Origin of the sequence: Ornithinimicrobium sp. INDO-MA30-4 (genome assembly GCF_021535045.1) — a bacterium.
Lineage (GTDB): Bacteria > Actinomycetota > Actinomycetes > Actinomycetales > Dermatophilaceae > Ornithinicoccus.
In genome coordinates this window covers 569,190-799,875 of record NZ_CP091056.1, presented here as the reverse complement: position 1 = coordinate 799,875, position 230,686 = coordinate 569,190, and the positions used below count along the sequence as shown (strand labels likewise).

The following is a 230,686-nucleotide window of genomic DNA, read 5'->3' as shown; positions in this document are numbered from 1 at the left end:
AGGTCGCGCCTGCTGAGGCCTGGACAAGCCTGGATGCCCGTTAGGCTAGAGCAGTGAACTCGGCGAGACCAGCAACAGTGGCGATCGACGGGCCTAGCGGCTCCGGCAAATCCAGCGTCTCCAAAGCGGTGGCCCGCAAATTGGATTCCACTACCTCGACACGGGAGCGATGTATCGCGCCGTGGCTTGGTGGTGTCTGCAGCAAGAAATTGACCTTGAGGATGCCGAGAGTGTCGCTCGCGCCACGGTGGACCTGCCATTGGATATGCCGCTGAATCCTAACGATCAGCGTCTGATGGTTGATGGCAATGACATCACCGCAGCCGTGCGGACCCCGAAATCACCGCAGTGGTCTCCACTGTGGCCACCAACTTGGCCGTTCGGGCCAACCTCAAGAGCCGCCAGCGGGCGCTGATTGCCCGTAGTCGCGCTCTTGGCTCAGGAATCGTTGCCGAGGGACGCGACGTCACGACGGTCGTTGCCCCTGATGCTGAGGTGCGGATCTTGCTGACGGCCTCTGAAGAAGCCAGGCTCAACCGCCGCTCCGCTCAACTCACCAAAGCCTCGGTGGCGCAATCCGAGGAAGCGTTGCGCGATCAAGTTGTGCGCCGCGACCAAGAAGACGCAACAGTCAGCGCGTTCTTTGAACCGGCCGAGGGTGTCGTGGGAATCGACACCTCCGCGCTGACGTTTGAGCAATCAGTGGCTGCAGTGAACGAAGTTGTCACTGCGCAAATGCCAACCCAACCTTAAGGAGGCGCCCATGAGCGTTCCCGTCGAGAACAACGAAAAATTTTCCGCCTACGCCCACCCAGAGCGATTGGTGTCCACCCAGTGGCTCGCCGACAACGCGGGCACGCCTGGACTTGTCGTGCTTGAGTCCGACGAAGACGTTCTGCTCTACGAGACCGGCCACATCCCCGGGTCGTTAAAGTTGGACTGGCACCTCGACCTCAACGACCAGTTCAGCCGTGATTACGTCGATGGCGAGCAGTTCGCCGCCGTGATGAGTGAGCGCGGCATTTCGCGCGAGGACACGGTCGTGATCTACGGCGACAAGAACAACTGGTGGGCTGCCTATGCCCTCTGGGTGATGACCCTCTTCGGTCACGAAGACGTGCGTCTGCTGGACGGCGGCCGTGCCAAGTGGATTGCCGAAGAGCGCGAGATGACTCGTGACGTGCCCGCTGTCGAGACCAGCGAATACCCCGTGGTTGAGCGGGTCGACGCACCCATCCGTGCGTTCAAGGAAGACGTGCTGGAGCACTTGGGCAAGGCCCTCGTCGACGTGCGTTCGCCCGGTGAGTTCAAGGGCGAGTTGCTGCACATGCCCGACTACCCCCAAGAAGGTGCCATGCGGGGTGGCCACATCCCCGGCGCGAAGTCGGTCCCGTGGGCCCGCGCCGCAGACGAGGACGGGACTTTCTTGAGCCGCTCGGCGCTTGAAGCGATCTACCAAAAAGAGCAGGGCCTCTCACCGCAAGATGACGTTGTCGCCTACTGCCGCATCGGTGAGCGCAGTTCGCACACCTGGTTTGTGCTGACGCACTTGCTCGGCTTTGACGCTGTGCGCAACTACGACGGCTCGTGGACCGAGTGGGGCAACGCTGTGCGCGTCCCGGTGGAGCGCTGATGGGGCACCGCGAAAGCGACCTGCCGATGGCGATGGCGGAGTTGGCAGAGGATTTCCAGTCCGTCAGCGCCAAGGAACGTCTGCAGATTTTGCTAGAACTTGCCGACGGTGTGCCCGAACTACCCGAGCGGTATGCAGGCAACCTGGACAAGCTAGAACGTGTCGATGAGTGCCAGTCCCCAGTCTTCGTGATCGCGGAGTTGCGAGACGACGGTTTCCGCACCGTGCGGCTGTACTTTGAGGCACCTGACGAAGCCCCCACGACCAAGGGCTTCGCCGGAATTTTGTACGAATCCCTCGATGGGCTGCCAGCGCAATCCGTGCTGGACGTGCCCGACGATGCGCCTTTCCGATTTGGACTGGCTGAAGCTGTCTCTCCGCTGCGAATGCGTGGGATGGTGGGGATGTTGAGTCGCATCAAGCGCCAAGTGGCGTTGCGGCTGGAAAGCGATGCCACAAGCGTGGCCAATGAGGAGCAGTCATGACCACCAACCCGCCCAGCAGCCAGCCTGCTGAGCTCGACAGCAACATGGAGGTCGCCCTTCGGGCGGCCTGGAGGACTTCGAGCTCACTGATGCCGACCGCGCACTAGTGGACGGCACGGCCAATCAGGGCTCCGAAGCTGGCATGGTGCAGGCGCGCCCGGTGGTTGCCGTTGTTGGACGCCCCAACGTGGGCAAATCGACGCTGGTCAACCGGATCATTGGCCGCCGTGAGGCTGTTGTTGAAGACGTCCCGAGTGACGCGTGACCGCGTTTCGTACGAGGCTGAGTGGGCCGGGCGTGACTTCACCCTGGTCGACACCGGCGGATGGGAAGTCGATGCCACTGGGATCCACCTTCGCGTTGCGGAGCAGGCAGAGGTCGCCATTGAATTGGCCGACGCCGTCCTCTTCATTGTTGATGCCACCGTCGGCGCCACCGACACCGACGAGGCCGTCGTGCGCTTGTTGCGCCGCTCTGGCAAGCCAGTGATTTTGGTCGCCAACAAGGTTGATGACCCACGCACCGAAGCCGATGCAGCCATGCTGTGGTCGCTCGGACTGGGCCAACCGTGGCCAGTCTCCGCGCTGCACGGCCGGGGGAGTGGCGACGTGCTCGACGCCGTTCTGGACGTGTTGCCGAGCGAGTCATCTGTCGCTGATGAGTGGGCTGAAGGCGGTCCGCGTCGGGTGGCACTGCTGGGACGCCCCAACGTCGGCAAGTCGAGCCTGCTAAACCGTTTGGCGGGCTCTGAGCGTGTTGTTGTCGACACCGTCGCTGGCACCACGCGCGACCCCGTCGATGAGTTGATTGAGCTTGGCGGCAAGACCTGGCGCTTCGTCGACACTGCAGGCATTCGCCGCCGCGTGCACATGACTCGTGGCGCCGACTTCTATGCGTCATTGCGCACTCAGGAGCCTTGGAGAAGGCCGAGGTTGCTGTGGTGCTGATTGACGTCTCTGAGTCGATCGCCGAGCAGGACATCCGCGTGATCCAGCAGGTTGTCGACTCCGGTCGTGCCCTCGTGGTGGCCTACAACAAGTGGGACACCCTGGACGAAGAACGCCAGCACTACTTGGAGCGCGAGATTGAGCGCGAATTGGTGCAGATCACCTGGGCGCCACGGGCCAATATCTCCGCATCGACTGGCCGCCACGTGAACCGTTTGGTTCCTGCCATTGAGCAGGCGCTGGAGTCGTGGGACAGCCGGATCCCGACTGGCAAGCTCAACGCCTTCTTCGGTGAGATTGCCTCAGCCCATCCGCACCCTGTGCGTTCGGGCAAGCAGCCACGCATTCTATTTGCGACCCAGGCAGACACTCGTCCGCCGAAGTTTGTCGTCTTTGCGAGTGGCTTCATTGAGGCTGGCTATCGCCGGTTCTTGGAGCGTCGTTTGCGCGAAGAGTTTGGCTTCACTGGGTCACCGATCGAGATCTCGGTGCGCGTCCGTGAAAAGCGTCGCCGCTGATCCTTCTCGATTCGGATTCCGAGCGTGGCTGAGGTAATGTTCCTCTCGCTCCGCAAGGAGTTTCGGGCTGTGGCGCAGCTTGGTAGCGCACCTGACTGGGGGTCAGGGGCCGCAGGTTCAAATCCTGTCAGCCCGACAGTGTGATGTCCTAGGACATCCGCGACAGCGGACCTACGTTTTCGTAGGTCCGCTGTTTTTGTTAGTGGGGTTGGTAGTCGCGGCCGCTTTCGAGGACCGCTCGTCGGACGCGATGCAGCCGAAGAGAATTGCTCGGCAAGATCTGGGCCAGCCCGGAGTACGCGAAGTAGTCCAGACCCTGACGCCTTGACCGAGCCAAGGGACACACCTGGGGCCTGCTACGCGCCCTCTGGGTAGCTGTGCGTAGTTGCCCTTCCCTCGAACGAGGACCGCCAAGAGGTGAATCAACTCCGTCATTTGTTGAAAGGGTCGGGTACCCCCCCTGCTGTCGCTGCGCGATGAACGCGTGCTGACGCGCGTGTTCACACTTGCACGAAACTCCGACTGTGGGGGGGGGCTACGGCAGGAAACTCCTGGTCGCCTGAGCTCCTGACCATTTGAGTAGCGCAGAGTTCGAGCAATCCGGCCAATGGCCGAACACACTCGGACTGGCGCTACGTAACCCGTTGTCACTCCTATACCATCGGGAAAGTTGGCCTGCACCGGTCGCGACTGGAGGAGAGACATGACTGAGCGAAGGGCATCTGGAGACGCCATTGCCCGCCATGTTGGCTTCGGGCAGGAAGCTGTCTGCAAGTGGAACGCTGGAATAAGGGTTTCCGCGCACGAGACTAGGCGTCTGTGGATGCTTCAGTCGCGCATCGCAAACGGTTGGGTCCGCGAGGACAGCGCGGTCGGACACTCAAATGACGGAGCGGAGGGTGCACACTTTGCGCATCATCAGTAACGTCTCCGAACTCCTTGGCGATGACCTCAAGGCTGAGATCACCGCCGGCTCCAAAGTTCGAATCGCCGCATCGACGTTCTCGATCTTCGCGTTCGAGGCGCTCCGTAAGGAGTTGGAGCAGGTTTCTGAGCTGGAGTTCATTTTCACGACGCCAGCGTTCGTTACGGAGAAGATGACAGACAAGCTCCGCAAGGAGCGCCGCGAGTTCTTCATCCCCGGTGGGCACGCCGAATCGAGCCTGTCTGGGTCGGAGTTTGAGATTAGGTTGCGCAACCAACTCACCCAGCGTGCAGTGGCGAAAGAATGTGCCGACTGGATACGCCGCAAGGTCACGTTTCGCTCGAACGCAACCAGCAACCCGATGCAACAGTTCGCAGTCGTTGGCGACAGTGCTGCTTACACGTCTCTGCAAGGCTTCACCACGGCCGACCTTGGCTACGAGCGGGGCAACGCTGTGTCGAACATGGTGCAACGCGTTGATGAGGCGCCGATGACGTCCCAGTACCTCCAGCTATTTGACCAAATCTGGCACAATCCCGATCAGCTCGACGATGTCACTCAGACGGTCCATGACCACATTGCCAGCGTGTATGCGGAGAATGCCCCAGCGCGCATCTACTTCTTAGTCCTGTACAACCTGTTCGCGGAGTTTCTTGACGACATCAACGAAGATGTCCTGCCGAACGATCGCACCGGCTATCAAGACACGAAGGTCTGGCAGAGCCTCTACAACTTCCAGCGCGATGCGGCTACCGGGATCATCAACAAGCTTGAGACCTACAACGGCTGCATCCTCGCCGACAGTGTCGGTCTGGGTAAGACCTTCACAGCACTGGCGGTGATCAAGTACTACGAGCTGCGCAACAAGTCGGTGCTCGTGCTTGCGCCGAAGAAGCTTTCCGATAACTGGACAAACTACAACGCAAACCTCACGACGAACATTTTTGCCTCTGATCGGTTTAACTACGACGTCCTGGCCCATACCGACCTTTCCCGTACACGCGGCGAGTCGCTCGGCCTGAGACTGGATCGGATCAACTGGGGCAACTACGACTTGGTCGTCATCGATGAGTCGCACAACTTCCGTAACGCCGACTACGCCGAGGAGAAGGAGTCGCGCTATCAGCGGCTTATGCGGCAGGTCATCCGAGAAGGCGTGAAGACCAAGGTGCTGATGCTCTCGGCAACTCCGGTAAACAATCGCTTCAACGACCTGAAGAACCAGCTCCAACTCGCCTACGAGGGAGAATCCGAGAACCTCGCCCAGCATCTGAACCTCTCGACCACCGTAGAGAAAGTCTTCAGCGACGCGCAGCGAGTCTTCAACGAGTGGTCCAAACTCGACCCTCAAGATCGCACCACGGACCGCATCCTCAAGATGCTCGACTTCGACTTCTTCGAACTACTCGACGCGGTGACGATTGCCCGCTCACGAAAGCACATCCAGGCGTTCTACGACACCACCGAGATCGGTGCCTTTCCCGAACGCCTCCCACCGCTCTCGATCCGCGCACCGCTCACCGACCTAACGGATGTGCCGGACTTCAACGACATCTTCGAGCAACTCCAAGCGCTCACCCTCGCCGTCTACCTCCGATGGCCTACGTATTCCCAAGCCGGATGAGTAAGTACGAGGATCTGTATAACGTCACAACAGGTAGCGCCCGCTCCAACCTGGGCCAAGCCGGGCGCGAGCAAGGTCTGAAGAAACTCATGACGGTGAACCTTCTCAAGCGACTGGAGAGTTCAGTCGAAGCCTTCCGCCTGACCGTAAGCAAGATCGAGGAGTCAGTGGACCGCACCCTGCGACGCCTCGATTCTCACGCAGGAGCTCCCACCGACCTCAGCGCCGACCTCACCGGGCTTGACTTCGACCTCGATGATGAGGACGACGCAAACATCGAGGCCATTTCGTTCGGGGAGAAGATTAAGATCGACCTCGACGACATCGACATTGAGTCCTGGCAGCGGGACCTATGGAACGATCGCGAGACTCTTCGAGAACTGCTTGATGAGATGCGCAAGGTCACTCCGGCCCATGACCTGAAGCTCCAGAGAATCAAGCAACTCATCACCGAGAAGGTCGCAGATCCGATCAACCCTGGCAACCACAAAGTGCTAGTCTTTTCGGCGTTCGCGGACACCGCGAACTACCTTTACCGTGAGCTCGCCCCCGTGCTCGCCGACGCCGGACTGGAGACGGCCGTCATTACGGGCGGCAGCCACGGCGCTAAGGCCACTCTCGGCACCGGATTCGACTTCCAGCAGGTCATGGCCATGTTCTCACCAAAGTCGAAGCAACGGCACCTCACCATGCCGAAAGAGACGCGTGAACTGGACGTGCTCATCGGCACCGATGTCATCAGCGAGGGCAAAACCTCCAGGACTGCGACTATCTGATCAACTACGACATCCACTGGAACCCGGTCCGGATCATCCAGCGGTTTGGGCGTATCGACCGCATCGGCTCCACCAATGCTCAGATACAGCTGGTCAACTTCTGGCCCGACATTTCTCTCGACGAGTACATCAACCTCAAAGAGCGGGTTGAGAACCGCATGGTCATCGCTGACGTGGCGGGTACCGCCGATGACAACGTCCTCACCCTGGAAAATTCCGATGCAGCGTTCCGTAAAGAACAGCTCCGTAAGCTCCAGGATGAGGTCATTGAGCTTGAAGACGTGCGCACCGGTGTCTCGATCACTGACCTCGGGCTCAACGACTTCCGGATGGATCTGCTCGGCTACATCAAGGACAACGGAGATCTCGCAGGCGTACCCAGGGCCTGCACGCCGTCGTTCCTGCGGACGCCGCGAAGGGCCTAAAGCCGGGTGTGATCTTTGCGCTGCGCAGCGTGAACGCAGACGATGCTCAACTCACCGGGAAGAGCGGCAACCGTGGTAACCGGCTTCACCCGCACTATCTCGTCTACCTGGACGACGAAGGCAACGTCATCGCCGACCACACCGAGGCCAAGCACCTACTCGACTTGCTCCGCGTCGGATGCCGCCCCTACGACGAACCAGTCTCCGATGTCGTGCATGCGTTCAACGCAGCTACGCATGAGGGTGCGCAGATGGGCAAGTACTCCGGGCTCCTGACAGATGCGATCCATTCGATGATCGACGTCACAGAAGAACGCGACATCGACAGCCTCTTCACCGGAGGCCAAACCACCGCCCTGACCCAGACCATTGCAGGCCTCGACGACTTCGAGCTGATCGCATTCGTCGCCATTGTGGACCCTCCACGGGGATGCAGACCAATGGTTGATCTGCTATACAAATGGCCTGTCGCAGCGAAGTTCGGCAGCCGTGTTCCCAAGGAGAAGTTCTACGAGTACGGCAATGTCACCACCGCTGTGCGTGAGAAGTTTGTGTCCGAAGTCCAGCGCATTACCTGGGCCTACAAGCTCGCCGAATCCACCATCAACCTCCCCGGCAGCACGAGTGTCCCTGAGATCCAGGTCTTTCATATCGACGCCAAGACCGGTGAGGTCGCCGATCAGGTCCTGTCTGCGATCGACAATGCCATCCAGTACCCGATCATCTTCGAGATCACGCGAGCAACAGCTGGCGAACCCCAGATCAGGATGGTCGCAGCACACAAGCAGCTCGGCTCGGGTGCCTCGAAGCTCAGTGCCTACTACTCGACCGGTTGGCTCCCCGCTGACGTAAAACGGCAATCGCTCCCTACAGCAATTGGCTTGACCACTCTTTACGCCGCAATTCTGGTGCCGCTAACTCCGGTGACGGTACGGCCCGGTGAGGAGATGTCAGAGGTTGCAGACAGGCTGGCAACCGTGCGAAAGCTCGAACGCGAGATTACCGCTTTGAGCGCAATCTCCGCACCGAGCCGCAGCTCAACCGCAAGATCGAGCTGCGCCGCACCCTCAAAACTAGACAACAAGAACTCGAACAGCAGAGGTAACCCGTGGAGAAACTACGAATGACGTCGCCAGACCTGACCGATGCCAACATCGACAAGCTCGCCGAACTGTTCCCGACCGTCGTGACTGAGACCGTCGACGCTGACGGTAACGTCAAGATGGCCGTCGACTTCGATCTGTTGCGCCAGGAACTCTCCGGCCATGTCGTAGAAGGGCCGCAGGAGCGCTACCAGCTCGACTGGCCGGGCAAGCGCGCCGCCGCATTCGCCGCCAACGCGCCGATCTCCAAGACGCTGCGTCCCGTCCGCGAAGAGTCGCTCGACTTCGACACCACCAAAACCTCTTCATTGAAGGCGACAACCTCAATGCGCTCAAGCTCCTCCAGGAGTCGTACCTGGGCAAGATCAAGCTGATCTACATCGATCCGCCATACAACACAGGGAACGACTTCGTTTACAACGATGATTTCGCCGAGAACACGGACGATTACCTTCGCCGATCTGGACAAGTTGATGACGCAGGGGCACGTCTGAGCGCTAACACGGAATCTAACGGCCGCTTCCACAGCGACTGGCTCAGCATGATTCTCCCTAGGTTGAAATTAGCTCGCAACCTTCTGACCGATGACGGCGCGATATTCATCTCTATCAATGACGCTGAGATGGAAATTTACATCGCGTTGCGTCCGAGATCTTTGGTGAATCCAATTTTGTTGGCTCAATGGTTTGGGCCGCTGGGCGTAAGAACGACTCGAAATTCATCTCGTCGTCACATGAGTACATTCTAGTATATGCCAGAAATATGGCGAGCCTCGTTAGCAAGGTCGGTTTGTGGCGAACACGTAAGGAGGGGCTTGATGAAATCTACTCCGAATACGCGAGATTGCGCAGGGTGCATGGAGTCGATGATGCAGCTATTGAGGGGCGCTACGCGCCTGGTATCGGCAACTTGGCGAAGACGAACCTGCCAAGCGACACAAGCACTATTCGGCGATCGACTCTCGAGGCGTCTACTTCCCGTCGGACCTCTCGAAGAATTCTCCAACCTCCCGCTCAAAGTATGACGTGGTCCACCCGAATACTGGGAAGGCGGTGAGCATGCCGGAGCATGGTTGGAGGTACGCTCCTGAACAGATGGACGCGTTATTGGCCGAGGGCAGGATTAGGTTTGGTGCCGATGAGTCAACTCGTCCTACATATAAGCGGTACTTAGCTGACGCCGAGGACGAAATCCCTTATAGCGTGTTCTACCTCGATGGTCGCGGAGCGAGTGGCCGCCTGAAGTCTTTGCTCGGTGGAGCAGTGTTCGAGAATCCAAAAGATGAACAAGTGCTGCGGAAGATAATTGAGTTTGGTACGGACAAGAATGATATTGTCCTCGACTTTTTCGCCGGATCGGGGACCACTGCTCACGCAGTTATGTTGCAGAACGTCAAGGACGGCGGATCGCGCCAGTTCATTCTCGTGCAACTCGACGAGACTACGAATCCGAAGTCCGAAGCGGCAAAACAGGGTTACTCCTCCGTCGCGGCGATAGCTCGCGAGAGGGTTCGACGTGCGGCAGCACAGATTAGAAAGGAATCTGCCTCCAACGCACAACGCCTGGATTCTGGATTCCGAACACTTCGCATTGACACAAGCAGTATGGCCGATGTGCTCCGCAGCCCGGACGACACGGATCAGCTTGCGCTCAATCAGCTTGAAGGCAGCGTCAAGGGCGATCGCTCTAGTGAAGATCTCCTCTTCCAGGTGTTGCTCGACTGGGGGCTCGAACTCACAATGGCTATCACGGTCGAGCTGATCGATGGCCGAGAGGTATTTATCATCGAGGAAGGCGCGTTAATTGCGTGCTTCGACAGCGAGGTGACTCCGGAGCTTGTACACGCGATCGCAAGGCTGCGGCCGCTGCGCGCGGTCTTCCGTGACCCCGGCTTCGCGTCCGATGACGCGCGGATCAACGCGGAGCAGGTCTTCCGCGAAGTGTCACCGGCGACCGACGTGAAGGCGATCTGATCGGGATGAAACTACAGTTCAAGGTCCAGCAGTACCAGACCGACGCTGTCGACTCGGTTGTCGAGATTTTCGAGGGGCAGCCCAAGCGCGACGGCATCTCGTATCGAATCGACCCTGGCAAGGTGACGCCTGCCTCGAACCCGACGTTGTTCGAGACGAACGATACGCCCGACTCTGGGCTTCGGAACGCCGACATCGCGCTCTCCACTACTCAGCTGCTGGAGAACGTCCATAAGGTTCAGCGGTCTCGCAACCTGCCGCTGTCGACGACGCTTGTCGATAGCAAGGCAGCCCCAGGGACTCCGAACCTGGACGTTGAAATGGAGACGGGAACCGGAAAGACCTACGTCTACATCAAGACGATTCTGGAGCTTCACAAGCGGTACGGCTGGTCGAAGTACATCGTCGTCGTGCCCTCGGTTGCGATCCGTGAGGGTATCAAGAAATCGTTTGACGTCACTTCCGAGCATTTCCAGCAGCTTTACGGGACCAAGCCACGATCGTTCATCTACAACTCTTCTCAGCTGCATGAGATCGAGCGCTTCAGCTCCGACGCCGGGGTACAGGTGATGATCATCAACATCCAGGCATTCAATGCGACCGGCAAGGATAACCGTCGCATCTACGACGTGCTCGACGACTTCCAGTCGCGGCGTCCAATTGACGTGATCGCAGCGAACCGACCTATCGTGATCATTGATGAGCCGCAGAAGATTGGTGCTGCGAAGTCCCTCGATGCGCTTTCGCGCTTCCACGGCCTGATGATGTTGCGGTACTCGGCAACGCACAAGGTGGAGCACACGAAGGTGCACCGGCTCGACGCCTTGGACGCGTACAACCAGAAGTTGGTCAAGAAGATCGCGGTGCGCGGTATCACCGTAAAGGGCTTGGCTGGATCCACCGCTTACCTGTATCTGGACGCAATCGAGATCGCCAAGGGCACGAAGCCGCGTGCTCGAATCGAGATCGAAGTGCAGACTCAGACTGGGATCAAACGTCAGGTTAAGCGCCTCGACGTGGGTGCGAACCTGCACGATGTGTCGAACGGAATTGAGGCCTACAAGGGCTTGTTCATCACCGAGATCGACGCGAACCGTGACGTAATCGAGCTGAGTAACGGCGACGTCATCATCGCCGGACAACTCGCCGACCGCGACGTCACCGAGGAGACGAAGCGACGCATCCAAATTCGGGAGGTCATCCGTGCGCATCTAGACAAGGAACGCGAATTGTTCAGCCAGGGCATCAAGGTGCTTTCGCTCTTCTTCATCGACGAAGTTGCCAAATACCGCGACTACAGCCGTGAAGACACCCTCGGTGACTACGCCCGAACATTCGAGGAGGAGTTCGCTGCGATCCGCGACGAGGTACTCGGAGAGCTGGCCATCGATAACGCGACTGAAGAGTTCCAGCAGTACTTGCGACGCGACGAAGTCCGACAGGTGCACGAGGGATACTTCTCGATCGACAAGAAATCCAAGCATCAAGTTGACGGCAATGTCTCTGGCCGTGGCGACGACAAGGGGCAGTCGAACGACATCGATGCGTACGACCTGATCCTGAAGGACAAAGAGCGACTGCTCTCGTTCACAGAGCCAGTCCGGTTCATCTTCTCCCACTCCGCGCTGCGCGAGGGCTGGGACAATCCCAACGTGTTCGTCATGGGCATGCTCAAGAAGAGCGACAACACTGTCTCCCGGCGCCAAGAGATCGGCCGCGGCCTGCGCCTCGCCGTCGACCAGCACGGCACACGCATGGACAACCCCGCCACTGTGCATAACATCAACGAGTTGACAGTGGTCACCGACGAGTCGTACACCGATTTCGTTGCCGGACTCCAGAAGGAGATTTCGGAGTCCCTAGCTGCCCGACCGCGCAAGGCTACCCCCGAGTACTTCGTCGGCAAGACTGTTGAGGATGTTCCAACCGGAACCCTTCACACGATCACGCTAGACGAGGCAAAACAGCTCCAGCACTGGCTGACGATTAATGCCTTTATCGACTACGAGCAGCACCTCACCGACAAGTGGCTCGGTCGGGCCGAATTGCCTGAGATACCCGAGCTGCCAGCCGCGCTGCAGCCGTACTTTACCAGGTTGCCGAACTAGTTGACGCTCTAAACGTCGCGGCGCCGGAGATCACCGACGACCGCAAGCCGAAGAAGATCCCGCTCAACGAAGCCAACTTCGCCAAGAAGGAATTCCAGGAACTCTGGGGCCGGATCAACCACAAGGCGGTCTACCAAGTCGAGTTCGACTCGGCCGAACTGATCCGCAAGTCCGCCGACCATCTCGATAAGCACCTGAACGTCGCCGCTATGCAGTACGTCGTCCAAGCAGGGCAGCAGCGCGAGAAGTTGGAGGCTGACGACCTCGCGGGCGGCTCGGGGTTCGCGGTGTCGTCCACGCAGACCCACACCGAGACCGTGAGCGCGGGATCGCAAGTGAAGTACGACTTGCTTGGTGAGATCACCGAGAAGACCCAGCTCACCCGTCGTACGGTTGCCGCGATCTTGCGAGGCGTGGCGCCGGGCACGTTCGGGAAGTTCCGGCTCAACCCGGAGCAGTTCATCACCGAGGCTGCGAGGCTGATCAACGAGCAGAAGGCGACTGTCATCGTCGAGCACTTGGCGTACGACACGCTGGAGGACCGGTTCGACTCGGCGATCTTCACTGAGAATCAAACCGAGCAGGACTTTAGCAAGGCGGGCGACAAGCTCAAGAAGCACGTTTACGACTTCGTAGTGACCGACTCGAAGATCGAGCGCGCGTTCGTCACCGAGCTGGACACAAGTACGGAGGTCGCTGTTTACGCGAAGCTCCCGCGCGGGTTCTTCATCCCGACTCCGGTGGGAGATTACAACCCCGACTGGGCGATCGCATTCACAGAGGGCAGCGTCAAGCACGTCTACTTCGTTGCTGAAACCAAGGGCTCACTTTCGACCCTTCAGCTCAAGGGTGTGGAGGACGCCAAGATCGAGTGCGCCCGCAAGTTCTTCGCGTCCATTAGCGAGAAGAACGGCCAAGACGTGACCTACGACGTCGTTACCGACTACACCGAGCTGATGCAGCTCGTGACCGCGTAGGTCGATCTGTGGCGCTATTCTCGGAGCACTTTCAGTGGCCATCGACCTCGGTCGAATTTGAGTCGATCGGTGGTGGCGCACGCGACGGCACAGCCGAAGTTGTTGAACGCGGCGGGAGGTGGATCCTCAAGTCACCGCGTAGCTTCTCGTATGCGACAGGGCAGCCTGGCGTACGAGTCCTCACAGCATCTCTTGACGGGACACCGACGCTCATACGTGGAACAGTCTTCGGGATCGACGGTGACATAGGGTTGCGAGTCGATGAACTCAGGGTCGGATCAGCCGTGGATGATGCTCACTACACAACCGTGACGGCGACATTCGAGCACCTGGCGTCGGCCTGTTCCTATCGCCACGAGGATGGAGCGGCTCGGAGCCCTGGGCAACCGTTGGTGTTCCCGGCGATTGACGGAGCGTCGCAATGGAAGCGACGCTACGCAGCGGAGAGAACTCGATCACGTTGGTTGCGCCGGAGCCGGTTCCGCTGGAGAGCTTTGAGACTCAGCTCGCCGTCTTTCAGGCGATGCTCACATTCGCGGCTGACCTGCCGTGCGGACAACTCACACTAGTCGCAACTGACAGGTCCGGGCAGACCGTGAACATCTTTGGGCGAGACAAATACGCGCCGTTTGAGCGTCCGACGCGCAAGCCGGTTGAGTACACGCTGAGATTCGCAGGTGACTGGATTCAACACACGATCGAGCGGTGGTGGGCGGCATACAGTGAATGGAAACCAGTCCTCCAGATCCTCGCGGGGTTGCGGTACCAGCCGGGATATGTCGACGCAGACGTGATCCTCAGCTCCGCGGCAATTGAGTCAGTCGCCACAGCGCTTCAACAACACGAAGCTCCGCGATTAAGCCCCGACGAATCTAGGCCGATTCTCGAAGCTCTGGAATCGTTGACGGGCCTCGACCGCGCGCAGAAGGAGGCAGTGGCGCAGCTCAAGGGCGATCTTGGGAGGACCACATTCCGTTCGAAAGTGGAGCAGCTCATCCGACATGTCGATGACGACGTCTGCCAGCAAGCGCGGGTCTCCATTGAAGAATGGACAAAGCAATTTCTCAAGGCTCGAAATACCATTGCTCACGCGGTTTCGAGCGACATCTGGGAAAATGGCGTCTTGCTGCGCGGTATCCGGGACGCCAACTGGATCGTGCTGACTCTCGTGATTCTGAAGTACTTGGACGTTCCAGCTCCGGCAATTGGCCGCGCTGCGGAACGATTCGGCACACGGTACGGCGTTCGCTATCGCGGCGTTGAAATCTTCACCTGAGGCGCTGCCTTCAGCGCCACCACGCGTCTTGCAGATCGAGGTCGCGACCACTCGCGTGTGATCTCTGAAGTAGCCGATCCTGCTTGTTTACCTCCTCCTTGATGGAGGGAAGGTGAGCTGCGGTGACGGTGTCGATGCGGGTGATGTCGGCGGGCGACGGCTACAAGTATCTGCTGCGCACGGTGGCTGCCGGTGACGGCGATCGGGACCTTTCGACCCCGTTGACGAGGTATTACAACGCGGACGGCACGCCACCGGGGCGATGGATGGGCAGCGGCCTCGCGGCACTCGGAAGTGGGCAACTAAGCGACGGCGATGAAGTCACCGAGGCGCAGCTTCAGCTGTTGATTGGCATGGGTCGTGATCCTGTCACGGGCGAGCCGCTTGGCGCGCGTACCCGGCTTACAAATCGGCGGCTGAGCGGGTTGGTGAGCGAGTCAGCGCGCTCGATCCGGAGCTGAGTCCTATCGCTCGGGCCCGAGCAGTCGCGGCGATCGAAGCGGAGGAATCCGAGCGTGGCACTCGACGAGCAGTGGCCGGATACGACTTCACCTTCTCCATCCCGAAGTCCGCCTCCGTGCTGTGGGCAGTGGCTGACGCGGGAACGCAATCTCTCATCGTCAACGCGCACCATGCGGCGGTTGCAGAGGTGGTTGCGTTCATGGAGCGCGAGGTTGCAGCCACTCGCGCCGGTGCAACCCCTGGGGATGGTGCCGTTGCGCAGGTCGACGTGCGCGGGTTGATCGCAACAGCGTATGACCACTACGACTCACGATCGGGCGACCCGCATCTGCACACGCACGTCGTCATCAGCAACAAGGTGCAGACCGTGCTCGACAACAAGTGGCGAAGCCTGGACGGTCGTCCCCTCCATGCTGCGACGGTGGCGCTCTCTGAGTTCCACGAAGCGGTGTTCGCGGATCACCTCACGCGGCTCTTCGGCGTTGAGTGGGAAACGCGTGATCGCGGACGGGACCGCAACGCGGCATGGGCCATCGCTAAGGTCCCTGAACAACTTGTGTCCGAGTTCTCGTCGCGTTCGCGGCATATCAATGAGGAGAAGGATCGTCTCATCGCTGCGTACGTGGAGAAGCACGGCAGGCAACCCTCCAGCGCGACGATCATCAAGCTACGTGCCCAGGCGACGCTCGCGACACGACCGGAGAAGGAGATCCATTCGCTCGCCGACCTCACCGCGCAGTGGAGGCGGCGGGCGGGCAACATCCTTGGTGGCGATGCAACCGGCTGGGCACGAATGGTCGCGGCGAATGAGGTGCCGTTGCTCCTGCGGGCGGATGATGTGCCGCTTGACGTCGTTCGTGGGCTGGGACAGAGCGTTGTGACTGTAGTTGGGGAGAAGCGTTCGACGTGGCGCCGGTGGAATCTCACGGCCGAAGCTGCTCGGCAAACGATGCGGTACCGTTTCGCGAGCACCCGCGATCGTGAGGCGATCATTGGCATGGTTGTGGATGCTGCTGAGGCTGTGTCGATTCGGCTCACGCCGCCCGAACTGGCATTCAGCCCTGCCGTCTTTCGCAGGAGTGACGAGACGTCGGTGTTTCGGTCGAAGAACTCCACGGTGTTCTCGTCTGGTGAGTTGCTCGACGCCGAGGAGCGCCTGCTTCAACTCGCGCACACAACAACGGGCCCGACTGTCTCGCTGGAGACGGTCGAACGCATCGTGCGGAAGCCTGACCGTGCGGGATTGGTACTGGGCGAGGACCAAGCATCCGCGCTGATGGAGATCGCGGTTTCCGGTCGCATCGTCGATCTGCTTGTCGGCCCCGCTGGTGCCGGGAAAACGACCGCGATGAACGCGCTGCGCCGAGCGTGGGAGAAGGCACATGGCGCAGGATCTGTCGTTGGACTTGCGCCATCGTCGAGTGCGGCACATGTGCTCGCCGAGGATCTCGGTATCGCAACCGAGAACACGGCAAAATGGTGGCAGAGCCATCTCCAGGCAGACGTCGGCGTTCAGCCAGGTCAGCTCGTCATCGTTGATGAGGCGTCACTCGCGGGGACGCTGTCGCTGGACCGAATCGCCCAGCTCGCTGCTGAGGCTGGGGCAAAAGTGTTACTCGTCGGCGACTTTGCGCAGCTCCAGGCGGTCGACGCGGGCGGTGCATTCGGACTGCTCACCTACGACCGCGATGAGGTTCCCGAACTCGTCGACGTTCACCGCTTCACGCACGACTGGGAAAAGCGTGCGTCTCTCGATCTTCGACACGGTCATACCGAAGTTATCGACACCTACGACGCGCACGATCGAATCGTTGACGGTGACACCGAAAGCATGATCGATGCTGCCTACGCCGCATGGCGCACCGATCTCGTCGCGGGGCTCGCAACGGTTCTCGTCTCAGACTCCAACGAATCCGTGACCGCGCTCAATAACCGCGCACGGACCGATCTCATTCTCGACGGAACCGTTCACGGGATCCGTGAATCGGAGCTGCACGATGGAAACTATGCGGCGTGCGGTGACACCGTCATCACTCGGCGCAATGATCGCCGCCTACTGGCAGGGCGAGGCTGGGTGCGCAACGGGGATCGCTGGAACGTCGTCGATGTTCGACGCGATGGATCGATGCTGGTTCGACGCACCGGAGGTTCCTGGGGATCCAGCGTCCTCCTTCCAACGGAGTACGTCGCGGAGCACGTCGAACTCGGCTACGCGGTCACCTCCTTCCGGGCGCAAGGCCTCACCACCGATACTGCCCACGTGCTCGTCGACTCGACCATGACCAGGAGACTCTCTACGTGGCTATGACACGGGGTCGTGATGCCAACGTCGCCTACGTCGCTGTGGATAAACCCGACGCATCCCACGATGGCCCGCATCCGGGACAGAACGATGAAGTCACCGGCCGCAGCGTGCTTATCAGCATCCTCCAGCACGTGGGCGCCGAGCTCTCTGCGCATGAAACGATCGCCGTCGAACAAGAGTCCTGGGGAACGATCGCACAGCTCGCCGCAGAATATGAGACGATCGCCGCGGCAGCGCAACGCGACCGGTGGGCGGCTCTGGTGCGGACATCCGGCCTCAATGCAGAAGAAGTGGATGAGGTCATTGGCTCGGATGCGTTCGGCCCCTTGAGCGCAGAGCTGCGCCGAGCTGAAGCCAACCATCATGACTTGGCCAACTTGCTCCCACGTCTCGTCCGTGCGCGTGGCTTTGGCGATGCGGACGACATCGCTGCCGTCATCCGACACCGAGTTATCGACGCCACCGCGCGACCAGCTGGATCAGGCCGCACACGCAAGGTGCCCAGGCTCATCGCCGGGCTCGTACCCGAAGCGATGGGACCGGTTGCTGATGACATGCGTCAGGCGCTCGATGAACGTCGTGACCTCATCACGCAGCGAGCCGACGCAGTGCTCGGCAAAGCAATCGCAGATGATGCGCAATGGATCGCGTCACTCGGTGAAGCTCCTGCCGCTGCATCGGGGCGTGAGAGGTGGCAGTTGGCGGCGGGGACGATCGCCGCGTATCGCGACCGATACGCCGTCACGACGCCGAGCCCTTGGGCTCCGGCCCGAGGCCACGGCGCAGCGAATTGATCACGCGAGGGCCGAAGCAGCGCTCACCGAGATCCGCAGTACGAACGCCGCGGCCAAGGTTGTGCAGTCCCATCGTGGTCCGTCTGAGCGGACTTCGGAGGGGCGGGCGCTCTGACCGCTGCCCAGTCGCGCCGGTGCGCGCGCTTTTCGCCAGTCAACTGCGCGGAAGAAGATGATCGATTAAAGGCTGCGTGAATCGGGTGAGCGACGATCACACGCTGCAGCGATGCGAAATGCTCGTGACAGCTCCGCGTTGTGGTCGTTGCTCTTGTCCTCGTCGGCGAGTCGAAGAACGTCTTCGGAACCTGTGAGCAAACGGGCGCGTCTGTCTTGAATGAGGATGTTGGAGCCATAGCTGGCGGCACTCGTCACGGGGCCAGGAACCGCACCAACGGAGCGACCAAGCTCCGCTGCTTCGCCGGCGACACGCAGCGATCCTGACCGCGCCCCCGCCTCAACGATCACCGTCGTCGAGGAGAGCGCGGCCATAATCCGGCCACGATCGAGAAAGCGCTGCCGTGTTGGTGCTACACCCGGGGCGACTTCAGAAACGAGGAGGCCTTGGTGCTCAATACGCGCAAACAGATCCGCGTGTCCAGCAGGGTACGCGCGATCGACCCCACCCGCGAGGACTGCAATCGTTCTTCCACCGGCCGCCAACGCCGACTTGTGTGCGACTGCTTCGATACCGTAGGCACCGCCAGCGACAACGACACGGCCACTGAGCGCGAGGTCACTGGCGAGTTCAATCGCCATGTGGTCCCCATACGCGGTGGAGGCACGCGCGCCGGTCAGCGTGATGCGGTCGGCGAGAGGCTTGGCCAGCAGCGCAGTCTCGCCACGCGTCCACAGCGCATATGGTGTGCGTACTCCGAGATCGTTGAGGGCGGCTGGCCAATCCTTCTCACCCGGAATCAGGACCCGGAGGCCTTGTCGCTCGAAGGTCGCCATCGGTGTGGCCAAGGTGTCGGCGCTGCTCACAGTGTGCAAGCGTTCGCGCCATACTGCCGCTGCGATCTGGTCGAGGCCGGGCACCGCGCCGTCAGCATCAGCGAGGCGGAGCAGTTCTACGGCACCGACTAGGCCAAGGAGACGATCGGTCGACGGATCATCCGGTGCAGCCACGAGCGAGAGAACGGTGCGCGCGCTTCGCTCGTCGTGTCCGAGGGAAGAGAGGGAAGTCATCATCGGGCTCCTTCACAGCCAGTCATCACCGTGCAGGTGCGTAACACCGCCCTTTCCTATGTCGTTGGTTCGGCGTACCCTTGGAACCAGGCGACACACTCAATGTTCGCCATCGCCGATGCGATGGCATGACGGCCCAGGGCAGTCCTCCAGGTTCAACGTTGCCGAACCATGAGAGGACAGTTGTCATGTTTCGAATCATCTGGGTTATCAGCATCTACCTCCGCAACTTCATGCGCAGGTACATGCCCACCAACATCCTGCTTGACGCGATTCGAACCCGCCGCGGCTTAAGTGGGGCGTGCCCGCGATGCTCCTCGCCATTCCGTATCTCTTCGTCGCGAGCATCTGTACGGCCCTCATCGGCGGGGGAGCGTCCCGCTGGCTCTACGTCGTTGCTCTTGTCTGCATCTGGAACGCACTCAAGTTCCTCGTGATCGGGCCGATATGCGTTGGCCTGCTCTTACAGACGCGGGTCGCAGACTATCGAGATTCACATCGATCTCAGCCCCACAACACCTCGGCCTGGGGGTAGCGGTAACTACCAGGCGCATCTGACGCCAATGGCTCGGGGTACGGGGCAGACGGCGATGTCGGTGGTCACCGATACCATAATCTCGTGCGGCCCCACCGGTCCGTTTACCCGTACCTGATGAGTCCAGGAGCCCAACGATGAGCTACCGCAACAAAACCTATGTCGCTTTCGCCAGCGAAGACATCCATTACTACCGATTGATGACAGCATGGAAGGCGAGCGATAATATCGACTTCGATTTCACGAACGCTCACGATATCTATGAGGCTCGCGACACGAGTACGCCAGAAACGATCAAGCGGCGGCTACGCGAGCGGTTGAACAACACTAAGCAAGTGATCTTGTTGGGCAGCGCGGACGCCCGTCGCAAAGGTGGCAACGGCACTTCGTTTCTCGCCTACGAGGTCAACGCGATCATTTCACTGGGGCTCCCGGTCGTGATCGCGAACCTGGATCGCGCCCGCGAGCACGTCAGCGGGAATGTTCCGACACCGTTTGCTGATGCCGACTATTACACGATGGCGGTATCGTTTGGGCCCAGGATCATCAAGTACGCCCTCGATGACTACGCCGTCAACTTCGCGGGATCGAGCAACACCGGACCGTACCGGTACAAGGAATCGGTATACGAGAGTCTTGGACTGAACAAGTAGTGCGTCACAAACGTAACCCTCGTCGGTATGCGGCAGGGTTTTCCCGCCGGTTTCTGGAGGCAATTGGTGCGCAGGCGGCGGGAGCGGGCGTGATCGCCGTGTTTGCTCCTGACATGCTGAAGAACCAATGGTGGCTGATAGCGGTGGCTGTGGTCGTGGCAGCAACATGGGCGGTATTCAAGCAACGCCAGACGTCGCCGTCGCAATGGTACGCCCATGGAAACTTCACGATTCGACTCGTCGTTGGTGACTTGTTTCAGCAGGATGCGTCGGCGATGGTCGGGATGACGACGACGTTCGATACGGACCCGACCATTATCGACGCGAGTAGCGTGCAGGGAAGCTTTCTGTGCACTGTCTATGCGAGCTCGCATACGCGTCTTGACCAGGAGTTGGAGGAATCGCTGGCAGCCACAAAGCCAGTCTCGAGGATCGTCAAGGCTGGCAAGCCGCGTGCGTACCCTCTGGGGACCACTGCGATTCTCGAAGGCCGCGGCGCTATCCGCTATTACTGTCTTGCGTACACTGAGATGGACGCGCACAACCGCGCGCAGGGTTCAGTTCGCGGCATCGTTCACAGTCTGGACAAGCTGTGGGACGCCGTCGATATGCACAGCAATGGTGCCCCAATCTGTGTGCCGCTGCTTGGCCAAGGTCAATCTCGTATTCCGGAGCTAACTCCCGAAGCCGCCGTGCGATTGATGGCATTCTCGTTTTTCCTGCGCTGTCGCCGGAATCGGGTGTCTTCCGAACTGCGGATCGTCATCCACCCGAAGGAGATTAATAAGATCGACCAGACTGAGTTCCAAGCTTTTCTCCGATCTTTGGCGACAGAATGACCGACAGCGCCAGTAGTCTCGACATCCCGGAGCAGGAGCGGTGTGCGTTCTGTGACTACCTCACGGGGAGGCGCCCGTTCACTGTTCTTCGTCGCGACCGCCTCGTGGCGGTCCTGGTGACACGAGAGCAACGCGGACTCGGGCACCTCCTTGTCCTTCCCACACGGCACTACCCGACGTTGTTGGAATCACGGCGGGATGAACGCCACGAACTGATCGATACTGTCACCTGGGCTGCGGCCGCCATTGACGAGGCCTACGAACGTCCAGGGATTGCTGTGTGGCAGAACAACGGCACCGCAGCTCACCAGGCGATTCCTCATCTCCACTTTCATGTCGCCGCGACGCTTCCCGGAGGCGGCACAAACTTCGACGACGTACCGGAACTCAGCGTCGCCGAAACCGACCAGATCGCCGCGAGGATTCTGAGCACAGCTCCACCTATAGACGGTTTTCTCCGTGGTTGAACAGGCGTGTCCACGCGTCGATCCGGTCGAGCGGTAAGGGGACCAGAACGGGACCAGAGTCATGCAAATCATGCATTCGGTGACGTTCGCCTCATGATCTCGCATCCAGAGTCATGCGGAAAACGGTCCGAACAGCGCCGTTTGGACGCCTACTGATCTATTTGGGATCGGAAGCCTTACCGCTCCGGCCCAACTCGCAGCAGATGGACTGGACCGAGCGGTCCCGAGGAGCTGGACTGAATCAACTTAACAAAAGTGATTCAGGGGGTGTTGTGGTGATGTCGAACATGAGTACAGCGATCGAGAGCGCTCGTGCTGCTGCTGGTCTGTCCCAGCGCGCGCTTGCTGATCGAACCGGGATCTCACAAGCGACGCTGAATCGAATCCTGAGCGGTGAGCGGACTGCGAAGATGACTGAGATCATCCAGATCGCCGACGCTATTGGCTGCACGGTTGCACAACTCACCGGTAGTGCTGTTGCGGAGCGCGTGCAGTGCGCGGCGCGTGCGACAAACGGATCGAGCATGACAACGATGCGTCAGCGATTGTTGCACTTCATCGAACTCGACGCCTACCTCGATGACCAGGGGATTTCCGCAGCGCGATGATCCTCAGCGTGGAGCAGCAGGCGAAGCAAGCGGCCGATGAGTTCAGGCGCAACCATCGGCTCGGGGTGCAGCCGCTCGGCGATCTGGTTGCGTTCATTGAGCAGACGACAGGTTGTGACGTAGCGATCCTCGATGCCGAACCAGACGAGCATGGCCTGGCCATGTGCGACCCGGTTCGAGGCGCCGTCTTCGTTGGGGTTGCTCGTAGCCGGAATCCGATGCGACAGCGCAGTACACTGGCCCATGAACTGGGACATCTGGTCTTCGAGGGCTGGAATGACGAGGCTGAGTTTGAGAAACGATCGCCCGACGAGATCCGGGCGGATGCCTTTGCGCGCCATCTCCTTATTCCGATTGAGGGAGTCAAGGAGTTCCTCGGGGATCGCGAATCGGCTTCGGAAGCCGACCTTGCCGCTGTCGTGCAAAGGTATTTGATTTCACCCGCGATCGCAGCGATCGCAATGCGTGACGCTGGGTACATCAACCAATCGACTGCGCAGGATTGGATGCGGTACCGGACTCCTCAAATTGCCACACGATACGGCTGGAGCGATCACTACGCTGCCCTACAAGATGACTCAGACCGACTTCGCGCACCACAGTCGCTCGTTGCCCGCGCCGTTGAGGGGTACGCAGAAGGAATCGTGAGTGCGCAGGTCATCGCAACGCTCAGGGGTGTAAGCGTTGATGCGGTACTTGAAGACCTTGAAGAGGCGGGAGTCGTCCCGGTCCAGCACGAGGCGACGGACTTGAGCCTTGAAGATTTTCCGGAAGTTGATGTTGACCTCAGTGATCTGGAGGGTGAGGGCGCTTCCCCATGAGCCAGCATCCCATTATGGATGCAGGCCCTGGCATCAACTTTTTCTCCCTCAACAAAGAGCGGCTGCTCTTTAGCGTGCTTGGTGCACTGAGCGTTCCTGAGATCGTTGCGGATGAGATTCTTCGCAAGGCCCGTCAGGATGAGAGGTTCGCTGCTGCCGAGCGAGTCTGGAAGAAGCTGCCGTCGCGACTGATGGAAGTACTCTCCGATGACGCTACCGATGAGCTTGCTGCTGCGGTGCACCGCATCGCAGGAATGCCGATCGAGCAGCGTGTGCGTTCGAATAAAGACCTCGGCGAGACCATGGTGATTGCCCACGCTGTGGTCGCGGCCGAGCGCGGCGAAAACGTCATCGTCTTCATCGATGACGGCGGCGGACGTAGCATGGCGGCAGTCGAGCAACGGCGGCTTCAGCGTCTTCACGTCGCGAACGGCGTGCCGGGCCGTATCGATCTGATCAGCACGCTCACCGTACTGAAGAGGGCCGCGGGACGCGAACACCTGCCCGACAAGGCTTCGATGCGGGTGCTCTACGACCGCCTTCGCAAACTCGACGATGGGCTCGCCCCACTCGCCACCACTGGTCTCATGGACCTACCTTGCTGGAGCCAGCAGGGGGACCAAAAGGGGACCACAACCATGGAAACCACGCATCCTATGACGTGCTCTGCATGACCTGAATTGCAGAACTACGCGGGAGAGGCGTCGGATCGAGAAGTTTGGACGCCTGGGGGTCAGGGGGCCGCAGGTTCAAATCCTGTCAGCCCGACAGTGTGATGTCTCAGGACATCCGCGACAACGGACCTACGGAAACGTAGGTCCGTTGTTGTTTTGGGTGGGGGTTTGGGTTGGTAGTTCTTGGTGGGGTCGAGGGTGAGTTCGCGCAGGATTTCTCCGGTGATGGTATTGATGATGGTGATATTGAGGTCTTGGATGAGGAGTCGGACGTAGGTTCCGGCGTAGGTCCGGCCGATGCCGATGTGGTGGAGTTTGCTGTTGTAGCGCAGGGTGACCGATCCGGTTTTGCTGACGCGGTCATCACGGACTCGGTGGTGAGTCTCGGTGGATCGGTTTCCTGGTGTGGCTTTGGGGCGTGCGGTGTAGGCCGCTGTGGGGGTCGCGTGGTGAGGTAGTGATCGGTGGGGTCGGGTTTCGTTGTACTCGTGCCGGAACTGGTTGATGAGTCGCTGAAGTTGGGTGATGTTCTCGGGTTGTGGGTGTTGGGCTCGTAACCATTTTTTGAGGGTTTGTTGGAAGCGTTCAACTTTTCCTTGGGTGGTGGGGTGGTTAGGTTTCCCGTTCTTTTGAGTGATGCCTCGGGTGCGGAGTTCGATCTCGAAGGTGCTTTTGCCGCCGCGACCACCGGCGAAGCGTGCGGTGTAGACCATGCCGTTATCGGTCAGGGTGGATGCGGGGTACCCGTGCTGGCCTGCCGCTTTGGTGAAGGTGGTGACCACGGTGGTCGCGGTGATTCGGTGGTGGGCGCTGATATGGAGTGCGTAGCGGGAGTGGTCATCGAGCCAGGTGATGATCTTGATGTCTTTGCTGTTGGGCAGCATGTAGTGCGTGAAGTCTGATTGCCAGGTTTCGTTGGGTTGTTCGGCTTCGAAGCGAAGGTAAGAGCTTTTCGGGCGTTTCTTCGGAGTGGGGGTGATGAGGCCGTTGCGCGCGAGGATTCGGTGGATCGTGGCACGGGAGATGAGGGTGTGGTGTTCGGGGTGTAGATGCCACCGGATGGTGTCTGCGCCGGCGTCATGTCCTTGTTGGGTGAGGGTGTTTCGGATATCCAGGACCAGGGCCGTGGTTTCTGGGTCCGTGGTGTTCGGGGTGTGGTGCGGCCGGCGGGATTGTGGCTCGAACGCGGCTTCGCCGATGGTGTCGTATCGGGCTTTGAGTCGGTAAACCCAGGAACGGTGGACACCGTACTTGGGGGCTACCTCGGTTGGGGTGAGGTGCTCAGTGGGAAGGGCAGCGATAACCAAACGCGCTTTCGACATCTACGAGGATCACCACGCCACCGACACATCAGCGTCATCGCGGATGACCCGAGACATACTGTCGCGGATGTCTTGAGACATGTGTCGCGGATGTCCTGAACCACAACACTGTCAGCCCGACAGATTGTGCCCTGGTGGGAGTTGCTCTCACCAGGGCTTTTTTGTGTCTTGAACCAGCTCGGCCCATCACCGCGACGCAGTCAAAACACGGCATATGTGTCTGTTCTCTTAGAGTGAGCGCAGTGGCCACAACGCGGTGATCGGAGATATCCATGTCCAATTCAGCAGGCAGCGGGCCGAGCGGTACCCCAGCGATGCGACCGGTGCGGATCGGCGTGCAGATCCAACCACAGCACGCGGCATACGAAAAGATCCGAGAGACCGCTGCGGCACTGGAAGACCTCGGCGTCGACATCATCTTTAACTGGGACCATTTCTTCCCGCTGTTTGGCGAGGCCGACGGACTGCACTTTGAGTCGTGGACCATGCTGGCTGCGATCGCGGAGCAGTCTCAGCGGGTAGAGATCGGTGCCTTGGTCAACTGCAACAGCTATCGAAATGCCAACCTGCAGGCTGATATGGCTCGCACCATCGACCACATCAGTGCCAAGGGCGGTCAGGGACGATTCATCTTTGGCACTGGGTCCGGCTGGTTTGAGCGAGACTACGACGAGTACGGCTATAAGTTCGGCACGGCGGGCAGCCGGCTTGATGACCTTGCGGAGAGCCTGCGGGTCATCGAGGACCGATGGTCAAAGCTCAACCCTGCGCCCACCCGCAAGATCCCAGTGCTTATTGGGGGTGGCGGCGAGAAGAAGACGCTGCGACTCGTGGCAAAGCATGCTGACATCTGGCACAGCTTTGTCGACGCTGAGGTCTTGGCGCACAAGTTGGGTGTCTTGGCTGAGCACTGTCGTGTCGTCGGTCGAGACATGTCGCAGATCGAAGTCTCAACGGCCGGGGATGAGCCAGGCAACGATGAAGCCGAGGCCAAGTTTCAGCTTGGCGCGCGGCTCTTCACGGTCAGCACGTCTGGACCCGACTATGACCTGTCGGAGATCAAGGGCTGGCTTGAGTGGCGCGACGCGAAGAACGCCTAACTTGAGGCAGTGATCGAGGAGGAGACCGCGACGCCGATGGCCACCGCTGTCGAGGCGGCTATGGCTGCACTCGTGGCGGCCACAGCGTCCGACACCATGCTCGCGTCCCAGTCGCCGTCTTCGATGGCCTTGGCTCGCTGCTCCACCTGCTTGTCCTTGCGTGCACCGGAATCAACCAGGACATTCAGCAGGTTTGCCCCCGACAGGGCAATGATGGACGTCGTTCTTGGGTTGGGCGTCAGGCCACGCACCAACGCATCTTCAATTTCTTGACGCAGGTTGTCTTCATGGAGTTGATCCGCGGAGCAGCATCACATCTTCGACAACAAACAGTTCTGCATTCAGTTCCGTATTCATGTGCCGAAGATACTCGCACTTTTGGCCCAGCCAAACACTCGCAGTGGATCGAAATGGCTGGCCTGTCAGGCACAGCGACTACGATTAGCACAGGCCAAGAAAGGGTATGCGTGAAGTGGCGAATCGTGCGTGACGAGTCGGAGCCGCGTGACCCCGCTGCGTCTATGGCGATGCTGCAAGAAGTCCTTGATCGTCCCCTTGACCCAGGCTACGAATCGGCTGCTGCGCAGAGTGCGCGTGGGGAAGTCGGCGTCAACGTCGCCGAAAACACCCTCATCATCGTGACCTGTTTGATTCTGGGCTTTCTGTTCTCCACGGCTGCCATCACGTTGCGCACCCCTGACCCGGTCGACGCGGTAGAGCGGACTGAGCTAGCCGAGCGGATAGACGCTGAACAAGCGCTCGGGGATGTTTACAGCGCCGAGATCGAATCCCTGCGGGCCGACGTGGCATCTCTTGAGGAAGCGCAACTACAGCGGGCCGGCATTGTCGAGGGTGATGAGATTAGAGACCTCGGTGAGTCCGTTGGTGCCACCGCACTGTCTGGCCCCGGGGTGCTGGTCACGATGAACGACGCCCCCGAGACGAAAACTCGCCTGCCTCGGACGGGGAGTTGGACGCTGAGCGCGTGATCGCCCAAGATCTGCAGATTTTGACCAACGGAATGTGGGCGGCAGGCGCGGAGGGCATTGTCATCAACGATCAGCGACTCACGTCCACCTCATCAATTCGCTTTGCGGGGGCAGCAATCGTCGTTGACTTCAAAGGGATAGCGCCGCCGTATGAGGTCCGCGCCATTGGCAACGAAGAGCTGCTAGAACAAGAATTGACCATCGGCAGTACCGGCCAATATTTGATTGACCTCGGCAATGAACACGGCATCCTGTCTGAGGTTGTCGTCGAGGACGAAATGACAATTCCAGCAGCCGAGCGTCTAACGACCAGGGTGGCGCAAGTTATCACCGAGAACGAAGAAGGGGAGTAGCCGTGATTCCAGTTTTGGGTCTCGTCGTGGGCATCGTGCTGGGGCTCCTGCTTCAACCTGAGGTGCCACTCTTTTGGAGCCGTACTTGGCAATCGCCGTCATCGCTGCCCTCGATGCAGTCTTTGGTGGAGTCAGGGCCTCGCTAGAGGGGATGTTTAACGACCGGATCTTCGTGATCTCCATTGCGTCCAACGTGCTCGTTGCTGCCGTCATTGTCTTCCTTGGCAACCAACTCGGAGTTGGAGCGCAACTGTCCACCGGTGTCGTCGTCGTTCTAGGTTTGCGAATCTTCTCGAACGTCGCAGCGATCCGTCGTCACCTCCTCGGAGCCTGAGCGGTGGCGAACAAGAAAAGAGGCGCCAAGCCCAAGCCAACGCGCGCCGTATTGCGATCGCGCAGGAGGCAGCCACGAAGGCCCGGTCGGCTCAAACCAAGCAATCTCAGGAGGACCCACGGTTCGCCGTGGCGCCTGCGCCCGACCCGGAGCCCGTGCCGTCTGCGGAAGAGGCCGCTCCGGCTCAGCCCGATGAGACTGCACCTCAGCCGTCATCGCATGCCGTCGCGCAACTTGCTGGTGAGGGTGCTCGCCCCGAGATCAGCCAGAGCACGGCTCGACGCCGGTTAGCCAGGCTCGGGCGTTTCAAGATGACTCGCGGCAACCTTGCAGCCGCTGTCGTCACGTTGGCTATCGGCGTGGCCCTCGTCGCGCAAGTGCAAAACACCCAGGCTGGCGACCTAGAGAACCTTCGCGAGGCTGACCTGGTTGCTTTGCTCGATGACGTGTCCGACCGCGCTGACGCGCTCGAGGACGAAGTTCAACAGCTAGAGCAGGACAAGGCTCAACTGGAGGGTTCCGACGGTGCTGACGCGGCCGCGGCTGCCGCGGCGCAACGACTTGAGAGTTACCAGATTTTGGCTGGGACAGTGCCGGTATCGGGGGAGGGCGTCACGATCACCGTGATCGACCCGGACGGTGAGCTGACAACGACCACGATGATCGACCTCATCCAAGAGTTGCGCGACGCTGGCTCCGAAGCCATCCAAATTGGTCCAGCCCGCGTCGTGGCAAGCAGTTGGTTCGGCGTTGCTGACGGTCAACTGACGGTCGACGGCATCACCTTGGACCAGCCATACACAGTCACTGCCATTGGCGATTCCCACCGTTGGCCGGTGCACTAGCCATCCCCGGCGGCTTCAACGACAGTGTGGCCCGCAATGACGGAGACGTGGTTATCGAAGAATCGGACGTGGTGACGATCACCGCAACCACCCAGCCACGCGAAATGCAGTACGCCGAGCCGGTCCCAGCCACCGATGGGCGTTAAGGTTTCATACGACACGACGACGTGGCTCCTTCACCGGGAAGCCACCCAGCCTGGAGGACGCTCATGAGCGAGTTCGAATACCCCAATGACCTGCGATACACCTCCGATCACGAGTGGATCGCTTCAAAGGGCGATGGCACTGTCCGGATTGGTATCACCGCCTTCGCGCAGGATGCCCTTGGCGACGTCGTCTACGTCAGCTTGCCCAATGTTGGCGACACGGTCACCGCTGGTGACGACGCGGGTGAAGTCGAGTCCACCAAGTCTGTCAGCGACATCTACGCGCCACTGGCCGGCGAGATCACCGCGGTGAACGACCAGCTCGATGGCACGCCTGAGCTGATCAACACCGACCCCTACGGTGCAGGTTGGATGTTTGAGATGAAGCTCTCTGACGACGACTCTTTGTCCGAATTGATGGACGCCGAGACATACAAAGCCTCTGTGGCCTAGCCCATCTGGGCCTCCGCTCCACTAGAGTGGGGCTTAGGCCTTTCTGGGGATTCCCGGAAAGATCTTCCGCCGTTGGCTGAGGCGGCATTCGACTGAAAGAAAGCAGGTGCGCCCGTGACGGAGCGTGAGCGTGAGCACCACGCCTATGGAACCGACCCCACGACGGCTCGGATTCCTCATGGCTTAGATGTGCCAGCATCGGAATACTCCTATGAGGATGAAGCCCCGCGGCTCTCTTCGGAGGACCAGAAGACCGTCGACGCCCTGCGTCCGGGCACCGCACTTTTGATCGTGCTGCGTGGGCCCAACACGGGTGCTCGATTCTTGCTGGACGATGCCGAGGTCGGCGCAGGCCGCCACCCCGAGAGCGACATTTTCCTCGACGACGTCACCGTCTCCCGTCGGCACGCGGTGTTTGTCCGGGAGAGCGGGTCCTACGTGGTCCGTGATGTGGGCTCCCTCAATGGAACGTATGTCAATCGTGAGCTGATCGACGAGTCCGGCCTTGAGCAGGGCGACGAGGTCCAGATTGGCAAGTTCCGTCTCGTCTTCTATCGCGGACATCAGTGACCGGAGCGACAGCTTCGTCAGACCTGCCCGGTGGTGCATCCATCGGGCAGGTCTTGACTCTTCTCTCACCAGACTTTCCCGATCTGACCATTTCCAAGATTCGTTTCTTGGAAGCAGAAGGCCTGGTGCAGCCACGTCGGCGCGAAAGTGGTTATCGCACGTTCAGTAGCGCTGACGTGGGCCGACTGCGTTTTGTGTTGACTGCCCAGCGTGATCGGTTTGGCCACTGAAGGTCATTAAGGACGCCCTGGACCGGCTGGATCGTGGGCTTCCGGTGCCCGGTTTGGATGAGAGCGCTCCGGTCCCAGAGAAGCCCGAAACCGCACCGAGTGCGGCTAGTGAGCCAGCGGCTGCCTCCAAAGAGAGCCTTCGCACCCGACGTACGGTGCGGATGAGCCCTTCGGAGTTGCGCCAGGCAACGGGTTTGGACATGCCGACCTACAGCGCCCTGAAATCTTTTGGCCTGTTGCGTGTCGATGCCGCTGGGCGGCACGGCGCCGACGATGCCGATGTGGCGCGCGAAGCAGCTGCCTTGGCTGCCTACGGCATAGAGGCTCGCCACTTGCGCCTTTTCCGTGTCGCCGCTGATCGCGAAATCGGACTGGCTGAGCAAATTGCTCAACCGCTGAGGCGCAAGCAAGCCCGCGGCGCCGCTGGTCCCGAGCCCGAAGACGTGCAGGCCGACATCTTGGCTAGGACGCTGGCATTGCACGTCGCTTTGGTCCGTTCGGGGCTGACCCAACCCAACTGAGGTTTCCGGGACACCAAGCAGGTACGGTGGTCGCGTGAAGGAATTGGACGTCCTCGGTGTCCGCGTCGAAATGCCGACAAATTCGCCTATCGTGCTCCTGCGGGAGCGCGAGGGCCAACGCTTTGTGCCGATCTGGATCGGTGCTCCCGAAGCGACGGCTATCGCCTATGCCCAGCAAGGAGTTGAGCCGCCACGACCGCTCACTCATGACCTCATGGTCACCCTCGTTGATGTTCTGGGGCATCAGCTCGATCACGTGTTGCTGACCTCGATGGAGGACGGCATTTTTTATGCCGAATTGGTCATGGACGGCGGCAAACATGAAATCTCGGCTCGTCCCTCCGACGCCATTGCTCTGGCCTTGCGGGCCGCTGTTCCGATCATGGCCAGCGACGAGCTGCTTGAAGAGGTCGGCGTGACCATGGCAGTTGATGATGAAGATGAGGTCGAGCGCTTTCGAGAGTTCCTCGACAACGTGTCAGCCGAGGACTTTGAGGCGATCGATCCCGACAGCGAGCCCCCAACCGAAGACTAAATCTTTGTCACATCTGTCACATGCGTAACAGCATGGGGCGCGTCGGTCGTTGACCAGAGCGGCTGGCGCGCATACCGTCATATTCACAGGTGGCATTCACGTTGACTGCTTGGTAAGTCCGAATAGCGCGATAGCCCAACACTGAGGTCAAAGGAGGATGCCGTGGGAGCGGGAGTACATAAGCCCGGTCAGCCCGAAAATGGGTCGGCTAATGCGCAAGGCGTTCTCTTTGACCAGGACGCACCTGCTTTTGACGAGACCATCGGATATCGGGGCCCCACCGCTTGCGGTGCAGCTGGCGTGACCTACCGCCAACTGGACTACTGGGCGCGGACCGGCTTGGTTGAGCCCACGGTCCGCAATCCCAGCGGATCAGGCACCCAGCGCCTCTACAGTTTTCGCGACATCTTGGTCCTCAAGATCATCAAGCGACTTTGGATGCTGGTGTCTCCCTGCAACAGATCCGCGTCGCAGTGAACCAATTGCGCGACCGCGGCGTGGCAGATCTGGCCAACATCACGCTCATGAGCGACGGTGCCGGAGTGTATGCGTGCACATCCGACCAGGAGGTCATTGATCTGCTGCGTGGCGGTCAGGGCGTCTTCGGTATCGCTGTCGGAAAGGTGTGGCACGAGGTAGAGGGCGAACTGGCCCAACTGCCCAGCGAACGTAGCGAAGAGGTTCCGGTGGTTGCCACCGATGAGCTCTCAGCACGTCGCCAGGCCCGCAAAACCAGCTAAGACATTCCAGCAGTCCCAGTGGTAGATTTGGGCTTGCTGTAGACGCTATGCGGGAGAGTCCTCATCTCACGCACGGGTTGAGGCGCCGAAGGGGCAAACTCCCCAAGTCAAGCTCTCAGGCGCCAGGACCGCATAGACGAGGCAACTCTGGAACGGTGCACCCGCGGAGCAGCCGCGGATTGCCTGGGCAGAGGGGGAGGCATCCGCTGTGGGATCGCGTAGGAGCCTCATGACCGCAACAGACCAGCCCCACCTCGATCACGTTGTTACTGACGACGAATCTGATCAGCCCCAGAGTTTCCTTGCCGACTTCGTTGGTCGCCATATCGGGCCGCGTGGCGATGAACTCACCATGATGCTCAACGTGGTGGGTTATGACTCGCTCGAGTCACTTATCGACGCTGCGGTCCCGGCCGGTATCAAGACTGAGACGGGTCTCTCCATGCCGGCTGCCTCGTCGGAGCAGGTCGTCATTGATGAGTTGCAACAACTGGGCCAACGCAATCAAGTGCTGACCTCAATGATCGGCCTGGGCTATTACGGGACCCACACGCCCGCCGTGGTTCGCCGCAACATCTTGGAGAACCCCGCTTGGTACACGGCCTACACGCCCTATCAGCCCGAGATTTCCCAAGGTCGCCTCGAGGCCCTGATCAACTTCCAGACTGTCTGCTCTGAGCTGTCCGGCCTGACCACCTCGGGTGCTTCGTTGTTGGACGAAGCGACGGCCGCTGCTGAAGCAATGACGGTGATGCGACGCACGAGCAAGACTGCCAAGGACGCGGTCCTGCTGGTCGACAGCAACATCTACCCGCAAACGCGTGCTGTTTTGCAGACGCGGTCGGCCCCACTCGACATTGAAATGGTGCAAGCAGACCTGAGCGGTATCACTGATGCTGAGGCACTGCGGGCTGCAGCAGGGGACCGTGCAGTCTTTGGCGTCATCGCGCAGTACCCCGGCGCTGACGGCTTGATTCACGACTTCTCGGCGCTTGCAACGGCAGCCCACGAGGATGGCGCCTTGGTGACCGCGGCCACCGACCTGCTGGCACTCACCGTTTTGACGCCTCCGGGAGAGTGGGGCGCGGACATCGCAGTCGGATCTACCCAACGCTTCGGTGTCCCTATGGGCTTTGGTGGCCCACACGCCGCGTTTATGAGCGTGCGCGCCGGCCTCGAACGCACACTGCCGGGACGCCTGGTCGGGGTGAGCCAAGATGCCGATGGCCGCGTGGCATACCGACTGGCACTGCAGACTCGCGAGCAGCACATTCGTCGCGAGAAGGCCACGAGCAATATCTGCACCGCCCAGGTCCTGCTCGCCGTGATGGCCAGCATGTATGCGGTCTATCACGGACCGGCGGGGCTGCGTCAGATCGCTTTGGACACCCATGCCAAGGCCATCGCGCTCAAATATCGTCTGGTCGAAAATGGCGTCAAGGTCCTTGACGGCGACTTTTTCGACACCATCACCGTTGAGACTGACGGCTATGCCCGCTCCCTGCAGACCGCTGCAGAGACAGCCGGGATCAACATCTGGGTGGTTGACGACAACCGCCTACAGATCAGCACCGATGAGACCACCACGCTGGAACAACTCGACACGATTTCTCAAGTGTTGGGCGGGGCAACCGTTGAGGTCATCCCCTCCTGCAGGAGCCATCAGTTGAGGACGCTTTTGTCCGAACTAGCACCTACCTTGAGCACCCGGTGTTCCACCGTCACCGCAGCGAAACGTCTATGTTGCGCTACATCAGGTCACTTTCCGACAAGGACTTTGCCCTCGATCGAGGCATGATCCCGCTCGGCTCGTGCACGATGAAGCTGAATGCGACCACCGAGATGGAAGCGATCACCTGGCCTGAGTTTGCCAGCGTCCACCCGTTCGCCCCCGAGGCTCAGTCTGAGGGCTATCGCGCTCTGATCACTCAACTGAGTGAATGGTTGTGCGAGGTGACGGGCTATGACCAGGTCAGTCTGCAGCCCAACGCTGGCTCACAGGGGAGTTCTCCGGGCTTCTGGCGATCAGGTCCTATCACGTGGCGAATGGAGACGACCAGCGTCGAATCTGCCTGATTCCGGCCAGTGCGCACGGCACGAATGCGGCCAGCGCGGTCATGGCTGGCCTCAAGGTCGTCGTCGTCAAGACCAGCAGTGAAGGCAATGTTGATCTGGATGACCTGCGAGCCAAGATCGAGAAGCACCGCGAAGAGTTGGCCGCCATTATGGTCACCTACCCTCAACCCATGGCGTGTTCGAAGACACCATCACCGAGTTGTGTGAATTGGTGCACGAAGCGGGTGGCCAGGTTTATGTTGACGGTGCCAACTTGAATGCCGTCATGGGACTGGCCAAGCCCGGCGAGTTCGGCGGCGACGTAAGCCACCTCAACCTGCACAAGACGTTCTGCATTCCACACGGTGGTGGTGGCCCCGGTGTTGGACCGGTCGCTGTGCGCGAGCACTTGGCGCCTTACCTGCCCAACCACCCTTGGCTTCTCTGGCCGGCCCCGAATCGGGAGTTGGCGCCATCGCTGCAGCACCCTATGGCTCCGCCAGCATTTTGCCGATCTCGTGGGCCTACGTGCGCTTGATGGGCGGTGCTGGCCTGCAGCGCTCAGCCCAGGTCGCGATCTTGGCGGCTAACTACGTGGCTAGCCGGCTGCGTGAGGCATACCCCATCTTGTACACGGGTGAGCACGGCCTGGTTGCGCACGAGTGCATCTTGGACCTGCGCGAACTCACTAAAAGCACCGGCGCAACCGTTGATGATGTGGCTAAGCGACTCGTTGACTACGGCTTCCACGCGCCGACCATGTCGTTCCCCGTCGCAGGCACGTTGATGGTTGAGCCAACCGAGAGTGAAGACCTTGCTGAGCTGGATCGATTCTGTGACGCCATGCTGGCCATCCGTGGCGAGATGGAGCAGGCCGCCTCTGCGGGTATCGAGGGCAGCGTTTTGCGTGGAGCGCCGCACACGGCACTGTCGCTGGCCAGCTCGTGGGAGCACAACTATGACCGGATGGATGCCGCGTTCCCCGCTGGTGTTGACCCATCGCGCAAATACTGGGCTCCGGTGTCTCGTATTGATGGTGTCTACGGCGACCGCAACCTGATGTGCAGCTGCCCGCCCATTGAAGAACTGGCTGAGCAAGACTGACGAACACGCGAAGTGGCACCGAAGGCGCACCTGCTTTCGGTGCCACTTTGTTATCGGTGTGCCCTAGCCCATTGCGCGAACATGTGGTTGGGTTTGGTGCATGGGTGTCGAGGTTAGTTCCGCCGCGTTTACGCGCGAGCAAAGAGTCAATTTCCGTGACAAGGTCTTGCTTGATCTTGATGTTTTTGAGCGCATGCTCCAAGAGAGCCGTTTCGACTTCACCCGGACCCAGATGGGACTGGAAATCGAGTTGAGCCTCGTTGACGGTGAGACGCTGGCTCCAGCGCTCATTAATCAAGAGGTGCTGCAAGACATCACTGAGGGAGACTTCCAATCGGAGGTGGGCCGCTACAACATTGAGCTCAACGTGCCACCGCGGCCCATGGCTGGGGACCAGGCTGTTCGCTTGGACCGTTGGCTTAATGGGTCGTTGCGCAATGCTGGTGACGCCGCTCGGTCGCACGGCGCACGCACCGTCGCTGTCGGCATCTTGCCGACGCTGCATCGCGAAACTTTTGATGGCGACTGGCTCAGCCTGGGAGTTCGTTACACCGCGCTCAACGACTCGGTGTTGCGCGAACGCGGCGATGGTCTGGAGTTGCAAATCGAAGGCCCCACAGGGGAGCGCGTCGATGACTACTTCGAGACCATTGGACCCTTGTCCGGCTGCACATCAGTGCAGTTACACCAGCAGGTAACGCCACAGGACTTCCCGCTGTATTGGAACGCGGCATCGGCAATCACCGGTGTCCAGATCGCTATGGGTGCCAACTCGCCCTATCTCTTTGGCAAGCGGCTTTGGGCTGAGACCCGCATCCCGCTCTTTAGCCAGATGACAGACACTCGCACCGTTGAATTGAAGCATCAAGGCGTCAGACCCCGCGCATACTTTGGGCGCAGCTGGATCACCTCGATCTTTGACCTGTTCGAAGAAAACGTTGAGTGCTTCCCGGCGCTACTGCCCGAGGTCTCAGACGAAGACCCGATGCAAGTGCACAAAAACGGTGGCACTCCCGAGTTGCCCGAGTTGCGACTGCACAACGGCACGGTATGGCGCTGGAACCGGCCAATTTATGACGTGGTCAAGGACGTGCCCCACCTTCGCGTGGAAAACCGAGTCCTCCCAGCTGGCCCGACGGTCGTGGACATGGTGGCCAACGCTTGCTTCTACTACGGACTGCTTGAGGCGCTGACCACCAGTGGGCGCCCGATCTGGACCAAAATGCCGTTTGAGCACGCCGAGGAAAACTTCGATCAGGCCGCTCAACTGGGCATCGAAGCCCAACTGTCATGGCCAGGAGCCGGCAAATTGCCAGCCACTCAGTTGGTGCAAGATCATTTGCTGGAACTGGCCGAGGAAGGCCTGGCAAGTCTGGGTCTGCGCCGGGAGGTGCGCAACTACTACCTCGAGATCATCGAGGGTCGCTGCAAGACCGCCACCAACGGCGCAAGCTGGCAGGTGGAGGTTACCGAGGCTTACGAGGCCGCCGGTCACGATCGCAACTCAGCATTGCGCGAAATGTTCCGTCACTATGTGGATCACTCGGAGATGAACCAGCCAGTGCATACCTGGCCCATCCCTGAAACTGAGGCACCCCAAAGTAGTGCCCGTCACGGGCAGGATCGCCTAGCGACGACGGTTCCACGCCTCAATGACTGGGTCCTCATGGTGGTGGCCCAGAATGGCTAACGCACCTGTCTGGAAGTCCAGGTGTCGGCCAAATCGCGGGTCTCGGCGCAGGTAGACACCGGTGAGGATGCGCAATGCGTGGCCGTGACCGACCAAAGCGACGTCACCGTCATGCAACATTGGGTGGATGGTGGACAGCACGCGTGAGGCTCGCGCCGCGACTTCTTCGACGGTTTCGCCCGGCGTTTCACCCGGATGATGCCGTGTTCAAAGACATTCCACGGGTAGCCCTTTTCCTTGCGGATATCGGCTGTGGTGATGCCCTCATAGCCGCCGTAGTCCCACTCCAGTAGGTCTGGGTCAATCGTATCTACCTCTAGCCCAGCCAAACCCGCAGTCGCACGAGCACGCTGCAATGGCGAGCAGCGCACGTGCACGAAGTTAAACTCCGCCAAGACCGGGCGCACTGAGCTAGCTGCTTTTTCGCCCTCAGGAAGGAGTGGAAGGTCAGTAAGCCCGGTGTGTTGCCCGGATTTTGACCATTCGGTCTCACCGTGGCGCACCAGCACCAATCTGCCGGATGGAATGTCTGGATGCCCGTAGCCGTCGATGCTCATGGTGGCAGACTATCGGGCATGGCAACAGAAAACCTTCGAACAGTTTCGCTGACCCGCAAAGCACACGTCTCCTTTGAGGCAACAAACTCTCGCGGCCAAAGTATCTCTATGGGGGATGGGTCTACAGATGAGTTCACCCCCGTTGAACTGTTGTTGGCAGCCGTCGCTGGTTGCTCAGCCATCGATGTTGATTTCTTGACCTCTCGTCTCAGCGAGCCGGACGCGTTTGTCGTACGCGCTGCGGCCGAGAAGGTGCGTGACGAGCACGGGAATCACCTCGCTGATGTCTCGGCTGAATTCTCAGTGACCTTTCCCGCCGGCGAGGGTGGCGACGCGGCTCGAAACCGGTTGCCGGACGCAGTCGCCAAGTCTCGTGACCGGCTATGTACAGTTTCGCGGACGGTCGCCCTACCCACACCTGTTGTTTTCACAGTGTCTTAGTTACATCTCCCCGGCAGCGATTGCGGGCTTCGTGGTCCTCATCGGATCCGGTCTCGTGTCCGGGAATAAAGCTAGCGTGAGAGCACAGGGAAACCTTCCAGGGGTATGTTGGGATTTATGGGGCACTCAAAGTTCAAGTGGGCCACGCTTTCACCGCGCGACGTCGAAGCTCTTTCGCGCCTGGTGAACCATTTAGCCAAGGTCGATGAAACCGAAGAGACTTCTCCCCGGAGGACCTTGCGGAGGAATTGGCTGTGGATGGCTTCGTTCCTGAGCTGGACACGGCGGCTGTCTGGGCCGAAGACGAATTGGTTGCCTACGGCATGGTCGGATCGCGCGCAAGCCTCGACTCAGACCACCTGGTGAGGGGCTGGGCCGAGGGTGGGGTCCACCCGCAATGGCGCGGCCAAGGGATCGGACGCCGCCTTTTCGATTGGCAAGAAGAGCGCGTCAAGCAACTAGCAGCAAGCGGGCACCCCGGAGTCGGCGCATACGTACGGGTCGACGGACAACAGGAGAATGCGCATAAGCGGGCGATTCTCGCGCATCGTGGGTACCGCCTCGCCCGCTACTTCAATGAACTCGAGCTCCTCATCGCCAACATACCTACTTTCGACGTTGCTGTACGCGGGGACAATGTTGCGCTGAAGACACCGGGGGAGAGCGATGGAGAAGTCGTGCGGGTGGCGCACAACTTTGCCTTCGCCGACCACTGGGGCACGACAGAGATGGAGCCCGGCCTGTGGCAGACAGGACTGTGGGGTGCTCGCTCAATGCGCCTGCAGCACTCAACGGTCGCGCGTAATGACAGGGGCCAGGTGCTTGGTTACGTCATCGTGCAGCAATACGAGCCCAGGGAAGCCTATATTCCACTCGTCGGTGTGGTTGCCGAGGCGAGAGGAAGGGGCCTTGCACAGGCGATGTTGCTGCGCACCCTTCGTTCCCTCCGCGCCTGCGACGACTTCGACAAGGCGCAACTTGGTGTGGATGCCGACTCGTTGACGGGTGCGACCGCACTATACGAGCGACTTGGTTTCGTCCCGGTCCGGCAGACGGCGATGATGCGCCTCGATTTGAGTTGATCGCGCGCTACGGTGAAGGTATGGCTCGTTTCTATGACATCCACCCAGTAGATCCCCAACCGCGGCTGATCCAGCAAGTCGTTGAGACCGTCCGTACGGGTGGCTTGGTCGCATACCCCACAGATGCCTGCTACGCCATCGGCGCCCAGCTAGGCAACAAGCAGGCCAAGCAGCGCATTACCGATATCCGCAAACTGGACGACAAGCACCATTTCACGTTGATGTGCGCAAACTTCGCCCAGTTAGGCCAGTTTGTCCACTTAGACAACGCCGTCTTCCGGGCCGTGAAAAGCGCAACACCTGGCCCATACACCTTCATTCTGCCGGCGACGTCTGAGGTGCCAAAGAAGCTCTTGCACCCCAAGAAGAAGACGGTCGGTGTGCGCATCCCCGATGACCGCATCACTCAAGCGCTGTTAAGCGAATTGGGGGAGCCCATGCTTTCCAGCACGTTGATCTTGCCTGGTGAGGAGGCGCCATTAGGGATGGGCTGGGAGATCAAGGACCGCCTCGACAACCAGTTGGAGGCGGTGATCGACGGTGATGAGACGGGGAAGGACCCCACCACGGTGATCGATTTCTCTGCGGGATACCCAGAGATTGTGCGCGTCGGAAAGGAGACCCGACACCGTTCGAGTAGACATGATCCCAGCAGCAACGGACGCTGCTCAACGACTGAAAGACGTGTCTACTGTTGCGCAATGACAAGGTCATCGCCACCTTCAGCCATGCGTTAGTGCGGGGGCGAGCCAGCAAAGGGCTAGTCGTCGCTCTCTTTCTGCTGTCGAGCCTGACGGCAGCCATTGTTGCGGGCACGATTGGCTACTCACGGGCTACGGCAGCACAAAGCGCTCAACAGGCACTCACCCAAGTCGACAACCCCGCAGAGGTCAGTCTGCGAGTGAGCACACGCCAACAGAGCACCCCCGAGGCACAAGATGCGGCTGCTCGCCAGCTCATCCAGCAGGCCTTTGCTCCCACATCGGTTTCCATTCAAAATTCCCTACGCACCGAGCCGCGCCCCGTGCAGGATCGTCCAGAACGCATCCAGATCATCGCCAGCGAGGACCTTACGCCACAAGGATCAATGCCCATCACGGTGACCGCGGGTCAATGGCCAGGTGGTGTTGGTGGCTCGCCGCTGCAAGGAGCCCTGCACGCTGATGCGGCCGCGCACTGGGGACTCACGGTCGAAGATGTGGTGGTCGTTGACGAACAGAGCGTGGTCATCGCGGCCTTATGGCGGTCTCAGGACCCCAGCAATGCCGTTTGGTTCAACGATCCACTGATCCGGTCTGGGGTGACTGCGGATCTGGTGGGGCCACTCATCGTCGACTCAAGCACAATCTCAGGGTTCACCGACCCGCCGATAGTCCAATGGACCATCCGCCCGGAGATCGATTCAGTGGACGCGCAGGCTCTGGGTCCCATAGCCACTGCAGCCACCCAGTTGCGCTCCACCCTGCAAACAGAGTCGGTGGAGTTACGCGGTGTTCAGGTGGAGGAGACCTAGCAGCAATAGCGGAGCAAACATCGGTCCGCATCGAGACATCTCGTGCGCTTGCTGTCGTGCCGCTGACCCTTTTGCTGACGGTCTGTTTAGTTGCTGTGTGGCAACTTGGCCGATTGGTGGCGGCTGCAAGGGCGGGGAGTCTGAATTACTTCTGGCTCGGGGAGCATCATGGCGCCAGATCATCGGATGGTCAGCGCTCGAAGTTGGTGTCGTCACTCTGGCTGGCACCACGTTGGGTGCGCTCATCGCGAGCGGATTGCTGAGTGCTGGGTCAATTGGGCCCCCGCAAAATGCTGCTGTTACGTGGGCCTCGGTTGCTAGTTGGGTTGTGGTCTTCGCGGCGCTCATTGTTGCCCAAGCGACACACTTGCGGCGGTTGGCCTACAGGGCAAAGGTGGATCAAGCTGGTCGGCACCAGGCTGTGGCAACGGTCGCTGCGATCGTTGCCATTGGTGGCGCCGCGAGTGTTTCGCTGTGGCAACTTTTGCGATACGGCTCGCCGCTAGTCGATGCGGAAGGCTCAGGCAGGCGCGCTGACCTACTTGCGGGGGCGGCTCCCACCCTGATGTTAAGTCTCTGCGCAGTGCTGGCACTTGCGCTTATGGGGCCCGCCATGAGGATGTTGACTAGCACCAGCCGTCGCAGCCGCAAGTTGGTTTGGCCCTGGCCACTGCCCAAGTAGGCCGAAGGCTGGTCTTGTACGCGGTCCCCTTGGTTCTGGTGGTGCTCTCCGTCGGCTCGGCAACACTGGCTGGCTTTTATTCGGCCACCTCGACCCGCTTGAACAACCAATTAGCGCAGGTCCAGCAAGGGGCCGATGTGCGGGCCACCCTGAGCGCTCCGGTGACGGACTCGGCAAACCCGATCCCGTCCCTGCCATCGGTGCAGGCACTCTCGGGGGTGGAGTCAGTGGCGCCAGTCTGGAGTACCACGACCACGGTGGGCACCTCCGATGCCGACCTTGTTGCTGCTCCGCTCGACGCGCTCAGTTCGGTCGCCAAATCCCCGGAAACCCCGCGAACCTATCGGAGTCCAGCGATCTCGTAGGCACCCTGATGTCCGAGCCTGCGGCAGGAGCGATCGCCCTGCCTGCTGGTGCTGCGGTTCTCGACGTTGACATTGCCTGGGAAACGGAAACTTCCGACGATGGGCCAACCGGAGTTATCGACGAGGTGGCTTTCTATGCGGATGTTTTGATTGAGGAGCAAGGGGTTGCCCCCGATCAAGCACTCTCGGAGGCTCTCTCGGACATTCTTGGGACTGGGGGAGGGCAACAACCCACCGTGAGTATGCAGGTGCTCGAGCCTGCTTCAGGGCTCACCCATGAGGTCGCCCTGGCTGACTTCGCTATCGCGGACGATTTCAGCCGCAGTGAAGGTGGCGAAGTCGACCTAGACACCTCGACGAAAACTGCACAGATCAGCATTCCTCTTCCAGCAGAGGGTGACTACCAGATCATCGGTCTGTCAGTGACAACATCCGCCTTTCTTCCTGGGGTGACACGAACAGCCACTGTGACGCCAAGCGTGGACGGCGAGCCACTTTCCGTGGCGCCCAGTGTTGAGTCGTGGTCGTCCACCAGGGATTCTGAATCCGAGCTAACGGCGAACACTGAGGGTGAACTCTCCCTCGTTGTTCCCTTGGACTCCACCATTCCAGACGCAAGTGGCCAAGCTCGGGTGAGCTTCTCGGGGCTGTCTGTTCCGCAGGCTTTGCCGCTGGCGCTGACTAGTTCGCTGGCTGAGACAAATAGCTTGGACCTCGGCTCGCTGGTCGAAGTCCAGGTTGCTGGCTCAGTGGTGAATGGGCAGGTGAGTGCCCTGGTTGACGCGGTGCCGGGGGTTAAAAGTGCCGATGCGATTCTGGTCGATGCTGGCACCTTAAGTCAGGCCATCTGGGCTCAGGATCAAGCTCTCGGTTATCCCGATGAGCTTTGGATCTCAGCGACGGTCCCAACCGAAGTCGCCGCCGAGGTATCGCAGATCGACGGAATCTCCGAGACGCGAGACTTCTCAGCAGAGTCAGCCGTTGATGCCGCTCAGCCGGTCCGAGAGGTGTTCTGGATAGCCGCCGCTGGATCAGTGCTCCTAGCGGGCGTTGGTGTCGGCGCAGCGAGTGCCAGTCTGAGCGCCTCTCGTCGCTCAGAAGTGGCTGTTTTGCGCGCTTTGGGGATGGCGGCCAGCAGGCAAGCACGCTCACGAGCCCTGGAACTATTCGCAGTTATCGGGCTGGCCCTCTTTGGGGCAGCCGCGGGCTGGTTGGTCAGTGTGGTCGTGGTGCCGGTGTTGGCTCAAGCGACCCTGGTTGCCGGGCAGGCAACCGTGCCAGCGTCCCTACAGCTTGATGTCGCCTCGTGGTCGGCCTTGCTCGGGCTACAAGCCGTCCTGCTGGTGCTTGTTATAGCGCGGGTTGCCCAGAAGGTGGCCCGGCAAGCCCGAGATGCGAGCTATCGGGAGGAGGTTCGATGAGCCACCGCCCGAGACGTACACCGGGTGTCGTCCGGATTGCTACCAAGCAGATCCGAGCCGATCCAGTAGTTTCGTTGTTGCTCGCGGCACTGGTTCTTATTTTGTCACTGGTAGCCACCGTGGGGCCAAGGCTTCTTACCGACATGAATTCACGTCAGGTCGACTACACCTTCAGTGATCTGTCGGTTCTGCAACGCGATGTAGCAAGCACAACGATTGCTCCCCTTGCCTACCTCAATGTGACCAGCGATGGTGTCGAGTTCAGCGATGCCGACCAAACCTGGGCCAGAGTCAATGCAGGCTTAGAACGCATTCGTCTAGATGAATCTGAGCCACTACGAACACTCCTGGAGCCTGGGCGCTTCTATATCGACGTCGATCAATTGGCGGTTGCTCCCAACGACCCGGACAGTGACATTTCACAGATCCGACTTCAATACCGTGTCGATCCTGCGTTGCCGCAGATAGCGACACTAGTCGAGGGCAACTGGCCGGTGGCGCACCTTCCGTTAAATGAGTTTGCTGTCGGTGGTAGCGACGGAGCGGTGCTGGTGACCACGGACAGTGAGATCGAGATTGCGCTGAGTCAGGATGCTGCGGAGCAACTGCACTGGGAGGTCGGCGAAGTGCGCGATGTTCCCGGGGCTGCGCAAACCCGACTTAGCGGCACCTACGAGCCCATTGATCCTCTCGATACCCACTGGTCACACAGCCCGTATGCACCCGAGTTGGCTACGTTCTTTGATGCCGACCGCGGCACCGAAGCGACGGCTGCGGCCTACCTGGCGCCCAACAACCCCGGAGTGGTGCGCCCAGGCTCTACGCGAACCTTCAAACTTTGGTATCCCCTCGATGCAAGCAACGTGCCCGGCGATGATGTGGCTAGTCTGCGTGCTCAACTGGGCGGCATGACTGCGGGCGAATCCGTGGTCATTGCCGAAGGTGAGGATCCGCAAGAAGTGTCCGGCAACGGGGTCCCACCCGACGGGTTCATCGAAGCGGGAATGACCGCTCGATTTACCACCGAACTTTTTGAGCCGCTCGATGCCTTAGTGGCCCAGCAACGCACAACCACCTCACTTGCTGCCGTCGTTGCTGCTGGACCGGCAGGGGTGGCACTAGCAGTGCTGGCACCTGGTGCACAACTGATAGTGACCCGTCGGCGGCCTACCCTCACCTTGGCCGAAGCCCGCGGTGGCTCACGTGGGCAAGTACGCGGTTTGCTGATGGCTGAGGGGGCACTCATCGGCTTGCCTGCTGCCGCGGTCGGCTACCTCCTTGCCGGGATCATCATTGCGCCACTAACGCCATGGCCGTGGCCAGCATTACTGGTCGCCGGTCTTATCGGTGCCTGCCCAATGCTGGCGCTTGGCTTGGCTCGAACGCCTGGTGCGCAGACACAGTCCCGCAGTGACCTGGGAGCCGCCCAAGGGAAGTATCGAGTGCTAGTAGAGACCATCGTCCTAGCGCTGGCAGCCCTGGCTGTCTGGCGGCTTCTTGATCGCGGATTGGTTAGCCAGAGCAGCGGGTTCGATCCGCTAGTTGCTGCGACCCCAGCGCTGCTGGCCCTGGCGTTCGGGGTGCTTACCCTACGACTGCTTCCGGTGCCGTTGCGAGTCATGACTGCGCGACTGCATGCCGGTGGGGTTAGCCCCGTTCCTCGGCGCGGTCAGGGCAGTGCGTGACCCGGCCGGGGTCTCCTACCTGCTGTCGTGGTGATTCTCAGCGTTTCCGTAGCAATGGTCGGCTCAGTTTTGGCCTCCACTATCACTGCGGGAGCACAAGACGCAGCCTGGCAGGAAGCAGGGGCCGAAGTCAGAGTCAGCGGCCCGGCGATCACCGACGACCTCAAAGCTAGCCTTGCCGCTGTGCCCGGGGTAACAGCTGTTGCTGGCGTCACCGAAGCAGAAGTCCGGATGAGTGTGACTGACTCCCAAGGGGCTCGTCGAGATGCCACCGTTTATGTCGTCGATGACGCCTTGGCCCAAGTCCAAGCCGGAACACCGTTGGCAGATACGCTGCCCGCTTCACTCTTTGACGACGAAACAGGGTTGAAAATTGTCTCTGGGGCTGAGCTGGACCCTGCTGCCGGGGCACTAACGCTCGGGCCACGTGGGGACGCGGAAGTGGTCGGCCACATTGACGATCTGCCCGGCATAACTACTGACCAACGCTTCGTGGTCGTCGCCAGATCGGCGTGGGAGGAAGCCGGCGGCGGCAGCGCGCAAGGACGACTGGCATTGCTATCCGTTGCCGCCGACAGCGATCCAAACCTGGTTGCCAATGCTGTGGCGCAGGCGGTGCCCAACTCCTTGGTCGAGACGCCGCAGGGAAAACTTGATGCGTTTCTGGCCGCTCCAGCTACGGATGGATTAAGGATGCTATTGCTCGCAGGGGTGGTGCTGACGACGCTGTTGACGGCCGTCGCTATTGCCCTGATTCAGGCATTGCGTGGGCCTAGCCAGTCCCGATTGTTGGCGATTTTGCGCACTCTGGGAGCCAACGCCAAACAATTGCGGTCGTTGACGGCCTGGGAGCTGGCACCCACGCTGGTGGCAGCCAGTTTTGCTGGGGTGCTCGTGGGAACCATTGTTCCCTGGCTACTGCTACAAACATTGGAATTGACGATTCTCACCGGAGGTCCTCAGCAGCCTGAGCTGGCGATTAACCCGGTCCTGCTGGGTGCGGTCCTCGGCAGCGTCATCGCGACCGTCGTGATCAGCACGGCGCTAGGGGCGACCGCATCGGCACGAACCAGTCTGGCCCAACACCTTCGTCTGGGTGAGGAAAGGTAGTCGTATGAACAATGTTGAGAAGCCGACAGTGACGGGCGCTCGCAGCCCGGATGCGATTGTGTGAGGACGTGGTGCGCATCTACTCCACTGAAGGGATTGAAATCCAGGCGCTACAGGGCTTGAACTTGCACGTTGAAGCCGGCGATGTGGTCGCTCTGGTCGGTGAGTCTGGATCGGGAAGTCGACCCTGCTCAATATTTTGTCTGGGCTAGATATGCCGACTGGAGGCAAGGCTCAGGTGGCCGGGGTCGACCTGATGTCGATGTCGCGCCGCCAGCGCGTCGCATACCGCAGGAAGAGTGTGGGGTTTGTCTGGCAACAGACGTCGCGCAACCTGATGCCCTTCCTCAGCGCGGCTGAGAACATTGCGTTGCCTATGCTCATCACTTCTCGGGCGGATCGGGGGAGCGGGTGGATGAGTTGTTGGAGATGTTGAACCTCAGCGATTGTCGCGATCGTCTGCCCCGCGAGATTTCTGGTGGGCAGCAGCAACGTGTTGCGATTGCCACCGCATTGGCCAATGAGCCAGCGGTCCTGTTGGCCGATGAGCCGACGGGGAGTTGGACGACGCGATGTCGAGCCAGGTGCTCAGCGCGATGCGGCAGGCTTCGGACCAGTTGGGGGTAACCGTGCTGATCGTCACCCACGACCCCACGGTCGCTGACCATGTGCGACGGACGGTGCGGATTCGAGACGGCCGCACTTCAACCGAGGTCATCCGCAGCCATGCCCTAGATGATGCAGGACAACAGCAGACGGTTGCGCACGAGTTCACGGTGATCGATAAGGCTGGCCGACTGCAGCTACCCGCCGCACATGTAGAGCGGTTGGCGCTGCGGGACCGGGTGCGCTTGGAGTTGGAGTCCGACCACGTGGGGGTATGGCCAGGGATTGCCAACGATGGGCAGGAGCGCGGCAATGACTAGTGGGTATGCGCTGGCCGGCGAAGGTTTGCACCGTGAGTTTGGCAGCGGTGCCGGGTTAGTGCGGGCCTTGGCTGGGGTAGATCTCGAAATCCGCCCCGGTGAGTTGACCGTTGTTCGGGGCCCGTCAGGATCGGGCAAGACCACGCTGTTGAACCTGTTGGGTGGGCTAGATCGGCCAACCTCGGGGCAGGTGTTGTTGGCCGATGGCAAAGCACTCTCGGAAATGTCAGAGAGCGATGTTCTGGAGGTCCGGCGGACTTCAATCGGCTACGTGTTTCAATCGTTCGGGCTGATCCCCGTGTTGTCGGCGGCGGAGAACATCGAAGTGCCGTTGCGACTGCTGGAGACGCCAGCTGATGAGCGCAGCGAACGGGTAGCGCAGGCGCTAGAGGCCGTTGGTCTGAGCAAGCATGGACACCAGCGACCCTATGAGCTCTCTGGCGGGCAGCAGCAGCGAGTGGGCATCGCCCGCGCACTCGTTAACCGGCCCCAGATTTTGATCGCTGACGAACCGACCGGACAGCTAGATTCGGCGACCGCGGTGGCAATGATGGATCTACTGACTGGCCTCGTACACGAACAATCGACCGCCGCGGTGGTGGCCACCCACGACCCGCAGTTGATGGATCGCGCCGATCGTGTTGTTGAACTGCATGAGGGCCAACGCCTTGGCTAGGGTGAGGCTTAGCTCGCGTATGACTGAAAACAAGCAATGTAATTCTATATAACTATTGTTTTATAGGATTACATGGCTATGCTGAGTGGATGCAAAAGCGACTGTACGCTCCAGGGGCAGGCCACCAACCTCCCGAGCTCGCTGGTCGAGGAAGTCTGGTCGACGAATGGTCATTGATGCTGACCGAGTTGGCCTCTGAGGGGCGATTCGTCGCCATCGACCAACTGCTGACTGGTCCGCGAGGTGTGGGGAAGACCTCCCTGTTAACCGCATACGGGAACGCGGCACGGGATCAAGGCTACGAAGTGGTGACTCTGCAGTCGACCAAGGGTGGCTCGTTCTTCGGCGCCTCCTTGCTGCGCCACGCGGAGGAGATGCTGTCCCAAGGCTCATCTCCGTGGGAGAAAACTCGCAAGGCCTTTGAGCGTCTGAGTGGTGTCGGGTTGGGTGGCGTGAGCTTCAGTCTGACCGACAAGGAGTCCGAGGGGGCTCAGCCCTTCTCCATGGATGACCCGGGGCCGCTGGCTCGAACGCTCGCCTCATTGGCATCGAATGTGCAGGAAGAGAGGGGAGGGGAGGCCTCCTGATCACGGTCGATGAACTGCAGACCGCGCATCCCTCGGACCTGACGCTGCTGGCCGGGGCGCTGCATCGCTTAAACGTCGACCACCCCACAGCACCGGTTGCCTTCGCAGCCAGCGGCTTGCCCAACACGATGAGAACCCTCATCGAAGCCGGGGTGACCCACCCTGATCGACTGCTAGATCACCAGCCGATACCGGTGCGGCTTAGTGCTGTCGATGCATCCAAGGCCATCGCTTTGCCAGCCAACAAGCGTGGTGTGTATTGGCACGCCGATGCCTTGCGAGCCGTGGTCAAGGTGTCGAACGGCTACCCGGCTCACGTTCAGATCTTTGCTCATGCGGTATGGCGCCAAGCCCCGGGCCCGACTGCCATCACCATGGCGGATGCAAAGAGGGTATCGATCACGCGGGTCGTGAGATCAGCCGAAGAACCCTAGACCCCCGGTGGGATCTGATGACCGATCGCGGCAAGGAGTACATGGCTGCTTTGTCACTCAATGGAGGACTTGCTTCGGTCAAGGCTATGGAGGCGACGCTGGGGCGACCTCAACGTGAGTTCACTTATGTGCGAGACAGGTTGATCGAAGATGGCGATATTTACTCCCCGCAACGAGGTGTCGTGCAGGTCAGCATGCCGCTCATCGCCCCGTATGTGATCGCCAAGTATGAATCTGCACGAGAGATAGCAACCACAAAGTTGCTTAGCCTCGACACGCTCCGCCGCAACGCCAAAACCCCAGGTCAGACCAATGACTGACTCGAGCCCTGAAGCCAAGGAGCCTAGATGACAGAGCAAGAGGCGCTTGGCCAACTACTTGGCGCGTGGCAACAGCGAAGAAGCCGAGTCCCCGTGGGGCCATATCCGACCTGCAACTCGCCCCGCACACCGTGAAAAAATACTGCATGCGAAGTTTTGACGAGCTAGTAGCCGAAGCCACTGCAGCGGACATTTCAGGGTGGGGTTTCGACTGGCTGGACGGGCGAGCCACCGAGGAACGCCCGCCCTGGGGCTATGCGAAGCTCCTCGCTGATCGACTCAGGCAAGTCAAGTCCGCACTGGATCTCGACACCGGAGGCGGGAAGTCCTCTCGGAAGCTCCTACATTTCCACCAATAATGGTCGCTACCGAAGCGTGGCCCCCCAACGCACAGTACGCCCGTGAGTTACTGGGCCCCCGAGGTGCCGAAGTCATCGAGACCGTCGAAGGAGATCCATTGCCATTCCCCGACGAGTCTTTCAAGCTGATATCCGCCCGTCACCCCGTGCACCCGGACTGGAAGGAGATACACCGCCTACTCCAGCCAGGAGGAGCCTATTTTGCGCAGCACGTCGGAAAAGCCTCGGCCTTCGAACTAATCGAACACTTCCTAGGCCCGCTGCCAGAGGAACGCAAGAGCCGCGACCCTGAACGCGAATGCACAGCAGCAAAGGATGCCGGCCTAGGCATCACCCGACTGCACACCGCCCGATGCCGCATGGAATTCCGTGACGTGGGTGCCGTGGTGTGGATTCTCCGCAAGTGCGTCTGGTGGGTGCCAGACTTCTCAGTGGAGAAGTATCACAACGAGCTCCTCGGCCTTGATGGACGTATGCGAAATGGTGAGCCGTTCGTGGCATTTTCAACGCGACACCTGATCGAAGCACATCGACCGGAGTCTCCGCCGTCGACTGTTTAGAACGCTACCCCTGATCGCGCCTCTCCAACCTCCACAGAACGACAAGCAAGGGGCAAACGATTCGTGAAAGCAACGCACTAGCGTCGTATATTTCACTTTTTCACAAGCCACCCCTATATGAGGGCGTCGATCTGAATCCTGTCAAAACTGAAACTAAGCAAGGCTCTCGTGGACGCGTTCTGCCAAAAGCCGATCGCGAAATCTCCGGAGCCGACATCTAATCGTTGAACCTGCGTCAATCGCCGCCAGTCTATGCGCCAGTCATATTGCGCCATCTCGATGGTGCCATCGCGTAGCATCTGCACCTTCCATCGTTCGGTCCTACCAGTTTCCTGGGGTAGTCCGATCCTGTGGCGGTGGACGCGATGGGAAAGAACGACGGGGAGAATTGTGTTGACAACTTAAGGTCGGTCGGATGGAAAAGTCTCTGTGTGCAGGCAGCAAAAACGGGACTTGACTCTGTCGCCTCCTCCCGGTTTGCCTTGTCGTACACGGCAGACATACAAGTGTGCACCCGGTTCCGATCCGGATCTGCATCCACCCAGGCGAATAGATCGTCGAATATCGTCATCTCGGTTCCCATCGACAGCACCCAAATCGGCAGTGGGTGTTCTGTGTTTAAGAGTTGTGAAGCCAGAGGCTGATACATCGTCAAACCGGGTCTGCTGCATGGATAGGTGACAACTTCGCGGGAAAGTGCTTGAGGCGCGGCCCCGGCTACGCGGGGACTTCAGGTGAGTTTCGTCGAACCCTTGACACTGCCGGACGAGTAATAGAGCATTACTGGAGTCTCCCAACAGGGGGGGCTGTGAGAGGGGTATCTTGTGAAGAAATTTGTGACAGCGTTGCTTACTACAGTCCTCCTGGTTGGCGTGAATGCGCCCGGAGCGTCAGCGGCCACCAAATACGGGGGAGGCCTTGGTTGCGGGTCCGGGGATTGGGTAAACATCTACTCCTCGACGAATGGCAAGTCGAATCACAAAGCGTGGAAAACTGATGGAACTGTAAGAGTTTACAACCTAGGCTATGTGAGTAGCAGTTATTCGGGTCGAAACACCACGACGTCCTGGCGCACGCTAGGTAACACCTCGGCGTGGGGCCAGTACTCGGTCTACCACATTGGCAGGACGTGCGTGTGAAGCTTGTCGCTACTTCCAGCTATTGGATTCTGGGACTCGCGATTGGATTGGTGTTTGCCGGGTGTGGCACGGGCAGCAGTTCGGAAGCTCCTAGTTCTGGTCTCGCCGCTACGCAGACGGCTAAAGCCGATCCCGAAACCGCAGGATTCCCTCCCGTGGCAGCGATTCGTGAGGTGACTCCAGAAGAGTTCGACGATGTTTATGAGTCGTGCATGGCGGAGGACGGCTGGGTTCTATCTTTGGACGAGTTTGGGCAGAGTTCCATAGAACTTGCTCCTGGCCAAGAGGACGATTTTGACTTAGCCTCTTACACGTGCAACGAGCAGTATCCGGTGGCTGATAAGTACTCTGAGCCATTGACTGAAACGCAATGGAGGAGTGTTTATGACCACTATGAATCAGACGTGATTCCTTGCCTTCAGTCGCTCGGGTATGCGCCTGATCCGTTGCCGTCTTTTGAATCATTCTTAGCAACTTCGGATTCACCCGAGGCTTACCAAATCATTTCGCCTGGAACCTATAGGGATATTACCGAAGACGTTCAAGGCGGTCGGTGGACGACTCCAGATGATGTAACTCAGCGGGAATGCCAGGTGCAACCGTCAGACGATGTGCTCTACCCGTGAGAGGCATAGCGGCTAGTTTGGTGTTCACTATCTCAGGCTCGTCCTGTCAACTACCACCGTGGGGGTGGAGTCATCAGTCACTCTGGGCGTAGTTCTGTGCTCTTGGTTTTGGTTTTGTTGTTGATCGTGGGGGCTGTTGCTGGGGGTTGGTGGGCCGCCCGGGTCACATTGCCTACAAATACCGCTGGCAGCGCCGATTCCGCGCAAGAAGACGTGGGTGTGGTGTGGGCTGAGGCGAGCCAGGGGTCGGTGGGTCAGTCATTGGGGTTGTCGACGACGTTGCGTCAGCCAACTGAAGTGGTGGCGGCGAATACACTGATGGGTGTAGTGACATCAACTGATGCTGGTGAGGTCAGTGCTGGCGATGTGGTGTACGTGGTGGGCGATACTCCGGTGCGCGTAGTGCAGGGTTCGGTGCCATTTTGGCGGGACTTGGCCGAGAGCGACAAGGGCGAAGATGTTCGGCCGTTGCAGCAGTTGTTGATTGACAAAGGGTACTTGGGTGGGGTAGCAGACGGTGATTTTGGGGCGGGGACGGAGGCTGCAGTGAAGGCATGGCAGAAGGACGAGGGCAAAGAGCGGACCGGGATCGTGCCATTGGGTGAGTTGGTGTCGGTGCGGGAGTTGCCGACGGTGGTGCAGTTGGGTGAGTCGATCGCGGTGGGCAAAACCCTTGCGGGTGGCGAGGACGCGGTGTTGGCACCTACGGGTAGCCGGGAGTTTGTCCTGGTGGTTTCTCAGGAACAGTCTCGGTTAATTCCTGCTGAGGCCGTCGTTGAGGTGAGTTTTGAAGAATTTGTGTGGCCCGCGCAGATTGTGGGGTCTACCCAGGATGAGTTTGGTGGCACTGAGTTCGAGCTGGTTGCGGTTGATGGTGGGCCGGTGTGCGGCGATGACTGTTCAGCCTTACCCAACGTTGCTGAGGTTACGCTGAGATCAGAGGTCATCGTTGTCCCGCAGACTGAGGGAGTGAGTGTGCCGGCCGCTGCTGTGCACATCCGTGCTGATGGCGGTACCTATGTCAATACCCAGGGCGGTGAGGTCGATGTCACGGTTATCGGTTCAGGACAGGGCATCGCGATTGTGGAAGGTATCGAGATAGGCGCTTTGGTGCAGGTCCTTGGCGATGTCGGTGTTGGGCCGGTCCCTGCCGATGACGGGTCGACCACGGATAGCGGCCGGTGAAGCACGAGTGTTGGCTGTTGAGGGAGTCGGGTTTGCTTACCGCAAGGGTGGGGAAGAGCTGTTTGGCGGTTTGAGCCATACTTTCGCGCCTGGGTTGGTGACGGCGGTGACGGGCCCCTCAGGCAGAGGAAAGTCGACCCTCTTGTATGTGCTGGGTTTGATGTTGACTCCGACGCGGGGCAGCGTCCGGCTGGGCGAGGCGGACGTGTCTTCGGCCAGTGATTTTGCTCGGTCTCGGGTGCGGGCCCACCAGATTGGGTTCGTTTTTCAGGATGCTGCATTAGACCCGACTCGCACAGTGCTGGACTCGGTCGTGGAGCCAGCGTGGTACGCAGGCCATGGGTTAACCGTGGCTCGAAATCGGGGACGCGACTTGCTGGATCAGATGGGTGTGGGTGCTCGTGCTGATCACCGGCCGGGTGAGATCTCGGGCGGTCAGGCCCAACGAGTTGCGGTCTGCCGGGCCTTAGTGACCGATCCGGTGGTGGTGTTGGCCGATGAGCCGACAGGTAACTTGGACCGGGACAACGCCGCAGGGGTGCTGGCCGCGTTGTCGGCTGCCGCTACTGGCTCTGGGCACAGCAATGGCGTGGCTCGCACCGTGGTTATTGCCACGCATGACCCGTTCGTCATTGACCGGGCTGATGAGGTGTTGGAACTGTGAAGTTTGGGCTGGTGCTCAGAGAGGGTGTGGCCACGATGTGGGCCGCGAAAGTGCCGTCTACCCTGGTTCTGTTGTTGGTGGCCGCGATGTGCGTAGCCACGATAGCCACGGTTGGTCAGACTGCGGCCGCGGACCAGCAGCTGCAAGAAAGGCTGGACTCAGCCGGTTCGCGAGTGCTGGTCGTTAACGACGGCCAGAGTGGTGGTTTGATCAGCCCGACGATTATTGATCAGGTGAAGGGCCTGTCCACGACTGAGCGAGCGGTGGGCACGTTAATCCCGATAGATGTCGTTAACGGGGCGGTGGGGCAGGGCGCGACCCGGGTGCCCGCCTGGGGGTGTATGGCGACATGCCGGCCGTCGCAACGCTAACGGCGGGGCGTTGGCCAGGACCTGGTGAGGCGCTGGTCAGCGATGAAGCCATGACCCGACTAGGGTTAGATGCACCGTTGGGGTGGGTCGCTCAAGCTTCGACAACGGCAACGAACGACTTCACCGTGGTGGGTTCCTTCGCACCGCGAGAGCCATTTGCCACCTATTCGGCAGGCTTGCTGTACGCCGCTGCGGAGGACCAACCGTTGGATTCTCTGCATGTGGTGATCACGCACTCCGGGGCAGCTCAATCAACCCAAGGCCAGGTCCTTAGCTTGATTGCGCCGCCCACACCGACCGACATTGCGGTGTCATCACCGATATCTCTGGCCGATCTGCAGGCTCAAGTCACTGGCGACCTCGCGACCTTTGGCCGCACGTTACTGGCTGCGGTGCTCGGTGGCGGAGGTTCGTTGGTCGCCGTTGTCGTCCTGGCTGACGTTCTCGTCCGACGCAAAGATCTAGGGAGGCGCCGAGCGCTTGGCGCGACTCGGTCAACCATTGTTGCCCTCGTGCTCGTACGCACCCTGGCTCCAGCCATGCTCGGCGCAACCCTTGGGTGTTCGCTCGGGGTAGCGCTGGCCGCTCGGATTGAGGCAGTTCCGCCGTGGTCGTTCACCGTTGGCACAGCGACTCTCGCAATCCTGGCTGCTGCGACTGCCACCGTCGCTCCGGCACTCTTTGCAGCCGCTCGGGATCCTGTCAAAGTGCTTCGCACGCCCTGAGTCAACGCTATCAGGATCGGCTCACCCTGAGCAGCGCCGTATAGGTCAGAATCGGGAGGGTTGAGTCTGCCCAGACTTTAGTTGACAGTCATGGTGGTGGTTGGTCAGGCCTCTCGCGCGGTTGTGGAGATCGTCTCGCAACTCGACCGGGGTGAGTTTGCCGAGGCGTCGATGGCGGAGTCGCCGGTGGTAGGTGCGTTCGATCCAGGTGATGATCGCCAGGCGTAGGTCGTGCCTGGTAGGACACCGTTGCCGGTCCAGGACGTTCTTTTGCAGCAAGGAGAAGAACGATTCCATCGCCCGTTGTCCGCACTGGCTTGGACCGGAACTGCTCACGCTCAACCGGTCGTCGCAAAACCCGAGTTCAGGAGGGTGTTGGGGGGCGACCATCCAGTTAGTTGGTCGAGACGGAATTTCAGGAGAAAATGTCCTGTCTCGTGTCGTCGCTTCTTACGAGGGTCTTGTATAAGAGTTTTCTGAGACGAGGAATGACGTAGGCGGAGACCTGTACCGTTTTGGCCTAAAGTTCGCGGAGAAGTGGCGCCGACATGTCGTCGCGCACCTACTTTACATAATGTCGCTTATCGGCGTTATTACGATGTTTACGTCAGTGCCGCGGTAGCCGCCCGATGGCGGCGGCAAGCAGGCTCCTTGACCACCAGAGATCCTCGGATCCACGTATTGGATCAGTGCTAGGTTTGAGGTCCATCTAAGGAGTGTCCGTCATGGACAGGAACCTGATTGCTGGACCATTCGCCATCGTCGTGGGAATCGGACTCTTGGCGCTGGCTTTTGCTGACGCCGTCTCCGCTGGATTCCTCTGGGGTGCCCTCGGCTTTGCGGCGGTCGCCTTCGGCGGCTGGATTATCTTCAGCACGAGGCAAGGAAGCGGGAAACACAGCGGCTAAGCGCCCACTCCGCTTCGATGTTTACGGGTAGTCGATTCGCACCAGTGGACCTTCTGCGAACAAGCCACCCGGCGAAGCAACTTCAGCGTTCGCCCACATGTGGTGCGGTATGCCCAGGTCAGCGAGGTAAACAAGCCCGAGGGCCGCTTTGGCTTGGTCGGTTTTAAACCCGTGCTTCGGCAGACCCACGCTCACTGTCGCATCCGCGATCACACTGCCGTCGTGCTCGCCGGTGTCACCGTTGAGTCCGCTGGGCTGATCAAGGGCAACAATCGGCATACCGCTCTGGGCAACCCATTCGGCCACCGTCTTAATCGCACCACGCAATGGCGGCGCGGCATCGAAGCCGAGCATGGCATCGAGGAAAACGTCCCCACGGTAGACATCGGTCAGCGGCTCGCCAGCGTCAACGCCGACAACGGTGGTGCCATCCGAGACGGCGCTCTGCGGCAAACTTGGCGCGGTTGTGCGCAAAACGGTCACCTGGGCGCCGGCCGACAGCAACATTCGGGCTGCCTTCCAGCCGCCATTCCCATTGCCGCCAGGGCCCACACCTACGACGACATGCAGCTCGTTCAGCGGGCGAGCGATAAAGTCGCGCGTTGCATTGACCAGTCCGCGCCCAGCACCTTCAGCCACGGCTATCGGGCCGACTCCCCGGCCTCAAGTTGGTCGTCGACATGACGCATTTGATCAATGCTGATGTGCACAACGTCGCTGGCATTTCTGACCGGAAGACTCATACTCAAAACCTACCTAACCATCGGCTAGCAGGTCGCTGGCGCGCAGCAAGAATCAGTCTCAGATTGGTCCTCGTCCTGCAGGTCTCTTGAGCAGACGCCCGTTTCTGGCAGGTCAAGATGCACCAGATCAGCTGCCTCTTGATCGCCGGCCAGAGCGGCGGCGATAGAGCGGACTTGCTCGTAACCAGTTGCTAGCAAGAACGTGGGGGCTCGCCCGTAGGACTTCATGCCTGCCAGATAGAAGCCATCATCGGGGTGACGCAGCAACCGCTCACCGTGGGGTGAAACCGTGCCGCATGAGTGATGGTTCGGGTCGATCAATTCACCCAACCCGCTGGGCGACTCGACAACGGGATCGAGGTCCAGGCGAATCTCGCGCAGCATCTCCAGGTCGGGCCTAAACCCAGTCGCGTTCACGACGACATCCACCTCAAGCTCAAAAGGCTCTTCACGCTCGGTCCCGGTGACCAGCAGTCCGCCCGATGTGGGGGTCAACTGCTCAATCGAGACACGCTTGACCAGCGTGAGTTGCCCGTTCTCCACAGCCTGTTGCAGCTTGGTGCCGAGATAGCCACGCGCAGGCAAAGCGTCGTCCTCTCCCCCGCCAAAGAGGCGCCGCGCCGATCCCCCGCGGATGACCCAGGTGACCTGAGTCGCTGGCTCGGCGGCAGCCAGGTCGATGAGGGCGAGCAGCGTATTTGCGGCCGAATGCCCCATCCCGACGACAAGCGACCGGTTTCCAGCAAAGGCTGCCCGGTCTGCGCCCAGCACGTCGGGCAGCGGCCCCGAAATGAAGTCGTTGCTGTCCTGCTCCCCCACCGCGGGCAGCCCGCCTACGCCCAGCGGGTTCGAGTTGCCAAACGTGCCAGATGCGTCAATGACGGCCCGCGCCAAGACGTCCTCGACCCGGCCATCCTGATTGATGGTGCGCACACGGTAGCCGCGTCGCGCCCGGCCCAACGAACGCGTCAGGTCCGCACCATCGCGAGCAACGGCCAACACGCGGGTGTTCGTCCGCAGTCGAGACGCGATCTCGGGAGTCTCGGCGAGCGGCGGAGGTAGTTGGCGATGAACTCTGCGCCGGTGGGAAGCTCATCAGCCTCTGGGTCAGCCCAGCCAGTGCGCGTCAGAAGTTCGCGGGCTGACCCGTCCACGTTATAGCGCCAGGGGGAGAATAGGTGAACGTGGCCCCACTGAGCGACAGCGTCACCGGCCTGATCGCCCGATTCGAGCACGACCACATCAAGTCCGCGTTCCACCAGATGGGCTGCCGCGGCCAAACCGACTGGACCAGCACCAATGACGACGACTGGCAACTCTGCCCTGGCTGCGTTCTCCACTCGCACTCCTCGTATCGACGAACGTGAATGGGACAACGCTAACCCATCTATCGACATACTTCAATGTATGCGAAGGTGGGGGTATGGAAACATCTGCGCCAGCCGCGAGCACCGGGTCGATCAAGCAGACTGCCGAGTTGGCCCAAGCCTTCAAAGCGTTGGCTGACCCGACTCGGGTGCAACTTGTCTCGATCATCGCGAGGCAACCCGGCGCCGAAGCCTGTGTGTGCGATCTGACCGAGCCGGTGTCGCTTTCGCAGCCGACGGTGAGTCATCACCTCAAGATTTTGGTCGATGCTGGCCTGCTCGCCCGCGAACAGCGTGGCCGGTGGGCCTACTACTCCGTGGTGCAAGACCGCTTCTCGGTGATCTCCGGAGCACTCACCGACCTCTCCGGTATGCCGGGTCGCTAGTTCGCTCTTCGCCCCTGGCTGACATCATGGCAGTTATGGAAACCCGCAAACTTGGTCCATTTGACGTCTCGCCGATTGGTCTTGGGGCTATGCCGTTTTCGATGGGAGCCAACGAGCGTCCCAGTCGTGAGCAGGCGATTGCCACGGTGCACGCGGCGCTGGATGCGGGCGTCACCTACATCGACACGGCCGATATCTACGCGCCCTCGTGGGACACGATTGGCCACAACGAGGAAATCATCGCCGCAGCGCTGAAGAGCTATGGCGACACCAGCGACATCGTCGTCGGCACCAAGGGCGGAATCACCCGCTCAGAGGGCGAAGTCTGGGGACGGGATGGCTCAGCCAGCTACATTCGCGGGGCCGTCGAAGCATCGTTGCGTGCCCTGGACACGGACGTCATCGACCTCTATCAGTGGCACCGGCCCGACCGCTGGTTGGTCTACGGCGAAGTCTTGGAGACCTTTAAGGCGTTGCAGCAAGAGGGCAAAGTGCGGGCAATTGGCATCTCCAATGCGAACGTCGAAGAGATCGAGGTCGCGCTGCAAGTGTTGGGCGAGGACGGCCTAGCCTCGGTGCAAAACGAGTTCTCGCCGCGTTTCCGCTTAAGCCGAGACGAGCTCGAGCTGTGCGGTCAGCATCAAGTTGCCTTCTTACCCTGGAGTCCGCTCGGTGGCACCGGCGCCAAAAGCAAGGACGTCGGCCAGGCCTACCCGGCCTTCCACAAGATCAGCGAAAACCGCCAGGTCAGCCAACAACGAGTAGTCCTCGCGTGGGAATTAGCGCTGGGCGATCATGTGATTCCGATTCCTGGTGCGAGCAGGCCGGCGTCAATCACCGACTCAGCCCAAGCGGTGTCCCTGGCACTGACGCCGCAGGAGTTAGAACTGATCGAAACTCAGTTCTGCTGAGCAGTCCCGACGTAGGCGGCCAAATGCTGACCAGTCAAGGTCGAGGCTTCAGCCACAAGAGCTGAGGGCGTCCCTTCAAAGACGAGTTGGCCACCGTCGTGTCCAGCACCTGGGCCTAAGTCGATGATCCAGTCGGCGTGAGCCATCACCGCCTGGTGGTGCTCAATGACGATGACGGTCTTGCCGGAGTCGACGAGTCGGTCGAGAAGGCCCAAGAGGTTTTGCACATCGGCCAGGTGCAGGCCGGTCGTCGGCTCATCGAGGACATAAACAGTGCCCTTGCCCGCCATCTCGGTGGCCAGCTTGATCCGCTGTCGCTCGCCGCCCGAAAGCGTGGTGAGGGGTTGGCCAAGCGTCAAGTAGCCCAAACCCACATCAACGAGCCGGTCCAAGACCTTGTGCGCTGCCAGGATTCTGCCTGGTCCTTCGGCAAAGAAGGCCTCTGCCTCAGCGACTGACATGGCCAGCACCTCGGCGATGTTCTTACCGCCGAGGGTGTACTCCAGGACCGATGCCTGGAATCGGCGCCCCTCGCATACCTCGCAGGGGCTGGAGACCCCGGCCATCATCGCCAAATCGGTATAGATCACGCCAGCGCCATTGCAGTTCTGGCACGCTCCGTCGGAGTTTGCGCTGAAGAGTCCTGGTTTGACGCTGTTTTCCTTGGCGAAGGCTTTGCGGATCGGGTCTAGCAATCCGGTGTATGTCGCGGGGTTGCTCCGCCGCGAGCCCTTGATGGGGGTCTGGTCCACGGAGACGACACCTTCCCGGCCAACCACCGATCCGTGAATCAGTGAGCTCTTTCCAGATCCCGCGACGCCAGTCACGACGACCAAGACCCCGGTGGGTACATCAACGTCGACCGACTGGAGGTTGTGCTCGTTGGCCCCGCGAACCTCTAACGTGCCAGTCGATGCGCGGACCTCAGCCTTGATCGAGGCCCGGTCATCTAAGTGCCGTCCGGTCAGGGTGTCACTCTTGCGCAGATCCGCCAGCGAGCCTTCGAAGACCACCTCTCCCCCATCGCTGCCAGCCTTCGGCCCTAGATCCACAATGTGATCGGCAATGGCAATGGTTTCTGGCTTGTGCTCCACCACGAGCACCGTGTTGCCCTTGTCGCGCAGGCGTAACAACAGCCCATTCATCCGAGCAATATCGTGCGGGTGCAGTCCAATCGTTGGCTCGTCAAAGACGTAGGTCGTGTCCGTGAGGGATGAGCCAAGGTGCCGAATCATCTTGACCCGCTGTGCCTCGCCACCCGAGAGAGTCCCCGAGGGCCGGTCGAGGCTGAGATATCCAAGACCAATCTCAACGAAAGACTCCAAGGTCTCATCGAGAGACTGCAAAAGCGGACCCACCCCGGGGTCGGTGATTTCCAGAAGCCAGCCCACCAGGTCGCTGATCTGCATGGCAGCGACTTCGCCGATGTTGAGGCCATTGATCTTGGACGAACGCGCCCCCTCGTTGATTCGCAACCCCTCGCAATCGGGGCAGGTGTCGAACTTAGCCACTCGCTCAATGAACGCGCGGATGTGCGGCTGGACGGCGTCGATGTCTTTGGACAGAAAAGACTTGTGGATCTGCGGGATGAGCCCTTGGTAGGTCAGGTTGATGCCCTCAACCTTGATCTTGACGGGCTCTTTGTAGAGGAAGTCGTGCAACTGCTTCTTGGAGAACTGGCTGATCGGCTTGTCTGAAGGGGGAAAAGCCGCCCCCACGGAGAATGCGACCCTGCCAGCCATCCATCGAATAGCCCGGGACCGTGAGCGCGCCGTCGTCCAGAGATTTGCTGTCGTCATACAACTCGGTCAGGTCAATGTCGCTGACCTGCCCGGTGCCTTCGCAACGGGGACACATTCCGCCGGTGATGGTGAAATCGGCGCGTTCGGCGCGCTTGTTGGCCTTTTCGACGGTGATTGCACCAGAGCCGCTAGCTGAGGCCACATTGAAGGAGTAAGCCTGAGGCGAGCCGATGTGCGGATCACCGAGCCGGCTAAAAAGGATGCGCAGCATGGCATTGACATCGGTCGCTGTGCCAACCGTAGACCGGGGGTTGGCGCCGAGTCGCTGCTGATCAACGATGATGGCCGTGGTGAGGCCGTCCAAGACATCAACGTCTGGCCGCGCCAGAGTCGGCATGAAGCCCTGGACGAACGCGCTGTAGGTCTCATTGATCATCCGTTGTGACTCGGCGGCGATCGTTGCAAAGACCAAGGAGCTTTTGCCCGAACCGGAGACTCCGGTGAAGACGGTCAATCGGCGCTTGGGCAACTCGACGCTGACGTTCTTTAGGTTGTTTTCTCGAGCACCTTGAACTCGAATCAGATCATGGGTGTCAGCAACGTGCTCGCCGGATGACTGGGTGCGCTCAGGTGCCATGTTTCCTCCAGGTAGTAACTGGCTGATTTAACCAGAAAAGAGGGCTAACAGCCCGTGCCTTGAGTCGGCGCTGGTCGCAGCCCTCTACTGTGGAGAGATGACGACCTTCACTCCTCGCACCCTCGAGCATGGCGCTGACCGAGTCACCGCATACGACCATGGAGCACACGTGGCGGAATGGACACGCGACGGCGTCCCGGTGGTGTGGGTGAGTAAGGAGAGCCGGTATGAATTCGGCACAGCAATCCGAGGCGGTGTCCCGCTGGTCTGGCCTTGGTTTGGCAATGGTCCTGAAGGCGACCTGGAGCCAGCCCACGGGTTGCTGAGGACGGCGTCTTGGTCGTTAGCGAAAGAGTGGGAGTCCGGGTGGGTCTGGACGATCGATCAGGAGGCTACGAAGTCTCAACCTGGAATCGAGACATTTCCTTATCGCTATGAGGCTCAACTTGAGGTTGAGGTCAGAGATGGGCTCAATATCGCCCTGACCGTCAGAAACACTGACGATGTCCCCTTTTCCCACGAGGCAGCGCTGCATACCTACCTCCATGTCGGCGACATCCGAAATACCTCGGTCTCGGGGCTAGACGGTGTCCACTACTTCGACAAGGTCTTGGGGACTAACCAGACACAGCAGGGGCCGCTCCTCGTGAGCCAGGAAACGGACCGCATCTACCAGTCGGCTGCTGATGTCTCCGTGGTCGATCCAGACCTCGGACGCACGATCAACGTCTCTGCCACCGAGGGCAGCCACACGGTCGTGTGGAACCCATGGGAGACAAAGGCCCGAGATATGAAGGACATGGGCGATGACGAGTGGACACAAATGGTCTGCATTGAGACTGCACGCCTGGGCGACAAGAAGTTCACGCTCAGCCCCGGGCAATCAGCCACCATGGCGACTACGATCTCCCTCCAACGCTGATTACTCAGTGGGGTATGAGTAGGACACAATAAGCATGGAGCCAATAGCGCACCTGCCTGCATAAGTCGCATCGGAAGAGGAACACGAATGTCTCAATCCAGCCCCAATGCGGCTGCTCAGAAACCGGGCAAGGGCAAGGCCCGGCCATCCTCAAAGAAGACACACGAGCTGAAGTCAGGGCACCGTCCTCCGTCGGTTCCGGGCGCCAGCACCGATCCGGACACCGCTGCTATTCAAGAAACGAACCAGGGTGTCGACCGCGGGGCCATCCTTGAACAGATGTTCGCGGGTGCCGCTCGATGGTCTTGGCGCTTCTTGCTGGTCATCGCGGCACTGGTTGTCTTTTTCTACATCGTGGGACAACTCTGGGTGGGCATCTTCCCCGTCGTGCTGGGCATCATTCTTTCAACTGTGCTGTGGCCTGCCGTGCGTTGGCTGGATTCCAAGGGTTGGCCCTCTGCGCTGGGCACCCTCGTCACCATGCTGGTCTTTATCGGTGGCATCGTCGGCATCTTGGCGGCAATCGCTCCTGCTTTGGTGGGGCAGGTCAGCGAGGTCATCGACAACTCTGCTTCGGGTATCGAGCAGGTGCAAGACTGGCTCGCCGGTCCCCCGCTCAATATCCAGAATGAACAACTCAACGAAGCCAGTGCACAGGTCGTTGAGTGGTTACAGAGCAGTGCGGGCGGTATTGCCACCGGCGTGATTACCGGCGTTTCTGCCGTCAGTTCTGGCGTTCTGACCTTCGTGTTGACCTTGGCGCTGACGTTCTTCTTTCTTAAGGACGGCAAGGATTCCTTCCCTGGATCCGCAGGATCTCGGGTCGCCGCATCGGCTCGCACCTCACTGAGGTGCTCTCGCGTATATACACCACCGTGGCAGGTTTTATTCGCACTCAGGCTCTAGTGGGTCTCATTGACGCGGTGATGATTGGTATTGGTCTGTGGATCCTCGGGGTCCCACTGGTGTTTGCACTGATGGTGCTGACCTTCTTTGGCGCCTTCATCCCGATCGTGGGTGCCTTGATCGCTGGCGGTTTCGCAGTGCTCGTTGCCCTCGTGACGCAAGGCTTTACGGCGGCACTGATTACCTTAATTATCGTGTTGGTCGTGCAGCAGGTCGAGGGCAATCTCTTGCTCCCAGTGCTACAGAGCAAGTCGATGGACCTGCACGCGGGAATCGTCTTGATTGGTGTCACTGCAGGTGGAACGCTCTTTGGCATCGCCGGCGCGTTCTTGGCCGTGCCCGTTGCGGCAACCATCGCCGTCATCCTGCGCTACATCAGTGAGCAGGTTGACCTCCAGACAGGCGACTTGAGCGCCGAGGAATTGAGCGTTCTCACACCACATGGCCGTGCCGTGGCTAAAGCCGAAGAGGCAGAAGCCGAGCGGTCGCGCCATGGCACGGACAGGCAAATAGCTGAGGGCGGCAACGAGACCACCCTTGTTTTCACTGAATCACCTCGCCAATCGATCATTGCGCGGATGCTGGGCAAATAACCGGATCTTGCGTCATGCCTTGTGCCACTCTTAAGGCATGACGCAGCCGGGGTCCGCACGCTCATCAGGTAAAAAGCGGCACTATTCACGAAAACACCAACGCGCATGGTCTTGGTATGACTGGGCGAACTCCGCTTTTGTCACCACGACGGGCACGGTGCTCATAGCGCCATACCTGACGGCGCTGGCCCGGGCCGACGCGTGTCCAGACCTTGCGACCGACGAAACCTGCAGCACTGCACTGTCCGTGCTGGGCGTGCCAATCGCTGTGGGATCGCTGGCACCCTACACGGTGACGGTGTCTACGATCGTCTCGGCCGTCTTCCTACTGTTTGTCGGCGCAATCGCAGACCGTTCAGCTAACCCCACAAAACTCCTGGGAGCTTTCGCCTGGGCCGGTTCGATCGCCGCAATGAGCATGTTCTTCTTGTCAGGATCGAACTGGCAACTTGGCGTGATGTTGCTCATTCTCGCGAACTTGTGCCTTGGTTCTTCCATCGTCATCTACGACGCATTGTTGGTCAGAGTCGCCCATCCGGATGATCGCGACAAGGTGTCCTCGCGAGGCTGGGCCCTGGGGTATGCCGGTGGTGGCTTGTTGTTGGCCCTTAACCTGGGTTTGTTGCAACTGCACGAGAGCTTAGGCATCACTGAGGGGATGGCGGTGCGGATCAGTTTGTTCTCCGCAGGCTTGTGGTGGGCAATCTTCACCCTCATTCCCGTGTTGGGCCTGCGCAACCTTCCGGCCGGTGTCTCGGCTGTACGCGCCGCATCGGCTCAGGGTGGCTTCAGTGGAGTGCTTCAAGAACTGCGGCACACCTTTGGCGAGTTGCGCCATTATCCGCAGACCCTGATGTTCTTGCTTGCTTATCTATTTTTCAACGATGGCATTCAGACAGTGATCTACTCGGCGAGTTTGTATGGATCCGAGCAGTTAAAGTTCGACTCCAGCCAACTCATCCTCACCATCTTGCTGGTGCAGTTTGTGGCGGTTGCCGGAGCTTTGCTGTTCGGCGCCATGGCTGCTCGACTGGGCGCGAAGACCTCAGTGCTGATCGGCCTGATGGTCTGGATTGCCGTGGTGATGTTTGCCTTCTTTGTGCCGGCTGGGGCCTTCACCCTCTGGCTCGCCTGTGCTGCCTGCATCGGATTGGTTTTAGGTGGGACTCAAGCACTTAGCCGCTCGATGTACAGCCAACTTGTCCCCGTGGGCAAAGAGTCCGAGTTCTTCAGCTTTTATCAAGCGATGGAAAGGGGCACCAGTTGGTTTGGCACGCTGGCGTTTGGGCTCACCTTCCAACTCACCGGGTCATACCGCGCGGCCATCTTGATCCTCATCGTCTTCTTCGTCGTCGGTGGCATTCTGCTCTTGCGGGTCAACATGAGGGCTGGCATCGCGGCGGCAGGAAACGAGCAACCCATCAAGGTCTAGCCTCCGGTTGCATCTGGCAGGCTGAATCAAGCATCTGCGCAGGTCGAACACCATCTCAAAATGAAACTCCGCTCACGCTGTGACGTAACGCACGTTTCTTGAGTGGCCCTAACTCGTCAGTAGCGCTAGCCTGAAATGTCGGTCCCCCCGCCGGTCCCTCAGGTTAACCGGATGTTATCCAGGTCGCCCTGCGTGCGGGAACAGACTGCTCATGACAGGCGTTAATTGACATGAGTCCACCCGTCTACATCGTGTTTTGTCACGAGGGAGTTGCACATGGCTGAAAGGTCTTTGCGCGGCACCAACCTCAGTTGGTTGTCGTTTGAGAGTGATGAGGGTGTGACGTTCAGCGAACGTCGCATGACGAGTTACACCTGCCCAAATGGGCACACAACAGAATTGCCCTTCTCGGTTGAGGCCGAGATTCCCGGTTTGTGGGAATGCCGCTGCGGCAAGGATGCCAAGCTAAACAACGGACCGGAGCCGGAGGCGAAGGCCACCAAGCACGTCCGCACCCACTGGGACATGCTGCTGGAACGCCGCTCGATCCCTGAGCTGGAAGAACTGCTTGAAGAGCGACTGACGTTGCTGCGTCAAAAGCGTGGCGAAAAGCCCCGCAAGCGCAGCGCCTGATCAAGCACAAAGACGGCCCGTGACAGCCCAAAGGCTGGTCATCTCCTAGGAGGTGACCAGCCTTTTCGCTTGTCTACAGGCATAGAAGCGTGATGCTCTATTCGAGTCGGGGATCAGTGCGAGGGTCACGCGAATTGTGCTCGGAAGAGTCGTCCACAATCTCGCCCTCGATGATGTCCCCCGAGCCCGGTGGTGGGCGCCGCACCCCGCCGGTCGCCCCCATCATCGGCGAACGGGTGGCCGCCATCGTGGAAACCCAACCGCGAGTGATCGGGCGAGTTAGCGGCAGCACCATAAACAGTCCGATGGAGGCTGTGAGGAACCCCGGCGTGAGCAACAAGAAGCCACCGACCAAGATGACTGCGGCATCGAGGACCTCGCGCCCGGCGTTCTGGGGATCTCGCTTGACGCTCTGCAAGCGCCGCCAGGCCCGTAGGCCCTCACGACGCACCAGCCAGGCACCACCAAAGGCAAGCACCACCAAAGCAACAGTGTCCACCAGACACCTAGGGCTTGGCCCACCGCGATCATGGTGACAATTTCGGCGAGCATAAGCAGCAGCACACCGATAAATATCCAGCGTGCGCGCCGGCCGCCTCGTCCTGTTGGACCTACTGACTGAGTTGATGCCATCGTTCCCGACCTCCAATCCACTGTCTCAACTGATCAAACCGACGTTGAGTTCCCCAGAGTGTCACGCGAAGCAGTGCCTCGCGGACGATGTCGCCGCCCATCTTGGACTCTCCGACCTCGCGCTCCACAAAATCGATCGGCACTTCCACCACCGAAGGTTGTTGTCGACCGCACGCAGGGTGAGGTCGACTTGGAAGCAGTAGCCCTGGGAAGACACATTAGCGAGGCCCATCTTGTGCAGAGCGCTCATCCGGTACACCCGGAACCCAGCCGTTGCGTCACGAATTGAGATGTCTAGGGCTAGTCGGGCATACAAGTTGCCGCCCAGGCTGAGCATCTTTCGATGTGCTGGCCAGTTCTGGACCGACCCGCCCGCAACCCACCGTGAACCGATAACCACATCGGCGCGATCGGCAGCGGTGAGCAACGCGGGCAACTGCTCCGGCAGGTGGGAGCCATCAGCATCAATTTCGACAACAGCGTCGTAGCCTCGCTCCCCTGCCCAAGCAAAACCTGCAAGTATGCGCGCCCGAGGCCAGCCTTGGCAGTGCGGTGGAGCACATGCACAGTCTTGTCAGCGCGAGCGAGCTGGTCGGCTAAGTCACCCGTCCCATCGGGAGAGTTGTCATCAATAACCAGAATGTCTGCCTCTGGCACTGAGGCCCGTAGTCGGCTCACCATGAGGGCTAAGCTCAGAGCTTCGTTATAGGTCGGAAGCAGCACGCATACCTTGGCCAGAGTCTGCCTATCTTTCACCGGGATACCTTAATCGTTGTCGGCGCGACGAATGGAGACTCCGGCGATCAATGCGGCGAGCCCAGCCAAGGCGATCCCTTGCGGCCAAAGCCCCAGCGCACGGCCGGTGTGATCTCGGTACGCCGCGGAATCTCGCCACTAATGAGGCCAGCAGTGAAGAGTTCAGTCTTTTCTGTCACGCTGCCGTCTGGGCTGACGAGCCCGCTGACCCCCACCGTGCTGATATGCACGATGGGTCGCCCTAGCTCGATGGCTTTCACTCTCGAGGCGGCCAACTGTTGCTCTGATTCATCCGTCAGCCCGAACGTCGCGTTGTTGGTGGGCACGGCCATGATCTGGGCGCCGTCCAGCACTGATTGCCGCATGACGTCGTCAATCACGACCTCGAAGCAAATGCCGATGCCGACGGGCAGGTCGTCTCCGCTGGCCAACGGCACAGTGACTAGCCCACTTTCTTCTCCCTTGGCGAAGTCTGTGGTGACGAGGTCAACCTTGTCTGAAAAGAAGCGGAAGAAGTCGCGGTAGGGAATGTACTCGGCGAAGGGCACCGGGCGCTGCTTGACGTAGCGATCGACAATCCCCTCGCCCGGCACGTACAGCAGGCTGGCGTTGCTGACATACCCTCTGGCTCCTGCAGGACCGCGCCCACAATCAGTGGAGCATCAATGGTCGTTAGTGCTTCATCGATCACGACCGCGGCATCACCATTGCGGATCGGGTCAATGTCAGAAGCGTTTTCCGGCCAGATCACTAAGTCGGGTTGTGCAATCTCACCCTGCGCGACAAGCTCGGCGGCGTTCAGCGTGCCGTTGGCGTGATTGTCCAATACGGCGCGCCGCTGTGCATTGAACTCAAGGGTCAACTCGGGCACATTACCCTGAACGCCCAGGACATTGACTGGGTCTCCATCGATGGGCCGAGGGATCAGCAAGGGCCCAACAGAAGTGCCACGACGGCCAGGCTCGCGACTGCAGCCACGCCGAACCGGCTCTTGCTCTCTACGTTGTTACCCTTCCCTGGTGCAGAAGCATCCAGCTTCACGAGCAAGGACTGAGCAACGAGGGCGATGGTGGCGCCGATCACGACGACCACGAAACTCACCCCTGGCACACCCAGCCAACGAGCAACACCAACGATCGGCGAGTCCGCTTGGCTAAACCCAAGCCGGGCCCACGGGAATCCGCCAAAGGGCGTCGTTGAGCGTCCTAGCTCGGCCGCAACCCAGGCCAGTCCCACGGCCACGGGACGAACCCGCGCAGTCCCCAACAGACCGCGATCTGACTGCAGATATCCAGCCAACAGGCCAAATATAGCGACGTACAACGCCGAGAGAGTCGCTAGGGCTATCCAGGGCAGCGCCCCGACATAGATGCCTGACCAGGACAACAGCGGAATAAATAGAGCCAGGCCCGCAACGAACCCCAACAAAGCACCCCGCTTGGCTCCTACTCCCAGCAAGACCCAGGACAACAGGCCCATTCCGAAGATCGCCAAAAACCACAGGTCAAAGCGAGGGAACGCCAACCAGACCATCAAACCGGAGGCTAGCGATAGGAGAAGTCTCAACAACACGGCACCACTGTAAGCGAGCCGCCTGAAGGAGGACCCAGGTGCCGTTGGTGCCAAGTCAGAAACGACTGGTTGTCACCGCTGGCTTGTTATCTACTAAGCACCTGGGTCCTACCATTGTCCGTTGCCCCCAAAACTTTGCGGCCCAATCTTGGGCACAGGAGTACGTGGTGGCGCACGGACTTAGAAGTAACTTAGCGACCTCTCAGTGGGGTGGCAAGCGCCCTCATGGCACAAGACGCGGGCGTTTTCCCAGGTCAAAAAGCCGCTGAGCACAAAGCAAAAATCGGAGAAATTCCTGTCGAGCGGCGTGTTGCACTGGACACGCCGCGGCTCCGACCGCGTTGAATCGCAGGCGATGTGCAACCATGATCTGCTGAACAAACAAGGAGGAACCGTGACCGCATCACAGGAGCCAGGGGTAGCAGCACCAACCCCGGCGCCGAGCAAAAACGCGCTAGGGGCCAAGAGGCTATTGCGCAGGGCGTTTGAGCCATTCTGGGTCATTCCAGCTTTGTGGTGCGTTGGAGCCCTGATTGCTGGCATCTTCGTCCCGAGTCTGGACTCAACCCTGTCGCAGTATGTGCCGTTGCTATTCCAAGCTGGCCCAGAAGGAGCTCGTACGTTCTTGTCCAGCATCGCTGGAGCAATGATCTCGGTGACTGGCTTGGTCTTCTCCATCACTATCGTGGTGCTGCAACTGGCTAGTAGTCAGTTCTCTCCGCGGGTGCTGCGCACCTTCCTGGACGAGCGAGTCCCGCAATTTACCCTCGGAATCTTCACCGCATCCTTTGTCTATGCACTGACCTTGATGCGGTCCGTAGCCGGAACGCCAGTTGATGGCGCGTCTTCGGTGCCTCAGATTGGGGTCACCATTGCCTTCCTGCTGGTCCTGTTGTCGGTGGGCATCTTTCTTGCCTTCATCCATCACATCACGCAGGCCATCTCTGTGGACACGATCATTCAGACAGTGGGCAAGGAGACAGGTTCACTGCTGAAGCGCAGCGCCAAGGAACGAGATGAACCCGCCACGCTGGTCAATGACGCCGAGGGCCTCCGGGGTGCCTCACACGGTGGTCGCTCCGACGAGTGGCTATGTGAACTACATTGATGCTCGTGGACTGATCTCGCTGGCTAAGCAGCACGAAGTCCACATTGAGCTGCTGCAGCCACTCGGGACGTATCTGGTCGAGAACGAACCGATGGCCGTCGTTCACGGCGGCACCGATCACCCCAGCGTTAGTTGGGACAAGAACACCTCTGCGGAGATCGAGGTGGGTTGGCGCCGGACCATGGAGCAAGACATTTCCTTTGGGCTGCGACAACTCGTCGATATCGCCGACAAGGCGCTCTCCCCTGGGTGAACGACCCGACCACCGCGATTCAGGTCATCGACCAACTGCATACTCTGCTGGCTGATTTAGCACCGCGCGTGGACCCGAGCCCTGCCCGGACTGACTCCGAAGGCGTCACTCGGCTCACGATGGCCGAATGGGGTTTCCGCGACGTTCTTGATCTCTGCGTCGATGAGATCGCGCACTGGGGTGCCTCCAGCATCCAGGTGCCTCGCCGCCTGGACCTGATGTTGGAGCAACTGTCGGCTACTGCTTCCCCTAAGCACCGCGAAGCCCTCGAGGAGAAGCGCTTCCAGGTTGCCCAAAGGCCCGGTCGGCCCAGTCTGCCTAGGTCTTTGCTGGCACCACGACGACACCGCGAGCCGTCGTGGCAACAAGGGCAGGCTCGAGCACTTCGGCGGCCGATTCTGGCCCACCGCCAGCGGCCCTGGTTGTCACCGTCACGCTGAACTCCATCTCACGGCTACGGCTACCGACACGCACGAGCGATGCCGTGACCTCGATGCAATCGCCGGCGCGCACGGGCGCCACGAATTGGACGTCGCTGTAGGAGGCAAAGAGCCCCTCGTCACCGTCGGTGCGGATACAATTCAGTGGCAACGTCGCCAAACAGTCCGAGACTGTATGCGCCGTCGACCAGATTACCGGCGTAGTGTGCGTGCGAGTAGGGCACGTACCGACGGTGAGTGACGCTGGCTCCAACGACGGCTGTCGTCATGGCTTGACCTCCTTGACCTTGGGCTGGCGCTTGCTGGCCCGTTGGGGTGCCCTGCTCGACATGGCATGGACCAAGTAAGACGCCACCTCCGAAGGCGTGGTGCCTCGGCCAAAGATCCGGTCGACGCCCAGTTCATCTGTTGCTGACTCATCAAAGCGTGGGCCTCCCACGACGAGCAGCGGCACTTTGCCGCTCGGGTAGGCCTCTCGAAACGCCGCCGACATGGTCGTCGTGTTGTGGATATGAGCATCCCGCTGCGTGACGACCTGGCTCACCAAGACGGCGTCCGCATGTGCTGCACGGGCCTTCTCCACCAGGTCGGGGACGAGCACTTGAGCACCAAGGTTCACGACTTGGATCTCGGAGTAGTACTCCAGGCCCTTCTCCCCCGCAAAGCCCTTGATGTTGAGGATTGCATCGATTCCGACAGTGTGCGCATCAGTGCCGATGCAGGCACCCACCACGACCAGCGGCCGGCGCAGTGACTTCTTAATGCTCATGTTGACGTCCTTGGCCGAGAGCAAGGTAATCCCGCTCAACCACCTGCACGGCGTCTAGATCAACGAGGTGTGTGGCGCTGCCATACACGACAAAAAAGGTATGCGACGCGCCCATGGGGTCGCGTGCACCAGCATCGCCGGGATCAGTCCCATCTTGGTGGCCATTGCAGCGCAGCGCCTTCGGCGCGTTTGTCGTGCGGGATCGGCAAGGTAAAGGACACCTGGACCATGCCGTCACCGGTGGTGTCGCCGTAGGGCCTAATCACGTCACTCATGGGGCACTCCCCAGCCGTCAGCTTCTAACAAATCAATCGCCGGATTGCAGTAGCCCTCTGCCTTGATGGCCACACCTTCCAAGCCTTTGCCTGCGGTTGCGGGACGCTTCATGTGCCCGAAGGTCCCGATGGCGATCGCTTCCAGCAACGGCGTCGAGCCAGCCGGTGCGTCTTGGGAAGTGATGTGGTCAAGCAGATCGACGGCTTCGCCAAGCACCTCGCGTGACCGGTTCTGGATGAAGCCATTCGGTGGCGGGCTGAAGTCCTCAGTGAAGTTGCCGGCGGCTTTCAGCACATAGCGAACGTTGCTCAAGGCCAACCCGCGGTCGGACAGGAATGGGGTGACAACGGCTTCGGTCATCATGCCAACCAGCAGGATCGACTGTCCGGTCATGGCACCGGCCAAGTTGAAGAACCCGTCCAGCAGGTAGCCCTTGAAGATGTCTCCGGTCATGTGTTTGGTCGGTGGCATCCACTTCAGTGGAGCATCTGGGAAGAGCTGTCGAGCCAACAGAGCATGGGCGAGTTCGAGGCGGAAGGACTCAGGCACTTCGGGGTTGATCTCGAAGGCGTGGCCTAGCCCAAGTTGCCAGTTCTCCAGGCCCGCTTCCTTGCCGAAGAACTCGTTCATTAGCTGTGACACGGTCACGGTGTGGGCAGCGTCAACAGCGTCCGCCGTTGTCAGGTAGTTGTCTTCGCCGGTGTTGATGATGATGCCTGCACGCGCATGCACCTGCCGTGAAAACCGCTGGTCAACAAACGTGCGGATGGGGTTGATGTCGCGAAACAGGATGCCGTACATCGAGTCGTTCAGCATCATGTCGAGGCGCTCCATACCTGCGAGCGCCGCTATCTCTGGCATACATAGACCGGAGGCATAGTTCGTCAGGCGGATATACCTGCCTAGCTCTGCGGAGACCTCATCAAGCGCCCCGCGCATGAGTCGGAAGTTCTCTTGGGTGGCATAGGTGCCAGCGAAGCCCTCTCGGGTGGCGCCCTCGGGCACATAGTCAAGCAGCGACTGACCGGTGCTGCGGATCACGGCGATGATGTCGGCGCCATCGCGAGCCGCGGCTTTGGCCTGCTCCATATCCTCATAGATGTCACCGGTGGCGACGATGAGATAGATCCACGGGCGCTGCACCGGGTCACCATGCCGTTTGATGAGCCGCTCCCGAGCTCGCCGCTGCTGATCCATCTTTTTCATACCCGGGCGAACGGCTGCGGTGGCGGCCCGGCAGCACGAGTGCGCTCGCCCTTTTCCGGAAGTCGGAAGGTCACGGCACCCGCCGAAGACTTCTGCGCCAAGGTCAAAAGATCGCTAGCTTCTCCACGGCGCAGCGCATCCCAAACCGGCAATGCGAGTCCGTGTTCTAGCCCTACGTCGGCCCGCACCGCTTCGGCTAAGTGGTTCACCCACGGCACCCGCTCGTGGTCTGCTCCGGATAGACCAGCTAGCCGGAGCATGGCCCGCTCCACCGAAACAGTCGTATGCGAGCGGGCAATATCGACGACCGGTTGCCCCAAACGCTGGGTCAACTCCTTGCCCGCCGCACGACGGCGGGGTCCAGGTCGAGAACCGGGGGCGGTGCGGAGTGCTCACTAGACTCCTTCTCGGTCAAAGGCCACGTGGCCGTTGACAACGGTCCGGCGGGCCATCGGCGTGCTTTGCGAACCCTCTTGGCTGAAGTCGGGAAGGCCACCCTCGGTGCGTGGCCAGGCGTGGGCCGACTCATCCCAGATGACGTAGGTGGCAGGCCCACCAACGCGCAGATTGCCGCCATCGCGGCCAGCTAGCTGATAGCCGCCCACGGTATGCGCCGCGAAGGCCTGCTCAACGCTGAGCCGCTGCGCAGGGTTGCGGTGATTAACCGCAGCCTGCACACCGCCCCAGGGGTCGAGCGGCGTGACTGGGCTATCAGAGCCAAAGGCGAGGTTGACGCCGGCGGCTGCCATATCCGCCATCGGGACGACCTGCAGCGCACGATCAACACCGAGTCGCTCGGCATACATGCCGTCTTCACCGCCCCAGGATGAGTCAAAGGCTGGCTGCATACTGGCCCAAATGCCCAGATCGGCCATGGTTGCCATGACGCTGGCGCTCGGCAATTCGACATGCTCCCAGCGGTGCTGCGCCGCCCGTATTGCATCCATGCCGACGACTTCGGCAGCCGCAGCAAATCCGGCAGCCATGGTTTCCAGCGCGGCATCCCCGATGACGTGGCCACCGGCCTGGATCCCAGCACGGGTGCAGGCCACGACGTGATCGCGAATCTGCTCGCTCTTGAGATAGCCATATCCGCAGGCTTGCGTCGGCTCGCCATCGTCGTCGAGGTAGGGACTGTGCACGTGCGCGGTCCGCGAGCCAAAGAGCCATCGGCGCACAAGTCGCCGGCCAGCCCAAGGACGCCAAGGTGGTGAGCCAATTCGGAGGCACGGGCTTCGTCGTCCACCAGCAGACCCCAGTAGGCCACCGTCTCGGTGCGCCCCGGACGCTGTCCGGCCTCCAGGACGTGGTGCACATCGTCATAGTTCGTCAGATGTTCGGCCCCAGTTTCATGCACCAGAGTGATGCCGCGCTCGGCGGCCGCGCGCAACGCTAAGTCGAGGTAGTGCTCCCGGTCCTTCACCGTCATACCGGAAGTGAACGCGTTGGTGACTGCGGCGAAGGCGTCGCGGGTCACCACACCTGCTCCGTCCCAACCGTCGATGCCATGCACTCGGGCTACCGCTGCCATGGCTGAGGAGACGCTGGCGGAGTGGGCGTCGATGCGAGGCATGTAGACGACGCCGCCATAGGTAGCCCGGTCTAGTTCAGTGTTGGTGGCTGGTCGACGCTCGGGCCACTTGGTCTCATCCCAGGAGTGGGCGTAGATCGGGCGACCGCGGGTATGCCGTGCGGCGCTTTCGATCAGCGCGAGGGCCTCAGCCAGCGAGCGCGTGCGCGAGAGGTCGATCCCGTCGAGTCCCTGACCCGTCATGGTCAGGTGCACGTGGGCATCGCAAAAACCTGGGGTAAGCAAGGCACCTTGGGCATCAACGACCTCGACACCTTCTTGGGCCGCGTGGCTTTGAGCCTCGGCGTCAGAGCCAAGCCAAGTGATCCGGTCGCCGTCGCTCAACAGTGCGGTGGGTGGCTCGGACTCGCTCGCTAGGCCGGTATAGATCGTGGCGCCGGTCACCAGGGTGCGGCCAGAAGGCGTGTGGGTGCTCATAGGTCACCAGTTTGCTCGTTTGCGAGCCGAGATTCGAACAAGCCGCGCACACTGTCGCTTGTTCGCAGCAACGACATTGCGTAGTCGGCGTGGCCAGGCACATATCCATTGCCGATCAGCATCGTCACGTCGGCCGCTAGGCCTTCCGCGCCGAGTGCTGCTGCCGAAAAGTTGGTCGCCATCGAAAAGAAGATGACCGTGCCACCTTGGCTCGTCGCCATGATCGCTGGTTGCTCACAGCCAGGCACATCTACGCAGACCACGGTGAGGTCGGCAGGTCCCCCGGCTTGGTGACCGCCTCGGCTAAAGCAAGCGGGTCTCTCGCATCGGCCAGGACAACCTGGTCAGCTAGCCCTGCGTGTTCTAGCAGTTGTTGCTCGCCGGTGTGCGGCACCACGGCGATGGTCTTGGCCGCCCCAGACTCCCGGGCCGCCGCCAACGACAGCGATCCGCTTTTGCCAGCCCCGCCCAACACGGCCACAACTGGGCGCACTCCGTTGGCTAGATAGTCCTTGACGACGCGAGCAACGAGCGCGGGCGCGCCACAGACATCCATCACCATCAGGCTTAGGCGCGGATCTACGTCAGCCGGCAGCTCAGCGGCAATGGAGCGGCCAAAGAGGATGGCGTGCCCCTGAGCGGGCACCTGCTCGGTCAAACCATCCCACCCGCGCAGCCCATCGCTGATGTGCAGTGGCGTGAGAGATAGCGACACGAGGGTGGCCACCCGCATACCAACCGTGAGTCCAGGGGTGACGCGTCGCCAACGGCGTCCACAGTGCCGATCAGCATGCCCCCGAACCAGTGACCGGGTTTTGCATCTTGCCGCGTTCGGCGACGATGTCCAGGACCTGCCGTCGCAGCGCCAAGCCATCAACCGCTCCAGTCACATCGGTATGAGTACGGGCCAGTTGTCGGTAAGACGCTGCGTCTAGATTCAGCACTTCAACACTGATGCGGACCTCATCGGGCCCGATCTCAGCCGTCGGATTGACCTTGGCAGCTTGCTGCGGCAGGGCAGGAGTGTCGCCCGGTTCCATGACAACCCGGTGCAAACCGAAAGGTGACGACTCCGTCATATCTCCTCCTGCATTGCGGCAGTGCAATAAATTATCCCGCAATTGCTTCTCTTTGCCGGACGTTCTCCGTAGCATGCCACGTATGGCCGATAAGATCGAGCAACCGTATCTCTATCGCCAGCATGAGCTCGTTGAGCCAGACTGGACCAGGTTCAGCGGGTGGGCTGGTGTCACGTCGCAGCAATGGGCGGACGTGCAATGGCAACGTGCGCACTGTGTGAAGAACATCAAGCAACTCAAAGAGTTGATGGGCGATCTGCTCACCGATGCGTTTTATGCCGACCTCGAGCGTGACCAGGCCGAACGGGCCACGATGTCGATGCTCGTCACACCGCAGATGATGAACACGATGGTCAGCGAGATGACATGGGCTGACGGCGTGATGCCCAAGGCTGGGGCTGACTACACAGCCGCCTTCTATGCCGACCCCGTGCGGCGCTACATGCTGCCGGTGCTGAGCGATCGCCGGGAGCAATGGTCCAGCCATCCCTATGCCACCCGTGACTCGTTGCACGAGCACGACATGTGGGCCACCGAGGGCCTCACCCACCGCTACCCGACCAAAGTCCTAGCCGAACTCCTCCCGACATGTCCCCAATACTGTGGGCACTGCACGCGCATGGACCTGGTCGGCAACTCAACACCCCAAGTGATCAAGTTGAAGTTGGCTGGCAAGCCGATGGATCGCCAAGAGGCCATGCTGGACTACATCCGCAACACGCCCACGGTGCGAGACGTAGTGGTCTCCGGTGGTGACGTCGCCAACATGCCTTGGAAAAACTTGGAAGCGTTTCTCGACAAAGTTATCGAGATCCCCAACATCCGCGATATCCGCCTTGCCACTAAAGCTCTGATGGGGCTGCCTCAGCACTGGTTGGCGCCAGACACCGTGGCCGGTGTCGAGCGGGTGGCCACCAAAGCCCGTCAGTCCGGTGTTGGCTTGGCCATTCACACCCACGTGAACCACGCCCAATCGGTGACTCCCCTCGTGGCCGATGCGGCGAAGGCCATGTTGGCCGCCGGTGTGCGCGATGTGCGCAATCAAGGCGTGCTGATGCGAGGGTCAACTCCAGCACCCAGGACCTCCTCGACCTCTGCTTTGCGCTGATGGATGAAGCCTCGATCACCCCGTACTACTTCTACATGTGCGACATGATCCCCTCAGCCGAGCACTGGCGGCTTTCGCTAGCCGAGGCGCAAGCGCTGCAGCACTCACTGATGGGCTACCTGCCAGGGTTTGCCACACCCCGCATCGTCTGTGATGTCCCCTTCGTCGGCAAGCGCTGGGTGCACCAGGTCGACACCTATGACCGCGAGCGCGGCATTTCCTACTGGCGCAAGAACTACCGCACCTCGATCGAGTCAGAGGACGTCGACGTCACCAGCGCCGAATACGTCTACTACGACCCGATTTACACCCTGCCAGACTCCGGGCAACAGTGGTGGCGTGACCACGGCGCTAGCGCAGATGGTGGCACCGCGGAGTCCCTCCACGAGGCCGCCATGGCACGGGCGGCTAAGAGCCGCCAGGCATCACTTGATCAAATCGCCCCTAAGCCTCGGTGAGCGGCTTACTACAGTTGGCCTGTGGCTAAAAGAAGCGAACCGCAGGTGGGACCCCGGCAACCGCGGCGCTTGATGCCGACGGTGCGCACTATCGGACTTTGCCCTACGAGCATGACCCGAGCGCAGAGTCATACGGGCTAGAAGCCGCACAAGCACTGGGTGTCGACCCTGCTCGGGTTTTAAAACCCTGTTGGTCAAGGGCGACACCACGCTGCTGGTGGGCATCGTTCCCGTCGCCGGGACTCTTGACCTGAAGGCGCTCGCAGCTGCGGCTGGAGTGAAGAAAGTGGCGATGGCCGGGACCCAGGAGGCCGAGCGAAGCACCGGATATGTGCTTGGCGGCATCAGCCCGATTGGTCAACGCAAGGCGTTGGCGACCTTTCTCGACGCAAGCGCTGACAATTTCGACACCATTCTGGTGTCCGGCGGCAAGCGCGGGTTTGATCTGGAATTAGCGCCACACGACCTATTGCGGCTCACCGGCGGAGCTATCGCGCGGATCGCCAAGGCCTAAGACCCGGGCGTCACCGTTGGCGGGTCAACTGGCACCATCGCTGCCCGGCCCTCCCACGGAGTGGAAAGAACCACGGTGGTGTGGGTGCTGCACTGGCCTTTGGCGCGAATGGTGGCCAGCAATTCTTCTAATTCTTGGGGCCGCTGTACCCGGATTAGCAACACATAGTTTTCATCGCCCGCCACAGACCAGCACGAGACAATCTGTGGCACGCCAGTCAACCGTTCGGGTATGTCGTCAGGCGCGGAAGGGTCGAACGGCACCACCGAAATGAGCGCAGTGAGGGGTAGCCCGACGGCTGTGTGGTTGATCTCGGCTCGGTAGCCGGCGATGATGCCCCGGTCTTCAAGTCGCTTGACCCGTTGGTGGACCGCAGAGGTCGAAAGACCGACCTTGCGGCCAAGATCGGCGAAACTCATCCGCCCCTCACGCGCCAAAAGAGTGACGATGTGGCGATCCAAAGACTCCATAAGCACATAGCCTATGAGCCATGACCTCCGAATCGCGATTGTTGCTCTTAGACACGGCCTCGTTGTACTACCGGGCTTACTTCGGTGTGAAGGAGTCTTCCCCGCGCCGGATGGCACCCCAACGAATGCCATCCGTGGGTTGAGCGACATGATCGCCACGCTGGTGACGCGATTCGAGCCAACTCACTTGGTCTGCTGCTGGGATAACGACTGGCGACCAGCCTTTCGCACCGATGCGATCCCGACGTACAAGTCGCACCGGTTGATTGAGGGCACGACCGACAAGGAAGACGCGCCCGAGGATCTCAATGTCCAGGTGCCCCTCTTGCGTCGAGTCATCGAGTCCGTTGGCATCCCCGTCATTGGCTCTGACGGCTACGAAGCTGATGACGTGATCGGCACCTACACGGCTCAGTATTCGGGCCGGGTCGCTGTCGACGTCGTCACCGGAGACCGCGACCTTTTCCAACTGATTGATGATGTTGCCCCCGTGCGGGTGATCTATACCGCCAAAGCGGGAGTCCGCGATGCTGAAGTGCTGACTCAGTCGTCGCTGCAGGAGCGTTACGGCGTGCCTACCGGCGCTGCGTACGCTGACATGGCGACGCTGCGTGGTGACACCAGCGACGGGTTGCCCGGGGTGAAGGGCATCGGTGACAAAACGGCCGCTGCGTTGATCGAGACCTACGGCACGCTGGCCGGCGTTCGTGCTGCCGTCGACAACGGCGACCCGGCAATCAAAGGCGCACGCCGAAAGAACCTAGAGGCCGCTTCTGACTATCTCGACGTCGCGCCCAAGGTGGTCAAAGTTGCTGACGACGCGCCTTTGCCCAACATCCCGGTGACTCTGCCCGCGAGATCGCGGACCCAGCCACCCTTGAAGAACTCATTGCCGCTTATGGCATCGAGAACTCTGTCGGGCGACTGCTCTCAGCCCTGGACCTACAGCGTTAAGGCCCCTGACGACTACGAGCCCTGACTAGCCGAGACGATCGGCCGCAATACCCCACGCAGCATGGCAGCAGTGGCGCTGCGAGCGTTATCAGCGACGTCCGGCTGGGCAGCTTGGGCAACCTGCCCCAAGAGGTCAATCACTTGGCGACTGCGTCGGACAAAGTCTCCGGCTGACATATCGCTGCCCTTGAGCACATCTTCCAGGCTTCCACCCGATGCCCAGCGGTGGATCATCCAGGCAATGCCCGCATCGAGTTGGCCGGCCGAGGCGAGTCGCTTGTCCGCCTCACGGTCTTGCAGTTGCGACCAGACGGCGACCATCTCGTGATAAGCCTCAGTCGTTTCGACGTTGGGCATCCGGGGCTCAAGTTGCTCCTCACCGCGTGGCTCGTGGATCAGCATGCTGAGTGCACCAGCCAGCGACGGGGCATCTAGGCGGTTCCACGTGCCGCGGCGCAGGCATTCGGCGGCTACGAGATCTTGCTCGGTGTAGAGGCGGCGCAGTTTTTGGCCTTCTTCAGTGACCTGTCGCCCGTCTTTGCTGAGGTATCCCAACTCGGACAGCAAGTCACAGATCCGATCAAAGTGCGGGCAACGGTGTTAGTGCGGCCGCTGATCTTGCGTTGCAGGTCATCCGATTCAGCCCGTAGTTTCCACCACCTCGCTGCCCACCTGGCGTGGTCCTCACGCTCTGGGCACTGGTGGCAGGGGTGACGCTTCATGGCTGCTCGCAATTCGTGCAGCTCAGCCGCCGTGGCTTCATCCATCGCCTCGTCGGCCGCTTCAGTGCTCTTGTGGCGCAGATGGGCGTCGTCGGGCACCTTGATCCGCAACGTGGCGGCGAGATCTCGCCGCGACTTGGCATTTCGGGGGTTGAAGTGCGCTGGCACCTGCAGTTTGTCCAAGGCGTGCACTGGCTTCTCCAACTCAGAAACGCCCAGCCTGCGCACTTGTGCATCCACCGTCAGCACGGTTGGCTCCGGGCCGCGACCGACTCCCCGGAGCCGGCCAAGACAACAGCCATTCCACGGCGACGGCCACTGGACAGGTGGATGACATCACCACGGTGCAACTTCTCCAAGCTGCCCGCGATAGCCGATCGCCGAGTCGCAGCGCGCCGGCGCGAGTTGGACTTCTCCGTAGCAGTGATGCGCTGCCGGATCCGCGAATACTCGCCGAAATCACCGAGGTGGCAGGTCATCGACTCCCGGTAGCCATCCAGCGCAGCCTCATTCTTACGCAGTTGCGAGGTGAGACCGACAACGCCAGCATCCGCCTGGAACTGGGCAAAGGAGGACTGGAGCAATTCACCGGCTTCATCGCGGCCAAACCGAGCAACAAGATTCACCGCCATGTTATAGCTGGGCTTGAAGCTTGAGCGCAGTTTGAAGGTGCGAGCCGAGGCCAGCCCAGCGACATCAAAGGGTCAAGGCCGCGACGATGCAAGACGACGGCATGGCCCTCGAAGTCGATGCCCCGCCGACCAGCGCGACCCGTCAATTGCGTGTATTCGGCCGGAGTCACTGGGGCGTGTGACTCACCATTGAACTTGACCAGCTTTTCCAAAACGACCGTGCGGGCGGGCATGTTGATGCCCAACGCCAAAGTCTCGGTGGCAAACACTGCGCGCACGTCCCCAGCGGTGAAGAACTCCTCCACCAATTCACGGAACAGCGGCAACATGCCGGCGTGGTGAGCGGCAAAACCACGAGTGAGCCCCTCAACAAAGTCTCGGTAGCCCAAGACGCTGAGATCGCTATCGCCGATCTCAGCGACGCGTTCTTCGACCTTGCGTCGAATCTCAAGGCCCCGTTCGATCGGGATGAGGCGAGTGTTGCGCGAGAGGAGTTGGCCGACGGCGCCGTCACAGCCTGCCCGCGAAAAGATAAACGTGATCGCGGGCAACAGACCAGCCCGGTCCAACTGTTCAATGACTTGAGCGCGCGAAGCCGTGCCACCGGGGAGTGCACCCCGATCGCCACTGGGGCCGTTGTTGGATGAGTGCTTGTTGGAGACCTTGCCCCGACGCCCGCGCGGAGCGCCTGGGTCATCGCGTCGCCAACCGGTCGTTGCGCGTTCCGAAGACCGGATGGCCTCTAGCAACTCCGGGTTGATCCGTGTAGTGCCGCCCTCACCCGGGGTGCTTCCCGGCTCCTGGACAAAGAGGTCCATCATCCGCTTGCCCACCATCATGTGCTGCCACAGTGGGACTGGGCGGTGCTCGCTGACGATGACCTCGGTGTTCCCCCGCACAGTGCGCAGCCAATCGCCGAACTCCTCAGCGTTACTGACCGTGGCGGACAGTGAAATCACTTGCACTGACTCAGGCAGGTGGATGATCACTTCTTCCCAAACAGCGCCACGGAAGCGATCTGCGAGGTAGTGCACCTCATCCATCACGACATAACTGAGGTTGGTCAGGGTATGCGACCCCGAATACATCATGTTTCGCAAGACCTCGGTGGTCATGACGACGATCGGCGCCTCTCCGTTGATCGAGGAGTCGCCGGTCAACAGGCCGACGTTGTCGGGGCCGTGCACCGCGACGAGATCGTTGTACTTCTGATTCGAGAGGGCCTTAATCGGCGTCGTGTAGAAGGCTTTGCGACCAGTCCGCAAGGCCAGGTCGACAGCGAACTCCCCACGATGGTTTTGCCCGATCCTGTCGGAGCCGCCACCAGCACTCCGGCCCCTTGGGCGACCGCATCAATCGCCTCGCGCTGGAAGTCATCTAATTCAAACGGGAGATTTGCTTCAAACTTGCCTGCGGGAGAGGCCTCACGAGCACTCCGACGCCGGGCAGCCGCATAACGTTCTGCTGGTGATGCCATAGGTTCAGGCTACGTCAGCACCTTTGTCAGATCGTGCAGGCCCTAGGCCTCGATGCTGCTGGCCTCAGTATCGGACGCCTTAGTCCACTCCGGGTCTTTCTTCTTGCGGCGGCGCTCGTTGATCGCTGACACACCGACCGCGACCCAGTAGAGCGCGAACATAGGGGCTGCCAAGGCGAACATCGTCCACAAACTGGGATCGGGGGTCGCCATCGCAGCAAAGAGGAGCACAGCGAGCAGGGCGATCCGCCACCCGCTAATCATCAACCGGACGGGGAAGAACCCGATGCTGTTGAACCCGACCATAAAGACAGGAAGCAGAAACGCGACACCAAACGCGATGACAAAATAGAGCACAAAGTTGAGGTACATCGTGCCGTCCAACAAGCCAGTGCCTGCCGCCTCGGGGATGAAAGTCAGCAGCACACCGGTTGTTTGCGGCAATGCCCAGGCAGCCAAAGCGCAACCCGCGAAGAAGAGCGGCACGGAAGCTGCAAAGAACCAGAGGGCTAATTTGCGCTCCCTTGGCTTCAGGCCAGGCAGCAAGAACGCCCACAGTTGCCAAATCCAGACTGGGCTTGAAAGGACAAACCCGGTGAACAGCGAGACTTTCAACTGAATAGCAAAGGGCGCGGTCAGCGAATTTGAGAAGTTGGTGCTGACCAAGGGATCGCCGTCCGCGTCCGTCTTGCCCGTCACTGGGTCGAGAATGACCTCGAGGATTTGGTCGTAAAAGATCCAGCCAACGATGGCGGCAGCGATCGTCGCGATAACGGCAACAACAACCCGGTTGCGGAACTCAATGAAGTGTTCCGACAGCGCCATCCGCCCCTCGGGGTCGCGCTGCTTACGTTTGACAGAGGGCACGGCTAACCGATCAGTGATTAAGTGTTGGGGCGCTCATCGTTGTTGTGCGCGGTCGCCTCAGACTCGTTATCAGTGGCGGCCTTGGCTTCGCCGTCGACGGTGTCGGTGCTGGCGGCGCTGGGCTGTTCGTCCTTATCGCTGCCCATCTGCTCGACCTCAGACTTCAAGATGCGCATGGAACGACCCACACTGCGCGCAGCGTCTGGCAAGCGCTTCCAGCCCACCAAAATAATGATGGCCAGAATGATGATGACCAATGGCCAGCCTTGGATGTTCCTTAACACGGTGTGCCTCTCTGCGTTGATCTCTGGCTCACGGGACCTGAGCGTTTCTAGTCTACTCCCGAACCACTGAGTGTTCCCTGTGGCTGAGTTCTCTTTAACCCAGCGCCAGCGCTGTCTGGGCTGCGTGACGAATAGATTCGACCAAAGACGCCGGAGAGACCACTCGTGCTTGACCACCTAACCGCCAGATCAATCGGGTCAGCCATTGTGGGTCAGCCACTCTGATCCCTACCTCGAGATAGCCATCAGCCAACTCGACGACACTCTCCACCGGGAATTGCTCCACCACCCACGCAGCACTTGGCTCCAAGACCAGCAAAACAAGCTCGTCTTGCTCACTGGGCCGGAAGACGCCCGGGCCAATCGGGCGGGATGTTGCATGCTCTGGCGGAGTGCCGTCTTGGTCGAGCACCGTGAGTGCTTCAATTCGATCGAGGCGGAAGAGCCGCACGTCGTCTGCTCGGTGGCACCAACCCTCGAGATACCAGTAGCCCCCAACCTGGACGACACGCATCGGGTCGACGTCGCGCTCGGTGGACTCATCGCGTGAGGCTGCCAGGTAGGTGATGCTGACGCGTCGATGATCACTTAGCGCCGAGCGCAGACGCTCTAGGTGATTTGCTGCGTCTTGATCATCTTCGACGGCAAAACTGACCCGGTTGGCCACGTTGCCGGACTCCCCGATGCCTGCTCAAGTTTCATCAGCGCGCGGTCGATAGCGTCACGATTGGCCGGGTCTGTGCTGGCTGCGAGGGCACGAAGCGCCACGATCAAGGCCAAGGCCTCATCGCGACCTAGCCGCAATGGGGTCGCGATGGTGTCGGCATTGCCGACATAGAGCTTTCCGCCTTCCCACGATGCCTCAATCAAGTCATCTGGCATGTGGCCGGGGTGCCGCAGACAAAGAGCAGTTGTAGATCATCAACAATCTGCTCTTGGCTGACGTCAAAACTCGCAGCGACCTCCGCCAAGTCGATCCCTTGGTTGGTCATCAACCACGGGACCAGGGTGAGGAGGCGATCAAGGCGCGCGGTGGCCGATTCGAACGTTGTCATGCTTCACCCCCTGGTGTGTGTTCAGGATCCGCTGGATGGCTGCTCGAACGGCAACTCGGGCTTCCTGCGGCGCGGTGACGACTGCGTCTGGCCCCAGGCTCAAGATGTCGGGCACGATGCGGTCGAGCCGCGCGCCTTCAATGGTGACCTCGTCCCAGACTTCGCCGGTGGCGATCCGGGCAGCTTGTTTGCGCAGACTCGCGCCCTTGCCGCTTCTCAGTTGCAGCTGGACTGCCGAGGTGGACGAGCCATTTTGGCTGGCGGTGATCATCGCCCGCGGATCGTGGTCGGTCGGCACTTGGTATGTCCGTTGTTTGCGCAGCTTGCTGGCCTTGCCGGAGAACCGGTCCAGCCGGAAAACTCGGGCTGCTTGGCGGTCTTGGTCAAAACCAGTCAGATACCACCGGCCGTGCCAGTTGGTCAGCGCCCACGGCTCAACCTTGCGTTCGCTGAGGGCGCGGTCTCGCCCAGACCGATACGAAAAACTGATGGCGTATTGCTGAACGACCGCTTTGCGGACGGCTTCAAACTGCGGCTCCGCGGTGTGCAGTAACGGCTCGAGCCCGAGGACACTGGCGTCGTCGCGCTCCAGCCCCGAAGCTTGCAACTTGCGCAACGCTTGAGCCGCTGGGCCGGCCAATGAAGCCTGCGACCACGCTCGGCTGGCTAACCCAATGACCGCCAGTTCATCGGCGGAGAACTCGACATCGGGTAGTCGGTATTCGCGCTCATCGATGCGGTATCCCAGGTCGTCTTCGAACGATTCAACGATCGCCTCGGTGCGCAGCGGGATGCCCAGCTCCCTGAGCTCGTCCTTGTCGCGCTCAAACATCCGGTCGAAGGCATCAGGGCTGCTGTCCTGATATTGCGGGACAAGTTTGCGAATCCGGGCCTTGCTCAGCGGCCGACGGGTGTAGAGCAGACAGATCACCAAATTCAACAGACGCTCTGTCTTCACTGCTGCTGGACTAGGTCGAACCATAGAGCGCACGCTACCTGAGCCGTAGGGTAATCCCTGTGATCGATTGGGCCTTGGGAGTAGTCAGCGGCAAACACGACGGTTGGAATGGTGCAGCGGTCTTCACCGTCGAGGTGGAGCAGCACGGTCAGATGCGCGCTCTGGCCTACCTCGCTGAGGTCGGCCAGCCGGAGGTGGGTGACAAAGTGCTGCTCAACATCACCACCGTCGTCAAAGGCCTCGGCACAGGAGGCCTGGCCATGGTGGTCGCTAACCTTGATCGGCTGCCTGAGCCGCACCGCGGTCCTGGCCACCTGGTCAAGCGCGCTACACCCCGACGCAGACCATGGTGCTCGGCGTCGATGACCAGGAGAGTCCGCATCACGAGGTGCTTGAAGACGCAGACTCGATTGGCGGTATGCCGGTGGTCGTCGCCGACCTGCACTCCAGTGTGCCGGCCATCATTGCCGGCATCAGGCTCACTAACCCTGCCCTCACAGTCGCCTACGTGATGGCTGATGGCGGAGCCTTGCCAGCGGCCTTCTCACGGTCGGCAGCAACGCTTCGCGAGCACGGCTGGTTAGCGAGTGTGATCACCACCGGCCAGAGCTATGGCGGCGATCTTGAGGCGGTCACGATTCACACTGGCCTGCTGGCCGCCCGGCACATAGTGCAGGCCGATATCGCGATCATCGCTCAAGGGCCAGGCAATTTAGGGACGGGCACTCGCTGGGGGTTCTCCGGGGTCGCTGCCGGTGAGGCACTGAACGCGGCGGCCGTTTTGAACGGCCGGCCAATCGGTTGCTTGCGGCTGTCTGGCGCTGACCCACGTCCACGTCACCGGGGCCTCTCGCATCACTCGATCACCGCATACGGGCGAGTCCTGAATCGTCCGGCGACCTTGGCCCTGCCCGACCTTTCCGGCGTGGGCATTGACGAGGATTTGCGTATCCAAGTGGAGCGGCAAGTGGCTGATCTCGTGGGCGCAGCGCCACATCTTGGGGTGGCTACGGTTTCCTGCGCTGATGGGCTAGCGGCACTGGACCAGACGCCAGTGCGACTCTCGACCATGGGCCGAGGACTGAGCGATGACCCGATTGCCTTCTTAGCAGCAATGGCAGCGGGGCGCCTCGCAGCCGACCAGCTGCAAGACGCCCCGCGCGATGAGTCCTCTAGGAAACGTCCTCAAGGTCAACCACGAAGATCAGGGTTTCGCCACCCTTGATCACGTTGCCAGCGCCGCGGTCACCGTAGCCGAGGTGCGGCGGGATGGTGATCCGACGGCGTCCGCCGACCTTCATGCCCAACAGGCCGGTGTCCCAGCCCTGGATGACCTGGCCGACGCCAACGGTGAAGGACAGCGGCTGACCGCGGTTCCACGATGCGTCGAACTCTTCACCGGTGGACCAGGAGACACCGACATAGTGCGCAGCAATGGTGGAGCCGGGGTGGCCTCGGCACCATCGCCAACGATGATGTCCTCTAGCTCCAACTCGCTCGGCGGGTTCTCCCCGGGGAACTCAATTTCGGGCTTGGTCTTCTCGCTCATGAAAGCAACCTTTCTCTGGTGGGATTGGGCCGGGATAAAGACGGACGAGGCCACACCAATCCGGTGCGACCTCGTCCTTCAGTGCATTGAGTCAGCTGGCCGACAGGATGTCGACGACAAAGACCAATGTCTCTTCTTGCAGTTCGTTGCCATCCGCTGCGCCATAAGCCAGCTCCGGCGGGATGATCATCAGCACACGGGATCCGACGGGCTGTCCAACCAGGCCTTCATCCCAGCCTTCAATGACCTGGCCTGCGCCAATGACCGTTGAGAAGGGGTGCCAGAAGTGAGCGAGGAGTCAAATAGCTCACCGTCGCTGAACTTCACACCGGTGTAGTGGACCGAGACAGTTTGTCCGGCCTCAACCTCAGCGCGCTCACCCTTGATGAGCTGCTCGACAACTAGCTCATCTGGTGCATCCAGGTCATCCGGGATGGTGATGGTGGCGGGCGACGTGCCGTCTGCTTCGACCGTGGGCAAGCCATCTTTCGGCTCAACTTCTTCGCCCTCGGCCTGGCTCAGCGGGGTAGCCGAGCTGATGACCTCGACGTAGAAGAGGACGGTGTCACCTGGGTTAATGCCCAAGTTCGCGTTGCCAGCCTCACCGAAACCGTCGGCGGGCGGCATGCCCAAAATGTAGGAAGAGCCAGCCTTCTGGCCGACCAGCGTCTCAGCAAATGCGGGAAGCAGCAGCTCCGAGGAGGTGTCCATCACGACGCTTTCCTCAGTCGGGAAGGTGCTCAGCAGCTCTTCGCCGGTGGTGCCGTTGACGGCGAGGTACTTGACCGTGACCTCTTCGCCTGCTTCGACAGTGTTGCCGTCGCCCTCGTCGACCTCTTTGGTCTCGGTGGCTTCCAGGCTGAACGGCACGGCGCCGTCGGCGAAGGTGTCGCCACCCAAGGTCAGGCTCGGGACTGACACGCCATCCTCGTCGGCGACATCGACGTCAACATCTGCGATGTCAGTGCTGGCTGCGGCAGTGCTCGAAGCACTATCTGGGCCAGCCGAGGTAGCGGCAGCGTTGTCGGGCGCTGACGTTGCAGCTGCGTCATCGCCACCGTCGCTCGAGCACGCGGACAACAAAATAATGGGAGCGGCTGCAAGAGCAAGCAGCTTGAGCGGGAGAGCGCACGCGCATTCCTTCTCTTAGCGAATGGATTCGCCCCAACCCTACAACGCTGCGACTGAATCTTGGCTGGGAGTGCCAGCGCGAATGCCTGCTAGCAGCCGGTCTACCCGTTCATCGCGGGCAACTAGTGGGTCACGACACATCACTGTGGTGGCTGGGACGTCGTTGAGTTTGAGGTGGACCCAGTCCACGCTGTAGTCGCGGCCATATTGATGCGCTGCCTGGATGAACTCGCCACGCATTTTGGCGCGAGTGGTCTGCGGCGGGGTCACCATGGCCTTCTTGGCATCCGCGTCGGTAACGATGCGAGCCACATTCCCTCGCTTGGCCAGTAGGTTGTACAGCCCACGGTCGGGGTGAATGTCATGCCAGGCCATGTCGATTTGCTGCATCCGTGGATCTGCCATCCCCAGACTGAACTTGGCGGCATAGCGCTCCATCATCCGCCACTTCATCGCCCATTCGATCTCGGTGTCGATGAGGCCCCACTGCTCGCTTTCCACTGCATGCAGCCCGCGCTCCCACAACTCCAGCGCCCACGAATAGGTTTCATGCTCAATCAGGCCAGACGATTCGGCAAAGCTCCTGGCCTTGGCGAGGAACGCGTACTGCATTTCGAGTGCGCTCATCGTGCGACCTGTTGCCAGTTTGATCGGCTTAGTCCCGGTTTTGTCGCGGCTAACGGCCCGGATAGCGCGCACCGGGTCAGCGATGCTCAGATCGCCCATGGGCGTGCCCGCTTCGATGGCGGCGAGCAACAGCCCGGTGGTGAGCACGCGCAATCTCGTGGTCGTTTCGCTCATCGTGGAGTCCCCCACGATGACGTGCAAGCGGCGGAACTGCTCAGCGTCCGCGTGCGGCTCATCCCGTGTGTTGATGATTGGTCGCGACCGGGTCGTTGAAGAGCTAAGACCCTCCCACATGTGGTCGGCGCGCTGGCTGAGTTGGTATGTCGCGCGCTCACCCGTGACTTGCAGGTGACCTGCCCCCGTGAGCAACTGGCGGGTGATCAAGAACGGGATCAAACTGTCGGTGATTCGGCTGAGCGGAGCAGCACGTCGCACTAAGTAATTCTCGTGCGACCCATAGGAGTTGCCCCGAGAGTCAACATTGTTTTTGAGCACGTAGACGCGGGCTTCAATGCCCTCGTTGGCCATCCGACGCTCAGCGTCGAGGGCCAGGTCGTGAACGATCAACTCCCCCGCCTTTTCCTGCGCGATCAAGTCGTCGACTGAGTCGCACTCTGCGGTGGCGTACTCCGGGTGGGAGCCGACGTCCAAGTAGAGCCGGGCGCCGTTACCTAAGAACACATTGCTCGAACGCCCCCAGGTCACAACCTTGCGAAACAGGTAACGAGCCACTTCGTCTGAGGAAAGCCGCTTGTCCCCGGTGAAGGCGCAGGTGACCCCAAACTCAGTCTCAATGCCATACACACGTCGATCCATGTCACCACCCTAGGCGGCGCCGGTTGGCTTGAGGTTATTGGCCGCCTTTTGCACAAATCCGTGCACAAACTCTTGGGCGTTCGTCTCGAGGACACCATCGATCTCGTCCAAGAATGAGTCGAGTTCAGCGTCCTTCTTGGCCTCCGATGCCACCGGTGCGGGGGCCGGGGTGTGGGCTCCTCAGGCTCGGGAGTGTTGCGTCGCTGCTGCTCTTGTCCAGACATACCTTTAGTCTGACAGATGCTCTAGCAGGTCACCGGACGTGGTGCTGGTGGTGACACGGGCGGCCCAGATGCTCTCGGTGCCACCCTCCGGCTCGGGCATCCCTACCCGTTGCGGGCGCGAATGACGGTCCAGCAGCACTACGGAATCCCACGATGCAGCCTTCACATCAGACCCATAGCGGGCTACGCACGCGCCTCGAAACCACGCCCGGGTATCTGATGGCGGGGTCACCATGGCAGCTCTGACGGCCTCGTCGCTCACCAACGATTCAAGTCTGCCGGCAGCACGCAGCTTGGCCGCCAGGCCACGAGATAGGTCGACATCGGAGTATTGAATGTCGATGAGTTGCAAACGTGGGTCATCCCAACTCAGGCCATCACGCTCTTTAAAACCGCGCAGCAGGTTCCATTTGGCAACCCAATCCAACTGAGCACCCAGTTGGGAGGGGTCAACCCGCAAGCGATCGAGCACCGACTGCCAGCGATCCAGCACCAGCTGAGTGTCGCCGTCAGCAATCCACCCAGGCGCCTCATCGGCAACGGCTTCCCGGCAGGCCACGAGGTAAGCCTCCAAGATGTCGAGGGCACTCCAGCGCCTACCGTCGGTTGAGAGCACGGTCGCAGTGAACGACGGATCTCGTGACAACGTCCGTGCCCCAGCGACAGGATCGATGAGTTCGATCCGAGGATGGCGACCAGACTCAATCAACCGCAACACCGCGCTCGTGCTGCCCACCTTCAGCAACGTGCCAACATCTGCACAGGTCGCGTCCCCGGTGATCAGGTGCAGGCGGCGATGCACCGATGGGCTGGCGTGTGGCTCGTCGCGGGTGTTGACGATCGGGCGCTTGAGGGTTGTCTCAAGCCCGACTTCGGCTTCGATGTAGTCGGCTCGAGCACTGATTTGGAAACCCGCGCCTTGCGAGGCCACGCCCAGCCCCACCCGGCCGGCACCGCAGATCGCTGGGCGCGCAATCAAAAGGGTAAAAGCCCACTGATCAGATCAGCGAACGGCACCGACCGCGGGACGAGGTAATTGTCGTGCGTGCCATAGGAGGCGCCTTTGCCATCCACGTTGTTCTTGTACAAGCGCACTGGCTCACCCGACTGTGCCCAATGATCGGCGGCTTGGCGCATCACCAATTCACCGGCTCGATCCCACCGCACCGCGTCCAGCGGGGACATCACTTCTGGCGAGGAGTACTCGGGGTGGGCGTGGTCGACATACAGCCTTGCGCCGTTCGACAGCACGCTGTTGGCGATCATCGGGTCATCAACATCAGTGAGTTGGCTGACGTCCGCCAAGGCCCTGGCCATCGAGAATCCGCGGGCATCGCGCAAAGGTGTTTCGTCGGCGTAGTCCCAGCCAGAGGGAGTGGCAAGGCTGCATTGGTGGCTGCGGAGCGCACATAGCCTTGGACGACCCGTCCGGACCACATGATGGGGTCGGCGGCGGGCTGACCAGGCAGCGCGACGCCATACTCGGTTTCGATCCCCATCACTCTGCGCACTGTCATGGGGCAACCCTAGGCGCTATGAACGCGCCATTTTGCGCAGTTGCGCTGGCACCCCAGTCGTGAGGTCGATGTCTACCGTGGCCGACATCGAGCCAACATGCACCGCTCGGGACTTAGTGCGACCACTGGCGGCGTGCACCACGGTCAGCACGTAGCGGCCAGGCGGCGGAAGGCCAATGTCGTAGTAGCCATCGGTGTCTGCGGTGGTGGTCGCCGCGTAGTCGCCCGAGTGCTGGATGAGCGACACCAATACGTCACCGAACGGTGCGCCATCATCGGTCACCCAACCCATCAGCCGCAGGCGTCGGTTCATTTTAATCACGTCAAAGTCGCCGTCGCCCAACTCCACCAGCCCAGACATTGGCCCCCAGCCGTCGGCCGAGGCAATCATCAGGTAGGTGCCCGCCTGAGGGAGCGCCACGGCGTAACGGCCACTGGCATCGGTGCGGCTCCAGTCCAGGTGGCGACCGTCGGGGTGCAGAACGGTCACGACCGCCTGCTTCATCGGCTGCTCGTTGTCATCAACGATGCGCCCGGTGATAATCCACTCGCTATGGGTGCCCTCCGCCTTCATTTGATGGCGGTCCCCCGGCTTGTCGCTGACCTGGCCAGCGGCCGCCGCGACTGGGCGCCGGATGAAGGCGGCGATGCCAGCTCCACCAATAGCGGCCGCGGCACCGGCATAGAACACCACCTGGTATGCGGTGAAGGACGGCACGACGGCCTGACCAACGGTGACGGTCAGGCTCGAGAAGACGGCAGCGACGACGGCGCTAGCCGTGGCGGTGCCTAGGGCCCGCAGCAGAGTGTTGAGGCCGTTGGCAGACGCAGTTTCAGTGATCGGCACCGAGCGAATAATCAGCGCTGGCATCGCGGCGAACGACATCGCCGTGCCGATCGACGTGATGCCAGCGGCGATCATCACTTCGGCGACCGAGCCGGTGAGGAACGTGCGCAGGATGAAACCAACGGCCATGATCAGCGGTCCGGCCATCAAGACGCTGCGCGCGCCGAAGCGGGAGATGAGGCCGGCAGCCACCGGCGACATGGCCACCATGGCCAGTCCTGCGGGCAGCATCACCAGGCCTGTTTCAATGACACTGAGGTTGAAGCCGTAGCCGGTGGCGATCGGCATTTGCACCTGTTGCGCGCTGGTTAAGAAGTTGCTGAACATCGCGAACCCGATGAGCACGGACGCAGAGTTTGTCAGCAACACGGTGCGTCGTGTTGCGGTGCGAATATCGACCAGTGGCTGTCCCGAGTGAAGCTCCCAGGGCACCCAGGCCGCCAAGATCGCGCCGGCGACCAGGATGAGGGTGATCGTGCGGGCGTCGTCCCAGCCCCAGGCGCCAGCCTTGGAGATAGCCAGCAAAAAACTCGTCAAGACTGCCGACAGGAGGACGGCGCCGATGTAGTCGAATCGTCCCTTGGTCCGCACCTGCGATTCCGGCACGATCATCACGACGAGGATCAGCATGACGACGGCAAAGGCTCCGCTGACCAAAAATAACGCGTGCCAGTCCCATTGCTCGGAGATGACGCCAGCCAAGGGAATCCCGATAGCTCCCCCGATACCCAGTGTGGCGCTCATCAAGGCAACGCCTTGACCGACCTTCTCGGCAGGCAACTGGTCACGCATGATGGAAATACCGACTGGCACCAGGCAAGTCCCGATACCTGCGAGTCCGCGACCGGCAATCACCCAGGGCAGGGTGCTTGAGACCAAAGCCATCAGCGCGCCGAGGATCACGCAGACAAGGCAAAAAATCATCATCAGCTTTTTGCCGTACATGTCGGCTAGCCGGGAAACGATGGGCGTCCCGACCGCGGATGTCAGCAACGTGACGGTGACCAACCACGAAGCGTTCTCGGTCGTGGTGTTGAGAATCCGCGGAAACTCCGGAAGCAGTGGCAGCACTAATGTCTGCTGCAATGAAACGAGCGTGCCGCATAGCGCCAGCACGGTGATGATGAGTCGCACCGAGGTCATGGACATCTCGTGTGATGCTGGCTCGCTTAAGACGTCGGTCTGCGGCGGGTTAGCGCTCACGAATGCTCCTATAACTCAAAAGTGGGGACTCACCTCAGCACTGTAGTGAACCGATCGGGCTCAGCCTCGCGGCATGCATGAGAATACGTCCATGCTTACAACACCCTCCCTCGCGCGCTCCGTGCTCACCGGCCTCGGGGTCGATGCCGTGGTGGTGATCGCCTTCGCGGCGGCTGGTCGGAGCAATCACGCCGAAGGTCTGAGCATTCTGGGGATCGCCGACACTGCTTGGCCATTCCTGATCGGACTAGCGCTGGCGGGATGGCTAGGCGTCGTTCGCGGAAGTCTCTCGGTCCGAACGTGGTGGCAGCAGGCTATTGGCTTGGCGCTGCCAACCGTTGCAGTGGGCATGATTCTGCGGTTGCTGACTGGCGATGGAGCGGCGCTAGCCTTCGTTGCGGTCGCAACTCTGACCTTGACCGCGGGCTTCGCCCTCTCGCACCTCGCTGCTAGTTACCTTCGTCCGACAGCGTGAGGGTCTGTGCATGCGCACCCGAGAGCGGTCGCAGATAAGCAATCCGCTCCTGGCGGCGCCCGGACACGCGCGCCCAATCGTCCGGGTTAGCCGTGTTGGGCAGATCTTCGTTTTCCCTGAACTCAGCTTCACACGCACTGATGAGGTGTTGAACCCGCAGGCCGCGTTTTTCGCCATCTAGATACGCTTTGATCGCGATCTTTTGGCACGGTCGACGATGTTGCGGATCATCGCGCCTGAGGCGAAGTCGGCGAAATAGAGCACTTCACTGCGCCCACTCGCATACGTGACCTCAAGAAAACGATTCTGCTCCAACGGCGCATACATCCGCTCCACGACAGCGGCGATCATCCCGGACAACGTGCTGGCCAAATCGCCGTCGTGCTCCGCCAAGTCGTCATCGTGAACCGGGACTTCATCGGTCAGATATTTACTAAAGATCTCTCGGGCACCACTGGCATCCGGTCGCTCGATCTTGATTTTGAGGTCCAATCGACCGGGTCGCAGGATGGCGGGGTCGATCATGTCTTCGCGGTTAGAGGCACCAATGATGATCACATTGTCGAGTTGCTCAACGCCATCGATTTCGGCGAGCAACTGCGGCACGATCGTGGTCTCGACGTCCGAGGAGACGCCTGATCCCCTGGTGCGAAATAGCGATTCCATCTCGTCAAAGAAGACAATCACCGGGTAACCGGCGGTGGCGGTGTCCCTGGCCCGTTGGAAGACCAGGCGGATGTGGCGCTCAGTCTCACCCACATACTTGTTCAGCAGTTCGGGTCCCTTAATGTTCAGAAAGAAACTCTGCGGTGTCTCCTGACCTGATCGCTGCGCAGCCTGGCGAGCGAGCGAAGCAGCAACAGCCTTGGCGATCAGCGTCTTGCCGCATCCAGGGGGGCCATACAGCAGGACGCCCTGGGGTGGTGTGAGTTGATGCTCCGCAAACAACTTGCGGTGCAAAAGGGCAACTCAATCGCATCGTGGATTTGGGCGATTTGCGGGCCTAATCCGCCAATGTCGGAGTAGTCGATGTCAGGCACAGTCTCAAGGACCAGATCGGAGACCTCGGGGGCGGCGATGCGTTCAGTGGCGAATCCACTCTTGCTATCGAGCAACAGCATGTCGCCAGGGCGAATAGTCAGATCGAGAAGCGGACCGGCCGTGCGGACGACGCGCTCCTCCTCGCCGCGCACCATGACGAGGAGGCGCCCGACGTCGAGGGCTTCCTTGACAACCACAATGTCGCCGACCGTCTCAAAGTTGCCAATGGCAACGATGGCTTGGGCTTCGTTAAGCAAGACCTCGCGGCCCGGCGACAAGTCGGTGCGATCAATCTCTGAGCTGCACTGCACCCGGACCTTGCGTCCTGCGAACAAAACATCGACAAGTTTTGCGTCGCTCGACTCAAGGACGACACCGAAGCTGAGCGGTGGGGTGCCCAGAGCCTCCAAGTCCTCGCGCAATGAGACGATTTTCGACCTCGCTTGCTGCAGCGTGTCGGTCAGCTTTTGATTGCTCGCGCTGGCCTCATGTAGGCGGGTATTTAGCGCCTTCACTTGTTGCTCTAGGTGACGCTCTCGAGCCTCACTCATCCCCGGCCTCCGCAGGTGATTCGTCCTCCGTCGGGTCTTGCGGAACGGAAAGCTCGGCATTAGCCACCGCGTCCCTGCGGACCCTTCGCAAGCGCTTGTCAGACTTCACCCGCTCCCCCACGTCTTCGGGGGTCCACTCCTCATCCACCGGCGTGTAGTCCTCGCCGTAGGCACCCTTGGCGGGTCGCTTTGAGACGTGGGGGCGCTTGAGCCCGGCGCTAGCCGACGCACGGTGATCAAGAAGCCGGTATGTCCGTGCATCCGGTGCTCTGGCCGCACTGACAACCCCTCAAGGTGCCAGCCTCGGACCATCGACTCCCAGGCCTGCGGCTCGGTGAACGATCCGTGCAGGCGAGCAGCTTCGGCGACACGCGACAACTGGGTGGCCGTGGCGACGTAGCAAATCAGCACGCCACCGGGCGCAAGGGCATCGGCGACAACGTCAAGGCACTCCCACGGGGCCAACATGTCGAGAACAATGCGGTCAATGCTGTGACTTTCAACCGTGCTCGGCAGCGTTTCGACGAGGTCGCCAACGGTGACCTGCCAGGCCGGTGGTCCTCACCAAAAATACCCGGCCATTGGCCTTGGCAATCTCGGCAAAGTCTTCGCGACGTTCGAAGGAAAAGAGTTGGCCTTGATCCCCCACAGCTCGGAGCAAGGAAAGACTGAGAGCCCCGGAGCCGACACCAGCCTCGACCACCCGTGCCCCGGGAAAAATATCGGCCATCGTGACGATCTGTCCAGCATCTTTGGGATAGACCACCTGGGCGCCACGGGGCATGGAGAGCACATAGTCAGACAGCAGGGGCCGCAGAGCGAGGTATTCGGTCCCAACGGTGTGCTTCACCACGGTGCCGTCTGGATTGCCGATCAAGTCATCGTGCTTAATGTGGCCACGATGGGTGTGAAACTCTTTGCCCTCCTCCAAGGTGATGGTGTGCATCCGACCCTTGGGGTCGGTGAGCTGCACGCGATCGCCGACGCGGAAGGGTCCACGTCGCACATTTGCTCCTGTTGCCGGGTTCGTCACTTGCGCGAGTCTAGGTGAGACTCTCTGCGGACTCCGCATCAGTCGAGGTCGGTGGCCAGAATGATGCGGAAGGTCGGCGGCTCCGAAACCTCGAGGGCGATGAACGGCTGCTGCAGTTTTTGCATCTGCACGACGACAGCAGTCACGTCATCAGCAGGGTCGGCACTCATGGCCCAGCCCTCCGGCTGCTGACGAGTCACTGAGCGCACTGTTGCTAGTTGTGCCTGCGCCGTGGGGATCGCACGCCGCGCGGTCTCGTCCACGATGCCGACCAGTGCGCCCGCGTCGTTGCGCACCAGCCAGACTCCGGCGCTCGACCAGGGAATGTCCCCGATCAGGTCAGCAACAGAAACAACACTGGCGGGACGGGCAACCCGGTCGATCGTGGTGGCCTCAAAATGACGTCGCGCCGCGCCGGAAGCAATAGCCACAGAAGCCCCTTGCCAGAGGAAGAAGCTGATGAGCCCGACCCAAATGACCCGAGTGAGGTCAAAGCCATTCTGCTCGATGAGGGGAAAGACGAGAGCCCAGAAAGCAAGCAGGATAACGAGCGCTCGCCCACACCAACCCGCCACAAGAGTGCCCATGCCGCGACTGCCGGATACCTTCCAGACCAGGGAGTCAACGAGGAACCCGCCATCTAAGGGAAGGCCCGGCAACAGATTGAAGGCAGCGACAAAGGCGTTGGCCGTAGTAAAGGTGGTGAGCAATAGCCAAGGAACTTGGCCTGCCGGGACGGCCTGGGCCAGACCGAAACCCACCACAGCCAAGCCCGCGTTGGCTAACGGCCCAGACACTGCGACGAGCGCAGCGCGGCCGGGCGTGCTGCCCGTGCCGTCATAAGCGGTGTGCCCGCCCCAAAAGTCAGCCACGATGCGATTGACCCGATACCCCAAGGACCTTGCCGTCAGGGCGTGGGCTGCTTCGTGAGCCAACACCGACAACAGCAGCAGAACCGCGAAAAAGAACGCGACGAGGTATCCGTTGAGGCGTGCTTCGGGCACCAGCGACTCGACTAGCGGGCCAAAGAACACCGTGATCAAGGCGGCGATCAAGACCCACGAACGCCCCAGAAATATCGGGATGCCAGCCAAACTTCCTAGTTGCCAGGACCGGCTCCGCTGCACCATGCCATCACCATACGTGGCCGGTCTGTCAGTCCTCATGCCTACAGTGATCCTCATGAGCGCAGCACTTTCTCCCAGCCGGGCATCGGACTTCATGCAGTGCCCGCTGCTCTATCGCTACCGCGTCATCGACAAGTTGCCTGAGCCGGCCAGCCCGGCTGCTGCCAGGGGCACGCTGGTCCACGCAGCCCTCGAGCGCATCTTCGATTTGCCAGCCGAACAGCGCACCCCTGAAGCCACCATCGGCTTGTTGCCCGAGCAATGGGATCAGCTCGTCGAGCAGGAGCCAGAGTTTGCAGCCCTATGTGACGGGGGTGAGGGGGTCCCCGACCTGACCAAGTGGCTGGCCGACGCCGGCGATTTGGTGCAGCGTTGGTTCACCTTAGAAAACCCCCAGTTTCTTGAGCCCGCCGAACGCGAGCTTTACGTGGAGGCGCAGTGGAGGGCCTGACCTTGCGTGGCTACGTTGACCGTTTGGACGTCGCACCTGATGGTCGGTTGCGCGTTGTCGATTACAAGACGGGCAGGTCTCCGTCGGAGCTCTTCGAGGGCAAGGCCCTCTTCCAAATGAAGTTCTATGCCCTGGTGTTGTGGCGCACCCGTGGTGTGATTCCAACCATGCTGCAACTGGTTTATCTCAAGGACGCGCAGATCTTGCGGTACGAGCCAGTTGAAGCCGAGTTAGTGGCCACCGAGCGCAAGATGCAGGCGCTCTGGGCAGCCATTGAAGTGGCAGCCCGCAATGGCGACTGGCGCCCCAAAAATCACGATTGTGTTCGTTTTGCCACCACCAAGATGTCTGTCCGGAGTTCGGCGGCACTCCCCCACCGTTACCCGATGATGCGCTTGAACGTGCCCTTAACCCACCATCACGTCGCGCGACTGCTGATGGTGCGCAACAACCCGAGGCGGCACCGACTCAGGTGGAAGCGGCCGTCGAAACCAGTTGATTCAAGTCAGCGGCACTCACCCCGAGCAGTGAGTCCACCTGCACTGACCCGGTGATGTACGGGACGGGCACGGTGTGCGGCACTGCGATAGTGGGCACCCCTGCAGCCACAGCTGACTTAGTACCAGTCGGCGAATCCTCAATAGCTATACAGTTTTCGGGCCGAACCTCTAATGCGGCTACCGCGGTGAGATAGGGCTCTGGGTGTGGTTTGCCATTGGCGACGATGTCACCAGTGATGACGGCAGAGAATGTGCCCGGTGGGAGTTCCTCAATCAAGATTTCCGCTAATTCGGTGTACGACATAGTGACCAGCGCACAGGGCACACCGGTCCGGTTAAGCTCGATTAACAGATCGCGCGCACCGGGCCTCCATGGCATATGGTGTTTTACGCGGTGCACCACGCGAGTCAACAAGCGATTGACGATGGCCTCCACTGAACCCGTGACCGGAGTGTTGTCGATCAAGATCTGCGCAGAGACGGCTAGTGGGTTGCCGACCAGTTGATGTGCGTCCTCGTCGGTCCACACGCCTCCTGCGTCTGCGACCAGTGACTTCTCCTCTGCAATCCAGTAGGGCTCGGTGTCTATCAGCGTGCCATCCATGTCCCACAGGACGGCATCTGGTAAATCGTTGTTGATGGCCACACCGCGATCCTACGGTCCCCGCCGTAGGGTGTGGTTAGCGACACTATTGAGGAGGTGGCCCGGCTTTGATTGAACTATCGGAGATCGGCCCGCTTAAAGAGCCCATCGTGCTAGCAGCCTTCGCTGGTTGGAATGATGCTGGTGAGTCTGCCAGTGGTGTGATTCGGCATCTCAGCCAGGTCTGGGCCGCCCAAGAGGTCGCCATGGTCGATCCAGAGGACTACTACGACTTTCAGGTCAATCGCCCCCACGTGGTGCGCATTGCAGGGGTCAGTTCGATTCGTTGGCCAAGCACGCGCATTCTCGTGGCCCGTTACACTCCCCTGGACCGCGATGTAGTCCTCATTCAGGGCATCGAGCCCTCGGTGAAGTGGCGCAGTTTCACCAACGAGATCGTTGACTATCTGGAAGGCTTGGATGTCGAGATGGTCATCACGTTAGGCGGCCTGCTTTCGGATGTGCCGCACACCCGACCCATCCCGGTTGGTGTGAGCAGCGAAGAAGAATCGCTGCACAGCGAAGGCGATGAGGTCGACCGCAGCACTTATCAGGGTCCTACCGGAGTGATTGGCGTGATCAGCGATCATGCCCACCGAATGGGGTTGCCGACTTTGTCTCTGTGGGCCGGGATTCCGCACTACGCTGGCAGCGCTCCTTCGCCAAAGGCCACGTTGTCGCTGTTGGGGCGACTCCAAGATCTGCTGGGCATTGTTATTGACGACGGTGAAGTCACCGAAGCCGCCCGGGCTTGGGAGCGCGGAGTGAACCAACTCGCCGAGACCGACGATGAAATCGCAGAATACGTCCGCGCCCTCGAAGCCCAGCAGTCAGAGACCGAGCTGCCCGAAGCAAGCGGTGAGGCAATCGCTCGCGAGTTTGAGCGCTATCTACGCAAACGAGACACCGACCCGGCGTGAGGGCCCCGCCCTAAAGCTTAATGCCCAGCAGGGCGTCAATGGCCTCAACGATGTCGCTGCCACCGGCCTGCGATGAATCGCTCGCCGTGGCGTTGGCCCACGCGTCAACGACCTCAACGGCGCCAGGTGAGTCCAAGTCGTCAGTGAGGCGCGTTCGGACGTCCGTGATGACCTGAGTGACAACGTCTGTGTTGGCTGGCGTCGTCGACTGAGCCACTTGAGCAGCCGCCCGCCACTGGGCCAGGCGCTCCGTCGCGGCTTCGAGGTCCTGATCGGTCCAGGACCACTCGTTGCGGTAGTGATGACCCAACAAAGCCAACCGGATAGCCAGCGGGTCAACGCCCTGCCGGCGAAGCCGCGACACCAAGACCAAGTTGCCCTTGGATTTGCTCATCTTTTCGCCTTCAAGACCGACCATCGCCTGGTGCACATACGCCTGAGCAAATGCATTCCGACCCGTCAAAGCGCACGCTTGCGTCGCCGACATCTCGTGGTGCGGGAAGGTCAGGTCTTTGCCGCCACCCTGCAACTGGAAGGTTGCCCCGAGGTAGCGCAACGCAATGGTCGAACACTCGATGTGCCAGCCGGGACGGCCGTCGCCCAAGTCGCCCCCAGGCCAAGACGGCTCACCCTGGCGAGCTGCGCGCCAGAGCAGTGGGTCAAGTTGGTCGCGCTTGCCAGCGCGATCCGGGTCGCCACCGCGATCTGCGAACACCGCCATCATCTCGGGTCGGGTCCAACCAGAGACCGAGCCAAAACCAGGCTGTTGAGATAGGTCCAGGTAGACGTCACCTCGGGCTGCGGGATCGACGGCGCCCTCGGGCACTGGCACGAAGTACGCCGCTCCGGTGGCCACCAATTGCTCGACAGCAGAGACGTCGTCGGGGATGCCTTCTACCGCGCCAACGTAGTGTCGTGGCGCCAAGACTCGTAGGGCTTCCATGTCTTCAAAGAACAGCGCAATCTCACCAGCAGCCAAGTCCTGCCAGGCAACACCATCGCGCTCGGCACGTTCTAGCAACGGCTCGTCGACGTCCGTGACGTTCTGCACGTAGTTGACGCTCAGACCACCATCTCGCCAAAGGCGATTCACCAAGTCAAAGGTGACGTAGGTGGCGGCGTGGCCCATGTGAGTGGCGTCGTAGGGGGTGATGCCACAGACATACAAACCAGCCTGTCCATCCTCGGGATGAACGGTAGTCAACTGCCCGGTGGCGGTGTCAAAGACCCGCAGTGGCTGCACTGCTCCGGCGAGACGGGGCACGGGGACGGAGTTCCAGGCTTTCACTCCACAAGCCTAACCGGGACGACTAGCAGATCGCGCCACGGGAGCGCACTCTCGTCACCACAATGGCCAGGGCAACGGATAGCGATCGGTTGGCAGGGCAGGAAAGACCGGATCGGAAAGTAGAAGATCAGCACGGACGGCTAATTCCTCGACCTCGGCTTCGTCCAGATAGCTCAACAGCTCACGTCTGCCACCGTTGTTGAGGTGGTCGTGTAGTTGTTGCAGGCGTGCCACGTCAGCATCCGGGATCTTTTGTCCAGCCCAGCCCCACAGCACGCTGCGCAACTTTGGCTCGTCGTGAGCACACAGCCCGTGGTCGAATCCCCAGAGGCGGCCCTGCGGATCTAGCGCAATGTGAGCAGCTTTGCGGTCCGCGTTGTTGAGCACCGCATCAAGAACGGCCAAGGACGCCAACTGCTCATGGTCGGCGTGCGCCACAACCAGGGGCTCACCCTTGGCCCTTGTGCCTGGACCAAGGGCAGCCAACCCTCATCCAATCCTTCGGGCGGGAAGACATCGAGAAGGCCAGAAGCCGGCCCCGCCAGGGAATCGTCAACTTCTACCCACACTTGAACTGATCCCAGACCCAGCGGGCCATCACGCAGAATCGTGGGCGGCACCAGACCCCAGCCGCCCCATTCGCTGACTAGGTATGCGGTGACCTCGCGCCCCGCTAGCGTCCCCTCGGGGAAGTCGTCCAGCGGCCGCTCACCTTGAATGGGTTTGTAGACCGCCTTCGCCAGCGCCCGCTCCTGGTCACCGTCGTGAAACTGCACGCGCAACGTGACGTTGGAGGCTTCCCGCAGCGATCCTCGATTTCCATCGTGGCTGTTGCTAGCCACTCCGGCACAGGAGCCGAGGTCACCGACGGTAGCCGTTGGCTCGGGGGCAGATGTGTCCACTGGGATCAAGCGGGTTGCCACAGAACGGACAGTTTGGCCGACCACCCTCAACAGCGCGCGCACAGCGTTGCGAGAAGGCACGGGCAAATGCTGGGCTGAGATGAACTCGCAGGCTTTGCATCATTGAGGTGCTCGAGGCACCTTCTTCGTCGGTCTCATCGTCTTCGCCGTCGTGTGCTTCCACAACGACCGACTTGTGCTCCTCGTCCCAGGCCAAGCTAAGCCGTTGGACGCGGAAGTCTTCTTCGATTGGGGTATCGAGCGGCGCGTTGTCAGCGACCGCTTCACCGGCCAACTCTGACCCAACCTCGGGAGCAACGTTGTCGAGCATCTCGCCAATGCTCTCCCCAGCAGTCGCACCTGTTCCTTTTCCAAAGAAACCGTGACTATGTGTGAGCCCTGGGTGGCTTGCAAAAGAAGGCACGCTGCCCGGGAGGGCCGACTGTGTCAGCGACAAAGCGCTCGGGAGGCTCAAAATCGATCATTGGCATACCCCCAGCCTAATCCTGGCCCGAGAAACTGCCGTCAGTGCCCGGCTCCCCCACCCACCGCGGCGTCCTGCTCAGTGCTGGCGGCTTTACTGAGGCCCTGCAGGTCGATCTCATCGGAGCCAGTGTCGTTCATCCGCACCACATATGAGCGGTCCGACGTGTAGCGGATGATGCTGACTGAGGCGGGGTCAACCACGATGCGCTGAAAATCGTCCAGATTGGTGCCCACTGCCTCAGCCAAAATAGCCTTGATGACGTCGCCATGACTTACCGCAAGCCACACGCCGCCGGGGCCTGCAGCCTTCTCGACCTCCGCATCGGCCGATTTGATGGCAGCCACGGCTCGTTGCTGCATCGCGGACATTGACTCATTCTCAAAGTCGTCACTCGGTGGATAGGTGACCGTGCTGGGCGCGCTCTGTACGTCTTTCCAGAGCGACTCCTTGGACAGTTCTTTGAGTGGACGGCCAGTCCAGGCTCCGTACTTAGCCTCGCCGATGCCCTCGACCGTGCGCGTTTCCACTTGGAACTCTTGGTGCCGGAGCACCGTTTCACCAGTCTCCTGGCAGCGCTGCAAGGGCTCAAAGCCGCCATCGTCAGCCGCGTGCCCCGCAGCCGCTCGGCGACCCGTTTTGCCTGGTCCTTGCCGACATCGTCAAGACCAATGCCCGGGGTCCAACCGGCCAAAGTGCCGCTCGCGTTGGCAGTGGTGCGTCCATGCCTCATCAACACCAAGATCGCCATCAGAGATCCTTGACCTTTGTTGCAGCCTCGACCGCGGCCTCAAGCGCCTCCACGCGAGCGGCCAGAGTTTCGCCCCATGGAGCGATCGTCAAGGTGGTCACTCCCGCATCGGCGTAGCGCTGCATCCGCTCGACCAGACGCGTACCACTGCCCAGCAGGCTGGTGTCATCAATGAACTGCTGCGGCATCGCCGCCGCGGCCTCGCGCCACTTCTTGTCGAGATACAGATTCTGCACCTCTGCGGCCGCCTCCTCGTAGCCCATCCGGCACGCCAGAGCGTTATAGAAGTTGTGCTCCCTTGAGCCCATCCCCCGACGTAGAGCGCAGCATAGGGGCAATCAGCGAGGCGCAACGACCAAGGTCTTCACCAACCGCGATCGGGACGGTCGCGTCGACTTCGAAGTGTTCAGGAGCTTCAGCCCGGCGCGCCTGTCCACGCTTGAGGCCCTCTATCTGCTCATCCAAATACTCGGGGGACACGAATACACCCAACCAGCCATCGGCTAACTCACCAGCAAGCTCCAAGTTTTTCGGGCCGACCGCCGCGAGGTAGATCGGCACGCGGTGCTTGTTCGGCACGATGTTGAGGCGCAAGGCTTTACCGGCCCCATCTGGGAGGGGCAAGGTGAAGTGCTCCCCCTCATACGAGACTGGCTTGCGATCCAGAGCAGAGCGGACGATCGAAACATACTCGCGGGTGCGGCCCAGCGGTTTGGCGAACCCCACCCCGTGCCACCCTTCAGACACCTGCGGGCCACTAACGCCTAGCCCCAACCGGAAGCGGCCGCCGCTGAGGTTGTCGATGCTGCCCGCTGTCATCGCGGTCATCGCTGGCGTGCGACCAGGGATCTGCAGCACCCCTGCACCGAGCCCGATGTTCTTGGTTTGTGCTCCCACCCAGGCCAAGACGCTAGCGGCATCGGGTCCGTAGGCTTCAGAGGCCCAAAAGACGTCGACACCCAACTCGTCGGCGCGCTGAGCCAACGCGAGATTGTCTGCGTCCCGGCCCATCCCCCAGAACCCGCAGCTAATGCCTAGCTTCATTGTGTTTTGTCCTCTTCCGTTTCTTCGTCTTCAACGTCATCGTCAAGGTTGTCGTCGAGGTCATCCGGGCCTAAATCATCCGGGTCCACTAGCTCGACATCGTCATCGTCAAACTCCCCGTCGTCATCGTCCTCGGAGTAGATATCAAGAGGCGTGACCTCGCCAAACGCGCTTAAGAGTGCGTCGTCGTAGGTCATGAATGTGTCAGCGATGCGCTGGTATGCGCTCAACAGGTCTGGCGAATGCTCCCCCACCTCCTGCTCGGCGAGGGTGAGGTGCGCCTCAAGTGCTGCGACCAGTTCCAATAGCGCTGCGCGCGGCTCACTATTCATGTTGTGACGCTATCCCAGATCGCTGTGCACGACGAGGGGCGGGCCAGGAATGATCAACCAGGCACCTCTGTTGCATTGGGCAGTCGATGCGACTCAAGATAGGACTCTCATGACTGAATACGAGTTCCAGACACTCACGTTTCCGCGCGAGACGAGCCGCTCGGATGTGCGACGGGCCCTAGCGGAGCAAGCCGAATATGGGCACTGGGAGCTTTACCGCGTACGGCTCTACTTGGGCGGCATGCGTCGCACCTGGCTTCGTCGCAAGATCATCCGGGTGCGCCGCACGCTCTAGCCCTCCTCAGCAGTCCTGGATGAGGCGGCGCAAAACTCGTGTCCCAAATTCGAGAGCGTCAACCGGCACTCGCTCATCTACCCCGTGGAACATACCGACAAAGTCGAGGTCTTCGGGCAGGCGCAGAGGAGCGAAGCCGTAGCCGTTGATGCCGAGCCGCGAAAGGTGCTTGTTATCGGTGCCGCCGGAAAGGCAATAGGGCAATACCCGAGCACCGGGGTCTTCCTTCAACAAAGCTGCCTTCATGGAGTCGACGAGTTCACCTTCGGACTCGGACTCCAACGCGACGTCCTTGTGCACGATCTCGATCTCGACGTGCTCGCCGGCTAACTCCGCAATCAGCGACATGATCTCTTCTTCGTGACCCGGCAGGAAGCGGCAGTCCAACGCGGCCGTTGCAAACCGGGGGATGACGTTGTGCTTGTAACCGCTGTCCAACATGGTGAAGTTGGAGGTGTCTTGCAGGGTCGCCTCAACGAAGGGGCGTGCTCCGCGCAATAGGGAAAGGAACTCCTCGGGGTCCTTTGAGTCGAGGTCGCGCCCGGTGATCGTGGCCACGCCGTCAAACAGTTCCTGCACGGAGGCAATATAGGTGCGAGGCCACTCATGTGCGTTGATCCGTGCGATTGCTTCGGCCAGGCGGACAACAGCGTTCTCGTCGTTTGGGACTGAGCCGTGACCAGCGCGGCCGTGTGCCTTAAGGCGCAACCAGGCGATGCCCTTTTCAGCTGTCTGCAACAGGTAGGCGCGGGTGGTGCCGCCAGTGGCAGCGTCCGGAAGCGTGACGGAGTAGCCGCCGACTTCACTAATGGCTTCGGTGCAACCCTCAAACCACTCGGGATGATTAGCCACGACATGGCCCGCGCCCTTGACTCCGCCGGCCTCCTCGTCGGCAAAGAAGGCCCAGACGATGTCTCGTGGTGGCTTCTCCCCCGTCCTGGCCAAGTGGCGCAGGTTGGCCAACAGCATGGCGTCCATGTCCTTCATGTCCACGGCTCCGCGGCCCCAGATCATGCCGTCTTTCTCAACTGCTGCGAACGGGTCGACTGACCAGTCTTCGGCTTGAGCCGGGACGACGTCGAGGTGTCCGTGCAGGACTAGCCCAGGCCGCGAAGAGTCACGACCAGGTGTCCGCACAACAACACTGGTGCGCCCCGGGTCAGACTCAGTGACCATCGGCTCCAAACCAACTTCTCGAAGAAGACCCACCACGTAGTCGGCAGCGGCCTTCTCCCCGGCCCGGAGCCATCGCCGTAGTTGCTCGTATCGATTTGGATCAGCTCTCGGCAGATCCGCACCACTTCGTCTTCAGGATTAATCATCGTTTGATCGACCATGGCGCCACCCTACGACCTCAGGCCGGTACAGACCCTGCACCGGTTCATGGCCATCAATCTTTAGCTCGGCGCAACCCCAACACGAGTGACCATATCGCCGGGATCAGCGAGAGACCTATCAACCACGGCCCAATGCCTTTGTCTACAGAGGACAAGATGGCACCCGAAACCAGAAGGGCACTAAAGATCAATAACCCGTTAGTGCGGGCTGCAGACCGTTGCAGCCGCGCGAGTTGCGGGCTAGCGCTGGCATATCAACTTTGAGTTGTCCACGTTCAGCCAGGGTTAGCACTCGATCCGCGCGGCTCGGCAGGGTTAGCGCTAGCCGTCCTAACTCGATGGCTTCCTTCTGTACCGTCTCCGACAGACTTGAGCGATCTTCGTCGAGCAGCTGCGTCGCATACGGGGTGATCGTGCCCCAGATATCAAATTCTGGATCGAGGGCTGTGCAGTTGCCTGACAGGATGCCTACGGCTCGTCCAAGCAGGAGAAGGTCCTTGGGGACTTGAAATGGCAACTCCAGCAGTAGTTCTCTGAACTGCAAGCCGAAGCGAATCAATTCCTCGGGATCAATCTGCTGCAACTCGTCAATGCGCAGTCCACCGAAGCGGTCAAAAACCTGCTCAGCTGCAGACTCGATTTGCCACAGGTCGGCGCTGGGCAGCAGAAGATCTAGCCGCTGCAGGCCGGCAACAAAGCGGGTGCTGTCACGCAACCCTGCAGCGATCAGCAAGTCGCGCAGACCGCCACGCAACTCTTCGGGCACGCGACCAAACATGCCGAAGTCGATGAACGTCATCGTCCAGTCCAGGTCTGCGGCTGATGAGTCGGTGCGAGGCGTGACGAAGATATTGCCGGGGTGTGGATCAGCGTGAAAGAAGCCGTCAATCAAGATCTGCTGCAAGAACGTGTCAGCGAGGACCTGAGCGACCTCCACCGGATCAATACCGGCGGCAGTCACCGCGTCACGATCGGTGAGTTTGATGGCCGAGACATCCTGCAAGGTGAGAAGCCGACGCCCGCTGAGCTCCCACAGGACCGCCGGAGTGGCAACCCGAGGGTCCTGGGCAAAGTTGGCGGCAAAGGCATCCAAGTTGACGGCCTCTTCGAGGTAGTCCACCTCCTCCAACGTCGTCTTGGCAAACTCTTCAATCAAGGCTCGAATGTCGGCCCGGTTTCGAATGGGTCGATAGCGCTCTAACCAGCCCCCAACTGTGCGCAATGCCGATAGATCGACTTCAATAATTTGCTGAATGTCGGGGCGTTGCACCTTGACCACGACGTCAGCGAATCCCACTTCGGCTGCGTCACCGGCAAGCAAGGTTGCTCGATGGACTTGACCTAGTGAAGCAGCTGCCAAGGGCACCCGATCGAAACTCGCAAACTGCTTGCTTAGCGGCAAGGCAAGCTCAGACTCGGCCACGGCCTGCACCGCCACGAACTCTTCGGGCGGCACTTCGTCTTGCAGATCAGCTAATTCTTTGATCACCTCTGGCGGCAACACATCCAGCCGTGCGGAGAGGAACTGCCCCACCTTGATCATCAGACCACCCATCGAGATAGCCAACACTCGAAACCGAGCAGCTGCCTTGCGCGTCCGTTCGGCTCTGGTGCGGGCAACAAAACCGCCCATTTTGAGGCGACGCAGGACGATCTCAAACCAAATGAAAGAAGCCGTCACTCGGGCAAAGAAGAAAACGATGCGCCAATAGCGCGCACGCAATTGGGACGAGGTCATCGATCAGTTATAAACAGCAGGTCTTCGATGGCTCAGTCCTCGGCGAGGATCGCGTAAAGACGCCTGCGGGCATCGCGCAAGACCTCGGTGGCGGCATCAACCTCCTGGTGCGAGGCACTCGCTTTGAGCTGGATAACCGCCTGCGCTAATTGGGTGGCCGCACGTTGATAGCTGTGCCTGCCCCCGGCTTCGTCATCCGCTGGTGCCCACGGCGCGGGTACACCAAATAGCGGACGAGCGGCTTCCTCGCCTTCGTCGGTCAGTTGATATAGCTTTTTGCCATCGGTGCGCTCAACGACGGCCAGGCCCTCGTCGGCCAGCATCGCTAGTTGGGGGTAAACAACGCTCGGGGACGGTTGCCACAGCCCTTCGCTGCGCGAAGATATCTCGCGAATGAGTTGGTAGCCGTGCATAGGCTGCTCACTGAGCAGCAACAAGATTGCGGCACGAATGTCAGCCCCCGCGTGAAGGGGCGTGCTCGATGCGACCATCTCTTGAACCTGCCCGGCCATGTTTCGCAACGGCTTCAAGCCCTCGCGCAGCCACAGCTTGGTGTCGTGTGCATCATGCTTGAGTGCATGGATCCTCCGGTTCATGGCCTGATCAAAGTGTCAACACAACATTACGCGGGACCCAATTGGCGCTCATCGGCGGCCCAATCTAATCGGCACTGGCGGCTGCAACCCGACCGCTCGACATGCCGGTGTCGAGTTCGCGTTGCCTCATCGGCTCGTTTGCGATTGCTGCGTACGCAGCGTTGGGCCTGATCTTGATACTTGGACTTTGGCTGCGCGCCAGGGCTGGCGGAGCCAGTGAGATCTGGACCTATCGCTGCCATCCGCCCTGTCCTGGGGTAATATCAGTTGCATGACTGAGACCACAGTCGTGGGATCAGCTCAAAGATTCGGCGTGAAAACGTTGATGGGCCTCTATTTCCGACGCTAAGGAGAACCCATGGGATTCGCAGACAAGGCAAAGAACGCTGCAGAGGACTTGACCGGTAAGGCCAAGGAAGCAGCCGGAGACGCCACGGACAACGCCTCGCTCGAGGCAGAGGGCAAGGCCGACCAGGCCGAAGCCGCTGCAAAGAAGGCTGGCGAAGATGTCAAGGACGCCTTCAACAACTGACTTCAACCTCTCCCACGATGCCCGTCAGGCTGCGGCTTGTCGGGCATTGTGCTGTCCTCATGTGCCTATTCGTCTGCTAGGACACACAGGCAACCGGCATCATGGCGAGTGAAAAGGCACAGGGGTGCAAAGAATCGGGGCGAGCCGTGTGGCTCGCCCCGATTTCTTCGGTGTCCGGAGGGGGACTTGAACCCCCACGCCCGTTAAGGGCACTAGCACCTCAAGCTAGCGCGTCTGCCATTCCGCCACCCGGACAAGGTGATGTCTCCACGACCAATGAGGCCGAGGCAACGAGGAGTGACACTACCTTTATGCCCTTGACTCACGCCAGTCGGGCGGCTCGGCCAGGCTGAGGGCTGGATCGGAGGTGTCAAAAGTTCGAATGCGCCCGGGCGCAGTGTTCGGACCCTCAAAACGGACCGTGACTACACCGCGACCGCTCCCCAGACCCAGCCGTCCCCGTGCTCGTCGTGATGGACATCAAGCCCGGTGATCCAACGTCGACCGACGGGCGTCCCGGCCAAGTCTGGCGAGATGACATCGCTGGGGGCTGGCTCAACCGGATCTACTGCTTCCGCGCCGACGACAGTGTCAAATAGAGCCAGTTCGTCCTGTGCGTGATCAGTCAGCCCAGCCACCCCCATGCCTAACAGCCTGAGTCCGCCCGTGACGTCGACTGCCTGCATTAAGCGATCGGCTTCACGCCTGAGCACTGCGGGGTCCCCGTGGCGTAGGGCAGGCTCGCTGATCGGGTCACCGTAGTGAAGTCATGCCACCGAATTTTGAGCGTTACCGTCTTGGCGAAAGCGACCGAACTCGTGAGTCGTGCCGTGACCTTGTCCACGAGTCGGTTTAACTCTGCGTCCAGCACCCGTCGATCGACGACATCGCTGGCGAAGGTCTCCTCCGCTGAGATGCTCTTGGCTGCTCGCTCTGATACCACAACGCGATTGTCTTGGGCCCGAGCCAGCGCATACAAGCCTGTTCCATGGGCGGAGCCAAAGACGGATGTGAGGACGTCACGGTCAGCGGCAGCCAAGTCAGCGACAGTCTCCACCCCCAAGGTATGCAGTTTCGCCCCGGTGGCAGGGCCAACCCCGGCGAGCGCCCGCACCGGCATAGGGTGCAGCACTTCCAGTTCACTGCCGGGCTCGATCACACTGGCCGCCCGGCTTGTCTAGCTCGCTAGCGATCTTGGCCATCATCTTGCTGCTGGCGATCCCCACGGCCGCGGTCAGCCCTCCAGTCGCTTCGGTCACCCGGCTCTGCAAGTCCTTGCCCAGCGCGGTCAGCCCGGCAGCGCTGAGGTCATGATCGGCGGCCGCCAGGTGGACGTAGGCCTCGTCAATCGAGACCTGCTCCACCAGGTCGGAGAGTTCTCTGAGGAGCTCCATCACAACCGCGGATGAGGCACGGTATGCGCCAAACCGGCCGGCCAAGAAGGCAGTCCCGGCCGGGCATTTACGACGTGCCTCACTAGTCGGCATGGCTGAGCGGGCGCCAAACACTCTGGCTTCATAGGACGCAGTCGCGACCACACCACGACCACCCGTTCCGCCCACAATCACCGGCTTGCCGCGCAGCGATGGCTTATCGCGTTGTTCCACGGCGGCGAAGAAGGCATCAAGGTCGAGATGCAGAATCATCCGAGCAGGAGTTGCCTCCGCCCTATGTCCGTCGCCATGGCTCAACTCTGACACGTCCCGTGAGCCCAGCCACGGTCGGCTGGCTGCTTCCCCAGGTAGAGTTCGGGCGTGCTTGAACATGTGACCGCTACCCGATACGTGCTGCCGCTACGCGAGGGTGGTTCACTGCCCGGCGTCGTGGAAGCCGACGATCTCGGCACCTACGTCGTGAAGTTTCGAGGTGCCGGCCAGGGCATCAAAGTGTTGGTCGCAGAGATCATCGTTGGCGAGATTGGCCGGGCGCTAAGCCTCCCAATCCCGCGCCTCGTCACCGTGGAGATGCCGTCAGCGATGGCCCGATATGAGGCGGACGAAGAAGTTCAGGACCTGTTAAACGCCTCACCCGGGATGAATCTTGGTGTGGACCTGTTGCCTGGGTCCTTGGGATACGACGGCTCTCGGCCGCCCGCTCCGGAGCTAGCAGCAGACATCATCTGGCTGGATGCCTTCACCGCCAACATAGATCGCACTTGGTCTAACCCCAACCTCTTGCTGTGGCACCGCGAAGTGTGGGCCATCGATCATGGCGCTGCGCTGTACTTTCACCACGGTTGGCCGGGTAAGCAGCCAAATCCTGACCGATTCGCTGCTCAGCCGTTCCGCGCCGACGAGCATGTCCTGTTAGACGTCGCCGGTGATATTCGCGCAAGCCATGACCGGTTGAGCGCCATGCTGACCCCGGCCGTGCTCTGCGATGTGCTGAACCAGATTCCTGATGAATGGCTTGAGACAACGCCCTACCTTGCCGATCCGAGCGCGGTGCGCACGGCATACCTCGAGCACTTGACCGCGCGCCTTGCCAGTAGCAGTCACTGGCTTCCGAGCGGTGGTGCCCGATGAGCAACGAAGCCTTCGACTACCAGTACGTCACTTTGCGCCTGGTGCCCTCGGTCCTGCGCGAAGAGTTCCTCAATGTCGGCGTGGTGATGTACTCGCAGGAGGGTGACTTCCTCCAAGGCGCCTTCCATCTTGATGAGGAACGTGCCCGCGCGTTCGCCCCTGGCGTCGACACTGAGTCGGTCCGCATGTCGTTGGAGTCTCTCTGCACTCTGGCGCGAGACGGCGGCGCACCGGGCACGCCTCGGATGGACAAACTGGGCCCGCGCTTTGGCTGGATTAGTGCCCCCGGTCAACGATTTTGCAGCCAGGCCCCATCCACGGGGGCCGGGCTAGTGACCTCGCTGCCACCCTGCAACGGCTGCTCGACACCCTGGTCGTTCCCCCGAAAGCGAGCTAGCCATGAGTCTGGAATGGCTGCCGGCAAAGGACCACCTTGGCCTGGTCGCTCCCGTGGTGAGAGGGGCGATCAATGAGGGCGAGCCGTGGACTGAGGGGCTCGAAGTTGCGAGCATCGACCCAGCCATTTCAGACACGGCTGCTTTCATGGAGCACACCGGAATCACTGCCGCTCAGTCTGCTAACTGCCTCGTGGTGGCAGGTAGGCGCGGAGACGACGAACGCATTGCGGTATGTCTGGTGCTGGCTACCACCTCGCGCGGACGTCAACAGGGTGGTCCGGAAGCGGCTCGACGTGCGGCGGGCCAGTTTTATGACCATGGATAACGCCGTGGGTCGAACACAGATGGAGTTTGGTGGCATCACTCCCCTTGGTTTGCCCGCTGAATGGCCCATCTGGGTCGACTCCCGAGTCATGCGGCAGCCTTGGGTCGTGATTGGAGCGGGTGTCCGCGCCGCCAAACTGCGCATTCGTGGCGCGGCTGTTGGAGATCTACCCGGGGTCGAGGTCGTGGACGGACTAGCCGCTGAAATCGGCTGATGACGGCCTCGTTAGGCTGACACCGTGTCCGACAAGCAACCTCTCATCGAGCCGGTTCAACCCTCACCACCAGCCCTGGCGAGCCCGCCGATCATGCACCAACGCTGGGAGCAGTTGGCCTACTTTCACTGGGCCTACGACCCGGCAGAAGTTCAGTCGCACTTGCCGAATGGCTTGACGGTCGACACCTTCGACGGGGCTGCCTGGGTGGGCCTCATCCCGTTCGAAATGCGAGACATTCAGTTTGGCCGCACCCCAGCAATTCCCCACTTTGGCACCTTCACCGAAATCAATGTCCGCACTTACGTCGTGGATGCTCACGGGCGTCGAGCTATCTGGTTCTTTTCCCTCGACGTGCCGCTGGCTTCGGTCACCGCAGCGGCACGAACGATCTTTGGCGTTCCCTACTGCTGGTCCCACACCGAGCACCATGTGAGCGGCGTTCATCACCACCACATTCGACCGACAATGGCCGAAGCCAGGCACTGGGGTGTGGGCTAACGCCTCTATCGCCTTTGAGGTTGGCGCCAAAATTGCCGAGCCCAGCCACTTCGATCACTGGATGAGTGCGCGTTGGGCGCTCGTGAGCAAGCGATTTGGCCGGCTGGATTATGGGCGAGTGTTCCATCCACCCTGGCCCCTGCATGAAGTCGAAAATGTCGATATTGATGAGAGCGCCCTGCGAGCAGCGGGGCTCTCAGCGCCCCAAGGACAGCCGCACGCCCGATACTCCCCCGGTGTCCCGGTTAGCCTGGCGTGGTTTGAGCGGATCTAGTGCTGGTCCCCGGTCACCAAAAGCACTCCACCCAGGCCAATCATCACGGCACCGCCAGCAGCGGACATCGTGGAGATGCGCGACGGGGATTGCGCAAACCAGTCCCGTGCTGAGCCAGCGACCAGAGCCCAGGTGCCATCGCTGAGGACCCCGATCGTCACGAAGATCATCCCAAGCAGCATCATCTGAAGCGCGACGTTGCCGTTGGCCGGGTCGACAAACTGTGGCAAGACAGCGACGAAGAACACCAAAATCTTGGGGTTGGTGATGCCGACCACGAAGCCCTGTCGCAGAATGCGCCCTGACGACATGGCCTTGGCAGGACCCGCTACGTCAAGGGCCTGATCACCCCGGTGCTTGATGGCTTGCCAGCCCAAATAGGCGATATAGACGGCGCCCACCGACTTCACCACAGTGAATAGGACCGCTGACTCGGCCACCAAGGCGCCAACCCCCAGCGCCACCGCGATAGCCGGGGGTATGCCGCCCAATCCGTTGCCGACGGCGCTCACCAATCCACCGCGCGGTCCAAACTCCAAGGAGCGCCCAATGGTGAACAGCACGCTCGGGCCAGGCAGAACAATCAGCAAGAACGAGGCCAACGAAAAGGCCAGCAATGTGTGGATCGAGATCACTGCTGAATGCTACTGCCAGAGCGACCTCCAGGTAACTGCTATTTCAGGGTGTAGAAAACCACGGCGCTGGCTGCGGCCACGTTCAGTGAATCAACGCCACCGGCCATCGGAATCATCACGACGGAGTCCGCTGAGTCAATCGTTCGCTCAGTCAGTCCCTCGCCTTCGCTGCCCAGCACGACAGCAATCTTGTCGTGCTGGGCAGCAGCCAACTCATCGAGGCTGATCGCATCCTCGCTCAAGGCACACGCCGAGACGTGAAAGCCAAGGTCAATCAACGTGTTGATGCCAGCTGGCCAATCGTCAATGCGGGTCCAAGGCACTTGAAATACGGTCCCCATGGAGACTCGAACAGCTCGGCGATACAGCGGATCGGCACACCGCGGCGTGATCAGCACGGCGTCCATGCCTAAAGCCGCGGCTGAGCGAAACACTGCGCCGATATTGGTGTGGTCCACGATGTCTTCCAACACCACGACCCGCTTGGCGTCCTTGATCAGCTCAGTCGGGTCCGGTAGGACCGGGCGTTGCATGGAAGCCAACGCCCCACGGTGCAGATGGAACCCGGTCATCGACTCAATGACATCGGCAGCCGCAACATAGACCGGTGCTCCGCCGTGGATCGCCTCCCCCACAACGTCTTCAAGGTCCTCAAGCCAACGCTGCCCCATCAGCAACGACCGCAACTGATGGCCCGCACCCAACGCTCGGCGGATCACCTTTTCTGACTCGGCGAGGTAGAGCCCTCGCTCGGGCTCGATCACCCGGCGCAACGCAACATCGGTCAGATTGAAATAGTCGCGGACTCGCTCATCACTCGGGTCATCGATCCAGGTAGCGCCATTCGGCAACTCCGGCAGCGGTTGTGTTCGCTTCATCGCAGCAACACCACGATCGCTGTGAGGCCAATCACGACAATGACACCCCGCAGCAACCACGGGGGCATGCGACGGCCAACCTTTGCTCCGACATATCCGCCCGCCAACGAACCCAGAGCCAAAATGCCAACCACGGACCAAATGATCTGCCCAGGTTGCACGACTAAAAACACGACAGCAGCCACGAGGCCCACGGTTAGCGTGAGCACGTTCTTGACCCCGGTGATTTGCTGGAGCGATAGCGGCAGCAGAACACTCATGATGCCGACCAGCAGCACGCCTTGGGCGGCACCGAAGTAGCCGCCATAGACGCCGGTGGCAAAGATCGAGAGCAGCAGGCCGACCGTGCCTGCAAGCGTCATCGCTGGCAGCCCAGTGGTGTCCTTTGTCTGCTTTGGCGTCTTGCCCGCCGCCCATTTGTTCAGCCTGGGCCCACCAACCACCAGCACTAGGGCAAGGGCAATCAAGAGCGGCACATTGTGGCAAAGGCAGACTCTGGCAGCACTAAGAGCAAGAGGGCTCCCACGACTGCGCCCAGCAGCGAGGCTGGCATCAGTCGCATCAGCAACGGCTTGAGCCCGGTGAGTTCGTGGCGATAGCCCCAGGCTCCGCTAAAGCCCCCAGCCACTAGGCCCAGCGAGCTCGAGATGTTGGCCGCGACCGGCGCATACCCAAAAACAGCAAGATGGGGAAGGTGATCAAGGTGCCTGAGCCGACGATCGTGTTGATCATTCCGGCACCGAAGCCTGCAACAGCCAGTGCCAGCAATTCCACCCAACTCACGACTGAGCGGCCCTCGCAGACCAACGCGGCCCGTGCCGGTCAACGACCAGCGGCAGATCGAACGTCTTGCTGAGGTTCTCCGCGGTGAGGGTGACCTCCAGCGGCCCAGCAGCGACCACTTCGCCGTCACGCAGCATCAGAATGTCGGTAAAGCCCGGCGGAATCTCTTCGACGTGGTGAGTCACCAACACCATGGCTGGCGCGGTCACGTCTTCAGCCAACAGTTGCAAACGGCCCACGAGGTCTTCGCGTCCCCGCAGATCAAGGCCCGCGGCTGGCTCATCCAGGAGCATCAGCTCAGGGTCAGTCATGAGGGCGCGAGCGATCTGGACTCGCTTGCGCTCCCCTCGCTCAAGGTGCCGTATCGGCGATCCTTCAGGTGGCCGACCCCCAGCGCATCTAGCAACTCCAGCCCCCGCTGCTCATCCATCGGGTCATACTCTTCGCGCCAACGCCCCACCACGGCCCACGAAGCTGTGATGACGACGTCACCACCTTCTCTTCGGCGGGGATTCGCTCGGCAATCGTGGCGCTAGAAACACCAATGCGAGGGCGTAGTTCAAAAACGTCGACGGTGCCCATCACCTCGCCCAGCACCCCGGCCACACCCGAGGTTGGGTGCATTCGAGCAGCGGCTATCTGCAACAAGGTCGTCTTTCCGGCGCCGTTGGGCCCAAGGATGACCCAACGTTCGCCCTCTTCGACGGACCAGGTGACATCGCGCAGCAAGTCGGTGTTGCCGCGCCTGACACCCACACCAGCTAATTCCAGGACGTCGCTCATGACTCGCCAGCCTAGTTGCCAGCGCCACGTTCTACGATCGGGGACATGCCAACTTTGCCTGCCAGTGTGCGCGTTGCGCTCTGGGCAACCGCCGCGATTGCCAACTCAGCCGATCTCAAAGATGTCGCTGCACGCGCTCTGCCCGACATGGACCATGTCGATGGCCTGCAAACTACTCTCGAGGTATGGCGTGACTTAGGTGAGCGCGTTGTCCTGGTTGGCTTGCCTCGATCAGGTGACACAACCTCAATCCCCCAAGGCAGCACCGAGTTCGTCGATGCTGCGGTGCAAGCCGAAGAAGCCGTCTACGTGCCCGGCATTGGCGCGGCCTTGGTGCCCGAGATCGAGACTTTGGCCCCGACGGGGATCAAGGGTGGCAAGCACAATGGACGTCTTTAGCGTCACGCCTGTACCCCAACATCGGGTCCAGCAGGCGGACTTGCCGGACACCGAGTTGATGCTGCGACGCGATCTGGCGACGTTCACAAGCCAACTCAGTAGCTTGGCCGATCCAGCCTTTGGCAAAGAATTGGTGGAAGATCTGGCCAGGGATCGAATGGGTGACTCCTGGGGCTTGCCCGTGGATATCCCACGCCGGGCCGAGCGCGTCATTGAACTGGCTGGCTCGGTGTTGGCACTAGCTGATGCGGGCCGCGATCCACGCTTGCACGGCGTCGACGTGACCTCCACGCGGAGCCGGGAGATGTTGCTAAACCGGCTTGCTGACCGCAGCGCAGCGGCTCTTGTCGTTGCCACGAATGTCGCGGCAATGCGCTGGGTGGGTGGCGCCAGCACCACCCACCCAAGGGACGTTCAGAAGATCGGATCAGTTTTCGCGGGCCGCGATCACCGCCTTGTAAACCTCAACGGTGCGCTCAGCAATGGCATCCCATGAGAAGGACTCGATGGCGCGCTCCCGGCCGGCTTGCCCCATCCGCTCAGCACGCTCAGGGTCAGACAGCGCATCATTGAGTGCTGCGGCGAAATCTGCGACGTACTTATCCTCGTCAACGGTGTGCCGGTGCCGTCCTCGACCTGTTCGATCGGCACCAACCAGCCAGTCTCGCCGTGGACAACAACCTCGGGGATACCGCCGGTAGCCGTAGCGACCACTGCCGCGCCACACGCCATCGCTTCCAGGTTGACGATGCCAAGCGGCTCATAAATCGAGGGGCACATGAACACCGTGGCGGCGGACAGGATGGCTGCGACCTTGGGCCGGCCCAGCATCTCGCCAATCCAGATGACGGAGCCATCGCGCGAGTCGCGCAGATCGTCGACCAAGGCAATGACCTCGGCCTTGATCTCCGGGTGTCAGGTGCTCCCGCGAGCAACACGATCTGAGTGTCAGCGGGGATCTCGCGTAATGAGCGCAGCAGGTAGGGCAAACCCTTTTGCCGCGTGATGCGGCCCAAGAAAGCCACCATGGGCTTCTCTGGGTCGATCCCGTGCTCAGCGAGCACCGCCATCGCCTCGGGGCTCGTGTCGCGCTGCCAGCCTTCGGCGTCGATACCGTTGTGGACAACATGGACCTTGTCCGGGTCAATGTCGGGATAACTCTTCAAAACGTCCTTGCGCATACCGTCGGACACAGCGATTACCGCGTCAGCGTTGAGGTACGAAGTGCGCTCGACATAGCTTGATAGGCGGTAGCCGCCACCCAACTGCTCGGCCTTCCAGGGGCGCATCGGCTCCAGCGAGTGAGCCGAGATCACGTGCGGCACCCCAGCCACCAAGGAGGTCAAGTGACCGGCGAAGTTGGCATACCAGGTGTGGGAGTGAACCACATCTGGTGGGCTCGCCACGCTGTCCGCGGCAATCGTCAGGTCGACGCCCAAGGTGCGAAGGGCGGCGTTGGCCTCAGCCAGTTGCGGCAGCGGCGGGTAGCCCTTCGTGCCCTCCTCTTCGACCGGATCGTCGAAGGCACGCACTTGCACGTTGACGTCATCGATGGCCCGAAGGGCGCGGGTGAGTTCGTCTACATGCACCCCCGCTCCTCCATAGATGTTGGGCGGGTATTCGCGGGTGAGGATATCGATCAGCACGCCGTCACGCTATCGGCTCAAACGATGTGCGGCTACCCCTCGCAAAAGACTCTAGAAACCAGTAGGTTTGGCGCATGGTGAATAAGTCGCATAGGTCAAAGGTTCTAGCCATCGTGTTGGCCGGTGGTGAGGGGAAGCGGCTCATGCCGCTCACAGCGGATCGGGCCAAGCCTGCCGTTCCATTCGGCGGCATCTACCGCCTAATTGACTTCGCTCTCCAACATCGCCAACTCTGGCTACCTCAAGATGGTCGTCCTAACCCAGTACAAATCGCACAGCCTGGACACTCACGTCACGAAAACCTGGCGAATGTCCACTCTCCTCGGCAACTATGTTGCCCCTGTTCCAGCCCAGCAGCGGATGGGTAAGCACTGGTTCGCTGGCAGTGCAGATGCGATTTATCAGAGCTTGAACCTGATGCACGACGAGAAGCCCGATATCGTTGTTGTCGTCGGTGCCGACCACGTCTATCGCATGGACTTCTCCCAAATGGTCGACGAGCACATTAAGAACGGCGCCGGGGTCACGGTGGCAGCAATCCGCCAGGATATTGCCATGGCAGACCAATTCGGTGTCATCGACGTCGAGCCAGACAACCCCTCAAAGATTCGCGAGTTCCTGGAGAAGCCGACGAGCCCTCCCGGATTGCCTGACTCCCCCAACGAGATCCTTGCCTCGATGGGCAACTACGTCTTCGACGCTGACGTGCTCGAGCGTGCAGTCAAGGAAGATGCCGATCTTGAGGGTTCCAAGCACGACATGGGCGGTGACATCGTGCCGGCCTTCGTCGAGAAGGGTGAGGCCTACGTCTATGACTTCAAGGACAACGAGGTGCCTGGCGCCACTGAGCGCGACAAGGGCTACTGGCGTGACGTCGGGACCATGGATTCCTACTACGACGCGCACATGGACCTCGTCTCTGTCCACCCCGTCTTCAACCTCTACAACTTAGATTGGCCGATCCTCACTGACTACGGCTGCCCCCCGCCAGCCAAGTTTGTCCGTGGCTCGAACAACGAGGCAGGGACCGCCATCGGGTCCGCCATTTCCCCCGGTGTCGTGATTAGCGGGTCGCACGTGAGCAACTCAGTCCTCTCGCCCAACGTGCGAATCCACAGTCACAGCGAGATCCACGACTCCGTCATCTTGGACAACGTCGAAATCATGCGGCACTGCACCATTCGCAAAGCGATCATCGACAAGAACGTCTACGTGCCAGAAGGCACCGAGATCGGTGTCGATCACGACCTTGACCGTTCACGTGGATTCACGGTTACCGATTCTGGTCTGACCGTCGTCGGTAAGGGCATGGTCATCGACGGCTAAAGGAATCGAAGTTTTGGGTCCCTGCCGAACGGGGCCCAAAACTGTGAGGACCAAGCTAGAAAACCAGCAAATACCAAGAACAAAGCCCGGCCCTCACGAGCTGCGTGAGGGCCGGTGCAATCTCACCGGCCCGTCCGGCCGGCATACGTTTTAGAAACCGGTGGCGTGGAATCCGCCATCAACGTGCACAATCTCACCAGTGGTTGCCGGGAACCAGTCGGATAGCAGCGCCACGCTGGCCTGTGCTGCTGGTACTGGGTCCTGGACGTCCCAGCCTAGTGGTGCGTGCTCGCCCCACTTTGCGAACTGGCCGAACTCGGGGATCGAATTGGCCGCCGTGGTGGAGATTGGACCAGCAGCAACGAGGTTGCTGCGGATACCCATGGGGCCCACATCCCTAGCGAGATAGCGGTTGGTGGATTCGAACGCGGACTTGGCCACACCCATCCAGTCGTAGATTGGCCACGCGAAAGTTGCATCGAAGGTGAGGCCCACGATGCTGCCGCCACGGTCCATCAACGGCAGGGCAGCCTTGGCCAGCGCCTTGAGCGAGTAGGCCGAGATGTGCACGGCAGTCGACACGTCCTCCCACTCAGCGTCCATGAAATGGAACGCTCCCTGGGGCGCAAAACCGATCGAGTGCAGGACGCCGTCGACCTTGTCCGTGTGCTCTCGCAGGCGATCCGCCAGGGTGTCGAGATGCTCCTTGTTTGAGACGTCCAACTCAACGATTTCCACCGGTTCGGGCAGTCGCCGCGCAATCGCTGAAGTGATGCGGGTGGTGCGACCAAACGAAGTCAAGATGACCTTGGCACCCTGCTCTTGGGCAAGGCGAGCCACGTGAAAGGCAATGGAGGAGTCGGTCAAGACCCCTGTGATCAGCAACGTTTTGTTGTTCAACAGCATGAGTTCATATCCCCTTAGTGGATGGAGCAGCGCTTCTAGTGTCCCATTCCCAAACCGCCATCTACGGGAATGACAGCACCCGAGATGTAGCCTGCGGCCGGGCTGGCCAAGAAGGTCACCGCCGCGGCGACCTCTTCTGGTTGAGCAAATCGACCGGATGGAATCCCGGCTAGGTATGTTTTGCGAAGGTCATCGGACAGCGAAGCGGTCATCTCTGTCTCAATAAATCCCGGGGCGACAACGTTGGCGGTGATGCCACGGCCCCCGAGTTCGCGAGTGATGGAACGAGCAAGGCCAACCAGGCCGGACTTAGACGCGGAATAGTTGGTCTGACCCGGCGACCCATAGAGGCCGACCACTGATGAGACAAAGATGATGCGGCCGGACCGGGCACGCATCATTCCCTTAACCGCGCGACGGGCACAGCGGAATGCACCTGCCAGGTTTGTGTCGACGACTGCGTCAAAATCTTCATCGCTCATCCGCATCAACAAGGTGTCCTTGGTGATGCCAGCGTTAGCCACGACGACGTCGGTGGTGCGCCCCCAGATGGTCTCGGCTTCGTCGAAGGCGGCATTGACACTCGCGGAGTCGGTGACCTCGCACTTGACGCCGGTCAAGCCCTCTGGGGTTCGCCGCTGCGGTGCGTAATAATCACCTCGTCTCCTGCTGCCTGGAAGGCTCGCGCAATGGCGAGACCGATCCCCCGATTACCACCGGTGACGAGCACGGTGCGTGGAGCGGGGCTGTCTTGAGAAGGATGCGGCTGAGTCACGTGAATACCGTAGCCGTATCATGGGGTCATGCGCACTAATCGGCGACTCCAAGGTGTCACCACCGCGCCCGTGTCGCGGCGCGAAGACCGGAACAACCGCATGCGTACATACCTCTACGCCATGTCGTTCCGAGTGGCGGCTTTTCCGCTTTCCGTCTGGGCACTCATGAGTGGCCAACTCGTCATCGGCATCATCCTGGCCATGGCAGCGATCTTTATCCCCTCAGTCGCAGTGATGACGGCCAACAATGTCGACCACCGGCAGGCCAGCAATGGGCCAGTTTCGCCGACGCGCGCTCTGCCGGTCACGCCCTCGCAGAACCATTACGAAGAGCAGTGATTTCGTCCGAGTTGACACCGATCGACCTGCGGTGCAGCGCTAAAGGCTGCCGAGCCCTAGCTACTGATGCCGTCAGGTGGCGCAACCCGAAAATTCACACGGCGACTCGACGTAAAGTGTGGACAGCCTGCCCAGAGCATCGTGACCATCTGTCCAGTTTCGTCGATATTCGCGGCTTTTTGATTGACGTCATCCCCGTCGCAGAGCTCAGCGACTCTGACGGCTGATGCTTCGACAGTTTTTCACGCTTCGCCGCCTAGGCATGTTGCTCGTTGCCGCTGCATTCGCTTGGGCCACCTTCAGCCTGGGGCAATGGCAGTTCGGTCGGCATGAAGCCAAACTCGATGCTCGCACTGCGGTCGAAACCAACTACGGCGCTGACCCCGTCCAGCTAGGCACCGTCCTCACCTCCGAATCGCCGGAGCTCGCGGCACCCAGTGAATGGACGGCTGTCGAGATCGAGGGACGCTACCTCCCCCAGCATCAGCTCTACGTTCGCAATCGGCCTTTTAGAGGCACCTACGGCTACGAAGTGCTCGTTCCATTTCAAGACTCGGCGGGCGGTGGCACCATCTTGGTGGACCGTGGCTGGGTCGAAAACGCTGAAACTGCTTCCATCTTGCCGGACGTGCCACCTGCGCCTGAGGGAACGGTGACTATTCAAGGGTGGCTGCGCAACCCCGAGATTGACCTGGACCGCGATCTCCCAGCAGACCAGCTTGCCTCGATAAACACGGCTTCAGCCGCTGAAAAGACTGACTTGGACCTGTTGCCGGCCTACCTAGAGTTAGAGACCGAAACCACCCAAGACGGGCAGACCCCAGCCCGTCCTGAGGCTGCCGACAGACCCGATACCGGGTTAGGTTCACACTTGGCGTACGCGATCCAGTGGTGGCTCGTGGTGCCGTTGGGGTTCATCTTGATCGGCGTGTTGTTCCGTCGTGAAGTGCTGGACGCTCGAGAAGACAAGGGCGCAGTGCCTAGCAAACCCCGTAAGACGCGCATCTGGGACGAAGAGGACGAATAGCGTCCTGCCGACGCGCTTTAGTCCCGAGCAGCTGCCGGGGCGAATTGCGTCTCATACAGCATTTGGTACATGCCGCCGGCTTCTAGCAGTTCTTCGTGAGTCCCTTGCTGCAAGACCTTGCCCGCTGCCAACACTACGATCTTGTCGGCGTTGCGGATGGTGGAGAGGCGGTGCGCGATCACGATGGAGGTGCGCCCTTGGAGAGCCTCGTCGAGCGCCCGCTGCACAGCTGACTCGGACTCGCTGTCCAGTGGGCCGTCGCCTCATCCAGCACAATCACGCTCGGTGACTTCAAGAGCAACCGGGCAATAGCCAATCGCTGCTTTTCGCCACCGGAAAGTCGGTGCCCTCGATCTCCCACCACAGTGTCAAGCCCATCAGGCAGCCGCTGGATCAACTCCCAGATGCGGGCGCCGCGAAGCGCTTGCTCCATCTGTGACTCATCTGCGTGCGGCTCGGCATACAGCAAATTTGCTCGGATGGTGTCGTTAAACATGTGAGCGTCCTGACTCACCACGCCGACGGTGTCGCGCAGGCTATCGAAGGTCGCGTCGCGCAGATCCGTCCCCCCGATTCGCACAGTTCCCTCAGTCGGGTCGTAGAGCCGAGAAACGAGGTTGGTCAGCGTCGACTTGCCGGCGCCACTAGGCCCGACCACGGCAACCATCGAACCTGCTGGAACGGACACGCTGATGTCGCTGAGGACGGGCCTGTCGTCTGCAGTTTCGGCCTCTGGCCGCAAATCCAACGAGGACAAGGAAACTTGTTCAGAGTCGGGGTAGGCAAAGGTTGCGTGCTCGAACTCCACGTCAACTGGGCCATGGGGCAAGGCGACAGCGTCATCCTTCTCGGTGACCAGCGGCTTGAGGTCGAGCACTTCAAACACTCGTTCAAAGCTCACGAGTGCGGTCATCACGTCGACGCGCACATTAGATAGCGCCGTGAGCGGACCATACAGCCGTGCCAAGAGAGCAGCCATCACCACAAGGTCACCCGTTGAGAGGGTGCCTTCAACGGCCCCCACTCCCCCGAGGCCGTAGACGATGGCGGTAGCCAAAGCCGCGACGAGGCCCAGCCCGGCGGCAAAGACCACCCGGTTAACCGAGATGGCTACCCCGGCATCACGCACCTTCTCGGCGCGCGACTCATACTCGGCAATCTCCTGGCTGGGACGTCCAAAGAGTCGCACCAGCAAAGCCCCAGCGACATTGAATCGCTCCGTCATTCGACTAGCTAGCTCGGAGTTCATCTGCATCTGGGTGCGGGTGAGACCAGACAGCCGACGGCCCATGTATTTAGCCGGCACCAGAAAGAGTGGCAATAACAACACCGCCAGCACCGTGATTTGCCATGAGGTCGACAGCAACACGGCCAAGACAATGACGAGTTGGATGATGTTGCTCACCAGGCCAGACAGGATCGAGGTGAAGGCCTGCTGTGCTCCGATGACATCGGTGTTCAGTCGATTGACCAAGGCTCCGGTTTGCGCGCGGGTGAAGAAGGCAATGGGTTGGCGTAAGACGTGGCCGAACACTTCGCTGCGCAGGTTGAGGATGAGGCCCTCACCGATCCTCGATGAAAACCACCGTGTGACCACAGTGAGCAGTGACTCGAAGACGGCCAGTGCGGCCACGATCAAAGCCAGCGTGATGACAACGCTCTTGTTTTCCGCGTCAACGCCATCGTCAATGATGCGGCCCAACAAGATCGCGGGCGCGACCACGAGAGCCGAACCAATCACCGTCAGGATCAAGAAGATGATGATCTCTTTGCGGAAGGCGGCTCCATACCCCCAGACACGCTTGACCGTGTCGTCGCGCAACTCTCGCCGCAGGACAGACTGGTCTCGGCTAAATTGCCGAAAGGCGGGGCCCGATCCGGTTACTGACACTCATACACCTCACATTGTTGGATAGCACAAACTTCAACGACCAGGCGGCGAGGGCTATTCCGAGGTGGAGGCGTCGAACCGCAGGTCAGGCCAGCGAAATCAAGTCTTGGTAGTCGGCATTCCAGTGATCTTCAACGCCATCGGGCAGGAGCAGCACACGCTCTGGCTCCAGAGCAGCGACCGCGCCCTCGTCGTGGCTCACCAGAATGACGGCGCCCTCGTAGCGACGAAGTGCGTCCAAAACTTCGGCACGCGACGCCGGGTCCAAGTTGTTAGTCGGCTCATCGAGCAAGAGCACATTGGCTGCCGAGACCACGAGCATGGCCAGAGCCAATCGGGTCTTTTCACCACCAGAGAGCACCGATGCCGACTTGAGGACGTCGTCGCCAGAGAAGAGGAACGAGCCCAGCACCTTGCGAGTCTCGGTCTCGTCCAAATCGGGGGCAGCCGACTTCATGTTCGCCAAAACCGAGCGCTCAACATCAAGTGTTTCGTGCTCCTGGGCGTAGTAGCCGAGCTTGGCACCGTGACCAGGCAACACCTTGCCGGTGTCCGGGTCATCAATGCCCGCCAGAATGCGCAGCAAAGTCGTCTTGCCAGCACCGTTCAGACCAAGAATGACGACCTTGGAGCCACGGTCGATTGCGAGGTCGACATCGGTGAAGATCTCCAGGGATCCATAGGACCGCGACAGCCCTTCGGCCATCAGCGGTGTCTTGCCACTTGCGGCCGGAGTCGGAAACGCAGCTTGGCGACCTTGTCGCTGACTTGCTCGGTCTCTAAGCCATCGAGCAATCGCTGAGCCCGCCGTGCCATGTTTTGCGCAGCCACCGCCTTGGTCGCCTTAGCCCGCATTTTGTCGGCTTGCGCCATCAAGGTGTGAGCCTTCTTTTCAGCGTTGGCCCGCTCACGGTGTCGACGGCGCTCGTCGTTTTCCCGCTGCTGCAGGTATTGCTTCCAACCCATGTTGTAGATGTCGATGACGGAGCGGTTGGCGTCGAGATAGAAAACCCGGTTCACGACGGTCTCAATCAGAGCCACGTCGTGCGAGATGATCAACAACCCGCCGGGGTACGTCTTGAGATAGTCGCGCAACCAGAGCACCGAGTCGGCGTCCAGGTGGTTAGTGGGCTCGTCAAGGAGCAGGGTGTCTGCGCCAGAGAAGAGGATCCGGGCTAACTCGATGCGGCGGCGCTGACCACCAGAAAGTGTGTCGAGGGGCTGACCCAAGACGCGCTCAGGCAGGCTCAGGCTGTTGGCAATTGAGCCCGCTTCGGACTCTGCGGCATAGCCGCCACGGGAGGTGAAGTCGGCCTCGAGCCGCGCATACCGTCCCATTGCCTTTTCGCGCACAGCATCGTCTTCGCTCATCATCGCCGCTTCGGCCTTGCGCATGTTGGCCACGATGGTGTCGAGGCCACGCGCGGACAAGATGCGGTCGCGGCCCAGCACGCTCAGGTCACCAGTGCGCGGGTCTTGAGGCAGATAGCCAATCTCTCCACCGCGCGAAATGGTGCCGCCTGCTGGCTCGGTCTGACCCGATAGTGCCTTCGTCAGGGTGGTCTTACCGGCGCCATTGCGACCAACAAGCCCCACCCGGTCTCCGCTCGCGACGCGGAAGTTGACCTCATCCATCAGGAGTCGTGAACCTGCTCGTAACTCCAGGTTGGAGACGACGATCAAGGGAGCTCCTTCGGTGGTACTTCGTTTGCGGGTGGTCAACAGACCGGGGACGTCACGGCACAGTGACCAACACTCCATGCTACGGGAGAGTATGGTGAGGCTCGCCCAATCACCGCTGCCTGGAGGTTCCGATGACGTTCCGTGAGAACGCCAACCTGAAAAATAGCCAAGTCCGACGGGGCGGCTCAGGTGGCCGCAGGGCTGGCGGCGGGACCGTGGCAGCCGGTAGTGGCCTGCTCGGAGTGGTCGTTACTGTCATCTACATCTTGATGGGTGGAAATATTTCCGACCTGTCGGGTGGCGGTGGCACGACGGGGGCCAGCACCAACTACAACTCCGAGTACGTCAGTGCGGCAGATTCCGCTGGGGAGGACGACTTTGCCGAGTGCCGCACCGGGGCTGACGCGAATGCGAACGTCGACTGCCGGATGGTCGGCACCGTCATCAGCGTTCAGGACTACTGGGAGCGCGCCTTCAGCGACTACGAGCCTGCTGAGACCGTGATCTTCACCGGTGCTACCTCAACTGGCTGCGGTGATGCCACTAGCGCTGTTGGGCCGTTCTACTGCCCCATCGACTCGACCATCTACCTTGATACCGCGTTCTTTGAGCAACTGGAACAACTGGGCTCGGACGGCGGTTCGTTGTCGCAGATGTACGTCGTGGCTCACGAGTATGGGCACCACATTCAAAACTTGACCGGGGTGCTGTCCCGTTACGGTGGCGGCAGTCAAGGTGATGGCTCAAACGCGGTGCGCGTCGAGTTGCAGGCTGACTGCTTCGCTGGAGCATGGGTGGGCAATGCAGCCACTACGCAGGATATTGACGGCAACACCCTGTTGGAGCCCATCACCCAGCGCCAGGTCGAATCCGCGTTGAGTGCTGCCGAGGCTGTGGGCGATGACTCCATCCAGTCCCAAAGCGGCAGCCGGATCAACCCAGACCTGTGGACACACGGATCTGCGGCACAACGCGAACACTGGTTCACGGTTGGCTACGAGAGCGGCAACCCCAACACGTGCGACACCTTCTCCGTTTCTGCAGACCAACTGGATGGGTAGTCGCTGGGTCACTCAGCAGGTGAAATCGATCTCGACGGTGGACTCTTCACCATGAGGGTCTTCGCGGCCCAGTGACCTCACCTCAACGGTGCCGAAGGCGCTGGGTCCGTCGATGCTGATGTCTTCGGTCCCTGATTGTGCTGAATACAGCAGTTCGTCAGTCTCGCCGTCGCCATTGAAATCTCCTCGATACCGCCACCGAAGAATGCGTCGTCGTCATCAAGTCCGGCTCGGGAGAAGAAGATCTCCACGGTCCCATCTGCGGTGCTGCCATAGATGCCATAGCCAGTCTCAAGCGGGAAGCCGCTGGGATCCGTCGCGGACGTGTCGCACTGGGTGAGATTCACGATCTCGTACACGGTGCCGTCGCCCATGGTCACCGTGCCCGATCCAGAGCCTCTGGCCGCCTCTGACTCAGCTTCAGTTTCTTCAACTTCAGTTTCGTCAGCTTCATCGGGTTCAGCCACGTCTTCTTCCACCTGGCTTGAGTCGGTCTCAACCGCCTCGGGAGGCTCGACCGAGCCTTCACTGTCCGAGCCAACACATGATGTTGCACCCGCCATGGCCAACCCGAAAATCATTGCCGGCACGATTTTCCTGCGACAGCGCGAGGTAACTCGATCGTCTATCATTCTCAGGAATTTACCAGTTAATACGTGTGGGCGTCTGGATATTTAGCTAGGCAGGTCGGTTTCAGTGATATCGACACTCACTCGAAGTGACCGATCCACGACCTTCTTGAGCACTGCATGCCGCGGATCTGGTATGTCGTAAAACTGGCGTTGCGTGTCCGTCACCGGCTCAGGCAGGACCAATTCGTTCAGCACAGTGGCTACTAGGGCTTTGTCGCCTCCGACGACTACTCCCCCAGGTTGTGCTCGGACCACATCGCAGCCGCCCGATCCGCAACGGCGTTGACCAGCGCATCGGCTTGGTTGCCCCGTCTGCGGGCATACCGCTGCTGGGACCAACCGCCGGCAGCCGTTCGCGACTGCACGTATCGCGTTCCGGCGTAGTGCCGGACCAAGGCCGCATTCTCGACAACGCCTACCGTGTAGCCGCCTCTGCGGACCAATACCAGCCCAAACACAGACGGTGCCGCTGCCCAACCAGTGAGATCAGGCGGCGGCACCGCTGGTGGTTGGCTCGCGCCAACCGCTCAAGGCGGCTTGGCTGCCATCGTGGGCGCGCAGCAGGTAGTGCCCTGCCTCAACGCTCCACGTGGTGACTCCGTGGCGCTCTTCAAAACCAGCGCACCAGCGAACAATTCGCTGGGCAGGAATCTCCAGGCGCCGAGGGCTGGTCACCTCAGATGTTGAAGCCCAAGGCACGCAACTGCTCACGGCCCTCGGGGTGATCTTGTCTGGGCCCCACGGCGGCATCCACACCCAGTTGATGCGGTGGCTGGCAACGAGGCCTTCCAACGCCTGGGCTGTCTGGTCTTCGATGACATCCGTCAACGGGCAAGCAGCACTGGTGAGCGTCATGTCGACGACAGCGTGTGCGCTGGCGTCCACGGTGACTCCGTAGATCAGGCCAAGGTCAACGACGTTGATGCCCAACTCAGGGTCAACAACGTCGTGCAATGCCTCTTCGACGTCGGCAACATTCGGAACTGCAGTGATTTCACTCATGACTGCACCTTTCAAGGGGTCTTAGCGGAAGATTTTACGCTGGAGATGTCGACGCCCGCCCGAGCAAGCGCATCAAGGTAGGCACTCCAGCCCAGCAGGGCACACTTCACGCGCGCCGGATACTTGGAAACACCAGCAAGAGCGACGGCATCGCCTATCTCCTCGACGTCTCCCGGATCTTGGCCGCGGGAAGTCAACATCGCTTGCACGCCGCGATAGACGTCCAAACTCTCGGCCACGGATTCTCCAATGGCTTCTTGAGCCAACATGGAGGTGGCCGCCATCGAGATGCTGCAGCCCGTCGCGTCGTAGGAAAAGTCGGTCAGGGTGACATCGGCAGGAGCCAGCACCGACCCGTCTTCGGGGGATGCGGACAGATGTACGCGCACCGTGACTTCGTCTCCACACGTCGTGTTGACGTGGTAAGCCTCGCCAGCATGACCGTCGCGCAGTCCAGAGGCGACTGGCCGCTTTGAATGCTCCAGGATCAACTCGCCATACATGTCCATCAGCTGTTCACCCCAAAAATCTCAACGACGCGGTCCAGACTCTTCATCATCGCGTCAATCTCGGCAGTGGTCGTGTAGATGCCGAAACTGGCCCGAGTGCTCGAGGGCACTCCCAGCGCGCGGTGCAGCGGCCAAGCGCAATGGTGGCCGGTCCGCACAGCAATACCGTCGTCGTCCAAAATCTGGCCAACATCGTGCGGGTGCACACCCTCAACGACAAAAGCGACAGACCCGACTCGCTCGGCGGCGTCGCGCGGCCCGAGCACCTTCAGCCAGGGCCGAGTCGCCATTTGCTCAAGCGCGTATGCGGTCAGCGCCTCATCGTGAGCGTGCACACGATCCATACCCCAGCCCTGCAGGTACTTCACCGCGGCAGCGAGACCAACCGCCTGAGCAGCCACCGGCACTCCAGCCTCGAAACGCTGCGGTGGCGGGGCATACGTTGACCCCTCCATCTTAACGACCTCGATCATCGATCCGCCGGTCAAGAAGGGTGGCATTGCTGCGAGCAACTCTGTCCGACCCCACAGGACACCGATCCCCGAAGGACCAAGCACCTTGTGACCGGTGAAGATCACGAAGTCAATGCCAGAGTCCGCCGCCGTGAGGTCGGTGACATCGAGGTGTGGCACTGACTGGCAAGCGTCAACCACCACGATGGCGTTGTTCGCCTTGGCCGCCGCGACGTAGGGAGCCAGATCGTTGCGGGTGCCAACCACGTTCGAGACGTGGGTGATCGCCAAGATCTTGGTGCGGTCGCTGATCGCTGACTCAGGAGCGCCCAGGCGCCCATCCTCATCGATCGAGATCCACTTCAAGGTGGCTCCGGTGCGACGGGCCAACTCTTGCCACGGCACCAGGTTGGCGTGGTGCTCCATTTCGGTGACCACAATCTCGTCGCCAGGTCCCACAGACAAGCGGGCGGCTGCAGCCGGGTCCGCACCATCAACCGAACCGGGGAACGCCGCATTACTCACCGCGTACGCGATGAGGTTGATGGCTTCGGTGCCGTTCTTGGTGAAGACGATCTCGTCGCTGTTGCCGCCAAGGAAGGCAGCGATCGTCGCTCGTGCATCCTCGAAGGCCTCGGTCGCTTCCTCAGCCAGTTGGTGCGCTCCGCGGTGAACCGCAGCGTTGTGCTGGGTGTAGAACTCTCGCTCTGCCTCCAACACAACCGTCGGCTTTTGCGAGGTCGCGCCGCTATCGAGATAGACCAACGGCTTTTCGTCGCGCACCGTTCGGGCAAGGATGGGGAAGTCGGCTCGAATCTGAGCCGACTCCCCCACGCTGAATGCCAAAGACAAGATCAGACCTGTGCGCCCTGGTAGCGGTCGTAGCCTTCGTTTTCGAGGCGGTCAGCCAACTCGGGGCCACCAGACTCGGCAACGCGACCGTTGATGAACACGTGCACCTGGTCAGGCTTGATGTAGCGCAGGATCCGGGTGTAGTGCGTGATCAGCATGACGCCAACTTCGCTGTTTTCCTTGACGCGGTTAACTCCCTCGGAAACAACCTTCAGTGCGTCAACGTCCAGGCCAGAGTCGGTCTCATCGAGGATAGCCATCTTGGGCTTGAGCAGCTCCATCTGCAGGATCTCGTGGCGCTTCTTTTCGCCACCGGAGAAGCCTTCGTTGACGTTGCGCTCGGCGAAGACTGGGTCCATCCGCAACTGGCCCATGGCTTCCTTAACTTCCTTGATCCACGTGCGCAGCTTGGGTGCTTCGCCGTCGATGGCAGTCTTTGCCGTGCGCAGGAAGTTGGAGACCGTGACACCGGGGACCTCGACTGGGTACTGCATAGCCAAGAAGAGACCGGCCTGGGCACGCTCGTCGACGCCCATCGCCAACACGTCTTCACCGTCAAGGGTGACCGTGCCGGAGGTGATCGTGTACCAGGGTGTCCCGCGATCGAGTAGGCCAGGGTCGACTTGCCAGAGCCGTTGGGGCCCATGATGGCGTGCGTCTCGCCCGAGTTCAGCGTCAAGTCAACGCCGCGCAGGATTTCCTTGGCGCCAGCCTCGGTCTCAACCGAGACGTGCAAGTCTTTAATTTCCAATGTAGCCATAGTTACTTTTCTCCTTGCTTAAAAGAATCGGAGAGGGCGACGTAGACGTCATCTCCCTCAATCTGCACGGTGTGCACCGCGATGGGTTCGGTGGCTGGCAGGCTGGTCGGCTTGCCGGTTTTCATGTTGAAACCGGAGCCGTGCAGCCAGCACTCGATGACGTCGTCTTCAACATCGCCCTCAGAGAGGAGACCTTGGCGTGACTGCAGGTGTCGTCAAAGGCATGCACCGCACCGGAGCTATCCCGCGCAATGGCAACTCGACGACCATCGAAGTCGGCGCAGACCGCGCCGACGTTTGGCAGGTCCGCCAAGGAGCAAACCTTGGTGAACTCCGCCAAACGGTCGGTGCTGACGTCTTCGGTCACGCCTCGCCCTTCATGTCCAAAGCCAACTCCGCGTCGATTGCCTCCATCAGGGGACCAACAACCTCTGCGACGCCGATCTTGGCGATGATGTCGGCAAAGAAGCCACGAACGACCATGCGTCGCGCCTCGTCCTCGGAAACACCACGCGACATCAGGTAGAACAACTGCTCGTCATCGAAGCGACCGGTGGAGCTGGCGTGGCCGGCTCCGGCGATGTCGCCAGTCTCGATCTCGAGGTTGGGCACCGAGTCGGCCCGCGCGCCATCGGAGAGCACCAGGTTGCGGTTCAACTCATACGTGTCGATGCCTTCGGCCTCGGCACGGATCAGCACGTCGCCAACCCATACGGTGTGTGCGGTTTCGCCCTGAAGCGCACCCTTGTAGGTGACCAAGGACTTGCACTGCGGTGCGTTGTGGTCAACAAAGGAGCGGTGCTCCAGTGCTGACCAGCGTCGGCGAAGTAGACACCGAGCAAGGTGGCGTCGCCGCCGGGGCCTGCGTAGCGGACGTTGCTGTTCATCCGGACGATGGAACCGCCCAGCGAAACCGCGATGTGCTTGTATGTCGCGTCGCGGCCGACCACTGCGTCGTGCTGCGCCAGGTGGTTGGCGTCGTCGCTCCACCGCTGCAGCGTGACGACCGTCAGGTCGGCGCCGTCGCCCACCTTGATTTCCACGTTGCCCGAGAAGTCAGCGCTTCCGGTGTGGTCCAAGATGATGAGCGCCTTGCTGTGCGAGCCAGCCTCCAACACGATGTGGAGTTGACTCGGCGACCAGCACCGTTACCGGCGATGTCGACCCGCAGCGGCTCTGCATACTCAGCGTCGTTGGGGACCTTGATATAGGTCGCCTCGGGTGCATTCGCAGAGCCGACGACGGAGCCGCGATCGCCGGGGACCAAGACGGTCCCACGCGGGGCAACGCCAGCGGCCAGCGCAGCCTGCAACGCTTCTTCTGGCACGTTGGTGCTGAAGGTGACTGCATCTGCGTCGGTCGCCGTGTCGGAAAACAGGCCAGCCAAACGATCGACTGGGGTGAAGCGCCACTCCTCTTCACGACCTGTCGGGACGGCGAAGTCTTCAACCTCAAACGAGGTCAGACGCTCGGCGCGCGACTTGTCGGGAATGGTTGCGACCTGCGACTGCGGGTCGTTGTGCGGCTTGTCGGTGACAAGAGTCATCAGCCGACTGCTCCTTCCATTTGCAGTTCGATGAGCCGGTTCAGCTCAAGCGCGTATTCCATCGGCAGTTCGCGAGCAATGGGCTCAACGAAGCCGCGGACGATCATCGCCATCGCTTCGGTCTCGGACATTCCGCGAGACATCAGGTAGAACATCTGGTCCTCGGACACCTTCGAGACGGTTGCCTCGTGGCCCATCTGGACGTCGTCTTCACGAACGTCCACGTAGGGGTAGGTGTCAGAACGCGAGATCTGGTCGACCAACAGTGCGTCGCAGACCACGCTGGACTTGCTGTGGTGTGCCCCATCCAGGACCTGAACCAGGCCGCGGTAGGAGGTGCGACCGCCACCACGAGCCACCGACTTCGACACAATCGTCGATGAGGTGTGGGGGCTGCGTGCACCATCTTGGCGCCGGCGTCCTGGTGCTGGCCCTCGCCCGCGAAAGCAACGGAGAGGGTCTCGCCCTTGGAGTGCTCGCCCATCAGGAAGATGGCCGGGTACTTCATGGTGACCTTGGAGCCGATGTTGCCATCGATCCACTCCATGGTGGCGCCTTCTGCACAGGTCGCACGCTTGGTGACCAGGTTGTAGACGTTGTTCGACCAGTTCTGGATCGTCGTGTAGCGAACGCGAGCGTTCTTCTTCACGATGATCTCGACAACTGCTGAGTGCAGCGAGTCACTCTGGTAGATCGGGGCGGTGCAGCCTTCGACGTAGTGCACCGAAGAGCCCTCGTCAGCGATGATCAAGGTCCGCTCGAACTGGCCCATGTTTTCGGTGTTAATCCGGAAGTAGGCCTGCAGCGGGATGTCCACGTGGACGCCCGGGGGACGTAGATGAACGAGCCACCCGACCATACGGCCGTGTTCAGGGCGGAGAACTTGTTGTCACCGGTGGGGATCACCGAGGCGAAGTATTCGCGGAACAGGTCCTCGTGCTCACGAAGGGCGGTGTCGGTGTCAACGAAGATGACGCCCTTTTCCTCCAGGTCCTCACGGATCTGGTGGTAGACAACCTCAGACTCGTACTGTGCTGCGACGCCAGCAACGAGACGCTGCTTCTCGGCCTCGGGGATGCCCAGACGGTCGTAGGTGTTCTTGATGTCCTCGGGCAGGTCTTCCCAGCTGGTGGCCTGCTTCTCGGTGGACTTCACGAAGTACTTGATGTTATCGAAGTGGATCCCGGTGAGGTCACTGCCCCAGGTCGGCATCGGCTTCTTGCCAAAGAGCTTGAGCGCCTTCATCCGGGCGTTCAACATCCACTCTGGCTCGCTCTTGCGCGAGGAGATGTCAGCGACGACATCTTCGCTGAGGCCACGACGAGCCGTGGAACCGGCGCTGTCGCTATCTGCCCAGCCATACTCATACGTCCCGAGGTCCTTTAGACCTGGGTTGAGCTCTTCAATGTTGGTACTCATCGAGAGGGCCTTTCTTCTGGGGTGGGAACAGAACCCATGGGTCCCGTGGGGACAAACGTGGTGCACACGTGTTCGCCGCCGGCCAATGTGGCCAACCGCTGGACGTGCACACCCAGGACACGAGAGATCATTGAGGTCTCCGCGTCGCAAAATTCTTTGAACTCATTAGCAACACCACGCATCGGGCAGTGGCCTTGGCATAACTGCAAACCAGCTAAACCTGTTCCCTGCCCAACCGGTCGGGTGCTCGCCGCATAGCCCTGTTTGGAGAGGGCCTCGGCCAACGCTAACGTCCGGGTCTGGACGTCACCGCCGTGTTCACCGATTTCTTCCTCTAACGTCGACTCCAACGCCGCCATCTGATCATCAGCGAACGCAGCAACCGCTTCATGCCCTGAGTGTTCGGAGAGGAAACGAAGAGCCGCGATGGCGACTTCGTCATACGTGGTGGGAAGTTGCTCTTGGCCGCTAGCGGTCAGCACGTAGGCACGAGCGGGACGCCCGCGCCCCCGACGACCGGACTGAACAACCTCGCGTTCTTCAATCATTCCCTCTGCTGCTAGCGCGTCGAGGTGACGACGGACAGCAGCGGGTGTCAGATCAAATTCGGTGGCTAGCTCACGGGCCGTGACAGGTCCGCGCGTGCTGACGGCAGCCTGCACTAAGTCCCTGGTGCGGGACTCGGCGGTGCCATCAGCGAAAAACACTATGTCAGTGTCACCTATATCCACATTCAGTCCAACCAAGTATTGCCTCACTCTGTTCCCGCACCCTCGACCACACTGATTAGGTCTGCTCCCCTTATCGTTGGCGGGTGACTTCTGTGAACCCGACCGAGCGTGCACTTCATGCCGCTGTTGTGTTCGAGGGTGTCGACCAGAGGTTCGGCGCAGTCGAGGCACTACGTGACTTGTCCTGGAGCGCATCCCACGCCCAGATCACCTGCATTCTCGGCCCCAATGGCGCCGGCAAGTCAAGCGCTATCGACATCGCTGCTGGCCTGGCTAGGTCACATAGCGGTCGGGTTTCAGTTTTGGGAACGGACCCTTGGCAAGCAGATGCCAAACACCGCGCCAACGTGGGAGTCATGTTGCAGGACGGCGGGCTCCCTCATGCCGTCAAGCCGCTTGCCTTGTTGAAGCACCTGAGCAAGTTCTATGTCGAGCCATGGTCACTAACTGAGTTGGCCGCAGAGTTGGGCGTAGAGAGCTTTCGGGACACGCCCATTCGACGGCTTTCAGGTGGCCAACGCCAACGGGTCGCCTTGGCCGCAGCGCTGATCGGTCGGCCCTCGGTGGCTTTCCTTGATGAGCCGACCGCTGGCCTCGATCCGCATAGTCGCCGAGAAGTCCATGAGTTGATTCGAAGTTACGCAGATCAAGGACCGGCCGTGGTGCTGAGCACACTCTTTGAAGAAGCCGAGCGTCTAGCCGATCACATCGTGGTTGTGGCACGAGGCCACGTCGTGGCCCAGGGCTCGCTAGACGAAGTGCGCGCCGGGGCATCGCTCGAAGACCGTTTCTTCATGCTGACCGGTGATAAACGATGAGCGAAGCACGACCCGCCCGCACCAGGGTCTTAGCTCAGGCACGATTCGAAGCGCGGAACCTCTTGGCCAATGGAGAACAACTGCTCGTCTCGCTGTTGCTTCCGTTGTTGGCTCTTATCGGGCTGGCGTTGAGCGATCTTGTCCCCGTCAGCGTCGGCCCGTGGGAGCAAGTGAGCCGCATCAATGTCGTGGTGCCTGGTGTGCTCGCACTCGCAGTCGTGTCAACCGCCCTCACGGGTCAAGCAATCTTGCTTGGCTACGAGCGAAGGTATGGCGTGTTGCGCCTTTGGGCACCACTCCCCTGGGCCGTGGCGGGCTGATCATGGCCAAGGCTGGCGCTGTTCTCATGGTGGTGACACTGCAGGTCGTCGTCATTTCGGGCGCCGCGTTTGTCCTTGGCTGGCGCCCAGACCTTACTGGCGTGCCGCCTGCTCTGCTCTTCCTTGTGCTTGGTAGCGGTTGCTTCGTGGCGTTAGCCGTCGCTATCGGTGGAGCCCTGCGCGCCGAGGCTGTGCTGGCTCTGGCCAACCTTTTATGGGTGGTGTTGCTCGCCGGCGGCGGGATCCTCATTCCAACCGACGCGTTGCCTGCGTCGATTGCTGCCATCGTTGAATGGCTACCCTCAGCCCTGCTGGCAGATGGACTGCGATCTGCACTGACAACGGGCCAGGCCGGGATCCCGATGTCGCTGGCCTTGCTGGCTCTAACCCTGTGGACTCTTCTGCTGGCATTAGTCGCCCGCAGGTTGTTGCGCTGGTCTGACTGACTCGAGCACCATGCCCGGCACCCAGTGTGCTGTGCCCGCCACTTAAGATGATGGCGTGCGCGTACATCCCTGGCTCTCTCGAATCTTCGTTCTTAACCTCTGTCTTCAGGTGCTCATTGTGGTCACCGGCGGTCTGGTCCGGTTGACCGGAAGTGGCCTTGGCTGCCCTACCTGGCCCCAGTGCGAGCCGGGCAGCTATACCCCGTCGTTCGAAGCGGCCGACGGTATTCACCCCTATATCGAGTTTGGCAATCGGATGGTCGGCATCATCGTCGGCTTCGTCGCCCTTGTCATGGTGATTGCCGTCCTGCGCAAGGCTCGCAAGAGTCCCTTCGTTTCGCTCTCCGGGCTCGTGCTGGCCGGCACGATTTTTCAGGGTGTGCTGGGCGGAATCACCGTGCGCACTGGCCTCAACCCCGGCACCGTGATGGCGCACTTCCTCATCTCGATGAGCCTGATCGCGCTCAGCACACTTCTCGTCTGGAATGCGCGGAGCGGGCCTGCCCCAAACCCGCAAGTGCCTCACCGAGCACGCAAACTCATCCGCGGCTTCAGTTGGGGAACAGTTTCCGCCGTCGCACTGATCTTGGTGCTCGGCACGATCACCACCGGATCTGGCCCGCACTCTGGTGACGCGGACGAACCCGCCCGGTTTGGCCTAGACCCCGCCACGATGTCGCAGCTTCACGCGGACAGCGTGTTCTTATTCTTTGGCCTGCTCGCGGGCATCCTGCTCAGCGTGAGACTGGTGGGTGGCCTGCAGGGAGCCACGAGGCCATGGCTCGTTGTGCTTGCCATCGCTCTGTCTCAAGGCCTCGTCGGCTACGTGCAGTACTTCCTTGACTTGCCGATCGCGCTGGTATCGCTGCACATGCTCGGCGCAGCCGTCTTGACCCTGACGGTGACGTGGGCCCAGGCCAGCCTGCTGCGCGCTCTTCGCTAGCTGAGAATGCCCCAGTAGAGCAACGGGTCGACGGCCACGGCGAGGAACAACAGCGTCAAATAGCTAATCGAGTAGTGGAAGAGCCGCATAGCGCCCAGCGCCGATCCGACCTTGCCGGCCTTGGCCCGGCTCAGAAGCCGGTGTGCCTCAACGATGAAAATGCCACCGGAAACAACTGCGGCGATCGTGTAAATCCAACCCATCGGGGCCACCGGGATCAGCGCGAGCGAGACCAAGACCGTCACCCAGGAGTAAGCCACGATCTGACGGCCAACCACGACATCGCTCTTGAGCACGGGCAACATCGGCACGCCCGCGTTGGCGTAGTCATCTTTGAAACGCATCGACAACGGCCAGTAGTGCGGGGGCGTCCAGAAGAAGACCACTAAGAAGAGCACTCCCGCTGCCCAGTCCAATGATCCGGTCACGGCCGACCAACCGATAAGCACTGGCATACAGCCTGCGACGCCGCCCCAGACAATGTTCTGGGCCGTGCGTCGCTTCAGCAGAATAGTGTAAAAACCGACGTACAAGACGATGGCACCCAGCGCGAGCGCTGCACTCACGAGATTAACCAGCAACCCGAGCCAAACAACTGAAGCTACGCCGACGATCACACCAAAGTTGAGCGCGGCCTGCGGAGAGATGACGCCGGTCACCAGTGGCCTGTTTTCGGTTCGGTGCATCCGTGCATCGATGTCGCGGTCTAGGTAGCAGTTCAGCGTGTTTGCCGAAGCTGCGGCTAGCACCCCACCAATCAAGGTCGCAACCATCAGCCAAATGCCCGGGATGCCCCGCTCGGCCAGGAACATCACGGGGAAGGTGGTGACCAGCAGCAACTCGATAATTCGGGGCTTCGTCAGGGATAGTAATCACGCACCACCTGCCGCCAGGGACGGCGATCGGCGGTGTTGGCGCGGCCTTGCAGCGTAGTCACGGGTTCCTTATCGGCGTAAAGCGTTGGATAGCGGCGGCTTGGAGGCCACGTTTGTCGTTCCTAGCCTACAAGGCACGGCTACAACTGTGACTCAGGGCCGGGAAGGACTAGGATCGTCGCCATGGATGGCCTTTACGCGCCGCCAAGCACCCGGTTTGTCGTGCAAGTGCCATCCGCAAATATCCGTCACATAGCAAGGAGCACTCGTGACTCAGCCACAAGACACCACCTCGGCAGGACGCGATTCGTCACTGGCCGCCCCGGTGGCCAGCCAGGTGGGCTGGACCGACGTTGATGTGCGCGCCGTTGACACGGTTCGCGTCTTGGCTGCCGACGCCGTCCAAAAGGTCGGAAACGGCCACCCCGGAACCGCGATGAGCTTGGCGCCCGTCGCCTACACGCTTTTCCAGAACGTTATGCGCCACGACCCATCCGACCCGCACTGGCTGGGCCGGGATCGCTTTGTCTTGTCCTGTGGACACTCGTCGCTGACGCAGTACATCCAGCTCTATCAGTCCGGCTACGGCCTCGAGATGGATGACCTGAAGGCGCTGCGCACCTTCGAGTCGGCAACTCCTGGACACCCCGAGGTGAACCACACCACGGGTGTTGAAATCACCACCGGCCCCCTCGGCTCTGGTTTGGCTTCCGCCGTGGGTATGGCGATGGCCCAGCGCCGTCAGCGTGGCATGTTCGACGCTGATGCAGCTCCGGGCGAATCGCCCTTCGACCACCACATCTGGGTTGTCGCCTCTGATGGTGACCTGATGGAAGGCGTCTCGAGCGAAGCGAGCTCGCTGGCCGGCCACCAGGAATTGGACAACCTCACGGTTGTCTACGACCAAAACTTCATCTCCATCGAGAACGACACCAACATTTCGTTCAGCGAAGACGTCGCCAAGCGCTACGAGGCATACGGCTGGCACGTGGAGACGATCGACTGGCGCGAAGGTGGCGAATACGTCGAAGACGTTGACGCCCTTTATGCAGCCCTCGAGGCCAGCAAGACCCGCACGGGCAAACCGACCTTTATCCTGCTTCGCACCATCATCGCGTGGCCTGCTCCGACCAAGCGCGACACTGGCGCTTCGCACGGTTCTGCCTTGGGCGCCGAAGAGATCGAAAGCACCAAGAAGTTGCTTGGCTTCGACCCCGAGGTTCATTTCCCCGAAGAGGCCGATGTCCTGAAGCACACCCGCTCGGTGATTGAGCGCGGTCAGGCAGCCAACGCCGAATGGCAGAAGAGCTACGAGGCATGGCGCTCGGCCAACGCTGAGAAGGCCGCCTTGCTTGATCGCTTGCAGGCAGGCGAGCTGCCGGATGGCCTGGCTGAGGCATTGCCCGTCTTCGAAGCTTCCGAGAAGGGCATCGCAACTCGCGCCGCTTCCGGAGAGGTGCTTAATGCGCTGGCCCCGGTTATGCCGGAGTTGTGGGGCGGCTCGGCTGACCTGGCTGGATCCAACAACACCACGATGAAGGGCGAGCCAAGCTTCATTCCGGAGGGCAAGTCCACTGACTCGTTCTCGGGCAACCAGTACGGTCGCACGCTGCACTTCGGTATTCGCGAGCACGCCATGGGCATGATCCTGAACGGCATCGCGCTGGAACGCTTGACCCGCGCCTACGGCGGCACGTTCCTGGTCTTCTCTGACTACATGCGTCCGTCAGTCCGGCTGGCTTCCATCCAGAATCTCAACACCGTGTATGTCTGGACCCACGACAGCATTGGCGTTGGCGAAGACGGCCCGACCCACCAACCGATTGAGCACTTGGCGTCGCTGCGCGCCATTCCTGGTGTTAACGTCATCCGCCCCGGTGACGCCAATGAGACCGCCGCGGCCTGGCTGCAGGTCCTGAAGACCAAGGATCAGCCCAGCGCACTGGCTTTGTCCCGTCAGGCGATGCCGACCTTGGACCGCTCGGAGTACGCCTCCGCCGAAGGCACCGCCAAGGGCGCATATGTCCTTGCTGAGGCCGAAGGCGGCGACGCACAGGTCATCTTGATTGGTACCGGCTCGGAATTGTCGCTGGCTGTCGAGGCTCGCAAGACCTTGCAGGCCGACGGCATTCCCACGCGCGTCGTCTCGATGCCGTGCCGCGAGTGGTTTGCACAGCAGGACGCTGCCTATCAGGCTGAGGTCCTGCCCGCATCGGTCAAGGCCCGCGTTAGCGTTGAGGCTGGTGTCTCGATGGGCTGGCGCGACGTGGTTGGCGACGCTGGCCGCATCGTTGGCATTGACCACTACGGCGCATCCGCAGCCGCTGGCGTGCTTTACAAGGAATTTGGCATCACCGCCGAAGCTGTTGCCGAGGCTGCCCACGAATCTCTGAACGCCACCAAGAACTGAGGTTGACAATGACTGAGCAGAACAAGAATCTTGCTGCACTGTCGCAAGCCGGTGTCTCCATCTGGCTGGACGACTTGAACCGTCCGATGATCGCCTCTGGCGACCTGAAGGCGCTCACTGAGGCAAAGAGCGTCGTTGGTGTCACGACCAACCCGACGATCTTCCAGGGCGCCATCTCCGATGGCGAGGCCTACAACGAGCAGGTCGCCGAACTGGCCGCCGCTGGCAAGGACGTCGACGAGGTTGTCTTCGCCCTCACCACCGATGATGTGCGCAACGCATGTGACGTCTTGCTGCCCGTGTACGAGGCAACCGATGGCGTCGACGGACGCGTATCGATCGAAGTCGACCCGCGGATGGCGGCAGATACCGATGCCACCGTTGCGATGGCTGAGCGTCTGTGGAACACGGTCGACCGCCCCAACACGCTCATCAAGATTCCAGCAACCGTTGAAGGTTTGCCCGCAATTACCGCTGTCCTGGCGAAGGGCATCAGCGTCAACGTGACGCTGATCTTCTCGCTCGACCGCTACCGCGGCGTAATGAACGCGTTCCTCACCGGCTTGGAGCAGGCGCGCCAGAACGGCCACGACCTGTCCAAGATCCACTCGGTTGCTTCCTTCTTCGTCTCCCGCGTGGACTCCGAGGTCGACACCCGTTTGGATGCCGTCGGCTCCGACGAGGCAACCGCGCTGAAGAGCGCCTCCGGGTTGGCCAACGCACGTCTGGCCTACCAGGCATACGAAGAGGTCTTCTCCACCCCGCGTTGGCAGAACCTTGCTGACGACGGCGCACACGCGCAGCGTCCGCTGTGGGCTTCGACGGGTGTAAAGAACCCTGACCTGCCCGACACTCTCTACGTGACCGAGCTGGTTGCCGCCAACGTCGTCAACACCATGCCTGGCAAGACGATGGACGCCACGGCCGATCACGGCGAGATCAAGGGCGACACCATCACCAGCAACTACGAGCACGCTCAGTCTGTTCTGGACGGCATTGAGGCCGTCGGTGTTTCCTACACCGACGTCGTCGCGGTCTTGGAAAGCGAAGGCGTCTCGAAGTTTGAGGCTTCCTGGAGCGACCTGCTCGAAAGCGTTCAGGCTGAGATGGAAAAGTCGGGCAAGTAGCACACCCCGCATGACCCTTCGGCCGGGTCATCCCGGCCGAAGGCCAACTCAGCACCTCACCGTTGCTGAGGTATAGCCGTTCGCCTACCTTCGCTCAGGTTCCCGCTCTAAGGGACCTGAGCGAAGGTATGCGGGCAGGCCAAAACTTCCTAGGCTTGAGGCCTCATGGCATCGACTGGCGATCAGAACGCCAGCGTAGGCACCGCGGTGACTGCCGAAAATAATCCCTTGCGCGTCGCTGCTGATAAGCGACTTCCCCGCATCGCGGGCCCCTGCAGCATGGTGATGTTCGGCGTGACCGGCGACCTAGCTCAAAAGAAACTGCTCCCAGCGATCTATGACCTAGCGAACCGTGGGTTGTTGCCACCGGGGTTCTCCTTCGTTGGGTTTGCCCGGCGTGACTGGACTGACGCCAAATTTGCCGAGGTTTTCTACGATGCGGTCAAAGCCCACGCCCGCACACCCTTCCGCGAAGACGTTTGGGAGAGCCTGGCTCAAGGCATACGTTTTGTCTCCGGTGCCTTTGACGACGCCGACGCCTTTACCGATCTCGCCACGACGGTGCAGAAGTTAGACATGGAGCGCGGCACCGGGGGCAACACTGCCTTCTACCTCTCCATCCCGCCGGACTGGTTTGCCCCGGTCACGGAGCGACTGCAGGCGGCTGGCCTGAGTGACGCTGAGTCGGATACTTGGCGGCGGGTCATCATCGAGAAGCCTTTTGGAGATAACCTGGAGTCGGCTCAGCAGCTCAACGCCATCGTTGAGGGAGTCTTTCCGCCTGACTCGGTCTTCCGGATCGATCACTACCTCGGCAAAGAAACCGTGCAGAACCTCCTGGCCTTGCGGTTCGCCAATCAACTCTTCGAACCCATCTGGAACGCCAACTTCGTCGACCACGTGCAGATCACCATGGCCGAGGACATCGGCATCGGTGGCCGCGCTGGGTACTACGACGATGTAGGCGCGGCCAAGGACGTCATTCAAAACCACCTGTTGCAATTGCTGGCTCTCACTGCAATGGAAGAGCCCATTGCCTTCTCTGCCTCCGCCGTCCGCGCCGAGAAAGAAAAGGTGCTGGCCTCCGTCCGGCTGCCCGAAGACCTCAATGCATCCACCAGCCGCGGTCGGTATACCGGCGGCTGGCAGGGCGGCGAAGAGGTTCGCGGTTACCTAGATGAAGATGGGGTGCAGGCCGAGAAGAACACCGAAACCTATGCCGCGATCACCCTTAATGTGAATACCCGCCGATGGGCCGGGGTGCCCTTCTATTTGCGCACTGGCAAACGCTTGGGCAAGCGCGTCTCTGAAATTGCAGTTGTCTTTAAGCGCGCCCCCGCTTACCTTTCTCCACCAGTGCCCCCGAAGAACTGGGCCAGAATGCGATTGTTATTCGGGTGCAGCCCGATGAAGGCATCACGATGCGTTTCGGCTCCAAGGTGCCGGGAAGTCAGATGGATGTGCGGGATGTGACCATGGACTTCGGCTACGGTGCGTCGTTCACTGAGTCCAGCCCCGAAGCCTACGAGCGGTTGATTCTGGATGTCTTGCTCGGCGACCCGCCCTCTTCCCCCGGCACGAAGAAGTTGAGCTGTCGTGGCAGATTTTGGACCCGATTGTGAATCACTGGAAGGCCCAAGACGCACCCCCGGCTGACTACCGTGCGGGCACCTGGGGCCCCAAGGAAGCCGATGAAATGTTGAGCCGCCACGGCCGAGAATGGAGGCGCCCATGATTGTCGATCTAGAGCGCACGACGACCAAGGACATCAGCAAGAAATTGGTGTCTCTGCGCAGCGAACTGGGCGCCACAGCCTTGGGCCGGGTGCTCACTCTCCTGGTCTCGGTCGATGAGTCGTTTGCCGATACCGCTGTTGCAGCCGCCAACGACGCAACTCGCTTACACCCGGCTCGCATCGTGGTCTTGGTCCGCACGGAAGACACCGAGAACCGCCTCGACGCCCAAATTCGGGTCGGCGGTGATGCCGGAGCCTCAGAAATCATCGTCTTGCGGCTCTCCGGGGAGTTGGCCGACCACGGTGATGCTGTGGTGACTCCGCTGTTGCTGCCGGACTCCCCCATCGTCGCGTGGTGGCCCAGTAATCCTCCGGATGACGTCGCGTCATCGGCACTGGGTCAGATTGCCACGCGCCGGATCACCGACGCTGGTATGGCGCCGGATTCTCGGGTCGACCTGGGGTTGCGTTGCCGCTTCTACTCTCCCGGAGACACTGACTTGTCCTGGACCCGGATCACCCGGTGGCGGGCTTTGCTCGCTGCCTCGTTGGATTACCCGCCATTCGAGCCGGTCAGCAAAGTTACGATTACTGCCGAGGCTGCCTCACCGAGTGCTGATTTGCTCGGCGCTTGGTTATCGGCAGCCCTCAACGCGCCCGTTGTCCGGGACACGACTGAGGACGGCAGCGGCCTCATCTCGATGCGCCTGGATAGGGCCTCTGGACCCATCGAGCTGGCACGCGCGCAGGGCCCCACCGCCATGTTGTCTCAACCACTACAACCGGAGCGCCAAGTTGCGCTGCTCGAGCCAGATCTTAGTCAGGCGCTGGCCGATGAGTTGCGCAGGCTTGATCCCGACGAGGTGTATTCGACAGCCCTGTGCCACGGCTTGCACCGCGTGTATCAAGGAACGGCTCACCAGGAGACAGAAAGCACTTCAACAGCTCAGGAGCATGAGATGGATGAAAGCAGCGCCTTTGTCGCGAACGCGAGCATGGGGCAGATATCGACCCACCCCACCAAGAAGGACGTAGCCGACGCAGTTGCTGTGGCAGCGATGCAACAGCTGCGCACCGCTGTCGATCAGCGCGGGGTTGCCCACCTGGGTCTCACCGGGGATCTCTTGGCATCGAAGTTGTTCGTTCGATCACTGATCTGGCTGCCGGCGATCCAGTATGGGCAAGCGTCCATCTCTGGTGGGGCGACGAGCGCTTTGTCACACGTGGCCACGATGATCGCAATGACCAGCAGGCCTTCGATGCTGGTGCTTTGCGCTGGGGTGTCCCGCCCGAGCAAGTCCACAGTGTGGATGCCGGCAACGACATCGCGGACCTGCCAGCGGCAGCCGCTAACTACGCCACCGCACTAGCCGCCAGCGCGGATTCCGCTGGCGAGCAGAACGCTATTGCTGCTCCGGCGATGGACGTGCTGTTGTTGGGTGTGGGGACCGACTCCCACATCGCCAGCCTCTTTCCTGGACGCGAGGAAGTGCTCATCACGGACTCGGCAACTGTTGCGGTCGTCGACTCCCCAAGCCGCCACCGTTGCGCGTTTCACTCACCGTCCCGGTGATCCAGCGGGCAAAGGCCGTCTGGCTTGTCGTCGGCGGACAGGACAAGGCTGCGGCCGTGGCCTCCGCGCTGAAGGGCATGGACCAGCCCGCGCACCCCGCCTCTTTTGCCCGAGGCACCCAGGAGACCCGTTGGTGGCTCGACGCCGAAGCGGCGAGCCTCTTGTCGAGCTAAACACGCAGGCATGCAAAGCGGCGAGAACCAGATGGTTCTCGCCGCTTTCGTCTTGCAGGGGATGGCTACTTTGCGGAACCTGAGCCGATCCCCCGTTTGCGCATTGACTTGAGTGCCTCGTCCAAGAGCGCCGCACCATCCGTGTCGGTGCGCCGCTCTTTCACATAAGCAAGGTGTGTTTTGTAGGGAGCGTGCTTGCTTGCGGGAGGTGGGTTTGCTTTGTCCTTCCCTGCTGGCAGTCCGCACCGAGGGCAATCCCACGTTTCGGGAATGGCTTCACTGGCTTCTTGGGAAAAACTTGGCTTTGACTCATGGCCGTTAGAACACCAAAAAGAAATCGTGAGGCGTGGGGCGTGCTCGCCGCGCTCTGCCTCCCCCATCGGGCCACTTCCGACCCGGCTGCCGCGAATCGAGTTTGCGCCGGCCATAGTTACGTCCTCTTGTCACGGGCTCAAGGCGAGCCATTACTAGCCACATCTGCCCGGGCGGGCACGCCTAGGTTAAGCAGATTCGCAGATAAAAACCAGGCCGTTCCCAGATATTGGCCATAACACACCCAAAACAATCAGTTACTCATGCGTAACTGATCAAAACACCAATTCCGACGATGGAAGCAAACCAAATAACCGACATCGCGACAGTGATGCGATTCAGGTTTCGCTCAGCGACTGAGGACCCTCCGAGGCTTCCAGACATGCCCCCACCGAACATGTCCGACATGCCGCCACCCCGACCTTTATGCATCAGAATCAGCAACACAAGAAAGATACTGCTGAGAACCAGCAGCACCTCGAGGAAGATACGAACAGCAGTCACGCTGGGACACCTTATCTAAAGCGATTGACCCGTGTTGAAGAACAGTCAGCCGCCCGACCCCATGAGGATCGAGCGACTGACAGACTAACTTACCGGCCTGGATTGCACCGGATCACACTTGCGAGCTGGCTCTCAGGCCTTGGCCTGCTGCTGATACCGGCAGATCGCGGAAAACTCGTCGACGTTAATCGACGCTCCACCAACCAGTGCACCATCAACGTCGGCTTCGGCCATGATGGACGCAATGTTGTTGGCCTTGACGGAGCCCCCGTACAAGATACGGGCTGCCTGCGCCACTTCCTCGCCGGCCAACTCGCTGACGAGGCCACGGATTGCGGCACAAACCTCTTGTGCGTCCGCGGCCGTTGCCACCTCGCCGGTGCCAATAGCCCAGACGGGCTCGTAAGCCAGCACCGTTCCAGCAATCTGCTCAGTTGAGAGCCCGTCAAGCGCGCGCTTCACCTGCCCCAAGACATACTCGACGTGGGTGCCAGCCTTGCGGTCATCCAACGACTCACCGATGCACAGAATCGGCGTCAGGCTGTGACGAAAAGCTGCCTGCAACCGCGCATTGACAATTTGGTCGGTGTCATTGCGGTGCTCGCGGCACTCGCTGTGGCCAACTACGACGTATGTGCAGCCCAGCTTGTTCAAGAAGGCACCAGAAATCTCACCGGTGTAGGCGCCCGAATCATGCACAGACACATCCTGCGCGCCATAGACCAACTCGAGCTGGTCACCCTGCACCAAGGTCTGCACTGAACGCAGATCAGTGAAGGGAGGCAAGACAGCTACCTCAACATCGGCAAAGTTGTGCTTGCCGTCCTTGAGGCTCCAGTCCAACTTCTGCACCAGATGAGTCGCCTGAAGGTGATCCAGGTTCATCTTCCAGTTGCCCGCCATTAGCGGGGTGCGAGAGCTCATGCTTCCTCCAAAACGCTCAGACCAGGCAGCGTCTTACCTTCAAGGTACTCAAGGCTTGCTCCACCACCGGTCGAAATGTGGCCGAACTGGTCATCGTCAAATCCGAGCAGACGCACAGCAGCAGCACTATCTCCGCCGCCAACGACCGTCAGAGCGCCTGCAGCAGTGCGCTCAACGAGTGTTTGTGCAAGTGCTGCGGTGCCAGCCGCATAGGGAGCCATCTCGAAGGCACCCATCGGACCGTTCCAGAACACAGTTTCGGCGTCAGCCAAAGCTTCGGCAAACACCTTTTCCGAGTCAGGACCGATGTCGAGCCCAAGGCGATCGCTCGGGATGCTGTCGACTGCAACAACGGTGTGCTCAGCCTCAGCCGAAAACTCGGTCGCTGCGACAACATCGGTTGGCAGGACAATCTCGACTCCGCGAGCCTTGGCATCCTCGAGATATCCCCGAACAGTCTCGACCTGATCCTCTTCGAGAAGGCTCCGTCCCACCTCGTGGCCCTGAGCCTTAAGGAAGGTGAAGACCATGCCGCCGCCGATGAGCAACTTATCGGCCACGGTCATCAGCGATTCGATGACGCCAAGTTTGTCGCTGACCTTTGCGCCACCCAGCACGACGGCATAGGGGCGGCGAGGATCGTCACGCAGCGCATGCATGACCTCAACTTCGGCAAGCACTAGCTTTCCTGCTGCATGCGGCAAGCGAGAAGCAACGTCATACACAGAGGCCTGCTTGCGGTGCACAACGCCAAAGCCATCCGAGACAAAGACGTCGGCCAATGCGGCCAACTCATCTGCGAAAGCGCCGCGCACTGCGTCGTCCTTGGACGTTTCACCGGCATTGAATCGCAGGTTTTCCAAGACAACGACATCGCCATCGCTCATGGCACCAACGGCTTGAGCCGCAACAGGCCCAACAGTCTCGGCTGCAAAGCCGACCTGCTGGCCGAGCAACTCACCGAGTCGTGCTGCTACGGGCCGCAACGAAAAGACGGGATCGGGCTCGCCCTTGGGCGGCCCAGGTGGGCACACGACAACGCGTGCGCCCATCTGGGTCAGAGCCTCAATGGTCGGCACCGATGCACGGACACGACCGTCGTCGGTGATCCGGTCGCCATCCAGCGGCACGTTCAGGTCACTGCGCAGCAGGACCGTCTTACCACCAGATCGCCAAGTGATTCTAGGGACCGCATATCCTCAGGCGGTCTTGCCCACGAGGGTGGTGAGGTCCACCAGGCGGCTGGAGTAGCCCCACTCGTTGTCGTACCAACCGACGACCTTGACCATGTTGCCGGTGACCTTTGTCAGGCCAGCGTCAAAGATGCAGCTGTGCGGGTCGGTCTCGATGTCCTTGGAGACGATCGGGTCCTCTGTGTACTTCAAGAACCCGGCCAGCGAGCCTTCGGTGGCCGCTGCCTTCACGATTTCGTTGACCTCTTCGACGGTGGTCTCACGCGAGGCCTCAAAGGTCAGGTCGGTTGCCGAACCGGTGGCGACGGGCACGCGCAGTGCGTAGCCGTCCAGCTTGCCCTTCAACTCAGGCAGCACCAGTGCAACGGCCTTCGCTGCACCGGTCGTGGTCGGCACGATGTTGAGGGCTGCGGCGCGGGCGCGACGCAGATCCTTGTGCGGTGCGTCCTGCAGGTTCTGGTCGGCGGTGTAAGCGTGAATGGTGGTCATCAAGCCCTTTTCGATGCCCAGACCATCGTTGAGTGCCTTGGCCATTGGTGCCAGGCAGTTCGTGGTGCACGATGCGTTCGAGATGATGTGGTGCTTCTCGGCGTCGTACAGCTCGTCGTTGACACCCATCACGATGGTGATGTCTTCGTTCTTGGCCGGAGCCGAGATGATGACCTTCTTAGCGCCAGCGTCGCGGTGAGCCTGGGCCTTGCTGCCCTCGGTGAAAATACCGGTGGACTCGATCACAACGTCGACGTTGAGGTCGCCCCACGGCAGGGCCGCTGGGTCGCGCTCAGCGAAAGCCTTGATGGCGTGGCCATCAACGGTGATCTCGGTGTCGCTTGAGGTGACCTCTGCGTCCAGCCGCCCCAAGATGGAGTCGTAGCGAAGCAGGTGGGCCAGTGTCTCGTTGTCAGTCAGGTCATTGACGCCGACAATCTCGATGTCAGCGCCTGAGGTGTGCACGGCGCGGAAGAAGTTACGGCCAATGCGGCCAAATCCGTTGATCCCTACCCGAACAGTCATCGGGGCAACCTTTCCTGGCGGGGGCGACGCACCCTTGTGCGTCAATGGTGGTATTTCTACCTGCTCAACCTACACACAATCGCTGTGGCTTAGCAGGAACTTGTGGGCTGGCTGAGCCTAATCCTCGAGCATGTCCGGGGTCAGATTTGCCTCTGTCCCGTCAACACCCAACTCTTCGGCTCGTTTGTCAGCCATGGCCAGCAGCCGCCGGATTCGACCGGCAACAGCGTCCTTCGTCATTGGAGGATCGGCTAGCCCCCTAACTCTTCCAGAGAGGCCTGCTTATGTTCCAGTCGCAAACGCCCGGCGACCAATAGATGATCGGGGACGTCTGGTCCCAACAGCTCCAGTGCACGCTGCACGCGAGCGCCGGCAGCGACCGCTGCGCGCGCTGATCGACGCAAATTGGCATCGTCAAAGTTGGCCAGCCGGTTGGCGGTGGCACGGACTTCGCGACGCATGCGGCGCTCTTCCCAAGCCAGGACAGCATCATGGGCTCCGAGCCGGGTCAGCATCGCGCCAATGGCGTCACCGTCGCGGATGACGACACGATCAATGCCGCGCACCTCACGAGCTTTGGCGCTAATCCCCAACCGACGCGCAGCACCGACCAAGGCAAGCGCTGCTTCGGGGCCCGGACAGGTGATTTCGAGGGCCGAAGATCGGCCGGGCTCAGTGATGGACCCGTGCGCCAAGAAAGCACCCCGCCAAGCGGCTTCGGCGTCACAGACCGAAGAGCCAACGATCCTGGGCGGCAATCCGCGCACTGGTCGGCCGCGGTTGTCGATCAAACCAGTTTGGCGCGCAAGGGATTCACCATCTTTTGCGACACGCACGACATACCGGGTGGATTTGCGCAGGCCGCCTGCGCTCATCACGACAACCTCCGTGGGTGTGCCGTAGACCTCGTGGATATAGGTGCGCAGACGTCGCGCCGATTGAGCGGTGTCGAGCTCGGCCTCAATGACGATCCGGCCGCCGATAATGTGCAACCCCCGGCAAACCGCAAAGTGGTCGAAACCTCTGCTTTGCGACAGCAGGTCTTTGTCACTGGGAGACGGCTTAGCTCGTCTTTTACCTTCGCAGTCATCGCCACGATTTCACACTTCCCAAAGATCCGGTTGAGGTGCACTGGACATCACGTCGCGATAGGCCGCAGCCAAGCGAAGGGTGTCGTGCTGACCAACCGTGTTGATTTTGCTGACTGACGAGATGACCAATTTAGCCCCAAGGTCCGAACACACACCGCGCAAGACGTCCTCTTCGGCCCGGATGACCTTGGGGTCGGCAATGACGTAGTCGAACTTCAGATCTGGCGCATGGGCGCTCATCACCTCGACGTGCTGAGACGCGGAAAATCCTTCAGTTTCGTCGTCGTGCAAGCCGACATTCAACGTCAGGATCTTGCGCGCTGGCGTTTGTTCGATCGCTTGCCGCAGGTCGGGCACCAACAGGTGCGGCATGACCGAGGTGAACCACGACCCAGGACCCAAAATCACCCAATCGGCCAAGGTGATGGCCTCTACGGCCTCCTTGGTGGCTGGTGGGTCTTCGGGCAAGAGCCGAACGCCAAGGACTCGCCCGTCACTGCCAGCGACAGCAGACTGACCGCGCACCGTCACTTCCGAGTCGGGTGCCGTGGGGTCTACGCCGCTCATGCTGGCCTCGATGTCGAGTGGCACGGACGACATCGGCAGGACTCGCCCGCGGATGTTGAGCAAGCGGCCGGCGACATCTAGTGCCCGGACCGGATCGTCAGCCAACTCCCACAGGCTCATGAGCAACAGGTTGCCCAGAGCGTGACCAGATAGCTCGCCCGTTCCACCCAAACGGTGCTGCAGCACGGCAGCCCATTGGTGCCCCCAACTCGTGTCTTCGCACAAAGCGGCGATGGCCATTCGAAGGTCACCGGGCGGCAAGATGTCGAACTCTTCGCGCAGCCGGCCACTTGATCCGCCGTCATCAGCCACGGTGACAATGGCCGTGATCCGCTCGCTCAGGTGGCGAAGGGCCTGGAGCGAGGCGGAAAGACCGTGCCCGCCTCCCAGCGCGACGACCGGGGCCGTTCATTCGCGCCCCAGGTCGCGGTGGAAGCTGGTGATCTGGACTCCGCCGATGTCACCGAGCCGATTGACCATTTCCTCAACAGTCGCCACTGAGCGGTGCTTGCCGCCCGTGCAGCCAACAGCCACTGTCACGTGGCGACGGCCTTCTGCCAAGTACCCATTCACCGCTGTGCGCAAGAGAGCCTCAGCGTGACCGATGTATTCCTGTGCTCCCGGTTGGCCCAAAACAAAGTCGCGCACGGGTGCGTCGCGCCCGGTAAAGGGTCGCAGCTCCGGGTTCCAGTACGGGTTGGGCAGGAAGCGCAGGTCCAACACGATGTCAGCGTCGAGTGGGATGCCGTATTTGAAGCCGAAAGACATCACGGCAAGACGCAACTTGGTCTCGACTTCACTGCTGAACAGCTCATCCACCTTGGCACTGAGCTGATGGACGTTGTACGAGGTGGTATCGATCACGACGTCGGCGCTTGAGCGGATGTCACTCAGGGCGCGCCGCTCCCGACGAATACCGTCCAACAGCAAGCCCTCACCCTGCAACGGGTGGGGACGACGAACAGCTTCGAAGCGGCGGATCAACAATTCGTCCGTGGCGTCGATGAAGACCACGAGCGGGCTCCAGCCGATGGCCTCCAACTCGGTGATGGCGTGCGCGAAATCGGAGTCGAAGTTGCGACTGCGCACGTCGACCACTGCCGCCACGCGCGGAATGTCGGTCTCTTCTTCGGTGCTCTCGACCAGCTGCGGGAGCATTTTGGCCGGAATGTTGTCGACGACGTACCAGCCGCGATCCTCCAGGACATCCGCTGCGGTTGTGCGTCCTGCGCCGCTCATGCCGGTGAGCAGCACAAACTCACCCCTGCTCTTGGGCGGGCTGTCCAACTCGTGGCTCATCACATTCCTTTCACTCCAGCACTTCTCCAGTGCTTAGGTTAACGGCGGGAGCCGTCTGTGTTGCATGGATATGGTCAAAAATTGTTTGGGCTAGGGATGGACCGATCCCCGAGACTTCACACAAGTCGTCAAGAGATGCTGCCTTCACGGCCTTGTATGAGCCAAACTTGGCCAACAGTTTTTGCTGCCGGCCCGGCCCCAGGCCAGGGATTCCGTCGAGTTGGCTCACTGTCATGGACTTGGATCTGCGCTGCCGATGGAACGTATTGGCGAAGCGGTGAGCCTCGTCGCGCACCCGCTGAAGTAAGTACAGCGACTCGCTGCTGCGCGGCAGGATCACCGGAAAGTCTGAGCCCGGGACCCACACTTCCTCCAGCCGCTTGGCCAGGCCAACGACGGTCACATCGGTCACCCAACCTCGCTCAACGCTGCCTGCGCGGCATTAACCTGGGGCAACCCTCCATCGACGACGACGAGGTTAGGCGGATAAGCAAACTTGTTTGAGCGCTCGTGATCTTCGTCCTGCTCCGTGGCTGGTCGCTCCACGAGGTGCCTGAATCGACGGGTTAGCACTTCGTGCATCGCGGCTGTGTCGTCCCCCGTGCCGTCCTTGACGATGTACTTGCGATACTCGGACTTGCGCGGCAACCCGTCCTCAAAACCACCATGGATCCGACGACGTTGGTTCCTTGCACGTGGCTAATGTCGAATGACTCGATCCGCAGCGGCGCATCGTCGAGCTCCAGCAACTCTTGCAGGTCACTGAGCGCCTGGCTGCGCACCGTGAGATCGCCCGAGCGGGCCACCTTGTGCCGCACCAGCGCTTGATCTGCGTTGCGCTTCACCGTCGCCATCAGGGCCTTCTTGTCACCCCGTTGCGGAATCCGGACAGACACTTTGAGCCACGCAGAGTCCGAAGCCACGCTGCGACATCATCCTGGCTGGTGGGCAAGACGGGTAAGAGCACCTCGCGCGGGACAGCCTCGCCACCTTCGCCGCCGTACACTTGCTGCAGCAGGTGCTCGACGATGTCTGGCAGGTCTTCGGCCCCCTTCTCACTCACCCAGCCGCGTTGGCCTCGAATCCTTCCGCCGCGAACATGGAAAACCTGCACGGCGACCTCAAGCTCGTCCTCTGCCAGCGCAAAGACATCCGCATCTGTGTCATCGCTAAAGACCACCGTTGACTTTTCAAGGGACCGCTTGAGGGCACCCACGTCGTCGCGCAACCGGGCTGCTTGCTCATAGTCCTGGCTGTCACTCGCCTCTCGCATGCGACCTTCGAGACGGCGGACGAACTTGCTTGTGTTGCCTGCAACGAAATCGCAAAACTCTTCGGCAATAGCTCGGTGATCTTCAGCAGAGATTGATCCCACACACGGCGCCGAACACTTGTCGATATAGCCCAGGAGGCAGGGCCGGCCTACCTGCCCAGCACGCTTAAATACACCCTTGCTACACGTGCGAACGGGGAAGACCCGCAGCAGGAGATCCATCGTCTCGCGGATCGCCCACGCATGGGTGTACGGGCCGAAGTAACGCGTGCCGGGTTTTTGGCACCACGCATCACCTGAACCCGTGGGTACTCCTCGCCCATCGTGACCGCCAGGTAGGGATAGGACTTGTCATCCCGATACTTGACATTAAACCGGGGGTCGAACTCCTTGATCCAGCTGTACTCGAGTTGTAGTGCCTCGACCTCGTTGCCGACGACCGTCCACTCGACACTTGCGCCAGTTGTCACCATCGAACGAGTTCGCGGGTGCAACGCTGAAATGTCTTGAAAGTAGGAACTCAAACGAGAGCGCAGCGACTTCGCCTTGCCGACGTAGATCACCCGACGATGGCTATCGCGAAAGCGGTAGACACCAGGCTCGGCAGGAATGTCGCTGGGTTGAGGACGGTATGTGGTGGGGTCAGCCAACGCCAGCACCCACGCGAGGATCGGTCAAGGCCGTAATGTCAGCGGCCCTCCTCAAGCACGATCGAGTCGCCGTCAATGGTGAAGCTGGCTTCGGTGAGGCCAGACGTCGCGGGCCCGGAGACCACTTCACCGGTGGCTTGATTAAAGGTGCTGTCGTGGCATGGACAAATCAGCTCTCCACCGGATGCACCTGAGACTGCGCAGCCCTGGTGTGGGCAAGTGGCGTCGAAGGCCACGAACTCGCCCTCAGTCGGTTGAGCGATGACCGTGTTGGCATCCCGTAGGAAGGTTGAACCTCCGACGGGAATCTCGCTTGTCGGAACGCTCGTACCAGTCGCCTGAGGCGCACTTTCCGAAGCTTGAACGTCGTCTGCTACTGGTTCCGCCACGTCCTCGGCCTCTTCTGAAGCGCCACAGGCAGCAAGAGCGGTGGCGCCCACCGGTGCGATCAAGCCGGCGCGCAGCACTGACCGACGTGGGTGCCCTTCAGCCTCAACAGAAGTGTTGCTTGCGGTGCCATGTTCATTGCTCATCGAATCCTCCATTGTGGCGGGTTGGCTATCGCCGAAAGCTGGCGCTGAAGTGATCAACTAGCCGCCGATTGGTGTTGTGTCCGCTGGTGCTCTAGCAACTCTGCCAAGAAACGCCCGGTGTGGCTCGCTGGATTGTGCGCCACCTCGCTGGGAGTTCCTCAGCAATGACTCGACCGCCACCGTTGCCGCCTTCAGGACCCATATCGATCACCCAGTCCGCCGACTTGATGACGTCCAGATTGTGTTCAATGACAAGCACGCTGTTGCCCTTATCGACCAAGGTCTGCAGGACACCCAAGAGCTTGCGGATGTCCTCAAAGTGCAAGCCCGTCGTGGGCTCATCAAGGACGTAGATGGTCCGACCAGTCGAGCGCTTCTGCAGCTCGGAGGCCAACTTGACGCGCTGGGCTTCGCCACCAGACAGCGTGGTGGCTGGTTGCCCGAGCCGGACGTAGCCCAGCCCAACCTCGTTCAAGGTTTTCAGGTGTCGAGAGATTGCCGGCACGGCGGCAAAGAAGTCAGCGGCTTCTTCGATCGGCATGTCCAAGACGTCGGCAACTGTCTTGCCCTTGAAGTGGACTTCCAGCGTTTCTCGGTTGTAACGGGCACCGTGACACACCTCGCACGGGACATAGACATCGGGTAGGAAGTTCATCTCAATCTTGAGAGTTCCGTCGCCGCTGCAGGCCTCACAGCGGCCACCCTTGACGTTGAAGGAGAAACGGCCTGGCTGATATCCGCGGATCTTGGCTTCGGTGGTCTCAGCAAAGAGCTTGCGGACGTGGTCCCAAACACCGGTGTAGGTCGCCGGGTTGCTTCGTGGGGTCCGCCCGATGGGGCTCTGGTCAACATGCACGACCTTGTCTAGCTCGGCCAAGCCTTCGACCTTGCGGTGGCGGCCTGGCACGTGCTTGGCCCCGTTGAGCTTGTTTGCCAAGACCTTGTAAAGAATCCCATTGACCAGAGTCGACTTGCCTGAGCCAGAAACACCGGTGATCGCCACCAAGTTGGCCAGCGGGAACTCGACACTGACATCGTGCAGGTTGTTTTCGCGGGCACCAACGACCTTGATCGTTCGACCATCCTGAGGTCGCGTCTGCTTAGGGATCTCGATCCGTCGCCGGCCTGAGAGGTACTCCCCTGTCATCGACTCCTTGTTGCTCAGTAGCCCTTCGACTGGGCCAGAGTGCACTACGTGACCGCCATGTTCGCCAGCCCCCGGGCCGATATCAACAACCCAGTCAGCAGCGTGAATGGTGTCTTCGTCATGCTCAACCACGATCAAGGTGTTGCCAAGGTCGCGCAGACGAGTCAAGGTCCCGATAAGCCGCTGGTTGTCGCGCTGATGCAGACCGATCGATGGCTCATCGAGAACGTAAAGGACTCCGACCAGCCCCGAGCCGATCTGGGTTGCCAAACGGATTCGCTGGGCTTCGCCACCGGACAGCGTGCCGGCGGGACGACTCAGGGACAAGTAGTCAAGGCCAACATCGAGCAGGAACCCCATGCGGGCTTCGATTTCTTTGATCACTCGCTCGGCAATCTTGAGCTCGCGTGGCGTGTATTCGACCGAGGTGAGGAACTCCGCGCACTCATTGATGGGGAGCGCGCAAATGTCAGCGATGCTGCGGCCGCCCACCTCGACGGCCAGGGATTCTGGCCGCAGTCGAGTGCCGCGACACACGGGGCACGGCACTTCGCGCATCAGCGACTGATAGCGCTCACGCGAACGGTCCGATTCAGTCTCGCGGTGTTTGCGCTTGATGTAGGGGATGACTCCCTCAAAACCGGTGGAGTATGAGCGCTCGCGGCCAAAACGGTTCTTGTATTGGACGTGGACCTTGTGCTGATAGCCGTTGAGGATCGCGTCCTTGCCGCGCTTAGGCAGGGCACGCCAAGGGGTGTCGAGGTCAAACTTAAGATCTTCACCCAAACCGCCGATAACTCGCGCAAAGTAGTCCATCAAACCACCGCCGCTGGACCAAGGGATGATCGCGCCGTCACGGATGGACATTTCCTCGTCGCTGATCACCAACTCGGCATCAACTTCCAACTCCACACCGATGCCCGAGCACTCCAGGGGCACCGAAGGGGTTGTTGAAAGAGAAAGAGCGCGGCTCCAACTCATCCATTGACAGGGGTGGTCATTGGGGCAGGCGAGCTTTTCCGAGAAGCGTCGTTGATCTGGCAAGCCGTGCGGGTTTCGCTCGGGATCTGCAGCGTCGACAAACTCGACCACGACGACGCCATCAGCCAAGCCCAACGCCGTCTCGACGGAGTCGGTCAGCCGTCGTTTGACCTTCGGGTCATCGCCCTTGGCCACCAATCTGTCCACGACAACCTCGATGCTGTGCTTCTTTTGCTTCTCCAGCGTCGGCGGCTCAGCGAGCGAGACGATGTCTCCGTCGACGCGGGCTCGAGAGAATCCCTTCACCTGCAGGTCGGCAAACAGGTCCACAAACTCACCCTTGCGGGCGCGCACAACCGGGGCTAGCACCTGGAAGCGAGTGCTTTCCGGCAAGTCCATCAGCCGGTCAACAATGTCCTGCGGAGTTTGACGACCGATTGGCTCGTGACAGGTGGGGCAATGCGGGTGGCCCACTCGTGCGTAGAGCAACCGGAGGTAGTCATAGACCTCGGTGATGGTGCCCACAGTCGATCGCGGGTTGCGGTTGGTTGACTTCTGATCAATGGAGACTGCAGGGGACAAACCCTCGATGAAATCGACATCCGGCTTGTCCATCTGGCCCAAAATTGGCGGGCATACGCCGAGAGCGACTCGACATACCGGCGTTGGCCCTCGGCAAAGATTGTGTCAAAGGCCAAGGATGACTTGCCGGAGCCGGAAAGCCCGGTGAACACGACTAATGAGTCGCGCGGAATGTCGATCGAGACGTCTTGCAGGTTGTGTTCTCGAGCCCCGCGGACAACTAATTTGTCGTGGCGGGCGCGTGGGGAACTCGTTTCAACTGGCACAAACCCCATGCTAAGTGGACTCACTGACCTCCTCATCGGTAAGATCGAGTCACCTGTCGGGTCAGCGTGGCCCCGACCGTCTCGACTCGACGAATAATTCGTCCTGCCCCTGAACGGTGAACATGAGCCCAGACACAACTTATTCCACAGCTGGCCGTAGTCCTGAAGGCCTCTATGACGGTGCGCACGAGCATGATGCTTGCGGCGTTGCCTTTGTTGCCACCTTGCGTGGCGTCCCGACTCATCAGATCGTGGCGCACGCCCTGACAGCACTGCACAACTTGACCACCGAGGGGCCGTCGGCGCCGAGCCTGATTCTGGCGATGGCGCCGGGATCCTCACCCAGTTGCCTGACGAGTTTTTCCGCTCGGTGCTTGACTTTGAGTTGCCCGCACTCGGCTCTTACGCCGCTGGCATCTTCTTCTTGCCCTCAGATGGCAGTGCCGATGACGTTGTTTCGCAAATAGACGACACTTTCGCCTCGCTGGATCTCACTGTCCTGGGTTGGCGCGAAGTCCCCGTCGAAACCCACATGTTGGGATCGATGGCACTCGCGGCAATGCCGGTCATGCGCCAGGTATTCGTCAGTGGGCCAAACGGAGAAAACGGCCTCGCTCTTGAGCGGCGGGCCTGGTTCGCCCGCAAGGCCATCGAACGCCGCACCGAGACGTATCCGGCCTCACTGTCGACGCGGACCATCACCTATAAGGGAATGCTGACAACAGACCAGTTGCCTGCATACTTCTCGGATCTGGGCGACGAGTTATACACCAGCACGCTTGCCATCGTGCACTCGCGTTTTTCGACAAACACCTTCCCGTCGTGGCCGCTGGCGCACCCGTATCGCACCATCGCGCACAACGGTGAAATCAACACGGTCCGCGGCAACCGCAACTGGATGAACGCCCGCGAGAGCAGTCTCGCGAGTGAGGTCTTCCCGGGCAGCTTTCCGAGGTCATGCCGATCTGCACCCCCGGAGCGAGCGATTCCGCGACCTTTGATGAAGTCCTTGAACTCATCCACCTCGGTGGCCGCTCGCTGCCGCACGCGGTGATGATGATGGTTCCAGAGCCGTGGGAAAACAACACGGAGATGGACCCGGAGCTGCGGGCTTTCTACGCCTTCCACGCCAGCCTGATGGAGCCCTGGGATGGACCGATGAACTTGGTGTTCACCGATGGCACCCAGGTCGGTGGCGTGTTGGACCGCAACGGCCTGCGCCCATCGCGCTACTGGGTCACCAACGATGGCCTCGTGGTCCTGAGCAGCGAGTCTGGTGTTCTTCCGTTGGATCAGAGCACCATCATCAAGAAGGGCCGTGTTGAGCCCGGCCATATGTTTTGGTTGACACGGCAGCCGGAGAGATCGTGGACGACAAGGCCCTTAAGGCCGAGTTGGCTGCTACCGAGCCCTACGCCGACTGGCTAATGGACAACCGAGTCGACGTCAAGGATCTCCCCGAGCGTGCGCACGTTCGCCACACCCACGCCTCCGTCACTCGTCGCCAGCAAATCTTTGGCTACACCGAAGAAGAGTTGCGGATCCTGCTCGCTCCCATGGCGCAAGCCGGATCGAGCCGCTGGGTGCGATGGGTTCCGACACCCCGATCGCAGCCCTCTCTCAGCGACCGCGATTGCTCTTTGACTACTTCGTCGGAGCTTTGCGCAGGTCACTAACCCACCGCTGGACTCGATCCGTGAAGAGGTTGTGACGTCGCTCAAGGCCGCAACCGGCCCGCAGAGCAACTTGCTGGGCTCATCGCCGTTGCACTGCCGCCAGGTCGAGCTCGACTTCCCGGTGATTGACAACGACGAGTTGGCTCGGCTGCGGCACATCAACCTTGACGGAGACCACCCCGACTTCGCTCCCGTCGTGATTCGCGGTCTCTACCGCGTCGACGACGGCGCTCAAGCGCTTGAGGCCCGCCTTGAAGAGATCTTTGAGCAGGTAACTAGAGCTGTTGAGCGCGGCGTGTTCTTCGTTGTGCTCTCAGACCGGCACGCTGACCGCGAGCATGCACCCATCCCGTCGTTGTTACTGACCAGCGCCGTGCACCACCACCTGGTACGTCAAGGCACGCGAACCCAAGTCGGTCTCCTGGTTGAGGCCGGCGACGTCCGCGAGGTGCACCACGTAGCGACCTTGGTTGCCTACGGTGCTGCCGCAGTCAATCCCTACTTGGCGATGGAAACCGTCGAGGACCTGTGTCGTTCGGGCCAGCAACTCGATGGGCTCGACCCTGAGGTCGCTATCCGCAACCTGATCAAGGCGTTGGGCAAGGGTGTGCTCAAGGTGATGTCCAAGATGGGCATCTCCACTGTGAGTTCTTACCGCGGAGCACAGACCTTCGAGGCTGTCGGCCTCTCACAGGCTGTCGTTGACCGGTGGTTCACCGGCACCACAAGCCAGATCAGCGGCGTTGACCTTGACGTCATCGCGTCTGAGGTGGCCCAGCGACATTCTGTCGCCTACCCGCTGTCGGGCATCCCGCCATACCACCGTGATTTGGAGGTTGGTGGCGAATACCAGTGGCGCCGTGAAGGACCACCGCACCTCTTCAACCCAGAGACGGTCTTCCGACTCCAGCACGCGACCTGCAGCAAGCGCTACGACATCTTCCAGCAGTACACCGACCTGGTGGACAACCAAGCCGAGCAGTTGATGACGTTGCGTGGGCTGTTCAAGACTGAATCTGACCGGGAGCCCATCTCGATCGATGAGGTCGAGTCGGTTCGCGACATTTGTGCCCGGTTCTCCACCGGCGCGATGAGTTATGGCTCGATCTCAGCCGAGGCTCACGAGACCTTGGCGATCGCGATGAACCGGTTGGGTGGTCGATCCAACACCGGTGAAGGCGGCGAGGATGTTGAGCGACTGCTTGATCCAGAACGCCGTTCGTCCATCAAGCAGATTGCCTCCGGTCGTTTCGGCGTCACCAGCGCATACCTCACCCATGCCGACGACATTCAAATCAAGGTGGCACAGGGGGCCAAGCCCGGCGAAGGTGGACAGTTGCCTCCCGGCAAGGTCTATCCCTGGATTGCTAAAACTCGGCACTCCACCCCCGGCGTTGGATTAATCTCGCCACCGCCGCACCACGACATCTATTCGATCGAGGATCTTGCTCAACTGATCCACGACGCCAAGAATGCGAACCCGTCGGCGCGGGTGCACGTCAAGTTGGTGAGTCAAGTCGGCGTGGGCACCGTTGCTACCGGCGTTTCCAAGGCGCACGCCGACGTGGTCCTGATCTCTGGGCACGACGGCGGCACCGGTGCTAGCCCGCTAACGTCGTTGAAGCACGCTGGCACACCTTGGGAGCTTGGCCTGTCGGAGACTCAGCAAACTCTGCTGGTCAACGGTCTCCGCGACCGCATTACCGTGCAGGTTGATGGTCAGTTAAAGACCGGTCGCGATGTCTTGATAGCCATGTTGCTCGGCGCGGAGGAGTTCGGCTTTGCCACCGCTCCCCTCGTCGTGTCCGGCTGCGTCATGATGCGGGTTTGCCACCTCGACACCTGCCCGGTGGGTGTTGCTACCCAGAACCCAATCCTGCGGGAGCGGTATGAGGGCAAGGCAGAGTTTGTCGTGACCTTCTTTGAGTTCATTGCTGAGCAGGTTCGCGAGCTCATGGCCTCCATGGGCTATCGGACGATTGATGAGCTTGTTGGGCGCAGCGACTTGGTCAACGTCGACGCTGCCATCAAGCACTGGAAGGCTTCTGGGCTAGACTTGTCCCCGGTCCTGCACCAGCCAGAGTTGCCGGAAGGCACTCCGTTGCGCCGAATGGTCGCGCAGGATCATGGGCTGGACAAGGCTCTGGACCACGAACTGATTGCGGCCGCTCAACCAGCCCTGCTAGACGGCACGCCGGTGCAGGCGACGTTTGATGTTCGCAATGTCAACCGCACCGTGGGCACCATGCTGGGTCACGAAGTCACTAAGGCTGGCGGCCCTTCCGGCTTGCCAACCGGCACGATTGACTTCACCCTCAACGGTTCTGCGGGGCAGTCTTTTGGTGCTTTCTTGCCAGCCGGCATCATTCTGCGGCTCGTTGGGGACGCCAATGACTATGTCGGCAAGGACTCTCCGGTGGCCGCATTGTCGTGCGACCGCCGCAGGAATGCCCGTTTGCTGCCGATGAGCAAGTCATCGCTGGCAATGTGATCGGTTATGGCGCTACCTCAGGTCAACTCAACTTGCGCGGGCGGGTTGGTGAGCGCTTCTGTGTGCGTAACTCCGGCGCCCTTGCTGTCGTTGAGGGGGTTGGTGACCACGCCCTGGAGTACATGACTGGCGGCACGGCCATCATCCTTGGCACCACCGGTCGCAACCTGGGCGCTGGGATGTCGGGAGGCAACGCGTACGTGCTTGACCTCGACGAAAGCCGCGTCAACTCGTTGGCGACCAGCACAGGCGATCTCACACTGACCCGCGTTGACCCCGAGTCTGGTCAGGCTGCGGAACTACTGGCTCAGATTCAGGAGCACTTCGAGTTAACTGGGTCCGTCGTCGCACAAGCGCTACTCGACGACCCTGCTACCTCGCTGGCGCGATTCACTCGCGTCACGCCCCGTCACTACGCCAATGTCCTGCGCATCCGCGAGGAAGCACAAGGCCGGGGTCAAGACCCTGATGGCTCAGAAGCTTGGCAACTCATTTTGGAGGAATCTCGTGGCTGATCCCAGAGGCTTTCTGAACACACCCCAGCGCGAAGCGCAACCGAGCCGACCTGTCCCGGTGCGGATCATGGACTGGAAAGAGGTCCACACCGCACAGGACGACACTGTGCTGCGGCGTCAGGCCGGCCGCTGCATGGACTGCGGCATCCCCTTCTGCCATCAGGGCTGTCCCTTGGCAACCTCATTCCCGAGTGGAATGACCTGACTCGGCGAGGCAACTATCGCCAGGCGATCGAACGTCTGCACGCGACGAACAACTTCCCAGAGTTCACGGGTCGTTTGTGCCCCGCGCCCTGTGAGACCGCCTGCGTGTTGAGCATTTCCCAACCGGCCGTCACCATTAAGCAGGTCGAGGTCTCCATCATTGACCGCGCCTTCGACAATGGTCTGGTCACTGTCCATGAGCCCGAATGGCTCAGCGGAAAGACCGTGGCCGTCATCGGTTCGGCCCTGCCGGTTTAGCCGCAGCCCAACAACTGAGCCGAGCCGGGCATACCGTGATTGTGTATGAGCGCGACGACGCTGTCGGCGGCTTGCTGCGCTACGGCATCCCGGAGTTCAAGATGGAAAAGTCGGTCATCGACCGACGACTCGTCCAGTTGCGAGGCGAGGGCATTCGCTTCCGCACGGGTGTGGCGATCGGGGCCGAGGGGCACCTGAGCCTTGAAGATCTCCGTTCACGTTTCGATGCCGTCGTCCTCGCAACAGGCTCGACAGTCCCTCGGGACATCGGTGCCGAAAATGCGAAGTCTGAAGGCGTCTACCCGGCGATGGAGTATTTGGTGCCCGCCAATCGAGAATCGCTGGGCGCCGAGCGAGGCATCGACGCAGAGGGCAAGCACGTCGTCATCGTCGGTGGTGGTGACACCGGGGCTGACTGCTACGGAACCGCGATCCGCCAGGGAGCTGCCTCAGTCACCCAACTGGACATTCGACTCCAGCCAACCGACGAGCGTCCCGGTCACCAGCCATGGCCGACCTACCCGCTGATTCACCGGGTTGGTGATTCTCATGAGGAAGGCGGCGAACGCGTGTTTGGCGTCAACACCCTTGAGGTGCTTACCAACGACGACGGTTCCACGCGTGCCCTCAAGATCGTCGAGGGCGAGCGGATCGACGGACGGTTCGACGCCTATGCGGGCACGGAGCGGGAGATTCCGGCCGACCTGGTGCTCATCGCACTCGGCTTCACCGGCCCCGACTCAGTGGTTGACCCCGCGGGCCTGCTCCCCCGCACCAAACGCGGCAACTTCGAACGTGAAGATGACTACGCAGTGCCCGGCGAAGAAGGACTCTTCGTTGCCGGTGACGCTGGTCGAGGGCAGTCTTTGATCGTCTGGGCCATCGCTGAAGGCCGCGCGGCGGCAGCCACCGTCGACGCATACCTCACCGGTGCAAGCATCCTGCCGGTGCCAGTCAAGGCAAGCGACAACCCGATCACTGTGTAGCAACGAGGGCTTGTTGACCTGCATCTGATCAACAGTTTTATGCCGGGCAGTCGATGACTCATAGACTGCCCGGCATGACTGTTTCTCAGCGGCGTTCAGCAGATTCCGGCTGGCCTGGTCATGTCACACCCGGTGATCCTGCCTGGGGCTATGTTCCGCACAGCGCCAACCAACCAGCGCCTTGGACTGTCCGCAAAATTAGCGTGTCTGAGATGAACAACAACGTCTACCTGGTGACGAGTCAGGCCACGCAAGCGCAGATTTTGATCGACGCCGCAGCCGAACCCGACAACGTTATCGGCCTTATTGAGAGCCAGAGCAGTCGCCTTGATGCCGTTGCCACGACGCATTCGCACTGGGATCACCACCGTGCCCTCACCGACGTGGTGCAGCGCTACGCATGCACGTCAGCTGCCGGAGTCGCTGATGCCGCCGGTATGCCGGTGCACCCTGACCTCAAACTTCAACACGGAGACTCGCTCCGTGCAGGCGACCTCAAACTCAAAGCCATCGCTCTGCGAGGGCATACTCCTGGATCGACAGCCTTCTGCCTTTCTGCGGCGGGGAGTCCGACTGTGCTCTTCACTGGAGACAGCCTCTTCCCCGGCGGTCCGGGCGCCACCCAAACCCGCAAGATTTCGCGTCACTGATGTCAGACCTGCGCTCGCGGATTTTTGACGTCTTCGACGACGACACCATCGTGATGCCTGGACATGGCGACAACACCACAGTCGGTCAGGAGCGCCCCTTCTTGGACGAATGGGAAGCCCGAGGGTGGTAGCAACGACTGAGGGCCACCGGCCCCCAGCCAACCCGGTGGTGTTGGTTCTGGCAGCGGTCGTCTCTGTCCAGTTCGGCGGAGCCTTGGCAGCCACACTATTGCCGACCATTGGCGTCATTGGGTCCGTGGCGTTGCGGTTGGCGTTTGCCGCCGCCATTTTGATGGCGATTGTCCGCCCCAAACTCTTAGGGAGGACATCGTCAGACTGGGCCACGGTGACCGCCTTTGCGGTCGCGCTGACGGTGATGAACCTGGCCTTTTATGCATCACTGCTGCGCCTGCCCATCGGCGTCGCCGTCACTATTGAGTTCCTGGGGCCCTTGACGCTAGCTGCGGCGCTGTCTCGCAAGGCGCGCGACCTGGCCGCTGTTGGTGCCGCGCTCCTAGGCGTGGTGCTAATCTCCGAGATCTTCAGCACCTCGTGGTCCGAGATCGACTTCGTCGGCATCTTGTATGCGCTGCTCGCCGGGGCCTGTTGGGCTGGCTACATCGTGTTGAGCGGTAAGACCGGCCAGCGATTCGGCGGCCTTGACGGGATTGCCATTTGCTTGGTGTTGGGGTCCATCGTTTTGGTCCCCATCAGTGTCTTTACCGCTGGGGCGCAACTCCTCGAGGGGAGGTTTTGCTACGAGGTCTAGGCATCGCTCTGCTCTCGTCCGCGATCCCCTACTCACTTGAACTCTTAGCATTGCGCAGCCTGAAGCCCGGCGTCTTCGGGGTGTTGCTGTCCCTGGAGCCCGCTGCTGCTGCGCTGGCGGGGCTGATTATTTTGGGCCAAACCCTGGATCTCATCCAACTGGGCGGGATGGCGTTGGTGGTCATGGCCAGCATTTTGATCATGGGCAGGAGAGGGCCGGCCGCAACGACGAACCCACTCGATGAGAGCGCTGGACCTGGCGCGACTGGGCCTTAGCCTTGGCTCATGCAACTCATTGACCACGACACGCTGGGGATGGCTGAACTCGTTGAGCTGTATGACTCGGTCGGCTGGTCGACGTACACCGCACAGCCTCGGGATCTTTTTGAGGGCGTGCGGCGGTCGACTTATTGGGTCACCGCTCGGGATGGGATACGTCTGGTGGGCCTAGCCCGTTGCGTCAGCGATGACTACTCGATCATGTATTTGCAAGACATCCTGGTCCGACCAGACCACCAGGGCCAAGGCGTCGGTAGCCAGCTGATTCAAAAATGTCTGAGCCGATTCGACCATGTGCGTCAACAGGTGTTGCTCACCGATGATGAGCCAGCACAGCATGCGCTCTACCGCTCGGCAGGCTTTGCAGACGTCGCAGGCCTAAAGAACAACGCCCTTCATGCCTTTGTCAGCATGAAGGGCGTTGAGTTGAGCTAGGTGTTTCTCAGTCGGTCGGGCTGTTCAGGGCTTCCTTCTTAGCGTCCCGGCTGCTCTTGATCAAGCTAGCAATGGCGGTGATTGACAGGATGCCGATGATCAGGACCAACGAGAGCCAGATCGGGACCTCCGGGATGGCTTCAATGTGCTCGCCGCCGTTGATAAACGGCAGGGTGTTTTCGTGCAGCGCGTGCATGATCAGCTTGACGCCGATGACAGCCAGCAAGATGGACAGGCCGATGCTGAGATAGACCAATCTCTGCAGCAGGCCGCCGATCAGGAAGTACAGCTGACGCAGCCCCATCAAGGCGAAAACATTCGCCATCAAGACCAGATACGGCTCTTGGGTCAGGCCGAAGATTGCCGGGATCGAGTCAAGGGCAAACAGCAAGTCAGTGGTGCCCAGCGCCAAGATCACGATGAACATGGGGGTGAGAACCTTTTTGCCATTCTCGACAGTGCGGAGCTTTACCCCGGCGTCCCAGGACTGCGTGACCGGGAATCGCTTCTCAACCCACTTCAACAGTGCGTTCTCTTCGTACTCTTCTTCCTCATCGTCTGCCATGCTCTCGCGAGCGAGTTTGATGGCCGTGTAAATCAGGAAGGCGCCAAAGATGTAGAACACCCAGGAGAAGTTGTTAATCGCCGCTGCACCAACAGCGATAAAGATCGCACGCAAGAAGAGCGCGATGACGATACCGATCAGGAGCGCCTCCTGCTGGAACTTACGGGGCACACCGAACTTGGCCATGATGATGATGAAGACAAACAGGTTGTCGATGCTCAGGGAGTATTCGGTGAGCCATCCGGCGTAGAATTCGCCAGCGAACTGCCCGCCCGAGAAATACCAAACCCCCAGCCCAAAGAGGATGGCAGAACCGACGTAGATGCCCAGCGCGGTGCCAGTTTCTCGGTTGCGAGGCACGTGTGGCCGACGGCCTAAGACGACAATGTCGTACAGAAAAACAAGGGAAACCAGCGTGATGCTGATTGCCCACACCCAGGTGGGTACGTTCATGAACAGGCCTTCCGGTCTTCGTTGAGTTGACCGGAGGTCTCTCCCACCAAGTGATGACTTGGCCGATTCCCCGGGCAGAGTCGCGGACAGCGTCTGTGGCTGACCGCCGCACTGTCAACCGTGATGACGAGGCAATCGTTGAACGGGGATACTCCCCTCCGACATCGGCAATGATGCCATAGAACCGGCTCCTCGAACGGCGGCATCCCCTTGTGGTCGTAATGAAACCACCCAAGTCCGGCAGATCCCATTCTCTTCTGCCGCAGAGAGCCTGCCTCGGTTACTTCTGTTACTCCGTGGCGGCCCGCATGGCCCGCAACTCCTTTTTAAGTCAGACACTTCATCGCGCAGTCTTGCAGCCAACTCGAAATGCAGATCGGTGGCTGCTTGGTGCATCTGGTCAGTTAGCTGGTGGATGAGCTCCGCCAATTCGCGAGCCGGCAGATCTTCACGCTTGCGGCCACCGGCAACCTCCGCGTCTGCCATCACACCAGCGGCACTTCGCTTGCCACGAGATTGGCTGCGCCCACTGCCCATCAGAGCTTCGGTGTCGGCATCTTCCCGCTCGAGTAGATCGGTGATGTCGGCAATCTTCTTGCGCAGCGGTTGGGGGTCAACGCCGTGTTCTTTGTTGTAGGCGACCTGCATCGATCGGCGGCGGTTCGTCTCGTCAATGGCATGCTCCATGGACGGGGTCATCTTGTCCGCATACATGTGAACTTGGCCCGAGACGTTGCGGGCAGCACGACCGATTGTCTGGATCAGCGAACGGGAGGATCGCAAAAAGCCCTCTTTGTCTGCGTCCAGGATGCTGACCAGTGAGACTTCTGGCAAGTCGAGGCCCTCGCGCAGCAGGTTAATGCCGACGAGCACGTCGTACTCCCCCATCCGCAACTCACGCAACAACTCAACGCGTCGCAGCGTGTCGACTTCTGAGTGCAGATATCTCACCCGAACGCCCTTGTCGAGCAGGTAGTCGGTGAGGTCCTCGGCCATCTTTTTGGTCAAGGTGGTGACGAGCACTCGCTCGTTCTTCGCCGTTCGCAAACTGATCTCATGCAACAAGTCGTCAATCTGCCCCTTGGTCGGCTTCAGGATGACTTCGGGGTCGACGAGCCCGGTCGGTCGAATGATTTGTTCGACTACACCGTCGGCCTTCGCCATCTCGTAGTCACCCGGGGTGGCCGACAAATACACCGTTTGGCCGATCCGCTCCAGAAACTCCTCCCACTTCAGTGGGCGGTTATCCATCGCGCTGGGGAGCCGGAACCCGTGATCGACGAGAGTGCGTTTGCGCGACATGTCGCCCTCGTACATCGCGCCGATCTGCGAAACCGTCACGTGGGATTCGTCGATGACGAGCAAGAAGTCTTCCGGGAAATAGTCGAGGAGGCAGTTCGGCGCTGATCCACGCTCTCGGCCATCGATGTGCAGAGAGTAGTTTTCGATACCGGAGCATGAGCCGATTTGGCGCATCATCTCGACATCGTAGGTAGTGCGCATCCGCAGTCGTTGAGCCTCGAGGAGCTTCCTTCGGCCTCAAATTGGGCCAACTGCTTTTCTAGCTCGGCCTCGATGGTCCCGATTGCTCGCTCCATGCGCTCGGGGCCAGCCACATAGTGAGACGCCGGGAACACGTACATTTCTGACTCTTCGCGAACGACCTCACCAGTCAGCGGATGCAAGGTGTAGATGCGCTCGATCTCATCGCCGAAGAACTCCACCCTGATGGCCAATTCTTCGTACTGCGGGATGATCTCGACCGTGTCGCCGCGAACCCGAAAGGTCCCTCGAGTGAAGGCCATGTCATTGCGGTTGTACTGCATTTGGACGAAGCGCCGCAGCAGATCATCTCGCTCCATCTCATCGCCAACACGCAGCCGAACCATCCGGTCGACGTACTCCTGAGGAGTCCCCAGACCGTAGATGCAGGAAACCGACGCGACCACAACGACATCTCGCCTGGTCAACAAAGAGTTGGTTGCCGAGTGGCGCAGGCGTTCAACCTCATCGTTGACCGATGAGTCCTTTTCGATGAAGGTGTCCGACTGCGGGACATAAGCCTCAGGTTGGTAATAGTCGTAGTAGGAGACGAAGTACTCGACAGCGTTATTTGGGAGTAACTCTCTAAACTCGTTAGCCAACTGCGCCGCAAGCGTCTTATTGGGAGCAAGCACCAATGTGGGGCGCTGCACTTCTTCAATGAGCCAGGCCGTCGTCGCGGACTTTCCGGTGCCGGTGGCACCGAGCAAAACGACGTTCTCCTCCCCGGCTTTGATCCGCGTCGACAGCTCTTTGATCGCCCTCGGCTGGTCGCCGCTGGGATCAAACTCGGCTTCGACAGTCAAGGGCGCAACGGTGCGTTGCAGATCGGTCGTAGGGCGCATACATACATCGTAGGTCGGGGGTCTGACAGACCCCTGAGCAGGAGGTGGGCACCCCTCCCAACGTCTATTCAGGTGCACGACAGGCAAGTCCAAGGTCAGCGTGCATTGGTCATATCTACGGATATATGAGAAAGTAAAGTTCTTGCCTTGTGCGCGCACAGTTGCGCGTTGACCGCAGTGCGTCCCGCTTCCCGCGGTTGTATGCGCTCGGATCCGTCACCGCACGGGCTGTAAACCATCACGATCCCTGAGGAGAACCGTGAAAGAAACTGCTACGGCCGAGAAGTCGGCCAGCAAGAGTAGCGAAGCAGGTGCCGAGGCCGCAAAGTTGGCGCCAAGGGTTTTCTACCCGGCTGCCGCCATCATCATCGGTGTCGTCATCGTGGCTCTGGTGTCCCCCGAAGCCACCAGCAAACTGGTCAGCACCGCAGGGTCGTCAGTTATCGACACCCTCGGCTGGTACTACGTCCTGATCACCTTTGGCTTCATTGTCTTCTGTGGCTGGCTTGCTATCTCGCGTTTTGGCGAGATCAAGCTTGGCCGCGATGACGAAAAGCCCGAGTTCAGCACTGTGTCATGGTTCGCCATGCTGTTCAGTGCTGGCATGGGTATTGGTCTGATGTTCTGGGGCGTTGCTGAGCCCTGAACCACTACGCATCGCCACCGCCCGGCGTCGAGGGCTCCAACGCCGATGTGGCTAGCGCTGCCATGGGCCGGACCTTCCTACACTGGGGAGTCCACGCTTGGGCGATCTACGTTGTCGTCGGTTTGGCTGTTGCCTACGCCGTGCACCGCCGGGGCTTGCCGGTCTCGATCCGCTGGGCGCTGCAGCCACTCTTGGGTGACCGCGTCAAGGGCTGGTTGGGCGACGTCATCGACGTTGTTGCCATCGTCGGAACCATGTTCGGTGTTGCCACCTCGCTGGGCTTCGGTGTCAGCCAGGTCGGTGCCGGTACAACGTTCCTGGGCTTCACGGACGAGAACTCCGCAGGCCTGCAGGTTGGATTGATCATCGCCATTACGCTGATCGCCACCGCGTCTGTGGTTTCCGGACTAGGCGCCGGCATGAAGTGGCTGTCCAACATCAACTTGGGCTTGGCCGGCATCATGCTGATCTCTGTCCTGATCCTTGGGCCCACGCTGTTCCTGTTCCGCGACTTCGTTGAGGCGACGGGTTACTACATCCAGAACTTCATCGGCATGAGCTTCGACACCCTCCCCTACCAGGGCGAGCCTGGCGAGTCCTGGCTCGGCGGCTGGACTACCTACTACTGGGGCTGGTGGATGAGCTGGTCGCCATTCGTCGGTATCTTCATCGCGCGTATCTCGCGTGGCCGTACCGTTCGTGAGTTCATCGTCGGCGTCCTCTTGGTCCCGACGCTGCTCACCATGGCATGGTTCGTCACCCTCGGCGGGACCGCTCTCTACCGTGAGGTCCAGGGCGAAGGTGGCTTGATTGTTGATGGTGTTGTCAGCACTGACACCGCGCTGTTCCAGATGCTGGAAGGGCTGCCTGGCGGTCCGATCTTGGCCGGTATGGCTTTGCTGATGATCGTTGTCTTCTTTGTCACCAGCTCGGACTCCGGTTCGTTCGTGGTCGACATGATCGCGCACGGTGGAAGCCCGAACCCACCCACCTGGAGCCGCGTGTTCTGGGCACTGCTTGAGGGCGCTATCGCTGCAGCCTTGATCTGGTCTGGTGCCCAGGGTGGTGCCACTGGCGGTCTTGCTGCGATGCAAACGCTCGCGATCTTGGCTGCTGCGCCGTTCTCGATTGTGATGATCTTGGCTGCGATTTCCACGGTCAAGGCGTTGCGAGCAGAGCACAAGGAGAAGTTGCGCCTTGAGCATGCTGTGTTGTTGCGTGAACTCGCAAACGAGACCGCAGAGACACTCACCACAGGAGACTCTGGTGAAGAATTCGCTGCTGCAGTGAGTGGCTATGGAGACGCTAGCAACTCTGAGTCAAACGACTCTAAGTAGTAGGTCGCCGCGCTAGTGAGGCGCACAGACAAAGGGCCGTTGGTGGATAGCCACCAATGGCCCTTTGCTGCCGTGATCGAAAGGGACCGACGCTAGCCCTGCACCCCCCGGGCGGCAGAGCGTCCGCATACTCAGCCAGTGCTCTGCCGTAGCCGTCAAGATGCGGGATCAACGCATGCAAGACAGTACGCAGAGCCTCCCCTTGGCGGCCCTCATCAAACTGGGCCAAAGCCAAGAAGGCCAGCCGAGCGGACTCGTCCACCCCAGCATCGTCTAGGGACTCCAGCAGCCTCACCGCCTCGGTGCTCTGACCGACGTTGCGCAGCGAACTGGCTAGTTGGATCACCACACGATTAGCCCGCTCACCTCTCAACCCTGCTGTCAGAGCCGCGCGATAGAGCGGGATAGCCTCTGCTTCGAGGCCAAATGAATCGCGAACTGCTGCCAGTTCAAAGAGGCCAGCGGCATCCCCCGGTGGCCGCTCCGACACCAACCGGTCAATTATGGCGATCGCCCCGGCAGGATTGTCTTCGTCGTAGTCGTGCTCGTAGAAGTCTTCGATCTTCTGATCCCACAAAGCATCGCTCATCGGCACAGCCTGCCACATCGCCTCAAGCTCGACGCGCTGGTGCGCATCAGTGCGATTCGCAGTAAAGCGCCCGGTTCGCGTGTTTACCCATGCGAACGGCGCGCAGATGCGCGAATCGCACTTTGGCTCAAGCACGCACGCTCCACCGGGCAGAAAGCCCCGCTCACCAATGGGTGAGCGGGGCTTCTGGACTAGCTAAGGGTTAAACCTCAGCCACCGGTGAGCTTCTCGCGCAGTGCAGCCAGGGCTTCGTCCGAAGCCAAGGTGCCAGCGGAGTCATCTGCCGGAGCGGCCTCTGCTGCCGAGGAGTAAGAACTCGACGACGAAGAGGAGCTGCTCGAAGAAGACGAGGAGGAGGAGCTGCTCGAGCTGGAGGACGAAGCAGCAGCCTCGTCGCCAGCCTCAGCCTCGGCTGCGGCGGCTGCCTCAACCTGAGCCTTGTGAGCTTCCCAGCGCTCGTGAGCGTCGGCGTACTCCTTTTCCCACTTCTCGCGCTGCGTGTCGAACCCGTCGAGCCATTCGTTGGTCTCGGGGTCGAAGCCCTCGGGGTACTTGTAGTTGCCCTGCTCGTCGTACTCTGCGGCCATGCCGTACAGAGTCGGGTCGAACTCGGCAGCAACAGCCTCGTTGGCCTGCTTCAGCGACAGCGAGATCCGACGACGCTCAAGGTCAATGTCGATGACCTTGACGAAGATGTCGGCGTTGACCTGAACAACCTGCTCGGGCAGCTCCACGTGGCGCTCGGCCAACTCGGAGATGTGCACCAGGCCCTCGATGCCGTCTTCGACGCGCACGAACGCACCGAACGGAACGAGCTTGGTGACCTTACCCGGCACGACCTGGCCGATGGCGTGGGTGCGTGCGAAGTGCTGCCACGGGTCTTCCTGCGTTGCCTTGAGCGACAGCGAGACACGCTCGCGGTCCATGTCAACGTCGAGAACCTCAACCTTGACGTCGTCGCCAACCTCAACGACCTCGCCCGGGTGGTCAATGTGCTTCCAGGAAAGCTCGCTGACGTGAACCAGACCGTCGACGCCGCCACCCAGGTCCACGAATGCACCGAAGTTGACGATGCTGCTGACGACGCCAGTTCGAACCTGGCTCTTCTGCAGCTCCTTGAGGAAGGTGGTGCGGACCTCGGACTGGGTCTGCTCCAACCATGCACGACGCGAAAGCACAACGTTGTTGCGGTTCTTGTCGAGCTCGATGATCTTGGCCTCGATCTCCTTGCCGACATACGGCTGAAGGTCGCGGACACGACGCATTTCGACCAGCGATGCGGGCAGGAAGCCACGCAAGCCGATGTCAAGGATGAGGCCACCCTTAACGACCTCGATGACGGTACCGGTGACGACACCGTCTTCTTCCTTGATCTTCTCGATCGAGCCCCAGGCACGCTCGTACTGAGCACGCTTCTTGGACAGGATCAAACGACCTTCCTTGTCCTCCTTCTGGAGAACGAGGGCCTCGACGTCGTCACCAACGGTGACAACCTCGGACGGGTCGACGTCGTGCTTGATGGCCAGCTCACGCGAGGGGATAACACCCTCGGTCTTGTAGCCGATGTCAAGCAAAACTTCGTCGCGGTCGACCTTGACGATAATTCCCTGAACGATGTCGCCATCGTTGAAGTTTTTGATCGTGGCGTCGATCGCCGCAAGCAATTCTTCCTCAGACCCGATGTCATTGATCGCGATCTGGGGGGTGGCCTTATCGGCCGTAGTGGCAGTCATGTAGAAGGGACTCCGTTGTGTGGACATGTGATGTGGGACGATGACTCGACTGTCGCGAACGAGTCATCGTTTATGGACAAGTTGTGCACGCCAAAGGCACACGCCTGGCGCACAGCAACCCTAACGCGTCGGAGAAGTGCAGGTCAAAATAGCCGCCAAGGAGGATGGATTGAACACCGAACCCGAGGATTCAGGCTCCGTTCGGCACGAACCCCTCGGCCAAGGTGAGAGCGTTTCGGCTAGTCAGCGCTGGTGGGACGCAGAGGCACCGTCCTATTACCGCGAGCACGGGGAGCAGCTAGGCGATGTGCGGCTCTCCTGGGGGCCAGAGCAGGTCACTGAGGCTGAGCTTGGAGTGCTCGGGCCACTCGAAGATCGCGATGTGCTGGAGTTCGGTGCTGGCTCGGGCCAAGGTGCCCGCTGGTGCTCTGACCAGGGCGCCCGAGCCATTGCCAGTGACCTGTCTCTGGAAATGCTCCGGATTGGCCAACACATCGACCAGGAGCAAGGCGTTGCTCCGGATGGCTACGTGACAGCCGACGCGGCCGGGCTGCCGTTTGCCGACGAATCGTTTGACGTCGCCTTCTCGGCCTACGGCGCCTTACCTTTGTCGCTGATCCGCATCTAGTCCTGCGCGAAGTAGCCCGAGTCTTGCAACCCGGTGGCAGGCTCGCATTCTCGCTGACGCACCCTATTCGGTGGGCTTTCCTTGATGAGCCAGGCCCCGACGGCCTCAGTGTCGCCCACTCCTACTTCGACCGCGATCCATATGTCGAGCGTGACGCGAACGGCACTGCAACTTATGTCGAGCACCACGTCACCTTGGGAGACCGAGTCCGACAGATCCGCCGGGCAGGCCTAGTCCTCGAGGACTTGGTCGAACCGGAATGGCCAGCGAGCAACACTTCAGGGGGGGGCGGGTGGTCACCGTTGCGCGGCGCTTACCTGCCAGGGACCGCTATCTTCGTGGCGACCAAGCCCAACCAGCACTAGTGCGCGGCGTCGTGCCAACTGCGGCCAACACCGACGTTCACGTCCAGGGGCACGGCGAGATCTGCGGCGGCACCCATCTGCGCACGCACCAGTTCCTCAACCTGGTCGCGTTCACCGTGCGCGACCTCAATCACTAGTTCGTCGTGCACCTGCAGCAGCACTCGAGACTTCAACCCGGTTGAGACCAGGGCCTCCTCGACCCCAAGCATGGCTACCTTGATGATGTCGGCGGCAGAGCCCTGAATCGGTGCGTTGAGCGCCATCCGTTCAGCAATTTCGCGGCGCTGGCGGTTGTCTGAGGTGAGGTCGGGCAGATAGCGGCGACGACCGTGGATTGTCTCGGTGTATCCCGTCCGGCGAGCTTCGTCCACAACGTTGCGCAGATAGTCACGCACTCCCCCGAACCGCTGGAAGTACATGTCCATCAGGCCCTTGGCCTCTTCGGTTGAGATCGTCAGCTGCTTTGACAGACCAAACGCTGACAGGCCATAGGCCAAGCCATAGCTCATGGCCTTGATCTTGGACCTCATCTCAGCAGTAACGTCGGCTGGTTCCACCGAAAACACCTGTGAGCCAACAAAGCGGTGCAGGTCTTCGCCAGATCGGAAGGCCTCGATCAGCGCATCGTCGCCCGACAAGTCAGCCATGATCCGCATCTCGATCTGGCTGTAGTCAGCAGACAGAAGAGTGTCGAAGCCCTGGCCGACCACGAAAACTTCGCGTATTCGGCGCCCTGCCTGAGTCCGAATCGGGATGTTCTGCAGATTGGGGTCGGTGGAACTGAGGCGTCCAGTCGCAGCGATCGTTTGTTGGTATGTCGTGTGGATGCGTCCGTCGTCCGAGACGGACTTCAGGAGCCCTTCCACCGTGACACGTAAACGAGTGGCGTCCCGGTGCCGCAGCAATGCCTCCAGGAAGGGGTGCTCGGTCTTGGCGAATAGCCCGGCCAGAGCATCTGCATCGGTGGTGTAGCCCGTTTTGGTCTTGCGGGTCTTGGGCAGCCCCAACGTCTCGAACAGCACTGTCTGCAACTGCTTGGGAGACCCGAGGTTGATCGTGTCATCGTCGATTGAGTCCCAGGCGTCGCGCTGCGCCTGAGCAACTTGGTCGGCAAACTCCGACTCAAGCGCCTGGAGCCCTTCGACATCTGCCGCGATGCCAGCTTGCTCCATACGCGCCAGCACACCGACTAGGGGCAACTCCATCGTTTGCAGCAACTCCATCGCCGCGACCTCAGCCAACTTGTCGTCTAAGGCGACAGACAGATCGTGGGTCGCTCTAGCGCGGACCATGCACTCCTGCGCCGCGGCCGAGTCATCCTGACCCAAATCGAGCGACAACTGATCCGAGGCACCCGCGTCCTGGGAAGGCATCAACTCGCGTTGCACATACCGCAGCACCAGGTCACCCAGGTCATACGACCGCTGATCGGGTCGCACGAGGTAGGCAGCAAGGGCAGTGTCGCTAACCAACCCCGCGCTCAATGGCAGCCCGCGAGCCGCAAGGGCGTGCATCAACACTTTTGAGTCGTGCGCAACTTTGACCGTGTCTGCTGATGCAAGCCACTGCTCCAGCGCTGATTCATCGGCAGCAGAAGTGTCCGCGAGGTCTACGTAAGCGGCCTTCTCTTCCGTCGCCAAGGCGAGGCCTTGGATGTCGCCTGTTCCTCGGCTGACTTGCCCGATCATGGCTAGACCCACGCGGACACCTGCAGCGGCATGTTGGGCTAGCCAGTCGCTGCACTCCCCCGCTGCCAGCGAAACACCTTCAACGTCGAATCCACCATGGCCCTCTGGCTCTTCGCCACCAGATTCCAGGGTAGCGAAGAGCCGGTCGCGCAAAACTCGGAACTCCAAGCCGTCAAAAACCCGATGGACCTCGTCGCGGTCCCACTGGTGCCGTTCAGTGTCGGCCAAGGAAACGGGCAATTCCAGGTCTCGTATGAGGCGGTTCAACTTGCGATTTCGCAGCACGTTTTCCAGGTGATCACGGAAGGCTTGACCGGCCTTGCCAGGCAGTTCGCCTGCTGAATCGACAATGCCCGGGAGACCGCCAAACTTAGCGATCCATTTGGCCGCCGTCTTGGGACCCACGCCGGGCACGCCTGGCAGGTTGTCCGAAGTCTCGCCCACCATCGCAGCAAGATCGCTGTACTCGTCCGGGCTGACGCCATACTTTTCCTGCACTGCGTCGGGTGTCATCCGCGCCAGGTCGGAAACACCCTTACGCGGATAGAGCAGTGTGGAAGTTGGGCTCACCAACTGGATAGCGTCCCGATCACCGGAGCAGATGAGCACCTCGGTGCCGTTGTCGAGCGCTTGGTGGTCAACGTGGCCAAAATGTCGTCGGCCTCAAACCCGTCAAGCTCAAGATGAACAATCTTGAGCGCGTCAAGCACCTCTTTAATCAGCGGCACCTGACCAGCGAACTCAGAGGGAGTCGTTGCTCGGCCAGCCTTGTACTCGGCGTATTCGGCGGTGCGAAAGGTTGCTCGAGATTTATCGAAGGCCACCGCCACGTGCGTGGGGGCTTCATCCCGCAGCACATTAATCAGCATGGAGGTGAAGCCATACACCGCGTTGGTCGTTTGCCCCGTTGTGGTGGAGAAGTTCTCCGCGGGTAGAGCAAAGAAGGCGCGATAGGCCAATGAATGTCCGTCAAGAAGCAGCAGTCGACTCACACGTGGCAGCCTAGGCGCTATGACTGACAACCCCACATCCCGCCTGTCCGCCGAAGAGTTGCTCGAGATGGGCAACGGCACACTCGCTGAACTGATGGGCATCGAGATCACCGAGGCCTCAGCAGATCTCACGAGGGGCTCCATGCCGGTTGAGGGCAACACGCAGCCCTATGGCCTACTGCACGGCGGTGCCAGCGTGGTGTTGGCCGAGACTCTGGGCTCGATCGCATCGATGCTGCATGCCTCTCCTACCGGAATCGCTGTCGGCGTTGACATCAATGCCACTCATCACCGTGCCGTTCGCTCAGGAAGGGTCTACGGAGTTGCCACTCCCCTGCACCGTGGGCGCACCATGGCCACCTACGAGATTGTCATCACCGATGACCAAGATCGCCGCTGCTGCACTGCGCGCATCACTTGCGCTGTCCTGCCCAAACCCAAGGATTCGAAGTAGTCATTCCTTGATGGGCACGGCAGCCATCTAAGGTCATCCTCGTGGAAGCAGCCTTTCCGGCGTCGGGACTCTCATCAACATCATCACCATCGTCATCGGTTCACTCGTCGGGATGGCGCTTGGCCATCGCTTGCCTGAGGGGGTCAAGTCGGTTGTCACAGATGCGTTGGGCCTCGTCACGCTGCTGGTCGCCGGGCTATCCGCCGTCGAAGTCACTAATCCAGCGTTAGTCGCAGCAGTTGGTGAGGGCGTGCCCATGCTGGTTGTCCTTGGCAGTCTCTTGATTGGTGGCATCATCGGGTCTCTGCTTGGCATTGAGCGCCGCCTGGCTGCGCTCGCTGGCGTGATTCAAGGATGGACGTCCCGACACGCGTCAGCTTCGACAGAAGTCTCGCGCACAGCCGATGTCACTGATGAGCACGCTCCGCTGGGCGAGCCCACGGCCCGAGAACGATTTATTGAGGGCTGGCTGACCACGTCGCTGCTGTTTTGCATTGGTCCCTTGACGATCCTGGGCTCGTTGAGCGACGGGCTAGGGCTCGGCATCGACCAACTGGTCTTGAAGTCATCCCTCGACCTGTTCGCCGCCATGGCCTTTGCCGCATCGTTCGGTGTTGGCGTGCTCTTCTCAGCCGTATCCGTTGGTGTCGTTCAAGGCAGCCTCACCTTGATCGGAGTGGCCTTGGGATCGATCGTCCCCGATGCCCACATTGCCGCGCTCACTGCGGTTGGTGGCTTGCTCTTGGTGGGGATTGGCCTTCGTTTGTTGCGGATCAAGGACGTGCCGGTTGGCGATATGCTGCCGGCCATTTGGTAGCGCCAGTCCTGGTGAGCGTCCTGGCATCGTTTACCTAGATTCAGGACGAAAGAGGAGTAGCCAGCGCGCTGGTTACCCCTCTTTCACGATCTGGGCTCTTTTGCCCTACTTTTGGTGCCCATACCTGAGATCACGGCGTCGGCGACCTCGCGCATCGACAAGCGCCGATCCATCGCTGCTTTCTGAATCCACCGGAAGGAGTCGCCCTCCGACAACTTCAACTGCTGCATCAGCAGGCCCTTAGCTCGGTCCAACCGCTTACGCGTCTCGAAGCGCTCCGTCAGATCAGAAACTTCGTCCGCCAAGGCCTGACGCTCTTGCCACCTGGCGCGAGCGATATCGAGAGCCGGGAGGACGTCGTGAGCGCTGAAAGGCTTGACGACGTAAGACATCACGCCAGCGTCGCGGGCCCGCTCAACCAACTCACGGTCGGAGAAAGCAGTCAACATAACGACGGGCGCCAGGCTCTCGTTGCCGAGGACCTCGGCAGCGGTGATGCCATCCATCCCAGGCATCTTGACGTCCATGACGACAACGTCTGGTGTGTGCTCGCGCGCTGCTGCGATGGCCTGTTCACCGTCAGAAGCTTGAGCGACGACGATGTGGCCAGCCTCTTCAAGCATTTCGGAGAGATCCAAGCGGATCAAGGCTTCATCTTCAGCGACAACGATCCGCAATCCCTTGGGCTGCGGAGCCACATTGCGCGGCATGTCCGCGGGCGTTGGGGTGGCCATTGCCTCTGGGACTTGATCGTCCGTCTCGCTTGAGGCGGGCTTTTCGGTCATCAGTGACACCTGTCCGTGAGCAACGAATCTGCTGGGTCTACGGTCGTGCTGAGGTCATACGAGTGCCGGGAGCGGGATTTGAACCCGCACGCCCTTTCGAGCAAAGCATTTTGAGTGCTCCGTGTCTGCCATTCCACCACCCCGGCTGGGGCCAAAAGAACTATACCCCCAATTTACTGTCCTTCACGCATCCGGGCATATGCCTCAGCCCGGCCATACACAGCGTCGCCGACGCGGTGTAGTCGCAGAGCATTGGTTGAGCCTGCAACTCCGGGGGAGAGCCAGCAACGATGATAACCACATCGCCCTCAACGCACCGCTTCTCACGAAGAAGTGCCTCATCGACCTGCATCACCATATCGTCTGTATGCGCGACCAAGTCTGTGAGGAATGTCTCAACACCCCACGTCATCGCCAACTGCGAACGCGTCGAAGCCTCGGGAGGTGAACGCAAGCATGGGCACACGTGAGCGCAAGCGAGCCATCCGTCGTGCGCTGTCGCCAGACTTGGTGAAGGTCACCATGTATGCGACGTCCAAGACGTCAGCAATGCTCGCTGCGGCGCGCGTGACGGCACCGGCAGTCGTCTTGGGCTTGCTGCCCAGTGGCCGGATCCGGTCGAGCGCGTGCTCTTCGGTGTTTTCGATAATGGTGGCCATCACCTCGACGGCCTTAATGGGCCAATCGCCCACGCTGGTCTCCCCCGACAGCATGATTGCGTCTGCGCCGTCAAGGACCGCGTTGGCGCAGTCGCTCGCTTCAGCGCGCGTGGGGCGAGCGTTGGTGATCATCGACTCGAGGACCTGTGTTGCCACAATCACCGGCTTGGCGTTGCGGCGAGCCATCTCAATGGCTTCCTTTGCACCAACGGCACCTGCTCGAGGGGCAACTCGACACCCAAGTCGCCTCGGGCCACCATGATGCCGTCAAAAGCGGCCACGATGCCTTCAAGATTTTCAACGGCCTGCGGCTTCTCGATCTTGGCGATTACCGGCAACCGGACACCTTCTTCATCCATGATGCGATGCACTGGCTCGATGTCTTCGGCCGACCGCACGAACGAGAGCGCAATGATGTCGACGCGGGTGCGCAGCGCCCACCGCAAGTCGTCGGCATCCTTTTCGCTCAGCGCAGCGACATTGACGGCAGTGCCAGGCAGGTTGATGCCCTTGTTGTTGGAAATCTCGCCACCAATCAAGACGGTGGTCCGCACATCGGTGTCGGTTACCTCTATGGCGCGAAGGTGGATCTTGCCATCGTCAATCAAAAGGTCGTCGCCGACAGCTACGTCGGCTGGCAGACCCTCAAACGTGGTGCCAACCTCGTGGACGTCTCCAGGGACGTCGCGCGTCGTAATCGTGAAGGTGTCTCCGGTGGCCAGAGTGACCGGGCCGTCGGCAAAGCGTGCGGTTCGAATCTTTGGGCCTTGCAGGTCGGCGAGGACGGCGACGGCATGGCCGACTTCATCTCCTGCCTGGCGCACCATCTGGTAGCGCCTTTCGTGCTCACTGTGTGCCCCGTGGGACAGGTTGAGCCGGGCGACATCCATGCCAGCCGTGACGAGCGCACGGATCTGGTCATAGGTGTCCACGGCAGGACCGAGGGTTGAAACAATCTTGGCGCGACGCATAGGAACAGCCTATGCCCCAATCCCATCGACAAGACAATCAACCCGACCATGTCCTAAGTCAGAGGTGGAACGTCAGGATTTAGCAGTTTCCACCGTTGACGGATCCTCGCTACTACGGTATCCGCGCTGCGGATAGTCTCCTTGACGCCCCTGCCAGAGGAAGAGCGCCAGCCCGATCAAGAACACGCCAATCGAGACCCACACGTTGATCCGCTGGCCAAAGATGATCTCTGCTGGGTCGGTGCGCATCAATTCGATCACCAAGCGCCCCGCCGTGTAACCCATCATGTAGAGCGAAAACACTTGTCCTCGGGCCAACCGGACTCGTCGATCAAGGAGCACCAAGCCGATGGCCACGACAATGCACCATAGCGATTCATACAAGAAGGTGGGTTGGAAGGTCCCCAACACCACGGGGTTGCCCGCGGCGTCAACGACAGCCCTTCCCGCCCCGCCGTCCCACTCATGGATCGTCAGCGCCCATGGCGCATCAGACGCGCCGCCATACAGCTCATTGTTGAACCAGTTTCCCCACCGCCCCATAGCCTGAGCGACTAACAGCCCTGGCGCCAATGCATCAGCAAGGTCACCAAAGGAATGCCCATGACGCCGGGCGCCGATGTATGCCCCGACTGCCCCCAACGCGATCGCACCCCAAATACCAAGCCCGCCTTCCCAAATTTTGAAGGCATCGACGAAGTTGCCGTTTTCACCAAAATAGGGCCGGGGACTCGAAATCACGTGATAGATCCGGCCACCAATGATGCCGAAGGCAATAGCCCAGGGGCGATGTCATAGATCTCTTCCCCGGTGCCGCCCCGCGCAATAAACCGACGACTAGTGATTACTACCGCTGCGACGATGCCGAGCAGGATGCAGAAGGCATACGCCCGAATCGGGAACGGCCCAAGCATCCAGACCGCTTGGTCAGGACTCGGTATGGCTAGGGGCAAGTTCATCAACGTCCCTGACCGTAGTTGGCGATCACTGAGTCAAGGTGGTGCCATCTTCCATCAAGGTATTGATGTCTTCGGGAGAAACAACCTCGCCATTGACGATGACGGTTGGAGTGCTGGTCACGCCGGCCTCGTTGGCCGCGGTGGCCATGTCCTCGACGTAGTCGTCATAGGTTCCGTCGGCCATACAGGAGTTGAACGTCTCGAGTTCGGTGCCGCTCAGGCCTGCCTCTTCAGCGGCTCGGGTGAAGGTCTCGTCGGTGTAGCCAGCCCCTTCGCTTGGCTGAACCTCAAAGACGCTGGCGTGCCAGTCCAACAAGATGCCCGCGTCCGAGGAACACACCGCGGCGTTTGCGGCCCGCGAGGAAGAGTCGTTCCCGAGGTTGCTGTCCAAAAAGGTCATGAAGGTGTAGGTCATCTTGATCTCGTCTGCTGCGACCGCCTCCTTCACCTGGTCACTGATCGAGTTTTCTAAGACGCCGCAAAAAGGACACTGGAAGTCTTCGAAAATATGGACTTCGATGGCGTCTTCTGGGGCATCTTCATTCACCACCACGCCCCCACCGGCCGGCAGACTCGCCGCCGACCCAACAGCGGTGGGGCTGTCATCACGAACCGCGAGAAACACCACAACTGCGACCAAAGCGATAACCGCTGCAACGACGCCAGCAATCAAGCCAATGGGAGCGCCTGGGGGCTGTGTCGTGGCTTTCGGCGCGGGAGGACGCGTCATTGGGAGTTCCTGTCTGGTTGGAGTTTGTTGTCCAGCGCAAAAAGCGTTCGCGGACGGATAACAAGATAAAGGCCAGCCAAGGCTAAACCGATATCCCGGGCTATTTCCTGGGCATATTTAGTTTGATTCTCCGACACGGGCCCGCCGTCACCAAAGCACCCGCAGTCAATCGTCAGCCCGCGGGCCCATGCCGAGGCGATTCCGGCGATAAATACAACCATGAGCACAGCGCCGAGAGCCGCACTCGGGCGGGTGAGCAGGCCGATGATAAGCAGCAAGCCGAGCGCGATCTCGATGATCGGCAAAGTGATGCCAATAAACTCAGCAAGCGGATAGCTAAAGAGGTCGTAAGCCACAACGGAACGAACCGATGCGTCCAGGTCCACGACCTTGATGCCGCCTGCAGCGACCAGCACTCCCCAAGGGCAAGTCTGGCCGCTACTCCGAGCACGGCAGGCAGTGGCTTCATCCCTGGCGGACGCCCTGAGCTAGCTCTTCGGTCAGCCCGCGCAAAGCACCCAGACTCGGGTCATCGCGCAGGGCCGCGACGAGCGCGGAGCCCACGATGACTCCATCGGCGAAGGCAGCCACCTCACGTGCCTGCGCACCGGTTGATACGCCGAGACCGACACACAGCGGCAGGTCGGTGACCGCTCGAGTCCGCGCAATGAGTTTTCGGCTCCGTCGCCGATGCTCGTGCGGGCTCCGGTGACCCCCATGGTGGAGGCCACGTAGATGAAGCCGCGGCACGCCTTGGCCGTCATTGCCAATCTCGCATCGGTCGAAGATGGTGCAACGAGGAAAATCGTGCCGACGTCCTGGCCGCGCGCAGCCTCGATCCACGACCCCCTTCATCAGGGATGAGGTCGGGGTGATCAAACCTGCACCACCGGCTGCCGCAAGATCAGCGGCAAAGCGCTGCACGCCATACCGCAGGACGGGGTTCCAATAGCTCATGACGACGGGCACGGCCCCGGCAGCTTTCACCGCAGCGACGCAGTCAAAGAGGTCGGCAAACCGAAAACCGTTGTCCAGGGCCTGCTCGGCAGCGGCCTGGATCACGGGCCCATCCATCAAAGGGTCGCTGTAGGGAACGCCTACTTCAACGATGTCGGCACCGGCCTCTGCGAGTGCGGTCACCGCGGCAAGTGCTCCCTCACGATCGGGGTAGCCAGCGGGAAGGTAGCCGACCAGAGCAGAGCGCCCTTCGTCGCGGCATTCAGCAAAGACCTGTTCGAGCGCGTTCATGAGGGTTCCCCTTGGTTGCTGTTTTCCTGCGAACTGAGCAGGCCAAACCAGCGGGCCGCAGTAGCCACGTCTTTGTCCCCTCGGCCAGAAAGGTTCACGATCATGGTGGTGTCTGGGCCCAACTCCTGTCCGATGCGCATGGCTCCTGCCAATGCGTGCGCGCTTTCGATGGCCGGAATGATGCCCTCGGTTTTGGACAACACCGAGAATGCCTCCATCGCCTCATCGTCAGTCACCGACTGGTATTCAGCCCGCCCAATCGAGTGCAAATAGGCGTGCTCAGGGCCAACGGAGGGATAGTCCATACCGGCCGACACCGAGTGTGAGTCAAGGGTTTGGCCGTCTTCGTCCTGTAACACATATGTCGCTGCACCGTGCAAGACCCCTGGCTCACCACTGGCAAACCGTGCGGCGTGCTTGCCGGTGGAGACTCCGAGACCGCCGGCTTCCAGGCCAACAAGCCGCACCTCGGCGTCGTCGATAAACGCGTGGAAGATGCCCATTGCATTGGAGCCGCCACCGACGCACGCCAGGACAACATCCGGCAATGCACCCGTTGCGGACAAAATCTGCTCGCGCGCTTCTTGGCCAATAATTGCGTGAAAATCGCGCACCATGGTCGGGAAGGGTGCGGCCCCGTCACCGTGCCCAGCAAGTAGTGGGTGTGTTCGACATTCGTGACCCAGTCACGCATCGCCTCGTTGATCGCGTCCTTGAGGGTCGCGCTGCCGTGGTCAACGGGCATGACGGTGGCGCCCAATAACTCCATGCGAGCGACGTTCAGAGCCTGCCGCTCGGTGTCCACCCGCCCCATGTAGACGACGCACTCCATACCCAGGTATGCGGCGACCGTCGCCGAAGCAACGCCGTGCTGACCCGCTCCGGTTTCGGCAATCAGTCGAGTCTTGCCCATTTTGCGAGCCAGCAGACCCTGGCCAAGAACGTTGTTGATTTTGTGCGAACCGGTGTGGTTGAGGTCTTCACGCTTTAAGAAGACGCGCGCGCCACCAGCATGTTTGCCAAAGCGCGGCACTTCGGTGAGGGGTTGGGTCGCCCGGTGTATTCACGATGCAGCGCGGCTAGTTCGGTCTGAAACTCTGGGTCGGACATCGCGGCCAGGCGCGCCTCGTCAAGCTCATCCAACGCGGCGACAAGTGCTTCGGGGACATAGCGCCCGCCAAACTCACCGAAACGACCAGCAGCCGAAGCAGGGATGCCGCTCGGCAAGGAATCGGCCAGCGAAGCGTCAGGGCTCGGCTTAGTAACCTCAGTCATGAGTTGAGCACTCCTTCTGTGGCCGGACTATTGCCGGCCTTCGTCATTTCGGCCACGGCCTGCTGCGGGCGCCCACCCGTGACGAGCCTCTCGCCAACCAGCACAGCGTCGGCGCCTTGCACGGCATACATCGTCGCGTCTGACAACCCGCGGACACCTGATTCAGCAACGCTCACGACGTGCTCTGGCAGCAGCGGCACCAATGCGCCAAAGGTATTGATATCGACCTCTAAGGTCTTGAGATTGCGGGCGTTTACCCCGACGATTCGGGCGCCGGCCTCCAGCGCTCGATGCGTTTCGGCCTCGTCATGGACCTCAACCAGGGCATGCATCCCCAACTCCTCCACGAGGTGGAGGAAGGCGACCAGCGTCTCCTGGTCTAGGGCGGCGACGATCAGCAGAATCAGGTCGGCACCATGAGCCCTCGCCTCATAGATCTGGTATTCGTCGACCACGAAGTCTTTGCGCAGCACCGGGATCTGGACGCGGGACCGGACCGCATCTAGGTCTGCCAGGCTGCCGCCAAAACGGCGCTGTTCGGTCAAAACACTGATCACGGTGGCACCGCCTGCTTCATACTCGGCAGCGAGCGCTGCGGGGTCCGCAATCGGGGCAAGCGCACCTTTGACGGACTAGAACGCTTGACTTCGGAGATCACATGCAGCTGACCTGGCTGTTGCAAGGCGTGCCATGCGTTACGAGCGTCGGGGGCAGCTTGCGCGGCCGCCTTGACCTCGCTTAACGGCAACACAGATTTGCGCGCCTCCAGGTCTTCACGAACGCCCTCAATGATGTCCTGCAATACGGTGGCCACACTCATACCCTAAATTTCTTGTCTGAACGATCTGTGTATGGCCGGGCCAGTTTTGCCTGGCCGCCTAGATCATCCGTGGTTGGCAGTACCTTTTTGCTCGGCCGGCGACTGGACGCCATAGCCAGCGGCGTTGAGGCCGACCCAAGCGCCGATACCAACGACCACCAGGACCACACCGGTCCACGTGGCCCAAGCGATAGCGAAGTAGATGCCGATCGACAGCAAGATGCTCGCGATTAGCAGCGTAAAGACACCGGTCCACGACGCAATGCTGTGTCCGTGGTCTTCTTCGTGGTTGCTCATGAGTCTCCTCAGGTGTGACGTGCCACAGTCGTTTAGGCACACGACCGATAGATGATGCCCCTAGTCTATGGCCCCACTCATCAGGTCAGGCTCAGGCTCCCGGATAACTTGCTCGAACCGTCACCTTCACGCTCAGTTGGTGCGCTCAAAAAAACAGGCAAACGCCGACGTGGTGTAGGCCGAGCCTTTGCCCCAACCGCGCAGACCAGCTTTGGCGATAGCCGGCTCGGTCGCCGGAGTGCTTGTCCTGCTTTTTCCAGAGAGTCGATGTCGCTGCCAGCATGGCTGCAACCTGACAGCACTCGCCCAGGAGCCAGACTGAGTCGGGTCATCGCCGCGGCTGAGGTCATCCCAAGCCGAAACCTGTCGTCGACGTTCAGCCTCAGCCAGGTCTGTCGCGGTGTGCTCTCGCGCGGTCTTGGATGCTGACTCTGCTCGTAGCGCAGGGGTAGCGATCGCACGAACAACGACGGCGCTGGTAACCAGTAGCCCAGTGACTAACGCTGCCCAGACGGCCCAGCCAAGAGAGGCAGACTCAATCGGACCATTGATGCTCAAGGTGCCAGCGATACCGCTACGCAACGCGGATGCGGGGTCCAGGATCACCACCAAGCAGACCCCGCGACACCCAAACCGGCTAGTGCAGCGATCGCCACTGCGACCCGATGGCCCCAACCCGACGTGAGTAGTCCGCTGGCCAAGCCCGCCAGGATGACCAGGCTCAGCGCAGAGGCTGGGGTCGCATCGGCTCCGCTGACCTGGATCCGTTGCGCTCCCAGCACGGGATCGATAGCCAGGCCCGCAACCCAGACCTGGCCAGAGAGGTAGAGCGACACAACGCCACCGAGGACGGCGAGCAGCAAGCTCAGGTTGCGCACCGTCATACCCCTTCCTGTTGGTTGGCCCACGAGGCAAACATGCGCGTGTACACCCCGCCAGCATCCACCAGATCGGTGTGCGGACCTACTTCCACAATCTCGCCCTTGTCGACGACCACGACAACATCGGCTGCCTGGGCCGTGGAAAGTCGGTGAGCAATCGCGACGGACGTGCGCCCCGTGGTGAGCCCCTCCAGCGCGCGTTGGATCCGCACTTCAGTGCCCGGGTCGACGGCGCTTGTTGCCTCGTCGAGGACCAACAAATCAGGATCGGCCAAGTAGGCACGGGCAATGGCGACCAGTTGGCGTTCACCTGCTGAGAGTGACTCCCCCGCTGACCAACCTGCGTGGCGAGACCATGTGGCAGGCCAGCCACCCATGCGTCCAGCCCTAACTCGGTCAGGGCAAGGTCAATGTCTGAGTCGCTGGCATCCGGCCGCCCAAACCGGATGTTGTCGACGAGGGATTGATCAAACAAGAAACCTTCTTGCGGCACCATGACAACCCGCGATCGAAGCGACTCAAAGGCGATGTGTCGCAGGTCCTGACCATCCAGACGCACAGTCCCTTCGCTCGGGTCCATCAGCCGAGTCAACAGTTTGGCCAGGGTGGTCTTGCCCGAGCCCGTCTGCCCCACGACGGCCACCTTGGTGCGCGGCGGGATGGTGAGATTGACGTCGAACAGCACTGGCTTGCCGGCTTGGTATTCGTAACCCACCGAGTCAAAGTCAACAGTGATCGGCCCTCGAGGCAGCACGACTCCAGACTCGCCTGGATCGGCGACATCGGCCGGGGTGTCGATAACGCCAATGACTCGACGCCAACCAGCAATCGCGTTTTGCAGTTCGTTCAGGATTTCAGTGGCCATCAGGACCGGTTGCGCGAACAATTGCACCAAAAACAGGAAGGCAATCAGTTCGCCTGGCTGCAGCATGTCGCGGGTCACCATGATCGTGCCGACCACGAGGACCACGATCGTCGTCAGGCCGGTGAACACGATGCCGCTCGTGAAGGCAGCGACGCTTCGTGTTTGGGCCTTCACTGCCGATTTGCGGTGAGCCTCGATCGTCGTGTCGAGCCGACCTGCCGTGCGCTCCTCTACCCCGTAGGCGCGAATCGCGACGGCGCCCACAATGGATTCTGAGATGGCGCCCAGCATGTCGCCGACCCGCACGCGGACCAACCCGTATGCCCGGCCCAACATGGGTTGGAAGCGCCGCACGAGCAAGACCAGTGGCAGTAGGCAGAGATAGACCACCAGGGTGAGCAGCGGGCTATAGAACAGCATCACCAAACTGGCGACAACGATCTGGGCTGAGCTGATCAGGAGCATCAGCCCGCCGAACTGCACGAAGTTCGAGATGGTGTCGACATCACTGGTCACGCGCGACACCAACGACCCACGCCTCTCGGTGTTTTGCGTCAACACCGAGAGGTTGTGGATGTGCCGGAAGGCCGTGTTACGCAGGCTGGCCAGACCAGATTCAGCAGCGGTGAACAGTCGGACATTGACAAAGAACTGGGCAATGCTGGTTAACCCCACCGTCACCGCGGCGGCAGCAATAGCCATCCAGACAAAATCGAGGTCAGGTCCACCGGGGGCCAAAATGCCACGGTCGATCGTCTGCTGCACGGCAAAAGGTATGACGACGCGCCCGATCGCGGCGATCATCGCCAAGACAATGGTCAGCCCCAGACCACGACGCAATTCTGGCGAGAGCTCGACGCCACGACGCAAGGTGGCGACGGTGCTCAGTTCGCTGCTGCCAATAGAACTGCGTGCCTCCGCGTCTGACTTCTGTGGCTCAGCCATGCGACTCCTCCTCATCCGCGGCGATTGCTGCCCGCGCGGCGGCCTCTCGGGCGTAGGCGCTGACCAAGTCGGCGTAGCCAGTGCAGCGCCCCATCAACTCTTCGTGTGAGCCCTCGTCCTGGATGGCGCCATCTTCCATATAGACAATGCGATCAGCTAGTCGCACGGTGGCCATTCGGTAGGCGATCACCAGCACCGTGGTGCCGCTGGCGGAGTCGCGCAGGGACGCCAGAATGTCTTGCTCAATCTTTGGGTCGACCGCGCTCGTGGCGTCATCGAGCACCAACATCCGCGGAGATCGTGCGACCGCCCGGGCTAGGGCCACGCGCTGACGCTGACCGCCGGAGAGGGAGCCGCCCCGTTCGCCGATCTCGGTGTCCATTCCATCGGGCAACTGTTCAACAAACTCATCGGCATGGGCGATAGCCAACGCGCGAGAGACTTCGTCATCTGACATGCCCAAGCCCAGATCCACGTTGTCTCGAACTGTGCCGTCGAACATGAAGGTCTGCTGAGCGACCAGAGCCACAGCATCCGTCACGCCACCTTGCTCAATCGAGCGCAGGTCCAGACCATCAAGCGAGACGACGCCTGCATCTGGATCGACCAAGCGCACCACGATGTTGGACAAGGTCGACTTGCCGGAACCCGTAGGTCCCACCAATGCCGTCGTTGAGCCAGCGGGGATGTCGAGGTGCACGCCCCGTATGGCAGGCACGACGTCGCCTGGTTCTTCAGCGGTCGCGGCTCGGCTGCCCAACTCTTCCGGGGCGGCGTACTCCTGATAGCCAAACTCGATGTTTCGAGACTCCGAGCGAGCGGGGCCCGAAGCGGCCAGCGCGACATCCCCGTACTCCATGCTCCCCTGAGCTTGAAGCACCGAACTGACGCGGCGGTGACCGACCACGGTGCGGGGCAATTCGGCTAACACCCAGCCCAACGCGCGGACGGGAAAGGCAAGAATGGAGAATAGGTAGGCAATTTCGACAACATCGGCTGCTACGAGATCTCCATTGGCAACGCGAGCCGTCCCCACGCCGAGCACCGCCAAGGTGCCCAAGGTCGGAATCGCTTCGATGACTGGCTCGAAAACGCCACGAGTCCGGCCCACCCGAATCATCGAATCGCGCAGCGCGTAGGTCGCAGCATCAAACCTGGCAGATTCTTCGCGCTCGCGACCCAATGCCTTGACGACGAGGCCAGCCTCAAACGACTCATGTGCGACTTCACTGACCTGCGCTCGCAACTGTTGCGCTGCCGTGACACGTGGCGACATGTAACGCTGGAACACTAAGTTGGCGGCAAAAAGTAGCGGGAAGACCAAGAGCCCGATCAACGCCAGTGTCGGGTCAACAAAGAACATTTGCGTCCCGGCTATGGCCAACATGAAGATGACGCCGATGGCCATCGGCAACGGGTTGAAAACCATCCAGGTGGCTTCAATGTCGGCGTGTGCGTTGGAAAGCAGCTGGCCAGAAGGGTGCCGGTGGTGCCAGGTCAACGGCAACCGGAGGTATTGGCGTGTCACCCGTCGGCGGTAGGAGGCCTGCAAGTTGAAGCCTGCTTTCACGGCCCAGACCCGGCGCAGGATCACGCCTAAGGCGTTCGCCACCAGGATGGCGCCCAGCAGACCGACGATGCTCCACAGCGCCGCCCCGGTGACATCCCCGACGTCGCGGCGGGGGTGATGATGTTCTCCGTGATGTAGCCGATGGCCATAGAGGTGGCGACGGTGGCCGCGGCCCAGAGCGCAGCACCAATCACCGCGATCGTGATCATGCGCTTCTCTTGGCGCATGCCGGACCACACGATGCCCAAGCCTTCACGCAGAACTGCGGCGTCGGGTTTAGGCGGTTGCACAGGTCTGGCTGCCGTCATCGACACGACACTGACATCTTGATTCAACCTTTCGAGTGCTGTGCGCAGCAGCCCCCGACCGCGCGCGCAGAAGTTTGATCTAGGAACACGTCATCTTGCCACGCAACGGATGGCCGATCGCACATGGGTAGCCCCTTCGCAGGCCGATGTCAGCCCCAAGTGCTTGGATAGATCCATGATTCTCGCTCAGCAGCAACGCCAAGCCCTCTGCGACACTGCCCTGGCGGTGGGGCCCGATGCTCCGACGCTGTGCTCGCCCTGGACGGTGAAGGACCTGCTCGCCCACCTGGTAATCAGGGAGCGTCGTCCGGACACTCTTCCCGGCATTGGTGTCTCCGCTTTGCTGGGCACACCGACAAGGTCCAGGATGAGTTCGCCGCACGAGACTTTGCAGACCTCGTTGGTTTAGTACGCCAAGGGCCACCCAAATGGGCACCAACCGCCATCCCTGCAGTCGATAATGCGATCAACACCGCTGAGTTCGTGATCCACCACGAGGACATTCGTCGGGCCCAACCTGACTGGTCCCCCGCGGAGATGTCATCGCAGACGGAGCAGGGCGTCTGGGATTCCCTCGAAGAATTGCCAAAATTTCCTATCGCCAGGCCCCCACGGGCGTAGTGCTCGTTTCACCCGGATACGGGCGGATGCTGGCTCATCGGCCAAGCGCTGGTCGGGCATCGGTCGTGCTCACTGGGGCACCGATCGAGCTGATATTGCACGCCTTTGGTCGGACTGGCGTCGCCCAGACCGACATCACCGGCGACGAAGCGGACGTGGCTGCCCTAGCCGACTCAGAGCGCAAAGCCTGACGCGAGTCGATGAAGGCGCACCGGTGGCTGACGCAAGATGACCCTGCCGTGATCACGCATTTGCGTGCGGCGATCAGCCCCCACCTGTCACTGGGTCGCCCTGTCCTCGTCGGGATCGACGGACGGAGCGGAACGGGCAAAACGACCTTGGCCCGTGACCTTCGACGCGAACTCAGTTGCGCCCCCGGCAGCACTCGCGTCATTCACATGGATGGCCTGTATCCCGGGTGGCAAGGGCTGGCAGCCTCGGTCGAGATTGTGCGACGCGACATTCTTGCGCCGCTGCATAGAGGTGAGTCGGCAACATACCGCTTGTGGGACTGGCACCACGACAAACCCGGGCTGCTGACCACGGTGAAGCCACAGCAGGTCATTATCGTCGAAGGGGTCGGGTCGATCACCGCAAGCCCTGATGATTACGACCTTCGCGTGTGGATAGAGGCACCCGAAAACGTCCGCCGCCGACGAGCACTAGCACGCGACGGTGCCATGTTCGAGCCTCACTGGGATCGATGGGCCGCACAAGAAGCGACGTACTTCGCCACCAACACCTGGGCCGTCCCAGCCCACTTCGGGATCCACGGAGCAGACGATGAGTGAGGCAACGAGGCCAGAGGGCACCACCGAAGCCCGATGGATCGCGACCGCTGCACGTGTGCTCCGGGTCCCGCGCCGAGAGGTTGTCCGCAGCGCACGGCGCCTGCGCTCTCGCCTCTTCTTGATCGTCCAAGCGGCTGTCGGCGCGGGATTGGCATGGTGGCTCGCCACGGCACTGTTAGGGCACCCGCTCCCCTTCTTTGCTCCTGTCACGGCCATGGTTTGCCTCGGGCTGACCTACGGCAACCGCGTCAAGCGCGTCGTTGAGTTGACGATTGGCGTTGCCATCGGTGTTGCGGTGGGTGACCTCTTTGTCCACGTCTTCGGCAGTGGCATCTGGCAGATTGCCGCGGTAGCCATGGTCGCCATGTCGTTAGCAGTCCTCGCTGGAGCTGGTCAGCTGCTCATGCTGCAGGCCGGCATCCAGGGGGTCATTGTGGCCACCTTGGTGACTGGTGATGGACAGGCCCTAGGTCGGTGGCTAGACGCCGTGGTCGGTGGGGCTGTCGCCCTGGTGATCGCCATGCTCGCCCCCACTTCACGATTGGTGCGCCGACCACGCAATCAGGCCATTCAGGTGCTGGCTCACGTAGCGCAGGTCTTAGGGCTAACTGCGCAGGCGCTGCGGGAGCGAGACGAAACACTGACCTCCAATGCCCTGCAGCAAGCACGGGCGTTGCAGGGAGAGTTGGATGACCTGCGCGACTCGGCAACCGAAGGTTTGGCAGCAACCTCAATGTCACCTCTGCGTCGGCGCTACCGAGTGGGGGTCAAGGCCATCGATGCCCTGGTCGAGCCGCTGGATCTCGCGATTCGCGATGTCCGAGTGCTGGTGCGACGTGCCGATGTCGCCATCGTTGGCAAAGAGTTCGTTCCGGAGACTTACATCATCTTGGTGGAAGATCTCGCGATGGCCACCAGCCACATCAGTGATCAACTAGCGATCGAACGAGTCCCCACCGAGGCACGAGAAGACCTGGTCAACTTGGCTCGCAGCTCCACCTGGTCACGCAACGGTGCTGGTTTGTCAGCTGAGGTCATGCGAGCCCAGGTGCGATCAACCGTTGTCGACTTGCTCGTTCTGACGGGTATGTCGCGTGCTGAGGCCCGCAAGCGGGTGCCGCCAACCCGAGATGACCTCGATGACGACCCCGAGGCAAGCGAAAGCGACGACTAACCCGGCTCAACCCGTTGGTGATGGGCAACGAGCGCGGCCAGGCGACCGGCCTCCGCCACCCCTCGGGCACCGTCGGCTCGTTGAATCGCCATCACGGAGATTTCTTCGGTATCGGTCAGTTCGAGGGTGACCCAAGCGGCGCCGTCTGAAAAGCCAATCGCGGCGATCTCGGGCCATTCAATCTCACGTCGAGAAAACAGGTTGATGACCGTCAGCCCCTCTTGGCTGGGAATCGCTTTGAGCTGCACGAATCGCCATAGCCCTGCGGCGAGCAGCACCCCAAAGAACAGGGTGCCGATGCGGTCACCGGTATTAAAGCCGACCTCGCCCTCGCCGGTGACGGCGAAGGCCAAGATGGCGAAACCCACTAAGCAGGCCACGGCACCAATCAGCGCTACTCGCGTAGAACGGCGAGCCCGAAAAGGGCATAGGGGGAAGCGTCGCTCATGCCCAAAGGCTACGGTGCGCCCCGAGAGCCGCGCCTCCCCCGGTGGGCGCTTCAACTTTGGACGCTTTCAGCCACACGGTGAAGCCCCACAAACCAAAGCTCCGTAGACGACGAACATGACTGCAGAGGGTAATAACCTCCGTGCCACAGCAACGGAACGCCGACCAAGTCGACGGCAATCCACGCGAGCCAAAAGTCATTCCAACCCCGAGCCATCGCATACGTCGCCACGATGGAGCCGACAAAGATCCAAGCGTCGGCCCAGAAATACCACCGTGGGGCTTCCCAGCCAGCACCTACAGCAGCAAAGATCCATTGCGCGATGACCACGGCGCCCAGCCAGAACCCGAGATAGCTCAATCGCTCGGCCCTGCTTGCCCATCGCGGCGTGATGGCAGGCGAGCCTGATGCACGGCTCCTACGCGACCGGCTCCACTGCCACCAGCCATACACGCTGACAACAATGAAGAAGACCTGTCGTGCGGCTTGTCCAAAGAGTGAATGCTCCTGTGGGTTAACAAACCAGACACCCATAAACACGGTAAAGAGCAGAGCGTTGCCAATGATCCCGACCGGCCATGCCCAGACCCGGCGGCGCATACCACCAACTGCGCTAGCGAACCCGAAGAGGTTGCCAACAATTTCGCGCCAGGCAATCGGATAGCCACCGATCACCAGTTGGGCATTAAACAGTTCGTTCCAAAGGCTCATGAAGGTCAGTGCTCGTGCTGCTGAGCTAACGAGCGGAGCGCGCTGACCTGGGCGGCCGCGTCATCGGCCCCGTAAACGGCCGATCCCGCAACGAAGACGTCTGCCCCTGCTTCGGCGCATTGGCCAATCGTGTCTGCCGACACTCCGCCATCGACCTGGATCCAGATTTCGCCACCGCTGCGCTGAACGGCACGGCGAACCTGGGCCACTTTTGTCATCTGATCGGCCATAAAGGACTGACCGCCAAACCCGGGCTCAACCGTCATCACCAAGACCATGTCCAACTCGGGAAGCAAGTCAGCATAGGGCTCGAAGTCGGTGCCTGGCTTAATAGCCATGCTGGCACGCGCACCGGCGGCTCGAATAGCCCGCGCGGTCTTGATGGGGTCGGCAACCGCCTCGATGTGGAAGGTCACCGACTTCGCGCCAGCCTCGGCATAGCCAGCAGCCCACCGGTCGGGGTCTTGAATCATCAGGTGCACGTCCAAGGGGATGGGCGACACCTTGGCCAGGGCCTCTACGATGGGCGTGCCCAACGTCAGGTTGGGCACAAAGTGAGCGTCCATCACGTCGACATGGGCCCAGTCCGCATTGCTGATGCGGCCCAACTCGGACTCCAGGTTGGCGAAGTCGGCGGACAGGATGCTGGGGCTAATCTGCATGGTTTCCACCCTAGAGCTTTCGAATCAAGGCGACGTACATACCGTCAGTACCGTGCAAGTGGGTCCACATTTGGGCACCTTGGCCGACACCCAGATCAGACATGGGTTCGCCGTCTCGATCCACCAAATAGGGTCGGACATCAAAGACTTCCGCATCCCCATACTTCTTGATGACGTCGGAGACGACCAATTCAGTTTCGACCACGTGGGGGAACACGTCGCGTAGGCAACGACCCTCCGGGGCGCACCGCGTCCAACGCTGAATGCAGCAACTCTCGCTGGAGGGGGCTCAACTCCCCCAAGTCTGATGGGCTACGGCGCCAACGCGCATCAGGTCGGCGGCGGAGGGCCCCCAAACCCGTGCACGGTGCATCGACCAGGACTCGGTCGTATGCGCCTGGTTCGTCATTGCCGATGTCGCGGCCATCGCCAATCTTAATAGTGACCCGTGCACCAGCTTTTTGCGCAGCCTCGACAGTGTTTGCCACTAAGTCGGCGCGCGGCTGACTAACTTCGTTGGCCACTAGTTCTGCATCTCGCTCGAGTGCTAGGGCTGCCAATAATCCAGCCTTGCCTCCCGGCCCTGCGCACATGTCTAGCCATCGTTCGTCACGTCCCTCAATGGGAGCCGCAGCCAAAGCGAGGGCCAGCAGTTGAGAGCCAGCATCCTGCACTGAGGCCCGCCCGTCCCGAATGGAGGGGATGAGGCCGGGGTCGCCCGACTCTAGGGACCAGGCTGTCGACGCAATGGACGCTGGAGTAGCGCCCGCCAGCTTTAGGCCGTCCTCCGCGCCGAGGCCAGGGCGGGCCGTGAGGGTCAGTGGACCCGGGTTGTTATGGGCCGAAAGCAGTTTCTCCAATTCGGCCAGCGCGGCTGTGCTGTCTAGTCCTTGAGTGCTCATCAGCGCAGCACGAAGAGCGCGGACGACCCACAGTGGGTGAGAGTGGGTGATCGCCAGAGCGCTCAGGTCATCCTTGGCATCGGCGGTGACCAACTCGATCCATTCTTCCCGGGTTCGCTCAGAGGTCCGGCGAAGAACGGCGTTGACCAGACCCGCTGAGCCATGACCGACGTGCTGGCGAGCCAATGCCACCGTGGCGCTGACGGCAGCGTGATCGGGCACTCGCATATCGAGGATCTGGTGCGCACCAAGGCGCAGAACGTCGACGACGGCTGGGTCAAGGTCAGTGACTGAGCGCTGAGAAGCGCTGGCAATGATGGCGTCGTAGAGCCCCTGCATCCGCAAGGTCCCGTAGGTCAACTCTGTCGCGAATGCCGCGTCGCGCCCCTTGAGGCGTGAGCGGCGCAGTTGGTGTGGCAACTCAAGGTTGGCGTAGGCACCGTTGCTGACTTCCCGCAGGGTCCGAAAGGCAGTTTCGCGTGCCGGGTCTGCGGATTTTTGGCGCTGCGACGGCGCGGTCGCTGACTTGGGCTTTCGGCGATCAGCCATTGTTTTCAACTCCCATTGATTCGCCCTCTTGTAGGCGAGCTCCTCGTGCCCAGTCGACAGCATTCATCATCGGTTTGCCCTTGGGCTGCACCATCCCCAGCGACACAGCCTCTGTCGCGGAGCCCACGAGGATGGCTTTCTTGGTGACGAGCACTTCGCCAGGTGCCAGTGGTGGCTCAGGTTGTTCCCCGATCCTCACCGGCCCCAGTTTGAGACGTTCCGCACGCCAGGTCGTCCACGCTCCAGGGGCTGGCGTCACGCCGCGAACGAGGCGATCAATCGCGAGAGCAGGCTTATCCCAGAGCACCTGGGAATCGGCAACCACGATTTTGGGGGCCAGCGAAATGCCTTCCCTGGACTGTGGCACAGCCGTCAGCTCCCCGGCCTCTAGCGCGTCGAGCGTAGCCACAAGGAGCGATGCGCCAGCACTCGAGAGCCGCGCCAACAGATCGCCAGCTGTGTCCTGCGGGCGGACGCGCTCGGTCAACATGCCAAAGACCGGACCCGTGTCCAGGCCCTTCTCAATGCGAAATGTCGATGCTCCGGTGAACTCATCCCCTGCCATCAAGGCGTGCTGCACCGGAGCAGCACCCCGCCAAGCCGGCAGGAGAGAAAAGTGCAGGTTAATCCAGCCATGTATTGGAGAGTCCAGCAGGCTTGAAGGGACGAGAGCACCGTATGCGACCACCGGGATCGCCTCAGGGCCCACTCTTCGAGCTGCTCAGCCACGCCATCGTCGGTCAACTTCCGCGGCGTCATGACCGGGATGCCGTGCTGTTCAGCGACCTGACGGATCGGGGAAGGCACTAACGAGCGTCCACGACCTGCCTTGGCATCTGGCCGAGTGATGACACCAACCAATTCATGGTCAGAGGCGATGAGTGCCTCCAAAGACGCGACTGCTGGCTCCGGTGTCCCAGCAAAAACAATCCGCACAAAAATCCCTTCTTGGTGATGCTCTCGTCGTCACCCTGAGCCAGCAAGGTGGCCACGGGTGACACCCCAGCATAGATGCGCCGAGCCCCGACACATCCGACCGCAGGGTCGTCGCGCCGGGGCTCGGCAGAACTTCTGATCAAGGCATCAGCTGTGATGGTCGCCCATCTTCAACTCCACAACCTCGTCACCCAAGGAGCGCAGCAGGTCGTGACGCTCGTCGCGACGACGCTTCTGCTCAATGGGGTCCGGAACTGGTGCTGCCGCAATCAGGCGCTTGGTGTAGTCCTCTTGCGGGTTGTGCAGAACCTGCTCGCGCGTGCCCTTCTCAACGATCTTGCCGTTCTGCAACACCACCACTTGGTGCGACAGCAGGTCCACGACCGAAAGATCGTGGCTCACGAAGAGGCATGCGAAGCCATACTGAGCCTGCAGTTCGCTGAAGATCTTCAGCACCTTGGCCTGGACCGACACGTCCAAAGCCGAAGTCGGCTCATCCGCAACCAACAACTCAGGGTCGAGAGTCAAAGCTCGCGCAACGCTAATGCGCTGACGCTGACCACCCGAGACCTCGTGCGGATAACGGTTGTAGACCTCCCGAGGAAGTTGAACAGCGTCCAGCAACTCATAGACCTTGTCTTCGCGCTGCTTGCGGTCGCCGACCTCATGCACCACCATCGGCTCCGAAATGCACTCGCCAATTGGCATTCGTGGATTCAGCGAAGCTGCAGGGTCCTGGAAGATGACCCCAATACGGCGCCGCAGAGCCTTGAGCTCTGACTTCTTCATTTGGGCGATGTCCTGGCCCAGGAGCCGGAACTCTCCAGACGCTGCGGGGATGAGGCCCAGCGCGCATCGGCCGATTGTGGACTTGCCCGAGCCAGACTCGCCCACAAGGCCGACAATCTCGCCCTGCTTGACCTTGAAGCTGACATCGTCGACCGCGCGGAAAGGCGTCTTGCCCAGCCGCTGGTATTCGATGACCAGGTTGCGCAGGTCGATTGCCAACTCAGCATCTGGGTCAACGTCGTCCGTAACCGTGATGCCCATCTGCCCGCGCCCGGCGCCAAGACGGGGCACCGACCCCAACAGCACCTTGGTGTAGGCGTGCTGCGGGTTCATCAGAACTTCTTCAGTGGTCCCTTGCTCAACGATCTCACCCTTGAACATCACTGCAACGCGGTCAGCCATATCGGCGACGACACCCATGTTGTGGGTAATGAGCAAGATGCCGGTGTTGAGCTTGTCCTTCAGCGAACGAAGCAGGTCGAGGATGTCGGCCTGGACCGTCACGTCAAGGGCCGTCGTCGGCTCGTCGGCCACGATCACCTTGGGGTCACAACTAATCGCCATGGCAATGACGACACGCTGGCGCTGACCGCCCGAGAGTTCGTGCGGATACTGGGTGACGCGCCTCTCTGGGTCGGGGATGCCCACCATGTCCAGCAACTCAACGGCACGCTTCACCGCTGCCTTGCCGCTGGCGACACCGTGCAACTCCATCGACTCAGTCAACTGAGCGCCGATCGTGAGCACCGGGTTGAGCGCTGTCATCGGCTCTTGGAAGATCATCGCGATGTCGTCGCCGCGGACCCGACGCATTGCCCGGTCTGAAATGGACTGGACATCGTGACCGCTGACCATGACGCCGCCGTTGATCCGGGCGTTCTTGGGCAGCAACCGCAGCGCCGTCATCGACGTCACGGACTTGCCCGAGCCTGACTCGCCAACGACGGCGACGACTTCACCGGGGTGGACGTCGAGGGTGACGCCCTTGACTGCGTGCACAGTGCCAAACTCTGTGCCGAATTGGACATCGACGTTGTCGAAGGACAGCACCGGCTCGGAGTTAGACGTCACGTCCTGTGAAGAAATATCTGCTTGCGTCGTCATTAGTCTTCGCCCCTACTCTGACGTGGGTCAAAAGCGTCGCGCAGCCCGTCACCCAAGAAGTTGACGGTGAGTGCGATCACCAGGATGAACATGCCTGGCCACCAGAACAGCCACGGCCTCGACAGGAACGAGGTCTGGTAGGTGCTGATCAATTGGCCCAGTGAAGTGTCCGGCGCTTGAATTCCGTATCCAAGGAAGCTCAAGGCACTCTCGAGCAGAATCGCCGTCGCAATGGTCAACGTCGCACTGACGATGATCGTTCCGATCGTGTTCGGCAGGATGTGCTTCATCAAGATTCGTCCAGACGACGCCCCGATCGCCTCAGCAGCCGTGACGAACTCACGCTCTCGCAGAGAGAGCACCTCGCCGCGGACGAGTCGAGCAAGGCCGGTCCAGACCAAGAAGCCCAGGACCAGGGCCATCCCCCACACCGTGCCACCAGCAGCCTTGGCCACAACAGCGGCCAGGACCAGCAGCGGGATGACGATGAAGAGGTCAGTCAGACGCATCAAGATGGCCTCGGTCCAACCGCGGAAGTATCCCGCTGCTGCCCCGACTGCAGTGCCAATCAACGTGCTCAAGATGCCGACGGTGAAGGCGACAGTCAGAGAGCGCTGAGTCCCCCGCATCACCAGAGCGAAGTAGTCCTTACCGACGTTGTCTTGGCCAAACGGGTTCTCACCGATGGCAAACGGCCACAGAGTCAAGGTGGGCCGTCCTGCGTTGATCACCGAACTTGAGTTCAGGTAGGACTTGCCCCACCAACCCGGGATTGGGCCGACACCAATGGAGGTGAAAGCCAGCAGCGTGACAAACACCAGCACGGCGAGGGAAACCATGGCAGCGCGGTGCCGGAAAAAACGACGACGGACCAACTCACCCTGTGAGTATGACTTCCCACTGAAATCTAGCTTCTTCTCAATCGAGAAGTCCGAGTCGTCGACGACCGAATGGCCGCTTGGCTCTTGATTGTTCTCACTCATCGGATCCTCCAGACAACGAAATTAGTAGGGCAAAACCTTGATTGTTTTTCAAGAGGATCACCGCCTAATCCGTGGGTCCAGGCTGGCGTAGGCAATGTCCGCCAGCATGTTCATGATGACCGCCGCCGTCCCCGTCACCAGGTAGAAGGCCATCACCGGGTTCGGGTCCACGGCCTTGAGTCCCGCTTGGAAGAGCGCTCCCATACCGGTCCAGCCAAAGACGCTCTCCGTGACCACCGCTCCGCCAATGAGGTTGGCGAAGTCAAAGGCAACAATCGTGGTGATCGGTATCAACGCGTTGCGCAGAGCGTGCCGCGTGTTAAGCACGCGGTCCGAGACGCCCTTTGAGCGGGCAGTCCGCATGTAGTCCTGCTGCAGTGTCTCCAGCATCGAACCACGCGTGTAGCGCGAATAACTCGCCAACGAAATGATGGTCAACACGATGGTTGGGAGCAGCAACTGGGTGGACCAGTCCCAAATCGTCTCGTAAAAGTTGCCGTTGAAGTTTGGGGTGCCTGAACCAATCGTCGAGATAGGCCGGCCCGCAATGTCGAGGTAGCCACCCCAGTTGGTCAGCAACTTGTCAAAGAAGGTGTAGAAACCGAAGGACAGCGCCGTGCCGATGCCGACTGTCATCGCCGCACGCTTCTCGAAGCCGCCGATGAAGTAGCCCAGAACGCCACCAACAACGACCGTGCTCACCGCAAGTCCGAGGATGAGCCACCAGTTGGGCTCGTTCAAGACTGGCTGGATCACGAAGTAGACAACCAGGCCAACAGCCAAGGTGACACCACCGGTGATGAGGACCTTTTTATCGCGCAAGCCCGTCGTCAGCATTAAGAAGAACGCCATGGTGACCGCGGAGAGCAAGAGAACCAGAACGGGGCCAAGGGCTGGCTGCACCCACCAATCGATGGAGTCAAAGATAGTGATGAAGGCAAACAAAATGATCGCCGTGATCCCAAACGCCAACCCCCGCCGACGCATATCTCCGCCGGTGATCGCAGACGCAAACAAACCGAAGAAGATGGCAATCAGCAGCGTCGTCACCAACGACACGCTTGGGTCGGCTATCCAGTTGTTGAACTCGATGGCGCCGTACTGCTTGAGCAGGACTGCTGCCCAGAAGACGGGCAGCGAGAAGAAAACGAAGGCCACGAACGTGACGGTGTAGTCAAAGGCGGTGTACTGGCGAATAGCCGAAAGCACACCCATCGCAACACCCAAGACAATCGCGATGACAGTGGCTAGTGTGACCAGCCGCAGGCTGCTCCCCATGGCAGCAACAATGGCGGTGTTGACATCGCTACCGCCACGATCAGTCCCCAAGTCGCAGGCCAAGATCAGACACTTGCTGGCCCCGCCGAACCACATTCCGTAACGCACGTACCAAGGCTCATCCAGATTCATCCGCTCGGTGAGCGCCGCCATCTGTTGTTCGCGGTTAGTGGCTTGAGATTGTCGTAGCGTATCAAGTGGGTCGCCCGAATTGACGACTAAAAAGTACAGCAGTACCGAACCTGCCCACAGCACAAGTGCTGAGATGGCGATTCGGCGAAGGACGAACTGGAGCACGTCTTACCTCCTCGTGACCGGCACCATTCGCGGTGCCCCCGTATTTCGCGAGCCTAGGCCATGTGGCCCAGGAAAAGCGCTGGCACGCCGGAAGATTCATTGCTTCCGGCAATGCAACAGGGCGGGAGCTGAACTCCCGCCCTGTTGCACGTCTGACCGATAGGTCATGCAGTGAGCACTAGGGACCTAGCGCTCAAGGCATCACTCAGCGCGGACCCACTGCTCTGCGTTCCACGGGATACCAGTCTGCGTGGAGTTGAAGATGACATTCGAGATGCTCGAGTCGAAGGCGACAACACCCGGGTGGGCGAAGACCGGGATGCCGTACAGGTCATCCCAGAGCAACTTCTCAATGATCTTGACCTGCTCCAGTGCTACATCCTCATCGGAGCTAGCAGACAAGGTGTCCCAAGCTGCGTCAACCTCTTCGTTGCTGTAGTTACCGAAGTTCTGACCTCCGCCGGTCGAGTAGATCGGCTCACCGGAAGCCTTCTGGCCCGATCCAGCCCACGCGAAGAGCGCAACGTCGTAGTTGGCCGTCTCTAGCGGGCCACCAGCGGAGAAGAAGTCCGGGTCACCCTCATCAAGGATGTTGAAGCCGGCCTCGTTACAGCTTGAGGTGATGGCAGCAACTTCATCGCTACGACGCTGGTTTGGAGCGGAGTAGCCGATACGGACGTCAACCGGGGTGCTCAGGCCGGATTCTTCCAGCTTGGCAGCGGCGCCTTCGATGTCGACCTCGTCGTAGCGACCGTCGTAGGAGGCGCTAACGATGTCCTCGTAGTTGTCGTAGAACGGGAAGGTCTCGCGGGCGTTCATGACAACTGCTTCTTCGTTGATCGGTGCGATCAAGTTGTCAATGATCTGCTGACGCGGGACACACATTGCAAAGGCTTCGCGAGCGGCGAGGCCACCCTCGTCTTCGGCGAAGGTGGTGCCATCAGCGAAGTTGAAGTCCAGGTGCTCCCAGGTGAGGGTGTCACCAACCTCAAGGGTGAACTGGTCGCCCATCGCTTCGATCTGCTGAACGGTGTCAACAGTGGCCTGCGGCTCGACGACGTTAAGGTCACCGTTCTGCAGTGCCTGGACCTGAGCCTCGGGAGCCACGAAACGGAACACGAGCTCGCCGGTCGCGGCAGCGGTGCCGTAGTAGGACTCATTCGGCACCAAGGTCAGCGACTCGGGGCTGTTCCAGGTGGCGCCATCCAGCGTGTACGGACCGCTTGAGGGGTGAGTGCCGGGTCCGGCAGCGTCTTGTCGCCGAAGATCCAGCCATCGTTCCAGAACTCGGCTGCGTCGCCGAGGGCTGCGCCGTCCTTGTCCAGGATTGCCTGTGCCAACTCGCCGGCCTCCATGCCCGCCTCGGACTCAACGATGTGAGACGGGTGCGGAGCGGTGAGGAGGATCTCCCAGTCTGGGTAAGGGGTGGGGTAGCTCAACGTGAAGGTCTTGCTGTCAACCTCGGTCTCGGGACCCTCTGGCACATAGACACCGAAGGAGTCGCTCACCGGGTCGAAGATGGCGTCGTCGCCAGCGATGCCGAGTGCTTCGGGGTTAGACGAAGCCCACTGCAGGAGGAAGTCGTTCGAGGTGATCGGGGTTCCGTCCGACCAAGCTGCGTCGTCAGCGATCGTGTACTCAACGGTGAACGGGTCTTCGCTGGTGACCTCGTAGGAGCCGAAGTCTTCATTCTGCTGGATCGAGCCATCCGTGCCGAAGTAGACGAAGTTCTCAAGGATCTGGTCCATGACAACGGCGTTGTAGGTCGAGTTGGTCGCAGAGGTGTCAGCGTTGTACGCCTCCCACTCCTGCTCGCCCGCCGAGTAGTAGATGGTGTCGTCGTTGGTGGTGACGTCACCCATGTCAACCTTGGCCGGGCCTGCTGCCGAGCCGCTGGAGCTGCCGGAGTCCCCGCTGCTGTCTGCTCCGTCGGAGCCGCTGTCGCTCCCACTGTCTGAGGTGCAAGCGGTGAGCGCCAGAGCACCGGCCGCTGCAATGGCCATCGTTGTACGCCTGATCTTCAAGGTTCCTCCTGAAAGAGGTATGTGTCGCGACCCACGGCAACGGCAGCAGTGCAACTGCCGTCGTTCGGCGAAGTCGCCCGTAGGTGACTCACGAAATGTAGGCACTACGACCCCTATCCGCACCCATAAAGCAGACTCTTCATCTGATCGTTACCTAGATGAGATTCATAGGTAACCAAAGTTTCCGTTACGTCAGATGATGCTGACAGGCACCTAAGTTGCCAGGTCGGACGGGTCAAGCACGACAACGAGCGACCGCGCAGAACGAGCCATACTGCGTCGCACCCTTATCTGCTTGATATTGCGTGCCAGCAGTTCTTCGGGTTGGTTTTCCGCCATCCGCCAGATCGCCTGAGCCTGCGGCACGACGTCGCTGCCCAGGGTTCGGTCGGCGAGCGGCAGTGGCCCCAGAACTTCAATGTCGGCACCCTCGCCCTGCACCGCGCTTTCGCTTGCTGCTGTCACGTCCTCTGGATGTCCGGTGACCGTTGCTACGCGGCGGGCCGGAGGCAATGACAGTTCACGACGGTCTGCCAAATCCAGCGGGCTAGCCAGATGGGGTCCCATCTGGCTAGCGCCTCCACACTGCGCACTTCGCCATGTGCGGGCACCCCGGCCAGCACAATCTGCGTCTTGGCCGCAGAGCGCCTCACGAGGGCGGCTGCGTTCATCCACCGGCGGGTGGCCTCAATCCCTGCTTCAAGCCCCGGACGGTCAAGCAGGGCCCACCCATCCAGCAGCAGCGCAGCGGCGTAGCCGTTAGGCGCTATGGGCTCAGCACCAGGCGTCGCGACAATGATCGCCGGAGCGTCGTCAACCTGGTCAAGGACCTGCCCGAGGCGAGACTGTCTCACGCGCACACCCGGAAAGGCACGGCCGATCTCTTCTGCTGTCCGGCGATCACCGACGACTGACACCCGTCGCTGAGTCGAGCCACAGTTTGTGCATTCACTCGTCGCCACTTGTTTGCCACACCAACCGCAGTGCGGCGACTCCCCCGAGTCGGGCAGCACGGTCGGCCCATTGCACTCCTGGCAATGCACGGCTTGTCGGCATTGAGCGCAACTCACACCGATTCCGTAGCCTCGACGCGGCACCTGGACCAGGACTGGCCCGGATTTCAGCGCTTCGCTTGCCGTGCGCCAAGCAAGAGATGGGATCCGCGCAGCACGTGCGCCCGCGTCTCGATCCTGCTCGTGCCCCTCCCCCGCGATCGTCACCCGCACCTGGTGTTGGCGCGACTGCGGATTCGGCGAAATGGGGCGGAGGAACTCGGTCTCTACCCACTGTTGCGCGACAGGGGTGCGCACAAAACCACCCACCAGCAGCCCGGCCCCTGCGCCAGACGATCGGAAACGCCCAGTCTCAAGAACGTGGGGATAGGGAGTTCGCTGCTCACGTAGTGAATCATCGCCGTCGTCCCAGACGGCAAAAAGTCCAAGGTTGGCTACCGGGGCATAACTGGCCGCTCGCGTCCCGATCACGATGGAACGCTGCCCCCGCAGCACCGAAAGCCACGACCTGTACCTCTGCGACGGGCCCATATCGGCGGTCAGTCGAGCATAGGCAGTTTCGCCAACAACCAGATCAAGGGCAGCGCACACCCGCTCAACATCGCGGTGGTCAGGAACGACCAAGATCGCGCCGCGGCCACCCGCAGCGGTAGTCGCGGCTGCTTCAGCGAGGGCTGCGGGCCAGTCTTCGGCACCAGTCAGTCCCGGTGCCGCTAACCACGCCGCCGCTGGGGCTTCACCGGAATGAAGCCTGCGCAAGAAAGCCGCGCCAGCGTCATAGTGGCGCCATGCCGACACGTTCGGTGACGCCGGGAACGGCTCACTCGCCACGGGCGGATCTGCCTGCTCTGCGGCGGCGTGGCGCGGCGGGATGGCCAGCCTCAACACATCCGACAGCGTCCCGCCATAGTGGTCTGCGATCTGTCGGGACACTTCGGCGATATGCGGAGTCAGCACCCGTTCATCGCTAACCACCCGCTCCAACGGGGCTAACTCGCCCACATGGTCGGTATTCTCGCCGCGCGCGACGATGAACCCATCTAGCAACTGCCCCGACCACCGAACGCGGACCCGCACTCCTGGTTGGGCGTTGGCGTCCATATCGGCTGGCACCGCATAGTCAAATGGGCGGTCAATGTGCGCTAGAGGGCTGTCCAGGACGACGCGGGCGATCGGCAACTGGAGCGCTGGTGCGGGCTTGCGCGGTGCTGGGCGCTCCTGCTTGCCAAACAAGGTTGGTTCTTGCGCCGACGAACTCATACCTGAGGTTTATCGCACCGGGCTGACAAACCCGGAAATCGGGCCGCCATTAACGGTTGTGCACCTACACCGCAGACCGCAAAGCGTCTGCACGGTCGGTGCGCTCCCATGGGAAGGCGTTTTCAAGACCAGGGTGGCTGACTCGCCCGAAGTGACCGTATGCCGCGGTCACCTGATAGATCGGCCGCAGGAGATCCAACTGCTCGATAATTGCCTGCGGACGTAGGTCAAAGACTGAGTCAATGGCCGCTTCGATCTTTTCTGGAGCCACAGTGGCCGTCCCGAACGTCTCGACGTACAGGCCAACGGGCTGGGCCTTACCGATGGCATAGGCCACTTGAATCTCGCAGCGCTTGGCCAGGCCAGCGGAGACCACGTTCTTGGCGACCCAGCGCAGGGCATAGGCCGCGGACCGGTCCACCTTGCTTGGGTCCTTGCCCGAGAACGCTCCGCCACCGTGACGAGCCATGCCGCCATACGTGTCAACGATGATCTTGCGGCCGGTCAAACCCGCATCTCCCATAGGGCCACCAACCACGAACTTGCCGGTGGGGTTGATCAGGGTGCGGTATGCGCTGGTGTCCAGCTCGATGCCGTCGCTGAGGGCCTGGTCCAGCACCGGCTGGATGACCTTGGCGCGGATATCGGGGTCAAGCTCTCCGCGCAGATCAATGTCTGCTGCGTGTTGTGTCGAAAGGACCACGGTGTTGAGCGAGACCGGCACGTCGCCGTCGTAGTTGATAGTCACCTGGGTCTTGCCATCAGGGCGCAAATAGTCAATCTCGCCCGATTTGCGGACCAGAGACAGCCGCTCAGCCAAGCGGTGGGCCAGATAGATCGGCAGTGGCATCAGTTCAGGAGTGTCCGAGCTGGCATAGCCAAACATCAGACCCTGGTCGCCGGCGCCCAGCAGGTCCAGAGCGTCCGTGGTGTCTCCGCTGCGGTGCTCCAGGCCCGTGTCGACGCCAGCCGCAATATCTGCCGATTGCTCACCAATGGACACTTCAACGCCACAGGTGCGGCCGTCAAAGCCCTTGGCAGACTCGTTGTAGCCAATCCCAAGAATGGTTTCGCGAACGATGCGCGGGATGTCGGCATACCCGGTGGTGCGAACTTCCCCGGCCACATGCACCAAACCGGTGGTCACCATGGTTTCGACAGCGACCCGAGAGTTGGGGTCTTGTCGCAGGATCTCGTCCAGGATTCCGTCGCTGATCTGGTCACAGATCTTGTCGGGGTGCCCTTCGGTGACAGATTCGGACGTGAACATACGGGCCACAGTGTTTCTCCTTGTGTGCAGCGGCTGCTGGCTGGGCGACGATGAAGTCTAGTTCGACTCGACAGCGTCTTTGCTCGGTATGAGTTGTTCGACGACGTCCCAGATTGCGGATGCCGATTCACGCTTGGGCGCGGGTCCGTAGCGCTGTGGCTGGTCTGAGCCTGCGACGAGGATATGCACCGTGGACGAGTCTTGGCCGAAGGTGGTGCCCTCGCCGACCTCGTTGGCCACGATCACGTCGCATCCCTTGTGCTCTAGCTTGGCTAACGCATAGTCAAGGATCGTGCCGTTTTCATCACCGGTCTCGGCGGCAAAGCCGACCAGGACTGGCGTGGTTCTGGAGCCGCGCCGTTTCACCAGCCCGGCCAGGATGTCGGGGTTGCGGACCAACTCGATCACCGGTGCTGACTCTTCTTCGCCAGCTGCGTGTGACTTTTTGATCTTGGTTTCGGCATAGCTGGCCGAGCGAAAATCTGCGACGGCGGCGGCCATCACGATGACGTCGTTGCCGTCGTAGGCGTTGGCTACTGCGTTTTGCATGTCTCGAGCCGACTCCACCTTGATGACCTTGACACCAGTGGGTGCTGGCACGTCGGTCGCCGCCATGATGAGTTCCACCTTGGCGCCGCGTGCACGGGCCGCCTCAGCAAGGGCCATTCCTTGCTTGCCCGAAGATCGATTCCCTGAGTACCGCACCGGGTCCAGGGCCTCTCGCGTCCCACCAGTCGTGATCGCGACTCGCAGGCCAGCTAGCGATGCGCCCTCGTCGTGCACTTGGGCCAAGGCGAACTCGGCGATTGCTTCGGGCTCAGGCAAGCGCCCAGGACCACTGTCAGTGCCGGTCAGACGACCAGAGTCAGGCTCCATGATGTGCACGCCACGGCGTCGCAAGACAGACACGTTGTGGACCGTTGCGGCGTTCAACCACATTTCGGTATGCATCGCTGGGGCCATCACCACGGGTGCAGTCGTGGAGAGCAACACGTTGGTCAGGAGGTCATTGGCTATGCCGTGAGTTGCACGCCCCAGCAGGTCTGCCGTCGCCGGCGCGACCACGACCAAATCGGCCGTTTGGCCGATGCGAACATGGGCCACCTCGTCAACGTTGTCCCACACCGAAGTGGAAACCGGCTCGCCCGAAAGTGCCTCCCAGGTGGGGGCGCCCACGAAGTTCAAGGCCGACTCGGTCGGCACGACCTTGACCTGGTGACCGGCCTCACGCAAAGGCGCAACAACGAGCACGCCTTGTAGGCAGCGATGCCCCCTGTTACGCCAAGAACGATGCGCATTGAGCGTGTGGTCAGCTGTCTGGGTGCGTGACGTCGAGCTTGTGCTGGTCGATCTCTTGCAGAGCAATCGACAGCGGCTTGTCCGTCTGGTCAGCCTCAACCAAGGGGCCGACGTATTCCAGCAGGCCCTCGCTCAACTGCGAGTAGTAGGCGTTGATCTGACGAGCACGCTTAGCGGCGTAGGATCACCAAGGCGTACTTCGAGTCAGCCTTTTCGAGCAAGCTGTCGATCGGCGGGTTGGTGATGCCGTCTGGGTTTGCAACTGTGCCAATCACGGTTTCAATCCTTTTCTCGATACGGGTGGTTCAACTAGCAATGATACGAGGTCTTGGGCGGCCCGAGCGACATCGTCATTCACGATGGTCACATCAAACTCGCTGGCCGCGGCCAATTCGACCTTGGCTGACTCCAAACGGTCATGCCGCTCGGCTTCGGACTCAGTCCCTCGCCCTACGAGCCGTTGGACCAACTCGTCCCAGGTCGGTGGTGCGAGAAAGACAAAGAGCGCTTCGGGCATGGCCTGTCGAACCTGCCGTGCACCTTGCAAGTCAATCTCCAGCAACGCCGGGCGGCCCGCGTCCAAGGTGTTCTGGACGGGACCACGCGGAGTGCCGTATTTAGCGCGACCATGGACCACTGCCCACTCGAGCAGGTTGCCTTCGTGGCGCATTTGCTCGAACTCCTCATCGGATACGAAGAGGTAGTGCACACCGTCTCGCTCACCGGGGCGAGCCTTACGGGTGGTTGCCGAGACTGAAAGCCACACCTCAGGGTGATGCTCTCGAACGTACGCGGCAACCGTGCCCTTGCCAACCGCAGTTGGCCCAGCCAAAACGACAAGTCGAGGGTGCCTAGCACCCTCGACTGTCGATGACGATTCTTCAGACTCCATTGAGACGGTGTGGCTCCTGATCAGGATGCGTTGAAGTGCTCGAGCAACTTTTCGGTCTGGTTAGCACCCAAGCCGCGGACACGACGGCTTTCGCTGATGCCGAAGTCTTCCATGAGCTGGCGCGCACGAACACGTCCGACGCCCGGCATGGACTCAAGCAAGGCGGATACCTTCATCTTGCCAATCACGTCGTTGACCTTGCCTTCAGTCACAACGTCCTTGAGAGAGCCCTGGGAGTTCTTCAGACGGTTCTTGACCTCGGCTCGCTCGCGGCGTGCTTCGGCTGCCTTTGCGAGAGCGTCTGCTCGCTGCTCTGGCGTCAATTGGGGAAGGGCCACTTCCATCTCCTCGATTGTTGGTCATGCAACTGTGGTTCCGAGCGCCTGACAAGGATGCCACGACAACACAAGCCTAGGCTAAATCTTTCGGAAGTGTTATGCACTACAGCAAGGCCAATCCAAGGTCTTGGTTAAGCTCTCCGATCCGGGAAACTAGTTGTGCCACATCGGGTCCCGTCTCGGCCACAGCCCGCGAAATTGGCACCACCAATTGGCTACGCGAGTGAGCAAATGTGCAGGCCAAAGACCTAGGCGTGGCACCTTGTGCACCAACGCCCGGGGCTAGGATAGATCCCCCAAACGTGGCCAAATGCGGCTCAAGGTGCGCAAGTCGGCCCGCGGTGGTAGCCCCAATGACGAGACCAACAACACCCTGAAGATTCACAGAATTATTGTCATGTTCGGCCCGTTCAATCAGCCGTTGAGCGATGCTCGGTGCGCCAACGTCCTGAATTGACGCCGCTTCAGGGTTAGACGTCAGAGCCAAGACATAGACCCCTCGCTGGTGCTCCCCCGCCAATTCGATGGCCGGGGCTAGCGACCCGTAGCCCAGAAAGGGGCTGACCGTCACGGCATCCGCTTCTAAGGGAGATCCTGGTTGGAGACAACTCTGTGCGTACGCCTCCATGGTCGTGCCAATATCGCCCCGCTTGGCATCCAAGATCGTCAAGACCCCGGCGGCGCGCAGTGTGCCAAGAGTCTCCTCTAAGACCGCGACGCCGGCCGACCCATGCCGTTCGAAAAAGGCAGCCTGTAGTTTCACCGACGCCACGTTGGCAGCGATCGCCGCACTCGCCATTGACTCAGCGAACTGGCGCACCCCAGTCGGTGTATCCGCCAGCCCCCACTGCTCCAACTGGAAGGGGTGGGGGTCAATCCCGACGCTGAGCGGGCCCCGCTGCACCTGCAAGTTCAGCAGCTTTTGGGTGAACGGGACCCGATCCGCACTCACGGTGCTTCGACACCCTCTGCGGCCACCGAATACAGGTCCAGACGGCTAGCGTGCTCCTGCAGTGATGCCACCTGCATGTCGCCAGCCATCATGGCCTCGATGCCCAAGACCGCGGCACCTAACTGCTGCACCGTGGTGATGATGGGCCGATCCAGACTGGTCGTCGCGGCTCGGATGGCGTAGCCGTCTGCGCGGGCATCCCGCCCCGATGGGGTGTTGATCACCATGTCGATTTCACCCGAAGTGATGAGCTCCACGATGGTGCGCTCCCCGTCCTCACCGTGACCAGCGCTGTGTTTGCGGACCACGCGAGCATCAATTCCGTTGCGGCGAAGCACGTCGGCCGTTCCTGCCGTCGCCCACACCTCAAACCCAAGGTCGACGAGTCGCTTCACCGGGAAGATCATTGATCGCTTGTCCCGGTTGGCTACCGAGACAAAGACGCGGCCGCTGGTGGGCAGCGATGTCCCAGCGCGCAACTGGCTCTTGGCAAAAGCGGTGCCGTAGTCACGGTCGATGCCCATGACTTCGCCTGTCGAACGCATCTCTGGCCCCAGAATAGAGTCAACTGCTTCGCCCGTCTGCGTGCGGAAGCGGCGGAAGGGCAAGATGGCTTCCTTCACACTCACCGGCGCCGAATCAGGCAGCATTCCACCGTCCGTGTGGGCCGGGAGCATGCCCTCTTCACGCAGTTCTGCGATGGAGGAGCCCATCATGATTCGAGCGGCAGCGCGGGCGATCGGCACTCCTGTCGCTTTAGCAACAAAGGGCACCGTGCGGCTGGCGCGTGGATTCGCCTCAAGGACGTAGAGAACATCTTGGGCCAGCGCAAACTGCACGTTCATCAACCCGCGAACGCCAATGGCCTCAGCGAGTTTGTGGGTAGCCTCTCGCACCTGGCGCATCTCTTCGCGCCCCAATGTCACGGGCGGCAGCACACACGCCGAGTCGCCAGAGTGGATGCCCGCCTCTTCGATGTGCTCCATAATTCCGCCGACATACAACTCGCGCCCGTCGAACAGAGCGTCGATGTCGATTTCAACGGCCTCATCGAGGAACCGGTCTACCAAGACAGGGTGCTCGGGGGCGGCTTGGGTTGCCCGACCGACATACCCCACCAGCGACTCGTCGTCATAGACGATCTCCATGCCTCGACCGCCCAAGACGTACGAGGGCCGCACCAACACTGGGAAACCGATTTCCTTGGCGACGGCAACAGCGTCTTCGGTGCTGTAGGCAAGGCCGTGTCGAGGAGCCGTCAATCCTGTCTCGGACAGAATCCGGCCAAAAGCACCGCGATCTTCGGCCAGGTGAATTGCCTCCGGTGAGGTGCCCACGACCGGGACGCCCTCAGCCTTGAGTGCTGCAGCCAAGCCCAGTGGGGTTTGCCCACCCAACTGCACAATGACGCCAGCAACCGGCCCGGCGGCTCGCTCAGCGTGCACTACCTCCAGGACATCTTCCAGAGTCAACGGTTCGAAATAGAGCCTGCTCGAGGTGTCGTAGTCAGTCGACACAGTCTCGGGGTTGCAGTTGACCATCACGGTGTCAAAGCCGGCGTCGCGCAGCGTCAAGGAGGCATGGACACAGGAGTAGTCGAACTCGATGCCCTGACCAATGCGGTTCGGGCCAGAGCCCAAGATGATGACCGCTGGCTTTTCTCGGGGCGCAACTTCGGTCTCTTGGTCATAGCTGGAGTAGTGGTAGGGCGTCAGCGCGACGAATTCGCCTGCGCAGGTATCGACCGTCTTGTAGATCGGCCGCACCCCTAGGGCATGCCGTACCCCACGAACCACGTCTTCACGCATATCCAGCAGTTCAGCGATCTGGATGTCGCTGAGCCCCATCCGCTTGGCCTTGGCCAACACCTTGGGCTCAATGCGAGCAGGTCCATGGTGGGACGCCGACCGGACCTCGTCCGCGACCTCATTGATGGCCACGATTTGATCGAGGAACCACGGGTCGATCTTGGTGGCTTCGAACGCCTGCTCGACGGTCGCACCTCCCCATAGGGCCTGCTGGACGAGAAGCAACCGGCCATCGGTAGGGATGGAGGCTTGCTCGAGTAGCGCAGCAACCATGCCCTCCCCGAGGGACGCTCGTCGTGACGCCAGTGAAAGCTTGAGTTCTTTTGCTCGGTAGAGCGCAATGCCTTGTTGAGCGCCTCAGCGAAGTTGCGACCGATCGACATGGCCTCACCGACCGACTTCATAGTGGTCGTCAAAGTCGCATCGGCGCCGGGGAACTTCTCGAACGCAAACCGCGGAACCTTCACCACGACGTAGTCCAGGGTCGGCTCAAAGCTGGCGGGCGTTGCCCCGGTGATGTCGTTGGGCACCTCGTCCAAGGTGTAGCCCAGAGCCATCTTGGCTGCGATCTTGGCGATCGGGAACCCGGTCGCCTTGGACGCTAGGGCCGAAGAGCGGGAGACGCGCGGGTTCATTTCGATCACGATGATTCGGCCATCGTCGGGGTTGACGGCAAACTGAATGTTGCAGCCACCGGTATCGACGCCAACCTCACGAATGACGGCGATGCCGATGTCACGCAAGCTCTGATACTCACGATCTGTGAGCGTCATGGCGGGTGCGACGGTAATGGAGTCACCCGTGTGCACGCCCATCGGGTCCAGGTTTTCGATAGAGCACACGACAACGACGTTGTCCGCGCGGTCACGCATGACTTCGAGCTCGAACTCTTTCCATCCCATGATGGATTCTTCGAGCAACACCTCAGTGGTGGGAGAATCTTGCAACCCGGCGCCAGCGATCCGCCGCAACGACTCTTCGTCGTAGGCAAACCCCGACCCCAGGCCACCCATCGTGAAGCTGGGACGCACCACAACGGGGTAGCCCAGATCTTCAGCGGCAGCGAGCGTCTCCTCCATCGTGTGGCAGATCATCGACCGTGCGACTTCGGCGCCGCAGCGCTCAACGACGCCCTTGAAGGCCTGACGGTCCTCCCCCAACTGAATCGCCTCAACGTTGGCGCCGATCAGTGGGCAGTTGTACTTAATGAGCGTGCCGGCTTCATCCAACGCGATTGCGGTGTTGAGCGCCGTCTGGCCGCCCAGCGTCGCCAGCACGGCGTCGGGGCGCTCCTTGGCAATACTTTTCCACGATCTCGGGAGTGATCGGCTCGACGTAGGTCGCGTCTGCTACCCCTGGGTCGGTCATGATCGTGGCGGGGTTGGAGTTCACCAGGATGACGCGAATGCCTTCTTCGCGCAGCACGCGGCAGGCCTGGGTGCCTGAATAGTCAAACTCTGCGGCCTGCCCGATCACGATTGGACCGGAGCCAATCACGAGCACGCTGCGAATATCGTCACGCTTAGGCACTGTGGGCCTCCATCAAGTCAATGAAACGATCAAAGAGGTATTCGGCGTCGCGGGGTCCGGCCGCTGCCTCTGGGTGGTACTGGACGGAGAAGGCTGGCCGGTCATCCAAGCTCAGCCCCTCGACGACGTTGTCGTTCAGCGCCACGTGGCTGACCGAGACACCGCCAAAGTCAGAAGTGATCGACTCAGACAACTCGGTGGGCCAGGCCAGCGCGAAGCCGTGATTGTGGCTGGTCACCTCAACCTTGTTCGTCAGTCGATCGAGCACTGGCTGGTTGATTCCGCGATGTCCGAAAGCCAATTTGTAGGTCTCCAGGCCAACAGCCCGGCCCAACAGTTGGTTGCCGAAGCAAATCCCAAAGAACGGAATTGAGTTGCCGAGAACTTCGCGCAGCAACGCGACCTCGGCGTCGGCGGTGGCTGGGTCACCAGGCCCGTTGGAGAAGAACACACCATCTGGATTCATTGCCGTCAGGTCAGCAAAGGTGCTTGAGGCTGGCAGCACGTGGACTTCAACGCCACGCTTCGACAACAGGGCTGGGGTCATCCCCTTGATACCGAGGTCGAGGGCAGCCACGGTGAACCTCTTTTCGCCCACGGCCGGCACCACGTAGGCGGCTTCGGTCGAAACCTCAGCAGCCAACGCCGAACCGCTCATCTTGGGGGCTTCCAAGACGCGGTTCAGCAGCTCCGTCGGCGTGCCCTGTGCTGCTTCGCCAGAGAAAACGCCGACCCGCATGGAGCCACGATCGCGCAGATGCCGAGTCAATGCGCGAGTGTCGACGCCCGAGATGCCCACGACACCTTGCTGATCGAGTGCCTCCCCCAGATCACCTTGAGAGCGCCAGTTAGAGGGTCGGATCGCGGGGTCACGCACCACAAAGCCCGACACCCATATCTTGCGGCTTTCCATGTCCTGCTCGTTGACGCCGGTGTTGCCGATGTGCGGAGCGGTCATCACGACAACTTGGCGGTGATAACTCGGGTCAGTCAAAGTCTCTTGGTATCCGGTCATGCCAGTGCAGAACACGGCCTCGCCGACCGTTTCGCCCAGCGCACCGTAGGCGTCACCGGTAAAGGTCCGTCCATCTTCGAGGACCAAACTGCCTGTGGAACTTCACTCATACGCCCTCCCAAGAACGTTGCCCTGTCGGGCAGTAATGCGACCATGCAGCATCGTGAGCTCGACGGTTCCGGTCAGAGACCGGTCGTGCCACGGGTTGTTGCGGGAAAGGAAGAGAACTGGAGCGATCGATGACTCGCTCCCGGTGGGGATCAACCAAGGTGAGGTTGGCAGGGGCTCCGGGCGCCAGTGGCCGGCCTTGCGTCTCTGATCTCGCGATGCGAGCAGGAGCGATCGACATGACTTCAGCAACGCGCTCCCAACCCATCATGCCGGACTCAACCATCGCCGTGCACACGACCGGTAGTGCCGTTTCGAGGCCGAGCATGCCAAAGGCCGCATCAATGAAGGCGTGCTCCTTGTCATGCCGCACGTGAGGGGCGTGATCCGTTGCCACTGCGTCGATAGTCCCGTCGGCAAGGGCAGTGCGCAGGGCTTCAACGTCTTCGGCCGGGCGCAGCGGCGGATTGACCTTAAAGACCGGGTCGTATGCGGCCAGCAAGTCAGTCGTCAACATCAGGTGGTGAGGCGTCACCTCGGCCGTGACATTGATGCCTTGGGCCTTCGCCCATCGGAGCACCTCGACGCTGCCAGCAGTCGACACATGCGCGATGTGCACCCTCGAGCCGGTGTGCCGAGCCAGCATGACGTCGCGAGCGACGATCGACTCTTCCGCGATGCTGGGCCACCCTGGGAGGCCAAGACGACCGGAGAGCTCACCCTCATGGCAGCACGACGATTTGCCAGCCAGATTCGGGTCTTGAGCGTGTTGGGAGATAACCCCGTCGAAGGCCTTGACGTATTCAAGAGCGCGGCGCATAACGCGCGAGTCGTGCACGCATTTGCCGTCGTCGGAGAAGACCCGAACGCGGGCCCGCGAGCTTGCCATCAGGCCCAACTCGGCCAGTTGTTCACCTGCCAGGCCCGCCGTGACAGCACCCACCGGCACGACCTCAACGAGGCCTGCACGCTGGCCCAATTCAGCGATCCGCTCGGCTGCCTCAGCAGTGTCGGTCACCGGCGAGGTGTTGGCCATCGCTAGGACAGCGGTGAACCCCCTGCGGCCGCAGCCGCCGAGCCAGTTGCGATCGTTTCGGCGTCCTCGCGCCCCGGCTCACGCAAGTGCGTGTGCAGATCGACAAAACCTGGCAGAGCGATGAGGCCGTCACCCTCAACAATCTCTGCGTGTTCGCCTGCAGACGCGGCCGCGTCGGCGCCCATGGCGACAATCACGCCGTCAGCGCTCAGGATGTCGCTGGTCTCGCCGCCCGCCAATCGGGCGCCACGAACGAGAATGGTCTGTGCTGAGTTGTTGATCGGCTGGCTCATGCTGAGCCCCTTCGCCGGAGAGCAGGTGGAAGAGAATCGACATCCGCACGGCTACGCCGGCCGAAACTTGGTCGAGCACCAAAGACTGAGCATCGTCGGCGGCATCTGCCGAAATCTCCAGGCCCCGGTTCATCGGGCCCGGGTGGGTGATCACTGCGTGCTTAGGCAACAGCGCCAGGCGGCGTGCCGTCAAGCCGTAACGCACCGCATACTCACGGGCGGTCGGGAAGAAGCCACCGCTCATCCGCTCACGCTGCACGCGGAGCATCATCACCGCGTCAACGTGTGGGAGCACGGCATCGAGGTCGTAGGACACCTCAAAGGAGTCCGCTGCTGCCCAGGATCCAATGCCACTAGGCATCAAGGTCGGCGGTGCCACCAGGGTGACGTTTGCACCGAGCGCTCGCAGGCACAACAGGTTCGACCGAAGCACGCGAGAGTGCGTCAGGTCGCCGACGATGGCAATGTGCTTGCCCTCCAGGTCGCCCAATTTTGAACGCAGCGTGTAGGCGTCGAGCAGTGCTTGAGAGGGGTGTTCGTGCATACCGTCACCGGCATTGACGATGGAGCAGCTGGTCCACTGGGCGATCTGTGCCGGAGCGCCCGAGGCCAAGTGCCGGACGATCATCATGTCCACGCCCATCGCATCAACTGTTTTGACCGTGTCGCGCAGGCTTTCGCCCTTGGACACCGAAGTGCCCTTGCCGGTCAGGTTGATGGTGTCAGCCGACATCCACTTGCCAGCAATCTCAAATGAACTGCGGGTGCGGGTGGAGTCTTCAAAAAGAAGTTGATGATCGTGCGGCCCGGCAAGGTGGGGAGCTTTTTGACCTGGCGCCGCTGGACATCATGCATCGAGATGGCCGTGTCCATGATCTCGCCGATTTCATCCCGGCTCAGGTCTGCGATCGAGAGCAAGTGCTTCATCACGGCCTCCCCGGGGCGCCGATGCGCACTTCTTCGTGGCCATCCACTTCAGCCAGGCGCACCGCGACTCGCTCAGACTTGGCGGTCGGCAGATTCTTGCCCACATAATCGGCCCGGATGGGCAACTCACGGTGCCCCCGGTCAACCAACACGGCCAAGCGCACGATGCGCGGGCGACCGTAGTCAGCAAGGGAGTCCAGTGCGGCGCGGACGGTGCGGCCAGAGAACAGCACGTCATCGACCAGAATGACGACCTTGCCGTCAATGCCACCCTCGGGCAACTCAGTCGTTTCGACGGCCCGCACCGGCTGTTTGCGCAGGTCATCACGGTACATCGTGATGTCGAGCGAACCGGTCGGCACGTCGGTGCCTTCGACGCCTTTGATTAGCGCAGCCAAGCGGTGCGCCAGCGCAACTCCACGGGTCGGGATCCCCAACAGCACGAGGCCGTCGGCGCCCTTGTTGCCCTCAAGAATTTCGTGGGCAACCCGGCGCAGTGCGCGGCTGACATCTTGGTCGGCGAGGACGGTCCGGCCCTCTATGGATGGGGCCCCGGCCGGGGGTGCTTCACCCGGCGATTGGGTATCGGTCATCTGCCCTGTTCCTTCCCCGCCTCACTGGACGGTGGTTAAAGGATGAGTGGTGACCCTCACTCTAATGGTCCTGCGATGGTCGTTAAACCAAAGTAAATTTCACGTCCGCGATCCGCGCCAGCAACCCATTGACGAACTTTGGCGAGTCATCCGTGGACATGCCCTGGACCATCTCAACGGCCTCAGAAATGGCAACCACGTCCGGCACGTCGTCATTCCAGACGATCTCCCAGGTCCCGACGCGCAAGACCGCTCGATCCACTGACGGCATCCGGTCTAGTGACCAGCCCATGCTGTAAGTCGACAGCGCCTCGTTGATGACCTGCCATTGATCAAGAACCCCGCGAACGAGCTCAACGGTGTACTCAGGCAAAGGGTGCTGCGTGGTCGGCGCGGCGATCCGCGCCTCCAGCAACTCACGCACGTCGAGGTCACGCTGTTCGGCCTCAAACAGGAGCTCCAGGGCACGCTTTCGCGCTTTAGTCCTGGCTGCCACGCTAGTTAGCTCACCCGTCCGAGGTAGGAGCCATCACGCGTGTCGACCTTGACCTTGGTGCCGGTCTCGAGGAACAGCGGGACCTGAATCTCGGCGCCAGTCTCCAGCGTCGCGGGCTTGGTGCCACCGGTGGAGCGGTCGCCCTGCAAGCCGGGATCGGTGTGCGAGATCTCCAAGACCACGGTGACCGGCAATTCGACGTACAAAACGTTGCCTTCGTAACGGGCGATCATCGCGTCACCGTTTTCCAGCAAGAAGTCCTTAGCGGAGCCCAAGACCTCGCCCGAAACCGGGATCTGCTCAAACGTCTTGGCTTCCATGAAGATGTAGTCAGTACCGTCGTTGTAGAGGTACTGCATGTCAGAGCGGTCGACCGTTGCGGTCTCGACCTTGGTGCCAGCGTTGAACGTCTTGTCGATGATCTTGTTGCTCAACACGTTCTTCAACTTGGTCCGCACGAAGGCGGGGCCCTTGCCCGGCTTCACGTGCTGGAACTCCAGCACCTGCCAGAGTCCGTTATCCATCTGCAGGATAAGGCCGTTCTTAAAGTCGTTTGTGGATGCCACAGTCACTCTTTCGTTTAAATTGTCAAGGCCAGCGAGCACGCCAAATCGTGGCTCTGCGCTGGGATCGGGGACTAGTCTAGCGGGTGAAGACCGACAGGCCCGACTTATGGCTCGCGGGACACCAGTGCTTGCAATGCCAGCTCGTAGGACCGAGCGCCGAATCCCGCAATCGTGCCGGTCGCTACCCCCGAAACGACTGAGGTATGCCGGAAGGTCTCGCGGGCCGCGGGGTTGGACAGGTGGACTTCGATCAAGGACGACCCCATCCCTACCAGGTGAGCGCACGCGTCACGCACCGCATACGAATAGTGCGTGAAGGCGGCTGGGTTGAGGACGACGTCAAGACCCGCATTCGCAGCCTCGTGCAGCCACCCCACCAACTCACTTTCGTCGTTGGTCTGCCGAGCATCCACGGACAGCCCCAAATCGGCCGCGACCAGGGATAGCTGGCCCATCATGTCGGCGAGCGTCACGGAGCCATAGATTTCCGGTTCGCGGGAGCCAAGGGCCGCGAGATTTGGGCCACTGAGCACGAGTACGTTCTTGGTCACTTCGTCACCCTAAGACACTGTCTTGTATGCGTGCAGCAGGTCATCTTCACTCGGGCCTTCGGCGCGGGCTGGTTTGGCCAAGTCGTCGAGAACGACGAACCGCAGCATGTTGCCGCGAGACTTCTTGTCGCGAGCCATCGCAGTGCGCAACTTGTCCCAGTCGCCGTCACGGTACACAGTGGGCAGGCCAACCTTGGTCAAGATGGTGCGCAACCGCCCCACGATCTCGGCCGATGTCCGACCGAGCGCCAGGCCGAGCTCGGCGGCAAAGATCATGCCGACCGCCACCGCATCGCCGTGCCGCCAGGTGTAGTTCTCACTGAGTTCGATGGCGTGGGCAAAGGTATGCCCATAGTTCAGAATCTCGCGCAGGTTAGATTCTTTGAGGTCGGCCGCGACGACCGTGGCTTTGACCTGCACCGCACGTGCCATCAACTCGACAGCAACCTCAGCGTTAGGGTCAACGGCGGCAGCAAAGTCGGCCTCGATGAGGTCAAGAATCACGGGGTCGGCAATAAAGCCGGCCTTGATGACCTCAGCCAGACCCGCCACGTAGTCAGCCTGCGACTGGGTCGTCATCCACGCTGGATCGCACAAGACGCCCTGAGGCGGATAGAAGGCGCCCACCAGGTTCTTGCCTTCTGGGGTGTTGATGCCAGTCTTGCCACCAACGGCTGCATCGACGATGCCCAGCATTGAGGTGGGGATCTGCACCAGATCGACACCGCGCAGCCAACCAGCGGCCGCAAATCCGGCCAGGTCAGTCGTTGCCCCTCCACCTAGCCCGACCACCAGATCGTCGCGCGTAAAGGCGGCTTGACCCATTTGCGACCACAGCTCTGCCAGCACGCTCACGGTTTTAGCGGCTTCGGCATCAGGGACGATGGCGAGATGCGGCTGCCCACCTGCGGCTTCGATGACATCCCTAGCCTGCTGGGCCAAGTCATCTCGGCCCTGCTGCTGGATCACCAGCACCCGCCGATCGGGGCGGACAAAGTCGGCCAGTCGGTCCATGGCACCGGCACCCATGAATACTTGATATTCGTCACCAACATCAACGGTGCGGATGTCGGTCATGCCGTCGCGACCTCAACATCGCTGAGGATCTCAGCCACGACCGAATCAACATCACGAGCGGCCGTGTCGACTCGCCAGGTCGCGAGATCTTGATAGATCGGCCGGCGAATGTTCATCAACCGTGTCCACGATGCACGCGGGTTGACCACCAACATCGGCCTTGATGCGTCAAAACCGATCCGCTTCGAGGCGTCGGCGATGCCCACGTCCAGGAACACGACGGGATGCACCTTGAGCGCTTCCTGCACGTCGTCATCCATGATCGCGCCGCCACCCAGGGACAACACTCCGGCATGGCTGGTGAGCGAGCTCAGCACTTCATCTCGTTCCAGCGATCGGAACGCTGCCTCGCCGTCTTGCACAAAAATGTCGCTGATTGAGCGCCCGGTGCTCTGCTCAACAGCCGCATCGGTGTCTCGGAAAGGGACTCCAAGTGCCTTGGCCAAGGCCTCTCCGACCGCAGACTTGCCAGCACCGGGCGGGCCTACCAAGACGAGCACAGGTGCACGCGTTGGCTCCGGTTGCTCCAATGGAGATGTTTCAGTCATCGAGGTGTCCTCGCATCGTCTCGGGAATGCTCTGCAGGTATGAGTCCAGGTTGCGCCGCACTTCGGTCACGCTGTCGCCGCCAAACTTCTCCAGCACTGCCTCGGCCAGCACCAGTGCGACCATCGCCTCGGCGACCACCCCGGAGGCAGGGACAGCACAGACGTCCGAGCGTTGATGGATCGCTGTGGCTGCTTCGCCGCTAGCGGTGTCGATGGTGCGTAGGGCGCGTGGGACCGTTGAGATGGGCTTCATCGCGGCGCGAACCCGCAGCACTCCACCAGTGCTCATGCCCCCCTCGGTGCCGCCGGAGCGCAAGGTCGTCCGTTCGATCAATCCGTCGTTGTCGCGCACGATCTCGTCGTGTGCCAGGCTGCCTCGACGGGCGGCCGTCCGGAAGCCTTCGCCAATCTCGACGCCCTTCATGGCCTGAATGCCCATGAGGGCACCCGCCAACCGAGCATCGAGTCGCCGGTCCCAGTGCACGTGCGAACCCAGCCCAGGCGGCAAGCCCCAGGCAACAACCTCAACCACACCGCCCAAGGTGTCGCCGTCCTTCTTGGCCGCGTCAACCTCAGCCACCATGGCTGCCGATAGTTCGGTGTTCAGGGTCCGCACGGGGTCGTCGTCAATCTGGCCAACATCGTCGGGGCGCGGCAGGTCTTCCAGCAGGGGCGCATCGGTGTCCGGGCCACTACCACCAGCGCTGCCGATAGACACGGTGTGCGATACCAGCCGAATGCCACACGCCTGCTCGAGGAAAGCAGAGGCCACGGCGCCGAGGGCAACCCGGGCGGCCGTTTCCCGAGCAGAAGCCCGCTCCAGGATCGGGCGCGCTTCGTCGAAACCGTACTTCTGCATACCCACGAGGTCAGCGTGGCCGGGCCGAGGACGGGTCAGCGGCTTATTGCGCGCGAGCTCCTTGGGAGCCCCGACGTCATTTGCCTTTTCGATAGCAGCATCTTCGACGGGCTCTGGGCTCATCACGGATTCCCACTTGGCCCACTCGGTGTTGGCGATGCGCAGGGCCAATGGGGAGCCGAGAGTGTAGCCATGACGGATGCCCCCGCTGAACTCAAACTGATCCACTTCAAAGGACATCCGGCACCGCGCCCGTAACCCAGCCTGCGCCGAGCCAATGCTCCAGAAATAGCCTCCCGGTCGACCCGCACACCAGCGGGTAGACCTTCGATCATGGCGGTTAGGGCCGGGCCGTGAGATTCGCCTGCAGTGAGCCAACGCAACATAGGTCCATTCTCTCACCAGGCATGCAGACCCGCGAAAATGCGGACGCTGCCCAGTCGGTCAATAGGTCAGGGTCAAAAGATCAGTGAGATGAGGTTGGGCGGCAATAGCGCCCCAATCAATGCGCCCACCATCATCGGCGGACCGAAGGCAAGCTCGCCTCCAGCCGGATTTTGCCCGTAACGAGCAACATGGCGGCGACCAAACCACCGACCAGAAAGCCGCTGTACATGCCGACCATGACGCTCTGCCAGCCGAACCAGCCCAAACCGGCGCCCAGCACCATGGCTAACTTCACGTCGCCAAGCCCCAGTGCCAGCGAGCCTCTCGCCAGCGAGACCAAGGAGATCACCAAATAGCCAATCCCGCAGACCAACCCGGTCACCAGCACCCGACCAAAAATGCCCCACAAGCCTTCGCTGGCGGCAGCGACAAAGAGCCCGACGATCAGTGCGCCCATCGTGGGCCACATGATCCGGTCGGGCAGTCGGTGCACATCAAGGTCCATAGCTGCCAGACAGACGCAGGCGACAGCGATCGCAGCGAAGGTCAAGAGCGCCAGGATTTGGCCCGCGCCAATGGTTCCATCGGCACTTCCCGGGTCGAAGCCAACTTGGTAGCCGCCGGCGCTGCAAGGAAGCGCCAGGTCAGGGCCGCAAAGATAGCGCCCAGCACTGGAGCAACCCACCAACGGGAGCCAGGCAACGCCATGGACTCTTCATCGGGCTTGCGATAGGTGACTCGCCGCAGCCAACGCCCCAGCGGAACACCCGCCAGCACGCCAAGTAGGCCAGCGACGATCGCCACAACCTCAAACCCAGACACGATCTACTCCCCTGTTGAGCGGCCCGAAGCGCCTGGTCCATGGCAGCCAGCGGCGCGTCGAACCCAGTCATTAGCCGCACCTGCTCGCCGGCCTGATGCAGCAACATCCTTGACCCGTCAATGGCAATTGCGCCCTGCTCGGCGCACTGCCCGGACCAAAGGCTGGGTCCATGGCCATAGGCCACATCCATCACGGTCGCATCGCTGAGATCAAAGCCAGCCAGACTGGCCGGTTCGCTGCCACCTGGAGCGGTGCTGACGGCATACCCGACCTTGACGATTGGCGTGGCATCTCGGCCCGCGAGCATCAGAGTGACGTCCAATGCCTGAGCTAGCTCGGCAAAATCGGGCCGGACCGATCTGCGCACTTGCACCCACGCTGTTGTCACGCCCATCTCCACGAGTGCCACCAGCACCGATTTTGCGGTAGCACCCGTGCCCACGATCAAGGCGTTGTGCGGAGCCCGCGTTGGCTTGCGCCCTCTGCCAACGCTCTCTGCACGCCCACCACGTCAGTGTTTTCGGCAAACCAGCCATTGGCGGTAGCGATCAACGTGTTGGCCGCTCCAGTTTGACGAGCGACCTGGGACACCTCACTCGCCAGGGCCACAGCCTCCGGCTTGCCAGGCATCGTCACCGACAGTCCCACCTGATGAGCAGGCAGGTCGGCGACATGACGGCTTAGATCGCCAGCGACGACCTCAGTCCGGCTGTACGTCCACCCGTCTAGCCCCAACGCCTGATAGGCAGCCCGGTGCAGCACCGGGCTCAACGAGTGAGCAATCGGAGAGCCTACGACGCCGGCCGCGTGCTCAGCCAAGTCAGCAGTCATCCGGGTTGCCGGCGCACCACTGCTGGAAGAGGGCCACGTTTTCTTCGTGCTCCTCAAACGTCTCGGCAAAGTTGGTCTCGCCGGTGGTCGGGTTGACCGTGACAAAGAACTTCCACGGACCATCTGCCGGGTTCATCGCCGCATTGATCGCGGCACGTCCGGGGCTATCAATCGGCCCCGGCGGCAAACCTGGGAGTAGGTACGTGTTGTAAGGGCTGTCACTCGCTCGCTGCTCATCAGTCGTGCCAGCCAAGCCACGCTCTTGAAAATGAAGTGAATGGAGGAGTCCATCGCCAAGGCTTCGCCATCGTCGAGCCGGTTCTCGATGACTCGGGCCACCTTGGGCAGGTCGTCAGAGAATGCTGCCTCAGCCTGAATCAAACTGGCTTCGATGATGACGTCGCCAAGCTCATCCTCAGGGATTTCCTCCTCAGCGAAAACCTTCTTGCCCTGGTCGATCATCGTCTGAAGTTGCTCTTCAGGTGTCGAGTCTTCGGCGAAGTCATACGTCCTCGGGAAGAGATAGCCCTCCAACTCGCCGTTTGCCGCATCGGGGAGATCCAGCGACTCGGGATCGACGGCCTCGTAGTCCGCTACCTCATTGCCGGTGCCATCAGCCAAAATCTCGAACGTCTCATCGACCCACAGGCCCTCGCGGATCGTGACTCCGCTCGCCTTGAAGGCCGGGTCCACAAGTCGGTCCAACGCAGACTGGGCACTCATCTGCTGCGCCAGCGTGTAAGAACCAGGCTGGATGCTCTGTGAACGGCTGTCCACGGTGGCTACGGCGGTAAATGCCGCAGCCGAGGCGACGACATCGTTTTCGGCCAAAATCTGAGCGATCTGAGCGCCACCGGCACCGCTGGGGATCGTGACGACAATTTCGCCAGTGCCCTCCCCCTCATAATCCTCAGCAGTCTGCGACTCGCTCATGCTGAAGGTCGGCAAGGCACCACGGATGGCGTTAAAGGCAAAGTAGCCACCGCCGAAGACCAACGCTAGTGCGACCAGAATGCTGCCGTAGCGGACCACTGGGGACCGACGCCGTGGCGCGGGTCCCGGTGGTTCATGGTCTCGCCAGGTAGCGCGACTCCAGCGGCGTAGTGATCGTCATAGATCGGCACGTCATCCTCGACTAGATGCCCATCGGCGTCATAGACGGGGGCATCGTGTGGGTGCACCTCATCAGGATGGACGTCATGCGAGTGGACGTCATGCGGGTGCACCTCATCAGGGTGGGCCTCGTGGGCCGGGACACCCCAGTCACCTTCCCACGCCGCATCAGACTCGTGACCCAGTTCGTGACCTGCCTCGTGACCAGTTTCGTCGGCAGGTTCAGCCGCATGCTGGTCCGGGGTCTCTGCGGCCGCCGGGTGTCGGCCGCGCGTGCCCTTTGACTGCTTGTAGGCTCGCCTGCTGGTGAACTCGCCGTTCATGTCCTCATCAGGGGAGTCATAGCAGGGGGCCTCCTCGTCGTTTCGCTCGCGGTTTGCGAGGTTTGCGTCGGCCGAGCACGTGACCTTGGGGCGCGCCTAGACGTCGTTCTGCGTCTAGAGCTCCCTGCAAGATCAGTACGGCCGCTGCTTGGTCGATTCGAGCTCGATGGTCGCGGCTTTTCACTCCGCTGTCGTGCAGGCTGCGGTGAGCGTCAACCGTAGTCAAACGTTCGTCCCACAACCGAACAGTACGGTCCGGGCAGCGTTCATCCAACTGCTGGGCGTAGTCGCGAGCTCGCTCAGCGGCCACGCCTTCGTCTCCGGAAAGGCGACGCGGCAGCCCAACGACAATCTCGATTGCCTCTCGCTCGCGACATTCCTGAACGACTTCATCCAGGTCAGCTAAGCCCTCAACATCGCGATTGAGGGTTCGAACGGGAAAGGCAACCATGCCGTCGGGGTCGCTGGCTGCCATACCGACTCGGACTTGCCCAACATCAATGCCCACGCGGACACCACGCCGGGTAGCGGGCTCATTCACCTCATGCTGTGAAGAACCCGCTACCTCGGGGTGGTCCGGTGTGCGATCAACTGCCTCGAGTGACGGTCTCCCCCACGGCATGCTCCACACGCTGCAAGGCCTCAGCGACCTTGCTCACGTCGGAGCCCCCACCCTGTGCCAAATCATCCTTGCCGCCGCCACCGCCGCCTAGGGTTGAAGCAGCGATCTTGACGAGAGCGCCAGCCTTAACACCCCACTCGCGTGCCATCGGGTTCGTCGCAATGACAACAACCGGGCGCCCTTTGCAGTACCCGACACGGCCACAACGCTGGGACGCTGATCACCCAAGCGAGCCCGCAGGTCCGTCACCAAAGTCCGGACGTCGTCACCGCCAACGCCGTCACCGGCGTCGTGACCAATAAAGCTCACGCCATAGACATCGCGCGCAGACTGGACTAGACCAGAGGCGGCGGCCATAACCTGCTGCTGACGAGCGGCGTTGATCTCGCGCTCGGCGTCCTTAAGGCGGGTCAAGATGCCATCGATCCGCTCTGGCAACTCTTCGAGCGCACCTTCAACACATCGGTCAATTGGCCGACAACGGCATGCTCGCGGGCCAGGAAGTTGTAGGCATCGGTGCCGACCAGGGCTTCAACACGTCGGACACCAGAACCGATCGAGGCTTCGCCGAGCAATTTGACCAGGCCCAACTGTCCTGAGCGCTGTGCGTGGGTGCCACCACACAATTCGCTCGCCCAGTCACCAACGGAGACAACCCGGACCTCATCGCCATACTTTTCGCCGAAGAGCGCCATTGCACCAGCATCGTGAGCCTGTTGCTGCGTCATCACCTCGGCGCGCACCGGCAGGTCATCCATCAAAAGTGCGTTGACGCGTGCCTCGACATCAGCCATTGCTGACGCGGGGAGGGCCGAGTTGGCGTTGAAGTCGAACCGAAAACGGCCCGGCGCGTTTTCTGAACCGGCCTGCGTCGCCGTTTCGCCGAGTGCTTCGCGGATCGCCTTGTGCACCATGTGAGTCGCGGTGTGGGCGCGCGAGATGGAACGCCGGCGGGCGATATCCACTTCGCCGTATGCCGTCTCACCAACTCCGACCGCACCGTCAACAACCTTGGCCTTGTGCACGATGACGCCGTTAATCGGTGACTGCACGTCGTACACCTCAACGACAGCGCCGCCGGCGAGGCGGATCGTGCCGCCGTCGGCCAACTGCCCGCCACCCTCGGCATAGAACGGCGTCCGGTCGAGAACAACCTCAACCTCTTGGCCAGCCTCGACTTGCTGCACCGTTTGCCCATCGAGCAGCAATCCAGCGACGCGACCCTCGAGCTGACCTCGTCGTACCCAGTGAACTGGACGACGCTGCCTAGTTGTCAGCGATAGCGCGGTAAGCAGAGGTGTCTCCGCGGCCTGACTTCTTGGCCTTGAGTCTGCTTTTGCCCGGTCGCGCTGCTCGTTCATCAAGCGTCGGAATCCGGCCTCGTCAACGGAGAGGCCGTGCTCCGCAGCCATCTCCAAGGTCAGATCAATGGGGAAACCGAAAGTGTCGTGCAGAGCGAATGCTTCTGAGCCACCCAACTGTGACTTGCCAGCAGACTTGACCTTTTGCACGGCGTCGTCGAGCAGCACGGTGCCGCTCACCAGCGTCCGCCTAAACGACTCCTCCTCAGCAAAAGCAACCTGGCTGATGCGCGACCAGTCATCCTGCAACTCTGGGTAAGACTTGCCCATCACGTCGCGGCTGACCGGCAAGAGGGTCGGCAGGACCGGCGTTTCAACGCCCAACAACCGCATGGAGCGGACCGCTCGGCGTAGGAGTCTGCGCAGCACGTAGCCGCGGCCCTCGTTGGCTGGGGTCACCCCGTCGCTCATGATCATCAAGGCCGATCGAATGTGGTCGGCCACGACGCGGAACAAGACATCGTCCTGCTCGTTGGCGCCGTACTTGCGCGCGCACATCCCTTCGGCAGCCTCGATCACCGGGTAGATCTCATCGATCTCGTACAGGTTGTCGACACCCTGCAGCAGCAAGGCAACGCGCTCGAGGCCCATGCCGGTATCGATATTCTTTGTCGGCAACTCGCCAGCGATGTCGAAGTCGACCTTGAGCGAACCTGCGAGAGTTCATCCTGCATAAAGACGAGGTTCCAGATTTCGAGGTATCGGTTTTCGTCCGCTTCCGGACCCCGTCGGCGCCAAACTCCGGCCCGCGGTCAACATAGATTTCGCTGCACGGCCCACCGGGGCCGGACTCCGGTGTGCCAATAGTTGTCTTCGCGGCCACGTCGCTGAATCCGCTCCATCGGAATGTCAGCGATCGCCCGCCACATCTCGACGGCTTCGTCATCGCCATCCAGCACCGTCACCCAAATCACTTCGGGATCGAAGCCGTAGCCACCCTCGTCTTGGCTGCCGGTGACCAACTCCCAGGCTTGCCTGATGGCCTGCTCTTTGAAGTAGTCGCCGAACGAGAAGTTGCCGTTCATCTGGAAGAACGTGCCGTGGCGAGTCGTCTTGCCGACCTCTTCGATGTCCAAGGTCCGGACACACTTTGGACCGACGTCGCGCGCTTCCAGGGCGGAGTCTGCTGCCCAGTGAGGTAGGGGATGAAGGGCACCATGCCAGCGATCGTGAAGAGCAGCGTCGGGTCCTTGCTGACCAACGAGGCACTGGGCACCACGGCGTGGCCCTGGCCCTCAAAGTAGCTCAGCCAACGTCGACGAATTTCAGCGGTTTCCATAGCTCCTCTTCAACTTCCCGTGCAGTGCTCTGGCACTCTATCTGTTCGACCTAGCAATCGGGTGACCGCCGTCACGCAGATCCGCGGATGATCTTTCGCAGTTTCTCCCAACGAGGCTTCAACCGTTCTTCCCAACCCCGGTCAGTGGGGTTGTAGTAGTTGGCGTCCTGCAGGTCGTCTGGCAAATACTGCTGAGGCCCCACACCAGCCGGTTCATCATGGCTGTAGCGATACCCTGGCCATGGCCCAACTTGCTCGCTCCGGCATAACTCGTGCCGCGCAAATGGGCGGGCACTGCAGCACCGCGCCCCGCTCGAACATCAGCGATAGCGGCATTAATGCCAAGGTAGGCAGCGTTCGACTTGGGAGCGACAGCGTTGTGCACCACGGCCTGAGCCAGGATGATCCGTGCCTCCGGCATACCAATCTGCGCCACGGCATGCAGGGCCGCGACTGCGGTCTGCAGGGCTGTCGGGTCAGCCATGCCGACATCTTCGCTGGCACTAATGACGATGCGACGGGCGATGAATCGCGGGTCCTCCCCGCTTCCAATTGGCGCGCCAAGTAATGCAAAGCCGCGTCAACGTCGCTACCGCGCATCGACTTAATGAAGGCACTAGCCACGTCGTAATGCTGATCTCCAGCACGGTCATACCGCACTATCGCGTGCGCCATGGCCTGCTGCACATGATCCACCGTGATCTGGACAGTCTTGCTCGCACCGCTTT

Annotated in this window: 211 protein-coding genes, 3 tRNA genes, 64 pseudogenes and 1 riboswitch (1 of these 279 running past the window's edge); of the genes and pseudogenes, 113 read left to right on the top strand and 165 right to left on the bottom strand. The window is 61.0% G+C overall.

Going from position 1 to position 230,686, the window contains the following annotated elements; genetic code table 11:
* Positions 1–53 precede the first annotated feature (53 nt).
* The 13 genes and pseudogenes from cmk (at position 54) to L0A91_RS04555 (ending at position 12,517) form a co-directional block, all read left to right on the top strand.
* Positions 54–753, top strand: a pseudogene (gene cmk / locus L0A91_RS04615) ((d)CMP kinase).
* Between the two features lie 10 nt (positions 754–763).
* Positions 764–1,633, top strand: a complete 870-nt coding sequence (locus L0A91_RS04610; protein ID WP_235246036.1) for a sulfurtransferase — start codon at positions 764–766, stop codon at positions 1,631–1,633.
* Positions 1,633–2,118, top strand: a complete 486-nt coding sequence (locus tag L0A91_RS04605) for a SufE family protein (protein WP_235246035.1) — start codon at positions 1,633–1,635, stop codon at positions 2,116–2,118. The genes L0A91_RS04610 and L0A91_RS04605 overlap by 1 nt, the downstream gene beginning before the upstream one ends.
* Before the next feature lie 64 nt (positions 2,119–2,182).
* Positions 2,183–3,583 (top strand): annotated as a pseudogene (der, locus tag L0A91_RS04600) (ribosome biogenesis GTPase Der); the annotation flags it as partial.
* 63 nt (positions 3,584–3,646) lie between these two features.
* Positions 3,647–3,719, top strand: a tRNA-Pro gene (locus L0A91_RS04595).
* A 772-nt stretch (positions 3,720–4,491) separates the two neighbouring features.
* Positions 4,492–6,132, top strand: coding sequence for an SNF2-related protein (locus L0A91_RS04590; protein ID WP_235246034.1), 1,641 nt, complete (start codon positions 4,492–4,494; stop codon positions 6,130–6,132).
* Positions 6,129–6,908, top strand: a complete 780-nt coding sequence (locus L0A91_RS04585) for a hypothetical protein (RefSeq protein ID WP_235246033.1) — start codon at positions 6,129–6,131, stop codon at positions 6,906–6,908. The genes L0A91_RS04590 and L0A91_RS04585 overlap by 4 nt, the downstream gene beginning before the upstream one ends.
* A gap of 158 nt (positions 6,909–7,066) precedes the next feature.
* A complete protein-coding gene (locus L0A91_RS04580; protein WP_235246032.1) occupies positions 7,067–7,333 on the top strand; it encodes a hypothetical protein in 267 nt (88 codons plus the stop codon).
* Positions 7,334–7,341: 8 nt separating this feature from the next.
* Positions 7,342–8,460, top strand: coding sequence for a DUF4391 domain-containing protein (locus L0A91_RS04575; RefSeq protein WP_235246031.1), 1,119 nt, complete (start codon positions 7,342–7,344; stop codon positions 8,458–8,460).
* Positions 8,457–8,810, top strand: a complete 354-nt coding sequence (locus L0A91_RS04570; protein ID WP_235246029.1) for a hypothetical protein — start codon at positions 8,457–8,459, stop codon at positions 8,808–8,810. The genes L0A91_RS04575 and L0A91_RS04570 overlap by 4 nt, the downstream gene beginning before the upstream one ends.
* Positions 8,744–9,184 (top strand): site-specific DNA-methyltransferase, encoded by a 441-nt coding sequence (locus tag L0A91_RS04565; protein ID WP_311198137.1) that lies wholly within the window; start codon positions 8,744–8,746, stop codon positions 9,182–9,184. The genes L0A91_RS04570 and L0A91_RS04565 overlap by 67 nt, the downstream gene beginning before the upstream one ends.
* 310 nt (positions 9,185–9,494) lie before the next feature.
* Positions 9,495–10,409 (top strand): DNA methyltransferase, encoded by a 915-nt coding sequence (locus L0A91_RS04560; protein ID WP_235246028.1) that lies wholly within the window; start codon positions 9,495–9,497, stop codon positions 10,407–10,409.
* Positions 10,410–10,414: 5 nt separating this feature from the next.
* Positions 10,415–12,517, top strand: coding sequence for a DEAD/DEAH box helicase family protein (locus L0A91_RS04555; RefSeq protein WP_235246027.1), 2,103 nt, complete (start codon positions 10,415–10,417; stop codon positions 12,515–12,517).
* An 8-nt stretch (positions 12,518–12,525) separates the two neighbouring features.
* Here L0A91_RS04555 and L0A91_RS04550 read toward each other — a convergent pair whose 3' ends face one another.
* Positions 12,526–12,744 carry a hypothetical protein gene (locus L0A91_RS04550; RefSeq protein ID WP_235246026.1) on the bottom strand — a complete coding sequence of 73 codons (219 nt, stop codon included), beginning with the start codon at positions 12,742–12,744 and terminating at the stop codon, positions 12,526–12,528.
* Here L0A91_RS04550 and L0A91_RS04545 point away from each other — a divergent pair.
* The 3 genes and pseudogenes from L0A91_RS04545 (at position 12,727) to mobF (ending at position 18,446) form a co-directional block, all read left to right on the top strand.
* Positions 12,727–13,494 (top strand): hypothetical protein, encoded by a 768-nt coding sequence (locus L0A91_RS04545; protein WP_235246025.1) that lies wholly within the window; start codon positions 12,727–12,729, stop codon positions 13,492–13,494. The genes L0A91_RS04550 and L0A91_RS04545 overlap by 18 nt on opposite strands.
* Before the next feature lie 460 nt (positions 13,495–13,954).
* Positions 13,955–14,770 (top strand): hypothetical protein, encoded by an 816-nt coding sequence (locus tag L0A91_RS04540; protein ID WP_235246024.1) that lies wholly within the window; start codon positions 13,955–13,957, stop codon positions 14,768–14,770.
* Between the two features lie 134 nt (positions 14,771–14,904).
* Positions 14,905–18,446 (top strand): annotated as a pseudogene (gene mobF, locus L0A91_RS17235) (MobF family relaxase).
* A 65-nt stretch (positions 18,447–18,511) separates the two neighbouring features.
* On the opposite strand, the gene L0A91_RS04520 reads toward mobF, so the two are convergent.
* Positions 18,512–19,519 carry a DNA-processing protein DprA gene (locus L0A91_RS04520; protein ID WP_235246022.1) on the bottom strand — a complete coding sequence of 336 codons (1,008 nt, stop codon included), beginning with the start codon at positions 19,517–19,519 and terminating at the stop codon, positions 18,512–18,514.
* Positions 19,520–20,188: 669 nt separating this feature from the next.
* Here L0A91_RS04520 and L0A91_RS04515 point away from each other — a divergent pair.
* The 4 genes from L0A91_RS04515 to L0A91_RS04500 all read left to right on the top strand — a co-directional run bounded on the left by L0A91_RS04515 (position 20,189) and on the right by L0A91_RS04500 (position 22,618).
* Entirely contained in the window at positions 20,189–20,704 is a 516-nt protein-coding gene (locus L0A91_RS04515; protein WP_134404995.1) for a TIR domain-containing protein, read from the top strand.
* Positions 20,704–21,543 (top strand): macro domain-containing protein, encoded by an 840-nt coding sequence (locus tag L0A91_RS04510; protein WP_235246021.1) that lies wholly within the window; start codon positions 20,704–20,706, stop codon positions 21,541–21,543. Before L0A91_RS04515 ends, L0A91_RS04510 begins: the two co-directional genes overlap by 1 nt.
* The gene (locus tag L0A91_RS04505) at positions 21,540–22,010 is read left to right on the top strand and encodes an HIT family protein (RefSeq protein ID WP_134404999.1); all 471 of its coding nucleotides are present in this window, start codon (positions 21,540–21,542) and stop codon (positions 22,008–22,010) included. The genes L0A91_RS04510 and L0A91_RS04505 overlap by 4 nt, the downstream gene beginning before the upstream one ends.
* Positions 22,011–22,297: 287 nt before the next feature.
* Complete coding sequence (locus L0A91_RS04500; RefSeq protein ID WP_235246020.1) at positions 22,298–22,618, top strand: helix-turn-helix transcriptional regulator; 321 nt, start codon at positions 22,298–22,300, stop codon at positions 22,616–22,618.
* On the opposite strand, the gene L0A91_RS04495 is transcribed toward L0A91_RS04500, so the two are convergent.
* Positions 22,582–22,959 carry a hypothetical protein gene (locus tag L0A91_RS04495; protein ID WP_235246699.1) on the bottom strand — a complete coding sequence of 126 codons (378 nt, stop codon included), beginning with the start codon at positions 22,957–22,959 and terminating at the stop codon, positions 22,582–22,584. The two genes, L0A91_RS04500 and L0A91_RS04495, sit on opposite strands and share 37 nt — an antisense overlap.
* On the opposite strand from L0A91_RS04495, the gene L0A91_RS04490 reads away from it, so the two are divergent.
* The gene (locus L0A91_RS04490) at positions 22,855–23,439 is read left to right on the top strand and encodes an ImmA/IrrE family metallo-endopeptidase (protein WP_235246525.1); all 585 of its coding nucleotides are present in this window, start codon (positions 22,855–22,857) and stop codon (positions 23,437–23,439) included. The two genes, L0A91_RS04495 and L0A91_RS04490, sit on opposite strands and share 105 nt — an antisense overlap.
* On the top strand, positions 23,436–24,113 hold the full coding sequence (locus tag L0A91_RS04485) for a hypothetical protein (RefSeq protein WP_235246019.1): 678 nt from the start codon (positions 23,436–23,438) through the stop codon (positions 24,111–24,113). The genes L0A91_RS04490 and L0A91_RS04485 overlap by 4 nt, the downstream gene beginning before the upstream one ends.
* Before the next feature lie 59 nt (positions 24,114–24,172).
* Here L0A91_RS04485 and L0A91_RS04480 read toward each other — a convergent pair whose 3' ends face one another.
* The gene (locus L0A91_RS04480; RefSeq protein ID WP_235246018.1) at positions 24,173–25,435 is read right to left on the bottom strand and encodes an IS481 family transposase; all 1,263 of its coding nucleotides are present in this window, start codon (positions 25,433–25,435) and stop codon (positions 24,173–24,175) included.
* Positions 25,436–25,707: 272 nt separating this feature from the next.
* Here L0A91_RS04480 and L0A91_RS04475 point away from each other — a divergent pair, with 272 nt between their 5' ends.
* Positions 25,708–26,535 carry an LLM class F420-dependent oxidoreductase gene (locus tag L0A91_RS04475; RefSeq protein WP_235246017.1) on the top strand — a complete coding sequence of 276 codons (828 nt, stop codon included), beginning with the start codon at positions 25,708–25,710 and terminating at the stop codon, positions 26,533–26,535.
* Here L0A91_RS04475 and L0A91_RS04470 read toward each other — a convergent pair.
* Positions 26,532–26,786 (bottom strand): hypothetical protein, encoded by a 255-nt coding sequence (locus tag L0A91_RS04470; RefSeq protein ID WP_235246016.1) that lies wholly within the window; start codon positions 26,784–26,786, stop codon positions 26,532–26,534. The genes L0A91_RS04475 and L0A91_RS04470 overlap by 4 nt on opposite strands.
* Before the next feature lie 231 nt (positions 26,787–27,017).
* Between L0A91_RS04470 and L0A91_RS04465 the strand changes: the two genes are divergently transcribed.
* The 13 genes and pseudogenes from L0A91_RS04465 (at position 27,018) to L0A91_RS04410 (ending at position 37,100) form a co-directional block, all read left to right on the top strand.
* Positions 27,018–27,524: a hypothetical protein gene (locus L0A91_RS04465; RefSeq protein ID WP_235246015.1), complete on the top strand. Its 507-nt coding sequence runs from the start codon at positions 27,018–27,020 to the stop codon at positions 27,522–27,524.
* Complete coding sequence (locus L0A91_RS04460) at positions 27,506–27,877, top strand: DUF881 domain-containing protein (protein ID WP_235246014.1); 372 nt, start codon at positions 27,506–27,508, stop codon at positions 27,875–27,877. Before L0A91_RS04465 ends, L0A91_RS04460 begins: the two co-directional genes overlap by 19 nt.
* 2 nt (positions 27,878–27,879) lie before the next feature.
* Positions 27,880–28,211, top strand: a pseudogene (locus L0A91_RS04455) (small basic family protein).
* Positions 28,212–28,339: 128 nt separating this feature from the next.
* A complete protein-coding gene (locus tag L0A91_RS04450; protein ID WP_235246013.1) occupies positions 28,340–29,056 on the top strand; it encodes a DUF881 domain-containing protein in 717 nt (238 codons plus the stop codon).
* Positions 29,041–29,202 (top strand): hypothetical protein, encoded by a 162-nt coding sequence (locus L0A91_RS04445; RefSeq protein ID WP_235246012.1) that lies wholly within the window; start codon positions 29,041–29,043, stop codon positions 29,200–29,202. The genes L0A91_RS04450 and L0A91_RS04445 overlap by 16 nt, the downstream gene beginning before the upstream one ends.
* Positions 29,203–29,265: 63 nt before the next feature.
* Positions 29,266–29,655 (top strand): glycine cleavage system protein GcvH, encoded by a 390-nt coding sequence (gene gcvH / locus L0A91_RS04440; RefSeq protein ID WP_235246011.1) that lies wholly within the window; start codon positions 29,266–29,268, stop codon positions 29,653–29,655.
* Between the two features lie 114 nt (positions 29,656–29,769).
* Complete coding sequence (locus L0A91_RS04435) at positions 29,770–30,225, top strand: FHA domain-containing protein (protein ID WP_220122539.1); 456 nt, start codon at positions 29,770–29,772, stop codon at positions 30,223–30,225.
* Entirely contained in the window at positions 30,222–30,455 is a 234-nt protein-coding gene (locus L0A91_RS18350) for a MerR family transcriptional regulator (RefSeq protein WP_311198005.1), read from the top strand. The genes L0A91_RS04435 and L0A91_RS18350 overlap by 4 nt, the downstream gene beginning before the upstream one ends.
* 53 nt (positions 30,456–30,508) lie before the next feature.
* The gene (locus tag L0A91_RS18345; RefSeq protein ID WP_311198004.1) at positions 30,509–30,976 is read left to right on the top strand and encodes a hypothetical protein; all 468 of its coding nucleotides are present in this window, start codon (positions 30,509–30,511) and stop codon (positions 30,974–30,976) included.
* A 34-nt stretch (positions 30,977–31,010) separates the two neighbouring features.
* A complete protein-coding gene (locus tag L0A91_RS04425) occupies positions 31,011–31,511 on the top strand; it encodes a bifunctional nuclease family protein (protein ID WP_235246010.1) in 501 nt (166 codons plus the stop codon).
* A gap of 162 nt (positions 31,512–31,673) precedes the next feature.
* Positions 31,674–32,251: pseudogene (locus L0A91_RS04420) on the top strand (MerR family transcriptional regulator).
* A gap of 40 nt (positions 32,252–32,291) precedes the next feature.
* Positions 32,292–32,392: riboswitch (glycine riboswitch) on the top strand.
* Positions 32,393–32,480: 88 nt separating this feature from the next.
* Positions 32,481–35,410: pseudogene (gene gcvP, locus L0A91_RS04415) on the top strand (aminomethyl-transferring glycine dehydrogenase).
* 100 nt (positions 35,411–35,510) lie between these two features.
* The gene (locus tag L0A91_RS04410) at positions 35,511–37,100 is read left to right on the top strand and encodes a glutamate--cysteine ligase (protein ID WP_235246008.1); all 1,590 of its coding nucleotides are present in this window, start codon (positions 35,511–35,513) and stop codon (positions 37,098–37,100) included.
* Here L0A91_RS04410 and L0A91_RS18340 read toward each other — a convergent pair.
* Entirely contained in the window at positions 37,038–37,241 is a 204-nt protein-coding gene (locus L0A91_RS18340; RefSeq protein ID WP_311198003.1) for a histidine phosphatase family protein, read from the bottom strand. The genes L0A91_RS04410 and L0A91_RS18340 overlap by 63 nt on opposite strands.
* Before the next feature lie 128 nt (positions 37,242–37,369).
* Positions 37,370–37,657, bottom strand: a pseudogene (locus L0A91_RS18335) (histidine phosphatase family protein); the annotation flags it as partial.
* Positions 37,658–37,675: 18 nt separating this feature from the next.
* Between L0A91_RS18335 and L0A91_RS04400 the strand changes: the two are divergent.
* The 22 genes and pseudogenes from L0A91_RS04400 (at position 37,676) to L0A91_RS04305 (ending at position 54,528) form a co-directional block, all read left to right on the top strand.
* Positions 37,676–38,098 carry an OsmC family protein gene (locus tag L0A91_RS04400; RefSeq protein WP_235246007.1) on the top strand — a complete coding sequence of 141 codons (423 nt, stop codon included), beginning with the start codon at positions 37,676–37,678 and terminating at the stop codon, positions 38,096–38,098.
* A gap of 254 nt (positions 38,099–38,352) precedes the next feature.
* A complete protein-coding gene (locus L0A91_RS04395; RefSeq protein WP_235246006.1) occupies positions 38,353–39,180 on the top strand; it encodes a GNAT family N-acetyltransferase in 828 nt (275 codons plus the stop codon).
* A gap of 20 nt (positions 39,181–39,200) precedes the next feature.
* Positions 39,201–39,820: pseudogene (locus L0A91_RS04390) on the top strand (L-threonylcarbamoyladenylate synthase).
* 54 nt (positions 39,821–39,874) lie between these two features.
* A complete protein-coding gene (locus tag L0A91_RS04385; RefSeq protein WP_235246005.1) occupies positions 39,875–40,693 on the top strand; it encodes a hypothetical protein in 819 nt (272 codons plus the stop codon).
* Positions 40,694–40,790: 97 nt separating this feature from the next.
* Complete coding sequence (locus L0A91_RS04380; protein ID WP_235246004.1) at positions 40,791–41,375, top strand: hypothetical protein; 585 nt, start codon at positions 40,791–40,793, stop codon at positions 41,373–41,375.
* Between the two features lie 14 nt (positions 41,376–41,389).
* On the top strand, positions 41,390–41,740 hold the full coding sequence (locus L0A91_RS04375) for a hypothetical protein (RefSeq protein ID WP_235246003.1): 351 nt from the start codon (positions 41,390–41,392) through the stop codon (positions 41,738–41,740).
* 8 nt (positions 41,741–41,748) lie between these two features.
* Positions 41,749–43,161, top strand: a complete 1,413-nt coding sequence (locus L0A91_RS04370) for a hypothetical protein (RefSeq protein ID WP_235246001.1) — start codon at positions 41,749–41,751, stop codon at positions 43,159–43,161.
* Positions 43,158–44,846, top strand: a complete 1,689-nt coding sequence (locus tag L0A91_RS04365) for a hypothetical protein (protein ID WP_235246000.1) — start codon at positions 43,158–43,160, stop codon at positions 44,844–44,846. The genes L0A91_RS04370 and L0A91_RS04365 overlap by 4 nt, the downstream gene beginning before the upstream one ends.
* 27 nt (positions 44,847–44,873) lie before the next feature.
* A complete protein-coding gene (locus tag L0A91_RS04360; RefSeq protein ID WP_235245999.1) occupies positions 44,874–45,956 on the top strand; it encodes an FtsX-like permease family protein in 1,083 nt (360 codons plus the stop codon).
* A gap of 214 nt (positions 45,957–46,170) precedes the next feature.
* On the top strand, positions 46,171–46,392 hold the full coding sequence (locus tag L0A91_RS18330; protein WP_311198002.1) for a hypothetical protein: 222 nt from the start codon (positions 46,171–46,173) through the stop codon (positions 46,390–46,392).
* A complete protein-coding gene (locus L0A91_RS18325) occupies positions 46,386–46,583 on the top strand; it encodes an ATP-binding cassette domain-containing protein (protein WP_311198135.1) in 198 nt (65 codons plus the stop codon). The genes L0A91_RS18330 and L0A91_RS18325 overlap by 7 nt, the downstream gene beginning before the upstream one ends.
* Positions 46,517–46,882 (top strand): hypothetical protein, encoded by a 366-nt coding sequence (locus L0A91_RS18320; protein ID WP_311198186.1) that lies wholly within the window; start codon positions 46,517–46,519, stop codon positions 46,880–46,882. Before L0A91_RS18325 ends, L0A91_RS18320 begins: the two co-directional genes overlap by 67 nt.
* The gene (locus L0A91_RS04350; protein WP_235245998.1) at positions 46,875–47,558 is read left to right on the top strand and encodes an ABC transporter ATP-binding protein; all 684 of its coding nucleotides are present in this window, start codon (positions 46,875–46,877) and stop codon (positions 47,556–47,558) included. Before L0A91_RS18320 ends, L0A91_RS04350 begins: the two co-directional genes overlap by 8 nt.
* A gap of 89 nt (positions 47,559–47,647) precedes the next feature.
* The gene (locus L0A91_RS04345) at positions 47,648–48,145 is read left to right on the top strand and encodes an ATP-binding protein (RefSeq protein ID WP_235245997.1); all 498 of its coding nucleotides are present in this window, start codon (positions 47,648–47,650) and stop codon (positions 48,143–48,145) included.
* A gap of 152 nt (positions 48,146–48,297) precedes the next feature.
* Positions 48,298–48,579, top strand: coding sequence for a hypothetical protein (locus L0A91_RS04340; RefSeq protein WP_235245996.1), 282 nt, complete (start codon positions 48,298–48,300; stop codon positions 48,577–48,579).
* A gap of 17 nt (positions 48,580–48,596) precedes the next feature.
* Positions 48,597–48,899 (top strand): hypothetical protein, encoded by a 303-nt coding sequence (locus L0A91_RS04335; RefSeq protein WP_235245995.1) that lies wholly within the window; start codon positions 48,597–48,599, stop codon positions 48,897–48,899.
* A 358-nt stretch (positions 48,900–49,257) separates the two neighbouring features.
* Positions 49,258–49,818 (top strand): methyltransferase domain-containing protein, encoded by a 561-nt coding sequence (locus L0A91_RS18315; RefSeq protein WP_397333790.1) that lies wholly within the window; start codon positions 49,258–49,260, stop codon positions 49,816–49,818.
* Positions 49,819–50,953: 1,135 nt separating this feature from the next.
* The gene (locus tag L0A91_RS04325) at positions 50,954–51,583 is read left to right on the top strand and encodes a hypothetical protein (RefSeq protein ID WP_235245994.1); all 630 of its coding nucleotides are present in this window, start codon (positions 50,954–50,956) and stop codon (positions 51,581–51,583) included.
* Between the two features lie 96 nt (positions 51,584–51,679).
* Positions 51,680–52,768: a peptidoglycan-binding protein gene (locus tag L0A91_RS04320; protein ID WP_235245992.1), complete on the top strand. Its 1,089-nt coding sequence runs from the start codon at positions 51,680–51,682 to the stop codon at positions 52,766–52,768.
* Positions 52,737–53,432: an ABC transporter ATP-binding protein gene (locus L0A91_RS04315; protein WP_235245991.1), complete on the top strand. Its 696-nt coding sequence runs from the start codon at positions 52,737–52,739 to the stop codon at positions 53,430–53,432. Before L0A91_RS04320 ends, L0A91_RS04315 begins: the two co-directional genes overlap by 32 nt.
* On the top strand, positions 53,429–53,803 hold the full coding sequence (locus L0A91_RS04310) for a hypothetical protein (RefSeq protein ID WP_235245990.1): 375 nt from the start codon (positions 53,429–53,431) through the stop codon (positions 53,801–53,803). Before L0A91_RS04315 ends, L0A91_RS04310 begins: the two co-directional genes overlap by 4 nt.
* Positions 53,782–54,528, top strand: coding sequence for an FtsX-like permease family protein (locus L0A91_RS04305; RefSeq protein WP_235245989.1), 747 nt, complete (start codon positions 53,782–53,784; stop codon positions 54,526–54,528). The genes L0A91_RS04310 and L0A91_RS04305 overlap by 22 nt, the downstream gene beginning before the upstream one ends.
* Before the next feature lie 45 nt (positions 54,529–54,573).
* Here L0A91_RS04305 and L0A91_RS04300 read toward each other — a convergent pair.
* A pseudogene (locus L0A91_RS04300) lies at positions 54,574–54,828 on the bottom strand (IS3 family transposase); the annotation flags it as partial.
* Between the two features lie 425 nt (positions 54,829–55,253).
* On the opposite strand from L0A91_RS04300, the gene L0A91_RS04295 reads away from it, so the two are divergent.
* Positions 55,254–55,436: a hypothetical protein gene (locus L0A91_RS04295; protein WP_235245988.1), complete on the top strand. Its 183-nt coding sequence runs from the start codon at positions 55,254–55,256 to the stop codon at positions 55,434–55,436.
* Positions 55,437–55,457: 21 nt separating this feature from the next.
* Here the strand turns inward: L0A91_RS04295 and L0A91_RS04290 are convergent, their stop codons facing one another.
* The 3 genes from L0A91_RS04290 to L0A91_RS18310 all read right to left on the bottom strand — a co-directional run bounded on the left by L0A91_RS04290 (position 55,458) and on the right by L0A91_RS18310 (position 57,519).
* Entirely contained in the window at positions 55,458–56,075 is a 618-nt protein-coding gene (locus L0A91_RS04290; RefSeq protein ID WP_235245987.1) for an NAD(P)H-hydrate epimerase, read from the bottom strand.
* A gap of 128 nt (positions 56,076–56,203) precedes the next feature.
* Entirely contained in the window at positions 56,204–57,178 is a 975-nt protein-coding gene (locus L0A91_RS04285; RefSeq protein ID WP_311198000.1) for an NAD(P)-binding domain-containing protein, read from the bottom strand.
* A complete protein-coding gene (locus tag L0A91_RS18310; RefSeq protein ID WP_311197999.1) occupies positions 57,148–57,519 on the bottom strand; it encodes an FAD-dependent oxidoreductase in 372 nt (123 codons plus the stop codon). Before L0A91_RS18310 ends, L0A91_RS04285 begins: the two co-directional genes overlap by 31 nt.
* Before the next feature lie 83 nt (positions 57,520–57,602).
* On the opposite strand from L0A91_RS18310, the gene L0A91_RS04280 reads away from it, so the two are divergent.
* Positions 57,603–57,932: a metalloregulator ArsR/SmtB family transcription factor gene (locus tag L0A91_RS04280; RefSeq protein ID WP_235245986.1), complete on the top strand. Its 330-nt coding sequence runs from the start codon at positions 57,603–57,605 to the stop codon at positions 57,930–57,932.
* 35 nt (positions 57,933–57,967) lie between these two features.
* Positions 57,968–58,843, top strand: a complete 876-nt coding sequence (locus L0A91_RS04275; RefSeq protein ID WP_235246524.1) for an aldo/keto reductase — start codon at positions 57,968–57,970, stop codon at positions 58,841–58,843.
* On the opposite strand, the pseudogene L0A91_RS04270 reads toward L0A91_RS04275, so the two are convergent.
* Positions 58,831–61,222: pseudogene (locus tag L0A91_RS04270) on the bottom strand (ATP-binding cassette domain-containing protein). The gene L0A91_RS04275 and the pseudogene L0A91_RS04270 overlap by 13 nt on opposite strands.
* 97 nt (positions 61,223–61,319) lie before the next feature.
* On the opposite strand from L0A91_RS04270, the gene L0A91_RS04265 reads away from it, so the two are divergent.
* From L0A91_RS04265 to L0A91_RS04250, 4 genes and pseudogenes are all read left to right on the top strand, one after another.
* Positions 61,320–62,144 (top strand): D-hexose-6-phosphate mutarotase, encoded by an 825-nt coding sequence (locus L0A91_RS04265; RefSeq protein WP_235245985.1) that lies wholly within the window; start codon positions 61,320–61,322, stop codon positions 62,142–62,144.
* An 87-nt stretch (positions 62,145–62,231) separates the two neighbouring features.
* Positions 62,232–63,643, top strand: a pseudogene (locus L0A91_RS18305) (AI-2E family transporter).
* Between the two features lie 37 nt (positions 63,644–63,680).
* Positions 63,681–65,075 (top strand): MFS transporter, encoded by a 1,395-nt coding sequence (locus L0A91_RS04255; protein ID WP_235245983.1) that lies wholly within the window; start codon positions 63,681–63,683, stop codon positions 65,073–65,075.
* A 276-nt stretch (positions 65,076–65,351) separates the two neighbouring features.
* Positions 65,352–65,708: an RNA polymerase-binding protein RbpA gene (locus L0A91_RS04250; RefSeq protein ID WP_235245982.1), complete on the top strand. Its 357-nt coding sequence runs from the start codon at positions 65,352–65,354 to the stop codon at positions 65,706–65,708.
* 97 nt (positions 65,709–65,805) lie between these two features.
* On the opposite strand, the pseudogene L0A91_RS04245 reads toward L0A91_RS04250, so the two are convergent.
* The 4 genes and pseudogenes from L0A91_RS04245 to L0A91_RS04230 form a co-directional block, all read right to left on the bottom strand.
* Positions 65,806–66,239: pseudogene (locus L0A91_RS04245) on the bottom strand (FxsA family protein).
* Between the two features lie 80 nt (positions 66,240–66,319).
* Positions 66,320–67,022: pseudogene (locus tag L0A91_RS04240) on the bottom strand (polyprenol monophosphomannose synthase).
* 122 nt (positions 67,023–67,144) lie between these two features.
* Positions 67,145–67,690, bottom strand: a complete 546-nt coding sequence (locus L0A91_RS04235; RefSeq protein WP_235245980.1) for an apolipoprotein N-acyltransferase — start codon at positions 67,688–67,690, stop codon at positions 67,145–67,147.
* Positions 67,691–68,021: 331 nt separating this feature from the next.
* On the bottom strand, positions 68,022–68,621 hold the full coding sequence (locus L0A91_RS04230; protein ID WP_235245979.1) for a hypothetical protein: 600 nt from the start codon (positions 68,619–68,621) through the stop codon (positions 68,022–68,024).
* 442 nt (positions 68,622–69,063) lie between these two features.
* Between L0A91_RS04230 and L0A91_RS04225 the strand changes: the two genes are divergently transcribed.
* Both L0A91_RS04225 and L0A91_RS19550 read left to right on the top strand, forming a co-directional pair.
* Positions 69,064–69,777, top strand: a complete 714-nt coding sequence (locus tag L0A91_RS04225; RefSeq protein WP_260115292.1) for a DUF2254 domain-containing protein — start codon at positions 69,064–69,066, stop codon at positions 69,775–69,777.
* Positions 69,686–70,197: pseudogene (locus L0A91_RS19550) on the top strand (DUF2254 family protein); the annotation flags it as partial. The gene L0A91_RS04225 and the pseudogene L0A91_RS19550, both read left to right, overlap by 92 nt.
* A gap of 151 nt (positions 70,198–70,348) precedes the next feature.
* Here L0A91_RS19550 and L0A91_RS19545 read toward each other — a convergent pair.
* The 10 genes and pseudogenes from L0A91_RS19545 to L0A91_RS04180 form a co-directional block, all read right to left on the bottom strand.
* Complete coding sequence (locus tag L0A91_RS19545) at positions 70,349–70,543, bottom strand: hypothetical protein (protein ID WP_397333847.1); 195 nt, start codon at positions 70,541–70,543, stop codon at positions 70,349–70,351.
* 192 nt (positions 70,544–70,735) lie between these two features.
* Positions 70,736–71,239: a B12-binding domain-containing protein gene (locus tag L0A91_RS04210; protein WP_235245977.1), complete on the bottom strand. Its 504-nt coding sequence runs from the start codon at positions 71,237–71,239 to the stop codon at positions 70,736–70,738.
* Positions 71,229–71,354: an OAM dimerization domain-containing protein gene (locus L0A91_RS17215; protein WP_260115289.1), complete on the bottom strand. Its 126-nt coding sequence runs from the start codon at positions 71,352–71,354 to the stop codon at positions 71,229–71,231. The genes L0A91_RS04210 and L0A91_RS17215 overlap by 11 nt, the downstream gene beginning before the upstream one ends.
* A 28-nt stretch (positions 71,355–71,382) precedes the next feature.
* Complete coding sequence (locus tag L0A91_RS17210; RefSeq protein WP_260115288.1) at positions 71,383–71,514, bottom strand: OAM dimerization domain-containing protein; 132 nt, start codon at positions 71,512–71,514, stop codon at positions 71,383–71,385.
* The gene (locus L0A91_RS04200; protein WP_260115326.1) at positions 71,507–72,712 is read right to left on the bottom strand and encodes a lysine 5,6-aminomutase subunit alpha; all 1,206 of its coding nucleotides are present in this window, start codon (positions 72,710–72,712) and stop codon (positions 71,507–71,509) included. Before L0A91_RS04200 ends, L0A91_RS17210 begins: the two co-directional genes overlap by 8 nt.
* A 5-nt stretch (positions 72,713–72,717) precedes the next feature.
* Positions 72,718–73,053: a lysine 5,6-aminomutase subunit alpha TIM-barrel domain-containing protein gene (locus L0A91_RS17205; RefSeq protein ID WP_260115287.1), complete on the bottom strand. Its 336-nt coding sequence runs from the start codon at positions 73,051–73,053 to the stop codon at positions 72,718–72,720.
* Between the two features lie 63 nt (positions 73,054–73,116).
* Positions 73,117–74,729 (bottom strand): annotated as a pseudogene (locus L0A91_RS04195) (amidohydrolase).
* Positions 74,726–74,950 (bottom strand): hypothetical protein, encoded by a 225-nt coding sequence (locus L0A91_RS04190; RefSeq protein ID WP_235245976.1) that lies wholly within the window; start codon positions 74,948–74,950, stop codon positions 74,726–74,728. The pseudogene L0A91_RS04195 and the gene L0A91_RS04190 overlap by 4 nt, the downstream one beginning before the upstream one ends.
* 29 nt (positions 74,951–74,979) lie before the next feature.
* Positions 74,980–75,456 (bottom strand): hypothetical protein, encoded by a 477-nt coding sequence (locus L0A91_RS04185; protein ID WP_235245975.1) that lies wholly within the window; start codon positions 75,454–75,456, stop codon positions 74,980–74,982.
* Between the two features lie 58 nt (positions 75,457–75,514).
* Positions 75,515–75,808, bottom strand: coding sequence for a hypothetical protein (locus tag L0A91_RS04180; protein WP_235245974.1), 294 nt, complete (start codon positions 75,806–75,808; stop codon positions 75,515–75,517).
* 82 nt (positions 75,809–75,890) lie between these two features.
* Between L0A91_RS04180 and L0A91_RS04175 the strand changes: the two genes are divergently transcribed.
* The 3 genes and pseudogenes from L0A91_RS04175 (at position 75,891) to ybaK (ending at position 77,888) form a co-directional block, all read left to right on the top strand.
* Positions 75,891–76,916: a KamA family radical SAM protein gene (locus L0A91_RS04175; RefSeq protein WP_235245973.1), complete on the top strand. Its 1,026-nt coding sequence runs from the start codon at positions 75,891–75,893 to the stop codon at positions 76,914–76,916.
* The gene (locus L0A91_RS04170; protein WP_235245972.1) at positions 76,916–77,374 is read left to right on the top strand and encodes a hypothetical protein; all 459 of its coding nucleotides are present in this window, start codon (positions 76,916–76,918) and stop codon (positions 77,372–77,374) included. The genes L0A91_RS04175 and L0A91_RS04170 overlap by 1 nt, the downstream gene beginning before the upstream one ends.
* 98 nt (positions 77,375–77,472) lie before the next feature.
* Positions 77,473–77,888: pseudogene (ybaK, locus tag L0A91_RS04165) on the top strand (Cys-tRNA(Pro) deacylase).
* Here the strand turns inward: ybaK and L0A91_RS04160 are convergent.
* On the bottom strand, positions 77,885–78,358 hold the full coding sequence (locus L0A91_RS04160) for an Lrp/AsnC family transcriptional regulator (protein WP_235245971.1): 474 nt from the start codon (positions 78,356–78,358) through the stop codon (positions 77,885–77,887). The pseudogene ybaK and the gene L0A91_RS04160 sit on opposite strands and share 4 nt — an antisense overlap.
* A 20-nt stretch (positions 78,359–78,378) precedes the next feature.
* Here L0A91_RS04160 and L0A91_RS04155 point away from each other — a divergent pair.
* Positions 78,379–79,312 (top strand): annotated as a pseudogene (locus tag L0A91_RS04155) (5'-3' exonuclease H3TH domain-containing protein).
* 12 nt (positions 79,313–79,324) lie between these two features.
* On the opposite strand, the gene L0A91_RS18295 reads toward L0A91_RS04155, so the two are convergent.
* From L0A91_RS18295 to L0A91_RS04105, 9 genes and pseudogenes are all read right to left on the bottom strand, one after another.
* Positions 79,325–79,879 (bottom strand): hypothetical protein, encoded by a 555-nt coding sequence (locus tag L0A91_RS18295; protein ID WP_235245970.1) that lies wholly within the window; start codon positions 79,877–79,879, stop codon positions 79,325–79,327.
* Positions 79,783–80,283 (bottom strand): hypothetical protein, encoded by a 501-nt coding sequence (locus L0A91_RS18290; RefSeq protein ID WP_235245969.1) that lies wholly within the window; start codon positions 80,281–80,283, stop codon positions 79,783–79,785. Before L0A91_RS18290 ends, L0A91_RS18295 begins: the two co-directional genes overlap by 97 nt.
* Positions 80,277–80,660, bottom strand: a complete 384-nt coding sequence (locus L0A91_RS18285; RefSeq protein ID WP_235245968.1) for a hypothetical protein — start codon at positions 80,658–80,660, stop codon at positions 80,277–80,279. Before L0A91_RS18285 ends, L0A91_RS18290 begins: the two co-directional genes overlap by 7 nt.
* Positions 80,657–81,931, bottom strand: coding sequence for a DEAD/DEAH box helicase (locus tag L0A91_RS18280; RefSeq protein WP_311197997.1), 1,275 nt, complete (start codon positions 81,929–81,931; stop codon positions 80,657–80,659). The genes L0A91_RS18285 and L0A91_RS18280 overlap by 4 nt, the downstream gene beginning before the upstream one ends.
* Before the next feature lie 254 nt (positions 81,932–82,185).
* On the bottom strand, positions 82,186–83,010 hold the full coding sequence (tatC, locus tag L0A91_RS04125) for a twin-arginine translocase subunit TatC (protein ID WP_235245967.1): 825 nt from the start codon (positions 83,008–83,010) through the stop codon (positions 82,186–82,188).
* 17 nt (positions 83,011–83,027) lie between these two features.
* On the bottom strand, positions 83,028–83,294 hold the full coding sequence (gene tatA, locus L0A91_RS04120) for a Sec-independent protein translocase subunit TatA (RefSeq protein ID WP_235245965.1): 267 nt from the start codon (positions 83,292–83,294) through the stop codon (positions 83,028–83,030).
* A gap of 94 nt (positions 83,295–83,388) precedes the next feature.
* Complete coding sequence (locus L0A91_RS04115; protein WP_235245964.1) at positions 83,389–83,961, bottom strand: YafY family protein; 573 nt, start codon at positions 83,959–83,961, stop codon at positions 83,389–83,391.
* Positions 83,904–84,286: pseudogene (locus L0A91_RS04110) on the bottom strand (hypothetical protein). The gene L0A91_RS04115 and the pseudogene L0A91_RS04110 overlap by 58 nt, the downstream one beginning before the upstream one ends.
* Positions 84,287–84,314: 28 nt before the next feature.
* Positions 84,315–85,307 carry a YafY family protein gene (locus L0A91_RS04105; protein ID WP_235245963.1) on the bottom strand — a complete coding sequence of 331 codons (993 nt, stop codon included), beginning with the start codon at positions 85,305–85,307 and terminating at the stop codon, positions 84,315–84,317.
* Positions 85,308–85,459: 152 nt separating this feature from the next.
* Here L0A91_RS04105 and L0A91_RS04100 point away from each other — a divergent pair.
* A pseudogene (locus L0A91_RS04100) lies at positions 85,460–86,532 on the top strand (DUF3866 family protein).
* Here the strand turns inward: L0A91_RS04100 and L0A91_RS04095 are convergent.
* The 7 genes and pseudogenes from L0A91_RS04095 to L0A91_RS04065 form a co-directional block, all read right to left on the bottom strand.
* Positions 86,480–86,856, bottom strand: a pseudogene (locus tag L0A91_RS04095) (FKBP-type peptidyl-prolyl cis-trans isomerase). The pseudogenes L0A91_RS04100 and L0A91_RS04095 sit on opposite strands and share 53 nt — an antisense overlap.
* A 91-nt stretch (positions 86,857–86,947) precedes the next feature.
* Positions 86,948–87,079, bottom strand: coding sequence for an FKBP-type peptidyl-prolyl cis-trans isomerase (locus L0A91_RS04090; protein ID WP_235246522.1), 132 nt, complete (start codon positions 87,077–87,079; stop codon positions 86,948–86,950).
* Positions 87,046–87,936, bottom strand: coding sequence for an FKBP-type peptidyl-prolyl cis-trans isomerase (locus L0A91_RS04085; protein WP_235245962.1), 891 nt, complete (start codon positions 87,934–87,936; stop codon positions 87,046–87,048). The genes L0A91_RS04090 and L0A91_RS04085 overlap by 34 nt, the downstream gene beginning before the upstream one ends.
* 90 nt (positions 87,937–88,026) lie before the next feature.
* Positions 88,027–89,430 (bottom strand): Pup--protein ligase, encoded by a 1,404-nt coding sequence (pafA, locus tag L0A91_RS04080; protein WP_235245961.1) that lies wholly within the window; start codon positions 89,428–89,430, stop codon positions 88,027–88,029.
* Positions 89,431–89,439: 9 nt separating this feature from the next.
* Entirely contained in the window at positions 89,440–89,583 is a 144-nt protein-coding gene (locus tag L0A91_RS04075) for a ubiquitin-like protein Pup (protein ID WP_397333789.1), read from the bottom strand.
* Positions 89,584–89,658: 75 nt separating this feature from the next.
* A pseudogene (gene dop / locus L0A91_RS04070) lies at positions 89,659–91,091 on the bottom strand (depupylase/deamidase Dop).
* Positions 91,092–91,187: 96 nt separating this feature from the next.
* Positions 91,188–93,221, bottom strand: coding sequence for an MFS transporter (locus L0A91_RS04065; protein WP_235245960.1), 2,034 nt, complete (start codon positions 93,219–93,221; stop codon positions 91,188–91,190).
* Between the two features lie 91 nt (positions 93,222–93,312).
* Between L0A91_RS04065 and L0A91_RS04060 the strand changes: the two genes are divergently transcribed.
* Positions 93,313–93,696 carry a DUF3054 domain-containing protein gene (locus L0A91_RS04060; RefSeq protein ID WP_235245959.1) on the top strand — a complete coding sequence of 128 codons (384 nt, stop codon included), beginning with the start codon at positions 93,313–93,315 and terminating at the stop codon, positions 93,694–93,696.
* Here the strand turns inward: L0A91_RS04060 and arc are convergent.
* From arc to L0A91_RS04045, 3 genes and pseudogenes are all read right to left on the bottom strand, one after another.
* Positions 93,671–95,288, bottom strand: a pseudogene (gene arc / locus L0A91_RS04055) (proteasome ATPase). The gene L0A91_RS04060 and the pseudogene arc sit on opposite strands and share 26 nt — an antisense overlap.
* Positions 95,281–96,360, bottom strand: a pseudogene (locus L0A91_RS04050) (tRNA (adenine-N1)-methyltransferase). Before L0A91_RS04050 ends, arc begins: the two co-directional pseudogenes overlap by 8 nt.
* Positions 96,360–97,451: a site-2 protease family protein gene (locus tag L0A91_RS04045; protein ID WP_235245957.1), complete on the bottom strand. Its 1,092-nt coding sequence runs from the start codon at positions 97,449–97,451 to the stop codon at positions 96,360–96,362. Before L0A91_RS04045 ends, L0A91_RS04050 begins: the two are co-directional and overlap by 1 nt.
* A gap of 52 nt (positions 97,452–97,503) precedes the next feature.
* Between L0A91_RS04045 and L0A91_RS04040 the strand changes: the two are divergent.
* A pseudogene (locus L0A91_RS04040) lies at positions 97,504–98,398 on the top strand (RecB family exonuclease).
* Here L0A91_RS04040 and L0A91_RS04035 read toward each other — a convergent pair.
* The gene (locus tag L0A91_RS04035) at positions 98,368–99,045 is read right to left on the bottom strand and encodes an HAD family phosphatase (protein ID WP_235245956.1); all 678 of its coding nucleotides are present in this window, start codon (positions 99,043–99,045) and stop codon (positions 98,368–98,370) included. The pseudogene L0A91_RS04040 and the gene L0A91_RS04035 sit on opposite strands and share 31 nt — an antisense overlap.
* 65 nt (positions 99,046–99,110) lie before the next feature.
* Between L0A91_RS04035 and L0A91_RS04030 the strand changes: the two genes are divergently transcribed.
* Positions 99,111–99,962, top strand: coding sequence for a PAC2 family protein (locus tag L0A91_RS04030; protein WP_235245954.1), 852 nt, complete (start codon positions 99,111–99,113; stop codon positions 99,960–99,962).
* 10 nt (positions 99,963–99,972) lie between these two features.
* On the opposite strand, the gene mshC is transcribed toward L0A91_RS04030, so the two are convergent.
* The 9 genes and pseudogenes from mshC to L0A91_RS03995 form a co-directional block, all read right to left on the bottom strand.
* A complete protein-coding gene (mshC, locus tag L0A91_RS04025) occupies positions 99,973–101,250 on the bottom strand; it encodes a cysteine--1-D-myo-inosityl 2-amino-2-deoxy-alpha-D-glucopyranoside ligase (RefSeq protein ID WP_235245953.1) in 1,278 nt (425 codons plus the stop codon).
* A gap of 54 nt (positions 101,251–101,304) precedes the next feature.
* Positions 101,305–101,637, bottom strand: a complete 333-nt coding sequence (locus L0A91_RS04020) for a hypothetical protein (protein WP_235245952.1) — start codon at positions 101,635–101,637, stop codon at positions 101,305–101,307.
* Entirely contained in the window at positions 101,595–102,092 is a 498-nt protein-coding gene (locus L0A91_RS04015) for a hypothetical protein (RefSeq protein ID WP_235245951.1), read from the bottom strand. The genes L0A91_RS04020 and L0A91_RS04015 overlap by 43 nt, the downstream gene beginning before the upstream one ends.
* Positions 102,093–102,111: 19 nt before the next feature.
* Positions 102,112–102,483: a DUF3090 family protein gene (locus L0A91_RS04010; RefSeq protein WP_311197994.1), complete on the bottom strand. Its 372-nt coding sequence runs from the start codon at positions 102,481–102,483 to the stop codon at positions 102,112–102,114.
* Between the two features lie 55 nt (positions 102,484–102,538).
* Positions 102,539–102,637: a DUF3090 family protein gene (locus L0A91_RS18265; protein WP_311198133.1), complete on the bottom strand. Its 99-nt coding sequence runs from the start codon at positions 102,635–102,637 to the stop codon at positions 102,539–102,541.
* A 40-nt stretch (positions 102,638–102,677) separates the two neighbouring features.
* A pseudogene (locus L0A91_RS04005) lies at positions 102,678–103,369 on the bottom strand (MSMEG_4193 family putative phosphomutase).
* Between the two features lie 17 nt (positions 103,370–103,386).
* The gene (locus tag L0A91_RS17195; protein WP_260115285.1) at positions 103,387–103,650 is read right to left on the bottom strand and encodes a hypothetical protein; all 264 of its coding nucleotides are present in this window, start codon (positions 103,648–103,650) and stop codon (positions 103,387–103,389) included.
* A gap of 16 nt (positions 103,651–103,666) precedes the next feature.
* Positions 103,667–104,431: an LLM class flavin-dependent oxidoreductase gene (locus L0A91_RS04000; RefSeq protein WP_260115284.1), complete on the bottom strand. Its 765-nt coding sequence runs from the start codon at positions 104,429–104,431 to the stop codon at positions 103,667–103,669.
* Complete coding sequence (locus L0A91_RS03995; protein ID WP_235245950.1) at positions 104,428–104,763, bottom strand: primosomal protein; 336 nt, start codon at positions 104,761–104,763, stop codon at positions 104,428–104,430. Before L0A91_RS03995 ends, L0A91_RS04000 begins: the two co-directional genes overlap by 4 nt.
* Before the next feature lie 109 nt (positions 104,764–104,872).
* Here L0A91_RS03995 and L0A91_RS03990 point away from each other — a divergent pair, with 109 nt between their 5' ends.
* Positions 104,873–105,058, top strand: a complete 186-nt coding sequence (locus tag L0A91_RS03990) for a DUF5703 family protein (protein WP_235245949.1) — start codon at positions 104,873–104,875, stop codon at positions 105,056–105,058.
* 6 nt (positions 105,059–105,064) lie between these two features.
* Here L0A91_RS03990 and L0A91_RS03985 read toward each other — a convergent pair.
* The 3 genes and pseudogenes from L0A91_RS03985 to L0A91_RS03975 form a co-directional block, all read right to left on the bottom strand.
* Positions 105,065–106,395, bottom strand: a pseudogene (locus tag L0A91_RS03985) (M20/M25/M40 family metallo-hydrolase).
* Positions 106,396–106,582: 187 nt separating this feature from the next.
* Positions 106,583–108,133 (bottom strand): AarF/ABC1/UbiB kinase family protein, encoded by a 1,551-nt coding sequence (locus tag L0A91_RS03980; protein WP_235245948.1) that lies wholly within the window; start codon positions 108,131–108,133, stop codon positions 106,583–106,585.
* A gap of 32 nt (positions 108,134–108,165) precedes the next feature.
* Positions 108,166–108,729: a PadR family transcriptional regulator gene (locus L0A91_RS03975; protein WP_235245947.1), complete on the bottom strand. Its 564-nt coding sequence runs from the start codon at positions 108,727–108,729 to the stop codon at positions 108,166–108,168.
* Between the two features lie 358 nt (positions 108,730–109,087).
* Between L0A91_RS03975 and L0A91_RS03970 the strand changes: the two genes are divergently transcribed.
* Positions 109,088–109,261, top strand: a complete 174-nt coding sequence (locus tag L0A91_RS03970) for a CsbD family protein (protein WP_235245945.1) — start codon at positions 109,088–109,090, stop codon at positions 109,259–109,261.
* Positions 109,262–109,432: 171 nt separating this feature from the next.
* On the opposite strand, the gene L0A91_RS03965 is transcribed toward L0A91_RS03970, so the two are convergent.
* The 4 genes from L0A91_RS03965 to L0A91_RS03950 all read right to left on the bottom strand — a co-directional run bounded on the left by L0A91_RS03965 (position 109,433) and on the right by L0A91_RS03950 (position 110,952).
* Positions 109,433–109,516 (bottom strand) — tRNA-Leu (locus L0A91_RS03965).
* A gap of 170 nt (positions 109,517–109,686) precedes the next feature.
* Positions 109,687–109,947 carry a hypothetical protein gene (locus L0A91_RS03960; RefSeq protein ID WP_235245944.1) on the bottom strand — a complete coding sequence of 87 codons (261 nt, stop codon included), beginning with the start codon at positions 109,945–109,947 and terminating at the stop codon, positions 109,687–109,689.
* On the bottom strand, positions 109,947–110,393 hold the full coding sequence (locus tag L0A91_RS03955; protein ID WP_235245943.1) for a DNA polymerase thumb domain-containing protein: 447 nt from the start codon (positions 110,391–110,393) through the stop codon (positions 109,947–109,949). The genes L0A91_RS03960 and L0A91_RS03955 overlap by 1 nt, the downstream gene beginning before the upstream one ends.
* Positions 110,394–110,400: 7 nt before the next feature.
* Entirely contained in the window at positions 110,401–110,952 is a 552-nt protein-coding gene (locus L0A91_RS03950; RefSeq protein WP_235245942.1) for a hypothetical protein, read from the bottom strand.
* Between the two features lie 63 nt (positions 110,953–111,015).
* Between L0A91_RS03950 and L0A91_RS03945 the strand changes: the two genes are divergently transcribed.
* The 5 genes and pseudogenes from L0A91_RS03945 to L0A91_RS17185 all read left to right on the top strand — a co-directional run bounded on the left by L0A91_RS03945 (position 111,016) and on the right by L0A91_RS17185 (position 113,498).
* On the top strand, positions 111,016–111,786 hold the full coding sequence (locus L0A91_RS03945; RefSeq protein ID WP_235245941.1) for a HipA family kinase: 771 nt from the start codon (positions 111,016–111,018) through the stop codon (positions 111,784–111,786).
* A pseudogene (locus L0A91_RS03940) lies at positions 111,783–112,183 on the top strand (DUF3037 domain-containing protein). The gene L0A91_RS03945 and the pseudogene L0A91_RS03940 overlap by 4 nt, the downstream one beginning before the upstream one ends.
* A gap of 72 nt (positions 112,184–112,255) precedes the next feature.
* Positions 112,256–112,723, top strand: coding sequence for a YbaK/EbsC family protein (locus tag L0A91_RS03935; RefSeq protein WP_311197993.1), 468 nt, complete (start codon positions 112,256–112,258; stop codon positions 112,721–112,723).
* Between the two features lie 24 nt (positions 112,724–112,747).
* Positions 112,748–113,224, top strand: a complete 477-nt coding sequence (locus tag L0A91_RS17190; protein WP_260115283.1) for a DUF2071 domain-containing protein — start codon at positions 112,748–112,750, stop codon at positions 113,222–113,224.
* Positions 113,214–113,498, top strand: coding sequence for a DUF2071 domain-containing protein (locus tag L0A91_RS17185; protein WP_260115282.1), 285 nt, complete (start codon positions 113,214–113,216; stop codon positions 113,496–113,498). The genes L0A91_RS17190 and L0A91_RS17185 overlap by 11 nt, the downstream gene beginning before the upstream one ends.
* Here L0A91_RS17185 and L0A91_RS03925 read toward each other — a convergent pair.
* The 6 genes and pseudogenes from L0A91_RS03925 to L0A91_RS03910 form a co-directional block, all read right to left on the bottom strand.
* Positions 113,495–114,133 (bottom strand): LysE family translocator, encoded by a 639-nt coding sequence (locus L0A91_RS03925; protein ID WP_235245939.1) that lies wholly within the window; start codon positions 114,131–114,133, stop codon positions 113,495–113,497. The genes L0A91_RS17185 and L0A91_RS03925 overlap by 4 nt on opposite strands.
* Positions 114,134–114,171: 38 nt before the next feature.
* Positions 114,172–115,011 carry an RNA methyltransferase gene (locus L0A91_RS03920; protein WP_235245938.1) on the bottom strand — a complete coding sequence of 280 codons (840 nt, stop codon included), beginning with the start codon at positions 115,009–115,011 and terminating at the stop codon, positions 114,172–114,174.
* Complete coding sequence (locus L0A91_RS18260) at positions 115,008–115,478, bottom strand: sulfite exporter TauE/SafE family protein (protein ID WP_311197992.1); 471 nt, start codon at positions 115,476–115,478, stop codon at positions 115,008–115,010. The genes L0A91_RS03920 and L0A91_RS18260 overlap by 4 nt, the downstream gene beginning before the upstream one ends.
* Positions 115,475–115,648: a hypothetical protein gene (locus L0A91_RS18255; protein ID WP_311198132.1), complete on the bottom strand. Its 174-nt coding sequence runs from the start codon at positions 115,646–115,648 to the stop codon at positions 115,475–115,477. Before L0A91_RS18255 ends, L0A91_RS18260 begins: the two co-directional genes overlap by 4 nt.
* Positions 115,639–115,794 carry a hypothetical protein gene (locus tag L0A91_RS18250; protein ID WP_311198185.1) on the bottom strand — a complete coding sequence of 52 codons (156 nt, stop codon included), beginning with the start codon at positions 115,792–115,794 and terminating at the stop codon, positions 115,639–115,641. Before L0A91_RS18250 ends, L0A91_RS18255 begins: the two co-directional genes overlap by 10 nt.
* Positions 115,791–116,577 (bottom strand): annotated as a pseudogene (locus L0A91_RS03910) (ABC transporter ATP-binding protein). Before L0A91_RS03910 ends, L0A91_RS18250 begins: the two are co-directional and overlap by 4 nt.
* Positions 116,578–116,631: 54 nt before the next feature.
* Between L0A91_RS03910 and L0A91_RS03905 the strand changes: the two are divergent.
* Both L0A91_RS03905 and L0A91_RS03900 read left to right on the top strand, forming a co-directional pair.
* A complete protein-coding gene (locus L0A91_RS03905) occupies positions 116,632–116,976 on the top strand; it encodes a hypothetical protein (protein WP_235245937.1) in 345 nt (114 codons plus the stop codon).
* Positions 116,963–117,472 (top strand): hypothetical protein, encoded by a 510-nt coding sequence (locus L0A91_RS03900; protein ID WP_235245936.1) that lies wholly within the window; start codon positions 116,963–116,965, stop codon positions 117,470–117,472. The genes L0A91_RS03905 and L0A91_RS03900 overlap by 14 nt, the downstream gene beginning before the upstream one ends.
* On the opposite strand, the pseudogene glgA reads toward L0A91_RS03900, so the two are convergent.
* Positions 117,404–118,622 (bottom strand): annotated as a pseudogene (gene glgA, locus L0A91_RS03895) (glycogen synthase). The gene L0A91_RS03900 and the pseudogene glgA sit on opposite strands and share 69 nt — an antisense overlap.
* A gap of 74 nt (positions 118,623–118,696) precedes the next feature.
* On the opposite strand from glgA, the pseudogene glgC reads away from it, so the two are divergent.
* Positions 118,697–119,948 (top strand): annotated as a pseudogene (gene glgC / locus L0A91_RS03890) (glucose-1-phosphate adenylyltransferase).
* Positions 119,949–120,098: 150 nt separating this feature from the next.
* Here glgC and fabI read toward each other — a convergent pair.
* Positions 120,099–120,854 carry an enoyl-ACP reductase FabI gene (gene fabI, locus L0A91_RS03885; protein ID WP_235245935.1) on the bottom strand — a complete coding sequence of 252 codons (756 nt, stop codon included), beginning with the start codon at positions 120,852–120,854 and terminating at the stop codon, positions 120,099–120,101.
* A gap of 35 nt (positions 120,855–120,889) precedes the next feature.
* Positions 120,890–121,629, bottom strand: a pseudogene (locus L0A91_RS03880) (beta-ketoacyl-ACP reductase).
* Positions 121,630–121,657: 28 nt separating this feature from the next.
* Between L0A91_RS03880 and L0A91_RS03875 the strand changes: the two are divergent.
* A complete protein-coding gene (locus tag L0A91_RS03875; protein WP_235245934.1) occupies positions 121,658–121,969 on the top strand; it encodes a DUF3099 domain-containing protein in 312 nt (103 codons plus the stop codon).
* Positions 121,970–122,195: 226 nt separating this feature from the next.
* On the top strand, positions 122,196–122,996 hold the full coding sequence (locus L0A91_RS03865; protein ID WP_235245933.1) for an SURF1 family protein: 801 nt from the start codon (positions 122,196–122,198) through the stop codon (positions 122,994–122,996).
* Between the two features lie 17 nt (positions 122,997–123,013).
* Here L0A91_RS03865 and L0A91_RS03860 read toward each other — a convergent pair.
* Together L0A91_RS03860 and L0A91_RS03855 are read right to left on the bottom strand one after the other, a co-directional pair.
* A pseudogene (locus tag L0A91_RS03860) lies at positions 123,014–124,887 on the bottom strand (ABC transporter ATP-binding protein).
* Positions 124,888–124,972: 85 nt separating this feature from the next.
* Positions 124,973–126,570, bottom strand: a pseudogene (locus L0A91_RS03855) (ABC-F family ATP-binding cassette domain-containing protein).
* Between the two features lie 131 nt (positions 126,571–126,701).
* Between L0A91_RS03855 and L0A91_RS03850 the strand changes: the two are divergent.
* Positions 126,702–127,631: a neutral zinc metallopeptidase gene (locus tag L0A91_RS03850; protein WP_235245932.1), complete on the top strand. Its 930-nt coding sequence runs from the start codon at positions 126,702–126,704 to the stop codon at positions 127,629–127,631.
* Between the two features lie 77 nt (positions 127,632–127,708).
* On the opposite strand, the gene L0A91_RS03845 is transcribed toward L0A91_RS03850, so the two are convergent.
* From L0A91_RS03845 to L0A91_RS03795, 13 genes and pseudogenes are all read right to left on the bottom strand, one after another.
* Positions 127,709–128,212 carry a hypothetical protein gene (locus tag L0A91_RS03845; RefSeq protein ID WP_235245930.1) on the bottom strand — a complete coding sequence of 168 codons (504 nt, stop codon included), beginning with the start codon at positions 128,210–128,212 and terminating at the stop codon, positions 127,709–127,711.
* 93 nt (positions 128,213–128,305) lie between these two features.
* Positions 128,306–128,458, bottom strand: a complete 153-nt coding sequence (locus L0A91_RS19540) for a hypothetical protein (protein WP_397333788.1) — start codon at positions 128,456–128,458, stop codon at positions 128,306–128,308.
* 32 nt (positions 128,459–128,490) lie between these two features.
* The gene (locus L0A91_RS19535) at positions 128,491–128,763 is read right to left on the bottom strand and encodes a Vms1/Ankzf1 family peptidyl-tRNA hydrolase (protein ID WP_397333787.1); all 273 of its coding nucleotides are present in this window, start codon (positions 128,761–128,763) and stop codon (positions 128,491–128,493) included.
* On the bottom strand, positions 128,750–128,938 hold the full coding sequence (locus L0A91_RS03835; RefSeq protein ID WP_235245928.1) for a hypothetical protein: 189 nt from the start codon (positions 128,936–128,938) through the stop codon (positions 128,750–128,752). The genes L0A91_RS19535 and L0A91_RS03835 overlap by 14 nt, the downstream gene beginning before the upstream one ends.
* 1 nt (position 128,939) lies before the next feature.
* Positions 128,940–129,265, bottom strand: a pseudogene (locus L0A91_RS03830) (metal-sulfur cluster assembly factor).
* 11 nt (positions 129,266–129,276) lie between these two features.
* The gene (gene sufU / locus L0A91_RS03825; RefSeq protein WP_235245927.1) at positions 129,277–129,774 is read right to left on the bottom strand and encodes a Fe-S cluster assembly sulfur transfer protein SufU; all 498 of its coding nucleotides are present in this window, start codon (positions 129,772–129,774) and stop codon (positions 129,277–129,279) included.
* Positions 129,774–131,081: an aminotransferase class V-fold PLP-dependent enzyme gene (locus L0A91_RS03820; protein WP_235246519.1), complete on the bottom strand. Its 1,308-nt coding sequence runs from the start codon at positions 131,079–131,081 to the stop codon at positions 129,774–129,776. The genes sufU and L0A91_RS03820 overlap by 1 nt, the downstream gene beginning before the upstream one ends.
* A pseudogene (gene sufC / locus L0A91_RS03815) lies at positions 131,081–131,838 on the bottom strand (Fe-S cluster assembly ATPase SufC). Before sufC ends, L0A91_RS03820 begins: the two are co-directional and overlap by 1 nt.
* A gap of 2 nt (positions 131,839–131,840) precedes the next feature.
* A complete protein-coding gene (locus L0A91_RS18245) occupies positions 131,841–131,963 on the bottom strand; it encodes a hypothetical protein (RefSeq protein WP_311198184.1) in 123 nt (40 codons plus the stop codon).
* Between the two features lie 12 nt (positions 131,964–131,975).
* A pseudogene (locus L0A91_RS18240) lies at positions 131,976–132,205 on the bottom strand (Rieske 2Fe-2S domain-containing protein); the annotation flags it as partial.
* Positions 132,202–133,384: pseudogene (sufD, locus tag L0A91_RS03805) on the bottom strand (Fe-S cluster assembly protein SufD). The pseudogenes L0A91_RS18240 and sufD, both read right to left, overlap by 4 nt.
* Positions 133,384–134,803 (bottom strand): annotated as a pseudogene (gene sufB / locus L0A91_RS03800) (Fe-S cluster assembly protein SufB). Before sufB ends, sufD begins: the two co-directional pseudogenes overlap by 1 nt.
* Positions 134,800–135,510, bottom strand: coding sequence for a helix-turn-helix transcriptional regulator (locus tag L0A91_RS03795; RefSeq protein ID WP_397333786.1), 711 nt, complete (start codon positions 135,508–135,510; stop codon positions 134,800–134,802). Before L0A91_RS03795 ends, sufB begins: the two are co-directional and overlap by 4 nt.
* Before the next feature lie 107 nt (positions 135,511–135,617).
* Between L0A91_RS03795 and L0A91_RS03790 the strand changes: the two genes are divergently transcribed.
* From L0A91_RS03790 to L0A91_RS03775, 4 genes are read left to right on the top strand one after another with little or no spacing between them, the layout of a single operon-like run.
* Positions 135,618–136,352 (top strand): ABC transporter ATP-binding protein, encoded by a 735-nt coding sequence (locus tag L0A91_RS03790; RefSeq protein WP_235245924.1) that lies wholly within the window; start codon positions 135,618–135,620, stop codon positions 136,350–136,352.
* Positions 136,349–136,672 (top strand): hypothetical protein, encoded by a 324-nt coding sequence (locus tag L0A91_RS03785; RefSeq protein ID WP_235245923.1) that lies wholly within the window; start codon positions 136,349–136,351, stop codon positions 136,670–136,672. The genes L0A91_RS03790 and L0A91_RS03785 overlap by 4 nt, the downstream gene beginning before the upstream one ends.
* Positions 136,639–137,118 (top strand): ABC transporter permease, encoded by a 480-nt coding sequence (locus tag L0A91_RS03780; protein ID WP_235245922.1) that lies wholly within the window; start codon positions 136,639–136,641, stop codon positions 137,116–137,118. The genes L0A91_RS03785 and L0A91_RS03780 overlap by 34 nt, the downstream gene beginning before the upstream one ends.
* Positions 137,119–137,173: 55 nt before the next feature.
* The gene (locus L0A91_RS03775) at positions 137,174–138,061 is read left to right on the top strand and encodes a heme A synthase (protein ID WP_235245921.1); all 888 of its coding nucleotides are present in this window, start codon (positions 137,174–137,176) and stop codon (positions 138,059–138,061) included.
* Here L0A91_RS03775 and L0A91_RS03770 read toward each other — a convergent pair.
* Positions 138,058–138,924 carry a heme o synthase gene (locus L0A91_RS03770; protein ID WP_397333846.1) on the bottom strand — a complete coding sequence of 289 codons (867 nt, stop codon included), beginning with the start codon at positions 138,922–138,924 and terminating at the stop codon, positions 138,058–138,060. The two genes, L0A91_RS03775 and L0A91_RS03770, sit on opposite strands and share 4 nt — an antisense overlap.
* Before the next feature lie 280 nt (positions 138,925–139,204).
* Here L0A91_RS03770 and tkt point away from each other — a divergent pair, with 280 nt between their 5' ends.
* From tkt to pgl, 5 genes and pseudogenes are all read left to right on the top strand, one after another.
* Positions 139,205–141,346 (top strand): transketolase, encoded by a 2,142-nt coding sequence (tkt, locus tag L0A91_RS03765; protein ID WP_235245918.1) that lies wholly within the window; start codon positions 139,205–139,207, stop codon positions 141,344–141,346.
* Between the two features lie 8 nt (positions 141,347–141,354).
* Complete coding sequence (tal, locus tag L0A91_RS03760) at positions 141,355–142,473, top strand: transaldolase (RefSeq protein WP_235245917.1); 1,119 nt, start codon at positions 141,355–141,357, stop codon at positions 142,471–142,473.
* Between the two features lie 279 nt (positions 142,474–142,752).
* Positions 142,753–144,208 (top strand): annotated as a pseudogene (zwf, locus tag L0A91_RS03755) (glucose-6-phosphate dehydrogenase).
* A pseudogene (locus tag L0A91_RS03750) lies at positions 144,193–145,029 on the top strand (glucose-6-phosphate dehydrogenase assembly protein OpcA); the annotation flags it as partial. The pseudogenes zwf and L0A91_RS03750, both read left to right, overlap by 16 nt.
* A 185-nt stretch (positions 145,030–145,214) precedes the next feature.
* A pseudogene (pgl, locus tag L0A91_RS03745) lies at positions 145,215–145,954 on the top strand (6-phosphogluconolactonase).
* Between the two features lie 65 nt (positions 145,955–146,019).
* Here pgl and L0A91_RS03735 read toward each other — a convergent pair.
* From L0A91_RS03735 to uvrA, 11 genes and pseudogenes are all read right to left on the bottom strand, one after another.
* The gene (locus tag L0A91_RS03735) at positions 146,020–146,382 is read right to left on the bottom strand and encodes an RNA polymerase-binding protein RbpA (RefSeq protein ID WP_235245915.1); all 363 of its coding nucleotides are present in this window, start codon (positions 146,380–146,382) and stop codon (positions 146,020–146,022) included.
* Positions 146,383–146,527: 145 nt separating this feature from the next.
* Positions 146,528–146,770, bottom strand: a complete 243-nt coding sequence (secG, locus tag L0A91_RS03730; RefSeq protein ID WP_220122445.1) for a preprotein translocase subunit SecG — start codon at positions 146,768–146,770, stop codon at positions 146,528–146,530.
* 132 nt (positions 146,771–146,902) lie between these two features.
* A complete protein-coding gene (gene tpiA, locus L0A91_RS03725; protein ID WP_235245914.1) occupies positions 146,903–147,694 on the bottom strand; it encodes a triose-phosphate isomerase in 792 nt (263 codons plus the stop codon).
* Positions 147,691–148,889, bottom strand: a pseudogene (locus tag L0A91_RS03720) (phosphoglycerate kinase). The gene tpiA and the pseudogene L0A91_RS03720 overlap by 4 nt, the downstream one beginning before the upstream one ends.
* Before the next feature lie 4 nt (positions 148,890–148,893).
* Positions 148,894–149,901 (bottom strand): type I glyceraldehyde-3-phosphate dehydrogenase, encoded by a 1,008-nt coding sequence (gene gap, locus L0A91_RS03715; protein WP_235245913.1) that lies wholly within the window; start codon positions 149,899–149,901, stop codon positions 148,894–148,896.
* A gap of 117 nt (positions 149,902–150,018) precedes the next feature.
* Positions 150,019–150,997, bottom strand: a pseudogene (gene whiA, locus L0A91_RS03710) (DNA-binding protein WhiA).
* Positions 150,998–151,001: 4 nt separating this feature from the next.
* On the bottom strand, positions 151,002–151,901 hold the full coding sequence (yvcK, locus tag L0A91_RS03705) for a uridine diphosphate-N-acetylglucosamine-binding protein YvcK (protein ID WP_311198130.1): 900 nt from the start codon (positions 151,899–151,901) through the stop codon (positions 151,002–151,004).
* A 66-nt stretch (positions 151,902–151,967) separates the two neighbouring features.
* Entirely contained in the window at positions 151,968–152,858 is an 891-nt protein-coding gene (rapZ, locus tag L0A91_RS03700) for an RNase adapter RapZ (protein WP_235245912.1), read from the bottom strand.
* A 10-nt stretch (positions 152,859–152,868) separates the two neighbouring features.
* Positions 152,869–154,781, bottom strand: a pseudogene (gene uvrC / locus L0A91_RS03695) (excinuclease ABC subunit UvrC).
* Between the two features lie 38 nt (positions 154,782–154,819).
* Positions 154,820–155,314 carry a Rieske (2Fe-2S) protein gene (locus L0A91_RS03690; RefSeq protein WP_235245911.1) on the bottom strand — a complete coding sequence of 165 codons (495 nt, stop codon included), beginning with the start codon at positions 155,312–155,314 and terminating at the stop codon, positions 154,820–154,822.
* A gap of 91 nt (positions 155,315–155,405) precedes the next feature.
* Positions 155,406–158,057, bottom strand: coding sequence for an excinuclease ABC subunit UvrA (uvrA, locus tag L0A91_RS03685; RefSeq protein ID WP_235246514.1), 2,652 nt, complete (start codon positions 158,055–158,057; stop codon positions 155,406–155,408).
* 355 nt (positions 158,058–158,412) lie between these two features.
* On the opposite strand from uvrA, the pseudogene gltB reads away from it, so the two are divergent.
* From gltB to L0A91_RS03655, 8 genes and pseudogenes are all read left to right on the top strand, one after another.
* A pseudogene (gene gltB, locus L0A91_RS03680) lies at positions 158,413–162,972 on the top strand (glutamate synthase large subunit).
* A pseudogene (locus L0A91_RS19530) lies at positions 162,878–163,434 on the top strand (hypothetical protein). Before gltB ends, L0A91_RS19530 begins: the two co-directional pseudogenes overlap by 95 nt.
* A gap of 41 nt (positions 163,435–163,475) precedes the next feature.
* Positions 163,476–164,420, top strand: coding sequence for an FAD-dependent oxidoreductase (locus tag L0A91_RS19525; protein ID WP_397333845.1), 945 nt, complete (start codon positions 163,476–163,478; stop codon positions 164,418–164,420).
* Positions 164,421–164,494: 74 nt separating this feature from the next.
* Positions 164,495–165,070, top strand: coding sequence for an MBL fold metallo-hydrolase (locus L0A91_RS03670; protein WP_311197991.1), 576 nt, complete (start codon positions 164,495–164,497; stop codon positions 165,068–165,070).
* Positions 165,070–165,201: a hypothetical protein gene (locus tag L0A91_RS18235; protein WP_311197990.1), complete on the top strand. Its 132-nt coding sequence runs from the start codon at positions 165,070–165,072 to the stop codon at positions 165,199–165,201. Before L0A91_RS03670 ends, L0A91_RS18235 begins: the two co-directional genes overlap by 1 nt.
* Positions 165,195–165,839 carry a DMT family transporter gene (locus L0A91_RS03665; protein ID WP_235245909.1) on the top strand — a complete coding sequence of 215 codons (645 nt, stop codon included), beginning with the start codon at positions 165,195–165,197 and terminating at the stop codon, positions 165,837–165,839. Before L0A91_RS18235 ends, L0A91_RS03665 begins: the two co-directional genes overlap by 7 nt.
* The gene (locus tag L0A91_RS03660) at positions 165,746–166,114 is read left to right on the top strand and encodes an EamA family transporter (RefSeq protein ID WP_311197989.1); all 369 of its coding nucleotides are present in this window, start codon (positions 165,746–165,748) and stop codon (positions 166,112–166,114) included. The genes L0A91_RS03665 and L0A91_RS03660 overlap by 94 nt, the downstream gene beginning before the upstream one ends.
* Before the next feature lie 9 nt (positions 166,115–166,123).
* Positions 166,124–166,552, top strand: a complete 429-nt coding sequence (locus tag L0A91_RS03655; RefSeq protein WP_235245907.1) for a GNAT family N-acetyltransferase — start codon at positions 166,124–166,126, stop codon at positions 166,550–166,552.
* Positions 166,553–166,559: 7 nt separating this feature from the next.
* Here the strand turns inward: L0A91_RS03655 and L0A91_RS03650 are convergent, their stop codons facing one another.
* Together L0A91_RS03650 and uvrB are read right to left on the bottom strand one after the other, a co-directional pair.
* Entirely contained in the window at positions 166,560–167,570 is a 1,011-nt protein-coding gene (locus L0A91_RS03650; RefSeq protein ID WP_235245906.1) for a TerC family protein, read from the bottom strand.
* Between the two features lie 289 nt (positions 167,571–167,859).
* A pseudogene (uvrB, locus tag L0A91_RS03645) lies at positions 167,860–169,957 on the bottom strand (excinuclease ABC subunit UvrB).
* Positions 169,958–170,216: 259 nt separating this feature from the next.
* On the opposite strand from uvrB, the pseudogene L0A91_RS03640 reads away from it, so the two are divergent.
* Positions 170,217–171,940 (top strand): annotated as a pseudogene (locus tag L0A91_RS03640) (BCCT family transporter).
* On the opposite strand, the gene L0A91_RS03635 reads toward L0A91_RS03640, so the two are convergent.
* A complete protein-coding gene (locus tag L0A91_RS03635) occupies positions 171,933–172,529 on the bottom strand; it encodes a tetratricopeptide repeat protein (RefSeq protein ID WP_235245905.1) in 597 nt (198 codons plus the stop codon). The pseudogene L0A91_RS03640 and the gene L0A91_RS03635 overlap by 8 nt on opposite strands.
* 209 nt (positions 172,530–172,738) lie before the next feature.
* A complete protein-coding gene (gene rpsA, locus L0A91_RS03630; RefSeq protein WP_235245904.1) occupies positions 172,739–174,262 on the bottom strand; it encodes a 30S ribosomal protein S1 in 1,524 nt (507 codons plus the stop codon).
* Between the two features lie 169 nt (positions 174,263–174,431).
* On the opposite strand from rpsA, the gene L0A91_RS18230 reads away from it, so the two are divergent.
* Complete coding sequence (locus tag L0A91_RS18230; protein WP_311197988.1) at positions 174,432–174,890, top strand: class I SAM-dependent methyltransferase; 459 nt, start codon at positions 174,432–174,434, stop codon at positions 174,888–174,890.
* Here the strand turns inward: L0A91_RS18230 and L0A91_RS18225 are convergent.
* Together L0A91_RS18225 and polA are read right to left on the bottom strand one after the other, a co-directional pair.
* The gene (locus tag L0A91_RS18225) at positions 174,887–175,075 is read right to left on the bottom strand and encodes a hypothetical protein (RefSeq protein ID WP_311197987.1); all 189 of its coding nucleotides are present in this window, start codon (positions 175,073–175,075) and stop codon (positions 174,887–174,889) included. The genes L0A91_RS18230 and L0A91_RS18225 overlap by 4 nt on opposite strands.
* Before the next feature lie 176 nt (positions 175,076–175,251).
* A pseudogene (polA, locus tag L0A91_RS03620) lies at positions 175,252–177,935 on the bottom strand (DNA polymerase I).
* Positions 177,936–177,954: 19 nt separating this feature from the next.
* On the opposite strand from polA, the gene L0A91_RS03615 reads away from it, so the two are divergent.
* Positions 177,955–178,389, top strand: coding sequence for a hotdog fold thioesterase (locus L0A91_RS03615; RefSeq protein WP_235245903.1), 435 nt, complete (start codon positions 177,955–177,957; stop codon positions 178,387–178,389).
* 73 nt (positions 178,390–178,462) lie between these two features.
* Complete coding sequence (locus tag L0A91_RS03610) at positions 178,463–179,206, top strand: DUF554 domain-containing protein (RefSeq protein ID WP_397333844.1); 744 nt, start codon at positions 178,463–178,465, stop codon at positions 179,204–179,206.
* Positions 179,207–179,289: 83 nt separating this feature from the next.
* On the opposite strand, the gene L0A91_RS03605 is transcribed toward L0A91_RS03610, so the two are convergent.
* From L0A91_RS03605 to L0A91_RS03535, 17 genes and pseudogenes are all read right to left on the bottom strand, one after another.
* On the bottom strand, positions 179,290–179,940 hold the full coding sequence (locus tag L0A91_RS03605; RefSeq protein WP_235246513.1) for an ANTAR domain-containing response regulator: 651 nt from the start codon (positions 179,938–179,940) through the stop codon (positions 179,290–179,292).
* Positions 179,941–180,054: 114 nt separating this feature from the next.
* Positions 180,055–180,137: transfer RNA gene (locus L0A91_RS03600), tRNA-Leu, on the bottom strand.
* A 27-nt stretch (positions 180,138–180,164) separates the two neighbouring features.
* Positions 180,165–181,621 (bottom strand): annotated as a pseudogene (gene pyk / locus L0A91_RS03595) (pyruvate kinase).
* 72 nt (positions 181,622–181,693) lie between these two features.
* Complete coding sequence (locus L0A91_RS03590; RefSeq protein ID WP_311197985.1) at positions 181,694–182,362, bottom strand: prolipoprotein diacylglyceryl transferase family protein; 669 nt, start codon at positions 182,360–182,362, stop codon at positions 181,694–181,696.
* Complete coding sequence (locus L0A91_RS18220; protein ID WP_311197984.1) at positions 182,359–182,580, bottom strand: hypothetical protein; 222 nt, start codon at positions 182,578–182,580, stop codon at positions 182,359–182,361. The genes L0A91_RS03590 and L0A91_RS18220 overlap by 4 nt, the downstream gene beginning before the upstream one ends.
* Before the next feature lie 25 nt (positions 182,581–182,605).
* Positions 182,606–183,310, bottom strand: a complete 705-nt coding sequence (locus L0A91_RS03585) for a thioredoxin domain-containing protein (protein ID WP_235245901.1) — start codon at positions 183,308–183,310, stop codon at positions 182,606–182,608.
* Entirely contained in the window at positions 183,307–183,726 is a 420-nt protein-coding gene (locus L0A91_RS03580; RefSeq protein WP_235245900.1) for a MauE/DoxX family redox-associated membrane protein, read from the bottom strand. Before L0A91_RS03580 ends, L0A91_RS03585 begins: the two co-directional genes overlap by 4 nt.
* Positions 183,727–183,775: 49 nt before the next feature.
* Positions 183,776–184,558, bottom strand: a pseudogene (gene trpA, locus L0A91_RS03575) (tryptophan synthase subunit alpha).
* A pseudogene (gene trpB / locus L0A91_RS03570) lies at positions 184,555–185,833 on the bottom strand (tryptophan synthase subunit beta). The pseudogenes trpA and trpB overlap by 4 nt, the downstream one beginning before the upstream one ends.
* A pseudogene (gene trpC, locus L0A91_RS03565) lies at positions 185,830–186,653 on the bottom strand (indole-3-glycerol phosphate synthase TrpC). Before trpC ends, trpB begins: the two co-directional pseudogenes overlap by 4 nt.
* Positions 186,654–186,716: 63 nt before the next feature.
* Positions 186,717–186,950 carry a DUF6704 family protein gene (locus L0A91_RS03560; RefSeq protein ID WP_235245899.1) on the bottom strand — a complete coding sequence of 78 codons (234 nt, stop codon included), beginning with the start codon at positions 186,948–186,950 and terminating at the stop codon, positions 186,717–186,719.
* Between the two features lie 132 nt (positions 186,951–187,082).
* Positions 187,083–187,559 carry a Trp biosynthesis-associated membrane protein gene (locus L0A91_RS03555; RefSeq protein ID WP_235245898.1) on the bottom strand — a complete coding sequence of 159 codons (477 nt, stop codon included), beginning with the start codon at positions 187,557–187,559 and terminating at the stop codon, positions 187,083–187,085.
* Complete coding sequence (locus tag L0A91_RS03550) at positions 187,553–187,828, bottom strand: Trp biosynthesis-associated membrane protein (protein ID WP_235245897.1); 276 nt, start codon at positions 187,826–187,828, stop codon at positions 187,553–187,555. The genes L0A91_RS03555 and L0A91_RS03550 overlap by 7 nt, the downstream gene beginning before the upstream one ends.
* Before the next feature lie 2 nt (positions 187,829–187,830).
* A complete protein-coding gene (locus tag L0A91_RS18215) occupies positions 187,831–188,208 on the bottom strand; it encodes an ATP-binding cassette domain-containing protein (protein WP_311197983.1) in 378 nt (125 codons plus the stop codon).
* Positions 188,209–188,267: 59 nt separating this feature from the next.
* Positions 188,268–189,500: pseudogene (locus L0A91_RS03545) on the bottom strand (ABC transporter ATP-binding protein); the annotation flags it as partial.
* A 133-nt stretch (positions 189,501–189,633) separates the two neighbouring features.
* Positions 189,634–191,253: an ABC transporter ATP-binding protein gene (locus L0A91_RS03540; RefSeq protein WP_235245896.1), complete on the bottom strand. Its 1,620-nt coding sequence runs from the start codon at positions 191,251–191,253 to the stop codon at positions 189,634–189,636.
* A complete protein-coding gene (locus tag L0A91_RS03535) occupies positions 191,238–191,546 on the bottom strand; it encodes a hypothetical protein (RefSeq protein ID WP_235245895.1) in 309 nt (102 codons plus the stop codon). The genes L0A91_RS03540 and L0A91_RS03535 overlap by 16 nt, the downstream gene beginning before the upstream one ends.
* 148 nt (positions 191,547–191,694) lie before the next feature.
* On the opposite strand from L0A91_RS03535, the gene L0A91_RS03530 reads away from it, so the two are divergent.
* From L0A91_RS03530 to L0A91_RS03515, 4 genes are all read left to right on the top strand, one after another.
* Complete coding sequence (locus tag L0A91_RS03530) at positions 191,695–191,928, top strand: maleylpyruvate isomerase N-terminal domain-containing protein (RefSeq protein ID WP_235245894.1); 234 nt, start codon at positions 191,695–191,697, stop codon at positions 191,926–191,928.
* 211 nt (positions 191,929–192,139) lie between these two features.
* Positions 192,140–192,331, top strand: coding sequence for a hypothetical protein (locus L0A91_RS03525; protein WP_235245893.1), 192 nt, complete (start codon positions 192,140–192,142; stop codon positions 192,329–192,331).
* 9 nt (positions 192,332–192,340) lie between these two features.
* On the top strand, positions 192,341–192,931 hold the full coding sequence (locus L0A91_RS03520; RefSeq protein WP_235245892.1) for an AAA family ATPase: 591 nt from the start codon (positions 192,341–192,343) through the stop codon (positions 192,929–192,931).
* Positions 192,924–194,105, top strand: a complete 1,182-nt coding sequence (locus tag L0A91_RS03515; protein WP_235245890.1) for an aromatic acid exporter family protein — start codon at positions 192,924–192,926, stop codon at positions 194,103–194,105. The genes L0A91_RS03520 and L0A91_RS03515 overlap by 8 nt, the downstream gene beginning before the upstream one ends.
* On the opposite strand, the gene L0A91_RS03510 is transcribed toward L0A91_RS03515, so the two are convergent.
* The 43 genes and pseudogenes from L0A91_RS03510 to L0A91_RS19495 form a co-directional block, all read right to left on the bottom strand.
* Positions 194,102–194,608 (bottom strand): PH domain-containing protein, encoded by a 507-nt coding sequence (locus tag L0A91_RS03510; protein ID WP_235245889.1) that lies wholly within the window; start codon positions 194,606–194,608, stop codon positions 194,102–194,104. The two genes, L0A91_RS03515 and L0A91_RS03510, sit on opposite strands and share 4 nt — an antisense overlap.
* Positions 194,605–195,264, bottom strand: coding sequence for a nicotinamide mononucleotide transporter family protein (locus L0A91_RS03505; RefSeq protein ID WP_311197982.1), 660 nt, complete (start codon positions 195,262–195,264; stop codon positions 194,605–194,607). Before L0A91_RS03505 ends, L0A91_RS03510 begins: the two co-directional genes overlap by 4 nt.
* Before the next feature lie 5 nt (positions 195,265–195,269).
* Positions 195,270–195,926 (bottom strand): ribulose-phosphate 3-epimerase, encoded by a 657-nt coding sequence (rpe, locus tag L0A91_RS03500; protein WP_235245888.1) that lies wholly within the window; start codon positions 195,924–195,926, stop codon positions 195,270–195,272.
* Positions 195,927–195,936: 10 nt separating this feature from the next.
* The gene (locus tag L0A91_RS03495; protein WP_235245887.1) at positions 195,937–196,131 is read right to left on the bottom strand and encodes a hypothetical protein; all 195 of its coding nucleotides are present in this window, start codon (positions 196,129–196,131) and stop codon (positions 195,937–195,939) included.
* Entirely contained in the window at positions 196,118–197,377 is a 1,260-nt protein-coding gene (locus L0A91_RS03490; RefSeq protein WP_235245886.1) for a transcription antitermination factor NusB, read from the bottom strand. The genes L0A91_RS03495 and L0A91_RS03490 overlap by 14 nt, the downstream gene beginning before the upstream one ends.
* Positions 197,370–198,313 (bottom strand): annotated as a pseudogene (gene fmt, locus L0A91_RS03485) (methionyl-tRNA formyltransferase). The gene L0A91_RS03490 and the pseudogene fmt overlap by 8 nt, the downstream one beginning before the upstream one ends.
* Before the next feature lie 147 nt (positions 198,314–198,460).
* Positions 198,461–200,206, bottom strand: a complete 1,746-nt coding sequence (locus L0A91_RS03480; protein ID WP_235245885.1) for an ABC transporter ATP-binding protein — start codon at positions 200,204–200,206, stop codon at positions 198,461–198,463.
* On the bottom strand, positions 200,206–201,189 hold the full coding sequence (locus tag L0A91_RS03475; RefSeq protein WP_235245884.1) for an ABC transporter permease: 984 nt from the start codon (positions 201,187–201,189) through the stop codon (positions 200,206–200,208). The genes L0A91_RS03480 and L0A91_RS03475 overlap by 1 nt, the downstream gene beginning before the upstream one ends.
* Before the next feature lie 57 nt (positions 201,190–201,246).
* A complete protein-coding gene (locus L0A91_RS03470) occupies positions 201,247–202,764 on the bottom strand; it encodes an ABC transporter permease (RefSeq protein WP_235245883.1) in 1,518 nt (505 codons plus the stop codon).
* Between the two features lie 201 nt (positions 202,765–202,965).
* Positions 202,966–203,934, bottom strand: coding sequence for an ABC transporter substrate-binding protein (locus L0A91_RS03465; protein WP_397333784.1), 969 nt, complete (start codon positions 203,932–203,934; stop codon positions 202,966–202,968).
* Between the two features lie 2 nt (positions 203,935–203,936).
* Complete coding sequence (locus L0A91_RS03460) at positions 203,937–204,788, bottom strand: hypothetical protein (RefSeq protein WP_235245882.1); 852 nt, start codon at positions 204,786–204,788, stop codon at positions 203,937–203,939.
* Between the two features lie 213 nt (positions 204,789–205,001).
* Positions 205,002–205,253 (bottom strand): hypothetical protein, encoded by a 252-nt coding sequence (locus tag L0A91_RS03455; protein WP_235245881.1) that lies wholly within the window; start codon positions 205,251–205,253, stop codon positions 205,002–205,004.
* 26 nt (positions 205,254–205,279) lie between these two features.
* The gene (locus L0A91_RS03450) at positions 205,280–207,034 is read right to left on the bottom strand and encodes a primosome assembly protein PriA (protein ID WP_235245880.1); all 1,755 of its coding nucleotides are present in this window, start codon (positions 207,032–207,034) and stop codon (positions 205,280–205,282) included.
* Between the two features lie 91 nt (positions 207,035–207,125).
* Positions 207,126–208,340 (bottom strand): methionine adenosyltransferase, encoded by a 1,215-nt coding sequence (gene metK, locus L0A91_RS03445; RefSeq protein WP_311197981.1) that lies wholly within the window; start codon positions 208,338–208,340, stop codon positions 207,126–207,128.
* Between the two features lie 48 nt (positions 208,341–208,388).
* Positions 208,389–209,629, bottom strand: a pseudogene (gene coaBC, locus L0A91_RS03440) (bifunctional phosphopantothenoylcysteine decarboxylase/phosphopantothenate--cysteine ligase CoaBC).
* Positions 209,630–209,640: 11 nt separating this feature from the next.
* Positions 209,641–209,905: pseudogene (gene rpoZ / locus L0A91_RS03435) on the bottom strand (DNA-directed RNA polymerase subunit omega).
* On the bottom strand, positions 209,902–210,522 hold the full coding sequence (gene gmk / locus L0A91_RS03430; RefSeq protein ID WP_235245879.1) for a guanylate kinase: 621 nt from the start codon (positions 210,520–210,522) through the stop codon (positions 209,902–209,904). The pseudogene rpoZ and the gene gmk overlap by 4 nt, the downstream one beginning before the upstream one ends.
* Before the next feature lie 20 nt (positions 210,523–210,542).
* Positions 210,543–210,860 (bottom strand): integration host factor, actinobacterial type, encoded by a 318-nt coding sequence (gene mihF / locus L0A91_RS03425; RefSeq protein WP_235245877.1) that lies wholly within the window; start codon positions 210,858–210,860, stop codon positions 210,543–210,545.
* 103 nt (positions 210,861–210,963) lie between these two features.
* Complete coding sequence (gene pyrF / locus L0A91_RS03420; RefSeq protein ID WP_235245875.1) at positions 210,964–211,812, bottom strand: orotidine-5'-phosphate decarboxylase; 849 nt, start codon at positions 211,810–211,812, stop codon at positions 210,964–210,966.
* Positions 211,809–215,150 (bottom strand): annotated as a pseudogene (gene carB / locus L0A91_RS03415) (carbamoyl-phosphate synthase large subunit). The gene pyrF and the pseudogene carB overlap by 4 nt, the downstream one beginning before the upstream one ends.
* Positions 215,143–216,252, bottom strand: coding sequence for a glutamine-hydrolyzing carbamoyl-phosphate synthase small subunit (gene carA / locus L0A91_RS03410; protein ID WP_235245874.1), 1,110 nt, complete (start codon positions 216,250–216,252; stop codon positions 215,143–215,145). Before carA ends, carB begins: the two are co-directional and overlap by 8 nt.
* A gap of 15 nt (positions 216,253–216,267) precedes the next feature.
* A pseudogene (locus L0A91_RS03405) lies at positions 216,268–217,602 on the bottom strand (dihydroorotase).
* A pseudogene (locus L0A91_RS03400) lies at positions 217,511–218,529 on the bottom strand (aspartate carbamoyltransferase catalytic subunit). Before L0A91_RS03400 ends, L0A91_RS03405 begins: the two co-directional pseudogenes overlap by 92 nt.
* The gene (pyrR, locus tag L0A91_RS03395; protein WP_235245873.1) at positions 218,529–219,122 is read right to left on the bottom strand and encodes a bifunctional pyr operon transcriptional regulator/uracil phosphoribosyltransferase PyrR; all 594 of its coding nucleotides are present in this window, start codon (positions 219,120–219,122) and stop codon (positions 218,529–218,531) included. The pseudogene L0A91_RS03400 and the gene pyrR overlap by 1 nt, the downstream one beginning before the upstream one ends.
* Positions 219,123–219,204: 82 nt before the next feature.
* Positions 219,205–219,618: a transcription antitermination factor NusB gene (gene nusB / locus L0A91_RS03390; RefSeq protein ID WP_235245872.1), complete on the bottom strand. Its 414-nt coding sequence runs from the start codon at positions 219,616–219,618 to the stop codon at positions 219,205–219,207.
* A gap of 5 nt (positions 219,619–219,623) precedes the next feature.
* The gene (gene efp / locus L0A91_RS03385; RefSeq protein ID WP_235245871.1) at positions 219,624–220,184 is read right to left on the bottom strand and encodes an elongation factor P; all 561 of its coding nucleotides are present in this window, start codon (positions 220,182–220,184) and stop codon (positions 219,624–219,626) included.
* A gap of 104 nt (positions 220,185–220,288) precedes the next feature.
* Positions 220,289–220,735, bottom strand: coding sequence for a type II 3-dehydroquinate dehydratase (locus L0A91_RS03380; protein ID WP_235245870.1), 447 nt, complete (start codon positions 220,733–220,735; stop codon positions 220,289–220,291).
* A 9-nt stretch (positions 220,736–220,744) separates the two neighbouring features.
* Positions 220,745–221,812: a 3-dehydroquinate synthase gene (aroB, locus tag L0A91_RS03375; protein ID WP_235245869.1), complete on the bottom strand. Its 1,068-nt coding sequence runs from the start codon at positions 221,810–221,812 to the stop codon at positions 220,745–220,747.
* A complete protein-coding gene (locus L0A91_RS03370; RefSeq protein WP_397333843.1) occupies positions 221,809–222,312 on the bottom strand; it encodes a shikimate kinase in 504 nt (167 codons plus the stop codon). Before L0A91_RS03370 ends, aroB begins: the two co-directional genes overlap by 4 nt.
* Positions 222,313–222,324: 12 nt before the next feature.
* A pseudogene (gene aroC, locus L0A91_RS03365) lies at positions 222,325–223,605 on the bottom strand (chorismate synthase); the annotation flags it as partial.
* Between the two features lie 131 nt (positions 223,606–223,736).
* On the bottom strand, positions 223,737–224,156 hold the full coding sequence (locus tag L0A91_RS03360; RefSeq protein ID WP_235245866.1) for a prepilin peptidase: 420 nt from the start codon (positions 224,154–224,156) through the stop codon (positions 223,737–223,739).
* 94 nt (positions 224,157–224,250) lie between these two features.
* Positions 224,251–224,871 carry a hypothetical protein gene (locus tag L0A91_RS03355; RefSeq protein WP_235245865.1) on the bottom strand — a complete coding sequence of 207 codons (621 nt, stop codon included), beginning with the start codon at positions 224,869–224,871 and terminating at the stop codon, positions 224,251–224,253.
* Positions 224,872–224,873: 2 nt separating this feature from the next.
* Positions 224,874–225,260, bottom strand: a complete 387-nt coding sequence (locus L0A91_RS03350; RefSeq protein WP_235245864.1) for a hypothetical protein — start codon at positions 225,258–225,260, stop codon at positions 224,874–224,876.
* Positions 225,250–225,447 carry an endolytic transglycosylase MltG gene (locus L0A91_RS17180; protein WP_260115279.1) on the bottom strand — a complete coding sequence of 66 codons (198 nt, stop codon included), beginning with the start codon at positions 225,445–225,447 and terminating at the stop codon, positions 225,250–225,252. Before L0A91_RS17180 ends, L0A91_RS03350 begins: the two co-directional genes overlap by 11 nt.
* Positions 225,393–226,292, bottom strand: coding sequence for an endolytic transglycosylase MltG (gene mltG / locus L0A91_RS03345; protein ID WP_260115278.1), 900 nt, complete (start codon positions 226,290–226,292; stop codon positions 225,393–225,395). The genes L0A91_RS17180 and mltG overlap by 55 nt, the downstream gene beginning before the upstream one ends.
* Positions 226,259–226,696, bottom strand: coding sequence for a hypothetical protein (locus L0A91_RS03340; RefSeq protein ID WP_235245863.1), 438 nt, complete (start codon positions 226,694–226,696; stop codon positions 226,259–226,261). The genes mltG and L0A91_RS03340 overlap by 34 nt, the downstream gene beginning before the upstream one ends.
* Positions 226,697–226,712: 16 nt before the next feature.
* On the bottom strand, positions 226,713–227,204 hold the full coding sequence (ruvX, locus tag L0A91_RS03335; protein WP_311197980.1) for a Holliday junction resolvase RuvX: 492 nt from the start codon (positions 227,202–227,204) through the stop codon (positions 226,713–226,715).
* Positions 227,205–227,283: 79 nt separating this feature from the next.
* Complete coding sequence (locus L0A91_RS19520) at positions 227,284–227,466, bottom strand: DHHA1 domain-containing protein (protein WP_397333783.1); 183 nt, start codon at positions 227,464–227,466, stop codon at positions 227,284–227,286.
* Positions 227,406–227,756, bottom strand: a complete 351-nt coding sequence (locus tag L0A91_RS19515; RefSeq protein WP_397333782.1) for a DHH family phosphoesterase — start codon at positions 227,754–227,756, stop codon at positions 227,406–227,408. Before L0A91_RS19515 ends, L0A91_RS19520 begins: the two co-directional genes overlap by 61 nt.
* A complete protein-coding gene (alaS, locus tag L0A91_RS19510) occupies positions 227,729–229,297 on the bottom strand; it encodes an alanine--tRNA ligase (protein ID WP_397333781.1) in 1,569 nt (522 codons plus the stop codon). The genes L0A91_RS19515 and alaS overlap by 28 nt, the downstream gene beginning before the upstream one ends.
* Positions 229,298–229,431: 134 nt before the next feature.
* A pseudogene (locus L0A91_RS19505) lies at positions 229,432–229,958 on the bottom strand (alanine--tRNA ligase-related protein).
* A gap of 71 nt (positions 229,959–230,029) precedes the next feature.
* Positions 230,030–230,466, bottom strand: a pseudogene (locus tag L0A91_RS19500) (hypothetical protein).
* Positions 230,467–230,612: 146 nt separating this feature from the next.
* A pseudogene (locus L0A91_RS19495) lies at positions 230,613–230,686 on the bottom strand (AAA family ATPase); its annotated part runs 634 nt beyond the window's last position; the annotation flags it as partial.

What these genes read in the sequence shown, in the direction of transcription:
- L0A91_RS04610 (WP_235246036.1), top strand. Translation starts at nt 764, where the DNA reads ATGAGCGTTCCCGTCGAGAACAACGAAAAATTTTCCGCCTACGCCCAC.
- L0A91_RS04605 (WP_235246035.1), top strand. Translation starts at nt 1,633, where the DNA reads ATGGGGCACCGCGAAAGCGACCTGCCGATGGCGATGGCGGAGTTGGCA.
- L0A91_RS04585 (WP_235246033.1), top strand. Translation starts at nt 6,129, where the DNA reads ATGAGTAAGTACGAGGATCTGTATAACGTCACAACAGGTAGCGCCCGC.
- L0A91_RS04580 (WP_235246032.1), top strand. Translation starts at nt 7,067, where the DNA reads ATGGTCATCGCTGACGTGGCGGGTACCGCCGATGACAACGTCCTCACC.
- L0A91_RS04570 (WP_235246029.1), top strand. Translation starts at nt 8,457, where the DNA reads ATGACGTCGCCAGACCTGACCGATGCCAACATCGACAAGCTCGCCGAA.
- L0A91_RS04560 (WP_235246028.1), top strand. Translation starts at nt 9,495, where the DNA reads ATGCCGGAGCATGGTTGGAGGTACGCTCCTGAACAGATGGACGCGTTA.
- L0A91_RS04555 (WP_235246027.1), top strand. Translation starts at nt 10,415, where the DNA reads ATGAAACTACAGTTCAAGGTCCAGCAGTACCAGACCGACGCTGTCGAC.
- L0A91_RS04545 (WP_235246025.1), top strand. Translation starts at nt 12,727, where the DNA reads ATGCAGTACGTCGTCCAAGCAGGGCAGCAGCGCGAGAAGTTGGAGGCT.
- L0A91_RS04520 (WP_235246022.1), bottom strand. Translation starts at nt 19,519, where the DNA reads ATGATGACTTCCCTCTCTTCCCTCGGACACGACGAGCGAAGCGCGCGC.
- L0A91_RS04515 (WP_134404995.1), top strand. Translation starts at nt 20,189, where the DNA reads ATGAGCTACCGCAACAAAACCTATGTCGCTTTCGCCAGCGAAGACATC.
- L0A91_RS04505 (WP_134404999.1), top strand. Translation starts at nt 21,540, where the DNA reads ATGACCGACAGCGCCAGTAGTCTCGACATCCCGGAGCAGGAGCGGTGT.
- L0A91_RS04500 (WP_235246020.1), top strand. Translation starts at nt 22,298, where the DNA reads ATGAGTACAGCGATCGAGAGCGCTCGTGCTGCTGCTGGTCTGTCCCAG.
- L0A91_RS04495 (WP_235246699.1), bottom strand. Translation starts at nt 22,959, where the DNA reads ATGGCGCGCAAAGGCATCCGCCCGGATCTCGTCGGGCGATCGTTTCTC.
- L0A91_RS04485 (WP_235246019.1), top strand. Translation starts at nt 23,436, where the DNA reads ATGAGCCAGCATCCCATTATGGATGCAGGCCCTGGCATCAACTTTTTC.
- L0A91_RS04480 (WP_235246018.1), bottom strand. Translation starts at nt 25,435, where the DNA reads ATGTCGAAAGCGCGTTTGGTTATCGCTGCCCTTCCCACTGAGCACCTC.
- L0A91_RS04475 (WP_235246017.1), top strand. Translation starts at nt 25,708, where the DNA reads ATGTCCAATTCAGCAGGCAGCGGGCCGAGCGGTACCCCAGCGATGCGA.
- gcvH (WP_235246011.1), top strand. Translation starts at nt 29,266, where the DNA reads ATGAGCGAGTTCGAATACCCCAATGACCTGCGATACACCTCCGATCAC.
- L0A91_RS04410 (WP_235246008.1), top strand. Translation starts at nt 35,511, where the DNA reads ATGGGTGTCGAGGTTAGTTCCGCCGCGTTTACGCGCGAGCAAAGAGTC.
- L0A91_RS04400 (WP_235246007.1), top strand. Translation starts at nt 37,676, where the DNA reads ATGGCAACAGAAAACCTTCGAACAGTTTCGCTGACCCGCAAAGCACAC.
- L0A91_RS04370 (WP_235246001.1), top strand. Translation starts at nt 41,749, where the DNA reads ATGTCCGAGCCTGCGGCAGGAGCGATCGCCCTGCCTGCTGGTGCTGCG.
- L0A91_RS04365 (WP_235246000.1), top strand. Translation starts at nt 43,158, where the DNA reads ATGAGCCACCGCCCGAGACGTACACCGGGTGTCGTCCGGATTGCTACC.
- L0A91_RS18330 (WP_311198002.1), top strand. Translation starts at nt 46,171, where the DNA reads ATGCCGACTGGAGGCAAGGCTCAGGTGGCCGGGGTCGACCTGATGTCG.
- L0A91_RS18325 (WP_311198135.1), top strand. Translation starts at nt 46,386, where the DNA reads ATGTTGAACCTCAGCGATTGTCGCGATCGTCTGCCCCGCGAGATTTCT.
- L0A91_RS04350 (WP_235245998.1), top strand. Translation starts at nt 46,875, where the DNA reads ATGACTAGTGGGTATGCGCTGGCCGGCGAAGGTTTGCACCGTGAGTTT.
- L0A91_RS04345 (WP_235245997.1), top strand. Translation starts at nt 47,648, where the DNA reads ATGCAAAAGCGACTGTACGCTCCAGGGGCAGGCCACCAACCTCCCGAG.
- L0A91_RS04335 (WP_235245995.1), top strand. Translation starts at nt 48,597, where the DNA reads ATGACCGATCGCGGCAAGGAGTACATGGCTGCTTTGTCACTCAATGGA.
- L0A91_RS18315 (WP_397333790.1), top strand. Translation starts at nt 49,258, where the DNA reads ATGGTCGCTACCGAAGCGTGGCCCCCCAACGCACAGTACGCCCGTGAG.
- L0A91_RS04315 (WP_235245991.1), top strand. Translation starts at nt 52,737, where the DNA reads ATGACGGGTCGACCACGGATAGCGGCCGGTGAAGCACGAGTGTTGGCT.
- L0A91_RS04305 (WP_235245989.1), top strand. Translation starts at nt 53,782, where the DNA reads ATGCCGGCCGTCGCAACGCTAACGGCGGGGCGTTGGCCAGGACCTGGT.
- L0A91_RS04295 (WP_235245988.1), top strand. Translation starts at nt 55,254, where the DNA reads ATGGACAGGAACCTGATTGCTGGACCATTCGCCATCGTCGTGGGAATC.
- L0A91_RS04280 (WP_235245986.1), top strand. Translation starts at nt 57,603, where the DNA reads ATGGAAACATCTGCGCCAGCCGCGAGCACCGGGTCGATCAAGCAGACT.
- L0A91_RS04275 (WP_235246524.1), top strand. Translation starts at nt 57,968, where the DNA reads ATGGAAACCCGCAAACTTGGTCCATTTGACGTCTCGCCGATTGGTCTT.
- L0A91_RS04265 (WP_235245985.1), top strand. Translation starts at nt 61,320, where the DNA reads ATGACGACCTTCACTCCTCGCACCCTCGAGCATGGCGCTGACCGAGTC.
- L0A91_RS04255 (WP_235245983.1), top strand. Translation starts at nt 63,681, where the DNA reads ATGACGCAGCCGGGGTCCGCACGCTCATCAGGTAAAAAGCGGCACTAT.
- L0A91_RS04250 (WP_235245982.1), top strand. Translation starts at nt 65,352, where the DNA reads ATGGCTGAAAGGTCTTTGCGCGGCACCAACCTCAGTTGGTTGTCGTTT.
- L0A91_RS04210 (WP_235245977.1), bottom strand. Translation starts at nt 71,239, where the DNA reads ATGAGCATTAAGAAGTCACTGCGCCGGCCGCTGGTCGTGGTGGGTGCC.
- L0A91_RS17215 (WP_260115289.1), bottom strand. Translation starts at nt 71,354, where the DNA reads ATGGGCGCGTCGCATACCTTTTTTGTCGTGTATGGCAGCGCCACACAC.
- L0A91_RS17210 (WP_260115288.1), bottom strand. Translation starts at nt 71,514, where the DNA reads ATGAGTGACGTGATTAGGCCCTACGGCGACACCACCGGTGACGGCATG.
- L0A91_RS04200 (WP_260115326.1), bottom strand. Translation starts at nt 72,712, where the DNA reads ATGGATCAGCAGCGGCGAGCTCGGGAGCGGCTCATCAAACGGCATGGT.
- L0A91_RS04190 (WP_235245976.1), bottom strand. Translation starts at nt 74,950, where the DNA reads ATGGCGACGAGCCAAGGTGGCACGGTCATCTTCTTTTCGATGGCGACC.
- L0A91_RS04180 (WP_235245974.1), bottom strand. Translation starts at nt 75,808, where the DNA reads ATGACGGAGTCGTCACCTTTCGGTTTGCACCGGGTTGTCATGGAACCG.
- L0A91_RS04175 (WP_235245973.1), top strand. Translation starts at nt 75,891, where the DNA reads ATGGCCGATAAGATCGAGCAACCGTATCTCTATCGCCAGCATGAGCTC.
- L0A91_RS04170 (WP_235245972.1), top strand. Translation starts at nt 76,916, where the DNA reads ATGGATGAAGCCTCGATCACCCCGTACTACTTCTACATGTGCGACATG.
- L0A91_RS04160 (WP_235245971.1), bottom strand. Translation starts at nt 78,358, where the DNA reads ATGGAGTCTTTGGATCGCCACATCGTCACTCTTTTGGCGCGTGAGGGG.
- pafA (WP_235245961.1), bottom strand. Translation starts at nt 89,430, where the DNA reads ATGGATCGACGTGTGTATGGCATTGAGACTGAGTTTGGGGTCACCTGC.
- L0A91_RS04060 (WP_235245959.1), top strand. Translation starts at nt 93,313, where the DNA reads ATGCTTACAACACCCTCCCTCGCGCGCTCCGTGCTCACCGGCCTCGGG.
- L0A91_RS04045 (WP_235245957.1), bottom strand. Translation starts at nt 97,451, where the DNA reads ATGGTGCAGCGGAGCCGGTCCTGGCAACTAGGAAGTTTGGCTGGCATC.
- L0A91_RS04010 (WP_311197994.1), bottom strand. Translation starts at nt 102,483, where the DNA reads ATGCTCGACAACGTTGCTCCCGAGGTTGGGTCAGAGTTGGCCGGTGAA.
- L0A91_RS18265 (WP_311198133.1), bottom strand. Translation starts at nt 102,637, where the DNA reads ATGATCGATTTTGAGCCTCCCGAGCGCTTTGTCGCTGACACAGTCGGC.
- L0A91_RS17195 (WP_260115285.1), bottom strand. Translation starts at nt 103,650, where the DNA reads ATGGGCTACGAGGAGGCGGCCGCAGAGGTGCAGAATCTGTATCTCGAC.
- L0A91_RS04000 (WP_260115284.1), bottom strand. Translation starts at nt 104,431, where the DNA reads ATGAAGCTAGGCATTAGCTGCGGGTTCTGGGGGATGGGCCGGGACGCA.
- L0A91_RS03995 (WP_235245950.1), bottom strand. Translation starts at nt 104,763, where the DNA reads ATGAATAGTGAGCCGCGCGCAGCGCTATTGGAACTGGTCGCAGCACTT.
- L0A91_RS03990 (WP_235245949.1), top strand. Translation starts at nt 104,873, where the DNA reads ATGACTGAATACGAGTTCCAGACACTCACGTTTCCGCGCGAGACGAGC.
- L0A91_RS03980 (WP_235245948.1), bottom strand. Translation starts at nt 108,133, where the DNA reads ATGACCTCGTCCCAATTGCGTGCGCGCTATTGGCGCATCGTTTTCTTC.
- L0A91_RS03975 (WP_235245947.1), bottom strand. Translation starts at nt 108,729, where the DNA reads ATGAACCGGAGGATCCATGCACTCAAGCATGATGCACACGACACCAAG.
- L0A91_RS03970 (WP_235245945.1), top strand. Translation starts at nt 109,088, where the DNA reads ATGGGATTCGCAGACAAGGCAAAGAACGCTGCAGAGGACTTGACCGGT.
- L0A91_RS03960 (WP_235245944.1), bottom strand. Translation starts at nt 109,947, where the DNA reads ATGCAGGCAGTCGACGTCACGGGCGGACTCAGGCTGTTAGGCATGGGG.
- L0A91_RS03935 (WP_311197993.1), top strand. Translation starts at nt 112,256, where the DNA reads ATGAGGGCGAGCCGTGGACTGAGGGGCTCGAAGTTGCGAGCATCGACC.
- L0A91_RS03920 (WP_235245938.1), bottom strand. Translation starts at nt 115,011, where the DNA reads ATGAAGCGAACACAACCGCTGCCGGAGTTGCCGAATGGCGCTACCTGG.
- L0A91_RS03900 (WP_235245936.1), top strand. Translation starts at nt 116,963, where the DNA reads ATGGACGTCTTTAGCGTCACGCCTGTACCCCAACATCGGGTCCAGCAG.
- fabI (WP_235245935.1), bottom strand. Translation starts at nt 120,854, where the DNA reads ATGCTGTTGAACAACAAAACGTTGCTGATCACAGGGGTCTTGACCGAC.
- L0A91_RS03875 (WP_235245934.1), top strand. Translation starts at nt 121,658, where the DNA reads ATGCGCACTAATCGGCGACTCCAAGGTGTCACCACCGCGCCCGTGTCG.
- L0A91_RS03865 (WP_235245933.1), top strand. Translation starts at nt 122,196, where the DNA reads ATGCTTCGACAGTTTTTCACGCTTCGCCGCCTAGGCATGTTGCTCGTT.
- L0A91_RS03850 (WP_235245932.1), top strand. Translation starts at nt 126,702, where the DNA reads ATGACGTTCCGTGAGAACGCCAACCTGAAAAATAGCCAAGTCCGACGG.
- L0A91_RS03845 (WP_235245930.1), bottom strand. Translation starts at nt 128,212, where the DNA reads ATGATTTTCGGGTTGGCCATGGCGGGTGCAACATCATGTGTTGGCTCG.
- sufU (WP_235245927.1), bottom strand. Translation starts at nt 129,774, where the DNA reads ATGGACATGTATGGCGAGTTGATCCTGGAGCATTCAAAGCGGCCAGTC.
- L0A91_RS18245 (WP_311198184.1), bottom strand. Translation starts at nt 131,963, where the DNA reads ATGAAAACCGGCAAGCCGACCAGCCTGCCAGCCACCGAACCCATCGCG.
- L0A91_RS03785 (WP_235245923.1), top strand. Translation starts at nt 136,349, where the DNA reads ATGAGCGAAGCACGACCCGCCCGCACCAGGGTCTTAGCTCAGGCACGA.
- tal (WP_235245917.1), top strand. Translation starts at nt 141,355, where the DNA reads ATGACTGAGCAGAACAAGAATCTTGCTGCACTGTCGCAAGCCGGTGTC.
- L0A91_RS03735 (WP_235245915.1), bottom strand. Translation starts at nt 146,382, where the DNA reads ATGGCCGGCGCAAACTCGATTCGCGGCAGCCGGGTCGGAAGTGGCCCG.
- tpiA (WP_235245914.1), bottom strand. Translation starts at nt 147,694, where the DNA reads ATGAGCTCTCGCACCCCGCTAATGGCGGGCAACTGGAAGATGAACCTG.
- gap (WP_235245913.1), bottom strand. Translation starts at nt 149,901, where the DNA reads ATGACTGTTCGGGTAGGGATCAACGGATTTGGCCGCATTGGCCGTAAC.
- rapZ (WP_235245912.1), bottom strand. Translation starts at nt 152,858, where the DNA reads ATGAGCCACGAGTTGGACAGCCCGCCCAAGAGCAGGGGTGAGTTTGTG.
- L0A91_RS03690 (WP_235245911.1), bottom strand. Translation starts at nt 155,314, where the DNA reads ATGAGCAATGAACATGGCACCGCAAGCAACACTTCTGTTGAGGCTGAA.
- uvrA (WP_235246514.1), bottom strand. Translation starts at nt 158,057, where the DNA reads ATGGACAAGCCGGATGTCGATTTCATCGAGGGTTTGTCCCCTGCAGTC.
- L0A91_RS03670 (WP_311197991.1), top strand. Translation starts at nt 164,495, where the DNA reads ATGACTGTTTCTCAGCGGCGTTCAGCAGATTCCGGCTGGCCTGGTCAT.
- L0A91_RS18235 (WP_311197990.1), top strand. Translation starts at nt 165,070, where the DNA reads ATGTCAGACCTGCGCTCGCGGATTTTTGACGTCTTCGACGACGACACC.
- L0A91_RS03655 (WP_235245907.1), top strand. Translation starts at nt 166,124, where the DNA reads ATGCAACTCATTGACCACGACACGCTGGGGATGGCTGAACTCGTTGAG.
- L0A91_RS03650 (WP_235245906.1), bottom strand. Translation starts at nt 167,570, where the DNA reads ATGAACGTACCCACCTGGGTGTGGGCAATCAGCATCACGCTGGTTTCC.
- L0A91_RS03635 (WP_235245905.1), bottom strand. Translation starts at nt 172,529, where the DNA reads ATGAGCGATGCTTTGTGGGATCAGAAGATCGAAGACTTCTACGAGCAC.
- rpsA (WP_235245904.1), bottom strand. Translation starts at nt 174,262, where the DNA reads ATGACTGCCACTACGGCCGATAAGGCCACCCCCCAGATCGCGATCAAT.
- L0A91_RS03615 (WP_235245903.1), top strand. Translation starts at nt 177,955, where the DNA reads ATGACTGACAACCCCACATCCCGCCTGTCCGCCGAAGAGTTGCTCGAG.
- L0A91_RS03605 (WP_235246513.1), bottom strand. Translation starts at nt 179,940, where the DNA reads ATGGCCACCCCAACGCCCGCGGACATGCCGCGCAATGTGGCTCCGCAG.
- L0A91_RS18220 (WP_311197984.1), bottom strand. Translation starts at nt 182,580, where the DNA reads ATGAACTTGCCCCTAGCCATACCGAGTCCTGACCAAGCGGTCTGGATG.
- L0A91_RS03585 (WP_235245901.1), bottom strand. Translation starts at nt 183,310, where the DNA reads ATGACGCGTCCTCCCGCGCCGAAAGCCACGACACAGCCCCCAGGCGCT.
- L0A91_RS03560 (WP_235245899.1), bottom strand. Translation starts at nt 186,950, where the DNA reads ATGAGCAACCACGAAGAAGACCACGGACACAGCATTGCGTCGTGGACC.
- L0A91_RS18215 (WP_311197983.1), bottom strand. Translation starts at nt 188,208, where the DNA reads ATGGGTGGCTGGCCTGCCACATGGTCTCGCCACGCAGGTTGGTCAGCG.
- L0A91_RS03530 (WP_235245894.1), top strand. Translation starts at nt 191,695, where the DNA reads ATGATTCTCGCTCAGCAGCAACGCCAAGCCCTCTGCGACACTGCCCTG.
- L0A91_RS03520 (WP_235245892.1), top strand. Translation starts at nt 192,341, where the DNA reads ATGAAGGCGCACCGGTGGCTGACGCAAGATGACCCTGCCGTGATCACG.
- L0A91_RS03515 (WP_235245890.1), top strand. Translation starts at nt 192,924, where the DNA reads ATGAGTGAGGCAACGAGGCCAGAGGGCACCACCGAAGCCCGATGGATC.
- L0A91_RS03505 (WP_311197982.1), bottom strand. Translation starts at nt 195,264, where the DNA reads ATGAGCCTTTGGAACGAACTGTTTAATGCCCAACTGGTGATCGGTGGC.
- rpe (WP_235245888.1), bottom strand. Translation starts at nt 195,926, where the DNA reads ATGCAGATTAGCCCCAGCATCCTGTCCGCCGACTTCGCCAACCTGGAG.
- L0A91_RS03490 (WP_235245886.1), bottom strand. Translation starts at nt 197,377, where the DNA reads ATGGCTGATCGCCGAAAGCCCAAGTCAGCGACCGCGCCGTCGCAGCGC.
- L0A91_RS03480 (WP_235245885.1), bottom strand. Translation starts at nt 200,206, where the DNA reads ATGACGACGCAAGCAGATATTTCTTCACAGGACGTGACGTCTAACTCC.
- L0A91_RS03475 (WP_235245884.1), bottom strand. Translation starts at nt 201,189, where the DNA reads ATGAGTGAGAACAATCAAGAGCCAAGCGGCCATTCGGTCGTCGACGAC.
- gmk (WP_235245879.1), bottom strand. Translation starts at nt 210,522, where the DNA reads ATGGAGTCTGAAGAATCGTCATCGACAGTCGAGGGTGCTAGGCACCCT.
- pyrR (WP_235245873.1), bottom strand. Translation starts at nt 219,122, where the DNA reads ATGACCGATACCCAATCGCCGGGTGAAGCACCCCCGGCCGGGGCCCCA.
- aroB (WP_235245869.1), bottom strand. Translation starts at nt 221,812, where the DNA reads ATGACCGACATCCGCACCGTTGATGTTGGTGACGAATATCAAGTATTC.
- L0A91_RS03350 (WP_235245864.1), bottom strand. Translation starts at nt 225,260, where the DNA reads ATGACTGCTGACTTGGCTGAGCACGCGGCCGGCGTCGTAGGCTCTCCG.
- L0A91_RS03340 (WP_235245863.1), bottom strand. Translation starts at nt 226,696, where the DNA reads ATGAACGGCGAGTTCACCAGCAGGCGAGCCTACAAGCAGTCAAAGGGC.
- L0A91_RS19520 (WP_397333783.1), bottom strand. Translation starts at nt 227,466, where the DNA reads ATGGCACGCGAGTGGGGTGTTAAGGCTGGCGCTCTCGTCAAGATCGCT.